The sequence below is a fragment of the Thiomonas delicata genome (assembly GCF_900088825.1).
GTDB lineage: Bacteria > Pseudomonadota > Gammaproteobacteria > Burkholderiales > Burkholderiaceae_C > Thiomonas_A > Thiomonas_A delicata.
Genome location: NZ_LT592171.1, coordinates 452191 through 678254, shown reverse-complemented (window position 1 = coordinate 678254; position 226064 = coordinate 452191). Strand labels below are relative to the sequence as shown.

At 66.1% G+C, this 226064-nt stretch carries 203 protein-coding genes, 3 tRNA genes, 1 other RNA gene, 3 pseudogenes, 3 riboswitches and 2 other annotated features (2 of these 215 only partly in view); of the genes and pseudogenes, 105 read left to right on the top strand and 105 right to left on the bottom strand.

All coding sequences use genetic code 11. The annotated features are described in order from the left end of the window. The 5 genes in view from THIARS_RS12700 to THIARS_RS12680 are tightly spaced (at most 54 nt apart) and all read left to right on the top strand, a layout consistent with a single transcriptional unit that may run on beyond the window. Positions 1-696 carry the 3' end of a class I adenylate-forming enzyme family protein gene (locus tag THIARS_RS12700; RefSeq protein ID WP_245845911.1) on the top strand. 843 nt of this gene lie to the left of the window's left edge, so the window shows 696 of its 1539 coding nt (coding positions 844-1539); its start codon lies beyond the left edge, outside the window; its stop codon occupies positions 694-696. 54 nt (positions 697-750) lie between these two features. Beyond that, complete coding sequence (locus THIARS_RS12695) at positions 751-1008, top strand: acyl carrier protein (RefSeq protein ID WP_094161251.1); 258 nt, start codon at positions 751-753, stop codon at positions 1006-1008. A 26-nt stretch (positions 1009-1034) separates the two neighbouring features. Continuing rightward, complete coding sequence (gene nadE, locus THIARS_RS12690; protein ID WP_094161250.1) at positions 1035-2033, top strand: NAD(+) synthase; 999 nt, start codon at positions 1035-1037, stop codon at positions 2031-2033. Then, positions 2030-3007, top strand: coding sequence for a HemK family protein methyltransferase (locus THIARS_RS12685; RefSeq protein WP_094161249.1), 978 nt, complete (start codon positions 2030-2032; stop codon positions 3005-3007). The genes nadE and THIARS_RS12685 overlap by 4 nt, the downstream gene beginning before the upstream one ends. Further along, complete coding sequence (locus THIARS_RS12680) at positions 2988-4085, top strand: GNAT family N-acetyltransferase (protein ID WP_141202411.1); 1098 nt, start codon at positions 2988-2990, stop codon at positions 4083-4085. Before THIARS_RS12685 ends, THIARS_RS12680 begins: the two co-directional genes overlap by 20 nt. A gap of 29 nt (positions 4086-4114) precedes the next feature. Here THIARS_RS12680 and fdx read toward each other — a convergent pair whose 3' ends face one another. From fdx to iscR, 7 genes are all read right to left on the bottom strand, one after another. Beyond that, positions 4115-4447: an ISC system 2Fe-2S type ferredoxin gene (gene fdx, locus THIARS_RS12675; RefSeq protein ID WP_094161247.1), complete on the bottom strand. Its 333-nt coding sequence runs from the start codon at positions 4445-4447 to the stop codon at positions 4115-4117. Positions 4448-4450: 3 nt separating this feature from the next. Continuing rightward, positions 4451-6355 (bottom strand): Fe-S protein assembly chaperone HscA, encoded by a 1905-nt coding sequence (hscA, locus tag THIARS_RS12670; RefSeq protein ID WP_094161246.1) that lies wholly within the window; start codon positions 6353-6355, stop codon positions 4451-4453. Between the two features lie 40 nt (positions 6356-6395). After that, positions 6396-7016 carry a Fe-S protein assembly co-chaperone HscB gene (gene hscB, locus THIARS_RS12665; RefSeq protein ID WP_094161245.1) on the bottom strand — a complete coding sequence of 207 codons (621 nt, stop codon included), beginning with the start codon at positions 7014-7016 and terminating at the stop codon, positions 6396-6398. Between the two features lie 39 nt (positions 7017-7055). After that, positions 7056-7379 carry an iron-sulfur cluster assembly protein IscA gene (gene iscA, locus THIARS_RS12660; RefSeq protein WP_094161244.1) on the bottom strand — a complete coding sequence of 108 codons (324 nt, stop codon included), beginning with the start codon at positions 7377-7379 and terminating at the stop codon, positions 7056-7058. A 17-nt stretch (positions 7380-7396) separates the two neighbouring features. Next, a complete protein-coding gene (gene iscU / locus THIARS_RS12655; protein ID WP_094162129.1) occupies positions 7397-7816 on the bottom strand; it encodes a Fe-S cluster assembly scaffold IscU in 420 nt (139 codons plus the stop codon). A gap of 26 nt (positions 7817-7842) precedes the next feature. After that, a complete protein-coding gene (locus THIARS_RS12650; RefSeq protein WP_094161243.1) occupies positions 7843-9063 on the bottom strand; it encodes an IscS subfamily cysteine desulfurase in 1221 nt (406 codons plus the stop codon). A gap of 71 nt (positions 9064-9134) precedes the next feature. Next, positions 9135-9671: a Fe-S cluster assembly transcriptional regulator IscR gene (gene iscR, locus THIARS_RS12645; RefSeq protein ID WP_094162128.1), complete on the bottom strand. Its 537-nt coding sequence runs from the start codon at positions 9669-9671 to the stop codon at positions 9135-9137. A gap of 337 nt (positions 9672-10008) precedes the next feature. On the opposite strand from iscR, the gene THIARS_RS12640 reads away from it, so the two are divergent. The 4 genes from THIARS_RS12640 (at position 10009) to THIARS_RS12625 (ending at position 14706) form a co-directional block, all read left to right on the top strand. Further along, the gene (locus THIARS_RS12640; RefSeq protein ID WP_094161242.1) at positions 10009-10893 is read left to right on the top strand and encodes a LysR family transcriptional regulator; all 885 of its coding nucleotides are present in this window, start codon (positions 10009-10011) and stop codon (positions 10891-10893) included. 103 nt (positions 10894-10996) lie between these two features. Next, positions 10997-12055, top strand: coding sequence for a selenide, water dikinase SelD (selD, locus tag THIARS_RS12635; RefSeq protein WP_094162127.1), 1059 nt, complete (start codon positions 10997-10999; stop codon positions 12053-12055). A 224-nt stretch (positions 12056-12279) separates the two neighbouring features. Beyond that, the gene (locus tag THIARS_RS12630) at positions 12280-12891 is read left to right on the top strand and encodes a TRAP transporter small permease subunit (RefSeq protein WP_094161241.1); all 612 of its coding nucleotides are present in this window, start codon (positions 12280-12282) and stop codon (positions 12889-12891) included. A 9-nt stretch (positions 12892-12900) separates the two neighbouring features. Then, a complete protein-coding gene (locus THIARS_RS12625) occupies positions 12901-14706 on the top strand; it encodes a TRAP transporter large permease (RefSeq protein ID WP_094161240.1) in 1806 nt (601 codons plus the stop codon). A 172-nt stretch (positions 14707-14878) separates the two neighbouring features. Here the strand turns inward: THIARS_RS12625 and gcvP are convergent, their stop codons facing one another. The 4 genes from gcvP to THIARS_RS12605 form a co-directional block, all read right to left on the bottom strand. Then, positions 14879-17806 (bottom strand): aminomethyl-transferring glycine dehydrogenase, encoded by a 2928-nt coding sequence (gene gcvP / locus THIARS_RS12620; RefSeq protein ID WP_425444248.1) that lies wholly within the window; start codon positions 17804-17806, stop codon positions 14879-14881. Positions 17807-17873: 67 nt separating this feature from the next. After that, complete coding sequence (gene gcvH, locus THIARS_RS12615) at positions 17874-18248, bottom strand: glycine cleavage system protein GcvH (protein WP_094162125.1); 375 nt, start codon at positions 18246-18248, stop codon at positions 17874-17876. Between the two features lie 51 nt (positions 18249-18299). After that, positions 18300-19478: a glycine cleavage system aminomethyltransferase GcvT gene (gcvT, locus tag THIARS_RS12610; protein WP_186436677.1), complete on the bottom strand. Its 1179-nt coding sequence runs from the start codon at positions 19476-19478 to the stop codon at positions 18300-18302. Positions 19479-19511: 33 nt separating this feature from the next. Next, a riboswitch (glycine riboswitch) is annotated at positions 19512-19625 on the bottom strand. A 5-nt stretch (positions 19626-19630) separates the two neighbouring features. Beyond that, positions 19631-19740: riboswitch (glycine riboswitch) on the bottom strand. Positions 19741-19761: 21 nt separating this feature from the next. Continuing rightward, positions 19762-20073, bottom strand: coding sequence for a TIGR04438 family Trp-rich protein (locus THIARS_RS12605; protein ID WP_245845910.1), 312 nt, complete (start codon positions 20071-20073; stop codon positions 19762-19764). Positions 20074-20167: 94 nt separating this feature from the next. Here THIARS_RS12605 and THIARS_RS12600 point away from each other — a divergent pair, with 94 nt between their 5' ends. Further along, a complete protein-coding gene (locus tag THIARS_RS12600) occupies positions 20168-20482 on the top strand; it encodes a c-type cytochrome (protein ID WP_094161238.1) in 315 nt (104 codons plus the stop codon). A gap of 116 nt (positions 20483-20598) precedes the next feature. On the opposite strand, the gene THIARS_RS12595 is transcribed toward THIARS_RS12600, so the two are convergent. Continuing rightward, positions 20599-21804 (bottom strand): branched-chain amino acid ABC transporter substrate-binding protein, encoded by a 1206-nt coding sequence (locus THIARS_RS12595; RefSeq protein WP_245845909.1) that lies wholly within the window; start codon positions 21802-21804, stop codon positions 20599-20601. 135 nt (positions 21805-21939) lie between these two features. Continuing rightward, positions 21940-22016: transfer RNA gene (locus THIARS_RS12590), tRNA-Arg, on the bottom strand. Positions 22017-22145: 129 nt separating this feature from the next. Here THIARS_RS12590 and THIARS_RS12585 point away from each other — a divergent pair. The 12 genes from THIARS_RS12585 to THIARS_RS12530 all read left to right on the top strand — a co-directional run bounded on the left by THIARS_RS12585 (position 22146) and on the right by THIARS_RS12530 (position 36029). Then, entirely contained in the window at positions 22146-23633 is a 1488-nt protein-coding gene (locus THIARS_RS12585) for a lipid II flippase MurJ (protein ID WP_094161237.1), read from the top strand. A gap of 29 nt (positions 23634-23662) precedes the next feature. After that, a complete protein-coding gene (locus THIARS_RS12580) occupies positions 23663-24508 on the top strand; it encodes an aldolase/citrate lyase family protein (RefSeq protein ID WP_094161236.1) in 846 nt (281 codons plus the stop codon). Positions 24509-24591: 83 nt separating this feature from the next. Continuing rightward, positions 24592-25146: a sugar transferase gene (locus THIARS_RS12575; protein ID WP_245845908.1), complete on the top strand. Its 555-nt coding sequence runs from the start codon at positions 24592-24594 to the stop codon at positions 25144-25146. A 44-nt stretch (positions 25147-25190) separates the two neighbouring features. Next, a complete protein-coding gene (gene asnB / locus THIARS_RS12570; RefSeq protein WP_094161235.1) occupies positions 25191-27008 on the top strand; it encodes an asparagine synthase (glutamine-hydrolyzing) in 1818 nt (605 codons plus the stop codon). After that, positions 27005-28318, top strand: a complete 1314-nt coding sequence (locus tag THIARS_RS12565; protein ID WP_094161234.1) for a UDP-N-acetylglucosamine 2-epimerase — start codon at positions 27005-27007, stop codon at positions 28316-28318. The genes asnB and THIARS_RS12565 overlap by 4 nt, the downstream gene beginning before the upstream one ends. Continuing rightward, the gene (locus THIARS_RS12560; RefSeq protein ID WP_094162121.1) at positions 28315-29013 is read left to right on the top strand and encodes an acylneuraminate cytidylyltransferase family protein; all 699 of its coding nucleotides are present in this window, start codon (positions 28315-28317) and stop codon (positions 29011-29013) included. The genes THIARS_RS12565 and THIARS_RS12560 overlap by 4 nt, the downstream gene beginning before the upstream one ends. Before the next feature lie 7 nt (positions 29014-29020). Then, positions 29021-30070, top strand: a complete 1050-nt coding sequence (locus tag THIARS_RS12555; protein WP_094162120.1) for an N-acetylneuraminate synthase family protein — start codon at positions 29021-29023, stop codon at positions 30068-30070. Further along, complete coding sequence (gene neuC / locus THIARS_RS12550; RefSeq protein WP_094161233.1) at positions 30067-31218, top strand: UDP-N-acetylglucosamine 2-epimerase; 1152 nt, start codon at positions 30067-30069, stop codon at positions 31216-31218. The genes THIARS_RS12555 and neuC overlap by 4 nt, the downstream gene beginning before the upstream one ends. A 5-nt stretch (positions 31219-31223) precedes the next feature. After that, positions 31224-31871, top strand: a complete 648-nt coding sequence (locus THIARS_RS12545) for an acetyltransferase (RefSeq protein ID WP_094161232.1) — start codon at positions 31224-31226, stop codon at positions 31869-31871. Then, positions 31868-33367 carry a DegT/DnrJ/EryC1/StrS family aminotransferase gene (locus tag THIARS_RS12540; RefSeq protein WP_094161231.1) on the top strand — a complete coding sequence of 500 codons (1500 nt, stop codon included), beginning with the start codon at positions 31868-31870 and terminating at the stop codon, positions 33365-33367. The genes THIARS_RS12545 and THIARS_RS12540 overlap by 4 nt, the downstream gene beginning before the upstream one ends. Then, positions 33364-35340 carry a UDP-N-acetylglucosamine 4,6-dehydratase family protein gene (locus THIARS_RS12535; RefSeq protein WP_094161230.1) on the top strand — a complete coding sequence of 659 codons (1977 nt, stop codon included), beginning with the start codon at positions 33364-33366 and terminating at the stop codon, positions 35338-35340. Before THIARS_RS12540 ends, THIARS_RS12535 begins: the two co-directional genes overlap by 4 nt. After that, positions 35337-36029: an ABC transporter ATP-binding protein gene (locus THIARS_RS12530; RefSeq protein WP_094161229.1), complete on the top strand. Its 693-nt coding sequence runs from the start codon at positions 35337-35339 to the stop codon at positions 36027-36029. Before THIARS_RS12535 ends, THIARS_RS12530 begins: the two co-directional genes overlap by 4 nt. Positions 36030-36063: 34 nt before the next feature. Here the strand turns inward: THIARS_RS12530 and THIARS_RS12525 are convergent, their stop codons facing one another. From THIARS_RS12525 to THIARS_RS12515, 3 genes are all read right to left on the bottom strand, one after another. Beyond that, a complete protein-coding gene (locus tag THIARS_RS12525; RefSeq protein WP_186436676.1) occupies positions 36064-39156 on the bottom strand; it encodes a sensor domain-containing protein in 3093 nt (1030 codons plus the stop codon). A 138-nt stretch (positions 39157-39294) separates the two neighbouring features. After that, a complete protein-coding gene (gene recJ, locus THIARS_RS12520; protein ID WP_094161227.1) occupies positions 39295-41022 on the bottom strand; it encodes a single-stranded-DNA-specific exonuclease RecJ in 1728 nt (575 codons plus the stop codon). A gap of 6 nt (positions 41023-41028) precedes the next feature. Beyond that, positions 41029-42195: a hypothetical protein gene (locus THIARS_RS12515; protein WP_094161226.1), complete on the bottom strand. Its 1167-nt coding sequence runs from the start codon at positions 42193-42195 to the stop codon at positions 41029-41031. Positions 42196-42288: 93 nt separating this feature from the next. On the opposite strand from THIARS_RS12515, the gene THIARS_RS12510 reads away from it, so the two are divergent. The 3 genes from THIARS_RS12510 to THIARS_RS12500 all read left to right on the top strand — a co-directional run bounded on the left by THIARS_RS12510 (position 42289) and on the right by THIARS_RS12500 (position 44902). Then, a complete protein-coding gene (locus THIARS_RS12510; RefSeq protein WP_094161225.1) occupies positions 42289-43029 on the top strand; it encodes an SDR family NAD(P)-dependent oxidoreductase in 741 nt (246 codons plus the stop codon). Between the two features lie 38 nt (positions 43030-43067). After that, on the top strand, positions 43068-43628 hold the full coding sequence (locus tag THIARS_RS12505; RefSeq protein ID WP_222423075.1) for a mechanosensitive ion channel domain-containing protein: 561 nt from the start codon (positions 43068-43070) through the stop codon (positions 43626-43628). Between the two features lie 71 nt (positions 43629-43699). Beyond that, on the top strand, positions 43700-44902 hold the full coding sequence (locus THIARS_RS12500) for an IS4 family transposase (RefSeq protein ID WP_094159105.1): 1203 nt from the start codon (positions 43700-43702) through the stop codon (positions 44900-44902). A 370-nt stretch (positions 44903-45272) separates the two neighbouring features. Here the strand turns inward: THIARS_RS12500 and THIARS_RS12495 are convergent, their stop codons facing one another. Both THIARS_RS12495 and THIARS_RS12490 read right to left on the bottom strand, forming a co-directional pair. Continuing rightward, on the bottom strand, positions 45273-46628 hold the full coding sequence (locus THIARS_RS12495) for an IS1182 family transposase (RefSeq protein WP_094159249.1): 1356 nt from the start codon (positions 46626-46628) through the stop codon (positions 45273-45275). 91 nt (positions 46629-46719) lie between these two features. Beyond that, positions 46720-47709 (bottom strand): potassium channel beta subunit family protein, encoded by a 990-nt coding sequence (locus THIARS_RS12490; protein ID WP_094162118.1) that lies wholly within the window; start codon positions 47707-47709, stop codon positions 46720-46722. Between the two features lie 128 nt (positions 47710-47837). Between THIARS_RS12490 and THIARS_RS12485 the strand changes: the two genes are divergently transcribed. Beyond that, positions 47838-49112: a lipoprotein-releasing ABC transporter permease subunit gene (locus THIARS_RS12485; protein WP_094162117.1), complete on the top strand. Its 1275-nt coding sequence runs from the start codon at positions 47838-47840 to the stop codon at positions 49110-49112. Here THIARS_RS12485 and THIARS_RS12480 read toward each other — a convergent pair. Next, positions 49103-52282 (bottom strand): EAL domain-containing protein, encoded by a 3180-nt coding sequence (locus THIARS_RS12480; RefSeq protein WP_094161224.1) that lies wholly within the window; start codon positions 52280-52282, stop codon positions 49103-49105. The two genes, THIARS_RS12485 and THIARS_RS12480, sit on opposite strands and share 10 nt — an antisense overlap. 275 nt (positions 52283-52557) lie before the next feature. On the opposite strand from THIARS_RS12480, the gene THIARS_RS12475 reads away from it, so the two are divergent. From THIARS_RS12475 to THIARS_RS18960, 12 genes and pseudogenes are all read left to right on the top strand, one after another. Continuing rightward, positions 52558-53139 carry a DUF4337 domain-containing protein gene (locus tag THIARS_RS12475; RefSeq protein WP_094161223.1) on the top strand — a complete coding sequence of 194 codons (582 nt, stop codon included), beginning with the start codon at positions 52558-52560 and terminating at the stop codon, positions 53137-53139. Between the two features lie 229 nt (positions 53140-53368). Then, positions 53369-53947 (top strand): phosphatase PAP2 family protein, encoded by a 579-nt coding sequence (locus THIARS_RS12470; protein WP_094161222.1) that lies wholly within the window; start codon positions 53369-53371, stop codon positions 53945-53947. A 151-nt stretch (positions 53948-54098) separates the two neighbouring features. Beyond that, positions 54099-54506, top strand: coding sequence for a mercury resistance transcriptional regulator MerR (gene merR, locus THIARS_RS12465; RefSeq protein WP_094161221.1), 408 nt, complete (start codon positions 54099-54101; stop codon positions 54504-54506). A gap of 236 nt (positions 54507-54742) precedes the next feature. Beyond that, complete coding sequence (gene minC / locus THIARS_RS12460) at positions 54743-55531, top strand: septum site-determining protein MinC (RefSeq protein WP_094161220.1); 789 nt, start codon at positions 54743-54745, stop codon at positions 55529-55531. Positions 55532-55571: 40 nt separating this feature from the next. After that, entirely contained in the window at positions 55572-56384 is an 813-nt protein-coding gene (gene minD / locus THIARS_RS12455; RefSeq protein WP_094161219.1) for a septum site-determining protein MinD, read from the top strand. Between the two features lie 14 nt (positions 56385-56398). After that, the gene (gene minE, locus THIARS_RS12450) at positions 56399-56650 is read left to right on the top strand and encodes a cell division topological specificity factor MinE (RefSeq protein ID WP_094162116.1); all 252 of its coding nucleotides are present in this window, start codon (positions 56399-56401) and stop codon (positions 56648-56650) included. Positions 56651-56695: 45 nt separating this feature from the next. Further along, entirely contained in the window at positions 56696-57760 is a 1065-nt protein-coding gene (locus tag THIARS_RS12445) for a glycosyltransferase family 4 protein (RefSeq protein WP_245845907.1), read from the top strand. 130 nt (positions 57761-57890) lie between these two features. After that, positions 57891-58094: a type II toxin-antitoxin system VapB family antitoxin gene (locus THIARS_RS12440; RefSeq protein ID WP_094161218.1), complete on the top strand. Its 204-nt coding sequence runs from the start codon at positions 57891-57893 to the stop codon at positions 58092-58094. Continuing rightward, positions 58091-58471, top strand: coding sequence for a type II toxin-antitoxin system VapC family toxin (locus THIARS_RS12435; protein ID WP_094161217.1), 381 nt, complete (start codon positions 58091-58093; stop codon positions 58469-58471). The genes THIARS_RS12440 and THIARS_RS12435 overlap by 4 nt, the downstream gene beginning before the upstream one ends. A gap of 156 nt (positions 58472-58627) precedes the next feature. After that, positions 58628-59419, top strand: a complete 792-nt coding sequence (locus tag THIARS_RS12430) for an ABC transporter permease (RefSeq protein ID WP_094161216.1) — start codon at positions 58628-58630, stop codon at positions 59417-59419. Between the two features lie 360 nt (positions 59420-59779). Beyond that, complete coding sequence (locus tag THIARS_RS12425) at positions 59780-60613, top strand: ABC transporter ATP-binding protein (RefSeq protein ID WP_094162114.1); 834 nt, start codon at positions 59780-59782, stop codon at positions 60611-60613. 18 nt (positions 60614-60631) lie between these two features. Next, positions 60632-61160 (top strand): annotated as a pseudogene (locus THIARS_RS18960) (DDE-type integrase/transposase/recombinase); the annotation flags it as partial. 147 nt (positions 61161-61307) lie between these two features. Here the strand turns inward: THIARS_RS18960 and THIARS_RS12420 are convergent. From THIARS_RS12420 to THIARS_RS18300, 4 genes are all read right to left on the bottom strand, one after another. Beyond that, positions 61308-62222, bottom strand: a complete 915-nt coding sequence (locus THIARS_RS12420) for a glycosyltransferase family 2 protein (protein WP_094161215.1) — start codon at positions 62220-62222, stop codon at positions 61308-61310. A 493-nt stretch (positions 62223-62715) separates the two neighbouring features. Next, complete coding sequence (locus THIARS_RS12415; protein ID WP_094161214.1) at positions 62716-63888, bottom strand: glycosyltransferase family protein; 1173 nt, start codon at positions 63886-63888, stop codon at positions 62716-62718. Continuing rightward, the gene (locus THIARS_RS18805) at positions 63888-66197 is read right to left on the bottom strand and encodes a rhamnosyltransferase WsaF family glycosyltransferase (RefSeq protein ID WP_222423074.1); all 2310 of its coding nucleotides are present in this window, start codon (positions 66195-66197) and stop codon (positions 63888-63890) included. The genes THIARS_RS12415 and THIARS_RS18805 overlap by 1 nt, the downstream gene beginning before the upstream one ends. A gap of 77 nt (positions 66198-66274) precedes the next feature. After that, positions 66275-67051, bottom strand: coding sequence for a glycosyltransferase (locus tag THIARS_RS18300; protein WP_141202409.1), 777 nt, complete (start codon positions 67049-67051; stop codon positions 66275-66277). Positions 67052-67565: 514 nt separating this feature from the next. On the opposite strand from THIARS_RS18300, the gene THIARS_RS12400 reads away from it, so the two are divergent. Together THIARS_RS12400 and THIARS_RS12395 are read left to right on the top strand one after the other, a co-directional pair. Beyond that, a complete protein-coding gene (locus THIARS_RS12400) occupies positions 67566-67817 on the top strand; it encodes an AbrB/MazE/SpoVT family DNA-binding domain-containing protein (protein WP_094161213.1) in 252 nt (83 codons plus the stop codon). Then, complete coding sequence (locus THIARS_RS12395) at positions 67817-68155, top strand: type II toxin-antitoxin system ChpB family toxin (protein ID WP_094161212.1); 339 nt, start codon at positions 67817-67819, stop codon at positions 68153-68155. The genes THIARS_RS12400 and THIARS_RS12395 overlap by 1 nt, the downstream gene beginning before the upstream one ends. 276 nt (positions 68156-68431) lie before the next feature. On the opposite strand, the gene THIARS_RS12390 is transcribed toward THIARS_RS12395, so the two are convergent. Both THIARS_RS12390 and THIARS_RS18955 read right to left on the bottom strand, forming a co-directional pair. Beyond that, positions 68432-68872 (bottom strand): PRC-barrel domain-containing protein, encoded by a 441-nt coding sequence (locus THIARS_RS12390; RefSeq protein WP_094161211.1) that lies wholly within the window; start codon positions 68870-68872, stop codon positions 68432-68434. Further along, the gene (locus tag THIARS_RS18955; RefSeq protein WP_245845991.1) at positions 68796-69122 is read right to left on the bottom strand and encodes a PHB depolymerase family esterase; all 327 of its coding nucleotides are present in this window, start codon (positions 69120-69122) and stop codon (positions 68796-68798) included. The genes THIARS_RS12390 and THIARS_RS18955 overlap by 77 nt, the downstream gene beginning before the upstream one ends. On the opposite strand from THIARS_RS18955, the gene THIARS_RS18950 reads away from it, so the two are divergent. From THIARS_RS18950 to THIARS_RS12355, 8 genes are all read left to right on the top strand, one after another. Next, complete coding sequence (locus THIARS_RS18950; protein WP_245846005.1) at positions 69048-69290, top strand: hypothetical protein; 243 nt, start codon at positions 69048-69050, stop codon at positions 69288-69290. The genes THIARS_RS18955 and THIARS_RS18950 overlap by 75 nt on opposite strands. Positions 69291-69794: 504 nt before the next feature. Further along, positions 69795-70856: a type III polyketide synthase gene (locus tag THIARS_RS12380; RefSeq protein ID WP_094161209.1), complete on the top strand. Its 1062-nt coding sequence runs from the start codon at positions 69795-69797 to the stop codon at positions 70854-70856. 66 nt (positions 70857-70922) lie between these two features. Then, on the top strand, positions 70923-71669 hold the full coding sequence (locus THIARS_RS12375) for a class I SAM-dependent methyltransferase (protein WP_094161208.1): 747 nt from the start codon (positions 70923-70925) through the stop codon (positions 71667-71669). After that, entirely contained in the window at positions 71669-73057 is a 1389-nt protein-coding gene (locus THIARS_RS12370) for an NAD(P)/FAD-dependent oxidoreductase (protein WP_094161207.1), read from the top strand. The genes THIARS_RS12375 and THIARS_RS12370 overlap by 1 nt, the downstream gene beginning before the upstream one ends. Next, positions 73054-73344 carry an acyl carrier protein gene (locus THIARS_RS12365; protein WP_186436675.1) on the top strand — a complete coding sequence of 97 codons (291 nt, stop codon included), beginning with the start codon at positions 73054-73056 and terminating at the stop codon, positions 73342-73344. The genes THIARS_RS12370 and THIARS_RS12365 overlap by 4 nt, the downstream gene beginning before the upstream one ends. A gap of 79 nt (positions 73345-73423) precedes the next feature. Next, positions 73424-74677: a beta-ketoacyl-[acyl-carrier-protein] synthase family protein gene (locus tag THIARS_RS12360; RefSeq protein WP_094161205.1), complete on the top strand. Its 1254-nt coding sequence runs from the start codon at positions 73424-73426 to the stop codon at positions 74675-74677. Between the two features lie 215 nt (positions 74678-74892). Further along, entirely contained in the window at positions 74893-75165 is a 273-nt protein-coding gene (locus THIARS_RS18295; RefSeq protein ID WP_222423073.1) for a hypothetical protein, read from the top strand. Next, positions 75156-76217, top strand: a complete 1062-nt coding sequence (locus tag THIARS_RS12355) for an integrase (protein WP_094161204.1) — start codon at positions 75156-75158, stop codon at positions 76215-76217. Before THIARS_RS18295 ends, THIARS_RS12355 begins: the two co-directional genes overlap by 10 nt. A gap of 245 nt (positions 76218-76462) precedes the next feature. On the opposite strand, the gene THIARS_RS12350 is transcribed toward THIARS_RS12355, so the two are convergent. Genes THIARS_RS12350 through THIARS_RS12340 form a run of 3 tightly spaced genes read right to left on the bottom strand, consistent with a single transcriptional unit; the run spans position 76463 to position 78356 of the window. Continuing rightward, complete coding sequence (locus THIARS_RS12350) at positions 76463-76972, bottom strand: hypothetical protein (protein WP_141202407.1); 510 nt, start codon at positions 76970-76972, stop codon at positions 76463-76465. Beyond that, positions 76969-77379 carry a hypothetical protein gene (locus tag THIARS_RS12345; protein WP_141202406.1) on the bottom strand — a complete coding sequence of 137 codons (411 nt, stop codon included), beginning with the start codon at positions 77377-77379 and terminating at the stop codon, positions 76969-76971. The genes THIARS_RS12350 and THIARS_RS12345 overlap by 4 nt, the downstream gene beginning before the upstream one ends. A 17-nt stretch (positions 77380-77396) precedes the next feature. Then, positions 77397-78356: a hypothetical protein gene (locus tag THIARS_RS12340; protein ID WP_141202405.1), complete on the bottom strand. Its 960-nt coding sequence runs from the start codon at positions 78354-78356 to the stop codon at positions 77397-77399. Between the two features lie 137 nt (positions 78357-78493). Between THIARS_RS12340 and THIARS_RS12335 the strand changes: the two genes are divergently transcribed. Together THIARS_RS12335 and THIARS_RS12330 are read left to right on the top strand one after the other, a co-directional pair. Continuing rightward, complete coding sequence (locus tag THIARS_RS12335; protein WP_094161200.1) at positions 78494-78739, top strand: hypothetical protein; 246 nt, start codon at positions 78494-78496, stop codon at positions 78737-78739. Next, positions 78736-79140, top strand: a complete 405-nt coding sequence (locus tag THIARS_RS12330; protein ID WP_094161199.1) for a type II toxin-antitoxin system HicB family antitoxin — start codon at positions 78736-78738, stop codon at positions 79138-79140. The genes THIARS_RS12335 and THIARS_RS12330 overlap by 4 nt, the downstream gene beginning before the upstream one ends. A gap of 83 nt (positions 79141-79223) precedes the next feature. Here THIARS_RS12330 and THIARS_RS12325 read toward each other — a convergent pair whose 3' ends face one another. From THIARS_RS12325 to THIARS_RS19120, 6 genes are all read right to left on the bottom strand, one after another. After that, a complete protein-coding gene (locus THIARS_RS12325) occupies positions 79224-80150 on the bottom strand; it encodes a hypothetical protein (RefSeq protein WP_094161198.1) in 927 nt (308 codons plus the stop codon). Between the two features lie 189 nt (positions 80151-80339). Then, positions 80340-80921 (bottom strand): hypothetical protein, encoded by a 582-nt coding sequence (locus THIARS_RS12320; protein ID WP_141202404.1) that lies wholly within the window; start codon positions 80919-80921, stop codon positions 80340-80342. Between the two features lie 66 nt (positions 80922-80987). Then, on the bottom strand, positions 80988-83657 hold the full coding sequence (locus tag THIARS_RS12315) for a DEAD/DEAH box helicase (RefSeq protein WP_094161196.1): 2670 nt from the start codon (positions 83655-83657) through the stop codon (positions 80988-80990). A 7-nt stretch (positions 83658-83664) separates the two neighbouring features. Next, positions 83665-84360: a CTP synthase C-terminal region-related (seleno)protein gene (locus THIARS_RS12310; protein ID WP_094161195.1), complete on the bottom strand. Its 696-nt coding sequence runs from the start codon at positions 84358-84360 to the stop codon at positions 83665-83667. A 22-nt stretch (positions 84361-84382) separates the two neighbouring features. Further along, positions 84383-85903, bottom strand: a complete 1521-nt coding sequence (locus THIARS_RS12305) for a site-specific DNA-methyltransferase (RefSeq protein WP_094161194.1) — start codon at positions 85901-85903, stop codon at positions 84383-84385. A gap of 508 nt (positions 85904-86411) precedes the next feature. Continuing rightward, positions 86412-86546: a hypothetical protein gene (locus tag THIARS_RS19120; protein ID WP_281254208.1), complete on the bottom strand. Its 135-nt coding sequence runs from the start codon at positions 86544-86546 to the stop codon at positions 86412-86414. Between the two features lie 229 nt (positions 86547-86775). Here THIARS_RS19120 and THIARS_RS12300 point away from each other — a divergent pair, with 229 nt between their 5' ends. Next, complete coding sequence (locus THIARS_RS12300; RefSeq protein ID WP_094161193.1) at positions 86776-87051, top strand: hypothetical protein; 276 nt, start codon at positions 86776-86778, stop codon at positions 87049-87051. After that, on the top strand, positions 87048-87278 hold the full coding sequence (locus THIARS_RS18290) for a hypothetical protein (protein ID WP_141202403.1): 231 nt from the start codon (positions 87048-87050) through the stop codon (positions 87276-87278). Before THIARS_RS12300 ends, THIARS_RS18290 begins: the two co-directional genes overlap by 4 nt. On the opposite strand, the gene THIARS_RS12295 is transcribed toward THIARS_RS18290, so the two are convergent. From THIARS_RS12295 to THIARS_RS12230, 12 genes are all read right to left on the bottom strand, one after another. After that, positions 87257-88482, bottom strand: a protein-coding gene (locus tag THIARS_RS12295) for an IS3 family transposase (RefSeq protein WP_094159366.1) whose coding sequence is annotated in 2 segments (ribosomal slippage) — positions 87257-88203 and positions 88203-88482 — 1227 coding nt in all. Because the reading frame shifts where the segments join, the coding sequence is not laid out codon by codon here. The genes THIARS_RS18290 and THIARS_RS12295 overlap by 22 nt on opposite strands. After that, positions 88088-88204, bottom strand: a sequence feature (AL1L pseudoknot). (Overlaps the previous gene by 117 nt.) A 387-nt stretch (positions 88483-88869) precedes the next feature. Continuing rightward, the gene (gene traN / locus THIARS_RS12290; RefSeq protein ID WP_245845990.1) at positions 88870-91386 is read right to left on the bottom strand and encodes a conjugal transfer protein TraN; all 2517 of its coding nucleotides are present in this window, start codon (positions 91384-91386) and stop codon (positions 88870-88872) included. 374 nt (positions 91387-91760) lie between these two features. Next, positions 91761-95036: a conjugal transfer protein TraG N-terminal domain-containing protein gene (locus tag THIARS_RS12285; RefSeq protein ID WP_094161191.1), complete on the bottom strand. Its 3276-nt coding sequence runs from the start codon at positions 95034-95036 to the stop codon at positions 91761-91763. Positions 95037-95049: 13 nt separating this feature from the next. Next, positions 95050-96600 (bottom strand): conjugal transfer protein TraH, encoded by a 1551-nt coding sequence (locus THIARS_RS12280; protein WP_094161190.1) that lies wholly within the window; start codon positions 96598-96600, stop codon positions 95050-95052. Positions 96601-96602: 2 nt separating this feature from the next. Continuing rightward, positions 96603-97046, bottom strand: a complete 444-nt coding sequence (locus THIARS_RS12275) for a hypothetical protein (protein ID WP_094161189.1) — start codon at positions 97044-97046, stop codon at positions 96603-96605. A gap of 981 nt (positions 97047-98027) precedes the next feature. Next, positions 98028-99023 carry a MarR family transcriptional regulator gene (locus tag THIARS_RS18285; protein WP_141202402.1) on the bottom strand — a complete coding sequence of 332 codons (996 nt, stop codon included), beginning with the start codon at positions 99021-99023 and terminating at the stop codon, positions 98028-98030. Continuing rightward, a complete protein-coding gene (locus THIARS_RS12265) occupies positions 99020-100054 on the bottom strand; it encodes an ABC transporter ATPase (RefSeq protein ID WP_141202401.1) in 1035 nt (344 codons plus the stop codon). Before THIARS_RS12265 ends, THIARS_RS18285 begins: the two co-directional genes overlap by 4 nt. Next, on the bottom strand, positions 100047-101021 hold the full coding sequence (locus THIARS_RS12260; RefSeq protein WP_094161186.1) for an AAA family ATPase: 975 nt from the start codon (positions 101019-101021) through the stop codon (positions 100047-100049). The genes THIARS_RS12265 and THIARS_RS12260 overlap by 8 nt, the downstream gene beginning before the upstream one ends. 1087 nt (positions 101022-102108) lie before the next feature. Further along, positions 102109-102199, bottom strand: a tRNA-Ser gene (locus tag THIARS_RS12245). Between the two features lie 90 nt (positions 102200-102289). Beyond that, complete coding sequence (serS, locus tag THIARS_RS12240) at positions 102290-103585, bottom strand: serine--tRNA ligase (RefSeq protein ID WP_094161183.1); 1296 nt, start codon at positions 103583-103585, stop codon at positions 102290-102292. Between the two features lie 36 nt (positions 103586-103621). Beyond that, complete coding sequence (gene ispH, locus THIARS_RS12235) at positions 103622-104611, bottom strand: 4-hydroxy-3-methylbut-2-enyl diphosphate reductase (protein ID WP_094161182.1); 990 nt, start codon at positions 104609-104611, stop codon at positions 103622-103624. After that, positions 104608-105048 (bottom strand): FKBP-type peptidyl-prolyl cis-trans isomerase, encoded by a 441-nt coding sequence (locus THIARS_RS12230; RefSeq protein WP_245845906.1) that lies wholly within the window; start codon positions 105046-105048, stop codon positions 104608-104610. The genes ispH and THIARS_RS12230 overlap by 4 nt, the downstream gene beginning before the upstream one ends. A 54-nt stretch (positions 105049-105102) precedes the next feature. On the opposite strand from THIARS_RS12230, the gene radC reads away from it, so the two are divergent. Then, entirely contained in the window at positions 105103-105783 is a 681-nt protein-coding gene (radC, locus tag THIARS_RS12225) for a RadC family protein (RefSeq protein WP_094161180.1), read from the top strand. A gap of 17 nt (positions 105784-105800) precedes the next feature. Beyond that, positions 105801-106430 (top strand): Smr/MutS family protein, encoded by a 630-nt coding sequence (locus THIARS_RS12220; protein ID WP_094161179.1) that lies wholly within the window; start codon positions 105801-105803, stop codon positions 106428-106430. An 18-nt stretch (positions 106431-106448) separates the two neighbouring features. Here the strand turns inward: THIARS_RS12220 and THIARS_RS12215 are convergent, their stop codons facing one another. From THIARS_RS12215 to THIARS_RS12185, 7 genes are all read right to left on the bottom strand, one after another. Then, positions 106449-106853, bottom strand: coding sequence for a group II truncated hemoglobin (locus THIARS_RS12215; protein ID WP_094161178.1), 405 nt, complete (start codon positions 106851-106853; stop codon positions 106449-106451). 109 nt (positions 106854-106962) lie between these two features. Further along, on the bottom strand, positions 106963-109467 hold the full coding sequence (locus tag THIARS_RS12210) for an ABC transporter permease (RefSeq protein ID WP_094161177.1): 2505 nt from the start codon (positions 109465-109467) through the stop codon (positions 106963-106965). A gap of 9 nt (positions 109468-109476) precedes the next feature. Further along, entirely contained in the window at positions 109477-110454 is a 978-nt protein-coding gene (gene egtD, locus THIARS_RS12205; RefSeq protein ID WP_094161176.1) for an L-histidine N(alpha)-methyltransferase, read from the bottom strand. Next, positions 110451-111740 (bottom strand): ergothioneine biosynthesis protein EgtB, encoded by a 1290-nt coding sequence (egtB, locus tag THIARS_RS12200; RefSeq protein WP_245845905.1) that lies wholly within the window; start codon positions 111738-111740, stop codon positions 110451-110453. The genes egtD and egtB overlap by 4 nt, the downstream gene beginning before the upstream one ends. A 108-nt stretch (positions 111741-111848) precedes the next feature. Continuing rightward, positions 111849-113462 carry a peptide chain release factor 3 gene (locus THIARS_RS12195; protein WP_094161175.1) on the bottom strand — a complete coding sequence of 538 codons (1614 nt, stop codon included), beginning with the start codon at positions 113460-113462 and terminating at the stop codon, positions 111849-111851. 55 nt (positions 113463-113517) lie between these two features. Next, positions 113518-115059 carry a CYTH and CHAD domain-containing protein gene (locus tag THIARS_RS12190; RefSeq protein ID WP_094161174.1) on the bottom strand — a complete coding sequence of 514 codons (1542 nt, stop codon included), beginning with the start codon at positions 115057-115059 and terminating at the stop codon, positions 113518-113520. Positions 115060-115164: 105 nt separating this feature from the next. Continuing rightward, a complete protein-coding gene (locus THIARS_RS12185; protein WP_094161173.1) occupies positions 115165-116838 on the bottom strand; it encodes an electron transfer flavoprotein-ubiquinone oxidoreductase in 1674 nt (557 codons plus the stop codon). A 295-nt stretch (positions 116839-117133) separates the two neighbouring features. Between THIARS_RS12185 and THIARS_RS12180 the strand changes: the two genes are divergently transcribed. Further along, positions 117134-118984, top strand: coding sequence for a bifunctional diguanylate cyclase/phosphodiesterase (locus THIARS_RS12180; RefSeq protein WP_094161172.1), 1851 nt, complete (start codon positions 117134-117136; stop codon positions 118982-118984). A gap of 43 nt (positions 118985-119027) precedes the next feature. Here THIARS_RS12180 and THIARS_RS12175 read toward each other — a convergent pair whose 3' ends face one another. Further along, positions 119028-120674, bottom strand: a complete 1647-nt coding sequence (locus THIARS_RS12175; protein WP_094161171.1) for a DUF5666 domain-containing protein — start codon at positions 120672-120674, stop codon at positions 119028-119030. 4 nt (positions 120675-120678) lie between these two features. Then, on the bottom strand, positions 120679-121584 hold the full coding sequence (locus THIARS_RS12170) for a DUF6502 family protein (RefSeq protein ID WP_222423071.1): 906 nt from the start codon (positions 121582-121584) through the stop codon (positions 120679-120681). Positions 121585-121739: 155 nt separating this feature from the next. Here THIARS_RS12170 and THIARS_RS12165 point away from each other — a divergent pair, with 155 nt between their 5' ends. The 3 genes from THIARS_RS12165 (at position 121740) to THIARS_RS12155 (ending at position 124704) form a co-directional block, all read left to right on the top strand. Then, positions 121740-123458, top strand: coding sequence for a hypothetical protein (locus tag THIARS_RS12165; RefSeq protein WP_094161170.1), 1719 nt, complete (start codon positions 121740-121742; stop codon positions 123456-123458). A 3-nt stretch (positions 123459-123461) separates the two neighbouring features. Then, positions 123462-124334: an EAL domain-containing protein gene (locus THIARS_RS12160; protein WP_245845904.1), complete on the top strand. Its 873-nt coding sequence runs from the start codon at positions 123462-123464 to the stop codon at positions 124332-124334. A 64-nt stretch (positions 124335-124398) separates the two neighbouring features. Beyond that, positions 124399-124704 (top strand): hypothetical protein, encoded by a 306-nt coding sequence (locus THIARS_RS12155; RefSeq protein WP_186436673.1) that lies wholly within the window; start codon positions 124399-124401, stop codon positions 124702-124704. A 35-nt stretch (positions 124705-124739) separates the two neighbouring features. Here THIARS_RS12155 and THIARS_RS12150 read toward each other — a convergent pair whose 3' ends face one another. The 4 genes from THIARS_RS12150 to dnaX form a co-directional block, all read right to left on the bottom strand. Further along, complete coding sequence (locus tag THIARS_RS12150; protein ID WP_094161168.1) at positions 124740-125825, bottom strand: NHL repeat-containing protein; 1086 nt, start codon at positions 125823-125825, stop codon at positions 124740-124742. Positions 125826-125893: 68 nt separating this feature from the next. Next, on the bottom strand, positions 125894-126490 hold the full coding sequence (recR, locus tag THIARS_RS12145; RefSeq protein ID WP_094162111.1) for a recombination mediator RecR: 597 nt from the start codon (positions 126488-126490) through the stop codon (positions 125894-125896). A gap of 25 nt (positions 126491-126515) precedes the next feature. Then, entirely contained in the window at positions 126516-126845 is a 330-nt protein-coding gene (locus THIARS_RS12140) for a YbaB/EbfC family nucleoid-associated protein (RefSeq protein WP_094161167.1), read from the bottom strand. A 42-nt stretch (positions 126846-126887) separates the two neighbouring features. After that, positions 126888-128618, bottom strand: a complete 1731-nt coding sequence (gene dnaX, locus THIARS_RS12135; protein ID WP_094161166.1) for a DNA polymerase III subunit gamma/tau — start codon at positions 128616-128618, stop codon at positions 126888-126890. A gap of 56 nt (positions 128619-128674) precedes the next feature. Between dnaX and ffs the strand changes: the two genes are divergently transcribed. Together ffs and THIARS_RS12120 are read left to right on the top strand one after the other, a co-directional pair. Continuing rightward, positions 128675-128773: signal recognition particle sRNA small type (gene ffs / locus THIARS_RS12130), an RNA gene on the top strand. Between the two features lie 74 nt (positions 128774-128847). Next, positions 128848-129624, top strand: a complete 777-nt coding sequence (locus THIARS_RS12120; RefSeq protein ID WP_186436672.1) for an SRPBCC family protein — start codon at positions 128848-128850, stop codon at positions 129622-129624. Here THIARS_RS12120 and THIARS_RS12115 read toward each other — a convergent pair. Further along, positions 129614-133006 (bottom strand): UvrD-helicase domain-containing protein, encoded by a 3393-nt coding sequence (locus THIARS_RS12115; protein ID WP_094161163.1) that lies wholly within the window; start codon positions 133004-133006, stop codon positions 129614-129616. The genes THIARS_RS12120 and THIARS_RS12115 overlap by 11 nt on opposite strands. Further along, positions 133003-135789, bottom strand: a complete 2787-nt coding sequence (locus THIARS_RS12110) for a PD-(D/E)XK nuclease family protein (RefSeq protein ID WP_141202399.1) — start codon at positions 135787-135789, stop codon at positions 133003-133005. The genes THIARS_RS12115 and THIARS_RS12110 overlap by 4 nt, the downstream gene beginning before the upstream one ends. 147 nt (positions 135790-135936) lie before the next feature. Here THIARS_RS12110 and trxA point away from each other — a divergent pair, with 147 nt between their 5' ends. The 5 genes from trxA to THIARS_RS12085 all read left to right on the top strand — a co-directional run bounded on the left by trxA (position 135937) and on the right by THIARS_RS12085 (position 141477). Beyond that, entirely contained in the window at positions 135937-136263 is a 327-nt protein-coding gene (trxA, locus tag THIARS_RS12105; RefSeq protein WP_094161161.1) for a thioredoxin TrxA, read from the top strand. Between the two features lie 258 nt (positions 136264-136521). Then, positions 136522-137784 carry a transcription termination factor Rho gene (gene rho, locus THIARS_RS12100; RefSeq protein ID WP_094161160.1) on the top strand — a complete coding sequence of 421 codons (1263 nt, stop codon included), beginning with the start codon at positions 136522-136524 and terminating at the stop codon, positions 137782-137784. 194 nt (positions 137785-137978) lie between these two features. Beyond that, complete coding sequence (locus THIARS_RS12095; protein ID WP_094161159.1) at positions 137979-138251, top strand: type B 50S ribosomal protein L31; 273 nt, start codon at positions 137979-137981, stop codon at positions 138249-138251. A gap of 116 nt (positions 138252-138367) precedes the next feature. Next, positions 138368-140131 carry a hypothetical protein gene (locus THIARS_RS12090; protein WP_141202398.1) on the top strand — a complete coding sequence of 588 codons (1764 nt, stop codon included), beginning with the start codon at positions 138368-138370 and terminating at the stop codon, positions 140129-140131. Next, positions 140128-141477, top strand: coding sequence for an MATE family efflux transporter (locus THIARS_RS12085; protein WP_094161157.1), 1350 nt, complete (start codon positions 140128-140130; stop codon positions 141475-141477). The genes THIARS_RS12090 and THIARS_RS12085 overlap by 4 nt, the downstream gene beginning before the upstream one ends. Positions 141478-141480: 3 nt before the next feature. On the opposite strand, the gene THIARS_RS12080 is transcribed toward THIARS_RS12085, so the two are convergent. The 6 genes from THIARS_RS12080 to dapC are packed head-to-tail and all read right to left on the bottom strand — an operon-like array spanning position 141481 to position 148724. Beyond that, a complete protein-coding gene (locus tag THIARS_RS12080) occupies positions 141481-143424 on the bottom strand; it encodes an ATP-binding cassette domain-containing protein (protein ID WP_094161156.1) in 1944 nt (647 codons plus the stop codon). Next, a complete protein-coding gene (prmB, locus tag THIARS_RS12075; protein ID WP_094161155.1) occupies positions 143421-144344 on the bottom strand; it encodes a 50S ribosomal protein L3 N(5)-glutamine methyltransferase in 924 nt (307 codons plus the stop codon). Before prmB ends, THIARS_RS12080 begins: the two co-directional genes overlap by 4 nt. Further along, entirely contained in the window at positions 144341-145495 is a 1155-nt protein-coding gene (gene dapE, locus THIARS_RS12070; RefSeq protein WP_094161154.1) for a succinyl-diaminopimelate desuccinylase, read from the bottom strand. Before dapE ends, prmB begins: the two co-directional genes overlap by 4 nt. A gap of 13 nt (positions 145496-145508) precedes the next feature. After that, complete coding sequence (locus tag THIARS_RS12065; protein ID WP_094161153.1) at positions 145509-146663, bottom strand: PilT/PilU family type 4a pilus ATPase; 1155 nt, start codon at positions 146661-146663, stop codon at positions 145509-145511. Positions 146664-146703: 40 nt separating this feature from the next. Further along, positions 146704-147525, bottom strand: coding sequence for a 2,3,4,5-tetrahydropyridine-2,6-dicarboxylate N-succinyltransferase (dapD, locus tag THIARS_RS12060; RefSeq protein ID WP_094161152.1), 822 nt, complete (start codon positions 147523-147525; stop codon positions 146704-146706). Between the two features lie 11 nt (positions 147526-147536). Then, on the bottom strand, positions 147537-148724 hold the full coding sequence (dapC, locus tag THIARS_RS12055; protein WP_094161151.1) for a succinyldiaminopimelate transaminase: 1188 nt from the start codon (positions 148722-148724) through the stop codon (positions 147537-147539). A gap of 171 nt (positions 148725-148895) precedes the next feature. Between dapC and THIARS_RS12050 the strand changes: the two genes are divergently transcribed. Genes THIARS_RS12050 through THIARS_RS12040 form a run of 3 tightly spaced genes read left to right on the top strand, consistent with a single transcriptional unit; the run spans position 148896 to position 150212 of the window. Beyond that, positions 148896-149495 carry an RNA polymerase sigma factor gene (locus THIARS_RS12050; RefSeq protein WP_094161150.1) on the top strand — a complete coding sequence of 200 codons (600 nt, stop codon included), beginning with the start codon at positions 148896-148898 and terminating at the stop codon, positions 149493-149495. An 11-nt stretch (positions 149496-149506) separates the two neighbouring features. Then, a complete protein-coding gene (locus tag THIARS_RS12045; RefSeq protein WP_094161149.1) occupies positions 149507-149935 on the top strand; it encodes a hypothetical protein in 429 nt (142 codons plus the stop codon). Between the two features lie 19 nt (positions 149936-149954). After that, positions 149955-150212, top strand: a complete 258-nt coding sequence (locus tag THIARS_RS12040; RefSeq protein WP_141202397.1) for a DUF3106 domain-containing protein — start codon at positions 149955-149957, stop codon at positions 150210-150212. 180 nt (positions 150213-150392) lie between these two features. On the opposite strand, the gene THIARS_RS12035 is transcribed toward THIARS_RS12040, so the two are convergent. Next, positions 150393-152651: an arginine/lysine/ornithine decarboxylase gene (locus tag THIARS_RS12035; RefSeq protein WP_094161147.1), complete on the bottom strand. Its 2259-nt coding sequence runs from the start codon at positions 152649-152651 to the stop codon at positions 150393-150395. Between the two features lie 97 nt (positions 152652-152748). On the opposite strand from THIARS_RS12035, the gene THIARS_RS12030 reads away from it, so the two are divergent. The 3 genes from THIARS_RS12030 (at position 152749) to THIARS_RS12020 (ending at position 155085) form a co-directional block, all read left to right on the top strand. Then, positions 152749-153225 carry an NfeD family protein gene (locus tag THIARS_RS12030; protein ID WP_342747756.1) on the top strand — a complete coding sequence of 159 codons (477 nt, stop codon included), beginning with the start codon at positions 152749-152751 and terminating at the stop codon, positions 153223-153225. A 68-nt stretch (positions 153226-153293) separates the two neighbouring features. Then, entirely contained in the window at positions 153294-154199 is a 906-nt protein-coding gene (locus tag THIARS_RS12025; RefSeq protein ID WP_094161146.1) for an SPFH domain-containing protein, read from the top strand. A 22-nt stretch (positions 154200-154221) separates the two neighbouring features. Continuing rightward, positions 154222-155085, top strand: a complete 864-nt coding sequence (locus THIARS_RS12020) for a ferritin-like domain-containing protein (protein ID WP_094161145.1) — start codon at positions 154222-154224, stop codon at positions 155083-155085. A gap of 28 nt (positions 155086-155113) precedes the next feature. On the opposite strand, the gene THIARS_RS12015 is transcribed toward THIARS_RS12020, so the two are convergent. The 5 genes from THIARS_RS12015 to THIARS_RS11995 form a co-directional block, all read right to left on the bottom strand. Beyond that, a complete protein-coding gene (locus THIARS_RS12015) occupies positions 155114-156214 on the bottom strand; it encodes an MBL fold metallo-hydrolase (RefSeq protein ID WP_094161144.1) in 1101 nt (366 codons plus the stop codon). Between the two features lie 52 nt (positions 156215-156266). Next, complete coding sequence (locus THIARS_RS12010; RefSeq protein ID WP_094161143.1) at positions 156267-156530, bottom strand: DUF4404 family protein; 264 nt, start codon at positions 156528-156530, stop codon at positions 156267-156269. Between the two features lie 52 nt (positions 156531-156582). Beyond that, a complete protein-coding gene (arsB, locus tag THIARS_RS12005; protein WP_094161142.1) occupies positions 156583-157665 on the bottom strand; it encodes an ACR3 family arsenite efflux transporter in 1083 nt (360 codons plus the stop codon). A gap of 1 nt (position 157666) precedes the next feature. Then, a complete protein-coding gene (locus THIARS_RS12000) occupies positions 157667-158224 on the bottom strand; it encodes an arsenate reductase ArsC (RefSeq protein WP_094161141.1) in 558 nt (185 codons plus the stop codon). Between the two features lie 63 nt (positions 158225-158287). After that, positions 158288-158650, bottom strand: a complete 363-nt coding sequence (locus tag THIARS_RS11995; protein WP_094161140.1) for an ArsR/SmtB family transcription factor — start codon at positions 158648-158650, stop codon at positions 158288-158290. A 169-nt stretch (positions 158651-158819) separates the two neighbouring features. Here THIARS_RS11995 and THIARS_RS11990 point away from each other — a divergent pair, with 169 nt between their 5' ends. Then, positions 158820-159464 carry a LysE family translocator gene (locus tag THIARS_RS11990; RefSeq protein ID WP_094161139.1) on the top strand — a complete coding sequence of 215 codons (645 nt, stop codon included), beginning with the start codon at positions 158820-158822 and terminating at the stop codon, positions 159462-159464. A gap of 221 nt (positions 159465-159685) precedes the next feature. Here the strand turns inward: THIARS_RS11990 and THIARS_RS11985 are convergent. Next, positions 159686-159762 (bottom strand) — tRNA-Pro (locus tag THIARS_RS11985). A gap of 195 nt (positions 159763-159957) precedes the next feature. Here THIARS_RS11985 and THIARS_RS11980 point away from each other — a divergent pair. Further along, positions 159958-160971 (top strand): 2-oxoadipate dioxygenase/decarboxylase family protein, encoded by a 1014-nt coding sequence (locus THIARS_RS11980; protein ID WP_245845903.1) that lies wholly within the window; start codon positions 159958-159960, stop codon positions 160969-160971. Next, positions 160968-161507: a disulfide bond formation protein B gene (locus THIARS_RS11975; RefSeq protein WP_094161138.1), complete on the top strand. Its 540-nt coding sequence runs from the start codon at positions 160968-160970 to the stop codon at positions 161505-161507. Before THIARS_RS11980 ends, THIARS_RS11975 begins: the two co-directional genes overlap by 4 nt. On the opposite strand, the gene rfbD is transcribed toward THIARS_RS11975, so the two are convergent. Both rfbD and rfbB read right to left on the bottom strand, forming a co-directional pair. Continuing rightward, positions 161495-162433, bottom strand: coding sequence for a dTDP-4-dehydrorhamnose reductase (gene rfbD, locus THIARS_RS11970; protein WP_094161137.1), 939 nt, complete (start codon positions 162431-162433; stop codon positions 161495-161497). The two genes, THIARS_RS11975 and rfbD, sit on opposite strands and share 13 nt — an antisense overlap. Further along, positions 162430-163521 (bottom strand): dTDP-glucose 4,6-dehydratase, encoded by a 1092-nt coding sequence (gene rfbB / locus THIARS_RS11965; RefSeq protein WP_094161136.1) that lies wholly within the window; start codon positions 163519-163521, stop codon positions 162430-162432. The genes rfbD and rfbB overlap by 4 nt, the downstream gene beginning before the upstream one ends. 155 nt (positions 163522-163676) lie before the next feature. Here rfbB and THIARS_RS11960 point away from each other — a divergent pair, with 155 nt between their 5' ends. The 4 genes from THIARS_RS11960 (at position 163677) to THIARS_RS11945 (ending at position 168911) form a co-directional block, all read left to right on the top strand. Continuing rightward, complete coding sequence (locus tag THIARS_RS11960; protein WP_094161135.1) at positions 163677-164930, top strand: DUF4010 domain-containing protein; 1254 nt, start codon at positions 163677-163679, stop codon at positions 164928-164930. Positions 164931-165083: 153 nt separating this feature from the next. Next, complete coding sequence (locus THIARS_RS11955; protein ID WP_094161134.1) at positions 165084-166592, top strand: glucose-6-phosphate isomerase; 1509 nt, start codon at positions 165084-165086, stop codon at positions 166590-166592. After that, positions 166589-168109, top strand: a complete 1521-nt coding sequence (gene lysS / locus THIARS_RS11950) for a lysine--tRNA ligase (protein ID WP_094161133.1) — start codon at positions 166589-166591, stop codon at positions 168107-168109. The genes THIARS_RS11955 and lysS overlap by 4 nt, the downstream gene beginning before the upstream one ends. A gap of 28 nt (positions 168110-168137) precedes the next feature. Then, the gene (locus THIARS_RS11945; protein WP_094161132.1) at positions 168138-168911 is read left to right on the top strand and encodes a spermine/spermidine synthase domain-containing protein; all 774 of its coding nucleotides are present in this window, start codon (positions 168138-168140) and stop codon (positions 168909-168911) included. Between the two features lie 17 nt (positions 168912-168928). On the opposite strand, the gene THIARS_RS11940 is transcribed toward THIARS_RS11945, so the two are convergent. Beyond that, positions 168929-169168, bottom strand: coding sequence for an HP1242/YdcH family protein (locus THIARS_RS11940; protein WP_094161131.1), 240 nt, complete (start codon positions 169166-169168; stop codon positions 168929-168931). A gap of 202 nt (positions 169169-169370) precedes the next feature. On the opposite strand from THIARS_RS11940, the gene THIARS_RS11935 reads away from it, so the two are divergent. Beyond that, entirely contained in the window at positions 169371-169859 is a 489-nt protein-coding gene (locus tag THIARS_RS11935; protein WP_094161130.1) for a SixA phosphatase family protein, read from the top strand. Positions 169860-170160: 301 nt separating this feature from the next. Then, the gene (locus THIARS_RS11930; RefSeq protein ID WP_245845989.1) at positions 170161-170925 is read left to right on the top strand and encodes a GNAT family N-acetyltransferase; all 765 of its coding nucleotides are present in this window, start codon (positions 170161-170163) and stop codon (positions 170923-170925) included. A gap of 42 nt (positions 170926-170967) precedes the next feature. Here THIARS_RS11930 and ppx read toward each other — a convergent pair whose 3' ends face one another. After that, positions 170968-172494, bottom strand: a complete 1527-nt coding sequence (ppx, locus tag THIARS_RS11925) for an exopolyphosphatase (RefSeq protein ID WP_094161129.1) — start codon at positions 172492-172494, stop codon at positions 170968-170970. Positions 172495-172642: 148 nt separating this feature from the next. Between ppx and ppk1 the strand changes: the two genes are divergently transcribed. Next, the gene (gene ppk1, locus THIARS_RS11920) at positions 172643-174718 is read left to right on the top strand and encodes a polyphosphate kinase 1 (protein WP_094161128.1); all 2076 of its coding nucleotides are present in this window, start codon (positions 172643-172645) and stop codon (positions 174716-174718) included. Here the strand turns inward: ppk1 and phoR are convergent. From phoR to THIARS_RS11865, 11 genes are all read right to left on the bottom strand, one after another. Further along, on the bottom strand, positions 174688-176052 hold the full coding sequence (gene phoR / locus THIARS_RS11915; protein ID WP_245845902.1) for a phosphate regulon sensor histidine kinase PhoR: 1365 nt from the start codon (positions 176050-176052) through the stop codon (positions 174688-174690). The two genes, ppk1 and phoR, sit on opposite strands and share 31 nt — an antisense overlap. Before the next feature lie 129 nt (positions 176053-176181). Continuing rightward, on the bottom strand, positions 176182-176916 hold the full coding sequence (phoB, locus tag THIARS_RS11910) for a phosphate regulon transcriptional regulator PhoB (RefSeq protein WP_186436671.1): 735 nt from the start codon (positions 176914-176916) through the stop codon (positions 176182-176184). A gap of 10 nt (positions 176917-176926) precedes the next feature. After that, the gene (gene phoU, locus THIARS_RS11905) at positions 176927-177631 is read right to left on the bottom strand and encodes a phosphate signaling complex protein PhoU (RefSeq protein ID WP_094161126.1); all 705 of its coding nucleotides are present in this window, start codon (positions 177629-177631) and stop codon (positions 176927-176929) included. 13 nt (positions 177632-177644) lie between these two features. Continuing rightward, positions 177645-178460 (bottom strand): phosphate ABC transporter ATP-binding protein PstB, encoded by an 816-nt coding sequence (gene pstB, locus THIARS_RS11900; RefSeq protein WP_094161125.1) that lies wholly within the window; start codon positions 178458-178460, stop codon positions 177645-177647. A 31-nt stretch (positions 178461-178491) separates the two neighbouring features. Next, positions 178492-179340, bottom strand: coding sequence for a phosphate ABC transporter permease PstA (pstA, locus tag THIARS_RS11895; protein ID WP_094161124.1), 849 nt, complete (start codon positions 179338-179340; stop codon positions 178492-178494). Next, a complete protein-coding gene (pstC, locus tag THIARS_RS11890; RefSeq protein WP_094161123.1) occupies positions 179337-180344 on the bottom strand; it encodes a phosphate ABC transporter permease subunit PstC in 1008 nt (335 codons plus the stop codon). Before pstC ends, pstA begins: the two co-directional genes overlap by 4 nt. Positions 180345-180369: 25 nt before the next feature. Further along, positions 180370-181410, bottom strand: a complete 1041-nt coding sequence (pstS, locus tag THIARS_RS11885) for a phosphate ABC transporter substrate-binding protein PstS (protein WP_094161122.1) — start codon at positions 181408-181410, stop codon at positions 180370-180372. A gap of 118 nt (positions 181411-181528) precedes the next feature. Beyond that, positions 181529-182845, bottom strand: a complete 1317-nt coding sequence (gene glmM / locus THIARS_RS11880) for a phosphoglucosamine mutase (protein ID WP_094161121.1) — start codon at positions 182843-182845, stop codon at positions 181529-181531. Between the two features lie 78 nt (positions 182846-182923). Then, positions 182924-183751 carry a dihydropteroate synthase gene (folP, locus tag THIARS_RS11875; protein ID WP_425444261.1) on the bottom strand — a complete coding sequence of 276 codons (828 nt, stop codon included), beginning with the start codon at positions 183749-183751 and terminating at the stop codon, positions 182924-182926. Between the two features lie 70 nt (positions 183752-183821). Further along, complete coding sequence (gene ftsH, locus THIARS_RS11870; RefSeq protein ID WP_094161119.1) at positions 183822-185720, bottom strand: ATP-dependent zinc metalloprotease FtsH; 1899 nt, start codon at positions 185718-185720, stop codon at positions 183822-183824. A 168-nt stretch (positions 185721-185888) separates the two neighbouring features. Beyond that, entirely contained in the window at positions 185889-186542 is a 654-nt protein-coding gene (locus THIARS_RS11865) for an RlmE family RNA methyltransferase (RefSeq protein WP_094162107.1), read from the bottom strand. Between the two features lie 79 nt (positions 186543-186621). Between THIARS_RS11865 and THIARS_RS11860 the strand changes: the two genes are divergently transcribed. Beyond that, positions 186622-187101 (top strand): YhbY family RNA-binding protein, encoded by a 480-nt coding sequence (locus tag THIARS_RS11860; RefSeq protein ID WP_094161118.1) that lies wholly within the window; start codon positions 186622-186624, stop codon positions 187099-187101. A 17-nt stretch (positions 187102-187118) separates the two neighbouring features. Here THIARS_RS11860 and THIARS_RS11855 read toward each other — a convergent pair whose 3' ends face one another. The 5 genes from THIARS_RS11855 to carA all read right to left on the bottom strand — a co-directional run bounded on the left by THIARS_RS11855 (position 187119) and on the right by carA (position 193277). Next, positions 187119-187553, bottom strand: a complete 435-nt coding sequence (locus tag THIARS_RS11855; protein WP_094161117.1) for a DUF4149 domain-containing protein — start codon at positions 187551-187553, stop codon at positions 187119-187121. A 57-nt stretch (positions 187554-187610) separates the two neighbouring features. Beyond that, complete coding sequence (greA, locus tag THIARS_RS11850) at positions 187611-188072, bottom strand: transcription elongation factor GreA (protein WP_425444247.1); 462 nt, start codon at positions 188070-188072, stop codon at positions 187611-187613. An 86-nt stretch (positions 188073-188158) separates the two neighbouring features. Next, on the bottom strand, positions 188159-191401 hold the full coding sequence (gene carB, locus THIARS_RS11845) for a carbamoyl-phosphate synthase large subunit (protein ID WP_094161115.1): 3243 nt from the start codon (positions 191399-191401) through the stop codon (positions 188159-188161). A 40-nt stretch (positions 191402-191441) separates the two neighbouring features. Beyond that, entirely contained in the window at positions 191442-192095 is a 654-nt protein-coding gene (gene leuE, locus THIARS_RS11840) for a leucine efflux protein LeuE (RefSeq protein WP_094161114.1), read from the bottom strand. A gap of 18 nt (positions 192096-192113) precedes the next feature. Beyond that, positions 192114-193277 (bottom strand): glutamine-hydrolyzing carbamoyl-phosphate synthase small subunit, encoded by a 1164-nt coding sequence (carA, locus tag THIARS_RS11835; protein WP_094161113.1) that lies wholly within the window; start codon positions 193275-193277, stop codon positions 192114-192116. A 173-nt stretch (positions 193278-193450) separates the two neighbouring features. Here carA and THIARS_RS11830 point away from each other — a divergent pair, with 173 nt between their 5' ends. The 5 genes from THIARS_RS11830 to xth all read left to right on the top strand — a co-directional run bounded on the left by THIARS_RS11830 (position 193451) and on the right by xth (position 197738). Beyond that, positions 193451-194251: an energy transducer TonB gene (locus tag THIARS_RS11830; protein WP_186436670.1), complete on the top strand. Its 801-nt coding sequence runs from the start codon at positions 193451-193453 to the stop codon at positions 194249-194251. Positions 194252-194411: 160 nt separating this feature from the next. Next, entirely contained in the window at positions 194412-195119 is a 708-nt protein-coding gene (locus tag THIARS_RS11825; RefSeq protein WP_094161111.1) for a Bax inhibitor-1/YccA family protein, read from the top strand. Positions 195120-195256: 137 nt separating this feature from the next. Further along, entirely contained in the window at positions 195257-195691 is a 435-nt protein-coding gene (locus tag THIARS_RS11820) for a VOC family protein (RefSeq protein WP_094161110.1), read from the top strand. Between the two features lie 215 nt (positions 195692-195906). Beyond that, positions 195907-196788 (top strand): alpha/beta hydrolase, encoded by an 882-nt coding sequence (locus THIARS_RS11815; protein ID WP_245845988.1) that lies wholly within the window; start codon positions 195907-195909, stop codon positions 196786-196788. Between the two features lie 173 nt (positions 196789-196961). Then, the gene (gene xth, locus THIARS_RS11810; protein WP_094161109.1) at positions 196962-197738 is read left to right on the top strand and encodes an exodeoxyribonuclease III; all 777 of its coding nucleotides are present in this window, start codon (positions 196962-196964) and stop codon (positions 197736-197738) included. Between the two features lie 39 nt (positions 197739-197777). Here xth and ntrC read toward each other — a convergent pair whose 3' ends face one another. The 6 genes from ntrC to THIARS_RS11780 form a co-directional block, all read right to left on the bottom strand. Next, positions 197778-199358 carry a nitrogen regulation protein NR(I) gene (ntrC, locus tag THIARS_RS11805; protein WP_094161108.1) on the bottom strand — a complete coding sequence of 527 codons (1581 nt, stop codon included), beginning with the start codon at positions 199356-199358 and terminating at the stop codon, positions 197778-197780. Positions 199359-199413: 55 nt separating this feature from the next. Next, positions 199414-200544, bottom strand: a complete 1131-nt coding sequence (gene glnL, locus THIARS_RS11800) for a nitrogen regulation protein NR(II) (RefSeq protein ID WP_425444246.1) — start codon at positions 200542-200544, stop codon at positions 199414-199416. Between the two features lie 16 nt (positions 200545-200560). Continuing rightward, complete coding sequence (locus tag THIARS_RS11795; RefSeq protein WP_141202396.1) at positions 200561-201079, bottom strand: hypothetical protein; 519 nt, start codon at positions 201077-201079, stop codon at positions 200561-200563. A gap of 189 nt (positions 201080-201268) precedes the next feature. Further along, positions 201269-202684 carry a type I glutamate--ammonia ligase gene (glnA, locus tag THIARS_RS11790; RefSeq protein ID WP_094161105.1) on the bottom strand — a complete coding sequence of 472 codons (1416 nt, stop codon included), beginning with the start codon at positions 202682-202684 and terminating at the stop codon, positions 201269-201271. Positions 202685-202931: 247 nt separating this feature from the next. Beyond that, positions 202932-203717 carry a competence/damage-inducible protein A gene (locus THIARS_RS11785; protein ID WP_094162105.1) on the bottom strand — a complete coding sequence of 262 codons (786 nt, stop codon included), beginning with the start codon at positions 203715-203717 and terminating at the stop codon, positions 202932-202934. Positions 203718-203751: 34 nt separating this feature from the next. After that, entirely contained in the window at positions 203752-204567 is an 816-nt protein-coding gene (locus tag THIARS_RS11780; RefSeq protein WP_094161104.1) for an EI24 domain-containing protein, read from the bottom strand. A 162-nt stretch (positions 204568-204729) separates the two neighbouring features. Here THIARS_RS11780 and aptA point away from each other — a divergent pair, with 162 nt between their 5' ends. From aptA to THIARS_RS11745, 7 genes are all read left to right on the top strand, one after another. Beyond that, positions 204730-206094: an omega-aminotransferase AptA gene (gene aptA / locus THIARS_RS11775; RefSeq protein ID WP_094161103.1), complete on the top strand. Its 1365-nt coding sequence runs from the start codon at positions 204730-204732 to the stop codon at positions 206092-206094. Positions 206095-206212: 118 nt separating this feature from the next. Next, a complete protein-coding gene (locus THIARS_RS11770; RefSeq protein ID WP_094161102.1) occupies positions 206213-206722 on the top strand; it encodes a DUF1269 domain-containing protein in 510 nt (169 codons plus the stop codon). A gap of 130 nt (positions 206723-206852) precedes the next feature. Further along, the gene (locus tag THIARS_RS11765; protein WP_186436669.1) at positions 206853-207554 is read left to right on the top strand and encodes a UPF0149 family protein; all 702 of its coding nucleotides are present in this window, start codon (positions 206853-206855) and stop codon (positions 207552-207554) included. An 11-nt stretch (positions 207555-207565) separates the two neighbouring features. Continuing rightward, positions 207566-208399 carry an ABC transporter ATP-binding protein gene (locus THIARS_RS11760; protein WP_094161100.1) on the top strand — a complete coding sequence of 278 codons (834 nt, stop codon included), beginning with the start codon at positions 207566-207568 and terminating at the stop codon, positions 208397-208399. A 31-nt stretch (positions 208400-208430) separates the two neighbouring features. After that, a complete protein-coding gene (locus tag THIARS_RS11755; protein ID WP_094161099.1) occupies positions 208431-209183 on the top strand; it encodes an ABC transporter substrate-binding protein in 753 nt (250 codons plus the stop codon). A 64-nt stretch (positions 209184-209247) separates the two neighbouring features. Then, complete coding sequence (locus THIARS_RS11750) at positions 209248-209940, top strand: ABC transporter permease (protein ID WP_094161098.1); 693 nt, start codon at positions 209248-209250, stop codon at positions 209938-209940. Continuing rightward, on the top strand, positions 209937-210629 hold the full coding sequence (locus tag THIARS_RS11745; RefSeq protein ID WP_094161097.1) for an ABC transporter permease: 693 nt from the start codon (positions 209937-209939) through the stop codon (positions 210627-210629). Before THIARS_RS11750 ends, THIARS_RS11745 begins: the two co-directional genes overlap by 4 nt. Positions 210630-210642: 13 nt before the next feature. On the opposite strand, the gene THIARS_RS11740 is transcribed toward THIARS_RS11745, so the two are convergent. Both THIARS_RS11740 and THIARS_RS11735 read right to left on the bottom strand, forming a co-directional pair. After that, a complete protein-coding gene (locus THIARS_RS11740) occupies positions 210643-211155 on the bottom strand; it encodes a GNAT family N-acetyltransferase (protein WP_094161096.1) in 513 nt (170 codons plus the stop codon). A gap of 225 nt (positions 211156-211380) precedes the next feature. Further along, on the bottom strand, positions 211381-212082 hold the full coding sequence (locus tag THIARS_RS11735) for an SDR family NAD(P)-dependent oxidoreductase (RefSeq protein ID WP_094162104.1): 702 nt from the start codon (positions 212080-212082) through the stop codon (positions 211381-211383). 191 nt (positions 212083-212273) lie between these two features. Here THIARS_RS11735 and THIARS_RS11730 point away from each other — a divergent pair, with 191 nt between their 5' ends. The 5 genes from THIARS_RS11730 (at position 212274) to THIARS_RS11705 (ending at position 217542) form a co-directional block, all read left to right on the top strand. Further along, positions 212274-213038, top strand: coding sequence for an SDR family oxidoreductase (locus tag THIARS_RS11730; RefSeq protein ID WP_094161095.1), 765 nt, complete (start codon positions 212274-212276; stop codon positions 213036-213038). A 30-nt stretch (positions 213039-213068) separates the two neighbouring features. Then, complete coding sequence (locus THIARS_RS11725) at positions 213069-213377, top strand: antibiotic biosynthesis monooxygenase family protein (protein WP_094161094.1); 309 nt, start codon at positions 213069-213071, stop codon at positions 213375-213377. Between the two features lie 465 nt (positions 213378-213842). Continuing rightward, complete coding sequence (gene oxlT / locus THIARS_RS11715) at positions 213843-215123, top strand: oxalate/formate MFS antiporter (RefSeq protein ID WP_094161092.1); 1281 nt, start codon at positions 213843-213845, stop codon at positions 215121-215123. A 34-nt stretch (positions 215124-215157) separates the two neighbouring features. After that, positions 215158-215865 carry a YoaK family protein gene (locus THIARS_RS11710; protein ID WP_094161091.1) on the top strand — a complete coding sequence of 236 codons (708 nt, stop codon included), beginning with the start codon at positions 215158-215160 and terminating at the stop codon, positions 215863-215865. A gap of 87 nt (positions 215866-215952) precedes the next feature. Next, the gene (locus THIARS_RS11705; protein WP_094161090.1) at positions 215953-217542 is read left to right on the top strand and encodes a gamma-glutamyltransferase family protein; all 1590 of its coding nucleotides are present in this window, start codon (positions 215953-215955) and stop codon (positions 217540-217542) included. Between the two features lie 46 nt (positions 217543-217588). Here the strand turns inward: THIARS_RS11705 and THIARS_RS11700 are convergent. The 3 genes and pseudogenes from THIARS_RS11700 to istA all read right to left on the bottom strand — a co-directional run. Further along, positions 217589-218512, bottom strand: a pseudogene (locus THIARS_RS11700) (acetamidase/formamidase family protein); the annotation flags it as partial. Positions 218513-218544: 32 nt separating this feature from the next. Next, positions 218545-219770 (bottom strand): IS3 family transposase gene (locus THIARS_RS11695; protein WP_094159366.1). Its coding sequence is split into 2 segments (ribosomal slippage): positions 218545-219491 and positions 219491-219770, totalling 1227 coding nucleotides; the frame shifts between segments, so codons are not numbered across the junction. Continuing rightward, positions 219376-219492 (bottom strand) — a sequence feature (AL1L pseudoknot). Its footprint overlaps the gene before it by 117 nt. Before the next feature lie 51 nt (positions 219771-219821). Further along, positions 219822-220958 (bottom strand): annotated as a pseudogene (gene istA, locus THIARS_RS11690) (IS21 family transposase); the annotation flags it as partial. A 275-nt stretch (positions 220959-221233) separates the two neighbouring features. Between istA and THIARS_RS11685 the strand changes: the two are divergent. The 6 genes from THIARS_RS11685 to THIARS_RS11660 form a co-directional block, all read left to right on the top strand. Continuing rightward, complete coding sequence (locus tag THIARS_RS11685) at positions 221234-221626, top strand: RidA family protein (protein ID WP_245845901.1); 393 nt, start codon at positions 221234-221236, stop codon at positions 221624-221626. A 243-nt stretch (positions 221627-221869) separates the two neighbouring features. Next, positions 221870-221970: riboswitch (guanidine-I (ykkC/yxkD leader) on the top strand. A gap of 60 nt (positions 221971-222030) precedes the next feature. Continuing rightward, complete coding sequence (locus tag THIARS_RS11680) at positions 222031-223038, top strand: ABC transporter substrate-binding protein (protein ID WP_094161088.1); 1008 nt, start codon at positions 222031-222033, stop codon at positions 223036-223038. A gap of 82 nt (positions 223039-223120) precedes the next feature. Then, a complete protein-coding gene (locus tag THIARS_RS11675; protein WP_094161087.1) occupies positions 223121-224131 on the top strand; it encodes a fatty acid desaturase family protein in 1011 nt (336 codons plus the stop codon). 5 nt (positions 224132-224136) lie between these two features. Next, positions 224137-224892, top strand: coding sequence for an SDR family NAD(P)-dependent oxidoreductase (locus THIARS_RS11670; RefSeq protein ID WP_094161086.1), 756 nt, complete (start codon positions 224137-224139; stop codon positions 224890-224892). A 37-nt stretch (positions 224893-224929) separates the two neighbouring features. Next, positions 224930-225697, top strand: coding sequence for a creatininase (locus THIARS_RS11665; RefSeq protein ID WP_094161085.1), 768 nt, complete (start codon positions 224930-224932; stop codon positions 225695-225697). 1 nt (position 225698) lies between these two features. Next, on the top strand, positions 225699-226064 hold the 5' portion of the coding sequence (locus THIARS_RS11660; RefSeq protein ID WP_094161084.1) for a cysteine hydrolase family protein. 306 nt of this gene lie beyond the right edge of the window; only the first 366 of its 672 coding nucleotides appear in the window; the start codon lies at positions 225699-225701; its stop codon lies beyond the right edge, outside the window.

Sequence of the window (226064 nt, the reverse complement as noted above, 5' to 3'; positions counted from 1 at the left end):
CGCCTGATCACCAATACGGCCGCCGCCCTGCCCGAGGCGCATATCCGCCGTATCCGCAGCCTGTTCCCGCAGGCGCAGCTGTTCTCGATGTACGGCCTCACCGAATGCAAGCGCGTGACCTACCTTCCGCCCGATCAGCTCGACATCCGTCCCACCAGCGTGGGGCGCGGCATGCCCAACGAAGAGGTGTGGCTGGTGGACGAGGCCGGCCAGCGCCTGCCCAACGGCGGCAGCGGCGAACTGGTCATCCGCGGCAGCCATGTGATGCGCGGCTACTGGAACAAACCGCGCGAAACCGCCGAGCGCCTGCGCCCCGGCCCCATCGCCGGCGAAATGGTGCTGTATTCGGGCGACATCTTCCGCACCGACGCCGAAGGCTATCTTTACTTCGTGGCGCGCAAGGACGACATCATCAAGAGCCGCGGCGAAAAGGTCAGCCCGCGCGAGGTCGAGAACATCCTGCACGAGCTGCCCGGCGTGATCGAGGTGGCCGTGGTCGGCGTGGACGATGCCCTGCTCGGGCAGGCGGTCAAGGCCTTCATCGTCCTGGCGCCTGGCCGCGCCTACACCGAACGCGACGTCATCAAGCATTGCCATGCGCGCATGGAGAGCTTCATGGCGCCGAAACTCGTGGAGTTCGTGGGCGAGCTGCCCAGAACGGATACCGGCAAGATCAAAAAGACCGGGCTGCGCTGAGGCCGCCGCCTCGGAAAGCAGGCCTGCACAAGTCTCAAACGGGGGAATAGGTCCATGTCAACCATCAAGAATCAGATCCGGCGCTACATCGACGACAACTTCATCATGGGCTCGGGCGGCGCGCCGTTCACGGACGCCGACTCGCTGCTCGATCTGCACATCGTCGATTCCACAGGCATCCTCGAACTCATCCTGTTCCTGGAGGAAACCTTCGGCATTCAGGTGCTCGACGCCGAAATGGTTCCCGAAAACCTCGACAGCCTCAACGCCATCGAGGCCTACGTGGCGACCAAGCAAAAGGTGGCAGCCTGATCCCCCCGGCACACCCGGACCCAGGCATGGCCTGCGCGCCGCTGTCGTTCGCGGTGTTCGAGACGGACTGCGCGGCCGAGGTCGAGCGCATCGGCCGGCATCTGCGCGCCAGCTTGGCCGGCATGCACAAGCGCGGCGTGGTGGTCGGCCTGTCGGGCGGGGTGGACAGCTCGGTCTGCGCCGCGCTTGCCGTGCGCGCCCTGGGACCGGGCAAGGTGCTGGGCCTGCTCATGCCCGAGCAGGATTCGAGCGCCGCGAGCGCCGACCTCGGCGCGCAGGTGGCGGCGCAACTCGGCATCCGCTGCGAGACTGAGAACATTGCGCCTGCGCTCGCCGCCATCGGCTGCTACCGCTGGCGCGACGACGCCATCCGGGTGCTGTTTCCGGCCTATGGCGACGGCTGGAAGAACAAGATCGTCATCGCCGAGGGCGCGGCGGGCAAGGTGCATTTCTTCGAACTCGTCGTGCAAAGCCCGGATGGGGACACCCGGCGTGCCCGGCTTGCGCTGCGCGAATATCTGCAAATCGTCGCGGCCACGAATTACAAGCAGCGCATCCGCAAGACCGTGGAATACTTTCACGCCGATCGCCTCAACTATGCCGTGCTCGGAACCCCCAACCGCCTCGAATATGACCAGGGCTTTTTCGTCAAAAACGGTGACGGCTCCGCGGACATCAAACCCATCGCCCACCTCTACAAAACCCAGGTGTACGCGCTGGCCCGTCATCTCGGTCTGCCCGATGCCGTCTGCACGGCTCCGCCCACCACCGACACCTACAGCCTGCCGCAGGGGCAGGACGAGTTCTATTTCGCCCTGCCCTATGCGCAGATGGACTTGGCGCTGTGGGCCCACAACCACCGGAGGCCGGCGGCCGAACTGGCGCAAGCGCTTGGCCTGAGCGAGGAACAGGCCGGCAGCATCTATGCCGACATCGAGGCCAAGCGGCGCGGCACGCGCTATCTGCACATGCGTCCGCAGCTCGTGGAAGACGCACTGGACACAGCAAGCCTGGAGCGCGCGTGAACCGACCCGAACCCTTGGCGCAGCAGGCCGAAGCCGGCCCCCCGAACCTGTCGCCGGCAGCCGCGGCAGCCTTCGCCAGCCGGCTGCGCCTGCTCGCGCAAGCCTTGCAAACCCTGCCCGACAAGCCGGAGGAAACGCCGGACTCCGCGCTGCGGACTCTGTGGCATCTGGCCGCCGGCAACCCTCTCTCGGTCGCCGCGGCGCAAAGCCTGGAACTGCCCGAGCCCTCGCCCGAGCAACTCGCCCGTCTCGATGCGCTCATCGCGCGCCGGCTGCAAGGCATTCCCCTGGCCTACCTCACCGGGCGTCAGCGCTTCATGGGCCTGGACCTGCTGGCAGGCCCCGAGGCGCTGATTCCACGCCGCGAGACCGAGATGCTCGGGAACGCCGCGCTGGCGAAGCTGCGCACGCTGGCCGATGCCTGCGGCACCGTGCATGCCATCGACGTCTGCTGCGGTTGCGGCAATCTCGCGCTGGCGCTGGCGCATGCCGAACCGCGCGCCCGTCTCCACGCCTCCGACCTGGCGGCCGACGCCGTCGAGCTGGCGCGCAGGAACACCGAGAGGCTTGGCCTGGGCGACCGCGTCGAGCTGTACACGGGCGACCTGCTTGCCCTTTTCGGCATTGCGAAGTTCCTCGGACGCATCGACATGATCGTGTCCGCCCCGCCCTATATCTCTGCGGGCAAACTCGACAGCATGCCTGCGGAAATCATCGGCCACGAACCCTCGCTGGCCTTCGACGGCGGGCCGTTCGGGGTCGGCATCCTGATGCGCCTGATGCGCGAATCGCCGGCCGTGCTGCGCGCGGGAGGCTGGCTCGGCATCGAGGTCGGCCTGGGCCAGGGCCCCGCCATGCTGCAATTGCTGAACAAAAGCGCAAGCTTCGACACCGTCGACGCCGTGCGCGACGCACAAGGCCAGATCCGCGTGCTGCTTGCCAGGAAATCCGGGAATGGCTCGATCCGTGCCTGAGCCAAGGACCGCGCAGGAAGCTTATCGCGTCGAGCCGGCCGACCTCGACACCGACGCGCACGACATCATTGCCCTGTGGTCCTCGAACCTGGGACACGCCGAGCGCAGGCAAGGCAAGTTCGCGTGGTTCTATCGCGGCAATCCGGCAGGCCGGCCGACGGTCTTGCTCCTGCGTCATGCGCAGAGCGATGCCCCGGTGGGAACCGTGGGCATCGGGTTTCGCGCCATGCGCTGCGGCGCCGCGTCCCTCTCCGCCGGCCTGATGGGCGACTTCGCGGTCAACGCCCAGCACCGCACACTCTTCCCGGCCTTGACCTTGCAGCGTGCCGTGCTTGCGCGAGGCCTCGCAAGCCACCCCGTGCTGTATGGCTTCCCCAACGCCAAGTCGCTGCCGGTGGTCCAGCGCGCCGGGTTTGCGGTCATGGGCCATCTGGGACGATACGTCTGCGTGCTGCGCACGTCGGACCACCTTCCGTCCGCGCTACCCCGGGCGCTGCGCAGGCTTGTCGGCGGCGCGCTGGACACCATCCTCCATGCGGTGCGCCTGATCGGGCCCTCGCTGCTCGATCGGGAAAAACACGATACGCGGTGGCTGAGCCAGCCCGACGACCGATTCGACGCGCTGTGGGCCGAGCAAGTTGCCGATCGCACCGTCATCGGCACACGCGACCGCGCCTTTCTGCACTGGCGCTTCGTGCAAAAGCCCTCCCGCCACTACCGGCTGTTTGCGCTCACGGCCCGCGTCTCTCCAGAACGTCCCGATGCGCTGCGCGGCTATGCCGTGTGCGAACCCGTGGGCGAAACCCTGTATGTGCGGGATTTTCTTGCGGCCCCGCCCTGGCAGCGCAATCTTTCACGCCTGTTCCACGCCTTGATGCGCGAGGCGGCACGGCAGGGCTATGCACGCATCTCGATGGAATGCCTAGGACCCGACGCGGTCATGGGCGCCTTGAGCAAGGCCGGCCTGCGCCTGCGCGACGCCTGCAGCCAGCCGGTGATTCTGGCAACGACTCAGGAAGGCGCCGCTTGCCTGGCAGGCAAGGACTGGTACCTCACCAGCGCGGACGCCGACGAATAGCCGGCGCCGCCGAGATCTCCCGAAGCCGCTTACTCCTTGGCGTGGTTGATGGAATAACGCGGGATCTCGATGGTCACGTCCTGGTCGCTCAGGATGGCCTGGCAGGACAGGCGCGACGTGGGTTCCAGGCCCCAAGCGCGGTCGAGCAGGTCTTCCTCGCTTTCGTCGGGATCGCCCAGCGATCCGTAGCCCTTGCGCACGATGACATGGCAGGTGGTGCAGGCGCAGGACAATTCGCAGGCATGCTCGATGGGGATGTCGTGCTCGAGCAGGGCCTCGCAGATGGACGTGCCGCGCTCGGCCTCGACGGTGGCGCCTTGCGGGCAGTACTCATGGTGCGGCAGGATGGTGATCACGGGCATGACTCAGGACTCGGTGGGGATGATGGGATCTGCCGCCGGAGCCTCCGCCATCAGGCTGCTGACGCTGCGCCCGGCCAGCGCGCGTTGAATGCTGCGATTCATGCGCTGCGCGGCGAAGGCCTCGGTCACACGCGCCAGGTGCTCGGCGGCCGCGCGAATCGCCAGGTGGTCGGTATCGTTCATTTTCTGCGCCAAATCAGCCATCGCGGCGTGAATGGCATCGATGTCCGGTTTCGTCAGCAGATCGGAATCCGCCTGCATCGCGTGACGGGTCGCGTCGAGCAGGCGCTCGGCGTCCACGCGCTCTTCATGCAGGACGCGTTGTTGCGCATCAACATCCGCCGCGGCGAAGCCGGACTGCAGCATTTCGGCGATCTGCGCATCTGACAAGCCATAGCTCGGCTTCACTTCCACTTGGGCCGCCACGCCCGTGCTTTGCTCGCGGGCGCTCACTTCCAGCAAGCCATCGGCGTCCACCTGGAACGTGACCAGCACGCGGGCCGCCCCGGCCGTCATGGGGGGTATGCCGCGCAGCTCGAAACGCGCCAGGGAGCGGCAATCGGCCACCAGTTCGCGCTCGCCCTGCACGACATGGATGGACATGGCGGTCTGCCCGTCCTTGAAGGTGGTGAACTCCTGCGCCCGCGCCGTCGGGATGGTCGTGTTGCGCGGGATGATGCGCTCCACCAGGCCGCCCATGGTCTCCAAGCCGAGGGAAAGCGGAATCACGTCGAGCAGCAGCGGGTCGTCATCGTCGTGGTTGCCGGCAAGCGCGTGCGCCTGGCGCGCGGCGCCGATGGCGACCACTTCGTCCGGATCGAGGTTCACCAGGGGCGGGCGGCCAAAAAATTCCCGCACCGCCTCGCGCACCACGGGCATGCGCGTGGAGCCGCCCACCAGCACGATGCCGGAAACGGCGTCGCACGAAATCTGCGCATCGCGCAGCACCTGCCGCAGCAAGATGATGGTGCGCCGGGTCAGTTCGGCGGTGCACTGGGCGAATTCGTCCCGGGTCAGCGTCTGGTCGATGCGTTGGCCGCCCGGCAAATCGGCCAGCACCCGCACTTCGGGCTGGACGCTGAGTCGCTCCTTGGCCGCACGGGCCACGCGCTGCAGCGCACTGCGCGCCCTGGCATCGAGTCCGGCCAGGCCGCCACGCCCCGCCAGTTCGGCGGCCACCAAGGCGTCGTAGTCGTCGCCGCCGAGGGCGGTGTCACCGCCCGTGGCCATGACCTCGAACACGCCCTTGGTCAGGCGCAGGACCGACACGTCGAACGTACCGCCACCCAGGTCGTACACCGCGTACACGCCCTCGGCGGCCTGGTCCAGGCCGTAGGCCATCGCCGCCGCGGTCGGCTCGTTGATCAGTCGCAGCACGTTGAGGCCAGCCAGCCGCGCGGCATCCTTCGTCGCCTGGCGCTGCGCGTCGTCGAAATACGCCGGAACGGTGATCACCGCGCCGGCCAGATCGGTCCCGAGCGTGGCCTCGGCGCGCGCTCTCAGGGCGCGCAGGATGTCTGCCGAAACCTCCACCGGGGTCTTGGCGCCCTGCAAGGTCTGGATGGCGAGCAGGCCGGGCCGGTCATCGAAGACATAGGGCAGATGCAAGCCCGCATCGAGATCGGCAAGTTCGCGTCCCATCAGCCGCTTGGCCGAAGCGATGGTGTTGCACGGGTCGTCGTCACGCAAGGCCAGCGCGTCCCAGCCGACCACGGGCGGGCCATCAGGCCCGTATCGCACCACGGAGGGAAGCAACACGCGGCCCGCGGCATCGGGCAGGCATTCGGCCACGCCGCTGCGCACGACGGCGACGAGGGAATGGGTGGTCCCGAGATCGATACCCACGGCCACGCGGCGTTGATGCGGATCGGGGGACTGGCCCGGTTCGGAGATTTGGAGCAAAGCCATGCAGCGAAAAGCGCGTTGCGACGCGCGGTTGACGGCAGCCTCAGGCTGCCGGAGCGTTGAGGTTGGAGCCTGAGCGTGGAAGCGGGGACGCGAGGTCCTGCCTGAACTTGTCGATGAACATCAGCACGCGCACCAGGGCCGCGGCGTCCCGCGTGGATTGCGACGGCAGTTCCGAAGCCTCTGGACCTGCGCGCGGAGCCTGGTCCAGCAGCGTGGCCAATCGCAGCAAGGTCTGATCGCGCGCGCGCTCGACCTCGTCCGCCATGGCCTGCAATGCGCCGGCGTCCCCAGCCTCGCGCACGTCGTCAAGCCGCTCACGCCACTGCAGTTGCTGCATCAGGAATTCAGTCGGCATGGCGGTATTGCGTTCCGCGTCGATGGGTACGCCGCGCAATTCGCACAGGTACGCGGCACGCTGCTGCGCATCCTTGAGTGTGCGATACGCGGTGTTGACCTGGGTCGACCACTGCATCGCCAAACGCTTGTCGGCGGGGCTGGCATTGACGAAGCGGTCCGGATGCACGGCAGCCTGCAGTTGCCGCCAGGTCCGGGTCAGCGCGTCCGTATCGAGCGTGAACCGCGCGGGCAGTCCGAACAGGGTGAAATGGTCTTGACTGAAATCGACGCGGCCTTGCGCTTCGAGCGGTGCGTGGAAGGGCATGGGCGAAGATCGGCGCTAGGGGCAGTCCGCTGACCCGCATCAAACCCGGAACGATTCGCCGCAGCCGCAGCGATCGCGTTCGTTGGGATTGTTGAACTTGAATCCCTGCTGCAGGCCTTCGCGCACGAAATCGAGTTCGGTGCCGTCGAGATAGCTCAGGCTCTTCGGATCGATCAGCACCTTGACGCCGTGGCTTTCGAACACTTGGTCCTCGGGCGCGGCGGCATCGGCGTATTCCAGCTTATACGCCAGACCGGAACAACCCGTGGTCTTGACGCCCAGGCGCACGCCGACGCCCTTGCCGCGCTGGGCCAGGTAGTTCTGCACATGCTTCGCGGCGTTTTCGGTCAGGGTGATGGGCATGATGAACTCTCCCGCGCTCAGGCCGCTTTGACGCGCTCGTGGCCTACTTCAGCGGCCCCAGCAATGCGCGACTGGTAATCCTTGACCGCGGCCTTGATCGCGTCCTCGGCCAGGATCGAGCAATGGATCTTCACGGGAGGCAGCGCCAACTCCTCGGCGATCTGGGTATTACGGATCTGCAGCGCATCGTCCAGGGATTTGCCCTTGACCCACTCGGTGACGAGGGATGACGATGCGATGGCCGAACCGCAGCCGTACGTCTTGAAGCGCGCATCCTCGATGATGCCCTGCGCGTTGACCTTGATCTGCAACTTCATCACGTCGCCGCAGGCGGGGGCGCCGACCATGCCGGTGCCCACGGTCGGATCGTCCTTGGGAAAGGCGCCGACATTGCGGGGATTTTCGTAATGCTCGATGACTTTTTCGCTGTAGGCCATGGTGATCTCCGGTTGGGGCTGACGAGTCAGTGCGCCGCCCATTGAATGGTGCTGAGGTCGATGCCTTCCTGGTGCATCTCCCAGAGCGGGGAGAGTTCGCGCAGCTTGGCGACCTTCTCCTTCAGCAGCTTGACGGCATAGTCGATGTCGTCCTCGGTGCTGAAGCGCCCGATGGTCATGCGCAGCGAGGAATGCGCCAACTCGTCGCTGCGGCCGAGCGCGCGCAGCACATAGGACGGCTCGAGGCTGGCCGAGGTGCAGGCCGAGCCGCTGGACACCGCAATGCCCTTGATGGCCATGATCAGCGACTCGCCCTCGACGAAGTTGAAGCTGGCGTTGACGTTGTGCGGCACGCGGCGCTCGAGGTCGCCGTTGATGTAGACCTCCTCGATGTCCTGCAACCCTCGCAACAATTTGCTCTGCAGCATGCGGATGCGTTCGATTTCGGTGCCCATCTCCAGCTTGGCGATGCGGTAAGCCTCTCCCATGCCCACGATCTGGTGCACCGGCAAAGTGCCCGAACGCATGCCGCGCTCGTGTCCGCCGCCATGCATCTGGGCCTCGATGCGCACCCGCGGCTTGCGCCGCACGAACAGGGCGCCGATGCCCTTGGGTCCGTAGGTCTTGTGAGACGCCAGGCTCATCAGATCGACCGGCCAGTTCTTCAGGTCGATGGTGACCTTGCCGGTGGCTTGCGCGGCATCCACGTGAAAAATGATGCCGCGCTCGCGGCAAAGGGCGCCGATGCTCTGCACGTCCTGGATCACGCCGATCTCGTTGTTCACCAGCAGCACCGACACCAGGATGGTGTCCGGCCGCAAGGCGGCCTTGAGGGCGTCGAGGTCCAGCAGGCCATCGGGCTGCACGTCCAGGTAGGTGACCTCGAAACCCTGGCGCTCGAGCTCGCGGCAGGTGTCGAGCACGGCTTTGTGCTCGGTCTTGAGCGTGACGATGTGCTTGCCGCGCCCCTGGTAGAAATGGGCTGCGCCCTTGAGCGCGAGATTGATGGATTCGGTCGCACCCGAGGTCCACACCAACTCCTTGGCGTCGGCGCCCACCAGATCGGCGACTTGCGCGCGCGCTCTCTCGACCGCATCCTCCGCTTCCCAGCCCCAGGCATGGCTGCGCGACGCCGGGTTGCCGAAATGCTCGCGCAGCCAGGGAATCATCGCATCCACGACGCGCGGATCAACCGGCGTCGTGGCGCCATAGTCCATGTAAATGGGGAAATGCGGGGTCGTCGACATGGTTCAGTCTCGATACGGGCGTGGCTATTCAAAAACGTGAAACAAACAACAAACGATGATGGCGCGCCCGATCAACCCATGTTCTGCGCCAGATTGAACACCGAATTCGGCGCTTTGACCTTCACCGGTTTGCTGACAGGCATGGGGGCCACGGGTTTGCGCACCACCGCCACTTCCTCGATGGACACGCCCTGCGCAAGATTTTGGTCCACCATGGTCTTCAGGTTCACCGAATCGAGGAACTCGACCATGCGGGTGTTGAGCGCGGCCCATAGATCATGGGTCATGCAGCGGCCTTCGCCGTCCTCGCCGTGGCAGTTCTCCTTGCCGCCGCACTGGGTGGCATCCAGCGGCTCGTCCACCGCGATGATGACATCCGCGATGCTGATTTCCTCGGGCTTGCGCGCCAGGCTGTAGCCGCCGCCCGGACCTCGCACCGACTCCACCAACTCGTGGCGCCGCAGCTTGCCGAACAGCTGCTCGAGATACGAGAGCGAAATATGCTGGCGCTGGCTGATGCTGGCCAGGGTGACGGGCCCCAGATGCTGGCGCATGGCCACGTCGATCATGGCCGTTACGGCAAATCGTCCTTTCGTCGTCAGTCTCATGGTGTTCTCCAAGTGGAAAGCGGATGACCGTCGCAATCGCCAAGTCAACTGAAACGCACCCGCTCAATACCCGACGAATTCAGTAGGAATTATAACACAACCCCGAGTAAATTCGTCGACCAATAGGGCCATTCCGCATGGCAAGCCTCGAACCGCCTGCCTATCCTGCGTGAAGCCGTGGCGCCTCGTGAACTGAGAGTCCGCGGAAAACCCCGAGTTCCACTCAAGATTCCGGCGTTTCAACAAACACCGGGAATCGGCGCCCCGGCGCGGCGGCCGGCGCCCTAGAATTCAGCGAATTCGCCACAAAAAACAGAGTCATCAAGATAAAAAATCGATGAGACTAACCTTGCGGCAACTCGATGTGATGGTGGCCATCGCACAAAGCGGCAGCACGACCGAAGCCGGCAGGAACCTAGCCCTGTCCCAGTCGGCGGTGAGTGCGGCATTGGCCGAACTGGAGTCGCAGCTCGGCACGCGGGTCTTCGACCGCGTCGGCAAGCGCGTCGTGCTGAATGACTGCGGACGATTGCTGCTGCCGCGCGCATTGGCTTTGCTGGATCAGGTCCGCGAAATTGAAACCTTGTTCGCCGACGGTGCCGCCGCCCTGCGCGTCAGCGCAAGTACGACCATCGGCAACTACCTCATGCCGGCGGTGCTGGGCGCCTACCAGCGGCAATGGCCGTTGGCGCAAATCCAGCTGGAAGTGCGTAACACCCAGGATGTCATCCAGAACGTGGCCAACTACGAGGCGGACATCGGTTTCATCGAAGGCGCCTGCCATCATGATGAACTGGAAATCCACCCCTGGCTGATCGATTTGCTCGTGGTCGTCGCGGCCCCCGACCATGCCCTGGCGCAGCGACCGCCCTCGCGCGGCGAATTGGCGGCTGCGCGCTGGATCCTGCGCGAACCGGGTTCCGGCACACGCGAAACCGTGGAGGCCCTGTTGCTGCCCCATCTCCAGCGCTTCGGTTCCACCATGCATTTAGGCAATTCCGAGGCCATCAAACATGCCGTGGCGGAGCAACTCGGCGTGAGTTGCCTGCCCCTGCGCGTCGTGCAGGACTTTCTCGACAGCGGACGGTTGGTGCGCGTGGATGCGGCGTTGCCGCCGTTGAACCGCACGTTGTACCGCATCCATGCGAAGCGCAAGGTATTCTCGCCTCCGCTGCAGCGCTTTATCGACCATTGCGGCAGTTGGCCCCAGGCCGCGGCTTGATGTTGCGCAGCGGACCGTTGAGGCAGGATGCCTTGCGACGGCGCATTCCCCATCGCTCCGCGTCTGCGATTCACGACCCCGAACCCGAACCATGTCCACCTGCATGAACCCAACTCCGGCTACTGGCCCCGCCCCCCGCCTGACGTCGCTCTCGCATGGTGGGGGCTGTGGCTGCAAGATCGCACCCGGCGTGCTCAGCTCCATCCTGCAGCAGAGCCCTCTGTGGCCGATGCCGAGCGAACTGCTGGTCGGTATCGAAACCTCCGATGACGCCGCCGTGTACCGTCTCAACGACGAGCAGGCACTGATCGCCACGACCGATTTTTTCATGCCCATCGTCGACGATCCCCACGACTTCGGCGCCATCGCCGCCACCAACGCGATTTCGGACGTCTACGCCATGGGCGGGCGCCCCATCATGGCACTGGCCCTGGTGGGCATGCCGATCAACACGCTGCCGCTGGAAACCATCGGCGCCATCCTGCGCGGCGGGCAGGATGCCTGCGCACGCGCGGGCATCCCGGTCGCCGGCGGACACTCGATCGATTCGATCGAACCCATCTACGGCCTGGCCGTGATGGGCATCGTCCATCCCCAAAACATCCGACGCAATCGCGAAGCGCGTCCCGGCGATGTCCTGGTGTTGGGCAAACCCCTGGGTGTCGGCGTGCTGTCGGCAGCGCTCAAAAAAGAAAAATTGGATGCGCCCGGCTACCGCCGCATGATCGAAAACGCCACGCAGCTCAATACCCCCGGGCCCTTGCTTGCCGCACTGCCGGGTGTGCATGCCATGACCGATGTCACCGGCTTCGGCCTGTTCGGCCACGCCCTTGAAATGTGCCGCGGCGCCGGTCTGTCGGCGCGGATTCAGGCCGCCAGCGTCCCGCTGCTCGACGATGTGCGCGAACTGGCCGCGCAAGGCCTGATCACAGGCGCCTCGGCTCGCAACTGGGCCAGCTATGGGCAGGATGTCGATCTGCGCAAACCCGACCCGATCACGCAAGCCCTGTTCACCGATCCCCAGACGTCCGGTGGTCTGCTGGTGAGTTGCGCACCGGGCAGCGTGGAGGCCGTGCTGGAGATTTTCCGCGACGAGGGCTTTGCCCACGCCCGCGTCATCGGGCAGATGCAAGAAGGCCCTGCGCGCGTGACGCTCGACTGAGCTTGCGGCGGCGCTCCGGCAGCCTTGTCGGAACGTGACGGCAAGGCTTCACACAAGCCCTTGACCGGGCTTCGCACAAATGTGTTTTGCCTCGGACACACGGGTTCGCGGGGGTTATCCCGCGCATCCCCTGTTTGTTACATCCATATACTTCGGGATACAAAACTCAATGCGAAGCGGGCTGCCATGACCGGCTCGCGCGTTTTTCGTCACAAGGAGACTCCGTGAATCCGCTGCTCAGTTTTTCCCGCCTCGTTGACTGGATCAACGACAAGGTCGGAAAGCTCACATTTGCCCTCGTCTTCGCCTCGGTGTTCATCAGTGCCGGGAATGCCGTCGTGCGCAAGGTTTTCGACTACAGCTCCAACGCCTGGCTGGAAATCCAGTGGTATTTGTTCGCTGGCGTCTTTCTCCTTGGCGCCGGCTACACCTTCCTGCATAACGAGCATGTGCGCATCGACGTCATTTCCAGCCGCATGTCCAAGCGTGCGCAGATCTGGATCGACATCCTCGGCATCCTGTTCTTCCTGTTGCCGTTCTGCTTCATGGCCGTATGGCTCTCGCTGCCGGTCGTGACCAATGCCATCGCCTCGGGAGAAATGTCGTCCAACGCCGGCGGCCTGTTGCGCTGGCCCGTCTATGTGCTGCTTCCCATCGGCTTTTCCTTGCTGGCTTTGCAAGGTCTGTCCGAGATGATCAAGCGCATCGCCTTCCTGATGGGCATCGCCTCGGATCCCACGCTGCGCAAGGGCGAGAAAACCGCCGAAGAAGAACTGGCCGAATTCATGCGCGAAAAAACCGCACGCGAACTGGCCGAAGCCGGCAAACAGGCCTGAGGGAGCGACATGGAATTCTTGACCGCCAATATCGCGCCGATCATGTTCGGCGCCCTCGTCCTGTTCCTGCTCGTCGGCTTTCCGGTGGCGTTCAGCCTGGCCGCCTGCGGCTTGCTGTTCGGTTTCATCGGCGTCGAACTCCAGCTCATGCCACAGGCGCTGCTGGAGGCCATTCCGCTGCGCATCATCGGCATCATGCAAAACGATACGCTGCTGGCCATCCCGTTTTTCACGCTCATGGGCTTGATTCTCGAGCGCAGCGGCATGGCCGAGGACCTGCTCGACACCATCGGCCAGCTGTTCGGCCCCATCCGCGGAGGGCTGGCCTACGCCGTCATTCTGGTCGGCGCGATGCTGGCCGCCACCACTGGTGTCGTCGCGGCTTCGGTCATCTCGATGGGGCTGATCTCGCTGCCCATCATGCTGCGCTACGGCTACGACCGGCGCGCGGCCAGCGGCGTGATCGCCGCCTCCGGGACACTGGCGCAGATCATTCCGCCATCGCTGGTGCTCATCGTGATGGCCGACCAGCTCGGGCGCAGCGTCGGCGACATGTACAAGGGCGCGTTCATACCGGGCTTCGTCCTCACCGGTCTTTACGTTCTCTACATCTTTGCCGTGACCATGCTCAAGCCGCAGTGGGCGCCCGCCCTGCCCGCCGAGGCGCGCACCATCCGCGAGGCCGACGGCTCTTCCGGGTTGCGCTCGCTCGGCCTGCTGTTCGCTGCCAGCGTGGCACTCGGATTCGGCTGGGCGCACGGGTATGACGCCTTCCTGACATGGCGCGACAAGCAGCCCATGAGCGCGCCTCTGGACGAAACCATCGTCGTCTCGCTCTCGGTCGCGGTGCTGTTCGCGCTGGCCATCGCGCTGGTCAACAAGCTGCTGCGCCTCGGCCTGCTGTCGCGCATGGCCGAGCGGGTCACCTTCGTCCTGATTCCGCCGCTGCTGCTCATCTTCCTGGTGCTGGGAACCATCTTCCTCGGCATCGCCACGCCGACCGAAGGCGGCGCGATGGGTGCGATGGGCGCGCTGATCATGGCCCTGGCACGTCGGCGGCTGGACTTCAAATTGTTTACCCAGGCCCTGAACACCACGGCGAAGCTGTCGACCTTCGTGATGTTCATCCTGATCGGCTCCACGGTGTTCAACCTCGTCTTCCAGGGGCTGGACGGCAGGGTTTGGGTCGAGCACCTGCTGACCAATCTTCCCGGCGGTCAGCTCGGTTTCCTGATCGTGGTGAACATCCTGATCTTCGTGCTGGCTTTCTTCCTCGACTTCTTCGAGCTGTCGTTCATCATCATTCCGCTGATCGGCCCGGTCGCGGAAAAATTGGGCATCGACCTGATCTGGTTCGGCGTGCTGCTGGCGGTGAACATGCAGACCTCGTTCATGCACCCGCCCTTCGGTTTCGCGCTGTTCTACCTGCGCAGCGTGGCCCCCAAGGACGATTACATCGACAGGGACACCAAGAAGCCGATCGCCAAGGTCACCACCGGACAAATCTACTGGGGCGCCGTGCCCTTCGTGCTGATCCAGATCGTGATGGTTGCCTTGGTCATCGCGTTCCCGGGGTTGGTGACCGGAACGCTGGACCATCGCAAAGCCGTGGACCTGGACAAGGTGCAGATCGTCGTGCCGGAAGACGACCAGAGCTACAAACCCGATGCCCCGCCGGATTTCGGCGCACCCACTGCGGGAGGACAGGCCGCGTCGGCCCCGCCGAGCGCCGCATCGTCGGCCCAGGAGGACGCCAACGACATCATGCGGGCGCTGCAGGCTGCGCCGCATGCGGCATCGGCAGCCAAGCCCTGAAACTCGAGCCGCACGCGGCGTTCTGAACCGGTGCGGCCGACATGCCGACACTTGGCATGCCTGTGTTCGGCGTTCCCCGCAGGGCTCAAGAGCGACACCGGCTTGCCTTGGCTCAAGGCCGGGACAACTGGCGCCGCGACGCGAGATAAACCGCGTCGCGGCCCTGACGCGCTCAGGCGACCTCGGGCTCCTGCGCATATGCGGCCACCGGAATGCAGGCGCATTGCAGGTTGCGGTCGCCCCAGACGTTGTCGATGCGGCCGACCGGAACCCAGTACTTGTGCGCGCGTAGCGCGGGAACCGGAAAGGCCGCCTGCTCGCGGCTGTAGGCATGAGGCCAGTCGGCGCCCAGCAGCGCGGCGGCCGTGAACGGTGCCGCCTTGAGCGGGTTGTCCTCGCGCGGCCAGCTTCCCTGCTCCACCTGCCCGATCTCGGCGCGAATGGCGATCATGGCCTCGACGAAACGGTCCAACTCGGCCAGGGATTCGCTCTCGGTCGGCTCGATCATCAGCGTGCCGGGAACCGGAAAACTCATGGTCGGCGCGTGGAAGCCGTAGTCCATCAGGCGCTTGGCGACATCTTCGTTGCTGATGCCGCTCGCGTCCTTCAGGCCGCGCAGATCCAGAATGCACTCGTGCGCCACGAAACCGCCTTCGCCGGTGTACAGCACCGGGTAGTACGGCGCCAACCGTTTCGCCAGGTAGTTGGCGCCCAGGATCGACACGGCGCTGGCCGCCGTGAGGCCGTCCGCGCCCATCATGCGGATATACATCCAGGTGATCGGCAGCACCGAGGCGTTGCCCAGCGCGGCGGCGCTGACCGCGCCGACCGGACCGCCGGCCCGGCCGCTGGCGGCGTGGCCCGGGAGGAAGGGGGCGAGATGTGCGCGCACGGCCACCGGCCCGACGCCCGGGCCGCCGCCGCCGTGTGGGATGCAGAACGTCTTGTGCAGGTTCAGGTGCGAAACGTCGGCGCCGAACTCCGGCGGACTGGCCAGGCCGACCATGGCGTTCATATTGGCGCCATCCACATAGACCTGGCCGCCGTGCGCATGCACGACGTCGCAGATCTCGCGCACGCGCGGCTCGAACACGCCATGGGTCGATGGATAGGTGATCATGCACGCGGCCAGCCGGTCGGCGTGCTGGGCCGCCTTGGCACGCAAGTCGTCCAGGTCCACGCTGCCCTGCGCATCGCAAGCCACCACGACCACCTGCATGCCGGCCATCTGCGCCGAGGCCGGGTTGGTGCCGTGCGCTGAAGACGGGATCAGGCACACGTCGCGACGCGCGTCGCCGCGGCTCGCATGCCACGCGTGGATCGCCAGCAGGCCGGCGTATTCGCCCTGCGAGCCGGCGTTGGGTTGCAGACTGACCGCGTCATAGCCGGTGGCCTGCGCCAGCCATTGCTCCAGATCGGCGGCCAGGTGCGCATAACCCTGGGTCTGGTCGGCCGGGGCGTAGGGGTGGATGGCGGCGAATTCGGGCCAGGTGATCGGAACCATCTCGCTCGTGGCGTTGAGCTTCATGGTGCACGAACCCAGCGGGATCATGGCGCGGTCGAGCGCGATGTCCCGGTCCGCCAGGCGGCGCAGGTAGCGCAGCATTTCGGTTTCGCTTTGATAGCGATGGAACACCGGATGGGTGAGGAACCCGCTGGTGCGCACTAGTTCGGCCGCGTAGCGCGGCAACACGCCCTTGGCGTACGCGTCGAACACGCTGCCACTCGGCTTGAGCGCGCCGCGCGCATCGGCAAAGACGCCGAGCAAGGCCAGCAGATCGTTGCGGTCGACGGTTTCATCCAGGGTGACGCCCACGCGGGCGTCGTCCACGCGGCGCAAATTGATGCCGGCATCCACCGCCGCCGCGTGCAGGCGCGCCGTGTGCGCGCCGCTCAGCACGGTGAGGGTGTCGAAGAACCGCGCATGCTGCAGTTCCCAGCCTTGCGCCTGCAAGGCATCGGCCAGAATGGCGGTGTAGGCGTGCACGCGCCGAGCAATGCGGCGCAGGCCCTGCGGTCCGTGGTACACCGCGTACATGCTGGCGAGCACGGCGGGCAGAACCTGTGCGGTGCAGATATTGCTGGTGGCCTTTTCGCGCCGGATATGCTGCTCGCGGGTCTGCAGTGCCAGGCGATAGGCCGGCTGGCCGTGGGTGTCCACGCTGACGCCGACCAGACGCCCCGGCATCTGGCGCTTGAGCGCGTCGCGCACCGCCATATAGGCCGCGTGCGGCCCGCCGAAGCCCAGAGGCAGGCCGAAGCGCTGGGTATTGCCCACCGCGATGTCGGCCCCCAGTTCGCCGGGCGGCACCAGCAGGGTCAGCGCCAGGATGTCCGCTGCCATGATGACCAGCCCGCCGCGTGCCTTGACCTCGGCAATCAGCGCCCGATGGTCATGCACGCCGCCGTCCACGCCGGGATATTGCAGCAGCACGGCGAAATAGTCCGCCTGCGCGGCCTGCGCGGCCTGCACCGCCGGCCCCACCACCACCTGCACGCCGATCGGCGCGGCGCGGGTACGGATGACTTCGAGGGTTTGCGGCAGCACGTCGTCGGCCACGAACATGCTGCGGCTCGCGCTCTTGCCGGCGCGCAGGGCGAGGGTCATGGCCTCGGCCGCCGCCGTGGCCTCGTCCAGCATGGACGCGTTGGCCACGTCGAGCGCGGTGAGGTCCGTCACCATGGTCTGGAAGTTGATCAGCGCCTCCAGCCGGCCCTGGCTAATTTCGGGTTGATAGGGCGTGTAGGCGGTGTACCAGGCGGGGTTCTCCAGCACATTGCGCTGGATCACGCCGGGCATGTGGGCATTGGCATAGCCCTGGCCGATGAAACTGCGCATCACGCGGTTTTGCGCGGCGATGCGACGCAGCTCGGCCAAGGCCTGCGCCTCGCTCGAGGCAGCCGGCAGACTGAAGCTGCTGCGGCGGCGGATGTCCGCGGGGATGACATCGCGCAGCAGGGCGTCCAGATCGGGCTGGCCCAGCGCGTGCAGCATATGCGCTTGCTCGGCTGCGCTCGGGCCGATGTGGCGGCGCTGGAAGGCGCGCGTGTCTTCCAGTTCGGTCAAGGTGGGTTCGGTTTGCATCAACATGGCGGACATCGTTGTGGAAAGCGGCCTGTGCGAGCGGTCTGCATCCGCAGCTGGCGCGGGCATCGGGCCTGCGGACTCAGGCGCCTTGCAGCAGGCGGTCGTAGGCGGCCTGATCCAGCAAGGCGTCGATCTGCGCGGGGTCGCTGGGGCGCATCTTGAAAAACCAGCCGGCTCCCTGCGGATCGGTGTTGGCCAGCGAAGGATCGGCCACCAGCGCGTCGTTGCTGCCGATGATTTCGCCGGAGACGGGCACATACACATCCGCCGCGGCCTTCACGGACTCGACCACGCCGGCCGCGTCCTTCGCCGCGAAGGTCTTGCCGACGGCGGGCAGCTCGACGAACACCACGTCGCCCAGGGCATCCTGCGCATGCGCGGTAATCCCCACGGTGACGGTGCCGTCGGCTTCGAGGCGAACCCATTCATGGTCGGGCGTGAATTTGAGGGTCATGGTGGACTCCAGTGCGGTCAAAGGGAAGATGAAAAGGGGGAGGACGGCGGTTCAGTCGCGCACGTAGCGCTGCGGCACGAAGGGCATGAGGCTGACCCGCATGGGAACCTGCTTGCCACGCACCATCGCGAACACCCGCGTGCCAAGCACGGATGCGACGGTTTCGACATAAGCCATGGCGATCGGCACGTTCGCCGTCGGCGTGAGGCTGCCGCTGGTGACGCGGCCGATGACACGGCCTGCGGCATCCACCAGTTCGGCGCCTTCGCGCACCGGCACGCGGTCCTCGGCGACGAGGCCGACGCGCTTGCGCGCCACGCGCGCCGGATCGTCAAGCTGGGCAAGGATTTTTTCCGCCCCCGGAAAACCGCCAGCGCGCGCCCCGGCGCTGCGGCGCACCTTCTGCATGGCCCACTGCAGACTGGCTTCCACGGGCGTGGTGTGCGTGTCCATATCGTGCCCATAGAGGCAAAGCCCGGCCTCCAGACGCAGGCTGTCGCGCGCGCCAAGACCGGCCGGCAACACGCCGGGCAGTTCGAGCAGGGCTCGCGCCAGGGGCTCGGCATCCCACGGGTGCACGGAAATCTCCACCCCGTCTTCCCCGGTATAGCCGCTGCGGCTGACGAAGATGGGATGCCGACCGATGGCTGGGGGAAGCGCGAACCACGCGGCGTCCATGAAGCGCAGCTTGTCCACGTCCGGCAGCAGCGTCTGCAGGGCCGCCACGGCCGCCGGCCCCTGCAAGGCCAGCAGCGCCTGGTCGGGCATCGCCTCGATGCTGCAGCGCGTGCCGATGCGTTCACGCATCCAGGCCAGATCCTGCGTTTTGCACGCCGCGTTGACGATCAGGAAATACTCGCTTCCATGCCCATCCGCACGCGGGCGGTGGGCCAGCATCAGGTCATCCAGGATGCCGCCGACATCGTCGGTGAAATAACCGTACCTTTGGCGGCCCAAAGCCAGCCCCGCCACGTCGATCGGGATCAGGCTTTCGAGGGCAGCCGCCGCATCGGGACCGGTGATGCAAATCTGGCCCATGTGCGAGACGTCGAACAAACTGGCCGCGGCACGCGTGTGGCGGTGTTCGGCCATGATGCCGCTCGGGTATTGCACAGGCATGGCATATCCCGCGAACGGGACCATCTTCGCACCCAGCAACTGGTGCACCATGAACAGCGGGGTTTGAAGCAGGACAGACTCGGCAGGAACGGACACGCGGAACTCCTCCATATGGGCGGAAATTCACCAGGGCAGTCCCGGTGACGACGCCCCGCTGTCCTTGGTACCTGAGAGATTGACCGGGCGTCATCGGCGCCGCGGCTTGCCCCTTCGGTGGGCACGACGCCAATGCGCGTGCCGCTCTCCAGTGAGGTTGACCCGTAAGGGTTTCGTCAGTCCTTTTGCCTGAGCGGTACACCCTTGCATCGACCGGGTTTACGCCTTCGGCGGCTGAAAGGCTCGGCGCCCTTCGACTCTCTCCTGACGCGGCGCAGTTTATCGCATTCCACGCGGCTCATTTGCGCGTGCGCATGCCCAGGAACTTGCGCGAACGTTCATTGCGTTCCCGCTTGCGCGCATCCATCTCGCGCATCGCCCGCTTTTTCGAGATGGCGAACATCGGATCGACGATTTCCCACCACAGGAAGGCGATGGCCAGAGGCACGCCGATCCACCACCACGACAAGGTGGCGAACGGGCCGATCCCGGCCAGCTTCAAACCCAGTAGCACGATTGCAACAATCAGGACCCACATTACCACTCTCCCTCTATTCAAATCAAAATTCAACCGTTTATTACACGTATCGGCAATCTCGTCGGTTAGCATTCTGCTGCTGTTGCGCCTTGCATGCCGAGCGTGTCAACCGTGCGCATGCGGTCGCGTTATAGCGTATAGCTTCGCTCAACCTTGGAGATCTGGAATGAAGAAGATTGTGATTGCTGTCGGTCTGGCTGTTGCCGCCGTGTCTCAAGCCTACGCCGCGGACATGATGGCCCTGGCCAAGTCCAAGAATTGCCTGGCTTGCCACGCGATCGACAAGAAGCTGGTTGGCCCCTCCTATCAGGACGTGGCTGCCAAGTACGCTGGCAAGCCCGGTGCCGAGGCCACCCTGGTGAATGCCGTTCTGCACGGCGTCTCCGGTGTGTGGGGTCCGGTTCCCATGCCGGCCAACCCCCAAGTCACCCCCGCGGAAGCCAAGGAACTGGTGACCTGGATTCTGAGCATGAAGAAGTAATTTTCCAGAAGCCGCAAAAAAACGGGAGTGCCATGGCACTCCCGTTTTTTTTCCGTCTTGTCGTTGCGCGCTCGCGAAAAACGCGATCACGTCGACCTCCGGGATATGCCACGGCGTCAATGACTGATTGCCGTCTTGCGTCCCTGCGGAAAACTCGAAATCGTGATGGATGGGTCGACGAGTTCACCGTCGCGGTTGAAGCGGATGTCCGTCTTGGTCACACCGTCGTAGCCGAGATTCCTGATGAAAGGCGCATAGACCCTGGGATCGGTGGAGTCGGCCTTCATCATGGCATGTGCCAGCACCATGGTGGCGTCGTAGGCATAAGGCGAATACAGCTGGAAAACATGTTTGCCGAATTCCGCGACGAAGCGTTGCTTCCATGCCTCGCCGCCCGGCATTCTCGACACCGGCACGCCTCCGTCGGCACAGATCACGTCCGAGTCTGCCGTCGCCCCGGCCAACTTGCTGAACGCCGGCGTGCAAATCCCGTCGCCGCCCAGGAAATGCGCCTTGATCCCCATGCTGCGCATCTGCCGCAGCAACGGGGCCGCCTGCGTCGCCATGCCGCCGAAAAAGACGACGTCCGGATGCGCAGCCTTGATCCTGCCCAGCATGTCGGCGGTATCGCCGCTTGCGCCCAGTGTTTCGTGCTCCAGGATCTGCATGCCGCCTTGTCGAGCCACGCGCTCAAACGCATGCGCGACGCTGCGCCCATAGAGGCCGCCATCATCGATGACGATGGCGGTCTTCGCCTTCAATCCTTTCTCGGCATACAGCGCAACGCCCGCGCCTATCGCGTAATCATTGGCGATGATGCGATAGAAGGTGTTGAAACCCTGCTGCGCAATCGCCGGATCGCTCGACGAGGGCGTGATCTCGGGGATGCCGGCCTTGAAGTAGATCGGCGCCGCGGCCGCGGTGCTGGCCGAATCCAGATGCCCCACCACGCCGTTGACATGCGCGTCGACGAACTTCCGAGCGACACGCACCGCCCGACTGGGGTCGGCGCGATCATCCTGGGCATCGATGCGCCAGATCACCTTCTTGCCGCCGATCACGATGTCCTGCTTGTTCAGGTCGTCGATGGCCAAGCGAACGCCATCGGTGTTGTCCTCCCCGTACGCGGCGAGCGGGCCCGACAAGGGCGCGGCGCTGCCGATCACCACCGTCACGCTGTCCGCCCCCTCGCTTTCGGCCTGGCTCGCCGGCTGGTTGGGTAGAGCCTCCGCCGCGCGCGCGGGCGCCGTCCATGCAAGGCTGCTGGCGACGAGGAAGACAAGGCCGGAGGCGCGAAGTCTGGAGATCATGGAAGGCGTCATGGCTGGTTATTGTGTCGCATGTACGGCATGCATCGGAAACCATATCGAGCGAACCCGGCGTCGGGTGTTTGCGCCAAGCGCATCTGGCGCAAACGAAAAAGGCCCAGATCCGAAAAAGAGATCTGAGCCTTGGATTGGTGCGCCCGGCAGGATTCGAACCCACGACCCCTTGGTTCGTAGCCAAGTACTCTATCCAACTGAGCTACGGGCGCAAGCAAAGCGCAAATTATATACAACTCATCCGGCCTATGCCAGCCCATGCCAACGCGCGGCGCGTTCGGACCCGCCGACGCGGTTTTACCTGGCCTCCCGCCGCGCTGCGCGAGCGACAATGACGGCCCATGTCCATGGCGCGCGCGTTCTCCCTCAGCCTCCTGCTCCTGGCCGCAAGCCGCCTGCTCGGGGTGGTGCGCGACGCCGTCGTCGCCACACAGTTCGGGCTCAGCGGCCACGCCGACGCCGCGCTCGTGGCCCTGTCCTATCCGGACTTCACGGTCTCGCTGCTGTGGGGCGCCGCGGTCCCCGCGGTGATGGTTCCCCGCATGGCGGGTCAGCCTCCCGGGGTCATCGCGGCAGAGGCGGCGCGCTGGTCCCGTTTCGCGCTGGCGGCCTTTGCCGGTGCCGGCCTGCTGAGCTGGCTGTTGCGCGCGCCGCTGGTGCATTGGCTGGCGCCGGGGCTGGCCGGGGCCGACGCGCGGCTCGCAGCGCAGACCCTCGGCCTCGCTGCCCTGCTGGCGTTGCCGGCCGGCGCGGTCGCCATGGTGGGCGCAGCCGCGCTGCAGGCCCAGGGCCGGCTGCAATGGCAATACGCCGGCCATGTCGTGTTCAACCTGGTGCTGATCGCGGGCCTGCTGCTTGCGGCACGGCTGCACCAGTTCGGCTGGATCGCGGCGGGCATCGCAGCAGCAGCCTTGGCCAGGCTGGCCCTGATGCGATGGATCACCACACAGCACCATGCGCCCGCCGCGCCAACCCGGCGCTGGCCCGATGCGGACGGTTTGCGCGCCGCAGCCCTGGCGCTGGCCGCATCCGGCCTGACCGTGCTCTACACGCTAGCGGCCCGCGCCTTCGCGTCCGATGCCGGGCCGGGCCAGCTCGGGGTGTTTCATTACGCCCAACGCATCGGCGAGCTGCCGCTGCACACGGTGTTCGCCGTGGCCGCGGCGCTCGCGCTGGCGCGGCTGTCGGCCGCCGAGGCCGCTGGGGACAAGGACGGTGCGCGCGAGCGCGGGCGGCAGTGGATGCAGTCCATGCTGCTCGTCGCCGCCCTGCTCGGCGCCTGCGGCATGCTGGCCGCGCCGCTGGGCGTGCGCCTGGTGTTCGGCTGGGGACGCATGGGCACGGCCGACCAGGCCGAGGTGGTGCGGTCGATGCGCTGGATTCTGGCGCTGCTGCCGCTGCAGGCCGCGCAACTGGTTCTCGCCGCGCGCCTGAACAGCCACCGACGCATCGCTGACCAGGTGCTGGGTTACGGCTGCGGCCTACTGGCACTGCTGGCCGCGGGCTCGCTCCTGCACGACGCCTGGTGGCGTGCGCTGGCGGCCTACGGTGCGGCCTACCTGGCGGCGGTGGCCGTGCTTTGGCAGCGGCTGGGCTGGCGCACCGGCGACTTCGAGGCGCGCAACTTGGGCATCCTGCTGCTTGTCCTGGCGACGCTCGCAGGCCAGGCCCTCATGCTCGGCGGCAGCCGCCCCGACCTGGCGGGCATGGTCGCGCAGGCCTGCATCGCGGCGCTGGTGTTCGTCGCCGGAGCCGGCGCGCTGCTGCGCTGGGACGGGCTGGGCTCCCTGCTCGGCCAGGCGCTGCGGCGCCGTTACACTCGCCGCTGATCGAACTTGCCGGACACCACCGACCCCGCATGGATTGGATCCAGATCACCAACCAGCCCGAAGTCGCCGCCTACGCCCATGCCAGCGGTGTCGCCCGCATCATGGTCGACCTCGAGCAAATGGGCAAGCAGGCGCGGCAAGGGGGGCTTGGCACCTTCATCTCCGACCACCGTCCGCAGGACGTCGCCATCGTCAGCCGCGCCGTGCCGCAGGCCGAGCTGATCGTGCGCGTCAATCCGCTGCACGACGCGAGCCGGAACGAAATCGAGCAGGCCATCGCCGCAGGCGCCGACAGCCTGATGCTGCCGATGTTCGAGCGGCCCGAGGAGCTGCGCGCGTTCACCGCGCTCGTCGCCGGCCGCGCGCGCAGCATCGCCCTGCTGGAAACGCGCGCCGCGCTCGAATCCCTGTCCGCCTGGAGCGGGCTGCCGGGGCTGGATGAAATCTACGTCGGCCTCAACGACCTGCACCGCCAGCTGGGGCAGCGTTTCATGTTCGAGCCCCTGGCCGACGGCACGGTGGACCATGTGGCGCAGGCCGCGCACGCGGCCGGCAAGCGCTTCGGCTTCGGCGGCATCGCCCGGCTGGACGAAGGCCTGCTGCCCGGGCGCGTCGTGCTCGGCGAACATCTGCGCCTGGGGTCGACCAGCGTGATCCTCTCCCGCACGTTCAACCGCGAGATGTACGAGCTTCCCGGTTCGGCGTGGCAGGAGGTGTACCGCAGCGAAATCGCGCGGCTGCGGCATTGCGCGCAGGTCTTGGCGGCGCGCACGCCCAGCGAAGTGGAAAGCGACCGCCTGCTGGCGCGGGACCTGGTCGCCAAGGCCGTTGCCGCTCTGGCGCAGTCCCGCGCCGCCCAAGCCAGCACGGCCTGAACGCGTCAGGCGTTTGGCCGAATGACCTCGGCCAAACACCTCTCCCGGTTCTCGACTGCCTTGCGCGCTCTCAAGCCTCCATCATGAAACGCCTGTTCGATCTCGCCGTCGCCGTCGCCGCCCTGGCGCTGCTGGCGCTGCCCATGGCCCTGGTGGCGCTGGCGGTGTGGGCCGACAGCGGTCGCCCGGTGCTGTTCGGGCAGATCCGCGTCGGTCTTGGCGGGCGCCCGTTTCGCGTGCTCAAGTTCCGCAGCATGGTGGCGAACGCCGAGCGCCTGGGGCCGCAGCGCACGGCACAGGCCGACCCCCGCATCACCCGGGTCGGCCGCGTTCTGCGCCGCACCAGCCTGGACGAGCTGCCGCAACTCATCAACGTGGTGCGCGGCGACATGAGCCTGGTCGGGCCGCGCCCCGACCTGCCCGCGCAGCAGGCCGACTACACCCCCGCCGACTGGGCGTTGCGCTGCAGCGTGCGCCCCGGCATCACCGGCCTGGCGCAGGCCCTGTACCGCTCGCGCGCCACGCCGGCGCAGCGGCTCGAAGCCGATCTCGACTACGTGCGCCATCACGGCCTGCTGCTCGATCTGCACATCCTCGCGCTCACCGTCGGCCAGTTGTTCAGGCGCAGTGGCAACTGAAACGATCCGGTGGCCCGACAATAGCGGTTTTGCCTATTCCTTCCATGTGCGGCATCTACGGTTACTTCGATCGCGCGGGCACCAGCCTGGAGGCGCCCATCCTGGCGCGCATGGACAGCAGCCTCGTGCACCGCGGCCCTGACGACAGCGGGCGCTTCGAGCGGCCCGGCGCCGCGGTCGGCAACCGCCGCCTGTCCATCATCGACGTGGCCGGTGGCCACCAGCCCTTCGTCTCCGCCGACGGACGCATCGCCCTGGTGCAGAACGGCGAGATCTTCAACCACGTCGAGCTGCGCGCGGAACTGGAACGCCAGGGCGTGCATTTCGCCAGCCCGCACAGCGACACCGAAGTGCTGCTGCGCCTGTACGAGCGCGAGGGGCTGGACTTCGTGCACCGGCTCAACGGCATGTTCGCCATCGCCATCGACGACACACGCGAGGCCGACGCCACACAGCCCGCGAGGGGCGCGCTGCACCTGGTGCGCGACCGCATCGGCGTCAAGCCGCTCTACGTCTGGGACGACGGCACGCGCGTGGTGTTCGGCTCGGAAATCAAGGCCATCCTCGAGGCCCTGCCCGGCCGTCCGACCCTGGACCTGCAGGCGCTGCAGCACTACCTGGCCTACAACTTCGTGCCGCCGCCGTTCACGCTGTTCGCCGGCATTCGCCACGTCATGCCGGGCACGGTGCTGAGCATCACGCCCGGCGGCGCCGAGAGCCGGCGCTGGTGGCAGCTCGGCGACCAGCACGAGGCGCTGCAGGGTTTCGAGGAATGGAAGGAACAGTTCCTCGCCATGCTCGACGACGCCGTGCGCCTGCGCCTGCGCGCGGACGTGCCCTTCGGCGCCTTTCTCTCCGGCGGGGTGGACTCCAGCACCGTGGTCGCGCTGATGGCCCGGCATGTGCGCGAGCCCGTACGCACCTTCTGCATCGGTTTCGACGACGCGCGCTTCGACGAATCGCCCTTCGCGCGCGACGCGGCGCGGCGCTTCGGCACCGCGCACCGCGAGGCAATCGTCCAGCCCGACCTGCTCGACGCCTGGCCGCAAGCTCTGTGGCACTGCGACCAGCCGCACGGCGACGCCTCCTTCCTGCCCACCCTGCGCGTGAGCCAGCTCGCGGCGCGCGAAGTGAAGGTGGTGCTGACGGGCGACGGCGGCGACGAGCTTTTCGCCGGCTACGACAAATACGCCAGCTTCCTGGCCGACCCCGCGCTGCGCGACCTGCCCGACGCCGACTTCGCGCGGCATTACGTGGAACACACCGGCCTGTTCGGCGCCGCGCAGCGCGACGCGCTGTTCCAGCCCTGGCTGCGCCAGGCCCTGGCCGGCTGCGACAGCGTGCAGGACGTGGCCGCGCCCTGGCTGCGCGAGGCCGAGCACTTCGACCGCATCAACCAGATGCTCTACCTGGACATGATGCTGCTCCTGCCCGGCAACAATCTGGTCAAGCCCGACCGCATGGGCATGGCCGCCTCCGTCGAGGCGCGCACGCCGTTCCTCGACTGGCGCATGATGGAGTTCGCCTTCCGCGCCCCCGGGCACACCAAGCTGAAGGACGGCGACAAGAAACACTGGTTCAAGCGCGCGGTGGAACCGCTCATCGGCACCGAACTGGCCTACCGCAAAAAGCAGATGTTCACGGTACCCATCGGCGAATGGTTCCGGGGGACGCGCAAGGCCTGGCTGCACGCGCTGCTGTTCGCCCCCGACGCGCTGGCGGCGCGCCTGTTCGAGCGCGGCCATCTGCAAGCCCTGTTCGACGCCCATGTCAGCGGCCAGGCCAACCACACGCGCGAGTTGCGCGCGCTGGCCGCGCTGGAACTCTGGGCCCGGCGCTTCCAGCCGGAGCTGCCCGCATGACCGCGGCAGCCCCGCGCATCCTCGCCGTGGCCTACGGCGGCGGGCATATCGCCATGGTGCTGCCCGTGCTGCGCGCCCTGCGCGCGCGCCTGCCGGACGCGCCTATCGACCTCATGGCGCTGACCACCGCCCGCCGCGCCGCCGTGCAGGCCGGCGAGCGCCCGCTGGGCTATGCCGACTTCCTGCCCCTGGTCGACGCCGAGGCGGCGCTGGCGCACGGTCGCCGGCTGGCTGCGGGCAACACCCACCCCGACGTGCCCGAGGCCGAAACCCTGGCCTACCTCGGTATCAACTGGTTGGACTGGGAAGCCCGCCACGGCGCCACGCAAGCCGACCGGTTGTGGGCCGAAAGCGGGCGCCGCGCGTTCTACCCCCTCGACTTCTTCCGCCGCGTCGTCGCCCAGCTGCGGCCCGCGTTGGTGCTGGCCACCAACGCGCCGCGCAGCGAGCAGGCCGCGGTGGATGCCGCCGCCGAGCAAGGCATCCCGACCCTGGCCATACTCGATCTGTTCGGCCTGCCGGGCGACGCCTTCGCCGCCCGCACCCGCCACCCCGACCGCGTCTGCGTGCTGGCCGAGGCCGTGCGCGACAACCTGGTCCGCGCGGGCTGGCCTGCGGACCGCATCGCCATCACCGGCAACCCGGCGTTCGACGCCCTGCACGACCCCGCCGTGCGCGAACAGGCCGCGGCCTTCCGCGCCCGGCTCGGCTGGCAGGACAAGAAGGTGGTGCTGCTGGCCGCCCACCCCGAGCCGCGCAGCCATCCGGCCACGTCCTGGCCGCCCGGCAACGCGCTGCCCGAAGCCATGGAACGCACGCTGCGCGACTGGGTGCGCACCCGCTCCGACGCGGCGCTGGTCGTGCGCCACCATCCCAACCACTGGCATCTTTTTCCCCGCCTGCCCGACACGCCGCAGGTGCATTTCAGCGAACCCGGGGTCGAGGCCATCGACCCGCTCATCCTCGCCGCCGACTGCGTGGTGGTGCAGACCACCACAGTCGGACTGCAGGCCGCCACGGTGGGCATTCCGGTGCTGGCGCTGCAGAGTTCGCCCGGCGCGCTCTCCGCCTTCAGCTTCGCCGATCTCGGCGTCGCCCAGGGCGTGCGCGACGTGCCCGACCTGCCTGCGGCCGTCAACGCCGCGCTCGACCACCCCCCGCCCCCCACGCCTTGGGCGCGCCACGCCCGGGCGGCCGACGCCGTGGCCGACGAGGCCGTGGCACTGCTGCAGCGCCGCCACGGCGCCCTCGCCGCGCCGCCCATCAACCGCGCCGACGAACCCCGCTGCGACACGACATGCCGGCCATGACCACCATCGCCACCATCTGCGCCCGCGGCGGCAGCAAAGGGCTGCCGGGCAAGAACATCCTGCCGCTGGCCGGCAAGCCGCTGATCGCCCACAGCATTGCCTTCGCCCTGGCGCATCCGGCCATCGACGCGGTGTACGTATCCACCGACGACGCCGACATCGCCCGCATCGCCGCACAGGCCGGCGCCATCGTGCCCTATCTGCGGCCCGCCGAACTGGCGCGCGACGACACCCCCAAGCTGCCGGTGATCGAGCATCTTGTCGCCCACCTCGAAGCCCGCGGCGACACGGTGCTGCGCATCGTCGACCTGCAACCCACCTCGCCCTTGCGCGCCCGCGAGGACCTGGACGCCTGCCTGGCGCTGTCGGCCCATGCCGACCTCGCCCTCACCGCCTACGACTGCGGCTTCAACCCCTATTTCAACCTGGTCGAACAGCAGCCCGACGGCACGGTGCGCATCAGCAAGGGCGACGGGCTGACCACCGCGCGCCAGGCCGCGCCGCGCGCCTTCGGACTCAACGGTTCCATTTACGTGTGGCGGCGCGCGGCGCTGCGCCACGCCGCCGCGCACGGCCTGTGGAGCGTGGCGGTGCGCGCCCATATCATGCCGGCTTCGCGCTCGGTGGACATCGACACCGCCGACGATTTCGCGCTGGCCGAATGGCTGTATGCGCGCCAGCATCCCTCCGCCTGAATCGCCCATGTCACCTGACCGCGTGTTCGTCATCGCCGAGGCCGGCGTCAACCACAACGGCCGGCTGGATCTGGCGCTCGCCCTGGTGGACGCCGCCGCCGCCGCCGGCGCCGACGCGGTGAAGTTCCAGACCTTCCGCGCCGAGGACCTGGCCCTACCGGGCACCGCCACCGCCGCCTACCAGCAGGGCAACACGGGCGAGACCGACCAGCTCGCCATGCTGCGCAAGCTGGAGCTGTCCGCCGCGCAGCACGAGGCCATCGCGGCGCGCTGCGCCGAACGCGGCATCGAGTTCATGTCCACGCCGTTCTCCGAGAGCGCGGTGGACTTGCTGGTCAGCCTCAAGGTCAGGCGCCTGAAGATTTCCTCGGGAGAGATCACCAACCGCCCGCTGCTGGAAAAGGCCGCGTCCGCCCGGCTCCCCTTGCTGCTCTCGACCGGCATGGCCACGCTCGACGAAGCGCGGCAGGCCGTGGCCTGGGTGCAGGCCGCCTGGCGCCATCCCGGCCCGCCGCGGCCGGCCGCCGGCGTCGACGGCCCGCTGGTGCTGCTGCACTGCACCTCGGCCTACCCCGCGCCCGACGCCGCGCTGAACCTGCGCGCATTGCGCACCCTGGCCGACGCCACCGGCCTGCCCGTGGGCTACTCCGACCACAGTCTGGGCAACGTCGCCGCGCTGGCCGCCGCCAGCCTTGGCGCCTGCGTGCTGGAAAAGCACATCACCCTCGACCGCAAGCTGCCCGGCCCCGACCACCAGGCGTCGAGCGAACCGGCCGAGTTCGCCGCCCTGGTGCACGAACTGCGGCGCGTCGAGGCCATGCTCGGCGACGGCGTGAAAGCGCCGCGGCCGGACGAATTCGAGGTGCGCGCCGTCGCCCGCCGCAGCGTGGTCCTGGCCCAGACGCTACCCGCCGGCACCGTGCTCGCGCGCGAGCACCTGCTGCTGCGCCGTCCCGCCAGCGGCATTGCCGCCGCCGAGCTCGACGCCGTGCCTGGCCGCCGCTTGCGCGCCGACGCCGACGCCGGCACCGTGCTTCAGTGGGCCATGCTGGAATGAAGCCGCGGCGCCTGGTCTACCTCAGCGGCACACGCGCCGATTTCGGGCTGATGCGGCACACGCTGCAGGCGCTGGCGGCGCACCCGGCGCTCGATGTGTCGGTCGCCGTGACCGGCATGCACCTGGACGCCGCCTACGGTCACACGGTGGACGACATCGTCGCCAGCGGCCTGCGCATCGCCGGCCGCATACCGACCGACGTGCAGGCGCGCGACCGTGCCGGCATGGCACGCGCCGTGGCGCAAACCATGCTGGGGCTGACCGAGCTGCTCGCCGCCGATCCGCCCGACGCCCTGCTGCTGCTCGGCGACCGCGGCGAAATGCTGGCCGGCGCCGCCGCGGCGCTGCACCTGGGCATTCCCGCCGTTCACATGCACGGCGGCGAACGTTCGGGCACGGTGGACGAGCCGATGCGCCACGCCATATCCAAGCTGGCCACCTATCACTTCGCCGCGACTGCGGAATCGCGCGAGCGGCTCATCGCCATGGGCGAGGAGCCCGCGCGCGTGTTCGAGGTCGGCGCGCCGGGCCTCGATGACCTGCCGGCCGCGGGCGCCCAGCCACGCGACGCCGCCTTGCGCGCGCTCGGCCTCGACCCGCAGACAGCGCGTCCCTACGTGCTGGTGGTGTTCCACCCCGTGGTGCAGGAGGCCGAGGACGCCGCCGCGCAAACCGAGGCGCTGACGCAGGGCCTGCGCCAAGCGGGTGCCGGCGCCGATTTCGACGTGATCTGGCTGGCGCCCAATGCCGACGCGGGCTCGGACGCCATCGCCGATGCGCTGCAGGCCCAGCGCTGGCCGGGGCTCAGGCGCATCACACATCTGCCGCGTCCGCAGTATCTGGCCGCGCTGCGCCACGCCGCGGCCCTGCTGGGCAACTCGTCCTCCGGCATCATCGAGGCCGCCGGTTTCGGCACCCCGGTGGTCAACGTGGGATCGCGCCAGCACCTGCGCCAGCGCAATCCGGGCACCGCGGACGTTTCCCCGCGTGCCGAGGACATCGCCGGCGCTTTGCGCGCGGCGCTGCAGGCGGGGCGCGGAGCCGCGCACAATGTCTATGGCGACGGGAATGCCGCCGCGCGCATCGTCCAACTGCTGGCCACGCTACCGCTGTCCCCGGCCCTGCTGGCCAAGACCAACCGCTATTGAACCGCATGTCTTCCACTGAACTGCCCTTGCTCATCGTGTTCGGCGCCGGCGGCCATGGCCGCGTCGTGGCCGACGCTGCGCTGGCCAGCGGCGCCTGGCGCGGCGTGGTCGCGTCCGACCGCAACCCGGCCGCCTGGGGCGGCGAGCTGCTGCCAGGCGTGGCCATCGTCCCGCCCGCAGCCTTGGCGGATCTGCCCCGGCCCCTGGCGCTGCACGTGGCCATCGGCAACAACCCGGTGCGCAGGCAAGAAGCACACGCCCTGCGCGAGGTCGCCCCCTTGGCCAGCGTGATCCACCCGCGCGCCTGCGTGGCCGCCAGCAGCCGCATCGCCGCGGGCTGCCTGCTCACCGCGCAATGCGTGGTGGGACCGATGGCGGTGCTGGGCGAAGGCGTGATCGTCAACCACGGCGCGGTGATCGACCACGACTGCGTCATCGGCGCCTGGGCCCACATCGCCCCCGGCGCCAAGCTCGGCGGCGCCGTGGCCGTGGACGAAAGCGCCCTGGTCGGCGCCGGCAGCACGGTGCTGCGCAACCTGCGCGTCGGCGCCCACGCCACGCTGGGCGCCGGCGCCGTGGCCCTGGCCGACGTGCCGGCCGGCCAGGCCTGGGCCGGGGTGCCGGCCCGCCCGCTCGAGCGAGCCTGCGCATGAATACCGCATCCCTGCAATCCCTGTGCATCGCCCCCGGGGCCTCGCTGCGCGAGGCGCTGGCCCGGCTCGACGCCACGGCGCAAGGCGTGCTGCTGGTCGCGGACCCGGCCGGCCTGCTGCTGCGCACGCTGACCGACGGCGACCTGCGCCGGGCAACGCTGGCCGGCGTCGACGCCCAGGCCGCATTGGCCAGCCTGCCCGCGCAGCCTCCGATCTGCGCCGACTTGCGCGCCTCCATGCGCGACGTCCTGGACCTGATGGACCGCCACCGCATCGACCACGTGCCGGTGGTCGACGCCGCCGGGCGCGCGGTGGACCTCGTCACGCGGCGCGAGCTTTCGCAGCGCATCTACCTGTCCTCGCCGCACCTGGGCGACGACGAAGCCGGCCTGGTGCAGGAAGCGTTCTCCAGCAACTGGATCGCGCCGCTGGGCCCGCATGTCGACGCCTTCGAGCGCGAATTCGCGCTCGCCGTGGGCCTGCCGCATGCCGCCGCCACCAGCTCCGGCACCGCCGCGCTGCACCTGGGCCTGCGCCTGCTCGGCGTCGGAACGGGCGACGTGGTGCTGTGCTCCAGCCTCACTTTCGTCGCCAGCGCCAACCCCATCCGCCAGCTCGGCGCCACGCCGGTGTTCGTCGATTCCGAACCGGCCGGATGGAATATGTCGCCGCAGGCGCTGCGGCGGGCATTGGCCGCGCTGCGCGCCGACGGCATCCGCCCCAAGGCCGCCGTCATCGTCAATCTCTACGGCCAGAGCGCCGAGATGGACGCCCTGCTGCCGCTGCTGGAAGATGCCGGCGTGCCGGTGCTGGAAGACGCTGCGGAATCGCTCGGCGCCACCTATCGCGGCCGCCCGAGCGGCAGCTTCGGCCGGCTCGCGGTGTTCTCGTTCAACGGCAACAAGATCATCACCACATCGGGCGGCGGCATGCTCGCCGGGCGCGACGGCGACCTCATCGCCCATGCGCGCAAGCTCTCCACGCAGGCGCGCGAGCCGGCGCGACACTACGAGCATGTCGAGGACGGCTACAACTATCGCCTGAGCAATGTGCTGGCCGGCATCGGCCGCGGTCAGCTGCGCGTGCTGGAGCAGCGCGTGCAAAGCCGCCGCGCGGTGCATGCGCGCTACCGCGCGGCGCTGGCCGGCATGGACGGCGTGCGCTGGATGGAGGAGCCGCAAGGCCACCGCTCCACGCGCTGGCTGTCGGCCTTCACCCTGGACCTTCCCGAAGCCTCGGCGCGGCGCGACGCCCTGCTGGATTTCCTCGAGCGCCACAACGTCGAGGCGCGCCCGGTGTGGAAGCCCATGCACCTGCAACCGCTGTATGCCGGCTGCCGCTATTTCACCCACGCCCCTGAGCGCGACGTCAGTGCCGCGCTGTTCGCCGGCGGCATCTGCCTGCCCTCGGGCTCGAACATGACGGCCGCGCAACTGGATCGGGTGTGCGAGCTCCTGGCGCGCGGGCTGGAACTCGCGGCGCACGCGACGACATGAAGCTCGGGCGCCGCACCACCAGCCGCATCGGCTGGCAACCTCCCTTGAGCGACGCCGCCGTCGTCGCGCTGGCCTGGCTGGCTTCCTTCGTCTTCCGCTTCAGCCTGTTCAGCAACAACGCGCCCGCCAATATCGTCCACATCGTCGTCTTCAGCCTGCCGCTGGCGGTGGCCGTGTGGAGCGCCTGCCTGCTGGGTTTCGGCGCCTACCGCACGCCCTGGCGCTACACCAGCCTGCCCGACGTGCGGCGCCTGGCCACGGCGGCCGGCGTGGCCGCGCTGGCGCTGGCGGCGGCGCTGCTGATCGCCCGGCTGCCGAATTTCCCGCGCTCCATCGTGTTCATCCATCCGCTGCTGGCGAGCGTCGCGCTGCTGGCGCTGCGCCTGGCCGCGCGCATGCGCGCCGAGCGCACCAGCCTCGGCGCGCTGCGCGAAAGCGCCCAACCCCTGCTCGTGCTCGGCAGCCTGGACGATGCGGCGCCGGTGCTGCAGACCCTGCGCGGCAGCCATCAGTGGCGGGCCGTGGCCATCTACAGCCCGGTGCCGGCCGAGGCCGGGCGCAGCCTGCAGGGCATGGATGTGCTGGGTCCTCCGCTCAAGCTGGGCGCCGCGGCCCAGCAACTGGGGGCGCGCCATGCCCTGGTGGCGGGAGCCGCAGGCTCGGCCGCGCGCCGCCTGCTGCTGGAGCAGGCCAGCGATGCGCGCCTGGCCCTGCTGACCCTGCCGCGCGCCGACGACTGGCTGCACGCCGGACCCGCCGGCGCGAACGCGGCGCCGCGCAACCTGGAGCTCGACGACCTGCTCGGACGCGAGGCGGTGCAGCTCGACGTGCGCGGTCTGTCCGAGCTGCTGGCCGGGCGCTGCGCCCTGGTCACCGGCGCGGGCGGCTCGATCGGCTCGGAGCTCTGCCGCCAGCTCGCCCGCTTCGGCGTGGGCAGGCTGGTCTGCCTGGACGTGTCCGAGTTCGCGATCTACCAACTCGAGCAGGAACTCAAGGCGCGCCACCCCGAGCTGCCCATCGTCTACCTGACCGCCAATGTGCGCGAGGCCGAGCGCCTGCGCCAGCTGTTCGGCGCGCACCAGCCGGCCGTGGTGTTCCACGCCGCCGCCTACAAGCACGTGCCGCTGATGGAGGAGGACAACGCCATCGAGGCGGTGCGTACCAATGTGCTCGGCACGGTCAACGCGGCGCGCGCGGCGGCGGCCTGCGGCGCGCGCCGTTTCGTGCTCATCTCCACCGACAAGGCGGTGAACCCCACCAACGTGATGGGCGCGAGCAAGCGCCTGGCCGAACGCGCGCTGCAGGCCGTCGCACGCGAACACCCGGACACTCGCATGGTGGCGGTGCGCTTTGGCAACGTGCTGGGGTCGAGCGGCAGCGTGGTGCCGCGCTTCGCCCAGCAGATCGCCGCCGGGGGGCCGATCACGGTGACGCATCCGGACATCGTGCGCTATTTCATGACCATCCCCGAAGCGGCCCAGCTCGTGCTGCAGGCCGGGCTGATGGGCGAAAGCGGCGAGATCTACGTGCTCGACATGGGCGAACCGGTGAAGATCGTCGAGCTTGCGCGCCTGATGATCCGCCTCTCGGGCAAGACCGAGGACGAGATTCCCGTGGTGTTCAGCGGCCTGCGCCCGGGCGAGAAGCTGTACGAGGAACTCCTGGCCGACGACGAAACCACCCTGCCGACGCCGCATCCCAAGCTGCGCGTGGCCCGGCACGCCGACGCCGACACCCAGGCGCTGGACCTGGCCGCGCTGGGCCGCGCCATCACCCCCGCCGATTCGGCCCCCGGCCCTGCCCTGCCGCGACCCGAGCCCGGCGGCGATGCGGTCAAGGCGCTGCTGGCGACGCTGGTGCCCGAATACCGGCCGCAAATCCGGCCCGCCCATCCTGCGGCCGCCGCTTCCTCCTTCACCCCATCTCCCGCCCCGGCCGCCAACCAGCCGGACCGGGCCCGAACCCATCCATGAATCCACCCATCCTCACCGCACGCGACGTGCACAAGCGCTTCAATGGCGGCCCGCAATCCGTCGAGGTTCTCGCCGGCGCCAGCCTGCAGGTGGAGGCGGCCCAGTCCTTGGCCATCACCGGCGCCTCGGGCTCGGGCAAGAGCACCCTGCTGCACGTCCTTGGCGGGCTGGATCGTGCCGATGCCGGCAGCATCAGCGTCTGCGGGCGCGACTGGACCGCGATGTCCGCGGCCGAACAAGGCGCCTGGCGCAACCGCTGCGTGGGTTTCGTCTACCAGTTCCACCATCTGCTGCCCGAGTTCACCGCGCTGGACAACGTCATGATGCCCCTGCGTATCCGCCGCGAACCGGCCGCCGCGGCCCAGACCCAGGCCGCCGAGATGCTGGGCCGCGTCGGCCTTGCCGCACGCATCCACCACAAGCCGGGCGAACTCTCCGGGGGCGAGCGCCAGCGCGTCGCCGTGGCACGCGCCCTGGTCACGCGCCCCGCCCTGGTGCTGGCCGACGAACCCACCGGCAACCTTGACGCCGACGCCGCCCAGGTGGTGTTCGATCTGTTGCTGCAGTCCGCGCGCGACCACGGCACGGCCCTGGTGCTGGTGACGCACGACCACGATCTGGCGGCGCGTTGCGGCACCGTGCTGCACCTGAGCAAGGGCCGGCTGCGCCCGCCCGGGGACTTCGCCTGACGCCTGCCGCGGCACGCCTGCCACCCCTGCGGATTCAATCGCCCGACGTGCGCAGATAGTCGCCCGCGGCGCGCAGGAAGTGATCGAGCGCGGATTGGATCATGCCGCCGTCGGCATCGGCGCCGGCGGCCAGCCACTCCCTGAACATGGCATGCAGATCGGCATGCGCCAGCACCAGCGGATGCTGCTCGCCAAGGCCGGCTTCCTGCAGCCATTGCCCGATGACGCAATCCTGGGGATCCATGCTCGTCGACAGGGTGGACAGCAGTTCGGGGCGGCTGCTCGCGATAAGCAGATCCATGTCCAGGCCGACCAGTCGATCCGCGATGCGCGTGAGCAGGCCGCGCGAGGACGATTGCACCCGTTGCGGCCAAGCGGCCAGCCAGTCGCCCAAGGCGTCGGCGGGCATCGGCATGGCGATGCCGAAACCCTGCGCCTGCGGCACGCGCAGGGCACGCAAGGCCTCGACGATGTCCTCGGTTTCGGCACCCTCGGCGACGAAGTCCACCCCCAGGCTGCGCGCCAGCTGCGCGAGGCTTTGCACGAAGCGCAGGTCCTGCGGACGCTCGGCCAGCCCGCGGATGAAGCTCTGATCGAGCTTGATGATGTCGATCGGCAGCTCTTTCATGCGCAGCAACGACGAGTAGGCGCTGCCGATGTCGTCCAGCGCGATGCGGCAGCCGAAGGCGCGCAACTCGGCCAGGCTGTCCTGCGCCGAGGCGAAGGACAGAAAATCGCTGTGCTCCAGGACCTCCAGCACGATGCGCCTGGCGGGAAAGCCATGCACCACGACGGTGTCCTTCACCACGGCGAGCGCTTCGCCCGAAGCGAGATTCACCGGGTCCACGTTCACCGCGACGTTCAGCTCGACGCCAAGCGTGCGCTGCCACCGCAGGGCATCGGTCACGGCCTGGTTGAGCACCGCGGACGTGAGGGAGATGAGGCCGTCGCGGCCGAGCTGGTGAATGAAGTCCAGCGGCGGAATCAACTGCCCCGCGCCATTGTCCAGCCGCGCCAGCGCCTCGACCTCGACGACGCGCCCGCTGGCCAGTTCGACCACCGGCTGGTAGTGCACGCGCAAGCCCCCGGCGGCAAAGCGCTCGCGCACCAGGCGCAGGTGGTTGAAGTGGTCGCGGTCGATCGCCGGCTGGTACACGCGCCAGAACGGCGCGTCGAAGCTGCGCGGCTGCTGCTTGATGGCGTACAGCGCCTGATCGGCGTGGCGCAGCAGTTCGTCGGGTTCGCTGGAGTCGTCGGGGTAGATGGTGATGCCGAGGCTGGCCTGGATGTGGACGATGCGCTCACCGCCCGGCAGGGACACCGGCGCAGCCACGGCCTTGCGAACCCGATCGAGCATGGGCGCGAGGTCTTCGCGCGCGGCCATGCCCTGCAGCACCAGCACGATTTCGTCGCCGCCGAGCCGCGCCACCGTGTCGGACGAACGCACCGCCTCCACCATCCGCGCCGCCACCGTGCGCAGCAGCGCATCGCCGGCGGCATGGCCGTAGTTGTCGTTGATCTGCTTGAAATCGTCGAAATCCAGAATGCCCACGGCGATGAAACCACCCCGCGCGTCCACCTGGGACAAGGCCTCCTCCAGGTGCAGACGCAGGCCGCGCCGGTTGAGCAGCCCGGTGAGGGGGTCATGTTCGGCCAGCCAGGAGATATGCCGGTGTTCCTGTTGCAGGCGACGGCGCAGGTCGAAGGCGTCCAGGCCGTGGCCGACCAGGCGTGCGACGCGTTCGAGCAGTTCCAGCACGGCCGGCGTGAAGACGCCGACCTGGCCCGACACCACGCCCAGCACCGCCCAGCGGTAACCGCCGCGGAACACGGGCGCGATGGCGACCGAGCGCACGCCGGCCTGGCGCATCGGCTCGCGATATTTCTCGTAGCCGGGCTCGTTCAGATAGTCGTTGCTGAACTGCAAGCTCTTGCTGTTCCACACCCGGGCCGCAAGGCTCCGCTCGGCATCCTCGCCCGTCACGTTGGGCCGGTACCAGTCTTCGCCGATGCCCATGCTGCCGGCCTGGGCCAACAGATCCATCTCTCCCCGCGGTCCGGCCCGCCCGACGAGGGCGGCGCCGAACAGGCCGCTGGCCGTCAGGCGGACGCAAGCCTCCTGCAGCATGTCGGTCAGATCGGTGGCCTGCAGCACCAGTTCCTCTTCGGCCAGCAGGGCGCGATACAGGCCCTGCGTGCTCTCATGCTCGGCCTCGAGGGCATGACGTTCGGTGACGTCGGTGATCAGGCCGACGAAGTGGCTCACGGCGCCCGTTTCGTCGCGCACCGGCGCCAGGCTCAGCGCGTTCCAGAACGGGCTGCCGTCGGCGCGAACGTTGCGCAATTCCACGCTGCAGCTGCGCCCCTCGCGCAGCGCGGCGCGCACCTCCTCCATCGACGCCTGAGGCGGTTCGCCGCCCTGCAGGAAGCGGCAGTTGCGGCCCATGGCCTGGGCCTCGGTGTAGCCGGTGATGCGCGTGAACGCCGGATTGACGTACACCAGGGGGAAGTCGCGCGCGCGCGCGTCGGCCACCGTCACGCCGACGTCGGTGGCTTCGATCGCCGCCTTGAGCATCTGCAGCGACTGTCCCTGCTGGCGCAGCTGGTGCAGCAGGCGTACGCGCCCGAGCTTCAGGCTCAGCACGGCGTGCAGATGCCAGACCAGGCGCTGATTGTGGATCTGCGCGAAAAACCGGGGCTCGCGGCTGTAGAGCGCCAGCAAATCGCGCCGCCCGTCCGGTCCCTGCAGGGGTAGGGTCACCGAACCGAGCCAGCCGGCCTTGGCCCCCTGCGCCTGCCAGGTCTGGGTTCGCGGATCGTGCACCCAGTCCTCGACGATTTGCGGCAAACCCGTGTGCCAGGCCTGTGCGGCGGGGCCGAGGGATTCCAGCGGGCCGTCCATCGCAATGTGGATGCTGCCGAGATAAGCCTCCATCCCCTGCCCCGCCACGGCGTCGAACACCAGTTCGCCATCCTTTTCGCGATGACCCAGCCAGACGCCGTCGAGTCCGGCGCGCCGCAGCAGGAAGTCCATCAGTTCGGGATAGAGGATGGCTTCCTCGTCGGCGCTAAGCAGCAGTAAATCCAGCTCCGTGGCAATGTTGGCGTGCAGGAGTGCTTCGCGCACCGTTTCCTTCTGCGCTCCATCCGCCAAGTTGCCTTCAGATTCATGTTTCTGCATGGCGGTACAGCATAGCCGTAAACATCGGCACGAGGGGTATTTTTGTCATGGCGATGATGGCGCCATGACAAAGTCGCCAGGCGCTCAATCCGCCTCTTCCACCGCTTCCAGCACCATGCGCACCTGGGTGCGTCCCTGCCAGGTGTTGGTGTCGAGCCGCCAGGCGACGCGGGCTTGCGCGGGCAGGAAGTCGCTGCGGTTCCAGGCGACCAGTTCGCGCGTCGCGCCCGCGCCTGCCGGCACGTCCAGCAGACGGACGCGGGCTTTCATGTGGCGCTCGCCCAACTGCCCCTGGTGCAGCACCTCGACGCGGCTGGCGAACACCGGGGCCGCGAAACCCTGGCCCCAGACCTGGGCCTGCAAGAGCTGCGCGACCTCGGCGTCGAACCATTGCGGCGCCAGTTCGCCGTCCACCTCCAGCTTGCGCGCCAGCAGCGCGGGCGACAGCCCGTCCCGCGCCACGGCCTCGAACGCCGCGGCGAAGCGGTCGAAACCGTCGGCCGGGATGGTGCAGCCGCAAGCCGCGGCATGGCCGCCGAAGCGCAGCAACAGGCCGGGCTCGCGCTTGGACACCAGGTCCAGCGCGTCGCGCAGGTGGAAACCGGGGATGGAACGCCCCGAACCGCGCAAACAGCCGTCCGAGCCCGGGGCGAACACGAAGCTGGGCCGGTGATGCAGCTCCTTCAGGCGTCCGGCGACGATGCCGACCACGCCCTCGTGCCAGCCCGGCGAGAACAGGCTGATCGACGCCGCCTCGCCACTGCCCTGAAGCTGGATCTGCGCCAACGCCGCCTGGGCCTGCTCGCGCATCTCGCCTTCGATGCCGCGGCGTTCGCGGTTGATGGCGTCCAAGGTCTGCGCCAGTTGCATCGCGCGCGCGGCGTCGTCGGTGATCAGGCATTCGATGCCCACCGTCATGTCGGCCAGACGCCCGGCCGCATTGATGCGCGGTCCCAGGGCGAAGCCGAGGTCGAAGCTGCTGGCCTGGCCCGGCTCGCGCCCGGCGGCGGCGAACAGCGCGCGCACGCCCGGCTGCATGCGGCCTTCGCGCATGCGCTTGAGTCCCTGCGCCACGAGCAGGCGGTTGTTGGCGTCGAGCTTGACCACGTCGGCCACCGTGCCCAGCGCCACCAGATCGAGCAGATTGTCCAGGCGCGGCTGGGTCGCGGCCGAGAACGCCCCGCGTGCGCGCAGTTCGGCGCGCAGCGCCAGCAGCACGTAGAACATCACCCCCACGCCAGGCAGGTTCTTGCTCGGGAAAGTGCAGCCCGGCTGGTTGGGATTGACGATGACCTCGGCATCCGGCAGGCGCTCGCCGGGCAGGTGGTGGTCGGTGACCAGCACGCGCATGCCGAGCTCGTGCGCCCGCGCCACGCCATCCACGCTGGCGATGCCGTTGTCCACCGTGACGATCCAGTCCGGGCGCCCACCCGGCTGCGTCGCCACCAGGTCGGCCACGGCGGGCGACAGGCCGTAGCCGGTGGTGAAGCGGTTGGGCACGACGTAGCCGACGCGCGCGCCCATCAGCGCCAGGCCGCGTAGCCCGACGGCGCAGGCGGTGGCGCCGTCGCAGTCGTAGTCGGCCACGATGCACAGCCGCTCGCCGCGGGCGATGGCATCGGCCAGCGCCCGTGCCGCCTGCTCGGCCCCCTTCAGGGCGGCCGGCGGCAGCATGGCCGCGAGCTCGGGCTCCACCTCGGCGGGGTCGCGCACGCCGCGCGCGGCGAGCAGCTGCGCCAGCAAGGGATGAATGCCGGCGCCTTGCAGCTGGTGCACGACGCGCGGCGGGGCGTCACGGGAGATGAAGCGCACGCCGGGCTACACCATCGCAAGTAGGACCTGGGCATCGGCGCGGCGCCAGAACTGCCAGCGTCGCGTCTTGCGCAGCTCGAAGGCGATCCAGTGCCTGTCGCCCGCCAGCACCACCTGGGCCGCGTCGTGCGACTGCAGCGCCGCGTCGATGGCGCTGGCCGCCTCGGCATCCAGCGCCGTGATCGCCGCGCCCAGGGTCCGGGGATCGGCCGGATGCAGCGCCGCGGGTTGCAGCACGCGCAGCGGATGCGGGTGCTGGCTGGGCAACAGGTGCGGCAAACCGGCCGCGACGGCGGGCAGCCAGGCGGTGGCGCCCGCGACCGCCGGATGCGCCTCGCGCAAACGCCGGGCCACGCCCAAGTTTTCTGGGCCCCCACGGGGGGCCGGGCGATGTGCCGCCCCCGGCGCGCCCAGCACGAAGGGATTGCGCAGATCTTCAGGCAGCACGCCGCAGCCATGCAGCCACAGCGCGTTGACCACAGCCCGGCCGGCCTGCGCGCGCGCCTCGTTCACCGGGTGGTACTGCCACAGCATCTGCATCTCGGTGAGCAGCTGGCGCCAGGCCCTGGCCGGCGTGCCGGCCGGCATCCAGGACGCCACGTTGCGGCCGACGGCGCGCGAGGGATCGGCCGTCACCACCTCGGCCAGGCTGGCATGCGCCACCAGCCAGCGCGCCGGATCGCGCGCATCCAGCAGCCAGCCGGCGTCGCGCAGCAGGGGCTGAACCGTCTCCAACAAGGCTCTCGCTTCGCCCGGCGTGATCTGCAAGTCGGCCGGATCGGCCAGGCTCAGGCTCTCGCGCCCCAGTTCCAGGTGCACCGGCAAGGCCAAGCCCCAGGCCAGGCCGCGCAAGTCCTGCCCGGCGCCCAGCGCGGCCAGCGCGCCCCAGGGCGCCCGTTGCGGGGCGGGCGCTGCCTGCGCGGGATCGGGTTTCGCGCCGGCCATGGCCGGGCCCGGAGCCGCAGCGTGCGCGGCTTGCAGCCCGAGCGACGCACACATCCAGCGCTCGGCAGGGCTCAGCCAGGCGGCTTCCGCATCCTCGCGCGCCGGCTCCCGGTGGGTCATCTCGGCAAGGCGCAGCAGGCGGCTCAGGCGCGGCATGGGGCTTGACGCCAAGGCCTGCCGCAGACCGCCGCCCCCGGCCGGGCCCGTGTCGATGAGGATGGTGTGCATAGTCGGATTATCCGTCGGGACGTTGCCGCGCGGCCTGCAAGCCGCTGGCGCGGCACTTAGGATGGCGGGCATGCAAACCCACGCCAGTACACCATGACCACCCACAAAGTCGCCGTCGTCACGGGGGCATCGTCCGGCATCGGCGAGGCCACGGCCCGCGCCCTCGCCGCGGCGGGCTACACCGTTTATCTGGGCGCGCGCCGGCTGGACCGCCTGCGCGCCATCGCCGCCGACATCGGCGGCCACGCGCTGGCGCTGGACGTCGCCGATGCGGCGTCGGTGCAGTCCTTCGCCACCGCGCTCCCTGCCCATGTGCACGTGCTGGTGAACAACGCCGGCGGCGCCCTGGGCCTGGCCCCGGTCGCGGAGTTCGACGAGGCGCAGTGGCTGGCCATGTTTCAAAGCAATGTGCTGGGCCTGGCCCGCATGACCCGCGCCCTGCACGGGCGGCTGCTCGCCTCAGGCGACGGCCATGTGGTGAACATCGGCTCCATCGCCGGCTTCGAAACCTATTCCGGCGGCGCGGGCTACACCGCAGCCAAGCACGCGGTGCGGGCCATCAGCGAAACCCTGCGCCTCGAATGGCTGGGCCAGCCCATGCGCGTGACCGAGATCGATCCCGGCCTGGTGGAAACCGAGTTCTCGCTGGTGCGCTTCGCGGGCGACGCCGAGCGCGCGAGCAAGGTCTACGCGGCTACCCGCCCGCTGACGGCCGGCGACATCGCCGACGCCGTGGTCTGGGCCACGACCCGGCCCGCGCACGTGAACGTCGACCAGATCGTCATTCGCCCGACCGACCAGGCCCGCGCCGACAAGGTGTTCCGGCGCGGCTGAGGCCGCGAGGCGGCTGCGCTCCCCAGAGGCCCGTTCCGATGCCCGATTTGCAAGCCACGTTCACCGACCTGATCCACCCGGACACCCTCGTCGGGCACGCCCTGCCCAGCCTGATCCTGCTGGTCGCGGGCATGCTGCTGATCGTCGTCGCGCGGCATTACATCCGCCGCCTTTGGAATGTCACCGACGGGCACCTGCCGCTGAATCCCGCTTCGCGCAAGACCATCGAACGCCTGCTCGTGAGCCTACTGTGGCTGTTCCTGGCCCTGGTTCTGCTGCGCTTCTGGGGCATCGACGTGTCGTCGATCTGGTCCACCATCGTCAGCCTGCTGGCCGTGGTCGGCGTCGGCCTGCTGGCGACCTGGACCATGGTCAGCAACATCACCGCCCGGCTGTTCGTGCTGATCTGGCGTCCCTATCACCTCGGCCAGCAGATCGAAATCCTGCCCGAGAACCTCAAGGGCCGGGTCATCGACACCGACCTGATGTTCACCTGCATCGAACAGGACGACGGCCAGGAAGTCATTATCCCGAACAACCTGTTTTTCCAGCGCATCATCCGCCGCGCGCCGATGCGCGGCCGCGCCGGCAAGCCCTAGGCCCAATACTGTTCAGATAGCAGGCAATCAGTCATAATTCATCCTCATCGAGGTGTCGATGAGGATGAGGCATGGCCAGGACACGCAAGGCGTTACCGGCCCAGGTTGACGTGGCACACCTGATCAGCGCGGGGGTTTTGGCCAGCGTTTGTCCGCGGGCGCTGATCGAGGAGGTGCTAAGCGAGACAGGCCGAGCAAGCCAGCGCGAGCGTCTTCTTCCAGCGCCGGCGGTGGTGTACTACGTGATGGCGTTGGCGCTGTGGCGGGAGGCGCCGCTGGAGGAGGTTCTGCGCGTCGTTTGCGAGGGCCTGCAATGGCTCGGCGATAGCCGGGCTGGTGCAGTCCAGGCCAGCAAGTCGGCGATTTCGCAGGCGCGCACGCGGCTCGGTGCCGAGGTCATGCATCAACTGGCTGATCGGGTGTTGCGGCCGCTTGCAGCGCCCGGGGCACCTGGAGCTTGGTATCGCGGGCTGCGCGTGATGGCTTTGGATGGCAGCGGCATGGACGTGGCGGACGAGGCGGCCAACGCCTCTTACTTCGGCTACCCGAGTGCCACACGCGGACAGAGCGCCTTTCCACAGGCCCGGCTGCTGGGCTTGGTCGAGTGCGGCACCCACGCCGTTGTGGCCGCCGACATCGGCCCCTACAGCCAGAGCGAACGCGTCATGGCGAGCCGACTGCTGCCCCAGAAGTTGACAGCAAACATGCTCGTGCTTGCCGACCGCGGCTTCTACGGATTCAAGCTCTGGCAGATCGCGTGCGCCACCGGTGCCAAACTGGCATGGCGAGTGCCGTCTACGAGCAAACTGCCGATTGAAAAAGCGCTGCCGGACGGCTCCTATCTCAGTACGGTGTTCGACAGCGACGATCGCAGGAGCGAGCGCGTCGGGCAAACGATTCGGATCGTCGAGTACCTGTTGACCAACTCCGCCACGCCAACACAGGACAGCTACCGATTGGTCACCAACATCCTGGATCCCGAGGATGCTCCGGCGCTCGAGCTGGCGGCGCTCTACCACGAACGCTGGGAAGTCGAGAGCGTCTTCGCCGAATTCAAGACGCACCTGCGAGCCAACAGCACCGTCCTGCGAAGCAAGACACCGGAACTGGTGAGGCAGGAACTTTGGGGACTGCTTCTGGCGCACTTCGCGATTCGCCAAATCATGGCGCAAGCCGCCTGGCCACGCGGACTCGATCCGGATCGCTTGAGCTTCACCCACGCAGTGCGAGTGATCAAGCGAAAAATGCCGCAGGCCGCGGCCATTCCCCCCTGAGCGACTGCCTTGCTGGCGCGACGCCTTGTTCGAGGAAATCGCCCGCGGTCGCTGCGTGAGCAGCCGAGGTCGGACCAACCCGCGCGGCGTCAAACGCAAAATGAGCAACTACAACCTCCGACATCGCGGAGAGGTACTCCATCAACACCATCAGCCAACACCAATCCTACGTATCTGAACAGTATTGGCCCTAGGAGACCGTCGGACTTAAGCCCGAGGGGCGGGTGGCGGCGGCGAGCGGCGCGGTTTTTGCGTGACCCGGCACGCCGCCAGCGTCTTCATCACTTGCACAGGCTCCTGGGCGGCCCGTTGGGGCGCGTAGCAGGTCGTGCGGTGGGGCGTGATCTGGGCGCACTTCCCCCTTTGCTCGTCACCTGGCGCGCAGCACATGCATGCGCTTGATGTTCCAGGCCATGGTCACGAGGTTCCACTCGCCTTGCGCCTTGTGCAGTCCGCGCATGCTCATCTGACGCCAGCCCATGACGTGCTTGATGATGCCGAACACGGGCTCGACGGTCTGCTTGCGCAGTTTGTACAGCGCCCGGCCTGCCTGTGTGGACAGGCGGTGGGCCATGTTGGCGACCGGCTCCGCAGTTCGCGGCGCGTCGGGGTCGGGCCCAAACCGTTCGGCCAGTGGCACGTGATGCGACTCGCGCTTCATCGCCAGCAGCGGCTCGATTCCCGCCTGCACGCAGGCGACCACGTTCGCCTGGCTGCAAAAGCCGTTGTCGGCGACCAGGGTCTGCACGGTGCCCAGCGCCTCGGGCAACGCCGCTATCTGCTCCAGCGTGGGCACCACTTCGCGCTTGTCATTGCAGGACTGCGTGACGTGCGCGGTGACCACCATCATCGTCTCGATGTCCACGCCGGCTTGGGCGTTGTAGCTCTGCTCGAAGCCGCCGCCGGACACCGGCATGATGCGCGACTCCTCGTCCGTCAGGTTGACCTGGTCGCCGTCCTGGGGACCGGCCTGGGGCGGCTCGGGATCCCGCCCGCGCGGCTTCTTGCCAGCCTCGCGCTGGGCGCGGCGCTTGGCCTCTTTGGCCTCAAACTCCTGCTGCTCCGCCTTGAATCGTTCGGCGGCGCGTTGCGCAATCTTGGCCTTGGCCTGCGCGATGGCGCGCAGACGGTCCTCGCGGCGGGCAATCTCGGCGGGCACATCCATGCCATCGGGCGCGCTGGATCCATCATCCTTCTCCGCCCGCGCCAACAGGTCCTGGACTTCCTGGCGCAACTGCGCCTCGATCTTGTTGGCATGACCCCACGACAGCGCCTTGTGCTTGCTCGCGTTGGCTCCAATCTTGGTGCCGTCCAGCGCAATGTGACCGAGCTTGAGTAACTTCATCTCGCGCGCCAGCACCAGCACCTGCACGAACAGCGCCTCGATCTCCTTCAGAAAGCGCCGACGGAACGTCGCCAGCGTGTCGTGATCGGGATGCGTATTGGCCGCCACAAAGCGGAACGCCACCGAGTCGTAGGTCGCGCGTTCGATCTTGCGGCTCGAATGCACCCCGTTGGCATACCCGTAGATCAGCAGCCCCAGCAGCACCGCAGGGTGATGCGCGGCAGAGCCACGGCCCGCGTACTGCTTGACCAGATCGTCCAGATCAAGCCGATCAATCACTTCGACCACAAAGCGCGCAAGGTGATCACTGGGCAACCACTCGTCCACCGAAGGCGGCAGAAGGTAGGCCGTGTCTCGATCAACACAAACAAAGCGGCTCATCGCGAGGAACTCCTCAATGCACTGTCGCCATTGTCTCGGATTGATCCATCAGGCGTAAGCCTGGAAAGTCCGACAGCCTCCTAGGCCCGCGTCATTCGGCCAGCCCGGCGGTGATGGCCTCGATGCGTTGCACGACCTCGGTCGAAAGCTTGGGCAGCACCGCCAGCGCGCCGAGGTTCTCCTGCAATTGCGCCAGCCTGGACGCGCCCAGGATCACCGTGCTCACGCGCGGATTGCGCGCCACCCAGGCCAGGGCCAGCTGCGCCACGCTGCAGCCGAGGTCCTGGGCCACGGCGTCGAGTTCGCCCACCGCGGCGTTCTTGCGCGCGTCCAGCAGCCCCTCGCGCAGGAAGGACAGGCTCTGGATCGCGCCGCGGCTGCCGGCGGGCACCCCTGCGCGGTACTTGCCGGTGAGCAGGCCCGAGGCCAGCGGACTCCAGGTGGTCAGCCCGAGGCCGATGTCGGCATACAGCCGCGCGTACTCCTGTTCCACGCGCTTGCGGTGGAACAGGTGGTATTGCGGCTGCTCCATCACCGGCTTGTGCAGGTGGTGGCGCTCGGCCACCTCCCAGGCGGCGCGAATCTCGTCGGCGCTCCATTCGCTGGTGCCCCAATAGAGCGCCTTGCCCTGCTCGATGACGTGGTGCATGGCCCAGACGGTTTCTTCCACCGGCGTGTGCGGATCGGCGCGGTGGCAGAAGATCAGGTCGATGAAGTCGAGCTTCAGCCGCTTGAGGCTGCCGTCCACTGCCTGCAGCAGATACTTGCGGTTGAGGGTGTCGCGGCCGTTGATGCGCGGCGCGTCGGGCGTGCCGCGGTCCAGGCCCCAGAAGAACTTGCTGGACACGATGTAGTCCAGCCGGTTCCACCCCAGCTGACCCATGACCTGGCCCATCAGGGTCTCGCTCTCGCCGTTGGCGTACACCTCGGCGTTGTCGAAGAAGTTGACCCCGGCGTCGCGCGCCGCGGCCATCATCTCGCGCACGCCGGAAGCATCCACCTGGTTGTGGAACGTCACCCACGAGCCGAGCGACAACAGGCTGACTTGCAGGCCGCTGCGGCCGAGGCGGCGGTAGGGCATGGGCATGGTGGCGTCGTTCATCGGGAGTGTCCTCCGGGTTGTGGCAGGACCCTCAGCATAGGGCGCCGGCCCAAGGCCTTGTGCCGGCATGGATGCTGGAAATCGCCCAGCCCGTAAACTTCGCCCCCATGTCCACCTCCACGCCCTCAGGCCTGCCGTTCGAGCTGCTCATCGGCTGGCGCTACACGCGCGCCGGCCGGCGCACGCGGCGCAACGGCTTCATCTCCTTCATCTCCTTCATCTCGGTCGCCGGCATCGCGCTCGGGGTGGCCGCGCTGATCGTGGTCATCTCGGTGATGAACGGCTTCCAGAAGGACGTGCGCGACCGCATGCTCAACGTCATTCCGCACATCCAGGTGTTCAGCGTGGACGGTGGCCCGCTGACCGACTGGCGCGGCGTGGCGCGGGTGGTGCAGCGCAATCCGGCCGTCACCGGCGTGGCGCCCTTCGTCAGCGGCCAGGCGCTGCTGGCGCAGGGCAACCAGTTGTTCGGCGTGCTGGCCTGGGGCATCGAGCCGCAGGAGGAAGACAAGGTCTCGGCCATCGCCACGCACATGGTGGCGGGCTCGCTCGCGGCGCTGAAGCCGGGCAGTTTCAGCGTGGTGCTGGGCAACGAACTGGCGCAGCGCCTGGGCGTGGGCATCGGCGACCAGATCACCATGGTGGTGCCCAGCGGCAGCCTCACCCCGGCCGGCATGATCCCGCGCCTGCGCACCCTGCGCGTGGTGGGCGTGTTCAACGTCGGCCATTACGAATACGACAGCACGCTGGCGCTGCTGAACATGGACGACGCCGCCAAGCTCTTCCTCTCGGGCGGCCCCACCGGCCTGCGCGTGCAGACCCGTTCGATCGACGACGCCCCGGCCGTGGCGCAGGCACTGCAGACCACGCTCCCGGCCAATCTGGTGGCGCAACCCTGGACCGAGCAGAACCGCACCTGGTTCGAGGCCGTGGTGATCGAGAAGCGCATGATGTTCATCATCCTGGCGATGATCGTCGCGGTGGCGGCGTTCAATCTGGTGTCCACGCTGGTGATGACCGTCACCGACAAGCAGTCGGACATCGCCATCCTGCGCACCCAGGGCGCCAGCCCGCGTTCCATCATGGGCATCTTCATCGTCCAGGGGGCCATCACCGGCGTGATCGGCGTGCTCTCGGGCGTGCTGCTGGGCTGCCTCATCGCCTTCAACATCGACCCCATCGTCAGCTTCCTGGAATGGGTGTTCCACACCCAGTTCCTGCCGCGCAGCGTCTACCTCATCCACAAGATGCCGAGCGACCCCAGGGCCTCGGACATCCTCACCATCACGGTGGTGGCGCTGGTGCTGTCGCTGCTGGCCACGCTCTATCCGAGCTGGCGCGCCTCGCGCGTGCAGCCCGCCGTGGCCCTGCGCTACGAATAGGCCCGCACGCCGCGCGGCGGCAGGCGAAAGCCTGTCACGAAAGCCGGAATGTCGTCCGCCGGCAGGGCCTGCGAAATGGCATAGCCCTGCAGGGCATCCGCCGAGGTGCGCAGCAGCAGGTCGAGATGGGCGCGCGTCTCGACACCCTCGATCACGGTGCGTATGCCCAGGGCCTGGCCCAGCGCCAGGATGGCGTCGAGGAACAGGCGGTCGCGTGGGTGGCTGGGCAGGTCGCGCACGAAAGCCTGGTCGATTTTCAGCAGGTCCACCGGCAGGGTCTTCAGGCGCAGCAGCGAGGCATAGGCCGAGCCGACGTCGTCCATGCCCACGCGCACACCCTCGTGGCGCAGGATGCCCAACTGCTCGAGCACCACGTGCTCGCCGAACACTTCCTCGGTCTCCAGAATCTCCAGGCTGAGCATGCCGGGCTCGAGCTCCGGGTGGCCGCCCACCTCGGCCAGCACCCGGCTGGCGAAATCGGCGGCCAGCAGTTCCTGCGGCACCACGTTCACCGAGACTCCGAGGTGCAGGCCTTGACGCACCCAGATGGCCAGGTCGGCCAGGGCCTGCTGGCGCACGCGCGCGCCCAGCAGGCTGAGCTCCATGGGACCGAGCTCGCGCATGAAGGCTTCGGGCTGCAGCAAGGCGCCGTCGCGGCGCAGCCGGGCCAGCGCCTCCACACTGCGGATGCGACCGCTGGCGCGATCGAGCACGGGCTGGTAGTGCAGCACCAGGTCGCCGCCCTCGATCATGCGGCGCAGTTCGACGCGGCGATCGGACGTCGCGAAGGACGCCTGCGCCATGGCCGGGTCGTACAGGCGGAAGGCCCCACGCAGCGGGCCGCGCCGGCTCTTGTGGGCGTACAGCGCCATGTCGGCGTGGCGCAGCAGGGTGTCGGGGGATTCGCGGTCGTAGGGATAAATGGTGATGCCGCAACTGGTGTCGACCTGCAGCCGCAGGGGCGGGTTGCCCACCTGCATGGGCTCGCGCAGGGACTCGAGCAGGCTTGTGCACAGGGGTTCGAGCACGGCCACCTCCGCGCAACCCTCGATGATGAGCACGAATTCGTCGCCGCCCATGCGCAGGGCCAGGGCGTCGGCCGGCAGCTTGGTCCTCAGGCGCTCGGCCACCGCGCGCAGCACCTGGTCGCCGATCAGGTGGCCATACACGTCGTTGATGGACTTGAATCCGTCGAGGTCCAGGTAGGCCAGCGCCAACAGCGTGCCCGCCGCATCGGCGCGCGCGATGGCCTGCTGCAACTGGCCCTCGAGCATATTGCGGTTGGGCAGCCCGGTGAGGGTGTCGTGCAGGGCCAGCCACTGTTCGCGCTGGCGCACCTGCTGCAGCGCCCGGTGGGCGGCGATCTCGTCCAGCGCGTGGCCGAGCAGGCGGGCGATGCGGGCGATGAGCTCGCGCACGTCGTCCTGGAACAAACCGTATGCGGGCGAGGTGACGACCAGGATGGCCTCGGGCCGCCCGGCCCGGCGCAGCGGAACGGCGGCGATGCTGTGCCAGCGGTGGGTGACGACGAAGTCGCGCCGCGGCGCGTTCAGCGGATCGGACGGGAAATCGTTGTGGTACAGCAGCTCGCCGGCCAGCCAGGCGCGCACGGAAAGCGCCGGCAGCGGGTCGTCCAGGCGCATGACGACCTGGTGCAGATGCTGCGCCCCGGCGCCGGCGCTGGCCTGCAACTGGAACACCCCGGCGGCGTCCGGGCGGCCGATCCACGCCGCATTGAACAGGCTGGACTGGGCCAGCGCGCCGCACGCGGCGCGAAACAGTTCCGCTTCATCGCCCAGACGCGCCTGCTGCTGCACGATCTCGCCCAACTGCGCCAGCGCCGCGTAAAGGCTGCGCAGGCGCTCGTTGCGGCGCGCGCGTTCGCGCCGCTCGGTCACGTCGTGGAACACCAGCACCGCGCCGCGCACCTCGCCCGAGAACCCGGTGATGGGCGCGGCCGAATCCTCGATCGCCAGCACGCGCCCATCGCGGCTGTGCAATTCTGTGTGGTTGGCCAGCTGCGCCACCTTGCCGCTGCGCAGGGTCTGCGCCACCGGGCAGGGCGCCAGCGAGTCCTCGCCTTCCACCGCGATGCGGAACACCTGCGCCACCGGCTGGCCCTGTGCCTGCGCGGCGCGCCATCCCGTCAGGCGCTCGGCCTCGGCGTTCATGCGCGTGATCCGCCCCTGCGCGTCGGTGGCGATCACGGCATCGCCGATGGACGACAGCGTCACGTCCAGCTCATCGCGCTGGCGGCGCAGGCCGTCCAAGGCCTGCGCCCGGCTGCGCTCGGTACGGCCGAGCTGACGCAAGGTGCTGTCGAACAGCCAGGAGGCCGCCGCGATCAGCCCCATGAACAGCAAGAGCGTGCTGGCGAGTTGCGCGGCCCAGTGCTCCACCAGCAGACGCATAGGCAGATTGGCGCCGATGGTGAAGGGGTAGTCGGGCACGCGCACGAAAGCGCCCACCAACTGCCGATCCACTGCGGTGGACGGACCCGAGAACACGCCGGCGAGCGCCCGGGGGTTGGCGCGCAAAGTCTCGACCATGATCCCGCCTTGCGGCTGGCCATAGGGCGGATGGGACGTCTGCGGCAGGCGCAATTGCAAAAGCCCGTCCTCGCGCAGGATGGCGAAGGCCATGCCGTCGGCCGGCTGTTGCGTCAGCCCGATCACCCGCGGGAAAGCCGGCGCCTGGGCCAGAACCAGGTGCTCCTGCGCGCCGGGCAGGCTCCCCAGCGGCAGGAAATCGAGGTTCAGCCAGTGCCCCGGCGCGCGCCGGTCGGGGACCGGCGGACCGACGCAAAAGCCCGGCGCGCGCAGACAGCGGGCATAGGCGGCGCGCGTGGCCGCGGTCAGCGCGGCGTCGCCGACGGGCAGTGGCGGCAGGGCTCCGCTGCGCGCGACATAACGCCCCGCGCCGTCGACCAGCGCGACGCCTTCGATGTCGGGACTGTCGCGCAGATACATGTCGAGCTGCTGCTGCGTCGTCTGCGGATCCGCCAGCAAGTTCCGGCTGAGGCGCAGCATGGAAAACTGACGCGAACGCAGCCTGGCACGCCACTCGACGGCGTATTCGGCGGCAAAGGCGCGCAGCTGCTGCTGGCTCTGGGCGCGCAGGTCGTCCCAGGCACGCCAGGCGATCCACGCCGTGAACAAGGTGGCGAGCATCACGATACCGACCCACAACCGTATCAAACGGCGGCGTAGTGGCGAACCCTGCTGGGCCGCCGGATCGGGTGCTGCGGTCGGGTCGATGGCGAGTCTCGGCTGGAAGGTTTGTGGTGAGCAGTGGCAACGATTAGACCGTGCCCCATGCCCCTTGGAAATCCCCGGACATGCGGGGTGGCCTCCACCGCGCCATGCCGTCACGCAACGCCCGTAAACTTGCGCCCTGCCCGCCTCCGCAGGCGCCCTTGTCCCGCATCCAACCCCGAGATCCAACCATGAGTGAATCCGGCGTCCACGCCCATGCTCCGCACGAAGAAGCCCTGCACCACGCCACCGAGGGACACAACCGCGGCCTGAACCAGTGGGTGGCGATTTTCACCGCGCTGCTGGCGGCGCTGGGTGCGGTGGTGAGCTACCAGGGCAGCCATCTGATGAACGAAGTCCTGCTGCACAAGAACGAAGCCGTGCTGAAGAAGGCGCATGCCACCGACGAGTGGAATTACTACCAGGCGGTAAGCACCAAGCAGCATTTGATGGAACTCGCGCGCGACCTCGCCCCGGCCGACAGGCAACCCGCCATCGCCGGCAAGATCGCCAAGTACGAGCACCAGAAGACCGAGATCAAGGCCCGCGCCGATGCGCTCGAAGCCGCCTCGACGAAAGCGGACGAAGAGTCCGACCGCCTCAACCGCCCGCACACCGGCATGGCGCGCAGCCTCATCTTTTTGCAGATCGCCATCTCGCTGGCCTCCATCACCGCCCTCACCGGCCGGAAATGGCTGTTCGGCGCCGCGGTCCTGAGCGCCCTGGTCGGCGTCGGCCTGTGGGCCGCGGCGCTGGGCCTGGCGGCGGCATGAGCCCGTCGCACGGCCGTCCGAAGACGGGCGAAGCCCCGCATGGCGGGGTCGCGCGCAGCGCGGGGGCGCCCACCATGAGCGCGCCGCACGGCCGCTCCGAAGGCGCGCGAAGCCCTCGCGGAGGGCAGCGCGCAGCGCCGGGAGCCCACATGAGCCCGTCGCACGGACGTCCGAAGACGGGCGACACCCCGCACGGCGGGGTCGCGCACAGCGCGGGGGTGCTCAAGACATGAACGGACCCTGGTGGTACACATGGGGCGGCCTGAACGAGCGCCTGTTCCTCGCCGTCAACCACGCCGGCCACGGCTGGTTGTGGGATCACCTCGCGCTGTGGGGCACGGCGGCCGGCGACCACAAGCTCTACCCCTTCTATGCCGCCGCGGCGCTGGCGCTGGCGCTCAAGCGCCCCAATGTCCTGGCCACCCAGGCCGTGCTGGTGCTGCTGTGCGGCTACCTGATCGACTGGGCCATCGTCTCGGGCATCAAGCCCTGGCTGGATTTTCCCCGCCCGCCCCGGGTGCTCGGGGTCGCCGCGGTGCACATTCTGGGGCCTGCCGAATACGCCCACAGCTTTCCCTCGGGCCATGCCGCCTTCGCCTTTGTGCTGATGGCCAGCCTGCTGCCGGGCGCGCACTGGATGCTCAAGGCCCTGCTGGTGGTGTTCGCGCTCTGGGTGGGCTGGTCACGCATGGCCGTGGGCGCCCATTTCCCGGCCGACGTGCTGGGCGGCGCGCTCATCGGCTTGTTCAGCGCCTGGCTCGCCGCGCAAGGCTTGCGGCTCCTGGGGTACGCCCGCGCCAAACGTTGAACGCGCGCATTCGCAAGGACAAGGCTCGCGCCCGTCGCCCAGACCGGAAACCGCAAGAAGCTGAGTCGCCGCCGCCCGTCCGCCGTCGATGTTGCAAGCGAGCCGCGAATGGTGGTAGTTTCCGTCCGTACTTGAGTACGGACGGAAACCCATGACACCCACCACCACGCATTTCACGATCGGGCAACTCGCCGGCGCCGCCGGGGTGAACGTGGAAACGGTGCGCTTCTACCAGCGCCGCGGCCTGCTGGCCACGCCCGACAGGGCCTACGGCGCCATCCGCCGCTACACCACGGCCGACCTCGGGCGCCTGCATTTCGTGAAAAGCGCGCAACGCCTGGGTTTCACGCTGGAACAGGTGGCCGAGCTTCTGCAGCTGCAGGACGGCACGCATTGCGACGAAGCCCGCCAGATGGCCGAGCGCAAGCTCGCCGACGTGCGCCAGCGCCTGGACGACCTGCGCCGCATCGAGCAGGCGCTGGCGGTCCTGGTGCAGCGCTGCGCCTGCCACGAAGGCGACATCGCCTGCCCGCTGATCGAGGCGCTGCAGGAAGGCTGACGCACCGCGGGGCGCCGCTGCCCGCGCGCTCCGCGCCCCGGCCTGGGCCACGGGCCGGACGCGGCAAGGGTGCAAGTACCATGCAGGCTTTGCAGAGAAACCTCTCGAGCAAACGCCGGGCCGGGCCCGCCCTTGCTCACCCCCGGGGGTGCTCAGAACCTCGCCGCGCCGATGTCCGTCATGCCGCATTCCGCCCAGACCTTCGCCTTGTTGCCGACCCGCCCGTGCCGCCAGCCATGAGTCCCCGCAAATCCGCCTTGTTCGACTTGCGCGCGGGCGCCGTGGACGCCCTGCACCTGTCCGTCAAGACCGCGGACCTGGATGCGCTGCGCCAGGCCCTGCAGCAACGCTTCGACGCCGCCCCGGACTTCTTCTCCGGCGACCCCGTGGTGCTGGACCTGCGCCCCCTGGACGACGCGGCGCAGTTCGACGTCGCCGCGCTGGCCACCTGGCTGCCGGCGCTGCGCCTGCGCCCCATCGGCGTGGTGGCGAGCGACGCCCAGGCCGGCTGGGCGGCCGGCGCCCTGCCCCGCCTGGACAGCCACGCCGCGCCGCGCAAGCCCGCCGCCGAAGTGCGGCAGGACCCCGCGCCGCGCGACGCCCCCCATCCCGCGCCCGCCGAGGCCGAGGCCCTCAGGCAGGCCGCGTCCGACGCCGCGCGCCAGGCCCCGGCGGCTTCCCCCCAGGCCCCGGCCACGCTGCTGATCGACAAGCCGCTGCGCTCCGGCCAGCGCGTCTACGCGCCGGGCGACCTCATCGTGCTCGACCTGGTCAGCCACGGCGCCGAGCTGATCGCCGGCGGCAACATCCATGTCTACGCGCCGCTGCGCGGACGCGCCCTGGCCGGCGCGCACGGCGAGGCCGGCGCGCGCATTTTCTGCACCTGCTTCGAACCCGAGCTGGTGGCCATCGCCGGGGTGTACCGCACCGCCGACCAGCCGCTGCCCGAGTCCGTGAAGGGCAAGCCGGCCCATGTGCTGCTCGACGGCGACGCCCTGCGCATCGAAGCCCTGAAACTCAAGTAGATCAACGGTCCTTCCACTCCTTTTCGCGAACGCAACAACCATGGCAAGAATCATCGTCGTCACTTCCGGCAAAGGCGGGGTCGGCAAGACCACCACCAGCGCCTCCTTCGCCGCCGGCCTGGCCCTGCGCGGCCATAAAACCGCCGTCATCGACTTCGACGTCGGCCTGCGCAACCTCGACCTGATCATGGGCTGCGAACGCCGCGTGGTCTACGACTTCATCAACGTCATCCAGGGCGAGGCCAACCTCAACCAGGCGCTGATCAAGGACAAGATCTGCGACAACCTGTTCGTGCTGCCGGCCTCGCAAACCCGCGACAAGGACGCGCTGACCAAGGAGGGCGTGGAGAAGGTGCTCAAGGACCTCGACGCCATGGGCTTCACCTACATCGTCTGCGACAGCCCGGCCGGCATCGAGAGCGGCGCCCTGCTGGCGATGCACTTCGCCGACGAGGCCCTGCTCGTGACCAACCCCGAGGTCTCCTCGGTGCGCGATTCCGACCGCATCCTCGGCATCCTCGGCTCCAAGACCAAGCGCGCCATCGAGGGCGGCGAACCCATCCGCGAGCACCTGCTCATCACCCGCTACAACGCCAAGCGCGTGGCCGAGGGCGAAATGCTCTCCATCGAGGACATCCAGGACATCCTGCGCCTCAAGCTCATCGGCGTGGTGCCCGAGAGCGAGGCCGTGCTGCAGGCGTCCAACCAGGGCACGCCGGCCATCCACCTGGAGAACAGCGACGTCGCCAGCGCCTACCAGGACGTGATCGCGCGCTTCCTCGGCGAAGACAGGCCCATGCGCTTCACCGAGTACCAGAAGCCGGGCCTCATCAAGCGCCTGTTCGGCCGTTGATGGGAGACAGCGCCATGTCCATCCTGTCCTTCCTGCTCGGCGAGAAAAAGAAAACCGCCACCATCGCCAAGGAGCGGCTGCAGATCATCCTCGCCCACGAACGCGCCGCCGGCGCCCCGGCCGACTACCTGCCGGCGCTGCAGCGCGATCTGGTGGCGGTCATCTCCAAATACGTCAAGATCAACCAGAACGACATCCAGGTCCGGCTGGAGCGCCAGGATTCGCTCGAAGTGCTGGAGGTCAAGATCGAGATCCAGCAGGACTGAACGCGCCCCGCGCCCGCCGTCCCGCCCAACTTCCCGCCGCGCGCCATGATCCGTCAAGCCATCGCCCTCGCCGCCTTCCTGTGCTGGCTGGCCTGCCTGGCGCTCATCGTGCTGGCCAGGCGCCATCGTTTCGGGCTGGACGAAACGCGCGGCGAATCCCAGAAAAAGCATCGCCACCCCACACCCCGCACCGGCGGCATGGCGGTGGTGCTGGGCTGGGTGGCGGGGGTGATGCTGATCGGCGCCGCCGGGTATTCGCCCGAGCCTTTCAACGTCCGTATCGGCCTGGCGGCGCTGCCGCTGCTGGCCGTGGGGGTGTGGGAAGACCTGCGGCGGCATCTCGCGCCGCTGCTGCGCGCGGCAGCCACGCTGCTGTCGGCGGCGCTGGCCGTCTGGCTGTGCGGCGTGAGCGTGACGCGGCTGGACCTGCCCGGCGTGGACGCGGCCCTGCAGCACTGGCCCTGGCTGGGCTGGGTGGCCGCCACCATCGCCATCGGCGCGATGCCGCACGCGGTGAACATGATCGACGGTTTCCACGGCCTGGCCGGCACCGTCGGGGCGATGATCCTCGCCGCCATCGCCTACGTCGCGTTCAAGGTCAACGACGCGCAGATCATGGCCCTGGCCGGCGTCGGGTTCGGCGCGCTGCTGGGCTTCCTGTTCTGGAACTGGCCGCGGGGCCAGATCTTCCTCGGCGACACGGGCGCCTATCTGCTGGGTTTCGCCGTGGCCGTGCTCGCCGCGCTGCTGGTGCAGCGCCACCCACAGGTCTCGCCGTGGTTCGCCCTGCTGGTACTGATGTACCCGACCTGGGAACTGCTGTTTTCGCTGTGGCGCAGGCGCATGCTGCGCGGCAGGCCGGGCATGCGCGCCGACAGCCTGCACCTGCACCATCTCGTGTACCGGCGCATCACGCACGCCCTGCAACTCGACGACCCCGGCCATCACCGCACCACCCTGAACGCCTACACCGCGCCCTACCTGTGGAGCCTGGCCGCCTTCAGCATCGTCCCGGCCGTGCTGTGGTGGAACAGCACGGCAATCCTGGCGAGTTGGTGCCTGCTGTTCGCGCTGGCCTACGTCGTGGCCTACCGCCGGCTGCTGCGCTGAAGCGCACGCCCGCCCTTTCCGCCATGCACGACACCACGCCTCCAACTCCGGTGTTGAAAGCCTGAGCCTGATTCGCAAAAACATCAAATTTGAATCACAATAGCATCAAAATTGATGACGCGAGGCATTCATGAGAACGACCGTAACGATTGATGACGCCCTGTACGAGAAGGCACTGGAAGTTGCCGATCCGGCAATGGACAAGGCCGATCTATTCCGCGAAGCCATCAAGACCTTTGTGCGCGTTCAAGCCGCGAAACGACTTGCCGCCCTTGGCGCAACCATGCCGGAAATGCGGGCGATTCCCCGCCGCCGTGAGAATGCTTCACGATGAAAGGCGTTCTCGTCGATACCTCGGTGTGGATCGATCACTTCCGCCAACACAACGATGCGCTGGTTGACCTGCTTGAACTCGACCTTGTGATGGCGCATCCGCTGATCGTTGGCGAAATCGCGTGCGGAACGCCACCCGACCGGATGCAAACGCTGTCCGATCTCATCGTTTTGCAACAGACCCAGCAGACCAGCGTTCGGGAGGCCATGGACTTTATTGAAAGCCAACGCCTGTTCGGTTTAGGCTGTGGTTTGGTCGACCTGCTGCTGCTTGCTTCCACCCTCATGACGCCGGGAGCCGAGTTGTGGACCTTGGATAAGCGGCTCGGCGCATTGGCAGAACGTTTTGGTGTGATGCACCGGCCCACCTTGCATTGATGCCACCGTGTGGGTCTCCGCAGCCCAATCCGGATAGCCTGGACATCTCCATCGGCGCCGGTTCAATCGGCGCACCTCCTGCGATCCAGCGCGTTGCGGCGCTCGACTGTTTCCCCGCCCAGATCCCTTCCCTGACACAACCGTCCCCACACAACGATGCAAGCCCTGCGCACCGCCTCGATCGACCTAATGGCCAGTTTGAAGTCCTGGCGCTTGTGGAGCCTGCTGGGCTGGCTCGAAATCCGCCAGCGCTATGCCCGCTCCAAGCTCGGGCCGTTCTGGCTCACCATCAGCATGGGTGTGCTGGTAGGCACGATGGGCGTTGTGTATGGCTCTCTGTTTGGCCAAAAACTAACCGACTACCTGCCAATGCTCGCCATCGGCATCGTGATGTGGGGGTTGTTTTCGAGCATTGTCAACGAGGGCAGTACCGCCTATATCAACAGTGCCAGCTATATCCGGCAGGTCCATACCCCACGCTTGATCTATATCCTGCAGGTCGCTTGGCGCAACGCGGTGATCTTCGCCCACAACTTCATCATCGTGTTTGCCGTGTTGCTGATTTTTGGCGTCAAAAGCTGGGCCACCCTGCCGCTGTTCATTCCCGGGCTCGCGCTGTATCTGCTCAACGCGGTCTGGATGGGCGCCGTGGCCGGGTTGATTTCGGCCCGCTTCCGCGATCTGCCGCAAATCATCTCGGCCCTGCTGCAGGTGGCGTTCTACGTCACGCCCATCCTGTTCCACGGCGGCATGCTGGCCGGCAAGCACCGGTGGATCGTGGAGTACAACCCGCTGGCCTACCTCATCGACATCGTGCGCCAGCCGCTGGTCGGGGAAGTGCCCCCCGCCCACACCTGGGAAATCGCCATCGGCATGGCGCTGCTGGGCTGGCTGCTGGCGCTGGTGATGACCGGGCGCTATCACAAGCGGATTCCGTACTGGGTTTGAACCCGATCGATCGCGGTGACGGCCTACAATCGCGCGCTCGATCACCTGCGGCTCCCCATCATGGACACCGTCACCATTCCCCGGACCTTGCGCGGCATCGACACCCGCATTGCCTGCGAACCCTGCAGCGCATGAAGCATGCAGCAAGGCACCCAGGTGAATCTGGACGCCGACATGGCGCTGGCCGCCGCCGATCTGAGCCTGCGTTTCAAACTGCCCATGGCAGGCAGCATTCGTCTATGCCGCCGCACGGCTGGGCGGCGCCGCGTTGCGAACGCGGGACACGCTTTTCGAAAGCCTCGAAGGCGTGCGTTACGTTCCCAAAACCTGATGGCGGCGCGCCGTAACCGGACACTTCCCATGCTCACCAGCATCACCCTGCAGAACGTCCACCTGGACCTGCCGATCTTCGACGTTTCCGCCCTATCGCTCAAGAAGCGCGTCATGCGCATGGGAAGGCGCAACCGCATCGCCGAGGACAACACCGGCGTGGTGGTGGTGCGCGCCATCGACGACTTGAGCCTGCATCTTGAAAGCGGCGACCGCCTCGGCCTCATCGGCCACAACGGCGCGGGCAAGAGCACCCTGCTGCGCGTCATGGCCGGCATCTACCCGCCCACCGCGGGCACGGTGGCCGTGCAAGGCAAGGCCGTGCCGCTGCTGGACATCAGCCTGGGCATGGACGACCAGTCCACCGGCCGCCAGAACATCCGCCTGCGCGGTTTACTGCTCGGCATGAACGACGCCGAGATCAAGCGCAAAACCGAGGAAATCGCCGCCTTCACCGAACTCGGCGACTACCTCGACCTGCCCATGCGCACCTACTCCAGCGGCATGCGCGTACGCCTGGCCTTTGCCATCTCCACCGCCGTGGAGGCCGACATTCTGCTGCTCGACGAAGTGCTGGGCGTGGGCGACGCCAGCTTCCAGGACAAGGCCAACAAGCGCCTGCAGGACCTGCACGCCAGGGCCGAGATCGTGGTGCTGGCCATCCACTCCAGCGAGGCCATCCGCAAGACCTGCAACAAGGTGCTGTGGATGGAGCGCGGCAAGGTGCGCATGTTCGGCAAAGTCGACGAAGTGGTGAGCGCCTACGACAAGCACATGAACCCGCGCCCGCCGCAACCCTTGCGCAAGCGCGCGGCCAACCAGGCATTCGTGCGGCGCAAAACCGAATTGCGGGAAAACCGCTGACCCTCGATTGCCCCCTACGGCCGCGCCCGAGCGCCGGCCAAAAACCGGCCGCCGAGCACGCACATCGCCTCGGTGCCGGGGCAGGTTTAGTGCTGGGATATGACCTACCTGCCTGCCGAGGTCGCCGGGTGCTGGTACTACCGGTACCTGATCCTCGACCTGTACAGCCGCAAGGTCGTCGGCTGAGTGGTACACGAGCGCGACGACGCCGATTACACCGCCCATCTGGTGCGCCGCACGGCTTTGGCCGAGGGTATCGCTGCCGGCGCGCGTCACCAGCGCCGATCCTGCATGGTGATAACGGTGCCACGCTCAAGGCCACCGCCATGCTGGCCATGCTGAACCGGTTAGGCGTCAGGCCGTCATACTCGCGCCCGCGGGTCAGCGACGCCCATCGTCATAGCGGCCTGCGTTACGTCAGCCCCGGGCAACGCCATGCCGGCACGAAACCGCCATCTTGGCTGCACGACACCGGTTGTACACCGCCGCACGCGAGCGCAACCCGGCGCGCTGGTCACGATACACCCGCAACTGGACGCCCATTGGCTAGCAGTTTCGCTGCATACTTTTGAATCCAATGGAAAAAACAAAAAGCAACCAGGGTTTAGGTACAAAGCGCAACCGCTTCGCGACGAGATAAATTGCGACATCTCATCTTGCTTCAGATTCTACGAAACTGTGGCGAATGAGATAATTATTGTTCGCCACTGTCTTTTCCCATATTTCCTCGAAGCCCATCGCACAAGCCGCGCAGGATCATCCTGATAACAGTCAGTCGCTGTGGATGAAACAGGGCCATGAACCCGAAAATTTGCATCAAGCGCGTAGCGTCTACGCGCTTCCATTCAGCTGAAGCTTGAGGTTGTTGCCTCAACCAAATGCTGTTGCGGAAGATGTAGTAATAGCGAAACGGCTTGTGGATTGGCACCTCGCGCCAACGTCCCAGCCAGATGCGCCGCCGCCATTCGCCAAGATCATGCTCCATTACTGCGGTGCAATCACCAAAGACGCGGTAACCCTTTGTCTGCGCGCGTAGCACCCACTCTGTGTCCACGTGGTCAATGAACAATCCCTCATCGAACGGCCCGACAGTATTCACTACATCGAGAGGAATGAGTGAGCCGGAGGTGATCAGAAAGTCCACCTCAACGGGCTGCTCGGGCGCATGGCAATCGATTCGCCCCACACGCCAACCTGCAAAGATCACATGATGCGAGAGGCTTCCACTCTCTCGGTCGATAAATCGCGGGCCAATGGCCGCTACTTTTTCACCGCGTGCGCACAAATGTCGCAGACCGCGGGAAAGGTCCGATACCATGCTGGCAGAAGGAATACTGTCCTGATCCATCAACAGAACTGTGTCACAGCCAGCAGCGCGCGCCTCGCGCATGCCATGGTTCAAGGCTGCACCAATGCCAAGATTCCGCCCCAACGAGAGTAGTGCTGCGTTCGGTCGCATCATCATGAGCGCGGTCAGCTCCTTGGTGTTTGCTGAGCCATTGTCAACGGCCACAATTCGGTCGACTTGGCGACACAATGAAGACAGTACGATATTCAAACGCTCAAGGTCTGGGTTGAAAGTTACGATAATCGCAAAAATATTGGCCATATACCGAGAATTTGAACGGTCGACCTATGCAAAATGCCATCCAAAAAACACATCAATTATGCCCCATTATCGAGAAAAGAAGAATTCGATCCTCGGTTGCCGCGATCCTGGCATGGACAGCTAGGGGGAGACATTCGATGCCATGGAAAAACGGGAGAGAGGTTTCGAATTTTGTGGGGCTGACTATTTACAAACTCGGGCGCCCGCGATCTCAGAAGATCTGATCATAACTCGCTCCTCAAGGGCTAGTTATTCGCAGTATGTTCCCACCGCAGCACCTTACCGGTCGGGTGTTCACTTGGCTATTGATTCCGCCCACAATATATCACAAATATGATAAACCAGAGGGCATTTTATTAATTCCAAATCCCAAACAATTAATTATTTTATTCTAGACAAGCATTAATGCATTCAATTTCAGAACATCTCACGCGCAGCAGCCAATTGTTTTGCAATGGCCTATCCTGATCATGTGTCGTGCTTTCCTAATAAGTTAGCGTCTCTCCAGATCAAGCGCCTTTATTATTTTTTCACGCTGATTATAAAAAGCGTACTTTAATTGTGCATCGTCATGCGCAGTTGTAGCCATATCTTGGTAGGCCCCAATATTTTCGATTGCCCGTTGGATAACAGAAGCCCATTGATGCGCTTGCGCAATATAGCCATTCTCACCATCTCGAATTGCTGCGGCATAGGTGTGTGCGGGCGAAGCAATGCTTAAGGTACCGACGATTGCAGCTTCAAAATATTTGAGTTCGGATTTACAGTTGGTGAAAACATTCGACTGTAATGGCATTAGATTAAATTCGACCCTACCAATCGACTGCTGCAAATTTATATAATCCTGGAATGGCTGATATTTAACTCTGGGGCCAAAACGATTCAGAAAAACCCCAGACTCGATATATCCAGCAATCATAAGATCAACTCGCGGATCATTGTCCATAACTTCCTCCAATGCCGTCGTGATGATTGCATAATCCAAATTATGGGAGGGCGAGCCACTGAAATATCCAATACAAATTCTACCATCCCGCGCGAACTTAGTTGATTTTTTTGATCTAAAAATAGATTCGGACAAGGCCAGTTGTTCCTTGTTAATAAAGTTGGGCACCACGCTAACAGGCATACCCGAGTACTCTGCGATTCTGGTTGCAAGATAGTCGTTAGTTGTGATTGCACTATCACACAGGCGCAACGCCTCGCCCATGCGGCTGGTATAAGCGAACCAATAATCCCATAGCGCAGAATTATCCACATCTTGGTCTAGCGTATCCATGATGAGATGAGCATAACTAGGGTTGAAAACAAAGTCGTCTATATCAAATAAAACCCGTTTGCCCTGGATTTTAAATTTTGCCACCAACTGGTTTATCCGATGGCAGTAACGTGATCTGCAGATCACGAGCAAGTTGGCCTGGTCTGCGATTTCATCGATTCGGTGCAAATCATCTAGAAAGAAGTAGCTCGCTGATACAGCGCGATCGGTTTCATCATTTAGTACTTGTACCATGTTGTAGGCGCGATAACGAAAGGTACTATTATTCGCGGTCTCGTAAAAATAGGCGACACGGAGCTTGCCACGTGCAAGTTCTTTCAGTCGTTGATGCAGTGGCAAGACCCATGGATCAGTAAACGGCACTGCTGGCATATCCAGCAAAAACATTATACTACCCCCGATAATTCTTTTATGATATCGGCGAATGAACTATGCCAATCGGTGAAAATTTTATTGTTGCGATAATTTTGCTCTCGCAGATGAGAATCCATTGCAATGATCACTGCCTTCCTTAATCCTTCGACCAATGAGTCCTTATCCATTTCCACACAAATCATATTTGGCGAATACATGCTCAAATCACGCTTATTGGCAAAGCGATTGGTAACTACTATTGCTCCACTTGCTGCCAGATCCAAAGGGGGATAACTGGGGTGCGGCGTGTACATCAGACTCAAGCCGATGTCGACAGTGCCAACAAACTCTGCATATGCTGACCAAGGGAGATTTTCCATTTTTGTCGGCACGTATCCATTACAAAAAGACACGTTTGGTATATCCTTGCCGACCAGAATAATTTCCCATTGATCAAGATCCAGAACCTGCTGCGTGATCGCCTGCTCAATAACCTCAATACCCAGATAAAAAAGGTTTCGCAGATTATTCGGCCTCGCATAAAAAAAGAATTTTCGTTTTTCCCCCTGGGCTTTTTTTCGGGGATAAAAAACCTTAGCTGGAAATGCCGGCTCAAACCACTTACCCTGTACTTCGATGTTATCTAGACCGCTTTTCACTAAGTGGTCGAACAATAATTTTGTATTGATCAAAAATCGGATACTACGGTTGCTCAATATAGATTCGCACTGAAATCGATCATCGCCAAATGGATAAAACATACGCTCATCTTCTTGCAATAAATAAATGATAGATTTATGCGAAACACTGCGCAAAGTTGCGGCAGTAGTCCACCAAGAGGTAGTGATGAACAAATCGTCTTTAGCAACATCGATCTCATACTTTTGATCATAAAGGGCAGCGAATTTGAACTGGATTTCTTGCTCCAGTTTAATGCCATAGAGTGCCAGAATGCCGTCGATATTCGCTGGCTGTGCAGGTTCAGTGCGCGTGACGATTCGTAATTTTGCATCCAACTTGTTGGCAAGAAGCGCCGCAAATATCAGAGCGGTCCCAACCCCGCCGAATAAACTGCTACTGCCGACGCTATCGGTTACTACATTTACGCGGCGAATCTGCTGCGTCGGTGGGAGCGAATATATCCTCAGCGGCGTGAGGGCTGCAAAATGTGAATTTATTAGATTATGCACACTAATACCTTCCGAATTTTCATGACTTGCAAAGTCATTTGAAGGGCGGTGTTGTACTTGGACTATCCGCTGTTTAACCCCAGCCAGCCCTTCGCTGCGCAATACTTTAATAGCCTTAATTGCTGTACTTGCCGCTCCCCTGCGTTGGATCAAGCCGAGACTTATCCGCCAAACATGTCCAATTTTTTTAAGCTGATGGCCAATGTAACGCAGAGGTTTAGTGATCTGCCAGCTTAGCATCTCCTCGCTTACAGCGGCCAGCGCAGTGACCTGCCCTTCGCGCCCGGCAACGGCTTGACTGAGATTCACAATCTGCGCGTCGCGTTCGACCACAACTTGGTTAAGATTCGCTATCTCTCCTTCGAGCTCGGCTACGGCTTGCTTGAGGCTGGCGATCTGTCCGTCGCGCTCGGCCACTGACTGAGAGAGTGCAGAAATGTGGCTATTGCGACACATGTCTTGTGCTATCGATGCCCCAAGCTTGGAGAACAATCGTGAGATAGCTTGCTTAGCATCTCCTTCAGTTTCTAATAGATTTTTTAATTGCACTGGAATTTTATCACCAACTGCCAATACTCCCAGGCCATGCCCATGAAGAAATTCATAATTGGGGTAATTTTCCTTAAGTTCACTCCACAAACGCCAAACACCAAAATCACGTTCTCTGACATTGGTATCGTGAAATAGGACTACTCCAGCCCGGCTAATTTTCGGCAGCCAATTTTCGAAATCATGCTTAACAGCGTCATAGGTGTGCAGCCCATCAATGTGTAAAAGATCAATGCTTCCGTCCTGAAAATGGTGTGTAGCATCATCAAAGGTCGATTGGATGAGACTTGAAAAACTGCGATACTCGGCATCATGATGTTGCCGTAAGGTATGCAGCACCTCTGGGCCATATATTCTGGAGTGCTCATCGCCCTGCCATGTATCCACGGCGTAACAGGCTGTCGGCAATTTTAGATCTTCTACAGCTTGACAGAATGCGCAGTATGAGTCACCATAATGCGACCCAAGCTCAACAAAAATCTTTGGGCGTAGTAATGAAATGATCGCGAAAGCGAAGGGGATATGTTCTACCCAAGCACTGTGCCCCGAAATATATTTCGGTTTCTCGAAGCAACTTGGATGATCAATTGGATTAAATATCATTTTGAAAATATTCGTTCAAATGAACAATTTCTGCGCGAAAGTGGCGCCGAAGAAAGCAGCTGAGCCAGCGATGGAGATCACGGGATTTTTCGTTTCCTTGTTTCGATTAAATTGGGTAAAATATCATATTTTCCATGGAATCCCCAAGTCATCCAAAGCCTCAATATGCTAGATAAGTGCCAAAGAAGATGCAGTGGCCTACGCTGACTCTTGCGTTGTGTGAGATGAATTACTTGGGCATCAATAATTCTGTCGATATTCATCCCAGCCTTTAGAATTCGGAGACTTAAATCAACATCCTCGCAATACAGCCGATAACGCTCATCAAAACCATTGACTGCATCAAAGATTTCCCGACGAATAAAAAGAAAAGCACCAACAAGCCAAGTTGGTTTGTCAGGCGACTTACACCCAGGGAGCCTGCGGCGGATGACTTCAAATGGCGTCACCATGCCTCTGTTCGGTTCTGCTTCTCTTGTGTCGGGCTGAATCAAGAGCGGAGCCAGCATGCCAAGTTTGGGATCAGCCTCGCCTGCAGCAAGCAATGCTGGGAAAGGATCACCAAATGTGAACTCCAGATCAGGATTTAATACGGCATACCAAGGAGTCTGGCAATGCTGGAACGCCTGATTGTGGTTGGCGGCAAACCCCAGAGGTTTGGGGTTGTGAATCTGGATGAGAGCAAAGCTCGCATTTGGCGGTTTCGGCAGATCTTCATAAGCCAAATTGTGAGTGATCACCACGGTCTTGATGTCCGCATTTTTCAAACCTGCAAGCTGCTCTAGAACGCGCGATACCATATCTTGTTGCCCGTGGGAAACGACCGATACGGTGATGCGGGACTCTCTTTGCATGGATCAAGACGGCACGCTGGCTCAGATATGCGACCGCAACGGCCCTTGCACTTGCCGAAGGCCGGGTTTGCTGGGGGCTTGCGCTAGGCGATTGATTTCAGATCTCTGGTTGTAACCTAATATTGAAAGTATAACCACTCCAAATTTCGCCGGCCGGAAAATATCACTCCTCGGTGGGTGCCGTGAAGCTGCTTAACTGGTGTCAACAGGGCAAGGTCTCAGCGCCCCTCCTGTACGCCATAGGTTGATCTGAGGACGACGCGTGATGAAACCTTTTGTACCAAACTGGCTAATTGAACGGATTCTGACCCAGGCTGGTTCGTGATCCTGACCAGCATACCGCCCTGCCTTGTCTATAAATTTCTTCGCTGCAGCGAGTTCGTTACGCGGAAGATCACAGGTTATTCCCACGCTGGAAGCGATGTTCCGTGGTGCGGCCGCAGGTCAAACATTGTTTGACCTGCGAGGCAAGACGCTTTAGAGTGCGTACAACAATGTTGAACCGGAGCCGTGAATGGAAGTTGTGCTGAAGAAGATGGGCAATAGCACCGCGCTGGTGATGCCGCCGCCCGTCCTGAAAGATCTGAGCATCGGCGTGGGGCAGCACCTTTCGCTGCACACCACGGCCGATGGCAAGATTGTCCTGACGCCCAAGCGCAAGTTCAACCTGACCGACATGATCGCGCAGTGCGACCTGAAGGCGCCGCCGCCGGCCGACTTGGCGCTGTGGGATGTGGCGAAACCCGTGGGCGGCGAGGTTCTCTGATGGCTGTTTTCGACCGAGGCGACATCGTGACCGTGCCGCTGGACCCGGCCATCTGCCATGCGCAGCGCGGCACGCGACGGGCGCTGGTCCTGACGACGAAGGAGTTCAACAAACTCGGCGACGTGCTGATCGCGCCCATCACCCAGGGTGGCGACTTCGCCCGCTACGCCGGCTTTGCCGTGTCGCTGACCGGAACCGGCTGCAAGACCCAAGGCGTCGCCCTAGTGAACAAGAGCCGCATGCTCGACCTGGCCGCCCGCAAGGCCCGCAAGGTTGAACGCGCGCCGCAGGAAGTCATCGACGACGCCCTTGGACGCCTGATGGCCCTGCTGAATTGATCCGGAGGAAGACCATACGGAAGCAGAGTTTTTTGCGATCGGCACTGGCCGGAGGTCTGCATCCATCGCGCTTGAACGCCGACGAGCGCTCAATCACGCGCATGCGAATCCTTCCGTAAGCACCCCCACCAGGTTGTCCAGAATCAGCAAGATTGTCTTGCCCGTGTCTTTGACCAGGGACGCGAAAAATTCAATCAGTCTCTCGTGGGTGAAGGCGAAGCTTCGCCCTCACCCTGAGTGGCGTTCGGGATACCCCGTGGCGCCTAGCGGGCGCCCTTACAGGACACGAGCCGTGTCGGACTTGGTGCCGTAGTAATTGTGAATGCCAGTAGTCCAGGTTGGATCCATCATATTGGGCCAGTTGTCCTGGGCGAAACCCGGGGCGTTTTTGAGGCGTTCCTTGTCGACATTCAACACGAAATATTTGTGGTCAGCGTCAAGTTTCAACGCACTCCAGGGCACGGCGAACAACTTCTCGCCCATGCCAAGAAAGCCGCCGAACGATAGCACCGCATATTCAATGCGGCCACTGCGCATGTCCAGCATGATTTCCTTGATCTCGCCCAAGTTCTCCGCCTGCTCGTTGTGCACATCGGTGCCGATCAGTGTGTCGGCGCCCATCAGGCCGTTGTGACCGCCTTCATGCAGGGCACCCACGCCCCCGCCATTCGGCCGGTCTTTGTACATGCCATAGGTATCGCGCTCTTTGTAGTTCATGTTCATCTCGCTTCAAGAAGTATGTTGAGAATTGACCCAAGCGCTCGCATGGGCAGTGCCAGGAAACGCTGGTCAAGAACGTAAGCCCCTCGAAACGTGGCGTCTGTTCGGTAGTGAACGCTGCATGTATCGCTCCTTGATGCAATAGCTTGCTCGGGTAGAGCACGAAAAATCCTTGCTCACCAGCCCTGGCGTTCATCCCCGTGCCGGCGGCGAAGTCCTCAGGGCTCTGGTTGCCGCCATGCAGCATGAGCACGAACGGCAGCGCCGCGGCTTCATGCATGGCTGGGATATAGAGCTTGTCGCAGCGCGTCGTGCCGGCATGCTCGCACACGCCGTCGACGAAGGCGCTGCGGTGGCCCGGCGTCCAAATGACGACGACGGCACCACGTGGCAAGCCTGCGCCCCAGGGCTGTGAAGCCGACCCTGCGAAGGCGCATGCATGGTTTGCCACTGCATCCGTGCTTGCCGTCATGGATGCATGAGTGTCCTCGGGCTCGAATCTGGCCCCGGTTCAAGGACCGGCGACCGTCCTGGTCCACGCATCTGGCGTTCAATCCGTCTTTCGAGCGCCAGTTACATGCTGACAGGCGGGAATGCTTGCAGCGTTACTTGGCTTGAGCCCTGGTCGTCTGCGCGCAAGGCAACCAAAGGCTCGCATGCCTGGCCGCAGATGGACCAACCCGATGTTGCAGCTTGCTCGAAGCCCACGTGTCGTTCACCTGTTCCTGCCCTTGATCCGCGCCTGACCTGCGTTCGCTCGCGCACAGACCACATGCAAGCTGCGTCCGTACATTGCGTCCGGACAAGTCCACACGCTGTGGTGCCCGCGTGGCGGGACGCTTGGCTTGAGTTCTCCCGCCAACGCCTTCCGCTCACTCTTTTACTGCCGCAGTTTTCGGCCCCAATGCACCCAGCACCCATGTACTTTCGTGGAATCGGTACCGCTACGCCACCCGCGCGCTACACCAAGGCCGAGTGCCTCGACGCGTTCCAGCAATCCGACTGGTTCGCGCGGCTGGACGCGCGCTCGCACTACCTTGCTCGCACCGTCCTGCAGCGCGACAACGGCATGGAGGCGCGCCAGCTTGCGGTCGATACGCTGGGCGACGTCTTCACCATCGACCCGAACACCCTAGCCCAACGCTTTCTCGCCAACGCTCCGGTGCTGGCGACGCTGGCGGCGCAGCGCGCACTGGCCAAGGCCGGCCTGGAGCCGAGCGACATCGGCGCGGTCGTCGTCAGCACCTGCACCGGCCACCTCTGTCCGGGGCTGTCGGGCTACGTCGTGGAGCGCATGGGGCTGCGCGCCGATGTGCAGGCCTTCGACCTCGTGGGCCAGGGCTGTGCCGCGGCGCTGCCCAATATGCAACTTGGCCGCGCCTTGCTCGCATCGGGAGCAGCCGAGCATGTGCTCTCGGTTTGCGTCGAAATCTGCAGTGCGGCGATGTTTCTCGACAACGATCCCGGAGTCCTGATCAGTGCCTGCTTGTTCGGCGACGGTGCCGGCGCGGTGGTGCTGTCGAACACGCCGAATGCCGCCGGGCCGCGCATCGCCTGGACAGACAGCATGTCGCTGATCGACCCGACCGAGCGCAAGGCACTGATGTTCGAGAGCCGCGACGGCATGCTGCGCAACATCCTGACGCGCGCCGTGCCGTCCCTGGCCGCCGAGCATGCGCGCCGCGTGCTCGACACCGTGCTGGCGCGCGCCGGGCTGGGCATGGGTGACATCGGCACCTGGATCATGCATGCCGGTGGGCGCGACGTGCTGCTCGCCCTGGAACGCGAATTCGGCTTGGCGGCCGAGAACCTGCGCTACAGCGCGTCGATGCTGCGCCAGTACGGCAATTTGTCCAGCGCCTTCGTCTACTTCGTGCTGGAAGCGGCGCTGGCGGACGCGGCGCCGCCGGGTTGGTGGTGGCTTTCATCCTTTGGCGCCGGCTTCAGTTGCCACGGCGCGCTGCTGGAGGTGACGGCATGAAGCCCTCGGCTCATGCCGTGCTCATGCCCAGCCTCGACATGAGACTCAACGATTGCTGGCCTAACCATGACGCCTCTGCCGCGCACCGTTCGTGCTGAGGCCCTCGACGGCTTGGTCGAGGACGACCCCGTCGCCATGCGCTCGCGCCGCGATCTGCAGCGGGTGCACCGCTTCATGGGAACACGTTCCATCGTGCTGCGCGCCTTGCGCGGCTGGTCCATGCCGCGCGGCGCGGCCACGCCCTTGCGCGTGCTCGAACTCGGCGCCGGCGATGGCAGCCTGATGCTGGGCGTGGCCCGCGCCCTGGCACCGACCTGGCCACGCGTCGAACTCACGCTGCTGGACCGCCAGGCGCTGATCACCCCCGCAATCATCAAGCAATATGCCCAGGCCGGTTGGAACGCGACGAGCCGGACCGTTGATGTCCTGGACTGGGTCGCCGGGCCGACGGCGTCCTTACCGATCAGCGGCCGCCCCGAACACTGGGACGTCATCATCGCCAACCTGTTCCTGCACCATTTCGAGGAGCGGCAACTTGCCACGCTGTTGCGTGCCATCGCGGCGCGCAGCGACCACTTCTTCGCCTGCGAACCGCGCCGCGCCAGGTTTGCGCTCGCGGGCAGCCATCTCATCGGGACCATCGGCGCCAATGCCGTCACGCGCCAGGACGCGGTCCTGAGCGTGCACGCCGGCTTCCGAGACGGCGAACTCACGTCGCTGTGGCCGACAGGGAACGGGAGTTGGAACTTGCAAGAACATTCCGCCGGCCTGTTCAGCCACCGCCTGCTCGCCGAGCGCTCCAGGACGAGCTGATGCAAGCGCCTCTCGACGCCATCATCATCGGTGCCGGGCCAGCAGGCTCGGCCGCCGCCATCCTGCTGGCGCGCGCCGGGTGGTCGGTCGCGCTGGTCGAGAGACAGCGTTTTCCGCGCCGCAAGGTTTGCGGCGAATGCCTCGCCGCGAGCAATCTGCCCCTACTCGACCATCTCGGCATCGGGTCCGCCTTCCATGCCGCGGCCGGCCCCGATCTGCGCCAGATCGCGCTGCTGCGTGAGCAACAACAGGTGCTGGCGAAACTGCCGGGCGCGGCGCAGAAAGGCCAGCGCTGGGGCCGTGCGCTCGGGCGTGAAACCCTCGACACGCTGCTGCTCGAACAGGCCCGCGCGGCTGGCGCGCAGGTGCTGCAACCCTGGTCGGTGCAGGCGGTACGCGGCGGCAGGGGCGACTGGGCCCTGGAGATGCGCGAGGTGGAAACCAACACCCTGCTGACGCTGCGTGCGCCGGTGGCGATTGCCGCGCAGGGCTCCTGGGAGGTGCTGCCTTGGGAACGCTCCCGAGACCGTCCCTGCGAGGTTGATGATCCCCAGTCGGACAGCCGCGCGTTTGCTCAGGGCCGGCCACAGCGCCAGCGCTGCGACGCCGATCTGTTCGCCTTCAAGGCCAACTTCCATCACGCCGCACAGGCCGAGAGCCTGCTCTCGGTGCTCGCGCTCGACGGCGGCTACGGCGGTATGGTGCTGGCCGACGGCGGCATCACCACTGTGGCCTGCTGCGTGCGCCGCGACCGGCTCGCCGCCTGCCGACGCGACGAACCGGGGCTGCGTGCGGGAGACGCTGTCGAAGCCTGGCTGATGCGCACCTGCGCTGGCGTGCGCGAGGTGCTGGGCCCGGCGCAGCCCGATGGGCCGTGGCTGGCCGCCGGGCCGCTCGCCCCCGGTATCCGACTCGGCGCTGGTGACGCCATGTTCCGCATCGGCAATGCCGCCGGCGAGGCTCACCCGATCGTGGGCGAAGGGATCAGCATGGCCCTGCAATCGGCGTGGCTGCTGTGCACCCATCTGCTGGGGCCGCAAACCGACGATACCGCGAACGCCTGCACTGCGTTTTCCACGACGACCACGGCCATGCCACACACCAGCATCCGCAGCGAGGCCTGGCAACGTGCCATGGCCCTGCGCTATGCCACGGCCTGGCGGCGCCAGTTCGCGCCGCGGCTGTGGCTGGCTGCGGCCTTTGCCCACGCGGCCATGCGGCCGACGGCGTCGGCACCACTCATCACCCTTGCGCGGGCATGGCCCGGCCTGCTGACGCAAGGCGCCAGTTGGAGCGGCAAAACCCGGGGCATCGCCAAACCGACGGCGCTGGCACCCTCTTCCAGCCGAGACAAAGCCACGTTCAACCCACGCGAGAAACTGCCATGACAACGACCTTCAAGCGCCTGTGCGTCATTCTGGTGAAGGATTACAAACTCGACCCGCAATTGCTCACCCCGGATGCCACGCTGGAAAGTCTGGGCCTGGATTCGCTCGGCGCCACCGAACTTTTTTTCAGCGCGGAGGATGTGTTTAGTGTCACCTTCCCGCCCGAGCCGGTGCCGCTGCTCTCGCTCGGCGATGTGGTGCGCTACATCGACACGCTGCTTGCAGAACAACGGGGTGGCCAGCCCCAGGCGACGCCCGCCGAACCTGAGGCGCAGCCAGTGAGATGACCGCCACCCTCACCCGCCCACGAACGCACGCCCGTCACGCGGAGCGTGGATGCTGGCAGTTACTGAACGGGTTGTGCACATGAGACGGGTTGCAGTCACTGGCATTGGCGTGCTTTGCCCGCTGGGCAAGGGTGTGGCCGAGATTGACCGCAACGCCCATGCTGGGCGCTCCGGCGTTCACCGCCTTGAAGCGCCGTTTGCCCATCGGTTGATCGCACCGCTTGCCGCCACGGTACCGGGGTTCGACGGCGCGCAGCATTTCGATCCGCCCAAGCTGCGCATGCTCGACCGCGTCAGCCAATTCGCCCTGGTGGCCGCGCGCCAGGCTGTCGATGCCGCAGGCGGCGGACTCGACGTCTGCGACCGCAACCGGGCCGGTGTTTTCGTCGGCACGGGCATGGGCGGTTGCCTGAGCAACGACGCGGGCTACCAGACGCTTTACGGCGAGGCGTCCGATCGCATCAAACCCTACACCGTGCTGCTGGGCATGCCCAATGCGCCCGCAGGATGGATCGGCCTGGAGTACGGCTTGCTCGGCCCCAACCTGACTTACTCGACCGCTTGCGCTTCGTCGGCCGTGGCGATCGGCGAGGCCTGGTTGCGCATCTCCTGTGGCAGCTTGGATTTGGCCCTGGCCGGTGGCGCGGAAGCCCCGCTGGCCTTCGGCTCCCTGAAGGCCTGGGAGGCGCTGCGCACACTGGCCAGCATCGACCCGGTCGAACCCTCGGCATCGTGCAAGCCGTTCTCGCAAAACCGCAGTGGCATGGTCCTCGGCGAGGGCGCGGCCATGCTGGTCCTGGAGCCCTGGGAACAGGCCATCGCCCGGGGGGCTGCGATTCACGGCGAAATTCTAGGCTACGGGCTCAGCACCGATGCCGGCCACCTCACCCGTCCGAGCGTCGCGGGCCAGGCGGCAGCGATGCGTGGCGCGCTGCAATCCGCCGCGCTCGACCCGCAGGACATCGACATGATCAACGCGCACGGCACAGGCACACAGGCCAACGACGCGGTGGAGACGGCTGCGATCAAAGCGGTGTTCGGCGCCCGTGCCCCGCACATTCCCATCAGCGCGACCAAAGCCATGCATGGTCACCTGCTTGGTGCCGCGGGCGCACTGGAATGCGTCTTGTCGCTGCTGGCCCTGCGGCACGGCACCGCCTTGCCGACCATGCACATGCAGGATCCGGACCCGGCGTGCGACCTGGACTATGTGCCGAACGCCGCACGCGAGGACGTTGCGGCCCGCACCATGCTGTCGAACTCGTTCGCCTTCGGCGGCACCAACGCCGTGCTCGCGCTGCGCGCGGCATCGCCCACAGCACGCAAGGCCTAACAAGGCGGACCACTGTTGGCGCCAATGCCAATTTGAGCCATGCGTCGAGTTTGCGGTGAGCCGGTTGGAGCGCGCCGAAATTCAAGCCTGACGGCGCGCGCAGTTCGTCTGCCGTGGCTCACTCCCCCATCGGCATGTGGCTCAAATCGGCATCGGCGCCAACAGTGCTTGGGCACAAAGACCCCCGCTCTACGCAACGCTACGCGCACCTCGAGGTGGACACCCTCGGAGCAGCCATCGAGACCATAGGAAAAGCAGAAAAACGCACACGCACACCGCGCTCGCCGGAAATAACAAAGCCCGCAGAAGCGGGCTTTGTTATTGATTCACTGGCGGAAAGGGTGGGATTCGAACCCACGGTACGGAAGAACCGTACACCGGATTTCGAGTCCGCTTTCAATGCCTTTTACAACAATAGGTTATCGAATTCCAAGGGGTTTTTGGTGCAATTTTGGTGCAGCGCTGGCAGAATTGCAGCATGGCCATGATCGAGAAGCGGGGCGAGCTGCAATGGCGTGCTCTTGTGAGGAAAAGGGGGTTCCCTACCCAAAGTCGCACCTTTACAACAAGGCGCGATGCCGAGGCCTGGGCAAGACAAACCGAAGCCGAGCTGGACCGGGGCCTCTTCATTCAGCGCCGCGATGCGGAACGGACCAGCTTCGACCAGGTTGCGAAGCGATTCATCAAAGAGTACGCCCCGCATCACTACCGGAGCCACGGCTGGGATGAGCTTCTGTCCAACGTGCGAGCGCGGCTTGGCAAGTACGCGCTGGCGGCGATCACACCACAGCTCGTGGCCGAGTACCGCGACAAGCGCCTCACCGACCCCGACCCCCGATTCAAAGACGCTGCATCCGCTCCGCGTGTCTCAGGCGCCCGCATCAGAAAAGAAATTGACCAGCTGAGCAAGGTGCTCGATGTCGCATCCAAGGAGTTCGGCATCGCCCTACCCTCCGGCAATCCCTGCAAGCTCGTCCGCCGACCGGCGCCAGGCGGCGGACGTGAGCGGCGCCTTGTGGGAGACGAAGAGCTGCGCCTGACCGATGCCTGCACAGCGAGCAAAAACCCATGGCTTCTCGCAGCGGTGCAGCTGTCGCTCGAAACCTCGATGCGTCAAGGCGAGTTGCTGTCGCTCCGTTGGGAAAACGTCAACACCAAACGGGGGGTAGCCTTCCTGCCAATGACCAAAAATGGCGAGGCTCGCGCCGTACCCCTCTCCCCGACAGCGATTGCGGTACTCGACACGCTACCCAGGAACATTGACGGCCGAGTCATACCTCTGAAAAAGGAGGCCCTGCAAGGAGCCTTTCGCCGAGCGTGCGCACGAGCCAAGATTATCGGATTAACCTACCACGATCTGCGGCACGAGGCGATTTCCAGGCTAGCTGAGCGCGGCGACTTCAACGTCATGGAACTGGCGGCCGTGTCCGGCCACAAGACCTTGCAGATGCTCAAGCGCTACACGCACCTGCAGGCGGAGAAGCTTGCACAGAAGATGGCCACACCCAATACGTCCAAGGGAGCCGCCGACTCGGCATGAGCGGCCAGGCCGCTGGTCTAACGCTTCTTCGCTGCCGGCTTGGCGACACCTTGCCGAACAGCAACCGATTTATCCGCCATCACCTGGCCACCAGCAGACTGGCCTTTGCGCAAGGCCTAGCTTGCATTGGTGAATGCCCGCTCGGGAGCAATTATGCCGAGTTCGCGAGAGGACTACCGGTGAGTCGTGAGACTGAGGCGGCGCACTCGGCAAACCACGGCGCACCGTGCGTTGGCCGAGAATCATTAAATGTCTTGGTCAACGCCCGTCATCCACCTGTCAACGGGGTTATAAATGTCAAAGCCCGCACGCAGGGAGTCATCATCATTGTCAAGGCTTCTCGGCTCAACGCGAGTCCCACTAGCGCCCCAGAATCCCTTTGATGTGACGGTCACAACAAGCATGAAGCCAAACACGCCGACCGGGGCCAGCACCAAACCAGCCGATCCGCCGCGATCCGCCGCGTAAATGGCGACAGCCATCATTGCACACCCAAAAACGGCCAGGTAAACCCGAAAGATGGCCTTGGCGATCCTCGCCGCCCTACCCTTCTTTTTCGTGCGATTGCCCTTGGCATCGACGCTACGTACATTGATCATTGCCTGAGTGATAGGCGTTATCGAAACCACCGTTTTTGGCGATGTTGCTATCTGCATTCCTTGCGTGCAATCGGGCTGGCACTTTGTTTTTCTGGGCGCCTTTCCTGCAGTCGCCATCAGCGCCGCTTCCAGCGCCTTTTGATCTGCTTTACTCATCGTTCACCTCCCGTCGATGCATCCTCATCCTTGGGAAACCAAGGCGCATGCTGGACCGTTCCGAACCACTGGAACTGCCCGATGGTTTGCTTCGCAACCGCAAGGATCGCTCGCGTCACTTCATCTTCCTCGCTCAGCCATTCGCTGATCTCGATATTGCACATGCTGGTTTTGCAGTCATAGAACACAGCCTTCACGTTTTCATGCAGGCCCGTCTTGTGCAACCCTGCCGCAAACTGCATCATCTCGCACATGTCGGACTGATCCCCATGTCGGCTGGCCAAGGTGATCCCGAAAGCCATTCGGTTGTAGCTTTTGCGCGCGACCTGGGCCACGTAAACATCCCGCTTGATGCGGGCCTGGCTGGATACGCCTGAGTTGATAGCTTGGATCGTCGCTTGCTGCATCACCGACTTCCCCATCGTCACTCGGCAATCGAAATGCTGTCCAGCACCTTGCCATCCTTGACGATCACCCACTCGGGGCCGTTGTCATCGGAGTAGGTGTTGAACACGGCGTACCAGTTCTTCAGGAACGGCAGCTTGCGCTGCAGATCGCTGATGTCGCTAACGCTCAGCATCTTGTTGCCGGGCAGGCCGCCAACACGCACATAGAAGTTGTGCATGCTGCTCTTCAAGCCGACCACGATGTTGCCCTGGTCGCCGGTCTTGTCCTCGTCGGCCGCCATGTTCAGCGCGTGAACCCACGTGATCCGATAGAAACCCGGCGACGTGTTGAACGTCGCACCGGCCATGTTGAAATCGAACGGACGCTCGGTCTGCGGCTTGCGGGCCATGTACACCTTGCCCTTGAACGCCAGGGGTGCGTAGAACGTGCCTTCGTGCATGGCGGCCAGAATCTGCATCTGCTGTTGCAGGATCGGGGCCATGGCACTCAGCGGCTCATGCGCTTCCTGTTCGGTGTACGGGCGAAAGAAATCCGCCTGGGCAACATTCATGTAGTCGATGGGCGTCGAGGAAAACAGCCGCTGCAACAGATCCGCCCCGATCATCACGCCGCCCAGACCAGGCGCCCCGGCACCGGACGCGAGGCCAGCGGAAGAGATGTTAAGCATAGAGTTGGCGTTGGCCGTGGGGGGATCAACCGCCGGGCCGACATGCTGCTGATCTGAGATCGACTGCTTGTACTCCTGCGACAGAGCCAGCGCCATTCCAGGCCAGTAAGACAACCACGACGCCTGGATTGGCTTGAGGCGTTCGCCAGCCTTCAGCGCTGGGCCGCAGCTCGATCCACAAGACAAGAATGTCTTCGCATCCAACTGGGACGTAGGCGGGAGTTGGCGGAACATGCTGCTAGAGGCGCAGCCACCGAGAAAAACAACGGCGGTCAAGGCCGCCGGCAAAAGCAACTTTTTCAGGGTCATGTCTTGTTGTTGGTTTTTATTGGTACTCCAAGAAGTCTATTGTTGACATTCCGCTAGGGTTGTTTCGGTGCGTAACGCACCAACGTGGCCTCAGTCCCCCTTGACAAGTAGTGTCGTATGCGACACCATACATACGCATGAGCACGCACGAAAAAACGCTGGCCAAGATGCGCAATAACCCCAGGGATTGGCGCATCGACGACCTCAAGGCGGTCGCTGGAAAGTTCGGCATTGCGTGGCGCAACGATGGTGGCAGCCACTACGTGTTCTCGTTTCCCGGTCTGGATGAGGATGTCTGTGTGCCAGCGCACCGGCCCATCAAGCCGATCTATGTGCGCCAGTTCGTGGCGCTGGTCGAGCGTGCGAAGGAGTCACAGTCATGAGCATGAACGAATTGAAAATTCCCCGCGTCGAGCCGACCTATCCTTTCGAGGCCTACACGCATATCGTGGAGCCGCTGTCCGAAGAAGACGGTGGGGGTTACGTCATCACCTTCCCCGACCTGCCCGGCTGCATGTCGGACGGCGAAACGATTGATGAGGCGATTGCCAATGGGCGCGACGCATTCTCGGCGTGGGTGTCGGCCCGCGTGCATCAAGGCAAGCCCATCCCGAAGCCGACCAAGCATGGCGAGGCCGCCGAGCCGGTCAGGCTGATGCAGCGTCTGCCGAGAAGCCTGCATGCCAATCTGGTGGCCAGGGCCAAGGCCGAGGGAACTTCGCTGAATACCTTGGTGACCATGTTGCTGGCTGAGGGCCTTGGCAGGCGCGAGCACCATGCTTGATCCAAGGGACATCAATTCTGCCGTGACACAGAGAAGCGAACCCTGATACGCAACGTGCCGCCGACACCGGATGGGGCCATCAGTCAGGAAATAACCGCATCCGAGGAACCGTCGCCAGCTTTGGCGAGGACCCCGACCAGATAGTTGATCAGCGAAACCGCCTTGAGGCTATTCATTTGGGTGCCATAGTCGAACGACTCCCCATGCAAGACCAAATGTCGATTCAGTTCTCGCCAGTCTGTCAGGCCCTGGTCTTGAATCCTGCGCTTTCGGTCTCCTTCGCTCGCGTTGATCGGCAGAACGTTCGCCAATGGGCTAAGCATCGCCGTTGAGAGCGCATCGCGGGCGCTAGCAGTGACATGGAGCGATGCTTTCGGCTTCCCAGTTGCGCGATCCTTCATGAAGAGGTGATAGCCCGTCAGGTCTAGGCATGCACCGTCCGACTGAGCAAGCAGCACAGGGACTGACAGCTCAAATTCCCCGCGACGATGCGCCGCAAATGCCGCGCGAAAAATCTTTTCTCGATTGGGGAGAGCCGCGATGAGATGGCCCTCAATGTCATTCAGGCGATCTTCATAGTGCTGAGTCAAGATCGAATCGACCTGGGGAACCTGGCCATCTAGCAACAGTTCCTCCAGGCTCCACAGGTCAGATAGCCCTAGCTCACCATCGAGATACCAGCCATTTTCGCCCAGCGTCAATAGCGCCGATTGAAGCCCCGGGGGCATCTCGCGGAACGCGACAACCATTTCGGCAAAAACCGGAGCCAATCGATCCGAAATAGCCTTATACCATTGCCCGACCTGCTGGAACAGATCAGGCAATTTGATCAGCGCCGGACGGCATTGCTCCACGATGCTGGCGTAGCGCTCTTGGAAATCTTCTATCGCGGATTTGAAAACCTCCTTGGCTGCGGCATGCTGCTGGCGCTCATACTCATCAATTGGGAGACCTTGTTTGATTCTCGCCTCGATCTCCAGCAACTGCCCCAAAATCAGTGGCTTCGGCATGTCCGGGCCTGCGCAATGAACTCGCCAAGTTCGGCGCATACCGTGTCATCTACCTTCTGCAAGCGGACTTGCCCTTGCATGATGACGTCCACCTTGGTTCTCTTCTTCATTTGGGATGGCATAGAGGGATACCCGTCAAGGCGTTACTTTTCACTTATGTGTAAACGATTGATAGATATGTGCTCGCTCTCAACGCCTAGGCAGTTTGAGCTTGCCGGCCTTTTCAAGATCCCCTGTCCTTCGCGCCTCGTTTGCGAGCGCGGCGAGCATACGCAACGCCGAGATCGGACTGCCGGCTAACTCGATCAGCCCCTCGATGCGTTTGTCGTCAAAAGCAAGCGCGCTGCCAATCTCGAAGCACAAGGCACGCGCCTCGTCTATTGTCGCTCCACCAATCTTGGCCAGCGACACCTTTTTCGGTATGCGTTCAATTTCGCGATCCCGGAAGAACTTCTTGATCTTGTTCAGTAGATCAAGAGTTCTTTCCGCGAAAATCACCCAGGCTAGTCCAGCCTCGCCAGCCATTTTCAGGGCCTCGGCGGCCCCTTGCACCTCGATCCAGCCCGGAGAGTTGTACTGGATAGAAATCACTATCAGACGAGAGTCATGAGGGACTGCGGCATAGAGGCGCTCGTTGAATCGAGGACCGATGTACTCGCCCGACCAAAAATATGTGCTGATCTGAGCCCTGATGTCCTGCGGGACGTGCTCTGGCGAGATTGCGATCCAGTAGTAGTAAGCGTATGTGAGCTTCAGGCTTGTGCTCAGCATGGCGAGATCCTCCAGATCCCACTCACCGTCCATCTCGAACCGCAGACTCGACATTTTGCGCCCCCTTCACCCGATCTTCGCCCTCAACTGCCCCGCCACATCCCGCCCCTGTTCATCGCGCTTCACCGCGAACAGGAACAGACAGCGACCACCGCTGCTGCGCTCCCACTGCTCACCCGCTTGCCGCTTCTCGCGCGAGTCATCGTTGGTCTCGTAGGGTTCGCCCTTGTATTCGACGACCAGGATGCGTCCGTCGGTCAGCTCGGCCACGAAGTCCGGGTAGAAGTAGTCCGTGGCGGTCGGGAACCAGAACGAACACTTGGGCTGACGCTCGATGTTGCGCACCCAGAACTTCACCTGTGGATGCGCGTCGATCAGCCTGGCGCATTGGAACTCCTCGGAATCCCGTCCGCTGGGGGTCTTCTCCCGCAGATCATGGATCACCGGGTAGAAGTGCTTCTCGAATTGGTAGCTGCCCCGGTAGACGTTCCTGGCCGGATATTGGCCGGGCTGGAACCGGAAGCTGTGCGGAGCTGCCTGTTCCGCCGGCGGCACGGTCATCTCCGGCAGCCGCAGCTGAAACCCCTGCGCCACCGCGTTCTGCCGCAGCCGCTCGATCTCGCGCTCAATGGCCTGCGCAAGCTGAAACCGCGCCCGCACCAGGGCCGTGAGAGTCATGCTCCGGTCATGGAGCAGGTGGCCCACCATGCGCACCAGATAAGCCTGCATCTGTGGCTGTGACACATCGGGCTGGCGTAGCGCCCGGTCCAGCCAAGCCATCAGGTCCTGCTCGGACACATGGCTGGGCGCATCGTCAAGGTGCAACTGGGCGGTGTCGATCTTCCGGTATTCGACGCGGGCGGCGTTCACGTCGATCTGGAAAGTGTTCACCGTCTCGATGATGTTGAACCCGGCCAGTTGCGCAGGTTGACTGGCCAGGTTCCAGGCGCCCAGCCCGGTCAGTGTCTCCCGCTCCACGGTTTCCAGGTGACCGTCCAGGTTCAGGCAGAGCTGTGGGATGGGGATGAAGGTCTCGCCCAATTGCGCCGGGGCGCGCATGGCTTGGCGCATGGCGCGGAAGTCGTCGAACTGATCGCGCACCTTCTCACGGTCTTTGGCGGGAACGGTGTTCTCCACGAAAGCCTGCGTCTGCGCCAAGGTGTCGGCGCTGACATCGCCCCGCAGGATGACCGTCGCCCCCTGTGTGGTCGGGCGGATCTCCACGGCTTGCCGTACCTGTTCCGGCCAGTGCTGGGTGTCCGGGGCTTGGGAGACCTGGAGGGTGAAGTCGGGAATCGCCTGGGGAACCCGGCCTTGTCCCCCTTGCAAATCCAGCGACGTTTGCGGCAGCAAGGCTGCTGCAGCCTCGAAGCGCTCAAAGCCCATGTTCTGCACCATGCGGTCTTTGAGCGTGGACGCCGCCTGGGCGAAGTTCTCGGCAATGATGTGGGCATAGGCCTTGTTCAGGGCCTTCTGCTGCCTGGAACGGGCATAGGGCATGCGCAGCACGCGCCCGAGCAACTGTTCCACGTCCTTGGCCGAGTTCACCGATTGCAGCGAGGCCAGCACATAGGCAAAGGAGCAATCCCAGCCTTCCTTGAGCGCTTCCACGGTGATGACGTACCGAATCTGACAGGCACGGTCGAACAGGTCGATGCCGTCGAGTTCTTTTTGCGCCCCGGTGGCCACGGCGATCTGGTTCTCGGGGACGTGATGCTCTTCGATCAGGTATTGGCGCACTACATCGACCGTGGCCTCGCTGCCCTTGGGAGCAGCCTGGATCAGGACGATGGGGCGGATGTAGTCGGGCTCAGTCTGTGCCGTGGTCTCCAACTGATCTCGGGTTCGGATGGCGTCGGCCACACAGTCGCGCCAGCCTTGCGGATGTTCGGCCAGCACGATGGGAAGCTTGATCATCTGCTCGGCCTTGAGCTCCTGGGCGCTGACGTGGTGCAGCACGTTGTTGCCGGCAACTGGCGTGGCGGTGAGTTCGATGATGCAGCTCGGGTTCACCCGCCCGAGCGTCTGGAAGAAGCGCTCGGTGCGGTTGTTGTGCGCTTCGTCCACGATCACCACCGGGCACTGCAGGTGCAGCCAGTTCGCCACGGAATACTTCACCCGCCCGATGTCCTTCTCGGTCAGGTAGGGCTGGCTTACCAGATCGGCAGGGGTGACTTTCTCCAGACCCTGCGTGAGGCGGGGCGGCAGGTTGTCGAAGTGCGGGGCCAGTTCCTCGAAGAAGGCATACACATTGCGCTGCGCGGTGTTGCTGACGTTGAAGGACTGGATGGTGGCCACCACCACGATGGCCGCCTTGCCTACGTCCTGCGGGCTGATGGTCTGCAGGCTGTCGAGGTCGCACACCTGCACGCGGTCGCCGAAATAGTGGGCGAGCGCCTGGCGGTAGGGGTGGCGCACATTGGCCAGGGCATCAAGGGTCTGGGTGCGGATGGTGTCGGAGGGGGTGAGCCACAGGGCCACGGGCGCATCGGTATCGAGCAGCGTGCGCGATGTCGCGGCGATGCAATGGGCGGCCAGCAGGGTCTTGCCGCCGCCGGTCGGGATGCGCAGACACACGGCGGGGGTGTCGCCGAAAATCGGCTGGTAGGGAACGACACGCTCCTGCCCCGCCAGGGTGGCGGCGAATGCCGAAGCCACGGGCTGGCTACGGCAGCGCTGCAAAAACGCGGTGAGCGCATCAAGCGTCTGCTGCTGGTAGGTCTTGAGTTCAAGCATGGCAAGCTCAACCTGCGCAGGATTTCAGGAACGCCGAAGCAAGGGGGACTGACTCCCCCCTAAGCGCGGCACGCTCAGGCTGGAAAAGGGTTGCGACAAAAAACGGATGCCCGTCAAGTTCAATGGCTCGCACCTCTCCTGATGGATCATCGGCTGCCGCGCGCATCGGTCCGCCAAGAAGTGCCGAGCGAAACTCGGTGTTGAGGCCATAGCGGCATCGATACCCTTCGGTTGTCTCGCTCGCGCGGTATATCGCGGCAAGACGTGATCCAGGAAAGAGTCGCACCTTCTCGGTCGCTTCAACCAGCGCGCATTCAAGCAACGAGATCACGCTTCGCTTTGCCTCCGGTGCGGTCTCTGCATGATCGGCATCCGCCCATCCAAGCACGTTGCGCGCATATTCAATGACTGCATGTTGAAAGCCGCCACAAGTTCCAAGAAATGGGACCGCTGCCTCGCGGGCGTGCCGTATGGCCAGCAGTGCTCCGGCCATATTTCGATACGGACTCGCCGGCACGCACCACAACCCATCAAAACCTGAAACACGCGAGCCATCGACAATCTCATCGGTGGGAACCCATTCGTACACCGTGACAATGCTCAGCTCGTTCCCCGCCTGGTCCAGCGCTAGAGGAATGGCTTGATGCGCCGGGACCGAATCGTCGCGATCCCCGATCAATCCGATAGAAAGACGTTTGTGCATAACGGTGTCGCTTTCGTAGTGGTCAGCGCATCTTGATGTCGTAGGGGATCTGCTTGAAGGTGATGCCCTCTGCCGCGAGCCGCGCCGGGCCAAGGCGGCTGCTTTCGCCGTAGATCACCTTCGGGCCAGAGTGCGCGGCCAGAGTGTGCAAGTGCTGCAGAACGGGCTGGATGAGCACATTGCCACCATCGGGCCTGCGGTCGCCCAGAATGCCGTTGTAGAGCAGGTAATACGCCGTGCCGTTGTGGATGCCCAGAAGCGGCGAATCGAAGATCTGCGTGCCCGGCTCGCCCACTTCGAGATGCCAGACATAGGCGGCGAGCGTGGCAAAGCGCACGGCAGCGTTGATGTGGCCGTGGGCGTCGAAGGCGGTCTCGCCCAGGGTGTAGAAGCGGAAACCGCCGCCGCCTTTCCAGCCCACGGCTTCGCTGATGCCGCCCTGCTCGCCGTCGATGACCTTTTGCAGGCGAGGGATGCAATGGGTGCGGGCATGGTCGCCCATCTCGATACCGATCCAGCGACGGCCCATCTTGTGGGCCACGGCGGCTGTGGTGCCGGAGCCGAGAAAGGAGTCGAGAACGAGGTCGTCGTTAGACGAGGCAACTCGAATAATGTTACTTATCAACAGTTCTGGCTTCGGCGTCCCAAATGGGGTTTGCCCTGGAAATAGCGCCATCACTTCGCGTTTCGCATCTTGAGAATGTCCGGCTTCTCCATGCGGCCAAATGCTCCTTGGCACAAGTCCGTCTTGGACTTCACGCAAGAACAGCTTGATGGCAGGGATGTTGTCACCTTTCTCACCAAAAGCGATCCGGTTATCCGCAACCATCGCCCAAAAGTCAACTTCCAACATTCGCCAGTGACTTCCTTTCGGCGGCGCAACAGATCGTCCAGAAGGCGTGGTGATCGTATACATCAGACCGTCGTGACGCTCCTCAGCAGCGAAGATCGGCCCTAAGCGCCAGGGCCCCCGAGGGTCGTTGTCTGGATTGGAATATTTGCTTGCGCTCGTCTCGGACCTAGGTAAGAGGTTCCGTACATGTTTCCAGTCCTCCCCTTTTGGTGAGTAGCAGAGGATGTAGTTATGGGCTGGGGAGATCGCGGCGGCATTGCTACGGCCATAGAAATTCTCCCAGATGATCGTCGCAATAAACGACTTTCGTCCGAACACCTCGTCCATGAGGACTTTCAGGTAATGCCCTTCTCGCTCGTCAATAGCGACCCAGATCGAGCCGTCCTCGGCCAGCAGCTCCCGCAACAGCACCAGGCGCGGATACATCATCGACAGCCACTGGCTGTGCTCCAGCTTGTCGTCGTAGTGCTCGAACGCGCTCTGGGTGTTGTACGGCGGGTCGATGAAGATGCATTTCACCTGGCCCGCATAGAACGGAATCAGCGCCTTGAGCGCCAGCAGGTTGTCGCCTTGGATCAGCAGGTTGTCGGCGGCATCGCCATAGGTCTGTTCTTGGTGGAGCAGGTGATAAGGCACGTCGCGCGACGTTTCCTTGGCCTGGTTCTTGTTGACCCAATCGAGGAATGGCATTTTTTCTTGGTGTGTGTTCTGGGCGAGGTCATCGTAAGGGATGCGACACGCTACGAATGGATTGTGCAATCCAACACTGTTTTTTGGCGTCCGACCTCAGAAATTGGATTGCACAATCCAACCACAGCCCAAGCGAGGGGGGCAGTGCCCCATGCACAAAAAACCCGGCGCAAGGCCGGGTCTCTGTAGAGCACGAGTGCTTACTGCGCATGCTTGCCACGCCGTTCACAGTTCGCACGATCCCTCGGCTTCAGATGCGAAACCGCATACCAGACCATCCCTATGGACCCTACGGCCATCAAGCCAAGCGCCAATCCTGTCAGAAGGCTCATAGCTGTTCTCCTCCTTTGTCAATCGTGGTGCGCCCGCAGCGGTCGGTGTGTTGTGTTTCGGCTCCTCCGCCTGTCGTACAGGATGTAACCCCAGGCGACTGCCAGTAGGACGGTCCAAATCCCAAACAGGGCGACCCCATAGACATCGGTCAACCTTTCCACGCTGTCCATACCGATCAACTCCCGTGTTTTTGGCGGCGGTGCTGCACAAGCATCCAGATGCCCAACCCCGTACCCAGCGCAATGAAGATCGACCCAATCGCCATGTAGATGTCTGCGGCTTTCATTGCCGCCTGCATTGCAGCATCCATCGCCATCTCCTTGTTACTTCAGTACCTTGATAAGTCTCATAATCACGGTACTCAAAAAAATTGCGCAACTGCGCAACTTCGGCTGTCGCGCCCATTGATGGACTGTAGCCCATAGCTGGCGCGGCTTCCAGCCCCGTGTGGCATCGTGCGCTGGCCGCAACGTCAAGGTTGACCAGGGCGCAAAAAGATATCAGAATGATATACAGGAGATATCTTTCAAGCAGCCATCATGGACAAGACAGACAAGGGGAAACCCCTCCTCCTGCGCTTCGCGGCCGAGGCCTCGGCGACGCAAGTCACCAGGGAAATGCTGAGCGAGATCGCCGCGAAGTTAGGGGTCAGCGAAACCAAAGCTACGCACATCGCCATCAACTGGCTCCATATGACGCTGTTCGAGGGCGATCTGAAGGACATCGACGCATCACAGACACTCTCGCCGTCAGAGGCCAAGAAGGCGCTACGGGGCCTGGAACCCCTGTTCGCAACGATCAAGGATAGAAAATGAAGATCAAGATTTCTATTTTTCACTGGCTCGGCATCGCTGCAGGGGCGGCCATGGTCGCATTGAGCGTTTATGCCTGCATTGAAGGTGGCAGCTCTGGTCTACTGACGATCCCCGTCGCCATCTTTGGAGGCCTGGGTGGCTGGATGGCCTGGCTGGACATGAGCGCTGAACCGCCCCGGGTTTCGTGGAGGCTAGTTGGTTTAAGTCATGCCGGAATGGCGTGTTGACTGGCTTGTTGGCGCCAGTAGTTTGCCTCAGCTTCTGCCGGAGGGATACCCCCAATCGGTTTGAGCAGTCGGGTGTGGTTGAACCAGTGCACCCATTGCAGGGTGGCCAGTTCGACGGCTTCCCTGGTTTTCCAGGGTCCGCGGCGGTGAATCAATTCGGCCTTATACAGCCCGTTGATGGTCTCGGCCAGGGCGTTGTCATAGGAGTCTCCTTTGCTGCCCACGGAGGGCTGGATGCCTGCCTGCGCCAAGCGTTCGGTGTACTTGACGCTGACGTATTGCACGCCTCTGTCCGAATGGTGGACCAAGGCATGGGCAGCGGGCCGACGCGCGTACAAAGCCTGCTCCAGCGCGTCCATCACGAAATCGGTCTGCATGGATGTGCTCACGCGCCAGCCCACGATGCGTCGGGCAAACACGTCGATGACGAACGCCACGTACAGCCAGCCCTGCCAGGTGCTCACATAGGTGAAGTCCGACACCCAGAGCTGGTTGGGTCGCTCGGCTTTGAACACCCGGTTGACGTGGTCCTGCGGACACGGCGTGCAAGTGTCGGGGACCGTGGTTCGCACCTTCTTGCTCCGCCGCGCACCCTGCAGCCCCAGGCGTTTCATCAGCCGCTCGACCGTGCAGCGCGCCACCCGGTTGCCCTCGCGGTTCATCTGCAACCAAACCTTGTCAGCTCCATACACCTGCCAGTTGGCGTGCCACACACGCTGGATGTCGGCAGCCAGCGCATCGTCGCGCTGAGCACGGGCGCTGCGCAACTCGGGGTTGCGATGACGCGCGGCATGGCGCCAGTAACACGACGGGGCCATCTGCAGCACTTTGCAGATGGGCTCGACCCCGTGCATGGGGCGGTGCTGGTCGATGAATCGCTTCAACTCTTCAAACGGCGGTCGAGCTCCGCCTGGGCGAAAAAAGCACTCGCCGCTTTGAGGATGTCATTGGCCCGGCGCAATTCCTTGTTCTCGCGCTCGAGTTGTTTGAGGCGTTCACGCTCGCTGCTCGTCAGGCCGTCGCGCTGGCCTGTATCGACTTCCTCGCGCTTGACCCACTCCAGCAGCGTCTGTGGCACGCAGCCAATCTTGGGGGCCATGGATTCGACTGCGGCCCACAGCGAGGGGTACTCGCCTCGGTGCTCCTGCACCATGCGTACCGCGCGCTCGCGCACTTCGGGGGAAAACTTGTTCGTCTTGTTCATGGCTCCATCTTCTCAAAGGTTGGAGCCTCCTCAAAACCCGGGGCGGTTCACGCCTCAGAGGAGGCTGTTGCTAAGCGGGCCAAGAGAAGACCACCGAGCCTCTGGGATCAGGAACAGGGAAGGCAGGCTAGATACGGCCAAAGGTGGAGCGGCGGTTCGTCCAGGGGTTGGTCTGGTCGGCGGTGGTAGTTTTCCCGGAAAAGTGAACGGGGGTGAACCTCAAAATTTGAGCGATTACACGTTGTGCCGTAAGAGCCGTTCCCCGCGTGAGCGGGGGTGAACTCCGAAATCTGAGTGATTACACGCGCCAATTTCCAATTGATTCCTTGAAGAACCCGCGTGGGAACTTCCTTCAACCCGGCCGAGGCCGGGTTTTTCTTGGGCGCCTCACGGCTGCTGGAACGTACCCAGGGGCGCTGGGAAGCCATTCCTGCCGACGAGCCCGCTGGGGTGAGAAATCACGTTCGTCGGGTAGACGACTGACGCCTGGGTGTTCGTCGTCGCCATCAGCCCTCCCTGTTGCAACAAGGCCATCCACTCGCTGAGATTCACCCGGCTCCAGTCCACCTGCGCGAGCTGCGCAGGCGTGAATCCGCTGCACTGGGGCGACTGGCTCGATCCGTAGCCTCCCGCGACGTTCGGCTGCGAGTCCCGAATCTGCTCCGCGATAATGCGGTCGAGCGGCGATGCGTAGCAGCAGTAGGAATAGGTTGTTTCCAGGCAAACCCCGAGGAAGCTGTTCGAGCAGTAATTGCCGACAGCGTGACACTCCTTCAGGTTCTGCTGGTTCTGCAGTTGGTACTCCTCGTTCGTGCATTGCGTGAGCAGATGCCCGATCAGGACGACGATCTGATAGATCGCGTAGGCCAACATGATGTCGCCGAGAAGCCCTCCGCTCAGCGCGCTGTCGGCAGTGACTCCCTTTTGCCCGAGGACATTCCCGAAAAAATGGCCCGCGAGTTTGGCGGCGGCGGGCGAAGCGGCGCCGAATAACGAACTTTCAATCCCGGCAGCGGCCGGCCCGTAGATCGCTTCGATGACCGAATCCGCGACTTGCTCCATGGCACCGAGGATCATGCTCTGGACGGCGGTAAACGGGTTCGGTACGGAGCCAATCATGTTCCCAAGTGTCGATGCTGAGCTTGGGCCGTTGATCCCTACGGAATTGAGGATCGTCGTGGCTGGACTCCTGAATGGGCTGGCGACGATGTTCCACGCTGCCGTGGCATCCGACGACAAGGCGCTATACGCCCCCTCCGTCCAAGTGCCCTGCACCATGGTCAGGATGTGCGCCTCCACCATCGGGTTCGTCGCCACCGAGTAGGAGTCGTAGGCCGCTTTCAGCGCATCGGCCAGCACCGGCGTCGGCATTGGCAGGTTGCAGCAGTTGTTCGTCAGCCACCCACTACCGATGAAGGTCCGGCAGGTGTTCGACGTGCCCTGGAAGATGATCGGTTGGCAGTTGCCCATGGCCACCGAGGTGCCGGGCGCGCAGCTCATGTTCTGCTGCATCTGCTGGAGCGCAGCCAGCGCGGTCGCGGCCTGGTTGAACGACAAGTCCTGCGTCTGCAGGATGTCGTGGCACTCCGTGCCCATGCAGCGCACGGCCGCGCTGCAGTTCGTGCTCGTGGCCTGGGCGCTCGGCGTGGCTCCGGTCACCGTCTGCGACGGTGCTTGCGTCGTCGTCGAGGTGCTGCCCACCGGCTGTGTCTCGTACTTCCACGATCCGTTGGTGTCGAGCAGCACGCTGCCGTTGTTCATCAGGCTAAGGATGCCGGCGGCCGGGCCGCTGCCGTTGGTCACCGTCATGGCGATCATGTTCACGCCGGGCTTGAGGGTGACCTGCGATTCCTCCACGCCGCCTGTGCTCGGATAGGCACTGGCCCCTGTCGATCCGCCATCGTTGTAGACAGCGACCGTGGCGCCATCGACCTGCACCGTCGCGCTGTCATCGGCGGCCAGGTACAACGAAACCGCCGTCGCCGTCGAATACGGGCTCTCGTAGCTGTAGTACAGCGTGTTCGACTCCCCGGTGGGCGCCCCTCCGTTCGCCACGCATCCAGCCGCGTCCCCGAAGATCCACTGCGCGCCGGGATCGGGGAACCAAGTGATCCAGTTCGAGCTGAGGTAGGCGCTCAACGGCTCCACGCAGCCAGGCGCCGGGTTCGGATCGGGCGTCGAGGTGATCGTCGTGGCTCCAGGCAGCGTGCTGGTCGTGTTCGCGTTCGCGTAGGCCGTCGAGCTGCTGTTGCAGTTGCCGTAGACCTGGGCGAACACCTGCGGATTGCCGGTGACGAAGGGCATCAGCGCATTGATGAGTTGCTGATTCGCCGGGTTGTTCTCGAACGCCAGCGTCGGGTTGTTCGACGAATAGCTGTCGATGGTGGTCTGGCCGCCGTTCGTGTTCTCCCAGTAGGCGTAGCCATAACCGCAGGAGGACGCCACCTGCTTCGTCGTCTGGTCGTTCGCGTTCAGGTTGGTCAGCGCCGTGGCCAAGTTGCTGATCGTGGTGGTCTGCGGCCCGATGTTGGCGGCCGTGGCGATGGGCGAGAGCGCCGTGCAGGCCTGCGCCGTCTGCTGGGCAAGCGCCACCCAGGTGCTGGTCATCGCGGACACCTGGTCGGCCGTCACCAGATTGCACGAAGGGGTCACCTGGCATTCCATCGCCAGGTTCTTCTGCGACTGGATCACCAGTTGCTCGGCCTGCCGATAGGCGCTTACCGCCTTCTGCGCGGCCTGTGAGGCGCCCACATAAGCGGGTCCAAGCAGGCCCGTCGAACCGAGGAAGGCCTGCATCGTCGCGTCGCACACCGACTTCATCGACGCCAGCGCCGCCGGCACGTTGCTGGTGAACGCGGGGAACGCAGAATTCCAGTTTGGTTGCTGACACAAGGGGTCGGTCATCACTGCGCGTTGTGCGGCGGCGGCATCGTTGACCCCTTGGCCATCGGCGGTGCCAACTCCGCCTGGCGTATAGAGCGATTGCAACTGCGCCTGCTGGCCAGGTGGCGCGGCCAGGAAGCTGTTCACATTCGACGACCCTTGACCGTTCGACGCTGCAGCCTGCGCTCCGCCCAGGAACATCGCTCCGGCGGATTGGCCAGAATTCGCAGCGTCGTCAAATGCATCCGCAACCGCCTGCTGCTGGTCAAGCAGGTAGAGCATCGGCCCGATGGAGATCACCAGAAGCCGCTCGGCGGTTGCAGATGTCAGGATGGGCGAAACCGCCATCCATGCACTCATAAGGCCAGCCGCGAGTCGCTTTTTTCTGGAGGCAATCATTTGTCACCTCCCTTTGCCGAGCCATCTTTGGGGAGGAAATCGTCAAGGGGACGCACCCCATCTGCCTTATAGGCAGTGTCTAGTTGGTGCTGAATCAAATTAGGATCACTGCTGTTGGCCATCCGCTCAGCCCCATCGACAGCCTGCGACGCCAGTACCGCGACTCCGACAACTTCGGAAATGCCGGTCACCGCACCGACGATCCCCCCAGCTACTTCGGCAGAGGCCGGTGCAGCGTCAGCAGCTACGGAAGACAAACCTTCTGCAGGCTTTGCATCGGGGTCTGATTTGGCCCGATCTTTTTCCTCTTTTTCCCTCTCTGCGGCCTTCTGGGCTTGGTGCTGATTCCAGACTGCTTTGCCTGTGATTGCCGCCCCGACCCCATCCGCCGCAAGCCCTGTGATCAGCGTGCCAGTCGGGTGCTCATGCATAAATCCAGCAGCTTCGACAAGCTTATTGCCCGTCACTTCACCAGCCTTCTTGGGGTCAATGCCACCTGGCGGCGTGCTCACCACGCCTTGATCAGCCTCCTTGTACAAGCCCGCCGGTGTCGCGCTTGATGCAATGCCCGTCTGGTTGACTGGCTGATATGCCTTTTGCCGATCCGCCTCTTCCTTCTTCAGAGCCTTGAATCCCTTGTCGGACACTTTAGATTGATCAGGCGCATGGGCATGGAACTGCCCAGCAGCCAAGGTGAGGCTGTTCTGCGTCGAGGCGATCTGCCCACCGGCAACCGCAGCCCCCGCCGGCATCTCCGCCCCAGCAAGGTCGGCGATCTGCTCGAAGCCTTCCGCGTCCTTCGCCTGCGGGAGTGCCATGACCAGCCCGTAGGCCGCCGCCGTCTCGCTCGACATGCCGGCCGCCTTCCCTGCGGTGACTGCCTTGTCGTAGGCATCTCCAACACCTGTGCGGGCCGCCATCGAGTTGGCCGCACTGATCGCCGCTGGGGCGCTACCGTAGCGTGCGAGCAGAGTGCCAGCCAAAGTCGAAGCCGAGAGGTTAAGACCGGATTGCAGCATGCCGGTTTTGCTGAACTGATGCTGCAGTTGATCGGCTTTCTGATATTGCTGCTGAGCTTGCTGCGTCTCCTGCTCGGTCTGCTGGGCCTGCCTGGTCAACCCGCCTGATTTGCTGGCCTGATCGCCGATCTGGTACTTCTGGGCTACCTGTTGAGCGAGGTTGGCCGTGTGGCTGCTAGAAAGGTCTCGGGCGGTTTTCTGTGTTTGAGAATTCTTCAGGGCGTCTTCGACCTTGCCCTTCATTTCCGCCGACATGTCGCCACCACCATTCAACTTGGCCAGCGCCGACTCAGCCTTGTTGATGGTGGCCCCCAGGCTCAATCCCGAATCCAGGCCGGCGCCCACCTGCGCCAGGAAACTTGTAGCCTGGCTATCGGATAGTCCCGTTTCCTTCGCAAACCCTTGCACGCTTTTATACGTGTCCGCCCACTGCTGCCCGCCAGTTGCTGATAGGTCTTTGGCCGCCGCCGTGTTGTGTTGGGCCTGGTCCATGACGCTCCAAACCGAACTGCCGACACGCCCCGCGCTCTGCATCGCCGACATGCTGCTCTGGTCAGCCTGGCTCTTCATGGCGGAAATCGAGGATTGCGCCGCACTGGCGATACCCACCGATGCGCTCTGCGCGAGGGGGTTGGTTTGGAAGTATTCGCCGGCAGCATTGGACCCGATCCCGAGCGCGTTCCCGGCCTTGTCCAAAGTCGGGCTTGCGATGTCCAGATTTTTGGACGATGAACCGCCGTCCATCTTCTCGCCGAGTTTGGAGAGCGCGAAGTAACTTCCGCTGAAGAGCGCCATGGTCAGCAGCGGGGTCATCGACAACATCATGTTCGCGTTGCTGAGGAAAATCGCCGTCTTCTCGAATATCGTCGAGAGATTGCTGCCGTAGACCAGCTGCGCGGACGTGCCGCTGCCCATGCCGTTCGTCAGCGACAGGCCAAACCGGCCAAAGGCGTGTTGAGCGCTCAGCTGGATCAGGTCATTGATGAGCGCGGCCAGCGGCAGCCAGCTCTGCGTCCAGGCGCCGAACATCAGGTACTTGGCGAACAGGCTGAACCCTTGCACGCCCATCATCACCATCATGCCGGCGGCGAAAGGCGCAAGCACGAAGAACAGGAACTGCATGATCGACATCAGCGGCAGCATGTTCTGCTCAAAGGTATTCGCACTCGCCGCGTTGATCGCCTGCTGGTAGTCCAGGTTCGCGGTCTGCACACCGCAGTAGGACGGGAGCGACGCGGATACATCCCCGTAAGGACTTGTGCCGTACTGGAAGCCCGCTGAGATCAGGCAACCGCCGATCATGTTGGACAGGAAGTTCTGCCCGTTGTTGGCCAACTGGGTGATGATGGTGCCGGTGCCTTGCGAGGCGTCCACCAGCACGCTGTTCGCCAGGGTCTCGACGCCGGAGCAGTTCTGCGTGGTTTGCTGCGGGCCGGTCGTGAGTTTGCCCACGTTCTGGCTGCAGGTGGTGAGCTGCGCGGTCGGCTGATCCGAAAAATAGTTCGCCAGGGCCGTCGAAAGCGTGCTGGCCGCACTGGCGCAAGTCACCGTGGTTCCCTGGGTCGCGCCCACGCTGTTGTCCCAAAAGATGATGACCTGTTTGTTCGGCGGCGGGTTGCTGAACAATCCCGCATGCCCATCGTTGGGCGACCCCAGCATGACGGTCGTATTGTTCAGCGACTGCATGCTGCTACCGCTGCCCAGGGCGCAGTACTCCGCGTAGTACATGATCGACTTGGCCAGCGAAGGGTTGGCCGAGGCGAACGTGCTGTAGAAGTTGCGCATGGCAAACAGCGTCTGCAGCGGCGAAACGAAGCCTTGGCTGATGTCGGTCGGCGGGACAGCTTGCGTCACGCTCTGGAAGGCCTGGGAGATCTGCAGGCCGGCGTCGTAGGACAGATCGGAGACGATGGCGGCCGGATAAGCGATGCCGACCGGAATGCTGTCCACGACGGCCTGCTGGCCGCTCAACACGTCATCGAGCACCACGGATGTCGTGGGCACGAACATGATGCCGTACATCAACGCGAGCAGGAAGACGTGGTGCAGCTCAAGCCGTTGCGTGAAGATGCCCTTCGTGAAGATGATGAGGGCGCTGATGAGCAAGCCAACCAGCACGAGGCCGCCACCACCGAACAGGCTCCCGCCGGACGCCCAGGCGGTGTTGTTGGCGGGGTTGAAAAGCATCTGCACACCGACCAGGCCTTGCTGGAAGGCCTGCAGATTTCCGAAAACATGAAGAGTGACGGACATAGCAGGCTCCGATTTATTTAGCACCCGAGCCGGGGGCACGCTGGCTCATGGACTTCTGGACGTTGTTGACGAAGGTGGTGATCTCATTCATCGTGAAAGTCACCCCTGCCGCCCTGTCGGCGTAGTACCGAACCCAGTTCTGGAGGTTCTGCATGTTGCTGTCGAATCCACGCGGTTTGCGGGCGTGCGGGTTGCCTGCGAACGATGCGGCGACCGACTGGTAAACAGCCTGCCCGTATCCAACAGCCACTTCGGCCACCACATAGGGCTCGACCTGCGATGCAATCTGATCGACGGCGCCAGGGAACTGCTGGACCTGGATCATCAAGGGCATGAATCCGATCCCGCTCATGTTGATGAGCTGCTGTTCCGCAGCGGTTAGCGGCTGGCCAGCGATGATCTGGTTCACGATCCCAGGATCACCGCCACTCTCGCCCCACATCAGGTTGCGAACCCATCCCTTGATGCCTTGGTAATTCAGGCTGGAAAGCGTCTGCGTGCTGGTCTGCAGGCAGCTCAGCGCGGACGTGTCGGAGGGGTTCGACGGGAAAGCGGGGTAGCTGACGGAGGATGAAGACGCCCAGGCCTGGCACACATTCACCTGGGCGTTTGGAGTGCCGTCCACCATGTCCTTCAGGGATAGGGTGGCTGGGACGTTGATGGCCTGCCTGGCGTCTGTAGTGCCCAGAGCCGAAGCATCAGCCTGGTCGGCGGGTGACATGCCGGGTCGGATGATCTCCGAGCCGACCAAGCTCATCAGGATCTCCTTGGTTACGTTGTCTTGGGAGATCAACTGGTCACTCTGGGAGTTTTCCAGAGCCTTCCAGGTCATATTGCCCTGGGGCTTGAGCGCCGAGGCCGGCAGCGTCTGCTGTTGCCCGTTGTCGCCGGTCACCGTTGCAGTCTTGCTCGCCAGTGCGGTCTCGTTCGTGCCAGGAGCGGACTGCGTGTTGTTGAAAGCCGAGAAGATGTCCGACGCCACGCCAGTCGCAGAAGACATGACTTGCCCAACTGATTTGTCGATGGAAGTAAGACTGTCGCCAACGGACCTGGTGGCCAGCCCATGCGCGAGCTGGCAGGTGTTCTTGAGGGAGCTGTTCATCTTCTGCATCGCGCTCTGGATCGAGGAGAGCAGCGCCCCGCAGGAGTGGCACATCGAGTTGATGGCGAGCTGAAAGGCGTACCCCAACGCCTGCTGACCGATCTGCCGCAGCAGGTTCTCGAAGGCCTGCGCGTTGACGAACGAGAAGCTGCCCATGAACAGATCGATGCCGCCGCAGCCTGCACCGATGTTGGGGGGAGAAAACGACACGAGGTTCACGTCCTGGATCGGCGTGCGCACAGCGACGTAGCCGCCTGAAATTACGCCCGAGTTTTGTGTCTGGTAGACGCCGGGACTGCCGGCGGCGGTGTACATCCCAGAGAGCACTGAGTTGAGGTCGGCCTGCGCAGGCGAGAGGGCTGCGGCAGAGATCAGTAGGCCAGCCGCAAGCATCGCGGCAATGGGTTTCATCTCATAGAGATGCAGGGCAGGTCCATAATGTCGTGGCGGTTTTAATTGCATTTTCAGTCCCTTTCACGCAACACAAACGGAATGACCTGAGCGCCCCGATAATCTTTATAAAAAGCATCCTCTGCATCCTCTGCGTCGGGGTGATATGTCAGATGCACGCACCGAGTGCTCGTCTGACATTCCATCAGCAACGCCCATAACAGCGCGTAATGACCCGATTTGAAATAAACTAGATGGCGGCCATGCAATGAGGAAATGGAGGCAAGCATTTGGTCAATTGCCTGCTCAACGCCTCCCGACCTAGTTAACCAGCAAATATGCGCTTCGCAACTCTCGATTACGCGCCGCTGCTCGTTCCGTGTAATCGCCCTCGTAACAATCTTCCCAGTGCCTGGGTTAATTTGCTCGTTTAAATCTTTCTTGATGGAGCGTTTGAGCGTATCAAAAACCCAGCGCTCGACATGGATCAGGAAATGATTTTCAAATGTGTATCCCATTATTGGCCTCCAGTGTGCTTCGAGAACTTGCCGTACATGGACCGCATGCCGCGTGATGCAAGTCGAAAAACGACCATCAACCCAATGGCCCATGGACCCAAGGTGATCGCGAGTAAAATAATGAACTTAATAAGCAGAACGACTTCGTTTTGAAATGACATTTGCATCTCCAGGTGATAAAAAACAAACGACAAACAGGTGGCGGTTTTGGTTTTTAGGCCGCAGCCAGCGAAGCGACAGCGGAGCGCGGACTGCGGTATGAGGCCGTCCAGGCCGAGTACCCGAGTGCCGTAAGCGAGCGCCGAGCAAGGCCCAAAGGGCCGCGCCGAGGTCGAGCGCACGGACACGAGGGCGGGGGAGCCGCGCAGACACGATCCAGCAGGGCGGCAGCCCGTCGCTGGATCGAGGGCGCCCCAGCGCCCGGTGGCTGCGTGGGGGGCGAAGCCCCGCCGGCCCCGAAGCGGAGCGCCCGGGAACCCGCGTCGCGCCCCGGCCGCAGGCTGGGGCCGTCGCCGAGCGCAGCGAGGGAGACGAGGGTCGGGCGTCCAGCCCGAGGCTTGCGGCAGCAAGCCCAAGTCCAGCAGGCCGCAGGCCTGATGGACGCAGCCCGCGAGGCGGGTTCCCGGGCGCTCCGCGCCCGGGGGCCGGCCAACTACGTAGGGGGTTGGCGCCCTAGCGCCAAGGGAGACAAGCGAGGGGTGAAACCCCTCGCGCAGCCCTGGCGTCCAGCCAGGGTGGCGCTTGCGCCATCGAGCGACCCCCGGAAAAAGAAACGCCGAACCGAAACGCCAGGCAGATGCGCCGAGTGCCAGGCGCAGCGACTGTGCGCACTGCCCCGGCGCTGTCGCGCCTGGAACCACAGCGAGCAGCAGGGGAACGGGCCTTGCCCCGTTCTTGCGCCTGTCGGCGCCGCGCTTTGTGCTTATTGCTTTTGCATAAGCGGTAAGCACAAAGCGGTAAGCACAAAGCATCTTCACACTCTCAAAGTTTGACGTGATGAAGGACATAGGTCTCGGCGTCACGTTGCGCATCGACCACCGAGTGGAAGCGCGACTCGGACATGTGGAGGGGATCTTCTTGCAGGATGAGTCGCCAGATGTATTCGGTCTTTGCATCCGGGCGGTAGCTGGCCGGACGCTCCACAACCAGCTCATAATCCCCGCGCTTCGCAACAAAGTAATCATCACGAACCTGCTCCCATCGAAACGAAAAATCATCCACTTCTCCATCATCTTGCGATGCAGAAGTTAGATTTGCTGGAAATTCATCCCAACCCGCAATCACAAATTTTTTCTTGTGGCGATCCAGAAATTCAATTTGTTTGCCTTTCCATACCAAATAGGTGATCCCGAAAAGCATTTTCTTGAACCCTGCGCACATGTCAGGACTGACGAGATAAGCGACATATTCATAATGTCCATCCCGCACATTGGCGAGATGGCGCGCAATTAGCGACCGATAATCTTTTTTATCTTTTATGGTGCGCTCGATTTCGATTCCGCACTTCTTGCGGAATTGATCAATAGAAATGGCGTCCGGCACAGCATGCCAGCCCTGCCCATAAAGTAATCGTCCAGGCACCCATTTATTCCATCCGAACGCTTCAGCGGCCAGCCTTGCTCGTTGAGTCTGAATATGGTGAGCCATGGTCAATGCGCCAACCTTTCTAAAATCGAATGGGCGCAACGCTGACTCTGGTAATCCAGCCCTTACCATTCCTGCATGAGTGATTCCAACCAAGAGCGTGCCTGTGATTGATTTTCCAGAGGCAATGCGGACGTGCTCCACCTGCAAAAACCCTTGGCGAACCAGTTGAGAAACTGTTCTCCCTGCGGTGCGCTCGCTCAAATTCAGTAATTCAGCGATAACAGGCAGCGTGGACCACTGCTCGCCGCTGGCCAAAAAGTTAAGCACTTGAAGTTGCTTGCGCTCGGAAATTTCGATGCGTTCCGCGTAGGACAGTCTGGGGAAGGTCATGTCTTCCCCTCCCCGCCGACAGGCGGAACGGCAGCCGGCCCCTTGCCGACCGGGTTCGCCGCAGCACCGGCGACAGCCGGGTAGTGGGCCGCAGGCCCGTTCGCCTGGACGGCGGCGGCCGGAGCCGCCTGTTCAGGCTCTGGGGAGCCTGAAAGACCTAAGTGACCCGGGCCTCTGCGGAACGCACCGGACCGGTGCGGAACGCTGTTGGGCCGTTGCGGAACGGCATCGGGCCGTTGCGGAACGCGGCGCAGTCGTTCGCCGTCGAAAAAAATACCGCAGTCCAAAAGCCGATCTGTGTCCTGCTTGATGAGGTGCCGCGCCTTGCGAAGCGCACCGGACCCGATGTCCTGACCGCAGACAGCTTTGATCGCGGTCTCTATGAAAAGCACCAGCACCCCGTCCTGATCGCTGTGCGACAGCATCAGTCTGGCGATGGCTTGGCTGATGCCATGCCTGAGTTTGGAGATAGGCCCCGGGTCGTGCCACAGCGTCACATCATGGGCAAGCAAGAACATCATGGGCGAACCCAATCTGATTTCCCACAGCGTGCGCTTGCCTGACCGGCGCCGATTCTCGTCCTCGACGATCTCATCCCCTCGTTTCTTTGGACCCATGGGCAGTGGGTCGCGGACCAGGGTTGGCGAGTCCCTCCGCTCGTCGATCAGATGGCCCTCTTTGACCTCGCCGAGGCGCGGCGCTTCGATGCACACGACCGCCTGCATGATCTCGACAAGCCATTCTTTGAGGCGTCTGGAGCTATGGTTGCCGTCGCTAATTGCCCGCCGCAGGGATGCCGGATCGATGATCAACCAAGCCGCGCCATCACCCTTGAGTTCCCAGGACTGGGCGTGGAACATGATGGCTTCGAGCACGTCCATGTGTCGCTGGCCCAGGCGACCTTTGACCTGGCAGCGCCCCCAACTGGTTTCAAGCCATTCCCCTGCGCGCCCGCCCGGGCGTTGGCTCGGCTCGGCGAGCCGAACACGGGCCGGAGTAACCGTTATCGTCGGAGCGACTCGATCAGCCATGGCGATTCTCCTTGCCGCTGGCGCGCAGCGCCGCGATCAGATCGGCTGCGTTAGTACCTTGCTTCGCCTCTGCATAACTGTTGCGCGGCGCGGCTTGCTCCTTGGGCGCTGCCGTTGTCAATCGACCGACACGCAGCACGCCGTGTTCCTGTTTGCGCAGGTATCGCGTTGCCGATTCCTCGCCATGACTGGCCTTACCATTCACGAGAGTTCGCCACAAGCGCCGGTCGTCTCCCTCGTCCAGCACGTCGGCTTCTTTATCGTTAAGCGCACGCAGCACCCACACGGCCCGACATGCTGCGGGCAGGTCGGTCGCACCACGGCCCGAGTGGTGGTCGTCTCGACGGTCGAGAATGGCCGACTGGCTTGCGTGGTGCACTGCCAGGATGACCTGCTGGTTTCCCATCGCAACTGAAACAAGCCATCGCGCGAAAAAGTCCATCCCTGCGCCGTCGCTCTCTTCAAGCCCGTGGAATGCCCGGAGTGGGTCGATCACCACCAGTCGGTACGGCTTGATGTGTTCAGCCCATTCCTTCCCTATCGGCGTTACTGCGTACTGCCCCGGTTTTCCTTCGCGCTCCACCAGCGGAATGCGCTCGCCTTCGGTTGGCATCAGGGTTACGCTGTCGTCCTCATCTTCAATGTGCAAGCCATCGAACATGCGGGCGTGCCGCCCAAGCCATTGCAGGCGTCGGCCGTGGTCGGTTAGGCGGTCTTCAACTGCAAAGTAGATGACCTTCGCGGCCGTGCGAGGCACATTCCACATACCGCCAAAAAGGTCAGCGCGGCCACAGGCTGCGGCCATGGCAGCGCATGCAGCCACATAGCTTTTGCCTAGGCCGTCCGCCCCCGAAATCAGGCCCACGTCTCCGGGTTGGAGCGGCCCAAGAATGTATTCAGGCGCCGGCCATTCGGTTTGGATGGCCCGACCTATAGCTAGGGGTTGGAAGCGGTCGAAGAAACTCATGCTGCGCCCCTATCGAGCGCCCGCCGCCGTTCCTCTGCCAACTGTTCGGCCCGCGTCGGCCGACCGACGCGGCGCGGGGCCGAAGTCGAGGGCGCCCCAGCCTGCTCCTGCTGCGGCAGTTGCACATCGCATAGCAGAGCAGCTACATCTTGGAGCCTGACGAAATAGTCTTCCTTGCCTCCCCCGTGCACGGGGAGGGGAAACTTCCCCTCGCGCAAAAGTTTGTAACCTGTGACCTTGGTCTTCCCCAAGACCAGCCGGGTCGCCTCTTCGATGCTGAGCCGAATTGAGTGCCGTTCCAGCAAGCCGGAAAGCACCTGCGCGTATCGATCCATTTCCTGAACCTTCAAATGGTTCAGGCGCTGCGGGCGGAATGGAGGCCTGCGGCTAGCTTTGCACTGCCTGACTCAGGTCAGATGCGCCTGCCGAATGCGGAAAGAATGATGCCCCGTGCTCGGCCAGCCGATCAGGCCGGCGACGGATTGGGGCGAGCCAAGCGGGGAGTCAGGACTGCGGCAACGCCAGCCGCCTTGCACTGAACTGGATCAGGTGGCCACGAGGCCCCCACGCGGCGGAGCCACGCCATCGCTCTGACAGGCACGGCACCGGCGCTGAGGGCTTTGTGCGCACCCGAAATCCAACGACGCAACGCGATGAGCCGCAGTCTCCTGAGCGCGAGGGACTGCGGCAAATTCGCAAGCCAGACCCACTGATTGGGCAGGGATCTGGGCAAATCACAGCCCCCGAACAGTCCCCAGAAGGCAGCTTCGAACTCAGGCGTGCCCGGCTCAAGGGCCAGCACTGCTGCCACTGCCCCCTCATCAAGGGGGCGCAACAAGTCAGTGCCGAGGTCGAGTTCCCAGTCCATGCATCCAGCTTAACCTAGCTCAACCAAGTTGCGCAAGCGAGAATTCAAAAAAATCTCTTATATAACAACAACTTGTATGATTACATGCATCGGTATTTCTGGTCCAATTCTTGGTGCAAATTTGGTGCACTGAACTGTGAAACCAGACTGAACGACAGTGAACGCTAGTGAACTCCAGAAAACAAAAAAGCCATGATGAATCAGGACCTTACTGTGTTTTGGCGGAAAGGGTGGGATTCGAACCCACGGTACGGAAGAACCGTACACCGGATTTCGAGTCCGGCGCATTCGACCACTCTGCCACCTTTCCAAGGGTGTGCTTGCGTTCGGCAAGCGGTTTGCTCACGAGCGCCGTGAACTGTCTGGCGCGGAGCAAAACGTGCAAGTTTAGCAGGCCGGCTCAGGCTGCTGGCGGAAGGATCGCGGTCTGGCCGCCAACGTAGGCTTGCAGCGCCCTGGGAATGTCGATGCCGCCGTCCGCGCGCTGGTAGTTTTCGATCACGGCCACCAAGGTGCGGCCGACCGCCAGGCCGGAGCCGTTGAGGGTGTGCACCCATTCGGTCTTGCCCTGGGCGTTGCGGGTGCGGGCCTGCATGCGGCGGGCCTGGAAGGCGTCCATGTTCGAACAGCTGGAAATTTCGCGGTAGGCGTTCTGGCCCGGCAGCCAGACTTCGAGGTCGTAGGTCTGCGCCGAGCCGAAACCCATGTCGCCCGTGCATAGCAACATGGTGCGGTAAGGCAGTTCGAGCGCCTGCAGCACGGTCTCGGCATGGGCGGTGAGTTGCTCCAGGGCCTGGGCCGACTGCTCGGGCGCGGTGATCCACACCAGCTCGACCTTGTCGAACTGGTGCTGGCGGATCATGCCGCGCACGTCGCGCCCGTAAGAGCCGGCCTCGGAGCGGAAACAGGGAGTGTGGGCGACATAGCGCAGCGGCAATTGCTCGGGCGGCACGATGGTGTCGCGCACGAAGCTGGTCAGCGGCACCTCGGCGGTCGGGATCAGGTAGGCGTTGCCGAGCTCGCCGCGCGGCACGGCGAAAAGGTCGGCCTCAAACTTGGGCAGCTGCCCGGTGCCGCGCAGGGTTTCGGCGCTGACGACATAAGGCACGTAAGCCTCGATATAGCCATGCTGCTGGGTGTGCAGGTCCAGCATGAACTGGGCCAGGGCGCGGTGCAGCCGGGCGAGCGGGCCGCGCAGCACGGTGAAACGGGCGCCCGAGAGCTTGGCGCCTGTCTCGAAATCCAGGCCCAGCGCGGCGCCGACGTCGACATGGTCGCGCACGGCGAAGTCGAAAGCGCGGGGCTGGCCCCAGCGGCGCACTTCGACGTTGCCGGTTTCATCGGCACCCACCGGCACCTGCGGGTAGGGCAGATTGGGCACGCCCATGAGCAGATCGTGCAACTCGTCCTGGATGGCCTCGAGCCGCGCGGCGGAGTTGTCGAGTTCGACCTTGATGGCCGCGACCTGCTCCATCACGTCGGCGGCGTCCTCGCCCTTGGCCTTGCGCTGGCCGATGTGCTTGGAATGCTGGTTGCGCTGCGCCTGCAGCTCCTCGGTGCGGGTCTGCAGGGTCTTGCGCTCGGCCTCCAGGGCGCTGAAGCGGCCGATGTCGAGAAAGGGCTGGGGGTTCTTGCGGGTGGACAAGCGCGTGATGACGCCTTCGAGATCCTTGCGCAGCAGATTGATGTCAAGCATGAGCGGTTTTGTCGTGGGGATTGCGGTGGATGGTTCTCAGCCGCGCGCGGCGGGCGGGGTCTGGTCGGCCCTGGCGCCCAGGCCCTTGGGGAGCGGGAATTGCACCTGCTCGATGACGCCTTCCAATTCGCGCACGTTCCTGGCGCCGAGTTCGCGCAGCCTGGCGATGACCTGCTGCACCAGGCTTTCCGGCGCGGACGCCCCGGCAGTCACGCCCACGCGCTGCGCGCCCTGCAGCCACTCGGCGCGCAGGTCGGCGGCCGTGTCCACCATATGGGCGGGCCGTCCGAGCCGGGCGGCCACCTCGCGCAAACGGTTGGAGTTGGAGCTGCTGGGGCTGCCGACGACGATGACCACGTCCACCTGCGGGGCCATGAACTTCACGGCGTCCTGCCGGTTCTGCGTGGCGTAGCAGATGTCCTGCTTCTTGGGCTCGCGCAGATGGGGGTAGCGGGCGCGCAGCGCGGCGACGATGGCCGCCGCGTCGTCCACCGACAGCGTGGTCTGGGTCACGTAGGCGACCTCGTCCGTGGCCGGAAACGGCAGCAGCGACACGTCTTCGGGCGCCTGCACCAGGTGCACGCCCTCGGCCTGCCCCATCGTCCCTTCCACCTCGGGATGGCCGGCGTGGCCGATCATCACCAAGTGCAGGTTCTCGCGGTGCATCCTGGCCACTTCCACATGCACCTTCGTGACGAGCGGGCAGGTGGCGTCGAACACCTTCAGCCCGCGCGCTTCGGCCTCTTGCCGCACAGCTTGCGACACCCCGTGCGCGGAGAACACCAGGATGGCGCCGGCGGGAACATCCTCCAGGGCGTCGACGAACACGGCCCCCTTGGCGCGCAGGCTTTGCACCACGGTGGTGTTGTGCACGATCTCGTGGCGCACGTAGATGGGCGCGCCGAACAACTGCAGCGCGCGCTCGACGATGTCGATGGCGCGGTCGACCCCGGCGCAGAAACCGCGCGGGCTGGCCAGCAGCACGTCGAGGCCGGACGCCGAAGCGTCGGGAGTTTTGGCGTTCATAGCACGCTCAGAATTTGCACTTCGAACACGACGGCCTTGCCCGCCAGGGGATGGTTGAAGTCCAGCTCGACCCATGCGTCGGCGGCCTGGCTGACCATGGCGGCCGCGGGTGCGCCGCCGCGGGCGGACAAGGCCGCGAGCTGCACGGTGTCTCCCGGTTGAAGCGACACGTCGTGCGGCACGAGGGCTTCCAGCGCGGCGCGCGCCACGCGCTGCACCCGGGCCGGGTCCGTCGCGCCGAATGCCGCGCCGGGCGGCAGCTCGAAACGCGCCGAGGCGCCCTCCTCCAGGCCCAGCAGGCAGGCCTCCAGTTCGGGCGCGAGCTGGCCGGCCCCCAGCGTGAGGGTGGCCGGCCGATGGCCGTGGGTGTTGACCCAGTCGCGCCCGTCCTGCGCGGCCAGGCGGTAATGCAGGGTCAGCAAGGAATCGGGGCGCACGCAAGCCACAGTCTCTAAACTCCGGGGGCAAACAGTCATTGTAGGTTTGAGCCCATGGCCACACGCATCGCCGATCTGCCGCCGGACGCCCGACCGCGCGAGAAACTGCTTGCGCGCGGGCCGCAGGCCCTGGCCGACGCCGAGCTGATCGCCCTGCTGCTGCGCACCGGCGTGCGCGGCGCCAGCGCGCTGGACCTGGGAGCCGCCCTCATCGACCGCTTCGGCGGGCTGCACGGCCTGCTGCACGCCGAGGCCGGCGCGCTGCGCGCCATCAAGGGCCTGGGGGCGGCGAAGTACGCGGAACTGGCCGCCGTGCTGGAACTGGCCCGGCGCGCCCTGACCGAGCAGATGCGCGAACGCGCCATGCTCGACAGCCCGCAGGCGGTGGGCGACTACCTCCGGCTGTGGCTGGGCGGACGGGAGATCGAGGTCTTCGCCGCGCTGTTCCTCGACACGCGGCACCAACTCATCAGCGCGGTGGAACTGTCGCACGGCACGCTGGCGCAGACCAGCGTCTACCCGCGCGAGGTGGTCAAGCAGGCGCTGGCGCTGAACGCCTCGGCCATCGTCGTCGCGCACAACCATCCGTCGGGCGTGACCGAGCCGTCAGCGGCCGACCGCGTGCTCACCGAGCGCCTGAAATCGGCACTCGGCCTGGTGGACGTGCGCATGCTCGACCACTTCGTCGTCACGCGCGAACGGGTGTTCTCCTTCGCCCAGGCCGGGCTGCTGTGACACGGCGCGGGTGAACCATGGCCACGCCGCGCCGCCCTCGCAGCCTGCCGGCTTCCGCACGCGGCAGGCAGGCGTCCGCACCGGCCGCGCAACCGAGCGCCGAGGAAGTCGCCTTGTTCCGCGAGGCGGTGGCGGGCGCCCGGCCCATCGCGCCCAGCGGCCGCGTCGCCCTGGCGGCGCCGGCTCCCTTGCCCATTCCCCTGCAGCACTTGCGCGACGAGCAGGCGGCGCTGGCCGAGTCGCTGTCGGACGACGTGGACGTGGACAGCCTGCTGGAAACCGACGCGCTGCTGTCGTTCCGCCGCCCCGGCATCGGGCCGGACGTGGTCCGCCGGCTGCGCCGCGGGCACTGGGTGATCCAGGCCGAACTGGACTTGCACGGCATGCGGCGCGACGAGGCGCGCGAAAGCCTGGCCACCTTCGTGCGCGAGGCGCAGCAAAGCGGCCTGCGCTGCGTGCGCATCATCCACGGCAAGGGCCTGAGTTCGCCGGGACGCGAACCGGTGCTCAAACACAAGGCCCGTGCCTGGCTGGTGCAGAAAAACGAGGTGCTGGCGTTCTGCCAGGCCAAGCCCTCGGACGGCGGCGCGGGCGCCCTCGTGGTGCTGCTGCGCGCCCCGCCTGGCGCGGGCGGCGGCCGCCGCTGAGCGAGGCCGCGGCGGCGCCTACGCCTCGGGCTGGTTGCGCATCCAGTCGGCGGTGCCGGCGAACGCGGCGCGCAGGCGCATCTGCAAGTCCTCCGGCAAGTCGAGTTCGCGCATGGCCTGCTGCATGCAGGCCAGCCACTGGTCGCGCTCCTTGACGCCGATGCTGTAGGGGAAGTGGCGCATGCGCAGGCGCGGGTGGCCGAAGCGCTGTTCGTACAGCCCCGGCCCGCCCAGCCACCCGCTCAGAAACCAGTACAGCTTGTCGCGGCTGCCATCCAGAGGCGTTGGATGCATGGCGCGCAGATCGGCGTACTCGGGCTCGAGGTCCATCAGGTCGTAGAAGCGGTCGACCAGGGCGCGCACGCCGGCGTCGCCTCCAAGGGTTTCGTAGGGCGCGGTCGGCAGGGTGGGTTGGGCGCTCATCGTGGAATGGGCTGAAGTTTCGGCATCCCCGTATTGTCGCCGCCCTGGGCGCGGACCTGGGCCCGGCGCCGAGATGCCGGCGTTCGCGGCGGACATTCAGGGCGGACATTCAGGCCAAGGCCCGCAAGGTGCGCAGAGGCGGCGCGCGCACCACCTGGCGCAGGGTCATCCATCCCACGGCAAGGGCCAGCACGGCGCCCGCCACGGTGCCCACGACGAACCAGGCGGGCGAAGGCGTCCAGGCGAAATCGAAAACCCGGCGGGCCAGGACCCAGGCCACGGCCGCCGCCGCCCCGGTGCCCAGCAAGCCGGCAAACGCCCCGCTGAGCGCGAGTTCGACCGCCATCACCCTGCGCAGCAGGCTGCTGGAGGCGCCCAGCACGCGCCACATCGCCGTTTCGTGCTCGCGCTCCTGGCAGCTGATGAGGAGGCTGGCCACCAGCACCGACAAGCCGGCGCCCAGGGCGAAAACAAACAGGAACTGCACCGCCGTGCTCACCTGGTCCAGCATGTGGCGTACCTGGGCGAGGAAGTAGCCGAGGTCGACGATGGTGATGTCGGGAAAGGCGTGCGCGAGGCGGTCGTCGAGGCGGCCCGCGGCCGGCGGCTCGAAGAACGCGGTGATGAAGGTGGCGGGCTGCTGCGCCAGCATCGCGCGCGGCATGAGCACGAAAAAGTTCACATGCATCGAGCCCCAGTCGATCTTACGCAGGCTGGCGATGGGCGCCGTCACCGTGCTGCCGGCAATGTCGAAGCTGAGCGTGTCGCCCAGCTTCAGCCCCAGGGTTCCGGCGATGCCCGCATCGACCGACAAGCCCCGCGCATCGGGACCGGCCGTGGCCGCCCATGACCCGGCGACGATGCGGTTGTGCGCGGGCAGCGCCGCGCTGCTGGACAGGTTGAACTCGCGGTCGACGAGGGCGCGCGCGCGCTCGTCCTTGTAATCGCGTCCGAACACGGGTTTGCCGTTGACCGCGACGAGCCGCCCCCGCACCATGGGATACCAGTCGTAGCGCGCGATGCCGGCCATCTGGAGCGCCGCCTGGAAGGCTTGCGCCTGCTGCGGCTGGATGTTGATGACAAATCGATTCGGCGCGTCCGGCGGCAGGGTTTGCTGCCAGCCGGTCAGCAAGCCGGTGCGCAGCATGGCCACCAGCATCAGCGCCAGCATGGACAGGCCCAGCGCGCTGATCTGCGCCACCGCCTGCGCGCTGCGCCCGCCGAGCTGCCGTGCGGCCAGCGCCAGCACGCCGCGGCGCTCGCCGCCGGCGCGGCGCAACACCCGCACCAGCGCATAAGCCAGGACCGCGAACCCCAGCGCCGAGGCGACGAATCCGCCAAGGGCGATGAGCGCCAGGCGCCGGTCCTGCGCCAGCAGCATCAGCACGCCGACGAACAGCACCACGCCTGCCGCGCCCAGGAGCCAAGGGCCGATCCTGAGCCGCTGCGCCTCGCGCCGCAGCACGCGCAAGGGCGGCACGCGCGCCAGCTGCAGCACGGGCGGCAGCGCGAAAGCCAGCAGCAGCGCCAACGCCGCCAGCAGCGCGACGAGCGCGGGCTGCCAGCCGGGCGGCGGCAACGCGCGCACGTTCACCACCCCGGCCAGCCAATGCACCAGGGCCGCCTGCCCCAGTAGCCCCAGTCCGCTGCCGATGGCCCCGGCCACGAGCCCGAGCAGCAGGAGTTCGCCCGCGACGAGGCGCAGCACCGCGCCCTGCGACATGCCCAAGGCCTTCAGCAGCGCGGTGGCGTCGAGCCGACGGCGGGAAAAGTCGCGTGCGGCAATCGCCACCGCCACGGCGGCGATCAGCGCCGTGAGCATGGACACGAGTTGCAGGAAGCCCGAACCGCGCTGCAGGTTCTGGCCGAGTTCGGGTCCGCCGTCGGCCACGGTCAGCACCCGCACGCCGCGCAGGCTCTGGGCGCGGATGCGCGCGCGGGTCCAGTCGGCAAAGCGGGCGGCGGCGGCGGGTTCGCCGGCCGCGGCCAGGCGGTAGGTGACGCGGCTGGCGGGCTGGATCAGCCCGGTGGACGGCAGATCGGCCGCGTTCATCATGACCCGCGGCGCGAAGTTGATGAACCCGGCGCCGCGATCCGGTTCGCGCGCGATCACGCCGGCGATGCGAAAGCTGCGCGTCCCCAGCATGATGGGGCCCTGCGGCGGCGCGTCGAGCTGCGCCGCCACGCTCGGGTCGACCCAGACCGTGCCGGGCCGAGGCGGGCCGCGCATCGCGGCTTCGCCGCCGCCCGCAGGAGGCCGCAGCATCAGGCGCCCGAGCAGCGGGTAGCCCGGCTCCACGGCCTTCACCGCCACCAGATGCGTGCGCCCCTGCGCCCCGGGTCCAACCGCCATGCTGGCGAACACCGCGGTCTGCGTGGTTTGCAGGCCATCGTCATGCGCCTGCCGCAAAAAAACGGAGGGCAGCGGGTGGTCGCTCTGCACCACGGCCTGTCCGCCGATGAGCTGGGCGGCATCGCGCTTGAGACCGGCATCGAGCCGCTGCGCGAGGAATCCCACGGTGGACAGCGCCGCGGTGGCCAGCACCAGCGCCAGCCACATCAACCGCAATTCGGCGGCGCGCAGGTCGCGCCCGACCAGGCTCCAGGTGCGCATGGGCCTGGCTCAGCCGGCGCGCAGGAACTGCACGCCGAAACGCGCGGCGTCGTCGCTCCAGCGCGCCGCCTCCTGCCACCCGGCCTGCCGCGCCATGGCGGCGAAGCCGTCGGGCGTGTACTTGTAGGAATTTTCGGTATGGATGGTTTCGCCGTCGGCAAAACGCAGCGCCTGGCCGTCCACGCGCACGGTCTGCGCCTTGCGGCTTTGCAGGTGCATCTCGACGCGCCCGCGCGCCTCGTCGTAACGGGCCACGTGGGCGAAGGACGCCGGATCGAAGTCAGCGCCGAATTCGCGGTTCACGCGCAGCAGAAGATTGAGGTTGAAAGCGGCCGTCACGCCCTGGGCGTCGTCGTAGGCCGCTTGCAGCACGGCGGGGTCCTTGCGCAGGTCCACGCCGATGAGCAAACCCGCCTCCGGGCCGCCCAGCAGGCGCCACCGCGCCAGCAGGGCCTGAGCCTGTTGCGGATCGAAATTGCCGATGGTCGACCCCGGGAAAAAGAACACCACGCGCCGCGCGCCAGCCAGCCCCTCGGGCAGGGCGAAGGCGCGCGTGAAATCGGCCTGCAGGGGGCGGATCGCCAGCTTCGGGCAGCGGCCGGCGACGGCCTGCACCGAGGCTTGCAGCGCGGTGGCCGAAATCTCGATCGGCACATAGGCGCGCGGCGCATGCATGCGCGACAGCAGCAGGCAGGTCTTGAGGCCCGCGCCGCAGCCCGGCTCGACGAGCACGGCGCCGTCACCGATGCAGCCGGCCATCTCGTCGGCATGCGCGCGCAGGATGGCCAGCTCGGTGCGCGTCGGGTAGTACTCGGGCAGTTCGCAGATCCGCTCGAACAGCGCCGAGCCGCGGGCATCGTAGAGATAGGCGCTGGGCAGATGCTTGGGGCTGGCGAACAGCCCGTCGAGCACGGCCTGGCGCAAGGCCGGCGGCGCGGCGTCGGCGGCAGCGGGTCGCTGCCGGCTCACAGGGCTTTGCTGTTTCATGGCATGTCCTTCGCCAGGCGCAGGCCCATGAACTGCCAGCGCTGATGGGGGTAGAAGAAATTGCGATAGCTCGCACGGACGTGACCGGGCGGCGTGACGCAGGAACCGCCGCGCAACACCATCTGGCCCGACATGAACTTGCCGTTGTACTCGCCCAAGGCGCCCGGCTGCGCGCGGTAACCGGGGTACGGCAGGTAGGCGCTGCCGGTCCATTCCCACACGTCGCCGAAGCATTGCGAGGCATCCGCGGCGGCGGCGACCGGCCGGAACCAGCCCGCCTCCAGCATGTTGCCGGCGCGCGGTTGCGCGGCGGCGAAGGCCTCCCATTCGGCCTCGGTCGGCAGGCGCGCGCCGGCCCAGCGGGCGAAGGCGTCGGCCTCGTAGTGGCTGACGTGGCACACGGGCGCGGCGGGGTCGAGCTCGAGTTCGCCGCCCAGGGTGAAGGCGCTGGCGCCGTCCTCGCTCCAGTACAGCGGCGCGCGCCAGCCCTCGCGCTGCGCCGTGGCCCAGCCGTCGGACAGCCACAGCAAGGGATTGCGGTAGCCGCCGTCGCGCACGAACGCGGCGTACTCGGCATTGCTCACCAGCCGGTTCGCGACGGCGTGCGGCGCCAGCCACACCGTGTGGCGCGGTGCCTCGTTGTCGAAATGAAAACCCTCGCCGCAATGCCCGATGGCATGCGCCCCTTCGGGCCCCGCGACGAAGCGCAAAGCCGGCGCCGCCCGCTTCTGCGGCGTCGGCAGCTGCCGCCACGCCGGCTTGAGCGGGTTGTGCGACAGCAGATGCAGCATGTCGGTGAGCAGCAACTCCTGGTGCTGCTGCTCGTGGTGCAGGCCGAGTTCGAGCACGCGCGCGAGATCGCGGCCGGGCTCTCCGCGCCCCAGCAGGTGCCGCAGATGGGTGTCGACATGGGCGCGGTAGCGCAGCACCTCGGCCACCGTGGGCCGGGTGACCAGGCCGCGCTGCGGTCGCGCATAACGCGGGCCCGCGCTGACGTAGTACGAGTTGAACAGCGCGGCGAAACCGGCGTTGAATTCGCGGTAGTCGGCAACGAAGGGCTTGAGCGCGAACTGCTCGAAAAACCAGGTGGTATGGGCCAGATGCCATTTCGCCGGACTGGCGTCGGGCATGCTCTGCGGCGTCATGTCCTCGGGCGCGAGGCCCGCGCAAAGGTCCGGCGTCAGCGCGCGCGTGGCGAACAGGCGCGCGGCCAGATCCTGCACTGGCTGAAGCCGGGCCCCGGCAGCGCTGGGGGACGGGACGGCATGCGTCATGGCGTCGAGCATGAACCCAGCCTAAACGCCGAACATGACCCTGTCAAAGCACGCCGCCATTCAACCCCAGGCCGCGCCGGGCGATGCGCGGAACCGGGGCGCGGCGGCAAGCGCCGGCGCTCAAGCCGCCATATCGGTCTGGAACACGCGCCCGGCGTGCTCGCGCAGGGCGTGGAAGGAGACGTCGGGCCAGCGCTCCTGCAGCACCCGCAGCTCGGCGGCGTGCGTGAGCAGGATGGTGGGCGCGTCGACCACGTCGTAGGCGATGCGGTGGGCGTTTTCCTCGATGAAACGCTTGAGCTGGCGTTCGTCGTCGCTGTGAATCCAGCGCGCCACCCGGTACGGGGTGGGCGCCAGGCGCGCGGCCACGTTGTACTCGCCGCTCAGGCGGTGCAGCACGACGTCGAACTGCAGGGTGCCGACCGCGCCGAGCAACAGGCTGCCGCTGAAATGCGGGCGGAACACCTGGATCGCGCCCTCCTCGCCCAGCTGCATGAGCCCGGTGCGCAACTGCTTGCTGCGCAGCGGGTCGGCGATCTCCACCGCCTGGAACAGTTCCGGCGCGAAGAACGGCAGGCCGGTGAACTGCAGGGCCTCGCCTTCGGTGAGCGTGTCGCCCAGGCGCAGCGTGCCGTGGTTGGGAATGCCGATGATGTCGCCGGCCCAGGCCTCCTCCAGCAACTCGCGGCGCTGGGACATGAAGGCCACCACGGTGTTGGGGCGGATCTCCTTGCCGGTGCGGCCGACCTTGAGGCGCATGCCGCGCTCGAAGCGCCCCGAACACACGCGCACGAAGGCGATGCGGTCGCGGTGGGCGGGGTCCATATTGGCCTGGATCTTGAACACCATGCCGGTGAACTTGGGTTCGGACGGCTGCACCACGCGCTGCACGGCCGGACGCGGGCCGGGCGGGGGAGCCTGGTCCACCAGCGCGTCGAGCACCTCGCGCACGCCGAAGTTGTTGATCGCCGAGCCGAAGAACAGCGGCGACTGCCGGCCGGCGAGAAAGGCCGCGCGGTCGAATTCCGCCGTGGCCTCGGACAGCAGGCCGATCTCCTCCCGCGCCTGCGCCAGCTCGGCGCCGAAGCGCGCCGCGAGCGCGGGATTGTCCAGCCCGTCGATGGTTTCGTCGCCGCCGTCAAGCCTGTCCTCGCCGGGGCGGAACACGCGCATGCGCCGCTCGCGCAGGTCGAGCACGCCGTGGAAATTCTTGCCCATGCCCACCGGCCAGGTGAAGGGAATGGCGTCCATGCCCAGGTGACGCTCGATCTCGTCCATCAGGTCCAGCGGGGTGCGCACCTCGCGGTCCATCTTGTTGACGAAGGTGATGATGGGCGTGTTGCGCGCGCGACAGACCTCCAGCAGGCGCAGGGTCTGGGCCTCGACGCCGTTGGCGGCGTCGATCACCATCAGCGCCGCATCCACCGCGGTGAGCACGCGGTAGGTGTCCTCGGAGAAGTCCTGGTGGCCGGGGGTGTCGAGCAGGTTGATGACGCAGTCGCGCCACTCCATCTGCATCACCGAGGACGCGACCGAGATGCCGCGCTGCTTCTCGATCTCCATCCAGTCAGAGGTGGCATGCCGGCTGGCCTTGCGCGCCTTGACGGAACCGGCGATCTGGATTGCGCCGGAGAACAGCAGCAGCTTTTCGGTCAGGGTGGTTTTGCCCGCGTCCGGGTGCGAGATGATGGCAAACGTGCGGCGGCGGGCGATGGGTGTTGGTGTTTCGGACATCCCGGAATTGTAGGGACAGCCACCCTCCGCGCGTCTTGCGCCACCCCGCGCCCCCTCAGGCGCGCAGCTCCTGCAGGGCCCGGCCGAGGGCTTCCCGGCCCAGCGCGCGCAGTGCCGCGGCCACGTCCGCCGGCGGATGGAACAGCGCGTTCGCCGGGTCGAGCAGGCGCTGGACGTCGTGCCAGGCTCCGAGGTGGGTTTGCAGGGCCTCGACCGTCTTGCGCAGGGGCAGCACGCGCGGCGCTTCGTCCTGCGGCAGCGCCTGGCCCAGCCGCTCGAGCGACAGGCGCAGGCGCTTGGAGCGGATGCGCAGGTCGTGCAGCGCACCGGCGGAGGCCGGGTCCAGAGGGGCGCCCTGCGCCGCCGCGTCCATCATCTCGCGGCCATGCGCCAATGCCTTGTTCCAACGTTTGTGGTCGTGCCGCACGGCAAGGCTGGCCAGCCGGCGCAGCTTCACCGGCCCCGCCCGACCGGCACGGCCGCCCCACGCCTGGGCCCAGCGCGCCAGCGCCAGCAACAGGCGCCCGAAGCGCGGACTGTGCAGGTGCGCGAGCAAGGCGGCGCGGTGGCGCATGCGTTCATGCCGCAGGGCCTCCAGCCATGCCGGGGACTCGGCCGCGCCCTCGCCCCCGAGCGGTGCCGGACGATGGTGAAGCATGTCGAGCGCGACGTCGGCGTCGCGCACCAGGCCGGCCAGTTGCATGGTCCAGTGCAGCTCGGCGTCGAACCATGCCACGGTGCGCGCGGACGCATGCGGGCGCAGCCAGCGCAGCACGGTGCGCAAGCGCCGCAGCACGACGCGGAACTGGTGCACGTCGCGCGCTTCGTCGGCGCTGCCGATGCGCTCGGCCCACACCGCGAGCTGAGCGCAGGCGGTGGACAGCCACAGTTGCGCGGCGCGTCCCAGCGGGGTCTCGCCATCGAGCCTCGGCGGCTCCGGCGGGGCTTGCGGACGATCCCCGCCGGCCAGTGCCGCGGCGCGCTCGGCCTTGTTGACCGGGCTGACGAGGAGCGGCAAATCCTGCGCCAGCGCCCAGGCCAGTTCCCAGCAGGCGTCGAAATCGCCCTCGATCAGCTCGATTTCCAGCTCCAGGAGCGGAGCCTGCACCGCCCGGCCGTCGCGGATGGCCGTGCAGGCGCCATGGTCGAGCGCAAGCTCCGCGCGCGCGCCGGCCCAATCCAGGGTCCAGGCCGTGCGCGCGAAGGCGGTACCGAATGCGGGCCGGAGGCTGGACTGCAGCGCCCCCGCGTCCAAGCCGAGGGTGCGCAGCGGGGTTTGGTCCAGCGCGCGCACCAGGTCGGCCGGGTGGATGCCTTGCGGCGCGCCGTCCTCCGCCGGCCACTCCCACTCGCCGCGCGCATGGCCGAGCGCGTCGGTGCCGGTGGATTTGACGGTGAGCACGCGCCCCTGCGGCGTCTGCCGTACCCGCAAGGCCAGCCCGGCCGCGGCGAGACGGGCATCGGGCGTGTCGAAGTACACCGTGCTGAGCTGTTGCACGCGTGGCGCACCGCCCAGCAGGAGCAGGATCGGATGGTCCGCCAGCTGCTGCGCGGCACGCGCGTCCATGCTGAACTTCAGTTCCCGCTCGACTGCCATGATCCATCGCCCCCGAAACGCTCGCAGCTTAACCGCGGCCAGGCGCGTGCGGGCGGCGTTTCCCAGGCTGTTTGCGGTAGGTCAAGCCCCTGCGGGATCGGTGCCTCACATGCCCGCGTAGTTCGGTCCGCCGCCGCCTTCGGGCGCGACCCAGACGATGTTCTGGGTCGGGTCCTTGATGTCGCAGGTCTTGCAGTGCACGCAGTTCTGCGCGTTGATCTGCAGCTTGTCGTGGCCGTCCGGGCCCTTGACGAATTCGTAGACCCCGGCCGGGCAATAGCGCTGCTCGGGCCCGCCATAGCGCGCCAGATTCACGTGCACCGGCACTGACACGTCCTTGAGCGTGAGATGGGCCGGCTGGTTCTCCTCGTGGTTGGTGTTGCTGAGGAACACCGAGGACAGGCGGTCGAAGGTCAGCTTGCCGTCGGGCTTGGGATAGCTGATGGGCTGCGCCTGCGCCGCCGGCAGCAGCGCGGCGTAGTCCGGCGCCTTGCGGTGGATGGTCCAGGGCATGCGGCCCTTGAGCAGCCATTGCTCGATGCCGGTCATCAGCGTGCCCATCATGCGGCCCTTCTTGAACCACTGTTTGAAATTGCGCGCCCGGCGCAGTTCGTCGAACAGCCACGACTGCTCGAAGGCACGCGGATAGGCCTCGAGTTCGTCGCCGCTGCGGCCGGCGGCCAGCGCATCGGCCACGGCGTCGGCCGCCAGCATGCCGGACTTGATCGCCGCGTGGCTGCCCTTGATGCGCGAGGCGTTGAGAAAACCCGCCTCGCAACCCACCAGGCAACCTCCGGGAAACACCAGCTTGGGCAGCGACAGCAGACCTCCCGCAGTGAGCGCGCGCGCGCCGTAACCCAGACGCCGGCCGCCCTCGAAAATGGGCCGGATGGCGGGGTGGGTCTTGAAGCGCTGGAATTCCTCGAACGGGCTGAGCCAGGGATTGCGGTAGTCCAGCCCCACCACCAGGCCCACCGCGACCTGGTTGTTCGGCAGGTGGTAGAGAAAGGAGCCGCCGTAGGTCAGGCTGTCCAGCGGCCAGCCGGCGGTGTGCACCACCCTGCCCGGCCTGGCCTGCGCGGGAGCGACCTCCCACAGTTCCTTGATGCCGATGGCGTAGGTCTGCGGATCGCGCCCCGCGTCGAGTTGAAAGCGGGCGATGAGTTCGCGCCCGAGCTGGCCGCGCGAGCCTTCGGCGAACACCGTGTACTTGGCGCGCAGTTCCATGCCGAGCTGGAAGTGGTCGGTCGGTGTTCCGTCCTTGCCCAGACCCTGGTTGCCGGTGGCCACGCCCCGCACGCCCCCGGCCTCGCCGTACAGCACCTCGGCGGCGGGGAAGCCGGCGAACAGCTCCACGCCCAAGGCCTCGGCCTGTTGCGCCAGCCAGCGCGTCACCTGGCCCAGGCTGATGACGTAATTGCCGTGATTCTTGAAGCAGTCCGGCTGCAAGGCCTGCGGCACCGACCTGGAGCCGGTTTCGCTCAGGAACAGGAACTGGTCCTCGGTCACGGCCTGCTCGAGCGGCGCGCCCCGAGCCTTCCAGTCGGGCAGCAGTTCGGTCAGCGCGCCCGGATCCATGATGGCGCCCGAAAGAATGTGCGCGCCCGGCTCCGAGCCCTTTTCCAGCACGCACACCGAAATCTCCCGCCCGTCCGCCGCGGCGCGTTGCTTGAGGCGGATGGCCGCGGCCAGGCCGGCCGGGCCGGCGCCGACGACGACCACGTCGTAATCCATGGCCTCGCGCGGGCCGTATTGCTCCAGCAACTGCTGTGCGGTCATGCTCGTCTCCTGTTCGATGGGCGCGCGCGGCAGTCGAGGCGCGCGGCAAATGCCGGCGATTGTAGACCGCCACGGCCAACAAATAGAACGATCGTTCTATTTCCTCGCGACCCTGCCCGCCCCCGCGCGCATGCCGACGGCAGGACGAAGCGAACCCAGACGTCGAACGTCCAATACCGCCGCGTTGCGCAGCCAGGACTTTGCGGCCGGCAATGCCGTGACCGTCATGCTGCGGACATAGTGCTGACATAAAAACGATCCAAACTCCAAACGCATCCTGGCTCCAGGAACAGACATGACCACACTTTCCTTGCACGCCGATGGCCACCACTGCGGCGCGTTTCAGTCCATCGTGCGCGAACGCAGACTGCGCTCCGTCTTCCAACCCCTGATCGACCTGCGCAGCCGCACCTTCCATGGCTACGAAGCCCTGATCCGCGGCCCTGCGGACACGGCCCTCGAGCGGCCCGACCAGTTGTTCGACGCCGCGCGCGCGTGCGACCAGCTCGCAGCGTTCGACCAGCTGTGCGCGCGCACCAGCATCGAGGGCTTCGTCGCGCAGCGCCTCGGCGGGCAACTCTTCATCAACGTGACCGAGGCCCTGTTCGACAGCGGCTGGTTCTCGCAGGACAGCACCCTGCGCTGGCTGCACGAACTCGGCACGCAGCCCTCGCAGCTGGTCCTGGAGCTGCTGGAGTCGGACCTGCTGGGCGAGGACAGCCGCGCCCTGGCCGAAGCGCAGAAACTGCGCGAACTGGGCTACGGCCTGGCCCTGGACGACCTGGGCCAGGGGTTCGGCCGCTTCGCGGTCTGGAAGCGGCTGCGTCCGCGCTACCTCAAGATCGACCGCAGCTTCACCGCCAGCCTGGCCGACGATCCCTTCAAGGCGGCCTTCGTGCAGTCCATGCTGTTGCTGGCCGACGCCAGCCAGTCGGTGGTGGTGGCCGAAGGCGTGGAATCCGAGCGCGACCTGCTGACCCTGCGCGAGATCGGCGTGCAGATGGCGCAGGGCTATTTCATCGCCCGGCCGCATGCGCATCCGCCGGCCGAGCCGGCCCGCGTCACGCGGCAGGCGCTGGACAAAGCCCAGCCCGCCCTGCACGCGCTGGCCAGCCGGGGCAGCATCGAACAATCGGTGCTGGGACTGGCGCGCCGCATCAACCCGGTGCATCCGAACACCAAGCTCGAATCCGTCCTGCGCCTGCTGGAAACCGACGCCGACCTGATGTCGGTCCCGGTGGTCGACGCCGACGGCCAGGCTCTGGGCATCATCAACCGCTACGTGATGGCCGACCGGCTGTTTCGGCCCCATGTCCGCGACCTGTTCGGCAACAAGCCCTGTTCGCTGGTGATGAGCCGCGACGTGCTGCGCCTGGAGGCCAAGAGCAGCCTGCAGCAGGCCAGCGACCTGATCGCCGATTCGAGCTACCGCCACGCCACCGAAGGCGTGCTGGTCACGGAACAGGGCCAGTATCGCGGCCTGCTGCTGGTCGGCGACCTGCTGCGCCTGGTCACCGAGTTCCAGGTCCAGGCCGCCCGGTACGCCAACCCGCTGACCCTGCTGCCGGGCAACGTGCCGCTGAACGACTGCATCGACCGCTGGCTGCGGGAGGGCAACCGCTTCGCCGCGGCCTATCTGGACATCGACAATTTCAAGGCCTTCAACGACCGCTTCGGCTACCGCATGGGGGATGAGGTCATCCTGCTGCTGGCCGATCTGCTCAAGTCGAGGCTGACGCTGGGGGAGAGTTTCGTCGGCCACATCGGCGGCGACGACTTCATGGCCCTGCTGCTGTCGGCCCACTGGGAGCACGCCCTGGGACAGATCCTGCAGGACTTCGAGGACGGCGTGCGGGGCTTCTTCGACGACCGGACCCTGGTCGACGGCGGCTACTGGTCCGAGAACCGGCGCGGCGACGCCGTGTTCTACCCCATCCCCAGCCTGTCCATTGGCGCCTTGTGCGTCACGCCCGGCATGTTCGATTCCCACCGCGACTTATCCAACGTCCTGGCGGAGCTGAAAAAAGCCGCGAAAAAACTTCCCGGCAACCAGTTGTTCGTCGATCGCCGCCAGCAGCCGCCGCAACTCGCCGAGCCCAACGCGGCGGACTCCAGCCCAGCGGCCCTGGCGTACCAGGCCGGCTGAGGCCGGCGCGGCATCCGCGCCGTGCACGCGGTGCCGTGTGGCGTCAGTGGTCGATGCCGATGTGCTGCGCCACGTTCTCCCCGCCCGACGTCGTGAACGAGACCTCGGCCTTCACGCCGTTGCCGAAGCCTGTCGGCACTGATACGTTGGATGGGATCGTGATCGTCAGGCCGTTGATCTGGAAGCTGCTCGCACCAGCAGCGTAGTTGTAAACCACGCCGCTGGTCTCGGTCGTCCCGCTGCCGGACGATTGGTCGGTGATCCTGAACGACACGCTGTAGGCGAGCAGGCCGCCGGCGGTGTTGGTCGCCTCGATCTCCACATTCGCGCCATTGGTCAACTGCGAGGCCGTCCCGTTGCTGTACACCACATTGGGCGCCAGGGTGACGCTGGACGAGGCAGGTATCCCCCCCTCGCGCTGCCAGGTGAGGGTGAAGGTGCCGTGCGCCGTATCCAGGTTGCTGACCGTGCCCTGGTAATCGACCGTGCCGCCGTCGGGCGGCGCGCTCAGCACGGTCACCGCGCTGGCCGTCACCACATTGCCGGTGCCGCTGCCGATGCTGCCGACGATATCGACGAACACGCCATTGCCCAGCGTGGCGCCACTGGGCGAGGGATTTACCTGCGAGGCGTCCACCGGAACGCCGCGCACCAGGAAATTGCTCGGGCTCACATACGCCGTGATGGTGCCGCGCAGTTCGACCTGGGCGGGCTGCACGCTGTAGGGCCGGATGCTGCTGGCCTTCACCACGCCCGTCGTCGGATCCACCTGCCCCTGGACGACGACGTATTCGCCGTCGGCCAGCGCCAGCAGCGCGCTCGCCAGGCCGGGTGCGCTGGCGTCGATCGGCACGCCCGAGACCTGGAAGTGGTTGCCCGCGAGCATGGACACCAGGCCGCCGATCTGCGCCGAGCCGGACAGGCCCTGCAAGGTGCGGATGCGTATGGCCCCCGCCACGATGGCGCCATTGGCGTTCGCCGGAACATTGCTCCAGACGTTGACCAGCTGCCCGTTGGCCAGGGATGCGCCGGACGGCACCAGGGCGGTCGAAGCACTGAACTGCACGCTCGTGTTGCCGATCTGGAAGGTATCCGCAGTGCTATCCAGGTTCGACACCACGCCGGTGATGCGGGTCACGGGATTGCTGCTCGGCAGCTGTTCGATCAGCGTGGCCTGGATGTAGGCGCCGCCGCCGGCGTCGATGCCATAGGCGCCGTGCACCTCGACCTGCATGCCGGAGCTCAAGTCGCCATAGCCGGCCAGGCCGCTGTAGTAGGTGACCGGGCCGGCAGCCGGGTTGTTATTGACGCGCACCCCCACGCCGTTGACCGTGAAGCCGTTGGCGCTTGCGGCCGGCCTGTTGTTGAGGCCGGCAACGGCGCCGATGAGATCGGGCTCGATGATCACCGTGGAGGGATTGCCTTGCGCATCCAACTGCACGCGCAACTGGTCGCCGAGCTGCACCGCGGTCGAAGGCGCCAGGGCGGCATCTTCCTGGTCGTTGCCGTTGAAATACTGCGGCGTGGCGCTGCTGTAGGCGGTGCCATCGACCACCACGCTGCCGAAACCGGTTACCGTGCCGCTTGAAATACCGGTGCCGCCGGTGCCGACCCCGCCGGAAGCAAACGTGCCGCCTCCGCCGCAGGAAGCCAACGCCAGGCTCAACAGGGCGCAAATCGCCCATCGCATGGGTTTATTCGGTATCACTGCGTTCTCCCTGTTCCGTGATGTCCTGCGAGGGGCCATCCGGCATGGTGTCCTGCGACCAGAAGTAGGCGCCGAACCGCATGCGGCAGGTCGCGTCTTCACGATGCTGGTCGGCATCGTAACGGCGCGTGGCTTCAGCAATCATCTCGCTGCGCGCCTGGGACCAGAGTTTGCGCGCCAACGCGCCGAGCTGGGCCGCCGACTCCGGCGTGATGCCCTCGGCGAACACGCTTTGCTCCAGGCGCGGAGCCTTGCCCAGCAGGTTGGACACGGCCGCGCAGGCATGGTCCGAGATGTTGCCGCCAAACAACTCCATGATTTCGCGCGAACCCGGCGGCGGCACGAAGCCGTCCCGGTTCGGCAGCACCATGTCCCGGCCCTTGACGGTGCGCACCTCCACCAGCCCCAGGCGGATGAGTTCGGTCAGCACCGTGTAGGGATGCACGTCTTGCGTGACGCCGCGCGCCAGGGTCTCGAACGACGGCGCAGGGCCCAGGCGCGGCAGGGGTTTCGGGCGCTTGCTGCGGTCGCGATACAGCGGATCCTGCACCCAGCGGGCGAACACCCGGGAGCTGACCGACATCTCCTGGGCGATGCGCCCGGACAGGCCGTTCTCGCGCCATTCCCGCACGTCCTTGCGGTGCACCCCGCTCAGCAGGCTGATCGCCGAGTCGGTGTCTTTCTGCCCTGTGCGCAACAGCTCGAGACGCGCCTGCTCGATGAACAGCGGCTTGAGCTCGGCCGCCAGGCGCGTGTAGTCCATGCCGCTGGCCAGCAGCAGGCGCAGCAGCGGCGCCAGGATGCCGCCGAGCGCGCGCAGCACATCCTCGGCCGGCGGCAGCGGTTGCGCGGCGGGCTGGGTGGCCGGTAATTGACGAGGCGGGCGTCCCATGTTTTGTTGTTCAGTCTCGGCAAGACCCGAGCGTTGGTGTGAAGTTTATCGCAGAAATTTTCATTGCATGTAAAAATTTCCCAGCTATTATCGTCAGCAGTCCTGTTCTTGCGGGACCCCTCGCTCGAGCCTTGACAACCCTTCAGGAGTTCACGATGAAAACCTCGACATCCCATCCCATACGCCCCTGGACGCTGATGCCACTGGCCGCGGCCCTGGCTCTGAGCCTGAGCGCCTGCGGCGGTGGAGGCGGCGGCGGTGTGCCGGGCTCCAGTGCCTCGCTCAGCGGCGCGGTGATCGACGCGCCCATCGCCAACGCCACGGTCACCATCACCACCGGCGCGCCCCTGGGGCAAGCGGGCGCGACCACCGTGGGCACCATCACCGCCGACGCCCAGGGCAACTACTCCGTGTCGGTGGCGCTGCCCAACACGTTGGTGCCGGTGTTCGCCAACGCCACGTCGCCCGACGGCAAGGTCGTCCTCACCGCCTACCTCGGCTCGAGCAGTGCGATGCTCGCGGCCGGCACGCTGAGCAAGACCAATCTGCCCAATCTGGTCATCAGCCAGGTCACCACGGCGGCGTTGGCGATGTACATCGCCAACGGCGGCAGCTATGCCAACCTCACGCCTGCGGTCTACGCGGCGCTGCTGTCGCAAGACCACGACGACATCCTGGCGGTGTCGGCGGCGATCAAGGCGGTGGCGGACGGGTACTGCGCCATGCCCGCCGACCACCACGATACAGACGGCATGGCCAGGGCCATCGCGCAAGCCAGCGTGGCCGCTGGCACGAGCAATTCCACGAGCGCGCTGGCCTCGGCATCGCAAACGCTGGGACCCAGCTGTGACGACGACCTGAAGAACCTGATGCAGTACATCGCCTCCGACGACACCTGGACGCCCGAGCTCGACCTGGGCGACCTGATCGAGCAGGGCGTCGTCGCCGTCGCGCCCGGCACCTACAGTCTGCAGGGCGTCATCGCGCAATCGGGCATGAGCGCCCCGACCCAGCCGCCCGCCACGCCAGCGTCGTCCGCGTCCGCCCCGGCGATCCCGCAATCCACGCTGGTACCGCCCTCCATCCTCGCCGCCAACGTGACGGTCGACGCCAGCGGGAACGTCAGCGGCAGTTCTACCGACGGCAGCAGCATCACCGGCACCATCGTGGGCAATCTGATGACCCTGACGGTCAAGGGCGCTTCCAGCGCCTACACCCTGGCCGGCAAGGTCGGGGTGCTGCCCACGGGGTTCGTCAGCAGCAGCACGCCGAGCGCGCCGACCAGTTCCGCGTCCGGCACGTCCAGCTCCTCGGCCTCCGCGACGACCGGCTATGCCCTGCGCATGGGCGGCAGGACCCAGGCCGGCGGCGTCCTGACCCGCTTCGATGCGGTGCTCGTGCCGCAGAACAGCCTGCCGGCGTGGACGAATATCCCCACGACGCGTACGCATGAAGACGGCCTGACCTGCAACAGCGGATTCGGCGTGCGCCTGATGGGCACCGGCGCCACGGTGGGCGGTCTCGTGCTGGGCGCCTGCGCACAGCCGCAACTGAGCGGCGTATCGCTCAGCGCGGCCTCCAGCGGCTCGAACAGCGAAGCCAGCGACGACGATTTCAATCAGAGAACGAGCGTCAGCTTCAACCCCTTCGCCCTGAGCAATACCAACTACGCCTCCACGCCCTACATCCTGAGCGCGCCGGGTGTGACCATCACCAAGACCGGCTCGACCACCACCACCTACAGCGGCCAGATGTACTACGTGATGGGCGCCAAGGACATGATCTTCTCCACCTCGACGAACAACGGTCTGTTCGTGATGAACGAGAACCCCTTGGACAAGATGCTGGAAACGCAGTCCAACCAGGACCATTGAGCCATGGGCGCGCCAGCGATGGGATTGGGATTGCCGCGCTGTGAGGCCGAGTACGTCCCTCCGTCCGGCTGGCTCCACGAGCGATCCGGCGGCCGCTTGATGGATGTCTTCCCGCGCGCCCATGTGCGCTGGGCGCTGCAGGAGCGCCGGCTGCGGGTGGCCTACCAGCCCATCCTGCGCGCCGACGATCTGCAGATCATCGGGCACGAGGCGCTCGCGCGCATGCTCACGCAGCAGGGTTCCGTGCTGGACGCCGAGGCCTTCATCGACGTCGCTTCCGAGATCGGCCTGGAACCTCGTATCGACGCGGACATCACATCCCAGGTGATGTCCGCGGCGACGCGCCCCGGGCCGTTCGCCGCATCGCACGGCAAACTGTTCCTGAACTGTTCCAGCGCCTTCTTGCTCCAGCCCAGCTGCGTCGAGCAACTGCTCGACCACCACCGGCGCTGGCTGGAAGCCTGGCCTGGCGTGCCGAAGGACAGCACGCCCTGGGTGCTGGAGATCACGGAACGGCATCTCGACACCGATCCTGGCCGCCTGCAATCCAACCTGGCCCCATTGCTGGACCTGGGCTTCGAGCTGGCCCTGGACGACTTCGGCAGCAACCACAGCGCCTTTCCCTACCTGCTGGAACTGCCGATCCGCTACCTCAAGTTCGACAAAACCCTGGTGCAGGCCGCCGCCGACAATCAGCGCGGCGCGCAGATCCTGCGCCGCCTGCACGACATGGCGGAGGATCTCGGAATCATCGGCATCGCCGAAGGCATCGAGCGCAAGGAACAACTGGACAAGGTGCGCGCCATCGGCATCGTCTGGTGTCAGGGCTACCTTTGGGGACAGGCGCGCGGCCTGTTGGACATGCCCGCGGGTTGAGCGCGCAGCTCGACCCGACGACCCGCGCGATACGCTCGCTCACACAACCCCCTGGAGTTTGAACATGCTGCGTCGAAGTCTCTTGGCCATGGCCCTGGCCGTCTCGATGGTTCCCGCGGCCCATGCCGATCACGACCCGTTCTGGTCGCTCGCCATCGGCGTACCGGGCCTGGTCGCCAATCTCGGCAACGTCTATCCGGTGGCGCCGCAACCCGTGTATGTCGCGCCGCCGCCAGTGCAATACGTGCCGGCCCCGCCGGTGTACATCGCCCAACCCTATGCCCCGGTGCGCCGCTACGAAGACCGGGGCAGGCCATGGCGCGGCGAGCGCGATGGAGGCGACCGCCGCGACGGCGGGGAAGACCGCTGAGCGGGAAACCCGCCTGCCGATCGGCCTGCCCTGGCTCAGGCCGCGAGCTGGATGCGCAACACCGCTTCGCCGCTGCTCACCAGCACGCTGCCGTGCGGCCCCGGCGCCACGCCGTAAGGCGTGATGAGCGCGCCCGGCAAGGGGCCGAGTTCCACCTTGTCGAGCTGGCCCTGGCCGGCCAGGGTCGTGACCACGCCGTCGGGCGTGATGCGGCGCACCTTGTGGTTGCCGCCATCGGCCAGGATGATGTTGCCCCCGGCGTCCAGGCAGATCTGCTGCGGCTTGCGGAACAGCGCGGCGCGGCCCTGGCCGTCGGCATCGCCGCGCCGCCCGGGATTGCCGGCCAGGGTGCTGACCTGGCCGTCCGGCGTGATCTTGCGCACGTCCTGGTTGAAGTATTCGCTGACGAAAATCGTTCCCTTGGCATCCACCGCGATGCCCACCGGGGTGTTGAACAGCGCCTGGCCGATGGGTCCGTCGCGGTGGTCGTTCACGCCGGCCTGGCCGGCGAACGTGTGCACGCGCCCCGCCGGGGTGATGCGGCGCAGGGTGTTGTTGTAGGCATCGGCCACCAGCACGTCGCCGCTGCGCGGATCCACGGCGATGCCCACGGGGTGGTTGAACTGGGCCGCGCTGCCCTGCCCGTCGGCATAGCCCTGCCGCCCCACCACGCCGGCCAGGGTGCTCACCATGCCGTCGCGCCCGAGCTTGCGGATGGTGTTGGCATAGGAGTCGGCGATGTAGATGGTGCCGTCCGGTGCCACCGCCACCGCGTCCGGTCCGACGAACCTGGCCTGCATCGCCGGGCCGTCCTTGCTCACCCTGTCCTCGGCGCCGCCGGCCAGGGTGCTGACCACGCCTTCGGGGGTGATGCGGCGGATCAGCGCATTGGCCGCATCGGCCACGACGATGTTGCCGTGCGGGTCGGTGGCAAGCCCCCTCGGGTCGAAGAAACTGGCCCGGTCACCCTGACCGTCGGTATGGCCGTGCATGCGCAACTGGCCGGCGAACAGGCCGAGCGTGCCCGTGGCAGCGGCCGCCAAAGCGAATTTGGCGAAGGGAACCGAGCCGAGCAGAAGACCGGTCGCGATGTGCAATGTCTGGCGGCGGGAGATTGACATGATGGCAGGCACGGAATGAAAGGCACCGATGCTAGCGGCTGCCCAGCGTGGGCGCAGATGTCCGGCTTTCAGGCGCCTCTGCGGTCCACCAGGGCGCGCGCGATGGTGCCCAGATCGACGTACTCGAGCTCGGCGCCCGAGGGCACGCCGCGCGCCAGGCGCGTGATGCGCAGATCGAGCGGCCGCAGGGTCTCGGCGATGACGTGGGCGGTGGCCTCGCCTTCGTTGGTGAAATTGGTGGCCAGGATGATTTCCTCGACGTCCCCGCCCTGGACGCGGCGCACGAGCTGATCGATGCCGATGTCCTTCGGCCCCAGGCCGTCGAGCGGGCTCAGGCGCCCCATCAGCACGAAATACAGCCCGCGATAGGTCAGCGTCTGCTCCACCGCGGATTGATCGGCCGGGCTTTCCACCACGCACAGCAGCCGCCTGTCGCGGCGCGGGTCGGCGCAGGTGGCGCACAGCGCGTCCTCGGTATAGGTGTTGCACAGGCTGCAGCGGCGGATGCCGGCCAGCGCCTGGCGCAGCGCCTCGGCCAGGCGCGCGGCGCCGTCGCGGTCGTGCTGCAGCAGGTGAAACGCCATGCGCGCCGCCGACTTCGGTCCGACGCCGGGAAGGCTGCGCAGGGCATCGACCAGGGCGTCGAGGGCGGCGACGCGGGTCAGTGGCGAACCGCTCACGCGACGGACGTCAGAACGGCAGCTTCATGCCGGGCGGCAGCGGCATGCCCGCGGTGACGGCGGCGAGTTTTTCCTGCGACGTGGCTTCGGCCTTGCGCACGGCATCGTTGAACGCGGCGGTCACCAGGTCTTCCAGCATGTCGCGGTCGTCGCCCACCAGGCTGGGGTCGATGCTCACACGGCGCACGTTGTACTTGCAGGTCATCAGCACCTTCACGAGGCCGGCACCGGACTGGCCCTCGACCTCGATGTGGCCGAGTTCCTCCTGCACGCGCTTCATGTTGTCCTGCATCTGCTGGGCCTGCTTCATCAGGCCGGAGAGTTGTCCTTTGTTGAACATGGGTTCTGTCCTTGTAGGGTGGGGGGCAAAAAAGCGTAGGGATCAGGCTTGCAGCGGCCGCACCGAGCCGGGCACGATTTGGGCCCCCAGGCCATCGACCAGCTGCCGCACCAGCGGGTCGTCGGCAATGGTCGCCTCGGCCTGCTTCTGGCGCTGGGCGCGGGCGGCGGCGGCGCGCTGATGGGCGCTGTCGGTCACGACGCCGACCTCGACCTGCAGAGCGATGGCGCGGCCCACGGCTTCGGACAGCGCGGCCTGCAATTTGTCCAGGGCGCCGGCGCGCGTGAACTGCTCGCTGGGCACGCGCAGACGCCAGACGTCGCCGTCGGCGCCGAGCCACTCGCTTTGCAGCGCGAGGCTGCGCGCCAGGGCCACCAGCTCCAGGCTCTGGGCCAGGGCCGGCCAATCGGGGCCGGGCCCCGGAAACGGCGCCTTGCCGGGGGCCGCCGAGACGGGATGCTCCCGTGTCACGCCAGGCTCGGTGCCGGCGGAAGACGGGGTTCGGTACTCGGCTTGCTGCTCGGCCACGATCGCCGCATCGGCTTCGGGCGAAGGCGGGGACGCCACGGATGGCGCGGCGGGCGCTGCTGCGACGGCCGCGGTCATGGTGTCCCGACTGGCCGGATGCGTTGCTCCCGCCAACGGGGGAAGCGGCTGCGCATCGCCCCGCGTTCCCACCGGCACGAAGGCCAGCAGGCGCAGCAGCACCATGCAAAAACCGGCATGCTCGTCGGGCGCCAGGGCCAGCTCGCCACGGCCATGCAGCGCCATGCTGTAGGCGAGCTGGACGGTTTCGGGGGAGAGCGACGCCGCCAACTCGCGCAAAGCCTCGGCATCGGGGTCCGCCGCGTCCAAGGCTTGCGGCACGACCTGCACGACCGCGATGCGCTGCAGCACGGCCGCCAGTTCCTCCAGCGCGGTGGGAAACGACAGGCCGCGCGCGTCCATGTCATCGGCCAGCTGCAGCATGGCCGCGCCGTCGCCGGCGGCCAGGGCGCGCAGCAGATCGAACAGATAGCTGGAATCCACCGCGCCGAGCATCTGCCGCACGGCGTCCGCGCTGACGTTGCCGGCGCTGTAGGCGATGGCCTGGTCGGCCAACGACAGCGCGTCGCGCATCGAGCCATGCGCGGCGCGGCCCAGGCTTTGCAGTGCGGTCGCTTCGAACGCCACGCCCTCGGCCTGCAGCACATGCTGCAGATGGCCGGCGATGGCCGCGGGCGGCATGGACTTGAGGCTGAACTGCAGGCAGCGGCTCAGCACGGTGACCGGCACCTTCTGCGGATCGGTCGTGGCCAGCACGAACTTCACCGACTCGGGCGGCTCCTCCAGGGTCTTCAGCATCGCGTTGAAGGCGTGGTTGGAGAGCATGTGCACCTCGTCGATCATGTAGACCTTGAAGCGCCCGGAGGTTGGCTTGTACACCGCCTGCTCCAGCAGCCGGGTCATGTCGTCCACGCCACGGTTGGACGCGGCGTCGAGCTCGATGTAGTCGACGAAACGCCCGGCGTCGATCTCGGTGCAGGACTGGCAGACGCCACACGGTTCGGCGGTCATCTCGCCCCGGCCGTCAGGCCCGGTGCAGTTGAGCGACTTGGCCAGGATGCGCGAAATCGTGGTCTTGCCCACGCCGCGCGTGCCGGTGAACAGATAGGCATGGTGAAGGCGGCGCTGCTGCAGCGCATGGGTGAGCGCGCGCACCACATGGTCCTGGCCAACCAGGGTGGAAAATGTTTTTGGGCGCCATTTCCGCGCCAGGACGGTACTGGACATGCCGCCGATTGTAGGGCGCGAGCCCCCTCGCCCCGGCCCCGCCTACAATGCGCGCTGACGGGCCGCCCCGCATTGCGGCGCGGTGAACCTGGTCAGGCCGGGAACGGAGCAGCCACAGCCGTTTACCGCAAGTGCCGGGGGTACGGCTCGTCACCCGATTCCGTCTTGCAGGCCGCGCGCATTGTCCCCGTCGCAGCCGACAGCGAAGCTGCCGCGCACAATGCGGCGCATGCCAGTTCATGCATCGCGCTTCGTTCCCGCGCCGGCCCATACATGGGCTCTGGTCGCCTGCCTGCTGTGCGCCACGGCAGGGCACGCAGCGGCAGAACCGCCTGCTCCGGCCTCGCCGCCTGCGTCCAACCCCAGCCAGCCAGGCTTGCGTCCGGCGCCGCCGGTGCCGGCGAGCAGCGGCCTCTCCTCCCAGGAACGCGCCGCCGCGGACTGCCGCGCCGCTTTGACCAGCCATCCATTGCGCATGACGCTGGCCCCCGGCGAAAGCTCGGGAGCCTATGCGCTGCATCTGGAATTTTTCGCCCCCGTGCCGGTACGCGTGGCCTGGCAGGCCATGACCGACTATGACGCCATGGCCAGCTACATGCCGGACATGCAGCGCAGCGTGGTGCAAGCCGTCGATGGCGATACCCTGCGCGTGCTGCAGCAAGGCAGCAGTGGCGTCGGGCCCTTGCGCGTCAGCGTGCGCACCCTGCTGGACGTCACGCTGCATGGCCATGTGGCGAGCTGGGTGACCGTCAGCGGCGATCTGGACACCAGCGGACAGGCGCGGGCCGAGGCGCGGGATGGCGGCAGCGTGGTGCGCTACACCGCGCTTCTGCGCCCGCGGATGTGGCTGCCGCCGCTGCTGGGGCCCTGGTTTCTGCGCCGGCAGATCCAGCGCCAGATGACGGCGCTGCGCGAGCACATGTGCGTGCTGCTGGGACAGGCGGCGCAAACCGCGCGGGCCGCCCCTGCGTCCCCGACCCGTGACGTGCCAGCGCCTACGCGCTGACGGCCTTCGCGGGGTCCGCCGCGCGCCATTCGCCGACGGAACCGTCGCCCCCGATCAGCGCCACGCGCACCGGCTTGCCCGGGCGCAGCGCAGCCGCGGCCTGGGCATAGCGCTGGAGGATCGGCGCATAGCGCGCCGGATCGAGATTGCGCGCCGCCAGCTTGTAGTCCAGCACCCAGACCGCCTCGTCGAGTTCCACGAGCCGGTCGATGCGGCCCCAGCCGGGCTCGCCACCGTCCGCCGCCGGCCACGCGACATCGACTTCGTTGCGCGCCCAGCGTACTTGCGCGGCGTCGAAATACACCCGCGCCTGGGGCGAGCGGACGATGCGCAGCGCGGCCTGGATCGCGGCCAGGGCTTCGCCTGGGTCAAGGTCGAGCTGCAGCGCGAGGCTGCCTGCATCGCACGCCGCGAGCACCGACTCGGCATGCGGCGCGGCAGCGGCGGCTTCGAGCAGGCTGTGCATCGCGCTGCCGATGCGCGCGGCCCGCGCCTGCGCCTCGTCGAGGTCGATCGCCTGCCCCTGCGCCGGCTCGGGGCGCGCCAACCAGGGAACGCCGATGCGTTCGGGCCCGTCCGGCTCGCCTTCGTCCCCGGCCGAAGGCGCCGCAAGCCCCGGCCGGCGCTGCCCGGCATCCACCGGCATGACGACGTCCAACGCCTCTGCATGCACCGCCAGCCGCCGGCTCCACTGCGCCTCTCCCCGCACCGGCACCCTGGTGATCCACAGCTGCTGGCGGGCGCGAGTCATCGCCACGTAGAGCAAGTTCCAGTCCTCGCGCTCGGCGGCAAGCTGCTCGGCCTGCACCAAGGCGCGCTGCGCCGGGTGGACGCGCCTGGACGACAGCTGCAGCGAGAAATGCAGCGGATGCGGCGCCTCGGCCGGCCAGTGCAGCAGCACGCTCGGCCCGTTGGCGAGGGGGCGCGAATCGGCGTCGGCCAGGATCACGATCGGCGCCTCCAGGCCCTTGGCGCCATGGATGGTGGACAGGCGCACGACCTCTCCGGCGTGGAGTTCGGGCAGCGCAGCGCGGGCCAGCCCGCGCTTGAGCCTGCGCACGAAGGCATAGGGCGTGAGGAAACGCCCGCCGTCCAGATCCAGCGCCAGGTGCAGGAAGGCATCGAGATGGGCCAGACTTTGCGCCGCCATCGCCCGCGGGACGGCGCGCGCGTAGCGCGACTTGAGTTCCCCTTCGGCCAGGATGCGGTCGATCAGGTCGTGCGGCGGCAGGCTGCCGAGCAAGTCCGACCAGCGCGCGGCCAGGGCGAGGAAGCGCCGCAAGGCAGGCGTGGCGTCGCCGCGCGCGGCCATGTGATGCGCGGCATGCCACCAGCCTTGCCCGGTTTCGCGGGCAAGGCGCGCGATGGCCAGCAGGTCCGCGTCGCCGAGCCCGGCGATGGGCGACTTGAGCACCTGGGCGAAATCCAAGTCGCTGCCCGGCGACACCAGCGCGTTCAGCAGCGCCAGCAGGTCCTGCGCTTCCAGGGTGTCCAGCAAGCTGGCCTCGCTGTCCCCGGCCGCGGCGGGAATTCCAGCGGCCAGCAAGGCGCGCAGATACAGATCCATGCGGTCCTTGCGCTTGCGCAGCAAAAGCAGCACATCGCCTGGCCGCGCCGGGCGCAGGCCGCCCGCGCCGTCTTCCAGGCTCGGGCACGCGAGCAGATCCCGCACCAGGCCTGCCACGCGCATGGCGTCGCGTTCGACCTTGCCGATCTCGGCGTCGACGTCCGCCTCGCGCAGGGTGTCGCGCACGCGCATGCCGGGGTTTTGCGAAGCCGCAGGCACAGCGGCCTCGCCGTCAGGCGCCTGTGCGGACGCATCCTCGGCGTCGAGGGCGGGCAGCAGGGCGACACGGCCCTGCTCGCGGCTGGCGGTGGTGTGCGCCACGAAATCCATCGCCGGCGCCGCGGCGAACACCGCGTTGACCCAGTCGCGCACGGCGAGCGAGAGCCTGCGGGTGTGCTGGGCCGACAGCAGCACGGCGCCGAAACCCTCGTGCAGGAAATTCGTGGCGGCCTCGAACACCTGCGGGTCGGCGCGCCGGAAGCGATAGATCGATTGCTTGTCGTCCCCGACGATGAACACCGAGGGGCGCTGCGCGTCGCCGGCATAGGCCGACAGCCAGGCCTGCAGCGCCTGCCACTGCACCGGGTTGGTGTCCTGGAACTCGTCGATCAGCACCTGGGCGTAGCGCCGGTCCAGCCGCATCTGCACCCAGGCCGAGACGTCGGCGTCGGCCAGCAGCCTGCGCGCATGCAGCTCCAGATCGCTGAAGTCCAGCAGGCCTTGTTCGGCCTTGAGCCGCTCGTAGCCGGCGAGCAATTCGGCGCCGAGGCGCAGCGCCCAGGCGTGAATGCGCTCGATGTCGTGCGCGTCGTGCAGCGCCAGGAATTCGGCGGCGAGCCGATCCCAACGCAGCGCGGGATCGCCGTCCAGGCCGAGCCTGGCGATTTCGATTTTGACGTCCCTGGTCGCCATGCTGCGGGCCGAACGCGGCGCGCCTTGCGCGGTGAGCAGCACGGCGCGCAAGGCCGCGGCGACCCCGTGCGCATCGTCGGAATCAAGCGCCGCCTGCAGCGGGCCGAGCGCAGCGCGCCCGTAACTGCCGCCGCAACTGGCCCAGGCTTGCGCCCACAAGCGCAATTCCGGCGCCATGCGATCGCGCCAGTGCAGCCAAGTTTCGGGTTCGGCCGCGTGCAAACCCTGCGCCAGCGTGCCGGCCTGGGCGGCCAACACGAATTCGCCGCGTCTTTGCACCACCAGCTCGATGAGCTGGGCCGCGGTCGCGCGCCCCATGCGCGCCACCAGGGCCCGGTAGTCGGCGCGCAACGCCTGATCGTCCTGCAGCCTTGCGTAAAGCTGGCGCCAGGCCTGCTGCAGCAAAGGCTGCTCGTTTTCGAGCAGTTCGAAATTCTGCGGCAGACCGAAACGCAGCGGGGCCGCGCGCAACAGTTGCGAGAACCAGCCGTGAAAGGTGGAGACGGTGGGCTGGGCGCTTGCCGCGAGCACATCGGCATACAGATTGCGCGCGCGCCGCAGCACGTCGGCCCCGGCATGCGGCAGGCCGCGCCGCGCGATTTCGTCGCGCAGCGCGGCGTCGTCCAGACGGCTCCAATCCTGCAGCAGCTCCAGCAGCCGCTGCTGCATCTCGGCCGCGGCCTTGCGCGTGAACGTGATCGCCAGCATGTCCTGCGGCGCATACCCGGCCAGCAGACAGCGGGCCATGCGGGCGACGAGAAGCCAGGTCTTGCCGGCCCCGGCGCAGGCGCGCACCACCACGCAAGCCGCCGGATCGCAGGCCAGGCCGACATAGGCCTCGGGCGAGACGGGCGCGGGCAACGCCTGCCCTGGGCGCCGGGCGGTATAGGCCGGAGTGTTCATGGCGTCGCCGAAAGTTCCTGCGCGGACGCTGCCGCATCGGCCGCAGGCCGGTGATCGCGGCGGCAAAGGCCGCGCGCCTCGCAGTGGTCGCACACCGGGGGTTCGCCCAGCGCGGGCATGGCGTGCCCGGCACGCAGGGCGCGCCAGTCGCGGCGCATCTGCTCGGCCAGCAGCATCGATTGTTCTCGCAAGGCCTCCGGGGCCCACATCAGCGCCGTGGCGGGGTCGGTGTGCTCGGGGTCGCGCCGTTCGGACACCACCAGATAGCCGGCGCCGATGGGCGCCGCGCCTGCGTCGCGCGGCTCCTGCGGCGCGTCGGCGCCGAGCAGCAGCGCGTAGCACAGCAGCTGCGTGTCTTCGCCCGGACGTTGCATGCGCGCCTTCAGCGCCTGGGGATTGCCGGTCTTGTAATCCAGCGCGAAGCGTTCGCGGCCGCGGCGGTCGATTCGGTCGATGCGGCCTTCCAGCCGCAGGGCTGCGCCCGCGTCGTCCTGCTCGACGACGCGGGCCATTGCCTGCTCCTCGCCGCTGGTTTGCCAGCCCAGGGCGCGCCAGCCTTGCAGCCAGTCCAGGTAGTTGTCGCGCACGGCGGGCCAGACGGCGGCAAAGGGCTCGGCCAGCGCGCCGGCCGCCTCCCAGTCCTCGGCCGCGATGCGATCGAGCAGGTCGCCATGGTCCCGCGGGTCCCGCCCCGGCTCCTCGCGATGAAAGCGCTCCAGGATGCGGTGCAGGGTGTTGCCGAAATCGCGCTTGGAATAGTCGGGCAGCAGGTCCTCGTCCTCGCCCAGCCGCAGAACCCGGCGCGCGAAAAAACGGTACGGACATGCGCGCAGATCGGCATAGGCGCTCGGCGACCAGCGTGCCGGGATGTCGTCCGGCGCGCTGGGTGTCGCGCGTGGAGCCAGACTCTCGCCGCCATGCGCCCGCGCGCTGCCGGACGCCTGGCCCGGCCCGAGCAGGGGCCGCCAGTCCTCGGCATCGGGCGCCTGCGCCGCAGGCTCCCCCAGGGCCCAGCGCCACAGCTGCAACAAGGGACTGGGCCCCGGATGGTCCGGCCGCGGCGGCGCTTCGAACACGGCCAGGCTTCGGCTGCCCAGCACCAGCAGCACGGCGGCCCGCAGGGCCTGCCGGCGCCGCGCGCTGCGCACCGGCAGGCCCAGTTGGGCGCAGGCCTGATCGCCCAGACGGCCCGGGGCATCGGCAACGGCGGGAAAGTTCTCGGCATCGGCGCCGGCCAGCACGCACAGATCCCATGGACGCAGCAGCGCGTCGCGCAGGGCGAGCACATGGACAGGCATGCCGCGATCGTCACCGACGGCCTCGTCGACCGGCTCCGGGCGGAACACGGCCGCCTCGATGGCCTGCCGCAGCCAGTCCGCATAGGTCTTCATGTCGATGCGCAGCGTCCGCGCCAAGGGCTGCACATCGCCTTGCGAGGCCAGCAGCGCCAGCAGTTGGCGGCCCGCCGCGTCGCCTTGCCAGGCGCGGCGCATCCCAAGCAGATCCAGCGTCTCGCGCAGCGCCTGGCTCCAGCTCGACACGCTCTGCCGCCCCGTGACGTGCCTGACGGCGTGCAACGCGCGCTGCACATGGTCGAGCGCCAGGACGTGACGGCGCGACACCGGCTCCGGCTGCTGTCTGGCCCACGCGCGCCAGGCAGGCACGTCGAGCAGCCGGGCGGCGCGCACCTCCGCCTCGAGGGCGGCGAGATCCGCAGCGCCCAGGCCGGCGGCAGCGCCCACCCCCGCCTGCTTGAGCAGATCGAGCACCGCGTCGCTGCCCGCGCCTTCGGGCCAGGTGTCGAGCACGGCCTGCAGGCCGGCGGCGGCGCGCGTCGTGGATAAGCGCCAGCCGGCTTCGTCGCGCACCGGCAGGCCCAGGCGGTTGAACAAGGCATTGACGCGGCGCGTCAGCCGGCGGTCCAGCGCGATGATGGCGATGCGCGCCCCAGGTTGGTTCGCGCGCCGGGCCAGGACCCGCGCGACGATGGCCTGCGCCTGCGCTTCGAGCGTGCCCCCTGCGCCCCATTGCACGCGCGCCGCGAACAGGCGCGCCGCGCGCGCGGAAAAACGCTGCGGCGTGGCGTCCGCCCAGTCCCCGGCGGCGCGCCCCTCGCCCCGGCGGTGCAACGCCTGGGGCATGTCATCCACCGTGCCGGCGCACGCGCTGGCGCGGGCCAGCGCCAGACCGAAAGCGCAACCGAATCCGGCCTGCAGCAGCAACACCGGCAGGCCGTGGCGCTGCGCGGCGCGCAGCAAGCAGCGCTGGCGGGCATCCGGCGGTTCGGCGAGCACCAGCGCCAGGGCGCCGCGCTGCGCGGCGCACCAGCTCTGGATCGCATCGGCTTCGTCCGGCCAGGCCGCGGACCCGCCCTGCTGGGCCAGGCGCAGCATCCAGGCGCCGTCCTCCGTGTCGCGCCCGGCCTCGCCGGACACCGGGGCCTGCCTGCCTTCGGCTTCTTGCGCCAGATGCTCGCGCAGGCGAAGGACATCCCGCGCCAGCGCGAGCCGGCCGGCGAATTGCGTCGGCGCCCGATAAGCCTGCGGCAAGTACGCGTCGCCCTGCAGGCGCAAGGCCAGTTCGAGCGCGTCCAGCTCGACGTGACGCGGCCATCGCGCCTTTTGTATCGCCTCGAGGGCGAGCAATTGCGGCAACGTGAGCAAACGCGGCAACACCCCGGCGGCAGGCGCCTGCCGCTGCCAGGCCTGGCGAAACAGGGTCTGATGGATGGCCTGGGGGAGCAGGACCGAAAGATCGGCCCCGGAAATGCTGATTTCCCGCAACCAGGCGGCGACTCCTTGCGCTGCGCCCTGCCAAAAATGTGAATTCGGGGTTAAATAGCGTAAATTGACTCGGGCGACCCCTTCAATTGACCTCTCCAATGGCTGCGCATGGCTGCCTGTGCCGGCGCCTTCTAATCTGGAATTCATATGAGCGATCTCATCAAGCAAACCACCGACGCGTCCTTCGACCAGGACGTCCTCAAATCCTCGACCCCCGTGCTGATCGACTACTGGGCTGAATGGTGCGGTCCTTGCCGCATGGTGGCCCCCATCCTCGACGAAATCGCCGGCGAATACCAGGGCCGCCTGAACATCATGAAAGTCAACGTCGACGAGAACCGTACCATCCCGGCGAAATACGGTATCCGCGGCATTCCGACCCTGATGCTGTTCAAGAACGGCGAAGTCGCCGCCACCAAGGTGGGCGCGCTGTCGAAATCACAGCTGACATCCTTCCTGGACGCCAATATATAATCTCGCCTCAACACGCATGGCAGGCATATCTGCCATGCGCTGGGAACGCCGCCTACATCGGCGCTCCTCCGGCGCGACAAGCGCCCGATGCATTGCCCGCCGGGCTGCGTCACTCCCAAACCTTATTTCCCCTCTAGCGTTTGCATCGAGCGCCTGATCCAGGCCGATTGCCGGGTTCCGATGCACGGAACCCGACTCCGGCGCCTGGATCCCCGCACAAACCGACGCAGTTCTCCTCTCTCACACGCCTCGCCCGCCATGCACCTGTCTGAACTCAAAGCGATGCACGTCTCCCAGTTGCTCGAAATGGCAACCGGCCTGGAGATCGAGAACGCCAGCCGACTGCGCAAGCAGGAGCTGATGTTCGCCATCCTCAAACGTCGCGCTCGCACCGGCGAACAAATCTTCGGCGACGGCGTGATGGAGGTTCTGCCGGACGGCTTCGGTTTCCTGCGCGCCCCGGAGTCGAACTATCTCGGTTCCCCCGACGACATCTACATCTCGCCGAGCCAGATCCGCCGCTTCAACCTGCACACCGGCGACTCCATCGAGGGCGAGGTGCGGGTGCCCAAGGACGGCGAGCGCTATTTCGCCTTGGTCAAGGTCGACCGCGTCAACGGCGTGACCCCGGAGGAGAACAAGAACAAGATCATGTTCGAGAACTTGACGCCGCTGTTCCCGACGGAACACCTCAAGCTCGAACGCGACATCAAGGCCGAGGAGAACATCATCGGCCGCGTCATCGACATCATCGCCCCCATCGGCAAGGGCCAGCGCGGCCTGCTGGTGGCGCCGCCCAAGAGCGGCAAGACCGTGATGCTGCAATCCATCGCCCACGCCATCACGGCCAACCATCCCGAAGCCGTGCTCATCGTGCTGCTGATCGACGAGCGCCCCGAAGAGGTGACCGAAATGCAGCGTTCGGTCAAGGGCGAGGTCATCAGCTCCACCTTCGACGAACCGGCGTTGCGCCACGTCCAGGTGGCCGAGATGGTGATCGAGAAGGCCAAGCGCCTGGTGGAACTGAAAAAGGACGTGGTCATCCTGCTCGACTCCATCACCCGCCTGGCGCGCGCCTACAACACCGTCGTGCCCGCCTCGGGCAAGGTGCTCACCGGCGGCGTCGACGCCAACGCCCTGCAGCGTCCCAAGCGCTTTTTCGGCGCCGCGCGCAACATCGAGGAAGGCGGCTCGCTGACCATCATCGGCACCGCCCTGACCGACACCGGCAGCCGCATGGACGAAGTGATCTACGAGGAGTTCAAGGGCACCGGCAATATGGAAATCCACCTCGAGCGCCGCCTGGCCGAGAAGCGGGTCTATCCCGCCATCCTGCTCAACCGCTCCGGAACACGCCGGGAAGAACTGCTGCTGAAGTCGGACATCCTGCAAAAAGCCTGGATCCTGCGCAAGCTGCTCTATCCCATGGACGAGATCGAAGCGATGGAATTCCTGCTGGAAAAGATGAAGCAGACCAAGAACAACGCCGAGTTCTTCGACATGATGCGTCGCGGCGGATAAGCGCGCTGCGCACCGTGGCGAGGCCGCCGCTGCGTTCTCCGCACGTCGGCTCCAGCCCGTGCCAGTGCGGATGCCGCGAAAGTCGGTCCGTGTTTCCCGGCGGGCCGATTTCGTGAAATAATGTTTTTCTTTTGGTTAAGTACAGTGGGCTATGCGGGCTCGCGCTGCGGCTGACCGCTCATTTGGAATCGATCATGAAACCTGGAATCCACCCCGAATACCGCGACGTGTGCTTCGTTGATTTGTCCAACGGCAGCAAATTCGTCATCCCGTCGACGGCGCAGACGCGCGAGACCATCAAGATGGAAGATGGCCGCGAGTTGCCCCTGATGAAGCTCGACACCTCCTCCGAGTCCCACCCCTTCTACACCGGCACGCAAAAGAGCGTGGACGCCCTGGGCGGCCGCGTGGACAAGTTCCGTCAGAAATTCGCGCGTGCAGCCGCTGCGGCAGGCGCGAAAAAATAAGACGCATCCGGTGTCGCCGCGCCTCGCGGCGCGTCGTGGACGGTCGAAACGGGCAGCTCTGCTGCCCGTTTTCATTGCAGGCACGCTAAAAAGAGACAACCCCGCCAGCCCGGAAGATGACCACACCCCACACCACCCCAGGCCGGGCGCGGTTGCCCGCTCGCCCCGTGGTCTCCGCGGCGGCCGTTGCCAGGTTGCCGCGCTGGCCGCTCTGGCTGCTCTGCGCTGCTTACGCCTTGCCGGGGTTTTTCGGCCGGGATCCATGGAAAGGCGACGGCCTGCCGTTCGGCGTCATGTGGCAGATCGCCGCCGGACACTCCACATGGTTGCAGCCGAGCATCTACGGCCACCCCGTGGGCGGCGGCTGGCTGCCCTACTGGCTGGGCGCGGCCAGCATCGATCTGTTCGGCCCCTGGCTCGGCGCGATCACGTCCAGCCGCCTGCCCTTCATCGCGCTGCTGGCGCTGGCCTTGATGCAAACCTGGTACGCCGCCTACCATTTCGCGCTGCGCGATGCGGCCCAGCCCGTGCAGCCCGCCTTCGCGACGCCGATCTCCGTCAAGGGCTACGCCCGCGCCATTGCCGACGGCGCCCTGCTCACCCTGCTGGCCTGCCTGGGCCTGCTGGGGCGGGGCCATGAGACCCTGCCGGAGTTGGCGCAACTGGCAGGCTACAGCGCCCTGCTGCTCGGGCTGTCCCTGGTGCCCACGAAACCCAGGGCATCGGCCCTTGCGCTAGGGTCGGGCTTGCTGATTCTGGCGTCGAGCGGAGCCCCCTGGCTGGCGCTGTTCGCCGCGCTGCTCATCGCCGCGCTGATCTCCAGTCAGCGTGAAGCCGCACCTCGTTTCGCACCGGCGCTGGCTGTCGCCGGCGGCCTGGCGTTCGCCATGGCCATTCTCGCCGTCGTGCATGGCAGCGCGGTCGCCCAATGGCCGGATTTCGCATCGATCCAGCATTTTTTCGGCACCTTCGCCTGGTTCGTCTGGCCGGCGTGGCCGCTGGCCGCATTGGCCGTATGGCGCTGGCGCGAATCGGTCGGGGAATGGCATGTGCTGGCCCCGCTAGGACTGCTGCTGTTGGCCTGCCTGGCCGCCCTGCTTGCCGCCAGGAACGTCTCGACGCTGGTTCTGGCTTTGCCTGCGGCCGCGGCGTTGGCTGCCTTGGCGTTGCCCGTCATGCGCCGGGGCAGCCTTGCAGCGCTCGACTGGTTCTCGCTGCTGTTCTTCAGTTTGCTGGCGCTGGTCATCTGGGTGCTGTGGCTGGCCATGCTGACCGGCTTCCCGGCCAAGCCGGCGGCCAACATCGCTCGCCTGGCCCCGGGTTTCGTCGCCCATTTTTCCTTGCTTCCCACGCTCGTTGCCCTGCTCGCCACGCTGAGTTGGGCGGCTGTCGTGGCCTGGCGCGCCGGGCGGCATCGCCATCCGTTGTGGAAAGGCATGGTGCTATCGGCCGGCGGCGTGACCCTGGTGTGGGTGCTGGTGGGCACGCTGTGGATGCCCGTGCTCGACTATGCCAGCACATACCGTCCGCTAGGGCGTCAATTGGCAGCCGCGCTGCGCAAGCACGCCGGCCGCGAAGCCGAAGCGGCGGGGACCTGCGTCACCCCCGTGGGCTTGAGCCTGACCCAGCAAGCGCTGCTCGGCTACTGGAGCCATGCCAAGTTCGGGCCGAAGACACATGGCCAGCGGTGCGGATTCGTCCTCGTGCTGCCGCCTCGCGCCGACACGCGCTCTACGCCGGCCGATGCGCAACCGCAGTCCCGCGCCGAGGCCAGCGCGCGACGTCAAGCCGAGCGCGGGACGCGCCTGTGGAGCGGCCACCGCCCGGGGGAGCCGCAGGAGCGTTTCAGCCTGTACCGCAGCGCGACGACCGCGCCATGACCTCGGCGGCTTCGCTGCTGCGGCTGGCGGGATCGGTGCTGATCGGTCAGTTGGCCCTGATCGGCTTCGGCGTCGCCGACACCATGATGCTCGGGCGGGATTCCGCGGCCAGCCTGTCGGTGCTGGCCGTGGCGCAAGCCGTATTCATCCCGCTGTCGCTGGCGCTGTCGGGTGTGATGCAGGCGCTCATTCCGCGCGTCGGCCAGCATTTCGGCGCGGGCCGCGCGCTCGACGTCGGGCACACCTTTCGGCAAGGCCTTTGGTTGGCACTGGGCCTCACGGTGGTGGGTCTGCCACCGCTGCTTTGGCCGCAATCCTTGCTCACCATCGCGGGCCTGAGCCGCGACCACGACGTGCTGCGCTACCTGGGTTGGCTGGCGGCGGCGCTACCCGCCAACCTCCTGTTTCGGGCCTACTCGGCGACCAACCAGGGACTGTCGCGGCCCTGGGCCGCAGCGCGCCTGCAATTGCTCGCCCTGGCGGTGAAGATCGGGCTCAATGCCGCGTTGATCAACGGCTTGCAGTTCGGCGATCTGCGTATCGCGGCTCAGGGTGCCGTGGGCTGCGCCGCCGCGACGGCCGTGGTGAGCTGGATACTGCTGGGACTGGGTTGGCTGGATCTCGGGGCCAGTCGATCGCTGCGTCCCTATGCCATGCTGCGCGGCTGGGAACGTCCGCATCCCCCCACCCTGCTCGCGCTGTTGCGCCTGGGAGCGCCCATCGGCCTGTCGCTGCTCATCGAGGTCTCGGCCTTCACCCTGATGGCGCTGTTCATCGCCAGGCTCGGCGATACGGTGCTCGCCGGGCACCAGATCACCGCCAACTTCGGTACCGTGCTGTACATGCTTCCGCTGTCCATCTCGATCGCCGCCGGCGCGGTGGTCGCGCAACATCTGGGGGCTGGACATGCCGTCGCGGCACGGCGTGCGGGCGCCCTGGCGATCGGTCTGTCGGCAACGCTGTCCGCTGCGTTGGGTCTCGCCGTGTGGCTGCTGCGCGCGCCCATCGTGGCGCTTTATACCCACGATGCGGCGGTGGCCGCCGTGGCGCAGCACCTGTTCCTGTTCATCGCCTTCGCGCAGCTGTTCGACGCCGTGCAGGTCACCAGCGCCTTCGTCCTGCGCGCCTATCACATCGCCGTGATTCCAACCTTGCTCTACGGGGTGATGCTGTGGGGCGTGGGCCTTGCCGGCGGCTACGCGCTGGCTTTCGACACCACGGGCCTGACGCCGCGGTGGCTGCAGGGCGCTGCCGGCTTCTGGTTCGGCAACAGCACGGGGCTGTCGCTGGCGGCGCTCGGGCTGTTGTTGTTGTTCGCGAAGGCGTCGAGGTTGCCTGCGTCGTGACGCTCAGCCCGCCTGCAACGCCTCGATTTGGCTGGCGAGTTCGAGCCAGCGCGCCTCGACCATCCCCTCCTCGTCCCCGATGCCCTTGATGCGCCGACCGCATTCGGCGATACGCGCGGCGTCGCGCGCGACGATGAGTTCCTGCTCCAGCGCGGCGCGCTCGGCCTGCAGGGCGGCGAGGCGCTGCTCGGCCTGCGTCATCTCACGCTGCAGCGGGCGCAGCTGCTGGGCGAGCTGCTGGCGCGACTGCGCCGCGTTGCGGCGCAGGTCCTTGCGGCTGCCCTGGCCGATCGCGGTCGGCGTAGACATGGCGGGCGCCGCATCGGATGACGCCTGCGGTTCGCGCTCGCGCATGCGGGCCCGCGCGCGCTCCAGCACCCAGCGCTGGTAGTCGTCGAGGTCGCCTTCGAAATCCCGCACCTGGCCATCGGCCACCAGCCAGTAGTCGTCGCAGGCGGCGCGCAGCAAGGCGCGGTCGTGCGACACCAGCAGCATGGCACCGCCGAACTCCTGCAGCGCCAGGGTCAGCGCCTCGCGCGTGGCGAGGTCGAGGTGGTTGGTCGGCTCGTCGAGCAGCAGCACATTGGGCCGCTGCCAGACCAGCAAGGCCAGCAACAGGCGCGCCTTTTCGCCGCCCGACATCGACCCCACGGCCTGCTCGGCCATCTCGCCGCTGAACTGGAAGCGCCCGAGCCAGTTGCGCCAGTCCTGCGTGGTGGTCTGCGGCTGGATCTGCGCGGCCAGGCGGGCGAGGTGACGCATGGGCGATTCGTCCGGGCGCAGCACGTCCATCTCCTGTTGCGCGTAATAGCCCACGACCACATCCACGCCAGGCTGCGCCTTGCCGGCCAGCGCGGGCAGCAAGCCCGCCAGGGTCTTGACCAGGGTGGACTTGCCCTGCCCGTTCGCGCCCAGCACGCCGATGCGCGCGCCGGCCAGAATGTCGCGCTCCACGCCGCGCAGAATGGGCTGCCCGGGCGCATAGCCGCAGTCCACGCCGCGCAGGCGCAGCAATTGCTGGGGCTGGCGCGCCGGCTTCAGAAACGCGAAGCGCAGCGGGTTGGACAGCATCACCGGCGCCAGCCGCTCCATGCGTTCGAGTGCCTTGAGGCGGCTTTGCGCCTGCTTGGCCTTGGTCGCCTTGGCGCGGAAACGCTCGACGAAGCTGGTGAGATGGGCGATGTCCTGCTGCTGGCGCGCGTAGGCATGGGCTTGCTGCTGCAAGGCCTCCGCGCGTCGCTCCTCGAACGCCGTGTAGCCGCCGGCATAGCGTTGCAACACGCCGTGCTCGAGCTGCACCGTGACACGGGTCGCGGCGTCGAGAAATTCGCGGTCGTGCGAAATCACCAGCAGCGTGCCGGCGTAGCGCGTCAGCCAGTTCTCCAGCCACACCAGGGCGTCGAGGTCGAGGTGGTTGGTCGGCTCGTCCAGCAAAAGGCAGTCGCTGGGCTGGAACAAGGCCTGGGCCAGGGCCAGGCGCATGCGCCAGCCACCGGAAAAGTCGCGCACGGGGCGGCGCAGCTCGGCCAGGGTGAAACCCAGCCCGAGCAGCAGCGCCTCGGCGCGTGCGGTGGCGGTGTAGGCATCGGCCAGCTCGAGCGCCTCAGCGGCCTCGGCTTGCGCCATGCCGTCGCGACGCTGTTCGGCGTCGCGCATGGCGGCCTGCGCGGCCTGCAAGGCGGTGTCGGCCAGGCACACGAAATCCGTCGCGGGCAGATCCGAGTCCGGCGCGTTCTGCGCCACCGAGGCCACGCGCCACTGGGGCGGAAACTCCACGCTGCCGCTGTCTTCGTGCAGCTGCCCGAGCAGCAGCGCGAACAGCGAGGATTTGCCGGCGCCGTTGGCGCCGACCAGGCCGATTTTCTCGCCCGGGCGAATGGTGAGGTCCGCGTTGTCCAGCACCACCTTGCTGGCCCGACGCAGGGTCACGGACTGCAGACGGATCATGCCGCGCTCCGCAAGTCTGCGGCCTCGACCAGGAATACGGCGTCATCCCCGGCGCTGGTCGACAGCCAGGCCACCGGCAGACCGGGAAATGCGGCTTCGAAATGCTCGCGCTCGTTGCCGATCTCAACGACCAGGACTCCACGCGGCGCGAGATGAACGCCCGCGGTGCGGAGCAGGCGGCGCACGAGATCCATGCCGTCCTCGCCGCCGGCCAGTGCCAATTCGGGCTCATGCCGGTATTCCTGCGGCAGCGCCTGCATGGACTGCGCGTTGACATAGGGCGGATTGCACAGCATCAGGTCGTAGCCCTGGTCCGGCGTGGCCGGCAGCGGCAGGGCGTCGAGCAGGTCGGATTGCAGCAGACGAACACGGTCGGCGACGCCGTGCAGCGCCACGTTCGCCCCCGCCACGCCGAGCGCGTCGGCCGCAAGGTCGGCGCCCAGGACCCCGGCATCGGGCCAGCGCATCGCCGCCAGGATGGCAAGACATCCGCTGCCGGTGCAGATATCGGCAATCCGCGCCGGCGAGCGATGCAGCCAGGGATCGAGCCCCGTCGCCAGCAATTCGGCGATGAAGGAACGCGGCACGATGACGCGCTCATCGACGATGAAGCGCACACCCTGCAGCCATGCCTCGCCGAGCAGATAGGCCGCCGGCTTACGCGACGCGATGCGCTGGTCGATGAGGGCGTTGAAACGCGCCACGGCATCCGGCGGCACGGCTCGCTCCTGCAGGGCGTCGAACGCGGCGAAACTGTCCATCAGCGGCCAGCCGAGGGCGTGGATCAACATCCATGCCGCCTCGTCCTGCGCATTGGAGGCGCCATGCCCGAAGGACAGGCCAGCCTCGCGCAACCGGCCTGCGGCGCGCCGCCAGACCTGGTCGAAACGGAGCGGCTCCTGCGGCTTGCCGCGCCTCACGCCACCAGGGCCTCGAGGGTGCGCCGGTAGATCGCGGCCAGGGGATCGAGATCGCGCAGATCCACGTGTTCGTCGATCTTGTGGATGCTGGCGTTGCGCGGGCCGAACTCGACCACCTGCGGGCAGATCCTGGCGATGAAACGGCCGTCCGACGTGCCGCCGCTGGTGGAGAGTTCGGCCATCCGCCCGGTCTCGGCGCGGATGGCCGACTGCAGCGCCCGGGACAGCGCGCCCGGTTGCGTCAGGAAAGGCTCCCCGCCCAGGGTCCAGTCCAGCGTGTAGTTCAAGGCATGCCGGTCGAGCACGGCATGCACGCGTGCCTTGAGCGATTCGAGCGTGGACTCGGTGGAAAAGCGGAAGTTGAAATCCAAGGTCAGATCGCCGGGAATGACGTTGGTCGCGCCGGTGCCGGCGTGGATATTGGAGATCTGCCAGGTGGTCGGGGGGAAATGGGCGTTGCCGGCGTCCCAGGTCACTGCGGCGAGTTCGGCCAGGGCCGGCGCTGCCAGGTGGATGGGGTTCTTCGCCAGCTGCGGATAGGCGATATGCCCCTGCACGCCATGCACGACCAGGCGCCCGGAGAGCGAGCCGCGGCGGCCGTTCTTGATCACGTCGCCCAGGGCCTCGGTGGAGGTGGGTTCGCCGACGATGCACCAGTCCAGGCGCTGTCCGCGCTGCTGCAGCGCCTCGCAGACGCGCACCGTGCCATCGTGCGCCGGTCCTTCCTCGTCGCTCGTGAGCAGGAAGGCGATGGCGCCCTGCGGCTGCGGATTCGCGCCGAGGAACTGTTCCACCGCCACGACCATGGCCGCGAGCGAGGTCTTCATGTCCGCCGCGCCGCGGCCGTACAGCTTGCCGTCGCGTTCGGTGGGCACGAACGGATCGCTGTGCCACTGCTCGAGCGGCCCCGTCGGCACCACGTCGGTATGGCCCGCGAAGACCAGCACGGGGGCCTGCGCACCGGCTGCCCCCGGGCGCAATGCCCAGAGATTGCGCACGCGGAATTCTGCGGGGCCGGCCTCGATGAAGGTGCAATCGAAACCCAGCGGGCGCAGCCGCCCGGCCAGGATGTCCTGGCAGCCGGCGTCCACCGGGGTCACGGAACGGCAGGCGATCAGCGCCTCGGCCAGGGCGCGGGTGGAAGATGTCATGGATGGGGCGGACTCAGCCGTTGCCGAGGTCGAGGGAGATTTCGCGGAACGACGGTTCGTCGGAATCGAGCGCGGCGCTGGCTGGCGCCTGGCTGGAGGGACGCGTCGAAAAATCGTTTTGCAGCCGCCACATCAGATTGGTGGGCGAATCCGCATAGGCCAGGGCTTCCTCGCGCGACACCTGCCCTTCGACGACCATGCGCGCCAGGCACTGCTCGAAGGTCTGCGAGCCCTCGGCCATGGTCTTTTCCATGGTGTCCTTGATGGTCGAGAAATCGCCCTTGACGATGAGTTCGCGGATCAGCGGCGTGTTGAGCATGACTTCCACCGCCGGGATCAGGCCTCCGGCAGTGGCGCGCAGCAGACGCTGCGACACGACCGCGCGCAGCCCGGCGGACAAGTCGGAGAGCAGCGCGGGCCGCATGTCCAGCGGAAAGAAACCCAGGATGCGGTTGAGCGCCTGATAGCTGTTGTTGGCGTGCAGCGTGGCCAGGCACAGGTGCCCGGAGAGCGCGTAGTTCAGCGCCGCCGTCATGGTCTCGGTGTCGCGGATTTCGCCGATCATGATGCAGTCCGGGGCCTGGCGCAGCGCGTTCTTCAGGCCCAGGGACAGGGTTTTGGCGTCGATGCCGACCTCGCGCTGGTTGACGATGGACTTCTTGTTCCTGAACAGGTATTCGATGGGCTCTTCGAGCGTCAGGATGTGCCCCGTCATGCGTGCGTTGCGGTGGTCGAGCATCGCGGCCAGGCTGGTGCTCTTGCCCGAGCCGGTGGAGCCCACCATCAGGATCAGGCCGTGCTTCTCCATCACCAGATCGGCCATCACGCCGGGCAGGTTGAGGCTTTCCAGCGCCGGGATGTCGCTCGGGATGTAGCGGATCACCATGGCCACGCTGCCGCGCTGGATGAAGGCGCTGAGGCGGAAGCTGCCAATGCCCGAGCGCGACAACCCCAGGTTCAGCTCGCCCTCGTCGTGCAGCCGCTGCACATGCTTGGGCTCGACGATCTCCGACAGCAGCTTGGGCGGGTCTTCGGGCGTCAGCACCTGGCGGTTGATGGCCACGGCCTGGCCGTTGATGCGGATGAGAATGGGCGCATGCGGACTGATGTAGATGTCCGAGGCCTTTTTCTCGGCCATGAGCTTGAACAGGCGTTCCATCGTGGACATGCGTTTCTCCCGGTGTTTGAACGAAGCCGCGCCGCCAGTCTCAATCGCGCAGCAATTCGTTGATGGCCGTCTTGGCGCGCGTCTGCGCGTCCACCCGCTTGACGATGACGGCGCAGTACAGGCTGTACTTGCCGTCGCTGCTCGGCAGATTGCCCGACACCACCACCGAGCCTTCGGGCACGCGGCCGTAGAGGATCTCGCCGGTGGCGCGGTCGTAGATCTTGGTGGACTTGCCGAGATAGACGCCCATCGAAATGACGCAGTTGTCTTCGACGATCACGCCTTCGACCACTTCCGAGCGGGCGCCGATGAAGCAGTTGTCGCCGATGATGGTCGGATTGGCCTGGATGGGCTCGAGCACGCCGCCGATGCCCACGCCGCCCGAGAGGTGCACGTTCCTGCCGATCTGCGCGCACGAACCCACCGTGGCCCAGGTGTCGACCATGGTGCCCTCGCCGACATAGGCGCCGATGTTCACGTAGGACGGCATCAGCACGACGTTGGGCGCCAGGTAGGCGCCATGGCGCGCCACCGCGGGCGGCACCACGCGCACGCCGGTGGCGCGCATCTCTTCCTCGCCGAGATGGCTGAACTTGGTGCGCACCTTGTCGAAAAAGTGCAGATCCCCCGCGCGCATCATCGTGTTGTCGGTCAGGCGGAAACTCAGCAGCACGGCTTTTTTCAGCCACTGGTGCGTGACCCATTGGCCGTCGATCTTTTCCGCCACGCGCAGCCGCCCGGCGTTGAGTTCGTCGAGCACATGCTCGACGGCCTGGCGCAATTCCGCGGGTGCCGAGGTCGGGCCGAGACTGCTGCGGTCTTCCCAGGCCTGGTCGATGAGGGTTTGGAGTGGTGTCGTCATAAGAGGAACGGTCAGAGGCTACGGGTATGGGCGGCGATGCGCTCGGCGGCATCGACGCATTCATCCACCCCGGCCACCAGGGCCAGGCGAATGCGGTTGCGCCCGGGATTGCGGCCGTCCTGCTCGCGCGCAAGCAAGCTGCCGGGCAAAACCGTGCAATTGTAGTTTTCGAGCAGGCCGCGGGCGAATTCGACATCGTCGCCCGGCGTGGCCGCCCACAGGTAGAAACCGGCATCGGGCCGCTGCACATCCAGAACCGGCTGCAGGATGGGGAGCACGCGGGCGAATTTCTCGCGGTACAAGCGCCTGTTCTCCACCACATGGGCCTCGTCCGCCCAAGCCGCGATGCTGGCGGCCTGCACCGCGGGGCCCATCGCGCTGCCGTGGTAGGTGCGGTATTGGAGAAAGGCCCTGAGCAGGTCGGCATCCCCGGCGACGAAACCCGAGCGCAAACCCGGCACGTTGGAGCGCTTGGACAGCGAGGTGAGCATCACCAGGCGGCGAAAATCGCGCCGGCCAAGCCGAAGCGCGGCCTCCAGGCCGCCCAGCGGCGCGCTGTCGCCGAACCAGATCTCGGAATAACACTCGTCGCTGGCGATCACGAAGCCATGCCGGTCCGACAGGGCGAACAATCGTTCCCATTCCGGCAACGGCATCACGGCGCCGGTCGGGTTGCCCGGCGAGCAGACGTAAAGCAGTTGCGTGTTCTGCCACACGGCTTCGGGCACGGCATCCCAGTCCACTGCGAAATTTCGCTGCGCATCGACGGGTGCGAAGTGGCAGGCCGCGCCCGCCAGCAGAGCCGCGCCCTCATAAATCTGATAGAAGGGATTGGGGCACACCACGGTCGCCGCGTGCCGCGTGGCATCCACCACGACCTGTGCCAACGCGAACAGGGCTTCGCGCGAACCGTTGACCGGCAGCACCTGGCTTGCGGGGTCGAGCGCCACGCCGTAGCGCCGGCCGGCCCAATCGGCACAGGCACGGCGCAACTCCAGCGTTCCGGCGGTCGCCGGGTAGTGTGACAGCCCATCCAGATGGCCGACCAGCGCCTCGCGCACCAGTGCCGGGGCCGGGTGGCGCGGCTCGCCGATGCCCAGGCTGATGGGCGACATGGACGGATTCGGCCGCACGCCGGCCATCAGGGCGCGCAACTTTTCAAAGGGATAGGCGTGGAGTCGGTCGAGCAGGGGATTCACGGCGGACGATCGGAGTGCAAGCGCATTCTAGGGATGCCGCCTGGCCCGATCGGCGCGGCCTGGCGCAAGCTGTTACAAAAAAATCGGCGGCGCCTGTCCTGAAAAACCGCTGTTCGCGCGTTGACGGAACAAAATCGGCCGCATCGCCCGTCCGGACCAGGACACTATGCTATGCAATATGCAGACACACTCTTGCTCGATGACGTGAGCACCGATCCAGTTGCGCTCGACCGCTTCTGCCTCGAAGTGCGCCCCCGCGCCATGCGCATGGCCCTGCTGGAAACCGGCGGCAACACGCACTTGGCGGCCGATTTCGTGCAGGACAGCCTGGTCAAGCTGGTCAGCAGCTATCGCCACAAGCCGGCGGATGAGTGGGCGCCTCTGTTCTACAGCATTCTGCGCAATCGCATCACCGACTGGCACCGGCGCAAGAAAATCGAAAAAGTCTTCGATTTCTTCTTCGCCAGCGACGAGGATGACGAAGGCACGTCGGCGGCCTGGGAAAGTTTGGCCGACCCCGCGCCCGGACCCGACCATCAGGTCGGCAACATGCAGCTCGCCGGGCGCATCGCCGACGCCATCACGCAACTCAGCGCGCGTCAGCGCGAAGCTTTCTTGCTGCGCGAGATGGAGGGGCTGTCGATCGCCGACACCGCTGTGGCCATGCACGTAAGCGAAGGCAGCGTCAAGACACACCATTTACGCGCCCTGACCCGGCTGCGCGAGTTGCTGCAGAGCGATAATCCATTCACCGGGGGTATTTCATCGTGAAAGGTGACGCCATGAACACCAACACAACCATCACGGCGGCCGAGATCGACCGTTGGCGGGCGGGCATGCTCGACGCCGAGCATGCACACCGCGTCCAGGATGCCGTGCAATCCAATCCTGCACTCGCGGAGCAGGCGCGGTTCGGCGCGCGCGTCGCTGCCGGTCTGGCGCCGTTGCCGCAACTCGCCGCGCGCCGCATGGCGCGCAAGCCTGCGCGCAAGCTGCGCTGGCCGCGCGTGATGGCCGCGGGCTTGGTCACGGCGTCGCTGGCGACCTTCACGCTGGTTGCGCTGCCCCTGCTGACCAGCCATACCCAGGCGCCCATGCAGCCCATGCTGAACGCGCAAACGGCCGATGCGGTGCAGAACATGGATTTCTACGAATGGCTGGCCAGCCATCCCCAGGCCCTGCAGGACGTGCGCCATGCCAATCCGGCCTGAAGTTCGTCCCCCTTTGTCCTTGCTCGCTCGCACATGGCGCGGCGCCGCATGGGCGGTCTGCGTGTCGGCAGGACTGGCGGCCGCGGCCGCGCCAGCCCTGGCCGAGCGGCCGCGTAACGATGAACGCGGCCCGCAGTGGAACCAACGCATGGAGCAGTGGGAGCGCATGCCCCCCGAGCGCCGCGAACGCATCCTGCGCGAGCAGCAGCGCTATCAACAGCTCTCGCCCCAGGAGCAGCGGCGCCTGAGGGACCAATACCGCCAACAACAGCGCTGAGCCCCGACCAGCAAGCGTGCCTGCGCACGCTTGCGCGCGCGGCGAAGGGTCTTGGCGCCTATGTGCGCCATGCCAACGAGCCCCGACAAGCGTGCCTGCGCACGCTTGCGTGCGGGCGAAGGATCTTGGGCCCTGCGCGCGCCACATCAATCGATCCTCCGCAGGCCGGCGGCCCGCCCCTCATGCACCCCGCACGCAGTCGATGCAATAGCGCTTGCCTTGCGGTCCGTCCTCCTCGACCAGGCCGTGGATGTCGGTGGCGAAACCGGGGAACTGGCGGTTGAAGTCGCGCGCGAACTGGAGGTATTGCACGATCTTGCGGTTGAATCGCTCGCCGGGAATCAACAGCGGAATGCCGGGCGGGTACGGCGTGAGCAGGGCCGTGGTGACCCGCCCCTCCAAGTCGTCGATGTTCACGCGCTCGATGTCGCGATGCGCCATCTTGGCGTAGGCCTCGGTCGGCGTCATGGCGGGCTGCAGGTCCGACAAGTACATCTCGGTGGTCAGGCGCGCCACGTCGCTGGCTTCGTAGGCGCCATGGATGCGCTGGCACAGGTCGCGCAGCCCCACCCTCTCGTACATCGGGAATTTGGCCACGAACTCCGGCAGGATGCGCCATAGCGGCTGGTTGCGGTCGTAGTCGTCCTTGAACTGCTGCAGCGCGGTCACCAGGGTATTCCAGCGGCCCTTGGTGATGCCGATGGTGAACATGATGAAAAAGCTGTAGAGCCCGGTCTTCTCGACGATCACCCCGTGCTCCGCCAGGTATTTGGTGACGATGGCCGCGGGAATGCCGGTGTCACTGAAGCGGCCGTGCAGATCCAGCCCGGGTGTGATCACCGTGGCCTTGATCGGATCGAGCAGGTTGAAGCCCGGCGCCATTTTCCCGAAGCCATGCCAGTCCGCCTCGGGGCCGAGCAGCCAGTCTTCGCGCGCCCCGATGTCCTCCGGCGCCAGTTCGTCGGGGCCCCACACCTTGAACCACCAGTCGTGGCCGAACTCCTCGGCCACCTTGCGCATCGCGCGCCTGAAGTTCAGCGCCTCCAGAATGCTTTCCTCCACCAGCGCGGTGCCGCCCGGCGGCTCCATCATCGCCGCAGCCACGTCGCACGAGGCGATGATGGCGTACTGCGGCGAGGTCGAGCTGTGCATCAGATAGGCCTCGTTGAAGCGCGGGCGGTCCAGGCTGCGCGTCTCGGAGTCCTGCACCAGGATCTGCGAGGCCTGGCTCAGACCGGCGAGCAGCTTGTGGGTGGACTGGGTGGAGAACACCATGGACTCCCGCGTGCGCGGCCGCCCATAGCCGATGGCGTGCATGCCGGTGTAGAACGGGTGAAAGGTAGCGTGGGGCAGCCAGGCCTCGTCGAAATGCAGGGTGTCGATGTAGCCATCGAGCATCTGCTTGATGACGTCGACGTTGTAGAGCACGCCGTCGTAGGTGGACTGGGTGATGGTGAGCACCCGCGGCCTGACCTTCCCTGCCAGATGCGCCGTGAGCGGGTTGGCCGCGATCTTGCGCTCGATGTTCTCCGGCAGGAATTCCTCTTTCGGGATCGGACCGATGATGCCGTAGTGGTTGCGCGTGGGCGTGAGGAACACCGGCAGCGCGCCGGTCATGATGATGGCGTGCAGCACGCTCTTGTGGCAGTTGCGGTCCACCACCACCACGTCGCCGGGCGCCACGGTGGAGTGCCACACCATCTTGTTCGAGGTGGACGTGCCGTTGGTGACGAAGAACAGATGGTCGGCATGGAAGATGCGCGCCGCATTGCGCTCGGACGCCGCCACCGGGCCGGTGTGGTCCAGCAGTTGCCCGAGTTCGTCCACCGCATTGCACACGTCGGCGCGCAGCAGGTTCTCGCCGAAGAACTGATGGAACATCTGTCCCACCGGGCTTTTCAGGAAGGCCACGCCGCCGGAGTGGCCCGGGCAGTGCCAGGAGTAGGAGCCGTCCGCGGCATAGCCGACGAGAGCGCGGAAAAACGGCGGCGCCAGCGAGTCGAGATAAGCCCGCGCCTCGCGGATGATGTGGCGCGCGACGAATTCCGGCGTGTCCTCGAACATGTGGATGAACCCGTGCAGCTCGCGCAGGATGTCGTTCGGGATATGGCGCGAGGTGCGCGTCTCGCCGTAGAGGTAGATGGGAATCTCGGCGTTGCGGAACCGGATTTCCTCGATGAACTTGCGCAGCGACTGCAGCACCGGCGCCTCGGCATCGCTTTCGGCGGCGGCGAATTCCTCGTCGTCGATCGACAGGATGAAGGCGCTGGCGCGCGACTGCTGCTGGGCGAAGCTGGAGAGATCGCCGAAGCTGGTGACGCCCAGCACCTCGATGCCCTCCTGCTCGATGGCCTGGGCCAGCGCGCGGATGCCCAGGCCCGAGTTGTTTTCGGAGCGGAAATCCTCGTCGATGATGACGATGGGAAAACGAAAGCGCATGATGGGCTCCGGTGGCGTTCCGGCCTCTGGCGTGATAGAAGGGCGAAGTGTAGAAAAATCCGGTGAACGCAGCGAGAAACGGTTGGAGACGACGATCATGATGAGCACCCCGATTCAATGGTGGATCGCCGCTGCCGTGCTGGTGGCGCTTGAACTCACCAGCGGCAGCTTCTACCTGCTGATGCTCGCCGTGGGTGCCGCGGCCGGCGCGCTGGCGGCCCACCTGGGGCTGGACACTCCTGTTCAATGGGTCGTCGCGGCAGTGTTCGGCGCCGGTCCGGTGTATGTCTTGTACACCCTGCGCAAGAAGCGCGTCAGGCCCGCCCCGGGCGCCAACCGCGACATCAACCTGGACATCGGCTCCACCGTGCAGGTCGCCACATGGGACGCCAACGGCGAGGCGCGCGTGCACTACCGCGGCGCCGATTGGGCCGCCCGCTTCGGCGGCAAGGGCCAGGCGCAGCCGGGCCAGCACCGCATCAAGGCCATGGACGGAAACACCCTGGTCCTCGAACCCGTGCCGAGCGCGCATGGCAACGCCGCCCAGGCACAATCCAACACGCCTGCCGCTTGACCCCCGGTACGCGCCCGCCGCGTGTCGCGGCGGGCGCCCCTCTCGATTTGCGCATTCGGAGAACATCCATGGAACTCGCCCTCATCCTGGCCATCATCGCCATCATCATCGCGTCGCGCGGCGTGAAGGTGGTCCCGCAGCAGCATGCCTGGGTGGTGGAGCGCCTGGGCAAGTACGACCGCACCCTGGCGCCAGGCCTGAGCTTCATCGTGCCTTTCGTCGATCGCGTGGCCTACAAGCACATGCAGAAGGAGGTGCCGCTGGACATCGCCAGCCAGGTCTGCATCACGCGCGACAACACCCAGCTCACGGTCGACGGCATTCTGTACTTCCAGGTCACCGATCCGATGCGCGCCAGCTATGGCTCATCGAACTACCTGCTGGCCATTTCGCAACTGGCGCAAACCACGCTGCGCTCGGTCATCGGCAAGCTCGAACTCGACAAGACCTTCGAGGAGCGCGACTACATCAACCACAGCGTGGTGTCGGCGCTCGACGAAGCGGCCATGACCTGGGGCGTCAAGGTGCTGCGCTACGAGATCAAGGACCTCACCCCGCCAGCCGAGATCCTGCACGCCATGCAGCGGCAGATCACGGCCGAGCGCGAGAAGCGCGCCGTCATCGCCACCTCGGAAGGCGCGCGCCAGCAGCAGATCAACATCGCCGAGGGCGAACGCCAGGCCTTCATCGCCCGCTCCGAGGGCGAGCGTCAGGCCGCCATCAACACCGCGCAGGGCGAGGCCGCCGCCATCGAGGCCGTGGCCAATGCCACCGCGCATGCGCTCGAGGTGGTGGCCGCCGCCATCGGCAAGCCGGGCGGCACGGAAGCGGTGCAACTCAAGGTCGCCCAGCAGGCCCTCGACGCCTACGCCAACCTCGCCAAGGCCAGCACCACCCTGGTCGTGCCGGGCGACATGAGCCAGGCTGCCGGGCTCATCGCATCGGCCATGGCCGTGTTGAAAAAATCGCAGTGATTCAGCGGACCGACACCGCCTGATGAGCCCACCGCGCGCCGCGAGTACGCCTGCCTCCACGGCGGGCCTCCCGGTTTGCGCCTGCGCCCGCCGCCAGGCCCTGGCTGCGCTGGCGCTGGCCGACCCGGCCGTCAAGGTGCAGCGCACGCTGGCGCTGCACCGCGCCTTGCGTGCGGGCGACCTGCTCATCGACCCCGCAGCCGGCCTGCAGGCGGACGCAGCCGGCGCCCTCCTGCCGGGCCGCCCTGGCCGCCCCGAACTGCTGCCCCCCAACCGCATGGCCTGGCGCGACCCGCGCAGCCGCGAAGGCCGGGCCGCGCTGCTGCACGCCATCGCCCACATCGAGTTCAACGCCATCAACCTCGCGCTCGACGCCGTCTGGCGCTTCCCCGGCCTGCCCGCCGACTACTACCGCGACTGGCTGCGCGTGGCGGCCGAGGAGGCCGAGCACTTCACCCTGCTGCGCGAACACCTGCAAAGCCTGGGCGCGGACTATGGCGACTTCCCCGCCCACAACGGCCTGTGGGACATGGCCGAGAAAACCGCCGGCGACTGCCTCGCCCGCATGGCCCTCGTCCCCCGCACCCTGGAGGCGCGCGGCCTGGACGCCAACCCCGGCATCCGTGCCAAGCTTGCTGCGGCGGGCGACGCGCACGGCGCCGAGATCCTGGACCGCATCCTGGCCGATGAAATCGGCCATGTCGCCATTGGCAACCGCTGGTACCACTGGGCCTGCGCCCAGGTTAGCCGCGACCCGCGCACCGCCTATGACGCCATCGCCCGCGAATACGCCGCGCCGCGACTCAAGCCGCCGTTCAACCGCGAAGCGCGGCTGCAGGCGGGGTTTACGGCGGAAGAAATGGCGTGGCTGGAAGGCAAGACATAAGGTGTGAGGCCATGCCGCCTAGCCTGTCTCACAACCCCGCCGCGCTCGCGGCGACCTGCTCGAAATCCACCGTTTCTCCTGACGACCGCTCGACGACCCGGAAGCGTGCCCTGCCCTGGGCGTCGAACTCGCGGCGCAGGGCGCCGACGTGCCACAGGCGGTGGGCATGCGCGATGGCCTCGCCAAGGGCGAAACCGAGTTGGTGCGCATCGAGTTCGCGCCGGAACAGCACGGGGATGAGGTCGGCCGCCGTGCAGGCCTGCCCCTGGCAGGCCTGCAGCACGCGGGCGAGTCGCTCGGCGTGATGGATGCGCAAGCGCCGCACCCGGGCGTGCGCGCCGGTGAACGGCAAACCATGCGAGGGCAGCACGCGCATGCCCGCTGGCAGCGCGGTGAAGCGCGCGAGGGCGCGCAGGTAACGGCCCAACGCGTCGGCCTCCGGTTCGATGGGAAAGACCGAGACATTGGTGGAAATGCGCGGCAACAGCAAATCTCCCGCGATGAGCAGGCCGCGCGCCTCGCACCACAGCGAGGCATGCTCGGGCGAGTGGCCGCCGCCTTCGATGATCTGCCAGTTGTCGCGCCCGACGCGCAGCAGCTGGCCGTGCACCAGCCGCTGGTAGGCGTGCGGCACCGAGGGCACCATGCGGGCATAGAAATTGCCGCGGCCGGCCAGCTCCTGCAAGTGGGCGGGATCGGCGCCGTGCAGGCGGTAGTGCGCGAGCATGGACGCGGTATCGGTGGGCGGCAGTCCGGCGGACAGCAGCCGGGCGCTGAGGTATTCGCCCTGGGTCATGCACAGGGGTGCGTCCCAGCGGTGGCACAGCCAGTCGGCCAGGCCGATGTGGTCCGGGTGCATGTGGGTGCAGACGACACGGGTGATGGGCCGTCCCCGCAGTCCCTCGGCGAAGATCCGTTCCCAGGCTTCGCGCGTGGCGTCGGTGTGCAGCCCGCAGTCCACCACGGTCCAGCCCCGGCCGTCTTCCAGCAGCCAGAGGTTGATGTGGTCCAGCGCCAGCGGCATGGGCATGCGCAGCCAGTACACGCCGGCCGCCACTTCATGCAGCTGTCCGGGCGCGGGGGGATTCTCGCCGGCGAAGTATGCCGGCTCGTGCGCAGCCTCGATCATGGGAGAACACTTGCAGGCCGCGCCGGCGTGGCGCGGCCGCAGCGTGAAGCGCTCAGGCGCCGATGCCCTCGAGCAGGGTGCCGAGTTCGCGCAGGACCAGGGCGACGGTGGGATGCCGCTCGGCGAAGCGCAGCGACAGTTCGCGCGCCCGCTCGACGAGGCCGGTCTCGGCCTGCGGCGGTTGGCCGTCGATCAGACGATGAATATCGGCGTCCAGTGCCGCCAAGTCGGACTTGAGCTGGTCGTCCAGCGGCGCGCCCGACTCCAGCGCGGCGCGCAGCCGGTCCAGGCTTTGTTTGACGGATTGGTGATCCACGGGCTGTCCTCTCGATGTCTGTGCACACCGCTATGGTAGACCGCCCCGGGTATCAGGCCGATCGCCTGGACCCGGCCTCGTACCATGCCTGCGAAGCACTGACCACGCGCACCACGACGAGCATGATCGGCACCTCGATCAGCACGCCGACCACCGTGGCCAAAGCCGCGCCCGACTGCAGACCGAACAGGCTGATCGCCGCCGCCACCGCCAGCTCGAAGAAGTTGGACGCGCCGATGAGCGCCGAAGGACAGGCCACCGCGTGCGACTCGCCGAGCGCGCGGTTGGCCAGGTAGGCCAGGCCGGCATTGAACACCACCTGCACCAGGATCGGCACGGCCAGCAACACGATGACCAGCGGCTGGGCCAGGATCTGCGGGCCCTGGAACGCGAACAGCAGCACCAGGGTGGCCAGCAGCGCGACCATCGACGCTCGGCCGAGCGCGTGCATGGCGGCCTCGAACGTGCCCGCGCCGCGCGCCAGCAGCACGCGGCGCAAGACCTGGCCGATGGCCACCGGAACGAGCAGGTAGATCACCACGGAAATGACCAGGGTGGACCAGGGCACGGTAATGGCCGACAAGCCCAGCAGCAGACCGACGATGGGGGCGAAGGCGAACACCATGATGGTGTCGTTCAGCGCCACCTGCGACAGCGTGAACAGCGCGTCGCCGCCGGTGAGCCGGCTCCACACGAACACCATGGCCGTGCAAGGCGCGGCGGCGAGCAGGATGAGCCCGGCGACATAGCTGTCGAGCTGGCCGGCCGGCAGCCACGGCGCGAACAGCACGCGAATGAACAGCCAGGCGAAAAAGGCCATGGAGAACGGCTTGACCAGCCAGTTCACCACCAGCGTCACGCCGATGCCGCGCACATGTTGGCGCAACCGATGCAGGGCCGAGAAGTCGACCTTGGCCAGCATGGGGATGATCATCACCCAGATGAGCAGCGCCACCGGCAGATTCACCTGCGCCAGCTCCAGCGCCGCCAGCTTGGCGAAGGTGCCGGGCGCAAGCCGCCCCAGCCCGATACCCGCCAGGATGGACAGCGCCACCCACAGCGTGAGATAGCGCTCGAACACCGACATCGGCGCACCCGCGGCGCGCGCGGCCGTGACTTCACACTGAGCGCTCATCTCATGCTCCCGCGGCGTGACTTGCGGGCTGGGCGCCGGCCAGCCCTTGGAGCGTGGCGTCGGCGCGTTGCGGAATGGCGGCGAGTTCCTGACGGGTGCGCGCGGCGTCGAGCTTGTCCAGCGGCAGCGCGAGAAACAGCTCGATGCGGCGCCGCAGCGCGGTGTAGGCATCGCGGAAGGCGCGGCGCTTCTGCACGTCGCTGCCGTCGACCGCCGCTGGGTCGGGCACGCCCCAGTGCGCGGTGGTCGGATGGCCGAGCCACACCGGACAGGCCTCGCCGGCGGCGGCATCGCAGACCGTGAAAATGAAATGCATCTCGGGCGCCCCCGGCGCGGCGAATTCGTCCCAGCTCTTGCTGCGCAAACCTGCGGTCGGCCAGCCGTTGCCGTCAATCAGCTCGAGGGCGTAGGGGTTGACGCGACCGGCGGGATGGCTGCCGGCCGAGTAGGCGGCAAATCGACCGCCCGACAAGGCATTGAGCGTGGCCTCGGCCAGCACGCTGCGGGCCGAGTTGCCGGTGCACAGAAACAAGACGTTGCGGGAGTGGGGTTTGTTCATCGTGGTTCTCATCAGGTTTGATTCGGGTTCGGAACCTGGCCTTGCGCCGCGCCAGCCTCAGGTTCAGCCTTGGCCGCGCGTGGCTGTCGATGTCTGCGGCGGCGCGTCACGCTGCGCCGCCCCGGGCGCACAGGCCTGGGGATTGCTGCCGCAGCAGTTCTCGCCCAGGTAGTCGCGCAGGGCGTGCATGCGGTCGAATCGCGCCACATAGCGCACGAACCGGCCTTCGGGCAGCACCTGCACCAGGTTGGCATGCGCCAGGGTGCGCAGGTGGAAGGAGGTCTTGTTCATCGCCAAGCCGGCGCTGGAGGCCAGCGCCCCCACGGTCATGCCCTGCTCGCCGGCCTGCACCAGCAAGCGGAACAAGGCCAGCCTGGCCTCCTGGGCCAATGCGGCAAGTGCTGTGACGGCGTCGTCGCTATTCATTACGATAGTCCAAGTAATGTTGGAATGATAAGCGCATGCGTTGACTTCTGCATGCCCCTTGCCGCTGAGGTCGCAACAGGCCTGCGTGATGGCACACGAACGCCAGATCTCGACACGGCGAACCCAGATCCCGCGTGGCATACTGAACCATCTCAACGCAAGATCCACCATGAACCCCCATACCTGGCTGCTCTACGTCGTCACCGTCGGCGTGATTTCCGCCATTCCCGGCCCCAATATGCTGCTCGTGATGAGCCACGGCGCGCGCCATGGCTGGCGCCGCTCCACCGCGACCATGGCCGGCTGCCTGTCAGCGCTGCTGGTGATGATCTCGATCTCGGCCGCAGGCCTGGGCGTGTTCCTGCAAGCCTGGCCGCGCCTGTTCGACACATTGCGTCTGATCGGCGCCGCCTACCTCATCTATCTTGGCATCAAGACCTGGCGGGCGGCTTCGCACGCCACAACCCTGGCCGAACCGGCTCCCGAGGCGGATGGCGATGCCCATCGCCTACACACGCCGGCGGCGCTGTTCCGCAACGGTTTTCTGGTGGCCAGCAGCAACCCCAAGGCCATCCTGTTCGCCGCGGCACTCCTGCCGCAATTCATGAGCCCCACAGCCCACTGGCTGCTGCAATTCGTCGTTCTCGTCGGCACCTTCGCGACCATCGAGGTCAGCTGGTATTTCATCTACGCCGGCTTCGGCGCGCGCCTGGGCACGATGCTGCGCGGGGCGAAAGTGGCGCGCGTGTTCCATCGCCTGACCGGCGGCATTTTCGTGGGGTTCGGCGCCGCGATGGCGGCCTTCCACAACTGAGTGCGCGATGCCGCATGGCGACCCGGTTCACCACCTGTGGCCTGCAGCTGGCGCCATCTTGGTCGGGCAGGCTTCATGCGGCGCTTCGACCCGAGACATGCATACCCAGCCGACCGAGCCGCGGCGTCTTGCGCGGGAGCACCGGCTTCATGGCTGCGCAGGGCAGAAACAAGGACACCGCCAGGTGGCGGTGTCTTGGCTGTCGTGACTTGATGAACTCTTGGTCGGGGCGAGAGGATTCGAACCTCCGACCCTCTGCTCCCAAAGCAGATGCGCTACCAGGCTGCGCTACGCCCCGAACCTGGTTATTTTACCGGGAGTGCCTGGGTCAGCCTGGAAGCCAGGCTGCGTCACGTCTTGCAACGAGCCCGCAGCCCGTTGCCATCTAAGATGAAACGCAGCTGCTGACGGCAGTCCCGAAGATGCGTCCCGCTTTATCCTCGGGTTTCCACGACCGAACAGCCGGGGATCGGCACCAACACGCAGCCCATTCATGCTACCGCCCAGCTTCCATGCCCTGACCCGATCCGCGCTCACGCAAGACGACATGGCGCTGCTCGAGGTCGTCGCGCCGCCTTCCGTCTTGCATGGCCTGTGCCCGGAATCCGCCGAGGCCGTCGTTTCACGCGCGCAACTCGCCGCAGCCCTGACCCTGGTGCTTTTCGCCCGCCTGGTACGCGAGGTGCCTGAAGCGCAGCGTTACGTGAAGGCGGCTCGCGCGCGCGGAGAAACCATCACTTTCGACCATGGGGCCGTGCGCACCGTCCTGGCACGCTCATGTGGCGCGCTCCCCTGCGGAGAAGCCTCCATCACCCGCATCCTGCGTCCCTTGGGCTACGCCATGAGCGGTCTTTACCCGCTCGAACGCCTGGGCATGACGGGACGCTCCTATCTGCATGCCGACGCGCCGCAGGATATCCCGCAGTTCTTCCTGAGCGAGTTGCATCCGGAGCGGTTCTCGGTTCGTTTCCAACACGCGGTGCGCGAGGTGCTCGCCACCTCGCGCGATCCGCTCGACGAGAATGCGAAACAAGCATTGGACTGTCTCGAGCGCGACCACGCCGTGCCATGGACGACGGCATGCAACTTGCTGCCCGGCCTCGCGGCCTGTTTCGCCCGCCAGCACGATCTGCCCAGCGAGGATGTCTATGAAACATTGCGCGCGGAGTCGGCCGAGATGGCCTGGATCTGCACCGAGGGGCAAACCTTCAACCACGCCACCGACCGTGTGGCCGACGTGGAAGCGCTTGCAGCGCGGCTCAGGGCCGAGGGCTACAGCGTCAAGGACCGCGTCGAAGTCTCGCAGTCGGGCCGCGTGCGCCAGACCGCGCTGCGTGCCGCACTGGTCCGGCGCGCGCTCGGCGGCGCCGCGCCGCGCGAGGTGCCGGGTTCGTTCTTCGAATTCATCAGCCGGTCCGCGCGGCCTGGGACCTCCTTGCCTGCCGGCATGGACATGGGCTTCGACACCAGCAACGCCACTGGCATTTTCAAGATGACCGCACGATGAAACCATCCCGAGCAAATCCGACCCAGCTCCCGGTAACGCTTCCCCTGCTGGCCGCGCTGATCTGCGTCCTCATCCTGGCCGGCGCGCTCTGGCAGCAGCACCTGGGTTTTGCACCCTGCCCGCTCTGCATCCTGCAGCGCATCGCCTACCTGGCCGTGCTGTTCCTCGCGCTGGCTGCCGCCATCCTGTCGCGCCGCCGTGCCGTCGCCGCGGCCAGAGGTGCCGCCGTACTCGCCGTGCTGGCCTGCATGGCCGGCTTCGGCGTCGCGGCAAAGCACGTCTGGCTGGTCTGGCACCCCGGCCAGACTTGCGGGCTCGACCCCCTGGCCGTGACCATCAACCACTGGGCCATCAGCCAGTGGCTGCCCTGGATGTTCCGCGCCGACGGCTTCTGCGCCGATACGCCCTATCTGCTAGGCCAGTCTCTCCCGCTATGGTCGGCGCTGGGCTTCTTGCTGCTCGCCGCCTTGCTCGTGATCGCCATTCTGGGAACGCCTCGTGCGCGCGATCGCAACATGGCCATTCAGTCCGATTGAAGCACTTCGGCCAGCATGCGCTCGACCTGAATCGGCCATGCCGGCAAGGTGATGCCGAGCGCGGCCTGGATTCGAGCGCAGTCGAGCCTGGAACTGGCCGGACGCGGCGCCGGCAAGGGATAGTCGACGGTCGCAATGGGCTGCACGGCTTCGGTGGCGCAACGCAGGGCTGCGCCCAGCGCGCGCGCCCGTTCCAGAACGAAACAGGCGTAGCCATGCCAGGACGTGCTCTCCGTGGCGGTCAGGTGGAACAGGCCTGATGCGCCCGCCGCCGCGGCGGCGAAGTCCGCGTCTTGACGCAGGCGGTGCAGCGCCAGCGCCGTGACGTCGGCGATGAGTTCGGCGCTGGTCGGTGCGCCCACCTGGTCGGACACCACGCGCAGGCTGTCGCGCTCGCGCGCCAGGCGCAGCATGGTCTTGGCGAAGTTGCCGCCACGCGCGGCGAACACCCAGGAGGTGCGGAACGTGAAGTGCCGGCAGCCGCTGCGCGCGATGGCCTGCTCGCCTTCCAGCTTGGTGCGGCCGTAGACGCTCTGCGGGGCCGGCGTGTCGCGCTCGGTGTAGGGCTGGTCCTTGCGCCCGTCGAACACGTAATCGGTGGAATAGTGGACGAGGAAAGCGCCCTGCGCGGCGGCGTAGTCGGCCAGCACCGCAGGCGCCTCGGCGTTCACGCGCATGGCGGCTTCCGGCTCGCTTTCGGCCTTGTCCACGGCGGTGTAGGCGGCGGCGTTGACCACGATGTCGGGCCGCTCGCGGTCGAGCAGGGCGCGCAGCGCGGCGAGATCGTTCAGATCGGCCCGGGCGCGGCCGCAGGCCTGCAGCATGCCCAGCGGCAGGAGGGCGCGGCGCAGTTCCCAGCCCAACTGGCCGTCGGCACCGAGCAGGAGGATGCGCGGCGGCGCCGGGAGTGGCCGTGCGTCGCTCATGTCGCGGCTCCAGGCGCCTGGAGCCTGCCGCCCGCGCCATATTGCTTGCCGACCCATTCCCGGTACGCGCCGCTGGTGACGTGCCGCACCCAGTCGGCGTGGTCCAGATACCACCGCACGGTCTTGCGCAGGCCCGTGGCGAAGGTTTCCTGCGGCGCCCAGCCCAGTTCGCGTCCGATTTTCCTGGCGTCGATGGCGTAGCGGCGGTCGTGGCCGGGGCGATCGGGCACGAAGGCGATCTGCGCCGCATAGCTGCTCCCGTCGGCCTTGGGCACGAGTTCGTCGAGCAGGCCGCACAGGGTGTGCACCACGTCGAGGTTGCGCACCTCGTTGCAGCCGCCGACGTTGTAGGTCTCGCCCAGACGACCGTGCTGCAGCACCCTGGCGATGGCGCGGCAGTGGTCTTCCACATAGAGCCAGTCGCGCACGTTCTGCCCGTCGCCGTACACCGGCAAGGGCTTGGCCGCCAACGCGTTGTGGATCATCAGCGGAATGAGCTTCTCCGGGAACTGGAAGGGCCCGTAGTTGTTGGAACAGTTGGTGGTGAGCACCGGCAGGCCGTAGGTGTGGTGCCAGGCGCGCACGAGGTGGTCGGACGCGGCCTTGCTGGCGGCGTAGGGGCTGTTGGGCGCGTAGGGCGTGGTCTCGGAAAAGGCGGGGTCGGTTGGTCCGAGGCTGCCATAAACCTCGTCGGTGGAGACGTGCAGGAAACGGAACGCGGCCTGGTCGGCGGCGGGCAGGCCGCTCCAGTAGCCGCGCACGGCCTCGAGCAGTTCGAAGGTGCCCTGCACATTGGTGCGGATGAAATCGCCCGGACCGTGGATGGAGCGGTCGACATGGCTCTCGGCGGCGAAGTGCAGCACGGCGCGCGGGCGGTGCGCGGCGAGCAGCGCGGCCACGGCGCTGCGGTCGCCGATGTCGGCGTGCGCGAAGCCGTAGCGCGCGTCGGCCTGCACATCGGCCAGGCTCTCCAAGTTGCCGGCGTAGGTCAGGGCGTCCAGCACCAGCAGCGGCTCGTCGCTGCTGCGCAACCAGTGGTGCACGAAATTGGCGCCGATGAAGCCGGCTCCTCCGGTGATGATGAGCATGGGAACCTCGCAGATGGAAAGATGGCGCAGTGCGGCCGTCGCCGCGGCCCAGGGCTGGCCGGCCGATCGGGGGATTCTATGAAGGCGCGCGCCTGGCTCCTTCCGCGCGGTTGCGCCTGGCTTGAAAGCATGACCGCCTGGAGCACAATCGACGCATGGACAGCAGCGCATGGCAACTCTCGGGCTGGGCCGCGGCCATCGGCGCCGGGCTGCTCATCGGCATCGAGCGCGAACGCAGCCAGAACGCGGCGGAGCAAAGCCCGGCGGGCATGCGCAGTTTCCTGCTCGCGGCGCTGGCCGGCGCCACGGGCGGCACGCTGGGGCCCGTGGCCCTGGGCATCACGCTGATCGCCGTGGCGCTGCACAGCTACGCCGGCTACGTGCAGACGCGCGCCCAGGACCCGGGCCTGACCACCGAGCTGGCGCTGCTGCTGACCCTGCTGCTGGGCGCGCTGGCGATGCAAGCTCCAGCGCTTGCCGCCGGGCTCGCGGTGCTGGTGTCCCTGATCCTGTGGGCCAAACCCCAGTTGCACGGCTTCGTCCGCAGCGTGCTGACCGAACCGGAAATCACGCATGGCCTGCTGCTGGCCGCGGCGGTGCTCGTGGTGCTGCCGCTGCTGCCGGATCGCCCGCTGCCCTGGCTGGCCGGGCTGAATCCGCATGCGCTTTGGCTGCTCGCGGTGTTGCTGATGCTGGTGCAGACCCTGGGGCATCTGGCCATGCGCAGGTTCGGCAGGTCGCGCGGGCTGGCCCTGGCAGGTCTGGCGGGAGGCTTCGTCTCCAGCACGGCCACCATCGCCGGCATGGCGCAGCGCGCCCGCGAACAGCCCGAGTTGCGCGCAGCCTGCCTTGGCGCCGCCCAGCTTTCCAACCTGGCCACGGTCATCGAACTGGCCGTGATCGTCGGCATCCTCGACGCCGGGCTGCTGGCCCTGTTCTGGCCGGCGCTGCTGGCCTATGGGACAGGAGCCGCCATCGCGGCGCTTTGGGCGCTGGGGTGGAAGATCCCCGAGGCCGGCGTCGGCGAGCAGGACGCATGGCTGTCGCAGCGCCCGTTCAATCCGCGCAGCGCCCTGCTGTTCGCCCTGCTGCTGTCCTTGCTTCTGCTGCTGGCCGGGCAAGCCATCGCTGTGCTCGGGGCGCAGGGCATGGTGCTTGCCGTGGGCCTGGCCGGCTTCGCCGACGCGCATGCGGCGTCGGCCTCGGCGGCCCAGCTCGCCACGAGCGGCCTGCTGTCGGGCCATCAGGCCCTCGTCGCCATGGCGGCCGCGGTCAGTTGCAACGCCGTGAGCAAAGTTTTCGCCGCATTCCTCGGCGACGGCGGCGCTTTCGGCTGGACCGTGGCGATTTCGCAGGCTGGCCTGCTCGCCCTGCTCTGGCTGGGTGTGCTCGTGCAGCTGCCGCTCTAAGAGATTTCCCCGACGCTGGGTCGATAGAATCGAACGGCTTGATCCAGAACGCGCGGCTGGGCAAGGCGCCTGCGCCATCCTGCCGCAAACCATCGACCCAGCCCATCGCCACGCGTGGGGTAAGCACAGGCGTTCTCGAACGCCCCTGACAATATGCCATTGCCCGCCACCATCGACACCTCAGGTCTGCGCCTGGAATTCACCCGCCACGGGGCTCAAGCTCTGGCCACGGCGGCCACCACCCTGACGGCGCTCCCGTATAGCCCGACCGATCTCGTCAGCAACACCGTCCTCAACGGCAGCGAGGGTCGGCCTGCATGGCATCTGCTCTCGCGCCTGGGCTCCAAAGGCGGCGATGCCGCAGCACAGGCCGCGGCCGACTTCCTGCATGCCGAGCATGCGCGCATGGCCGATTGGGCCGAGCGCCTGATCGCCGACGCCGGGAACGAACCGCTCGACATCATCCACCTCGGCGCCGGCGGTTCCGAAACCCCGATGCGGGCACTGTTCACCGCCTTCATGGTGCTGCAGTCTCCGCGCTGCCGCATCCACTGGGTGGCGAATCTCGACGGCGCCACGCTGGACGCCGCGCTGGCCGCCGCCAACCCGGCCCGCACCTGGGTGCTGATCAACAGCAAATCCTTCCGTACGCAGGAAGTCATGCGCAATGCCGCCGAGGTCGTACGCTGGCTCGCGGGCCACCTGGGCGCGCAGGCCGCGCGCAGCCGCCTGGTGGCACTGACGTCGAACGCCGACCTGGCACAGGAACGCTTCGGCATGCCGGCCGAGCAGGTGTTTCGCGCCCTCCCCGAAATCGGCGGGCGCTTCTCGGTCTGGAGCGCGCATGGGCTCGTTTTGCTGCTGGCTTTCGGGCGGGAAACCGTGGAACAGCTGCATGCCGGCGCCCGCGCGATGGACCAGCATTTCCTGACCACGCCGCTGAACCAAAGCGCGCCGGGCCTGCTCGCGGGGCTGTCGCATGCGTATCGCGTGCGCTTCGGCCTGCCCCTGCTGTCCATCGGGCTGTACGGCGACGCGTTCTCGCACATGCCGCTGTACTTGCAGCAACTGCTGATGGAGTCGCTGGGCAAGTCCACCAGCGCCGACGGGCTGCTGCCGGTGCATGTCAGCGGCCCGGCGGTCATCAGCGGCGTGGGCACGCCGGCGCAGCACACCTACTTCCAACTCCTGCACCAGGCGGCGGTGCCGGTGTTCCATGAAATCGTCGCCGTGGTGCGACCCTGGCATGCGCGCCTGCCGGAGCATCTGGCCCTGCTGGCCAACGCCCTGGGCCAGGCCGACGCGCTGTGGAATGGCAAGGACGCATCGAGCTGGCAAACCGAGCTGATGGCCCAGGGCATGGCGCCCGAAGCGGCCGCGCGCGCCGCGCGGCACCGCGCCTGCCCGGGAGGCAGACCATCCACCTTCATCTGGATGGACCAACTCTCACCCTACCACCTCGGCGCTTTGCTAGCGCTCTATGAACACCGCACGGTGGTGGAGGGCTGGCTGTACGGCATCAACCCCTTCGACCAATGGGGCGTCGAACTCGGCAAGACCCTGGCGGCGCGCATCGAACATGCCCTGCTGGCGCGGGACGCCCAAGGATTGAGCGCGGAAACCGGGGCCTCGCTGCACTATCTACGAGAACAATACGCATGACTTCCAATCAGAACGACAGTGCGGCCGACGCGAGTCAGGCCGGACACGGCACCCTCCTGGCCGAACGGCGGCAGAAGCTCGCGGCGCTGCGTACCCAGGGCCCCGCCTACCCGAACGACTTCAAGCCGGACGCGCAAGCGGCCGACCTGCATGCCGAGTACGGCGCGATGGACGCCGAAACCCTGCTAGCCCAGGCCGTGCGGGTCAAGATCGCCGGGCGCCTGATGCTCAAGCGCGTGATGGGCAAGGCCAGCTTCGGCACCCTGCAGGACGGCAGCGGCCGCATGCAGATCTACGTCACCAACGACCACGCCGGGGAGGCCGGCCACGCGGCGTTCAAGCATTTCGACCTGGGCGACATCCTCGGCTGCGAGGGGCTGCTGTTCAAGACCCGCACCGGCGAACTCACCGTGCAGGCCGGCAGCGTGCGCCTGCTGGCGAAGAACCTGCAACCCCTGCCGGACAAGTTCCACGGCCTGGAGGACGTCGAAACCCGCTACCGCCAACGTTATGTCGATCTCGTGGTGACACCCGAGTCGCGCCAGCGCTTCGTGCGACGCGGCCAGATCGTCTCGGCGCTGCGCCACGCAATGGAAGAAGCCGGTTTCGTCGAGGTGGAAACGCCCATGCTGCATCCGATTCCGGGCGGGGCCAACGCCAAACCCTTCGCCACCCATCACAACGCGCTGGACCAGCAGATGTTCCTGCGCATCGCCCCCGAGCTCTACCTCAAACGTCTGCTGGTCGGCGGCTTCGAGCGCGTGTTCGAGATCAACCGCAACTTCCGCAACGAAGGCATCTCGGTGCGCCACAACCCCGAGTTCACCATGATGGAGTTCTATGCGGCCTACTGGAACCACCGCGACGTGATGGACTTCACCGAAACCCTGATCCGCCAGGCCGCCATTCGCGCCTGCGGCACGGCCCATGTGTCTTACCAGGGGCGCACGGTGGATCTGGAATCCCCTTTCGCCCGCCTGAGCGTGCGCGGCGCCCTGGTGGCCCATGCCGGTCTGAATCCCGCCGAAGCCTGCGACCCGGCCGTCTTGCGCGCACGCCTGCGCTCCGCCGGCGAGCCCGCGCCCGCGCACTGGACCCTGGCCGAACTGCAGTTCGGCCTGTTCGAAGCTGTCGTCGAGGAGCAGCTCTGGAACCCCACCTACATCACCGACTATCCGGTCGAAGTCTCGCCGCTGGCGCGCGCCAGCGATGCCGACCCCAGCATCACCGAACGCTTCGAGTTGTTCGCCACCGGGCGCGAGATCGCCAACGGCTTTTCCGAACTCAACGACCCCGAAGACCAGGCCGCGCGCTTCGCCGCCCAGGCGGCGAACAAGGACGCAGGCGACGAGGAGGCCATGTACTTTGACGCCGACTACATCCGCGCGCTGGAAGTGGGCATGCCGCCCGCCGGGGGCTGCGGCATCGGCATCGACCGCCTGGTCATGCTGCTGACCGACGCGCCGAGCATTCGCGACGTGATCCTGTTCCCCGCGCTGCGCCGCGTGGCGGAATGACGTCGGCGAATCCACCGATCACACCGCCATGAAGCGCTCGCGCCAACCCTCCGGCAAACCCTTCATCTGCCAGGATCGCGGCGAGGTTTCCCTGCACTTCGGCATGGCCACCGTGCAAAGCCGCATGCGCGTGAGCGCGCCAAACAAGCTGGTGCTGGACTACACGCGCAGCATGATGGCCTTCCTCCTGCTCAAGCCCGAACCGCAACACATCGTGATGCTGGGTCTCGGCGGAGGCTCGCTGGCGAAATACTGCCACGAGCACCTGCCGGACGCGCGCTTCACCGCGCTCGAAATCAGCCCCGAGGTCATCGCCATGCGCGAGCTGTTCGCCATTCCCGCCGATGACGCGCGCCTGCAGGTTCTGTGCGTCGACGGCGCGGCCTGGTTGCGCGACAACCCATCCTGCTGCGACGTGCTCTTGCTCGACGGCTTCGACGCCGGAGGTCTGCCCCCGCAGCTCTGCAGCCAGGGCTTCTACGACGATTGCGCGGCGGCCCTGGCACCCGGGGGCGTGCTGGCATCCAACATCTGGGCCCGCGACAGCTTGCGCGACACCATCGTGGAACGCCTGCGCCGCAGTTTCGGCGACGCCGTGCTCACCATCCTGGCCGAAGATGGCGAGAACACCATCGCCCTGGCCTGCAAGGAGGCGAACCTGCCCTCGGCATCGCTGCTGCGCGAACGGGCGCGGCGCCTGAGCGCGCAGCATCCGGTCGACCTGGAGTCCAGTGCAAGCAAATTGGCGCTGGCCCTGGCGGATGGAGCCATCCCCGACCGGCTCCAGATGCTCGAGTCCTGATTCCCGCCGCGCCGTCCTCAATGCGCCCGCAGCAAAGCGACGATCTCGTCCTTGATGCCCAGGCGATCATGGCGCAAGGCCTTGAGCCGGGTCTCGCTCGCAGGTTCCTTGCCCCGCTCGATGCGCACGATCTCAGCGCTAACCACATCGAAACGCTCGCAAAGCGCGTTGAAATGCCCGTTACTCTCCCGCAAGGCGACGATTGCCTGCGCTTCCTCGGGAAATTCCCGCAGCAAATCGTGATGATCCATCCACATGGTCAGGCTCCACAATGCTGAAATGCTGATGACTGCACCATAGCAGCGCGGAAGGCGCGGTACGTGTATCGATCAGGCCTTGGCGTCGCGCCGAGGACGACCCTCTGCATCACACTGTCATCACGGTCCGCTAAATTCCAGCCTCCGCCCGCGGAATAGAATTGAGCGTGGCGGCCACTCCTCAACCGGGACCCATGCCGTCATGAGTACACCACTGCATGTGATTTTCTGGCGCCACGCCGAGGCCGAAGATGTCGAAGCCAATGCAGGTACCGCGGCAGACCTGCGACGCGCCCTGACTCGCCAGGGACGACGCGACGCCAGCCGTATCGCCGCCTGGATCAAGGCGCATGTGCCAAAACCCTGGGTGGTCTGCGCCAGTCCGGCACTGCGCGCGCAGCAAACCGCCATGGCCCTGGTGGACTACCCGATGGAAGACGCGCGCCTGGGCCCCGAGCGCGGCGTGGACGACCTCATGGCCGTGATCGCCGACCACCAGGACAGCCACAGCGCCCTGGTGCTGTGCGGCCATCAACCCACCATGGGCAGCGCCGCCCTGCGCTGGCTGGCAGGATGCGACGGCCCGTTCAGCCTGCGCAAAGGCGGCCTGATCTGGGTGGCGGAGCGCCAGCGCGAAGGCAGCACCACCCGCATCCTGCGCGCCTGCGTCAGCGCCGAACTGCTGGATTAATGGCAGGTCGCCCAGAACCCGAAGGAACTGCACCTGGAGGGCGTGGCGTTCCCAGAACGCCAGCATCGGTCGCGGCAAAATTCTGAAACCGTTCCGGCCCAAAGGCGGCGCCGAGCCTTCGGCGCCTGCGCATGACATCCGGCTGAAACGTGTCATCACAATGACATGTGAATTTCATCGAACTGTCACGTCTCTTCCGTATCGTACGGGGAAGAATAGGAGCAAGCCGATGCAGGAACACGATGAACCCGGCCTGATGGCCCTGGCTCTTCACGAGCCGAATCTCACCCGCCTGGGTGCCATGCGCAGGGCCAATACGGAAGCCGCCGCAGCGGCGGACAGCAACGGCCTGAGCATCGCCTGGGCCCGCCACCCCCATCAGGTCCTCGAAGCGCAGCGGTTGCGCTGGAAAGTCTTTGCCGAGGAGCTCGGCGCCCGCATCAACACGCCGACGCCCGGCTATGACATCGACCTTTTCGACCCTTATTGCGACCACCTCCTGGTGCGCAACGCCGAAGGGCTGCTGGTCGGCACCTATCGCGTGCTGCCGCCGCATCAGGCCAAGCGCGTGGGCGGCCTGTACTCCGAAACCGAGTTCGACCTCACGCGCCTGGTACATCTGCGCCCGCGGCTGCTGGAACTCGGCCGTTCGTGCGTCCATCGCGACTATCGCAGCGGGGCCGTCATCATGGCGCTGTGGGCAGGCCTTGCCGACTACATGCAACGCAACAAGCTCGACGCCATGATCGGCTGCGCCAGCGTGTCTATGCGCGATGGCGGGCATTACGCCGCCAGCCTCTGGGCCAAGTTGCGCAAGACGCACCTCGCGCCGGTCGAAGACCACATGCAGCCCCGGCTTCCCTTGCCGGTGGAAAGTCTCAGGCAGGATCTTCCGGCCGAGGCCCCACCCCTGCTCAAGGGCTATCTACGCGTTGGCGCACGCATTTGCGGCGCGCCGGCATGGGATCCGGACTTCAACACCGCGGATTTCCCGCTGCTGATGCGCCTGGCCGATGTGAACTCCCGCTACGCGCGGCACTTCCTCAACATCTCCGCGACCGCCTAGGGCCTGTTCACGCCATTTCTGCGCCCGCGCCCGACCGACAGATCAGGCAACGGGCGCGGCCTGCAGGGTAAGTTGCACACCCGAGCGCTGCCATTCCGCGACTTCCTGCTCCAGGCTGAATTGCGTCAGCGGGGAACCTCGAAGCCATGTCGGATCAGCCAGCATGGTGACGCCTTGCAAGCCGGCTTTGCCGTTACCCGGCAGCAGGCGCAGACCATCGACGTTGACATCCCTGCGGTTGCGCGCCAGCAGCACGGCCAGACGCAAGGCCAGGACGGCCCGCAGATCGAGATTCAGTTCGTCCAGGCTGCCCAGCTTCTTGAGCTTGCCGCCATGACAAAGCACCATATCGGCCATGGACGCCTGCTCGCTGCGCGAAAAACCCGGCATGTCGGCATTGGCCACGATATAGGCCGAGTGCTTGTGATAGGCGCTATGGGAAATGGACAGCCCCACTTCATGCAATTGCGCCGCCCAGCGCAAGGTTTGTTGCTCGGCCGTGCCGGCCTGGGGATGCAACTGCAGGAACAGGGTCAGGGCCAGGGATTCGACGCGCGCCGCCTGCCTGGCGTCCACGCCGTAGCGCTGCATGAATTGCTGCACCGTGAGTTCGCGCATGTCGTGTTGCTGCTCGCGGCCGAGCAGGTCATAAAGGACGCCCAGACGCAGGCCGGCGTCGGTGGCTTCCATCTCCCGGATGCCGAGCTCCTCGAAAATCGCCAGCATGATGGCCAGCCCTCCCGCCGCAACCGGCACGCGGTCGGGCTTGAGTCCGGCCAGCTTGAGCGCCCCCAGATCGCCCGCCCGCGCATAGAGTTTGCGCAATTCGCGCAAGCCGATGCGCGTGATGCCCAGCGACTGCCCAGGGGGATTGAGCTGGTTGCCCGTCAGGATGTCGGCCAGCGCGCGCGCCGTGCCGCTCGATCCGACGGCGTTGGTCCAGCCGGCCTTGCGGAACTCGCGCGCGATGATCTGCACCTCGCGCCGCGCCGCGAGTTCGGCCGATTTCATGCGCTGCTCATCGACCAGGCCGCCCGGGAAGAAATCCCGGCTCATCGACACGCAGCCGATATAGAGGGATTCCATCATTCGCGGCTCATGCCCCTGGCCGATGATGAACTCGGTGGAGCCGCCGCCGATGTCCACCACGAGCCGGTTGCCCGCCGCCGGGGCCACGGAATGCGCGGCGCCGATGTAGACCAGACGCGCCTCCTCGCGCCCGGCAATGACCTCGATCGGAAACCCGAGCGCCTGCTGCGCGCGCTCCAGGAAGGCATGGGCATTTTTCGCCACGCGCACCGCATTGGTCGCGACGGCGCGCACGCGCTCGGGCTGGAACTGCCGCAGGCGCTCGCCGAAACGCGCCAGCGTGGCCAGCGCGCGCTGCTGCGACTCCTCGGTCAGGTTTTTGTTGGCATCCAGCCCCGCGCCAAGGCGCACGGGCTCGCGCAAGGAATCCAGAGGATAGATTTGCGCGCCATGAGGGTGCTCGGCCGCCTTGCCCACCAGCATGCGAAAGCTGTTGGAGCCCAGATCGACCGCGGCCAGATGTTGGATGCTCAGGGACATGAAAGGAATTGGAACGCGCAAAGATGACAGTGGCTTGAATCTGTCACAAGGTTTTCACACAAAGATGACATCCTAAACTTCGGCTGCACCGCTCCGGTGCCCGGCCCGCGTAGCATGGGCCCTGCCCAGCCAAGTCCACCCTCCAGACATGCCCGACCCCTTACCCCCTCGCCTGCTCAACCGCGAACTCGGCATTCTCGCCTTCAACCGGCGCGTCCTGGCACAAGCACAGGATCCGGCCATCCCTCCCCTGGAACGCCTGCGCTACCTGTGCATCGTCTCGTCGAACATGGACGAGTTTTTCGAAACGCGGGTGGCCCAGCTGCAGGACCTGCTCGAGCACGACATCAACAGCACAACCCCCGACGGGCTGCTCGTCGCGGATGCGCTCCAGCTCATCGCCGAGGACGCGCATGCGCTGGTGAGAGAGAAGTACCGTGTGCTGCAGGACGGCATCTACCCCTTGTTGCAATCGGTCGGAATCCGCTTCGCCACCAGCGGCCAATGGACCACGGCGCAGCAACGTTGGGCACGCGCGTACTTCGAGCGCGAAGTGCTGCCCGTGCTCACGCCGATCGGGCTCGACCCCGCCCACCCTTTTCCCAAGGTCCTCAACAAGAGCCTGAATTTCGCCGTCCTGCTCGACGGCACCGACGCCTTTGGGCGCAACGTGGACCTGGGCATCATCCAGGCGCCGCGCGCCCTGCCGCGGGTGCTGGCCATGCCTCAGGAACTGGGCGAGCACCGTTACACCTTCGTGCTGCTGTCGTCGCTGATGCAGGCTTTCGCCGGCGATCTGTTCCCGGGGCTGAAGGTTCTGGGCGTGCACCAGTTCCGCGTCACGCGCAACAGCGAACTGTTCGTCGACGACGATGAAATCACCAACCTGCGCACCGCCCTGCAAGGCGAGCTGCGCGCACGCCACTACGGCGACGCCGTACGCCTGGAAGTCGCCGCCGGCTGTCCGCAAGCCCTGGTGAACCGGCTGCTGCGCGAGAACGGGCTCAAGCCGGAGGACTGCTACCAGGTCGACGGCCCGGTCAATCTAGTGCGCCTGCAGGCCATCGTCGACATGGTGGCCGAGCCGACGCTGAAATACGCACCCCACACGCCGGCCCCCCTGCCCCATTGGCCCGGCGCCACGCCCGAGCTGTTCGAACGCATCCGTGCGGCCGACGTGCTCCTGCACCACCCCTACGACGCGTTCGCCCCGGTGGTGGATCTGGTGCGCACGGCCGCGCGCGACCCCGAGGTGCTGGCGATCAAACAGACCATCTACCGTGCGGGCACCGACTCGGCGCTGATGGAGGCGCTGATCGAAGCCGCGCGCAACGGCAAGGAAGTGACGGTGGTGCTGGAACTCATGGCGCGTCTTGACGAGGAAACCAACATCAACTGGGCCGCGCGCCTGGAAGCCGAAGGCGCGCACGTGGTGTACGGCGTGGTGGGCTTCAAGTGCCACGCCAAGATGCTGATGGTGGTGCGGCGCGAAAAGCTCGGCCGACGCGCGCCGCAGCTGCGGCGCTATGTGCACGTGAGCACGGGCAACTACCACATCCGCACGGCCAGCCACTACACGGACTTCGGGCTGATGACGGCCGATGAGGCCATCTGCACCGACGTCAACCAGGTGTTTCTGGAAATCACCGGGTCGTCCCAGTTCGCGCCCTTGCGCCGCCTGTGGCAATCGCCGTTCTCGCTGCTGGAGAATCTGCTCAAGGCCATACGCAACGAGGCGCGCCATGCCAGCGCCGGCAAGCGCGCGCGCATCTGGGCGCGGGTCAACGCCCTGCTCGAACCCTCGGTGATCGAGGAACTGTACAAGGCATCCAAGGCCGGCGTGGAAATCCGCCTTCTGGTGCGCGGCCCCTGCATGCTGCGCCCCGGGGTGCCCGGTTTGTCGGAAAACATCCGTGTGCGCTCCGTCATCGGCCGCTTCCTCGAGCACTCGCGGGTGTTCTACTTTTTCAACGATGGCAAACAGGACGTGTGGATTTCATCCGCGGACTGGATGGAACGCAATTTGTTCCGCCGCGTGGAGATCGCCACCCCGGTGCTGGACCCGCAGGCCAAGGCCAAGGTCATCGCCGAAGGGCTGAAGGTGCACTGGCGCTGCCCGGGCAATGCCTGGGACATGGATGCGCAAGGCCAGTGGAAGCGCCCACGCGGCGGCCGCACGCGCTGCGGCAGCCATCAGGCGCTGATCGACTCCCGATCGCCCTGAGGAGCGTCCGGCGCCGCCGGCGCCTTGGGCAGAACCAGGCGCTGCACCGGAAAGCGCACGCTGAAGGTGCTGCCAAGCCCGGGCTGGCTGCTGATGCGCAGTTCAGCCTGATGGCGCAGCAGAACATGCTTGACGATGGCCAAGCCGAGCCCGGTGCCGCCGGACTCGCGCGAGCGACCACGATCGACGCGGTAGAAGCGCTCGGTCAGGCGGGGGATATGCTCGGCGGCGATGCCGATGCCCGAATCGCTCACGCTGAACTCGGCCACGGGATCGCCGTAGTCCTGCTCGGTCACGCGCCAGGCGATGCGCACGTCTCCACCTGCCGGGGTGTAGCGCACGGCATTGCTCACGAGATTGGTGAAGGCGCTGACGAGCTCGGTCCGCGCGCCGCGAAGGTCGCCACCGTCCGCGCTTGCCTCGATGTGGTGACGCCCCCCCGACAGCGCGCGCGCGTCCGCCACCAGCCGATCGACCATCTGCCGCATGTTCAGCCTTTCCTCGGCGGGCTGGTGCGGGTCGCCCTCGAGATGGGCGAGGGTCAGCAAGTCCTCGACCAGATGCCGCATGCGGTCGGACTGTTCCTGCATCAGCCCGAGAATGCGCTCGCGTTCTTCGGCGGAAAAATCCAGTCCGCGCAAGGATTCGACAAACCCGGCGATGACCGTCAGCGGGGTCTTGATCTCGTGCGAGACATTGGCGACGAAGTCGCGCCGCATGGCCTCGGTACGCTCCACCTGGGTCACATCGCGCGACAGCAGGAGCTTCTTCCCATCGCCATAGGAAATCACCTGCACGCTCAGCAACAAGGAGCCGCGCGCGCCATTGCGACGCATCAGCAGCGGCTCGTCGAAGCGCTTGGCGCCCATATAGCCGAAGAACTCGGGGTTGCGAATCAGGTGTACGGCATGCTGCCGCAGATCGCGTTGCGGATCGAGGCCGAAATGCGCGGCGGCGGTGTCGTTGCACCAGTCGATCTGATCGCTCGCATCCATCAAGATCACGCCATTGGGCGAGGCCTGCAGTGCCTCGATGAAGCGCCTGAGCTTGTCTTCCTCGCGCGCCAGGCGCGTCTCCCAAAGCCGGAATTGGCGCGCGGTACGGTAGAACACCTCGGCCCAGACTCCACGCATGACGGGCACGTTGTCCAACTGCGGCCATTTCAGCCAGGCGAGCAGCCGAAGCTGGGCGGCGGTGTCTTGACCGATCACGCTCAAGGCCACGACGCTCGCCGCCAGAACGCCGGGCAGCGGCCCGGCCAGCCAGCCGACCAGCCCGGCAGCCGCGAGCATCAGGGTGACGACACCGATCAAGCGAAAAAAGACGGCACGCATCTGAAGTGGTGGGAAGGTGGCCGCGATCTGCCGCGAATGGGAGGAAGCAAGAACGCGCGGCAAGTCGGTCTGGGCAACCGCCTCAGAACTGGCGCCTGCGCGCGTGCACGGTCACGGGGTCCGCACGCATCAGGTGCCGCTCGCCGCGCTGAGCGCCGACGTGTTCTGGCGCAGGGTGAAGCGGTAACCGGCGCCGCGCACCGTTTCCACGAACTCGGAGCATTGCACGGGGGCCAGCGCCTCGCGCAGACGCTTGATATGGACATCGACCGTGCGCTCCTCGATGAAGACATGGTCGCCCCAGACCTTATCGAGAAGAGCCCCTCTGCTGTGCACCCGTTCGGGGTGGGTCATCATGTAATGCAGCAGCTTGAATTCGGTCGGGCCCAGACGGACCTCCAACTCGCTGCCGCCTTCGGCGTAAGTGACGCGGCGCGTGGAGGGGTCGACAGCCAGGCCGCCGATGCGGACCGGCTCGTCGGTGAGCTGCGGCGAGCGCCGGCGCAGCACGGCGCGAATGCGCGCCAGCAGTTCCTTGGGCGAGAACGGCTTGGTGATGTAGTCGTCGGCGCCGGCGTCGAGTCCGGCAATGGTGTCGGATTCTTCGCTGCGCGCCGTCAGCAGGATGAGCGGAATGCTGCGCGTGCGCGCGCCCTGCCGCAACTCGCGGGCCAGGGCCAGCCCGGACATGCCGGGCAACATCCAGTCGATCAGCATCACGTCGGGAAGCACATCGCGGATCAGGCGCAGCGCATCCTCGGCGCTGCCGGCGAGGATGGGACAATGCCCGGCATGGCGCAGGTTGACGGCCAGCAGTTCGGCAATCGCCGGCTCGTCTTCGACAATCAGGATATTGCTAGCCATGGTCATGTGCTCAGAGCGTGCTGGCCACCTCGTTGAAAGCGGCCTTGTTGTGTCGTACATCGGTGCCGCGCACCACGTAGATGACAAATTCGGCGATGTTCTTCGCGTGGTCGCCGATACGCTCGATGGCCTTCGCGATGAACACCAGATCCAGGCTGGACGAGATGTTGCGGGGGTCTTCCATCACATAGGTGATGAGCTTGCGCATGAAGGAGTCGAACTCGTCGTCGATTGCGCTATCGGCCGACACGATCTCCACGGCGGCCTTCTCGTCCAGGCGTGCGAATGCATCGAGCGCCTTGCGGATCTGCGCAATGGCGAGATCGGATTCGCGCGTGATCTCGTTGAACGAGATACCGAGGTTGGAACCGGCCTCGATCAGATCCCGCGCCATGCGCGCGATGCGGTCCGCTTCGTCGCCCACGCGCTCCAGGTTGGTGATGGTCTTGGAAATCGCCATCATCAGGCGCAGGTCGCGCGCCGTGGGCTGACGCTTGGCGATGATCTGCGTGACATCGGCGTCGATGTCGACTTCCATCTGGTTCACGCGCTTCTCGTTGAGCATCACGCCGCGCGCGGCTTCGATGTCGAAGTGGCGCAGAGCATAGACGGCCTGCCCGATTTGCGATTCGACCAGTCCGCCCATTTCAAGCACCTGGGTGGACAGTGCGCTGATCTCGGCGTCGAACTGCGTGGAAATATGCTTGTCGCCCATGGTTCTTCTCCGTTCAGCCGAAACGGCCGGTGATGTAATCCTCGGTTTCCTGGCGCTTGGGCTTGAGGAAGATCTGGTTGGTGTCGCCAAACTCCACCATCTCGCCCAGGTACATATAGGCGGTGTAATCCGACACGCGCGCCGCCTGTTGCATGTTGTGCGTGACGATGACCACGGTGTAGTCGCGCTTCAGCTCGGTCACCAGTTCCTCGACCTTGGCCGTGGAGATCGGGTCGAGGGCCGATGTCGGTTCGTCGAGCAGCAGAATCTCCGGCTTGATGGCGATGGCGCGCGCGATGCACAGGCGCTGCTGCTGCCCGCCCGACAAGCTGGCGCCGGACTGCGGCAGCTTGTCCTTGACCTCGTCCCACAAGCCGGCGCGCATCAGGCTGCCCTCGACGCGTTCGTCCATCTCGGCGCGATTGAGCTTTTCGTACAGGCGCACACCGAACGCGATGTTCTCGTAAATCGACATCGGGAACGGGGTTGGTTTCTGGAACACCATACCGATCTTGGCACGAATCAGCGAGACGTTCTTCCTGGTTGTCAGGATGTTCTCGCCATCCATCAGGATCTCACCTTCCGCGCGCTGGTCGGGGTAGAGCTCGTACATGCGATTGAACATACGCAGCAACGTGGATTTGCCACAACCTGAAGGGCCGATAAAGGCCGTAACCTGATGCTGTGGGATATCTAAATTAACGTTCTTGATCGCCTGGAACTTGCCGTAATAGAAGTTCAGGTTACGCGTCTTGATCTTGACGGAAGCTTCGGGGCGGGTCGCGTCGGATGCGACCTCCGGAATAGCGAAAGCGACTGGATTTTGCATTGGGACGATAGTGCGTGCGAATGACGGGCGGTTAGGTCTTAGGCCCGCCACGGCTGAGCAGCCAGCGCGAACCGAGGCTCAGTAGGAGAATGAAGACCACGGCGACCAGCGCCCCGGCCCACGCCATTTGCTGCCAATTGGCATAAGGACTCATGGCGAACTGGAAGATCACCATCGGCAGATTGGAAATGGGATGCCACAGGCTGGTGGAAAAATATTGATTGTTCAGGGCGGTGAAGAGCAGCGGTGCTGTTTCGCCGCTGATGCGCGCCACACCGAGAATCAGACCCGTCAGGATCCCGGTCGAGGCCGCCTTCCAGGTAATCCTGGTCACCAACTTCCAGTAGGGCGTGCCCAGCGCGATGGCGGCTTCACGCAAAGAGCCTGGAACCAGGCGCAGCATTTCATCCGTCGTTCGCACCACCACCGGAATCAGGATGAGGGCAAGCGCCACACCACCGGAGAGCGCGGAGAAGTGGTCAAGCGGATCGACCAGAATAGCGTAGGCGAACAAGCCGATCACGATGGACGGCGCGCTCAGCAAAATGTCGTTGAGAAACCGCACCACTGCCCCCAGCCTGTGCTTAACGGCGAACTCACCGAGCCAGGTCCCGGCGAGCACGCCAATGGGCGTTCCAATCGCAATGGCAACCCCCAGCAGAATCAAACTACCGACAAAGGCATTGCGCAAACCTCCGCCTACCCCTCCCGGAGGGGGCGTATCTTGCGTGAACAGTTGCAAATTGATCGCAGGAAGGCCGTAGCGCAGAGTAGTCCAGAGAATCCACAGCACCCAAAACACCCCGAACACGGTCATGAACACAGCGACCGTCATATTGAACCAATTGATGATCTGCCGTCTAGCGTAAAGCGAGATCATGTTTTCCTGCCCTCCACGCTGGTTTCCAATCGCAGGAGCAAAAGCTTGGCCAGCGCCAGGACGATGAAGGTGATCACGAACAGGATCAAGCCCAGCGCAAGCAGGGACGATTTATAGAGGTCGGTCGTCGCCTCGGTGAATTCATTGGCGATGACCGATGCGATCGAGCTTCCGGGCATCAGCAGGCTGGCGCTGAGGTTGTTGGCGTTGCCGATGATGAAGGTCACGGCCATCGTCTCGCCCAGGGCGCGACCCAGCCCGAGGAAAATGCCACCGGTCACCGCCGTGCGCGTGAAGGGAAGAATCACGTAGCGTGCGACCTCCCAGGTGGTCGAACCCAGCGCATACGCCGACTCTTTCAGCGACGGCGGAGTGATCATGAACACGTCGCGCATGATGGACGCGATGAAGGGGATGATCATGATGGCCAGCACGATGCCCGCCGTGAGCATGCCGATCCCCATCGGCGGGCCTTGAAACAGCACGCCAAGCCCCGGAATGGCGCCGAGATGGTCGTTGATCCAGGGTTCGATCTGGCCGAAACGTGGCGCGAACACCAGCAATCCCCACATGCCGTAGATGATGCTGGGTATCGCCGCGAGCAACTCGATGACGGCTGAAATCGGCCCGCGCAACCAGCGCGGCGACAGCTCGGAAATGAACAGGGCGATGCCGAAGCTCACCGGCACGGCGATCACCATGGCGATCAGCGAACTCACCAGCGTGCCGATGATGAAGACCAGCGCCCCATATTCATTGGTGACGGGGTCCCAGGTCGAGGTGATGAGGAATTTCCAGCCGAAGGTATGCAGGGCCTGCCAACCTTCGATGACCAGCGAGATCATGATGGCCACCAGCGTGGCCGCCACGACGAAGGCGACAAAACCCGTCAATTTTCGGAACAAAAAATCCGCCGAGAAGACCGTGGTCTTCCCGACGGATTCTTGTCCCGAAGCTGCGCGCAGTTCAACCGGATCGGTTGTCACAACTTCGGAACCACTCATGTCATGTCGACCTTCTTCGATTCAATCAAATGCCGAGGTTCTTCTTCCAGTAGGCCTTGATCGCATCCACAGTGCTGGTCGGCAGCGGACCGAAGGCGATGGATTCGGCCATGGACTGGCCATGCTCGAAACCCCAGTTGAAGAACTTGGTGACCTGCTCGTTGGTTTCCTTCGGAGCGGACTTGCTCAGGATCTGCCATGTGCAGCCGGAAATCGGCCAGGTGCCGGGACCGGGCTGGTCGGTCAGGATCACATAGAAGTCCTGCGCCTTGGTGAAGTCCACGTGGGCCGCGGCGTCCTGGAAGCCTTTCAGGCTCGGGCTGACGACCTTGCCGTCGCGGTTGATCATGCGGGCGTAGGTCAGCTTGTTTTCCAGGATGTAGGCGTACTCGACGTAGCCGATGGAGCCGGGAATGCGCTGCACATAGGCGGCGACACCCTCATTGCCCTTGCCGCCCACGCCGACGGGCCAGTTCAGGGAGGTGTTGGCGCCGATTTTTTCCTTCCACTCCGGGCTGACCTTGGACAGGTAGTCGGCAAAGGTGAAGGTGGTGCCCGAACCGTCCGAACGATGCACGACGGTGATGTCCATGTCGGGAAGCTTGACGCCGGGGTTCAGCTTGGCGATTTCAGGCGCGTTCCACTTCTTGATCTTGCCGAGATAAATGTCGGCGACCAGCGGGCCGCTCAGGATCAGCTCGCCCGGCTTGATGCCTGGCAGATTCATCACCATGTCTTCGCCGGCGATGGCGGTGGGGAACTGGATCAGACCGGCCTTCTGCAGGTCTTCCGGCTTCAAGGGCATGTCGCTGGCACCGAAGGCCACGGTACCGGCCTTGATCTGGGCGATGCCGCCGCCAGAGCCGATGCCCTGATAGTTGATCTTGTTGCCCGTCGCCTTTTCATAGGCGGCGGACCATTTGACGACCAGGGGGTAAACCCAGGTGCTCCCCGCGCCGGTCAGGCTTACGGCGGCGAAGGCGGATGCCATCACGCCAACGCCGACGGCGCCAGCTACTGCAACCGCCACGGCGGCCTTGGTAAACGATCGACGATTCAGACTCATGTGTCACTCTCCTAGGATGGAATAGGCTGTGGTTCTCGGCCACAACGGGCATCCTAGGCATGCATTGTGACAATCATATGACATCTGCTACATCGAATCGTCACGCTGGCACAGGAACTCAACGCAGCGCGTCGGCAAGCATTTGCGCCGACTGGTTGCCAATCAGTGGGTCCGCGTGCTCGACCATGATGCGCAGCACCGGCTCCGTCCCCGAAGGGCGAATGAGGACGCGCCCGCTGCCATTGATGCTGCCCTCCACCTGGGCGCGCGCCCGAGCGAATCCGGCATGGGTTTTCCAGTCGAGGCCGTCGGGTAGGCGGACGTTGAGCAGGGTCTGCGGGTAGAGGCGCACCGAGTGGAGTTGTTCGCCCAGCGTCCTGCCGGTGCGCACGACCAGTTCGAGCATTTGCAGGGCGGCGACGATGCCGTCGCCGGTGGTATGCCGGTCCAGCAGGAGGATGTGCCCGGAGCCCTCGCCGCCCAGCTGCCAGCCGCGCGCAAGCAACTCCTCGAGCACGTAGCGGTCGCCCACGGCGGCGCGCACGAAATCCATGCCCTGAGCCTGCAGGGCTTGTTCCACGGCGAGGTTGGTCATCAGCGTGCCGACCACGCCGGCGGGTCTGCGGTCCATCGCCAGGAGATAGAGCAGTTCGTCGCCGTTGAACAACCGTCCCTGGCCGTCGACGAGCTGCAGGCGATCGGCATCGCCATCGAGCGCGACGCCGTAATCGGCATGATTGGCGCGCACGGCCCGGATCAGCGCGTCCGGCGCGGTGGCGCCGACATCCTTGTTGATGTTGAAACCGTCGGGCTGCACGCCGATGGACACCACCTCGGCGCCGAGTTCGTGGAAGACCGATGGGGCGATGTGGTAGGCGGCGCCGTGCGCGCAATCGACCACCAGGCGCAGCCCCTTGAGCGTGAGATGACTGGGAAAGGTGCTCTTGCAGAACTCGATATAGCGACCCGCCGCGTCGTCCAGACGGCGCGCCTTGCCGAGCTGCTCGGACGGCACGCAGCCCTCGGCGTGCGGCAATTCGGCCTCGACCTCGGCCTCCCATGCGTCGGGAAGCTTGCTCCCGGCCGCGGAGAAAAACTTGATGCCGTTGTCGGCATACGGATTGTGCGATGCGCTGATGACGACACCCAGGTCCAGCCGCAAGGCTCTTGTGAGGTAGGCCACGCCAGGGGTGGGCAAGGGGCCGACCAAAACCACGTCGCACCCCGCGGCCGAAAACCCGCATTCCAGCGCGGCTTCCAGCATATAGCCGGACACGCGCGTGTCCTTGCCGATGAGCACGGCGGGCCGATCCACGCCCTGCTTGCGCAGCACGCGCCCGGCCGCGTGCCCCAGGCGCAAGCCGAACTCCGGGACGATGGGGCTCTGGCCCACGCGCCCGCGTACGCCATCGGTTCCGAAATACTGTCTGCTCATCGTTTCTCCATGGGTTTCTCGCAGCGCGACTGTAGGCGCTGACGCGCCAAGCTGCCAAGCCGCAAACAAGGGGCCGGATCAGCCCCGGACTGCAGTCCACACTTTTAGGGCGTCGACCGTCGCGGCGACGTCATGCACGCGAACGATCCGCGCCCCGGCCGCCACACAGGCGAGCGCCGCGGCCAGGCTGCCAGCGAGGCGCTCCTGCACCGGGCGCCCCGACGAGCCCCCGATCATGGACTTGCGCGACACGCCCACCAGGACCGGATAGCCATGCGCCACGATCTCGTCCAGATGGCGCGCCAATTCCAAATTGTGGCCCAGTGTCTTGCCGAAGCCGAAACCAGGGTCGATGCAGATGCGCGAGGCTGGCACGCCCAGGGCCAGCATGGCATCGGCACGCGCGCGCAGGAAATCGCCGACTTCGCGCACCACGTCGGCGTAGTGCGGCTGCTGCTGCATGGTCTGCGGCTCGCCTTGCATGTGCATCAGACAGATCCCGGCGCTGGATGAAGCGACCGCGTCTTCCGCGCCGGGCATGCGCAAGGCATCAATATCGTTGATGATGTCCACGCCCAGATCGAGCGCCAGGCGCATGGTGCGCGGCTTGTAGGTGTCGACCGAGATAGGCACGCCCCAGCGAACCACCTCTTGCAGCACGGGGCCGATACGCGCCCATTCCGCGTCTTGCGGCAGCGGCAAGGAACCCGGTCGCGTCGATTCGCCACCGACATCCAGGATGTCGGCCCCCGCCTCGACCAAGGTCTGGGCGTGGCGAATTGCGGCGCCGGGGTCGGCGTGCGCCCCGCCGTCGGAAAACGAGTCGGGCGTCACGTTGACGATGCCCATCACCAAAGGGCGGCCCAGATCGAGCTGGAAACGCCCGGCCGACCAAGTCGGGGACAAGGTGTTCATGTCAAGACCTCACAAGAAAACGGCCCGGTGGTCAACCGGGCCGTGGTCTGGGCGCAGCCCTTCAGGCGGCGGACGCGGAAGGCGCGTCGGCGGGCAGCCCGCTCGGACGTCCAGGCGCTGGCGGCTGGCCCGTGGTGGTTGCGCCAGGTGGCTTCGGCGGGCGCGGCGGGCGGCCGGACATGATGTCCTCGATCTGGTCGGCATCGATGGTTTCCCATTCGAGCAGGGCTTTGGCCATCGCGTGTATCTTGTCCTGGTTGTCCTCGATGAGCTTGCGCGCCAGGCTGTACTGCTCGTCGATGATGCGGCGGATCTCGCCATCGACCTTCTGCATGGTCTGCTCCGACACATGCGTGGTCTTGGTGATCGACCGGCCCAGGAACACCTCGCCCTCGTTCTCCGCATAGACCATCGGGCCGAGCGTTTCCGACATGCCGTAGCGCGTGACCATGTCGCGCGCCAGTTGCGTGGCGCGCTCGAAGTCGTTCGAGGCGCCGGTGGTCATCTGATGCATGAACACCTCCTCGGCAATGCGTCCGCCGAACAGCACGGAAATCATGCTGAGAATGCGGTCGCGGTCCATGCTGTAGCGGTCGTTTTCCGGCAGCTGCATGGTCAATCCCAGAGCGCGGCCGCGCGGGATGATGGTGACCTTGTGCACCGGATCGGTCTTGGGCAGCAGCTTGGCCACCAGCGCATGGCCGGACTCGTGGTAAGCGGTGTTGCGGCGCTCCTCCTCGGGCATGACCATGGACCGGCGCTCCGCGCCCATCATGATCTTGTCCTTCGCGCGCTCGAAGTCCTCCATCTCGACCAGGCGCCCGTTGCGGCGCGCGGCGAACAGCGAAGCCTCGTTCACGAGATTGGCCAGATCGGCGCCGGAAAAGCCGGGCGTGCCGCGCGCGAGGATGTCCGCCCGCACGTCGGGGCCGACCGGGGCCTTGCGCATATGCACCACCAGGATCTGCTCGCGGCCGCGGATATCGGGCAACTGGACGTACACCTGGCGGTCGAAACGGCCCGGGCGCAACAGGGCGGGGTCGAGAATGTCGGGACGGTTGGTGGCGGCGATCACGATCACGCCCAGATTGGTATCGAAGCCGTCCATCTCGACCAGCATCTGGTTGAGGGTTTGCTCCCGTTCGTCGTTGCCGCCGCCAAGCCCCGCCCCACGGTGCCGGCCGACGGCATCGATCTCATCGATGAAGATGATGCAGGGCGCATGCTTCTTGGCGGTCTCGAACATATCGCGCACCCGGGATGCGCCGACACCGACGAACATCTCGACGAAGTCCGAGCCTGAAATCGAGAAGAAGGGAACCTTGGCCTCGCCGGCCACGCTCTTGGCGAGCAAGGTCTTGCCCGTACCGGGAGGGCCCACCAGCAGCACGCCGCGCGGAATGCGGCCGCCGAGCTTCTGGAATTTCTGCGGGTCCTTGAGGAAGTCGACGAGTTCCTTGACCTCTTCCTTGGCTTCGTCGCAACCGGCGACATCGGCAAACGTCACCGTATTGCTCGACTCATCGAGCAGCCGCGCCTTCGATTTGCCGAAGCTGAAAGCCCCGCCGCGTCCGCCGCCCTGCATCTGGCGCATGAAGTAGACCCAGACGCCGATCAGCAGCAGCATGGGGAACCAGGAAATGAGAATTTGCATCAGGAAGGACTGCTCCTCCCGCGGCGCCCCAACCACCTGGACGCCATCCTTCAGCAGGTCGCCGACCATCCACAAGTCGCCGGGGGAACTCAGCGTGTAGCGGCGCCCCTCGGTCGTCGTCACGTCCAGCGTGCCGCTCTGGTGCACGATCACCTTCTTCACGCGGCCCTGCTTGGCTTCCTGCATGAACTGGGTGTAGCTCACCGTATCGGTGGGTGCCGTGCGGTCGAACTGCTTGAACACGGTGAAGAGCACGAGCCCGATCACCAGCCAGATTGCAACTTTGGAAAACCATTGATTGTTCAAGACAGACTCCTGGAGCCCCGACGTGGAGCAGACGACCGATGATTCAGCTACATCAATCTGCGTCCGATTCTAGGCGAATCAAGCCCTGCGCCCTCGATTCCCCGCAGTAGTCATACGCACGCCAAGGGAATGATTAGCTCTTAACTATGAAAAAATAATGGCGATAGTCTAGATTGTCGACTCGGCTGTCGACTTGGGCTGCAGGCCGAGGATGAAAACCTCCGCCGAACGGTCGCGCGAAGCCTTGGGCTTGATGGTCTTGACGGTTTTGAACTGCAGCTTGAAACGGTTGACGATCTGGCTGAAATACCCGGTGTGAAAGCTCTTGATCAGCAAAGCGCCGTCGGCCTTGAGCCAATTTTGCGCGAAATCCAGCGACAGGTCGGCCAGATGTTCGATGCGCGCCGCATCCGCGGACGCAATGCCCGAGAGGTTGGGCGCCATGTCCGACAGCACGACATCCACCCTTGCGCCGTGCAGCGCGGCCTCCAGCTGCGCCAGGGTGGCGGCCTCCCGGAAATCTCCCTGGATGAACTGCACGCCGTCCACCGGCTCCATCGGCAATAGATCCAGTGCGATCACCTTGCCTCGTATGGAACCATCCTCGCCAGCCAGTTTGCGCCCGAGATATTGAGACCATGCGCCGGGCGCGCTACCCAGATCGACGATCATCTGCCCCGGACGGATGAGCTTGTTCGCCTCGTCGATTTCCTTCAACTTGTAGACGGCACGCGAACGAAAGTTTTCCTTTTGCGCCAATTTGACAAAGGGGTCGTGCAGGTGCTCGTTGAGCCAGGCTTTCTTGAAACGGTTCTTTTTCATGGTGTTGCGCAATGCGCGGATTCAGTGGATCGTTTGCAAGCAAGGGGCGCAACGGGCGCGAAAGACGGATAATTCAACAATGACCTCCTTGCTCCTCTCCCCCGCCGACCGCAGCGCCAAACGCGCGCAGGCCCATTCCCTCAAACCGACGGTGCTGATCGGAGACCAGGGCCTGACCGATGCGGTCATGGCCGAAATCGACCGTGCGCTCACGGCCCATGGCCTGATCAAGGTCCGCGTCGCGTCGGACGACCGCGAGGCTCGCGCCGCCATGATGGACGGCATCTGCGAAAACCTGGGCGCCGCCCCGGTGCAGAACATCGGCAAGATTCTGGTCGTGTTCCGTCCCATTCCCGCCGAGTCCGCCGATGCTCCTGCCAGCAAGGTCCGAGGCGCCGCGCCCAAGCAAGTCAAGGTTGTCGTGCCATCCTCCAGTCCCACGCACCGCGCCCGCATCAAGCGCGTGACGGTCCTTGGCAACGAGCGCCTCACCGCCACGGGCAAGGTCAAGCGGGCCAAGCCGCGCCAGTCAAGCATCAAGAAAATACGCTTGGGTTGACCGAACCTGCGCAAGGCTTAGCGCCCCTGCCGCGCAGCTGCGGCGGCCAGGGTCCAGACATAGGCGAAAACGCAAATGGCCTGCAGCAGATAGACCAAACTGGCTACGGCATGCCACATTCCCGCGCTGGCCGCATGGGCCGCCGCGGCGGATAACAACTGCGGCACCACGACGAACTCGCCCAGCACGGTGAAGAACAAGCCGCCAAGGACCAGAAAAAACGGCGTGGATACCGCCAGCGGCCGGGCATGCGCCCGCTCCAGCACCATCAGCAAACCACCGAGCGCCACGGCAGCCAGAGCCATGACATAGAACATGCGGCTGGCCACCGCAGCGGCCAACATCTTGTCGGGTATGACGGCGAATGCTGTGGGTGCGCCGATAAGCCCCACCGCGGCAAGCCCGCCCAACCACAAGGCGGCAAGAATCCAGCGCGCGCGCAGACTACTCATGCCAACCTCCCGCGCCGTGCGGGGTGTCGCCCATCTTCGGGCGGCCGGACGATGGGCTCATGCGTACCGTACCTTCACGATTTCGTAGCTGCGCACGCCGCCTGGCGCCATGACTTGGGCGGTGTCGCCCTCCTCCTTGCCGATCAAGGCGCGCGCGATGGGGGAACTGACGGAAATCATGCTGTTCTTGAGGTCGGCCTCGTCGTCGCCCACGATTTGATAGATGACGAGATCGCCGGTTTCTTCGTCGGACAGTTCCACGGTGGCGCCGAACACGACGCGGCCGTCGGCATGCAGTTCCGCCGGGTCGATGATTTGCGCCGAAGACAGCTTGGCCTCGATCTCGGCGATGCGGCCTTCGATGAAACCCTGGCGATCCTTTGCCGCCTCATACTCGGCGTTTTCCGACAGGTCGCCCTGGGCACGGGCTTCCGCGATGGCCTGAATGACGGCATGGCGATCGACCGATTTGAGGCGCTGCAGTTCGGCTTTGAGCTTTTCCGCGCCGCGGCGGGTCATGGGTGTAGGCATAAATGGTGCATCCAAGGAAATCAAAAAAAACGCCGCAGCAGCGCACTGCCACGGCGATTGTCCGGCTTTGGGTTTCAGTGTGCCAAACCGAGCGACCGATGTAAAGCCTGCAGCGGATAGACCTCGAGCCGATGCAGGCATTTCATGCCCTCCACGGCAGCTTCGGCGCCGGCGATGGTCGTGAATGTGGCGACCCGGCTGGCCAGCGCCGTGATGCGAATGGCGCGCGAGTCGGCAATGGCGTTGCGCCGTTCTTCCACGGTATTGACCACCAGCACGATTTCGCCATTCTTCATCATGTCGACCACGTTGGGCCGACCCTCGGTGACCTTGTTGACGACCTCGACCGACAACCCGGCCTCGGTCAGCGCTGCGGCCGTGCCGCGCGTGGCGGTCAGTTGAAAGCCCATGCCGACCAAGTCTCGCGCCACCTCGACCATGCGTGCCTTGTCGCTGTTCTTCACGGACAGGAACACCTTGGCGACGACCCCGTCGGTAACCTCGGGAAGGCGCGTCCCGGCACCGATCTGGGACTTGACGAAAGCCTCGCCGAAGCTGCGCCCCACGCCCATGACCTCGCCGGTGGATTTCATCTCGGGACCGAGAATGGGATCGACGCCGGGAAACTTGACGAACGGGAACACGGCCTCCTTGACACAGAAGTACTCGGGCACCACTTCCGCCGGAATGCGCTGCTGCGCCAAGCGGGTGCCCACCATGCAGCGCGCCGCGATCTTGGCCAGTTGCAGGCCGGTGGCCTTGGACACGAAGGGCACGGTGCGCGAAGCGCGCGGGTTCACCTCCAGGACGAAGATGCGGTCTTCGTCGCCATCCTGCTGAATCGCGAACTGCACGTTCATCAGTCCGACGACGTGCAGGCCGCGCGCCATCGCGACCGTCTGGCGCTTGAGTTCGGCGATGGTCGCCGCGCGCAGGGAATACGGCGGCAGCGAGCAAGCCGAGTCACCCGAGTGCACGCCCGCCTGCTCGATGTGTTCCATCACGCCGGCGACGAACACGTCGTGCCCGTCGCAGATGGCATCGACATCGCACTCGATGGCGTCGTTCAGGAAGCGGTCCAGCAGCACCGGGGAATCGTTGGAGACCTTCACCGCCTCGCGCATATAGCGCTCCAGGTCGCGCTGCTCGTGCACGATCTCCATTGCGCGCCCGCCCAGCACATAGCTGGGGCGCACGACCAGCGGATAGCCGATGTCCTCGGCCTTCTCGATCGCCTCGGCCTCGGACCGCGCGGTGCGGTTGGGCGGTTGCAGCAGGCCGAGATCGTTGATCAGTTTCTGGAAGCGCTCGCGGTCCTCCGCGGCGTCGATCATGTCCGGGCTGGTGCCGATGATGGGCACGCCGGCCGCTTCGAGCGCCAGCGCGAGCTTGAGCGGAGTCTGGCCGCCATACTGGACGATCACGCCCTCGGGCTTTTCCTTGTCGACGATTTCGAGCACGTCCTCCAGGGTCAGCGGCTCGAAGTACAGGCGGTCCGAGGTGTCGTAGTCGGTGGACACCGTCTCCGGGTTGCAATTGACCATGATGGTCTCGAACCCGTCCTCTCGCAAGGCCAGCGCCGCATGCACGCAGCAATAGTCGAACTCGATGCCCTGGCCGATGCGGTTCGGTCCGCCGCCCAGCACCATGATCTTCCTGCGCGTGGTCGGCTCGGCCTCGCACTCCTCCTCGTAGGTGGAATAGAGATAGGCCGTTTGGGTGGCGAATTCCGCGGCGCAGGTGTCCACCCGCTTGTACACCGGACGCACGCCGAGTTCGTGCCGGCGCCTGCGCACCGCGCTTTCCGTGCTCTTGAGCAGATGCGCCATGCGCCGGTCCGAAAAACCCTTGCGCTTGAGCCAGCGCATGGTTTCGGCGTCGATCTGCTCGAGTTGCGTGCGCTCGAGCTGCAGCTCGACGTCGACGATGTCCTTGATCTGTGCCAGGAACCAGGGATCGATGCGGGTGAGTTGGTGGACGTCCTCGAGGCTGAAGCCCTGCGCCAGGGCGTCGCCCAGATACCAGATGCGCTCGGGTCCGGGTTCGCCGAGTTCACGCTCGAGGGTTTCGCGGTCGGTGGTCTTCTGGTTGAGGCCGTCCACGCCGACCTCCAGCCCGCGCAGCGCCTTCTGGAAGCTTTCCTGGAAAGTGCGTCCGATGGCCATGACCTCGCCGACCGACTTCATCTGCGTCGTCAAGCGCGAATCGGCCTGCGGGAATTTCTCGAAGGCGAAGCGCGGCACCTTGGTGACGACGTAGTCGATGGTGGGCTCGAACGACGCCGGCGTTGCACCCCCGGTGATCTCGTTGCGCAGTTCGTCGAGGGTGTAGCCCACGGCCAGCTTGGCGGCGACCTTGGCGATGGGGAAACCCGTGGCCTTGGACGCCAGCGCCGACGAACGCGACACGCGCGGGTTCATCTCGATCACGATCATGCGGCCGTCCTTCGGGTTGATCGCGAACTGCACGTTCGAGCCGCCTGTGTCGACGCCGATTTCGCGCAGCACCGCGATGCTGGCGTCGCGCATGATCTGGTATTCCTTGTCCGTCAGGGTCTGCGCCGGCGCCACGGTGATCGAGTCCCCGGTGTGCACCCCCATCGGATCGAGGTTCTCGATCGAGCAGACGATGATGCAGTTGTCCGCCTGGTCGCGCACGACCTCCATCTCGAATTCCTTCCAGCCGATCAGGGATTCCTCGATCAGCAGTTCGCTGGTCGGTGAAGCCTCCAGGCCGCGCTTGCAGATGGTCTCGAATTCTTCCGGGTTGTAGGCGATGCCGCCGCCCGTGCCGCCCAGCGTGAAGCTCGGGCGGATGATGGTGGGAAAGCCGATGGTCTTCTGCACGCCCCAGGCCTCGTCCATGCTGTGGGCGATGCCCGAGCGCGCCGAGCCCAGGCCGATGCGGGTCATGGCCTGCTTGAACTTCTGGCGATCCTCGGCCATGTCGATCGCCGCGGGCTTGGCGCCGATGAGCTCGCAGCCGTACTTCTCCAGCACGCCGTGATGATGCAGGTCGAGCGCGCAATTGAGGGCCGTCTGCCCTCCCATGGTGGGCAGGATGGCGTCGGGCCGCTCCGCGGCGATGATGGTCTCCAGCACCTGCCAGGTGATGGGCTCGATGTAGGTGACATCAGCCGTCTCCGGGTCGGTCATGATGGTCGCCGGGTTGCTGTTGACCAGGATGACCTTGTAACCCTCTTCGCGCAGGGCCTTGCAGGCCTGGGCGCCGGAATAATCGAACTCGCAGGCCTGGCCGATGATGATGGGGCCGGCGCCGATGATGAGAATGCTCTGGATGTCTGTGCGCTTGGGCATGGAGTGATGCTGGTGGAATGCTGTGGAATGTGTCGCTGCGTCACTTGATCGACGCGGTGGCCAGTTTCACGCTGAAGGCCATGAACGCAGCGCCCACCACGCCGGTGAGGGACGCGGCGATACGGCGCCGGCGGCGGAAGGCCTCGGCCAGGCGGGAGCCGGCGAAGATCAGCGCGGACAGGTACAGCGCGCTGAAAACCTGCACGATGCCGCCCAGGATCAGGAAGGACAGCGCCGGATGCGGATATGCCGGGTCGACGAACTGGATGAAGAACGAGATGAAAAAGAAAATCGCCTTGGGGTTGAGCAGGCTGATGAGCAAGGCCTTGGCCAGCGGATGCGAGGCGTCGACCCGCGCGGGCGGCGCCGCTGGCGCCTCGGCTCGGCGCCAGCGGCGCAAGGCCGCGCGCAGCATGCTGAAACCGATCCACGCCAGATAGATCGCGCCGACGAGCTTGACCGCCGTGAACAACCAGGCCACCGCCTCCAGCAGGCTGGCCAGGCCGGCCGCGGCCAGGATCATCAGCACCGTGTCCCCCATGAAAATGCCGCATGCGCCGAGATAGCCCGCTTTCACGCCGCGTTGCGCCGCCACGCTCAGCACATAGAGCGAATTCGGCCCCGGCAGGAGGACGATGAACACCACCCCGAGCACGTACAGCCCGATGTTGGTGATGCCGAAAAGATCCTGCATGGCGGCCGCGTTCCGGATTCAAGCTACGGCGCGCTGGCCTTGCATCAGGCCGACGAAACGGTCGAACAAATCGAGAATGTCGTGCGGCCCCGGGCTGGCCTCGGGATGCCCCTGAAAGCAGAACGCGGGCCTGTCGCGGAATTCGAAACCCTGCAGTGTGCCGTCGAACAAGGACACATGCGTGGTCCGCACATGCGGCGGCAGCGTGGCCGGATCCACCGCGAAGCCGTGGTTCTGGCTGGTGATGCTGACACGCCCGGTGTCGAGGTTTTGCACCGGATGGTTGGCGCCATGATGGCCGAACTTCATCTTGAACGTGCGCGCCCCGGCGGCCAGGGCCATGATCTGGTGCCCCAGGCAGATGCCGAATGTCGGCACGCCGCGCTCGATCAGGGTGCGCGTGGCGGCAATGGCGTAATCGCAAGGTTCCGGATCTCCGGGGCCGTTGGACAGGAACACGCCGTCGGGTTTCATCGCCAGCACGGCCTCGGCCGAAGTCTGTGCCGGCACCACGGTGATGCGGCAGCCGCGCGCGGCCAGCAGGCGCAGAATGTTGAACTTCACGCCGAAGTCGTAGGCCACCACATGGAAATTTTGCTTGGCCTGCTCGCCATAGCCCCGGCCAAGGGCCCATGCCGTTTGCGTCCAGGCATACGGCTGGCGCGTGCTCACGACCTTGGCGAGATCCATGCCCGCCAGACCCGGGAATGCGCGTGCCCGTGCGAGCACATCGCCCACCAGCGCGGGAGTCACGGCCTCGCCGAGCGCCAGCGCCTTGATGCAACCGCTCTGCGCCCCCTTGCTCCGCAACAGGCGCGTCAGCTTGCGCGTGTCGACGCCCGCAATGGCGACCGTGCCCGAACGGCGCAGATGGTCGCCCAAGGCTTCGGTCCTGCGAAAATTGGAATCCTGCGCGGGCAGGTCCCTGATGATGAGGCCGGCGGCATGAATTCTCGCGGCCTCCACATCCTCCTCATTGATACCGACATTGCCGATATGCGGATAAGTCAGGGTGACGATTTGCCGACAATAGCTAGGATCGGTGAGGATTTCCTGATACCCGGTGATGGCAGTGTTGAAAACCACCTCACCCGAGGACTCGCCAGCCGCGCCGACGGACACCCCGTGAAAGACCGAACCGTCGGCAAGGGCCAAAATCGCTTTGGGTTGCAACGGCAGCATTGATTGTTCTCCGGGCTTGCGCATTGGCGCTGTGTTCGAGGTGCGCAAAACCATGTTCTCCAAGTCCCACGCAAATCCTTAAAATTATAGCCTCCGCACCTCCCTCGGAGCCGCCCGGCCCCATGCACGCGGCTCCTGCAAGCGCTCCTCCCGCCTTGGTCCGCGCCGCATCCATGCCCACCGCCCGTGACTTCTGGAGCGTGGCGCCTACGGTGCTGGCCCTGCATGTACTGGTGCTGTGGGGCTTGCAGATTTTTCTGGCGCCGCACACCGCGCCGGCCCCGCGCCACCTCGTGGACGTGCGATTGCTGCCGCGGCACCAAGACCAGGCTGACGACGGCACGCACTTCGCCATCGCCCCGAGCGGAACGCCCCACCGGCAACCGCATCGCCGCAGCGAGGCCGCCCAGGGGAAGCGCCACGCCGATGCGCCGCAGGACACTCCCCGCATCCCGCCTCCCCGCCCTGTCGGACTTGCGGGGCAGCCACCGGAGCCGCAGCCGACGGATCCGGGGCCATCCACGCAAAACTCCTCTGCAACTCCTTTGGACGTGGCCTCTGCGGCCATCCCCCCCAATTCGTCCGACCAAGCCCGGCAGACTCCGCCCGAAGCGTCGTTCCGAGCCGCCAGCGCGGCGCAACCGCGACGTCCCACCCATCCGTCGACCGCCACGGCCGCCATGACGCCGCCCAGTCTTGGCGCAAGTTATCTGCACAATCCCAAGCCCGTGTATCCCGCGCTCGCGCGCCGCCTGGGGGAGGAGGGCACGGTCGTGCTGCAAGTCAGGGTATCGGCAAACGGCCTCGTCGACAGCGTGTCCATACGTCGCACCTCGGGCTATCCGGAGTTGGACCGGGCCGCCTTGTCCGCGGTGCGGCAATGGACGTTCACGCCCGCCAGCCGCGCTGGCCGACCCGTGGCCGGCTGGGTCCTGGTGCCCATTCTGTTCTCGCTCGATGAATCCGCGGGTTGAACCTGCCCGGCAAGGGATTCAGGCCGATTTCAGACAAAACGTCTACACTCGCCGTGGTTGTCGTGGAGAAGGGACCGGAACTTGATCGGACCCCATGACTCCAAAGCGACATATGATGGTTTTCGGCTTGTCAATCATCAGCCATTCTGGGAGAACATTCATGGACGACCGCTTCAATCCCCAACCTACGATATATGGGCAAAATGCGGGTGGATTTGTCGCCGAGCGCAACCGCGTGCTGCGCAACACCTACACGCTGCTGGCCATTTCGCTCGTTCCAACCATATTCGGCGCCTGGGCCGGGTTGAAACTCGGCCTTGCCGCGTGGATGATCACCAACCCCGGCATGGGCATGCTGCTGTTTCTCGGCGGCGCGTTCGGGCTGATGTTCGCCATCGAACGCAACAAGAATTCCAGTCTCGGCGTGGGCCTGCTGCTGGGCTTCACCTTCTTCATGGGCCTGATGCTGTCGCAAATGCTCAGCTTCATCCTGGGCCTGGCCAATGGCGTGCAGCTCATCACCCTGGCCTTCGGCGGCACGGCAGCCATTTTCGCCGTGATGGCTTCGCTTGCCACCGTGGTCAAGCGCGACCTGAGTTCGCTGTCCAAGTTCCTGTTCATCGGCGTCATCATGCTGATGATCGCGGGCATCGCCAACATCTGGCTGCAAATGCCGGCGCTGATGATCATGTTCTCGGTCGTGGCCATCGGCATTTTCTCGGTGTTCATGCTGATCGACGTCAAACGCGTGCTCGACGGCGGCGAGACGAACTACATTTCGGCCACCCTCGCCATCTACCTCGACCTCTACAACGTGTTCGTCAACCTGCTGGCCCTGCTCGGCATTTTCGGCGGCAGCCGCCGCTGACAGCCAGCCCCGGCACCTCCCAAAACCCGGCTCCGCCGGGTTTTTTTTCTTGGGCGGCGCCACACATCGGACCCGGGCACGACCTAGACTTCAGTCGTCCTTGCCATTCTCGAACTGTCGCCCGACGACGCATTGCCATGACCCAGACCACCCATGCCATGCCCCCGTTTCATCTGGCCTTCCCCGTCGACGATCTCGCGCAAGCCCGTCGTTTCTATGGCGGCCTGCTCGGCTGTCCGGAAGGCCGCAGCGCGCCGGAGTGGGTCGATTTCAACTTTTACGGCCACCAGATCGTGGCGCATTTGGCACCCGCCGAGTGCGGGCACCGGACAACCAGCACCGTGGATGACCACCAAGTCCCCGTACGCCATTTCGGCGCCGTGCTGACCATGGAGCAATGGCACGAACTGGCGGACAAACTGCGTGCCGCCGGCGTGAAATTCGTCATCGAACCCTACATTCGCTTCAAGGGCGAAGTCGGCGAACAGGCCACGATGTTCTTTCTCGATCCGTCGGGCAATGCGATCGAGATCAAGGCCTTCGCCGACATGGCATCGCTGTTCGCAAAGTAGACCGATCCACGGCCTCCCGACCGACAGCCTCCCATTTGGCACGAACTGGAACGCAGCCGAGCGCCGTGGCAGCAAGTGCATGTGCTAGCTGGGGCCGCCCCGCTCCCACGCCCAAACGCCTCCTTCGAGCCAGCAGGGCTCATGCACCAGCGCGACACGACCATCGGCACGCATGCCAGAACTATCGCGAGGCGCTTCTGCCTTGCTTGGCGGCAGTGCCGCGCCGCCAACCGTTTCCAAGCCACGACAAGCGCCGTATCTTCTTCGGAAAACTGAGTGACGCCGTGATGAATCTCTATCGCAACATGGACCGGGCGGCTCTCGACGCGGCCTACAACAATGGCGCCGCCGTCCCCGGCAGCGCTGGGATTGTCGCAAGCTGGCAGGATCGCAGCAAACGTCTGCGCAGCATGCGCCCTGCCAAGCTCGACCTGCGATACGGCGAAGCCGAACGCAACCGACTCGACTACTTCGACGCTGGGGCCGGGACGCCATTGCTGGTCTTCATACACGGCGGATACTGGCAGATGCGGGAGAAGGAAACCTTCTCGTTTCTGGCCGCAGGGCCGCTCGCCCATGGCATCAGCGTCGCCTTGGTCGGCTACACGCTCGCGCCCGAAAAACGGCTCGGCGGAATGGTTGCGGAAATCAACGCGGCATTGGATTTTCTCGCGCCCAACAGCAACGCCCTTTATGTTTCAGGGTGGTCGGCGGGCGGCCACCTGGCCGCCATGGCCATGACCCATGCCGCCGTGAAAGGCGGCTTGGCAATCAGCGGGATCTACGACCTCGAACCAATCCGTTTGTGCTATGTCAACGACAAGCTTGGGCTTGATGACGAGGAAGTCCGGCGCCATAGCCCCCTGACCCTCGTCGCCCCCGGCAAACCCTTGCGTCTCGCTTATGGCGGAAATGAACTGCCCGAACTGCAGCGCCAGTCCGAAGCCTATTTCCAGGCGCTGCAATCGCAGCAGCGAGACCTCTGCGCCTTGCACAGGCTCGCCGGACACGACCACTTTTCCATCCTCGAGGAACTGGCTTCGCCGGATGGAGCGCTCATGCATGCCACGCGCCGACTCATGGGCACCGATCGATGATCGCCAGGGTTCATGGGCGTTCGGGCGGGACTTTGTGCGCCACCCGGCCCCATGCCGATGGTGCGGATCGGGGACGCGAGCGTGCCTGCGCCACGATCACCAATCCCTGACAATTCGGAGCCGTACCGCAGACATGCAGCTGCATGTCTTCAAATGCCCTCTCCTTCTCCGACATGAAACTCGCCACCTGGAACATCAATTCTCTTGCGGTGCGCCTGCCTCAGGTGCTGGACTGGCTGCAGGTCCACGAGCCCGATGTCCTGGTGCTGCAGGAAACCAAACTCACCGACGACAAGTTTCCGCATGCCGAATTGCAGCGGGCTGGCTGGCAGGCGCAGTGCTTCGGCCAGCGCACCTACAACGGTGTGGCGCTGCTGTCGCGGCAACCGGCCGACGAACCGGTGCACAACATTCCCGGGTTCGATGATGCGCAAGCAAGGGTGATCTCGGCCAGCGTGAAGGGGCTGCGCGTGGTGGGCGCCTATTTCCCGAACGGCCAGGAGCCCGGCAGCGACAAGTTCGCCTACAAGATGGCCTGGCTCGATGCATTGGAGTCCTGGCTGCGCGCGCAGCTTGCCCGCTATCCGAACCTGGTGCTGATGGGCGATTTCAACATCGCGCCGGAAGACCGCGACGTCTACGACCCGGAGGCCTGGCGCGGCAAGATCCATTGCACCGACGAGGAGCGGGCGCACTTCCGCAACCTGATCGGCCTGGGCCTGGTGGACGGTTTTCGCCTGTTCGAGCAGGCGCCGAAGAGCTGGAGCTGGTGGGATTACCGCAACCTGGCCTTCCGCAGAAACCAGGGGCTGCGCATCGACCATATCCTGGTGAGCGAGTCTCTGAAAAGCAAGGTGCTCTCGTGCAGCATCGACAAAACCCCGCGCAAGAACGAGCGTCCGAGCGACCATGCTCCGGTGCTCGCCGAGCTGGCCTGGCCGGCGCATTGACCAGCCCCGCCACACCCAGGCCTCGCCGCGAGGTCCAGCTCAGTCGTCGAGCCCCAGATCCTGGATCTTGCGGGTGATGGTGTTGCGCCCGATGCCGAGCTTGACCGCGGCCTCGATGCGGCGGCCGTGGGTGACATCGAGGGCGGCACCGATGACGGCGCGCTCGAAGCGTTGTGTGAGCAAATCCATGACCTCGGCCTGCCCGCCCTGCAGCAGTTCGCGGGCCAGGCGCGCCACCGCCGCCTCCCAGTCATCCTCGATCGCCGGCGTGGGCGCGCCGGAAGGACTGGCCGGAAGCGATGCGGCAGGAGACGACGGCTGCAGGCCAGCGGCGAACTGGGACAGCGCGGCCTCGTCCGGCACCTCCCGCACCACGCCCCCGGTGCCTGTCCCGATCGTGAGCGGGGGTATGTCGACCATCGCGGGAACCTGAATGGCCTGGGGCTGGGCGGTCGGCAAGGCGCGAGCGGGCTGGCGCAGTTCGGGCGGCAGATCCTTGGCATCCACCGTCAGGCCCGGCGCCATGACGGTGAGCCAATGGCAGATGTTCTCCAGCTCGCGCACATTGCCGGGAAAGGCATGGTTCTGCAGGACGAGGAGCGCCTCGTCCGACACGCGCTTGGTTTCCACCCCGAGTTCACGCGCGCTCTTTTGCAGAAAATGGCGCACCAGCAACGCAATGTCCTCGCGCCTTTCGCGCAGCGGCGGCAGGCGCAGGCGGATGACGTTGAGGCGATGGAACAAGTCCTCGCGGAACTGCCCCTGCTGCACCCGCTGCTCCAGGTTCTGGTGGGTGGCGGCGATGACGCGGACATGCGCCTTGATCGGGTTGTGGCCTCCCACGCGATAGAAGTTTCCATCGGACAGCACGCGCAGCAGCCGGGTTTGCAGCTCGTACGGCATATCGCCGATTTCGTCGAGAAACAGCGTGCCGCCCTCGGCCTGCTCGAAGCGCCCGCGCCTGGACGTCTGCGCGCCGGTGAAGGCGCCGCGCTCATGGCCGAACAGTTCGCTCTCCAGCAGGTCTCGCGGAATGGCTGCGGTGTTGATGGCGACGAAAGGACCGTTCGCGCGCGGGCTGTGGCGGTGCAGTGCCTGCGCCACCAGTTCCTTGCCGGTGCCTGACTCGCCGGTGATGAGCACCGTGACCTGCGAGGGCGACAGCCGGCCAATGGCACGGAACACGTCCTGCATCGCCGGCGCCTGCCCCAGCAGTTCGGGTGCGTCGATGCGGGCTTCCTCGCCGCCCTGTTCGCGCAGGCTCTCGTCGACCGCGCGCTGGATCAGGTCGACCGCCTTCTCCAGGTCGAAGGGTTTGCTCAGGTACTCGAAAGCGCCGCTCTGAAAAGCCGACACGGCGCTGTCCAGGTCGGAGTACGCCGTCATGATGATGACCGGCAGGCCCGGCTGGGTGCGCTTGAGCTCCTGCAGCAGTTCGATGCCGCTGCCGCCCGGCATGCGGATGTCGGAAACCAGGACCTGCGGCGCATCGTCGCTCAGCGCGATCTGCACGTCCCGGATGTTGGAGAAACTGCGGACCGGAAGACCGGCCTTCTCCAGGGCTTTTTCCAGCACGAAGCGGATGGATTGATCGTCGTCGACGATCCAGATGGGTTTCATGATGCGAGTCCCGCTGCAAAGGGCAATCGCGTGCCGGGTTCAAGGCCTGGCACCCTCAAGACAGCGGCATGAGGATGCGAAAATCGGTCAGACCGGGCTGGCTGTCGCATTCGATGGTTCCCTGATGTTGTTGGATGAAGGTCTGGGCCAGGGTCAACCCCAGGCCGCTACCACCGTCCCGCCCCGACACCAGCGGAAAGAACATACGGTCCTTGATGTCCGCCGGCACCCCAGGGCCGTTGTCCGTGATATGCAAGAGCAGTGCCAGGCGATGGCGCTGCTTGGTCAGCGTGACCTGCCGCGCGATGCGGGTCTTGAACACGATGCGCGCATCCCCCGCGCGCATGCGCTCGGCCAAGGCCTGCGCGGCATTGTGGGAGATGTTCAGAATCGCCTGGATGAGTTGCTCGCGGTCGCCGCGGAATTCCGGAATGCTGGCGTCGTAGTCGCGCACCACCGTGAGGCCCTGGGGAAACTCGGCCAGGATCACGGAGCGCACGCGCTCGAGCACCTCGTGGATATTCACGTCGCCGACCACGTGCGGACGCCTGTGCGGCGCCAACAGCCGATCGACCAGGGTCTGCAGACGGTCGGCCTCGTGAATGATGACCCGGGTGTATTCCTGCAACTCGCGGGTGTCGACCTCCATCTGCAGCAATTGCGCCGCCCCCCGAATACCGCCCAGAGGATTCTTGATCTCGTGCGCAAGATTGCGGATCAGGTCTTTGTTGGCCTGAGCATGGTTCAGCCACTGCTCCTCGCGCTCCTGCCGGGTCTGCTGCCCAAGTTCGACCAACTCCACCAGAAGCACGTCGGCGCCCTCGGTGCGGGCGACAATAAGCTGGGCCTGAATCGGGTCCGTCGCGGTGCGCGCCAGCACCGCGCAGTCGAAGCGCTTGCTGCTGAACTCGTTGGCATGCACTTGCCGCAGGGCCTCGTGCCACAAGGACTCCCGGGTAAGCCAGTGGGCCAGATCCTGCCCCAGGAGATGCCTGCGCGAGAGTCCCAAGCCGGCCTCCATCGCCGGATTGGCGTAAAGCACGCGCCCTTGCGGGTCGACCAGGGCCGCCATGGTGGCCAACCAGTCCAGCGCGGCCTGGGCTGGAAAATCAACGTCCGTCGATGCGCCCGGAACCGCAATGGGGTCGGCGGCGTCGGAAATCCCAGCCCTGCCTTGACGAGGCAATGGAGGATCGCCCCGGTTACGGCCCATAACGTTGCAACTCACGCTGCAGGGCCTGGATATTGGCCTCTGTCAACGTGATCTGGTTTTTCATCTGGGCCACGCGGTCAAGATAAGTCTGGTAGTTCTTCTCGTTCCCCAAGCGCTGGGGCTGGCCGTTGTTGTAGGCCTTGAGCAATCCCTCCAGCTTGAGTTGCTGGCTTTGCAGTTCGGCCTGGAGGATGCGACGCGCCTCTGCGTCGCGCTCCTTTTGCGTGGCGGCGCTGACGCGATCGGCGCCCGAGGCGCCATGCGTCGCGGTGGCTGGCTTTTTCGCGCTCGGCGCGGCGGGCGACAACACACTGACGTTGGCGTTGTCCACCGGTTTGCAATTCTTCGACTTCACCACACTGAGCATGTTCGTGTAGGAGTTGTCCGGACAACGATACACACGGTTCGGGTCAATCTCCTGCGCATGGGCGAACAAAGGCACGAGGGCCCAACCCCAGCAGGCGAGCATCTGGATCAGGCGACGGCGCAAAGCAGGGATACGGGGCATCGAAAACCTGTCGGAAGAAGGTGGATCGGCAGGGCTGAGTGTAAGACCATCGCAGCACCATGCACCGAAGCCGGAACTCGTGCAGCGAGCCGGATGCACCGGAAAACAACAAGGGGACGGCGAACCGTCCCCCCTGCGGCTTGCGCGGCCGGCGGCGTTCGCTATTACACGCGCGCCGGCCAGCCAGGATTACAGCGAGTAGTACATGTCGAATTCCACCGGATGGGTGGTCATGCGGAAACGCGTGACTTCTTCCATCTTGAGGCTGATGTAGGCGTCGATGAAGTCCTCGCTGAACACGCCGCCCTTGGTGAGGAAGGCGCGATCCTTGTCCAGGTACTCGAGCGCCTGGTCGAGGCTCGAGCACACGGTCGGGATCTTGGCGTCTTCTTCCGGCGGCAGGTCGTACAGGTTCTTGCTCGCGGCCTCGCCCGGGTGGATCTTGTTTTCCACGCCGTCCAGGCCCGCCATCAGCATGGCCGCGAAAGCCAGATAGGGGTTCGCGGTGGGGTCCGGGAAGCGCACCTCGATGCGGCGCGCCTTGTCGCTGGGCACGTAGGGCACGCGGATCGAAGCCGAACGGTTGCGAGCCGAGTAAGCCAGCTTCACGGGAGCCTCGAAGCCGGGAACCAGGCGCTTGTACGAATTGGTGCCGGGGTTGGTGATGGCGTTCAGGGCGCGGGCATGCTTGATGATGCCGCCGATGTAGTACAGCGCGAACTCGGACAGCCCGGCGTAACCGTTGCCGGCGAACAGGTTCTTGCCGTCCTTCCAGACGGACTGGTGCACGTGCATGCCGGAACCGTTGTCGCCGACCACGGGCTTGGGCATGAAGGTGGCGGTCTTGCCGTAGCTGTGAGCGACGTTCTGCACCACGTACTTCAGGATCTGGGTCCAGTCGGCGCGCTGCACCAGGGTGGAGAACTTGGTGCCGATCTCGCACTGGCCGGCGCCCGCCACCTCGTGGTGATGCACCTCGACGGGCACGCCCATTTGTTCGAGCAGCAGGCACATTTCGGAGCGGATGTCCTGCAGGCTGTCGACGGGCGGAACCGGGAAATAGCCGCCCTTGACCGCCGGGCGGTGGCCCATATTGCCGCCCTCGATCTTTTCGCCCGTCATCCAGGAGGCTTCGTCCGAGTCGATCTTGACGAAGCAGCCGGCCATGTCGACATTCCAGCGCACCTGGTCGAAGATGAAGAATTCGGGCTCGGGACCGAAGAAGGCGATGTCGCCAATGCCCGAAGCCTTGAGATAGGCCTCGGCTTTCTTGGCGATAGAGCGCGGATCACGGTCATACGGCTTGCCGTCGCCCGGCTCGAGCACGTCGCAGCTCAGCAGCAGCGTGGTCTCTTCCATGAAGGGGTCGATATTGGCCGTGTTGGGATCGGGCATGAGCAGCATGTCCGAGGCCTCGATGCCCTTCCAACCGGCGATGGATGAGCCATCGAATGCGTGCCCCTGCGTGAACTTCTCGTCATTGAAGGCCGAGATGGGCACGGTCACGTGCTGCTCCTTGCCGCGGGTATCGGTGAAGCGGAAATCGACGAACTTGACGTCGTGTTCCTTCACCATGCTCATCACATCAGCAACGTGTTTGGTCATGCAAATTCTCCAGTCTGGGGAGTGGGTTGGGAAACGGGACGGACGCTCGGGCAGCGCTCGGCTGTCTGGGCCCGATTGGGGTGTATTTCGGGGTATTGGATCCTGAATGACATCGAAAATCTAGCAGAAACCATGCCACGCATCGATGCATGAACGGCTTCGGGGCGCACCACAAAGAATGCCTGCTTCGCGCCCGAACGATGGGCATCGGCACCACCGCCATCTTGATGCACCGACATGGTGCAAATCACATTTTTCGCACCGTTTCCGTGCCAACCATGGCCTCCAGTTCCACGAGGCCCGCTTTTAGTGCGTCGAATGCGGGTTCCACCGCGGATGGCTCGCCCTTGACGCCGAGTTCGATATGCCGCCCCCATTGCGGATGGTCGACGCTTGGCAGGCTGAACACCTTGACGCCGGGATGCTCGCGTTCGATGCGCTCCATCAAGGGCGTGAGGTCCGACTCCATCGCTCCCTTGACGATGGCGGCCCGCTCGAGATACCGGCCGTGCCTGTGCAGACTCCTGAGAGGCCCGTCCAGGACCCACTCCAGCATGGGCCAGGCCATGACCGGGAATCCGGGCACGAAATAGTGCTCGCGGATGGAAAACCCCGGGATCTGGTTGTAGGGATTGGGAATGATGCTGCTGCCCTGGGGGAACATGCCCATTTGCAGACGCTGCTGGTTGGCCGGCTCTTGCGGGGAACCGAGCCCCGCGCTGGCGATGCGCTGCTGGATCAGCCGCTTGGCCTCGGGGTGCAATTCCAGGGGCACGCCGAGGGCGGCGGCGGCGCTCTGGCGCGTGTGGTCGTCCGGCGTGGCACCGATGCCGCCGCAGCTCAAGGCAACGTCACCGCGGCCGAAGCTGGTCTGCAGCGCCTGCCGCAGCAAGACCGGATCGTCGCCAAGATATTGCACCCAGCCGAGCTGCATGCCGCGCGCGGCGAGCAGCTCCTGGACGCGGGCAAAGTGCTTGTCCTGTCGCTTGCCCGAGAGGATTTCGTCGCCGATGATGTAGAGGCCGATGGTCATGGTGGTGCAATCGTGGTGGTCGGGGCGAGCCCATTCAACCTGCCTGGCCTTGCTGCGTGCCGGCACGGCGCCGCAGATCGACGAGTCCGGCAAGCAGGTAATGCGCGAACCAGAGCGACGTGAACGCGAAGGCCAGGACGTACAGCCACAGGGACAACAGCGCCAGCACCGGCAGCAGCGCCAGCGCCAGCCAGCCGGCCGTGAGCAGAAGGGTTGGCAGGGTGCTCAGATAGCCGCTCGCCACCCCCATGCCGAGCAGCGTCCAGCGATGTTCGCGCAGCAGTTGCCGGCGTTCCCCGGGACAGGCGTAAGGCCCCAGGGCGTCGAAACCGAACATCATGGCGGTCATCCAGCCCCAGATGATGGGTGGAATCAGCAGCCCCGCCAAGGGGATGAGCCACAGCGGCAGGCTCAGCACCAGCATGGCCAGGCCGGCGACCGTGATCCAGGCCGACCACATCAGGGACTGCGCCTGGTATCCGTTGTCGCGCGGCTGCAGTTGCGCGAACCTGCGCCGCGCGACGCCGCGGCTCGCGGCGGGCATCACGATCACGGCCACCAGCAAGAGCGTGAGCAGGATCAGCGCTGGAACGCCCAGCGCAATCAAGATGGCCGCAGCCAGGCCATGTGCGGCCTGCGTCCAGCCAAGGCCCTGCAGGAGATCCAGCAGCCAGGCGCGGCCCTGCACCCAGACCTGCAGCGCGGCGATCCAGCGGTCCCAGAACAGGACCTGCACCAGCCACGCCGACACCCCGGCCACGGCCAGCGGCAACAGAGCCAGCGCCAGCATGCGCGGGCGCAGCGCGTCGAGCAGGGCAAGCCAGGCGGAATGCAGAACCAATCTGCGCATCGCGAACCATCGAAGACATGGGGGTGTGAGAACAGACCAACGATGCTAATCGCGCCACGCTGCCGGCGCATGGCACCATGCGCCGGCAGCGTGGCACTTGGATTCGCGCCGCGATGCGAAGCACAATGCCGGATATCGCCCCGAATACGATGGAGATGCTCGATGGATCAAACCGAACTGACGCGCGCCGGCCGGCATGGCGCCGTCGACCTGCCGAATCTTGACGCCCTGTGGATGCCATTCACGGCCAACCGGGACTTCAAGGCCGCGCCACGCATGCTGGTCAGCGCCCAGGGCATGCATTACCGCAGCCACGACGGACGCGAGATTCTCGACGGCGTGGCCGGCCTGTGGTGCGTCAACGCCGGCCACGGGCGCGAGGAGATCGTCGAGGCCATCGCCCGGCAGGCGCGCGAGATGGACTACGCCCCGCCGTTCCAGATGGGCCATCCCGTCCAGTTCGAGGCGGCGGACCTGCTGGCCAAGATCGCGCCGGGCGATCTGACCAAGATCTTTTTCACCAACTCCGGCTCGGAGTCGGTCGACACGGCGCTCAAGATCGCCCTCGCCTATCACCGCGCCCGCGGCGAAGGCACGCGCACCATGTTCATCGGACGCGAACGCGGCTACCACGGCGTGGGTTTCGGCGGGATCTCGGTGGGCGGCATGGTGGCCAACCGCAAGGTGTTCCGCGGCGGCATGTTGCCGAACGTCGACCACCTGCCGCACACGTATTCCGCCGAACACCAGGCCTTCTCGCGCGGCCAACCCGAATGGGGCGCGCACCTGGCCGACGACCTGGAACGTCTGGTGCAGCTGCACGACGCGAGCAATATCGCCGCCGTCATCGTCGAGCCCATGGCCGGCTCCACCGGGGTTCTGGTGCCGCCCAAGGGCTACCTCGACAAGCTGCGCGCCATCTGCAGCAAATACGGCATCCTGCTGATCTTCGACGAAGTGATCTCAGGCTACGGCCGCCTGGGTACGCCGTTCGCGGCCCAGCGTTTCAAGGTCACGCCCGACATCATGACCACGGCCAAGGCGGTGAACAATGCCGCCGTGCCGCTCGGCGCCGTGTTCGTGCGGGAGGGCATCTACGACGCCGTGGTCAACGGTGCGCCCAGCGGAGCGGTGGAATTCTTCCACGGCTACACCTACTCGGGCCATCCGCTTGCCATGGCGGCGGCCGTGGCCGCGCAAAACATCTACGCCCGCGACGGCCTGCTCACGCGCGTCGCGCGCGAAGGGCTGGACGCCTACTGGGAGGAGGCCATGCACGGCCTGCGCGATGCGCCCCATGTCAAGGACATCCGCAACCTGGGCCTGGTGGCGGGCATCGAACTGCACTCCAGGCCCGAAGCCGCGGGCAAGCGTGCCTTCGAAACCTTCCTCAAGTGCTACGAGCTCGGGGTGCTGGTGCGCTACACCGGAGACACCATCGCGCTGTCGCCGCCGCTCATCATCAAGCGCGGGCAGATCGACCAGATCGCGGACACCCTGCGCCGGGCGTTGTCCAGCGTGCAGTAATGCGGCCCGCAGCCGCGCTGAAGCGAGGCTGAAACACCCCGGGCAACAGGGTTTCTGGGGTGTTTTTTCGCCGGCTGGCGCCTAGAGTATTGGTGCGAGCGCGACCAAGGAGCCTGCCATGCGACGCCTGTATTTTCTGGTCCCCGATGTTCCCACGGCGCACACCATCGTCGATGAATTGCTGGTGGCGCGCATTCCCGAGAAACATATCCACGTCATCGCCCGCGAGGACACCGAGCTGGGCAACCTGCCCGCAGCCGGCCTGGCGCAGAAAACCGATCTCATCCCCGCCATCGAGCGCGGGTTGGGGTACGGCGGCGCAACCGGCACCCTGGCCGGGCTCGTTGCCATTGCCGTCCCAGGCGTCGCGGTGGTTTCCGCAGGCGCGCTGGTGGTGGCGCTGGCCGTGGCCGGCACCGTCCTGGGCGCCTGGATCAGCAGCATGATCGGCGTAAGCGTGGAGAGCCCGCGCGTGAGGCAATACGAGCAAGCCATCCAGGCCGGCCAGTTGCTGATGATGATCGATGTGCCGGTCGCGCGCGTGGACGAGATCAACTCCCGCATCGCCAAGCACCACCCCGAGGCCAGGCCCGAGGGAGTCGAGCCGAACATCCCGGCTTTTCCCTGATTTTTCCCTGAGTCATCCACGCTTTTTTTGAGGCGGCGCGCTCCGGTCGCCAGGGCCGCCGCATGCGCCCGACCGTGACGCTTGGGTGGGAACGGCCCATTACACTAGGGCCTGTTCACGCATCATGGCCATGATCAACATATCCGCTTCTGAAACGCCCCTCACGGACGCCGAACTCGACCAGATCGAGCAATGGCTCGACAGCGACGCGATGCCCGAAACCGCCATGGACATCTCCATGCTGGACGGTTTTTTCACCGCGCTGATCTCGGGGCCGAATCTGGTGCACCCGACACGCGCCCTGCCCTGGATCTGGGACAGCGAGGAGGGCCAGGCCCAGCCCGGTTTCGAGACGCCGCAGCAATTCGAGCAAGTCGTGGGACTGCTCATGCGCTACTGGAACATGCTGGCCAACACCTTGAACCAGACCCCGGACGCTTACGCCCCGCTCATCTATCTGAGCGGCGAGGGCGACGCGCAGGAAAGCATCATCGAGGAATGGTGCACGGGCTATATGCTGGGCATCGCGCTCGACCCACATGGCTGGGCGCCGATGCTCGACGAGCCCTCGGATGAAATCAGCCTCATCATGCTCTACGGCACCGAAAGCGGCTGGGAGGAACTCGACCGCTTGCAGCTCGGCCCCGACTACCAGCGTGACGCGGCCGATGCGCTGGCCGATTGCGCCACCGCCATCCACGCCTACTGGCGCAAGGCCACCGCACCCCCCATCCGCAACACCGGCAAGATCGGGCGCAACGACCCCTGCTCCTGCGGCTCGGGCAAAAAATTCAAGCTCTGCCACGGCGCGCCCGCCGCCAACGAAGCCTGAACCGTGGAAGCATGGACGCGGCCGCTTCCTTTTCCACATTGACCTCCGACGCTCCCGGCGACAACGAACCCACCCAGGGCGCCGATGCCGTGCTGCGCCTGGCGGACATTCACAAACGCTACGGCGCGCTCGAAGTGCTCAAGGGCGTCAGCCTGCGCGCCCGCGCCGGCGAGTCCATCTCCATCATCGGCTCCAGCGGCTCGGGCAAGAGCACGCTCCTGCGCTGCGTCAATCTGCTGGAGCGCCCCAACGCCGGGCAGATCATCCTCGGCGGCGAGACGCTCAAGCTCGCGATGCAGCGCGATGGAGCGCTGGGCGCCACCGACCCCCGCCAGCTCGACCGCTTCCGTGCCCGCCTGGGATTCGTGTTCCAGAACTTCAATCTCTGGCCGCACATGACCATCCTGCAGAACCTCATCGAGGCGCCCGTGCATGTAAAAAAAATGCCGCGCGCCGAGGCGGTGGAACTGGCCGAGGACCTGCTGCAGAAGGTGGGCCTGTACGACAAGCGTGGCGCCTACCCGGTGAGCCTGTCCGGCGGGCAGCAACAGCGCGCGGCCATCGCCCGCACCCTGGCCATGCAGCCCGAAGTCATCCTGTTCGACGAGCCCACCTCGGCGCTCGACCCCGAGCTGGTCGGCGAGGTGCTGGGCGTGATCCGCAAGCTGGCCGAGGAAGGCCGCACCATGCTCATCGTCACGCATGAAATGCGCTTCGCCCGCGACGTCTCCTCGCAGGTCATCTTCCTGCACCAGGGACGCATCGAGGAACAGGGCAGTCCGTCACAAGTGTTTGACCAACCGCGCTCGGAACGATGCCGGCAGTTCCTCGCGAGTACAAGCTGAAAGCCGCAACACAACAAGGGAGTTCGTTCACATGAAACTGTTCAAGCTGTTCACCACCGCCACGCTGGCGCTGGCCTTCGTCGGGTCCGCCTTTGCACAGGAAACCCTGCGCCTGGGCACCGAGGGCGCCTATCCCCCGTTCAACTACATCAACAAGGACGGCTCGGTCGGCGGCTTCGACATCGACATCGGCAACGCGCTGTGCAAGCAGATGAAGGTCAAGTGCGTCTGGGTCACGCAGGACTGGGACGGCATCATCCCGGCACTCAACGCGCACAAGTTCGACGCCGTGCTCGCCAGCATGTCCATCACCCCCGAGCGCGAAAAAGCGGTGTCGTTCACCAACCCGTACTACTCCAACAAACTGCAGTTCGTCGGCCCCAAGGCCAAGCCTTTCGAGCCCACGGCCGCCGCGATGAAGGGCATGACGGTGGGTGCGCAGCGCGCCACCATTTCGGCGCAGTGGCTGGATCAGCACATGAAGGGCGACGTCACGACCAAGCTGTATGACACGCAGGAAAACGCCTATCTCGACCTGGCCTCCGGCCGTCTGGGCGCCATCCTGGCCGACAAGTACGTCACCTACAAGTGGCTGCAATCCAAAGACGGCCAGGCCTTCGCATTCATGGGCAAGCCGGTGTACAGCGACGACAAGATCGGCATCGCCGTGCGCAAGGACGACAACGCCCTGCGCGAGAAGCTGAATGCGGCGCTCAAGGTCATCGTGGCCAACGGCACCTACGCCAAGATCAACGCCAAGTACTTCCCCTTCAGCATTTATTGATCGGTGCTGAAGCCCGGAGCCGCGCCCTGCCCGGCCCGCTCCGGTTCAAGCCGCTGCCCCCACCATGAACCTGCATGGCTTCGGCGCCCTTTTGCTCGAAGGCACCTGGCTGACCGTTCGCCTCGCGCTGGCCGCCATGACCGTGGCGATCGTGCTCGGGCTGCTCGCGGCCCTGGCGGGTCGCTCGCGGGTGGCCGCCCTGCGGCTCCTGGCCCACGTCTATGCCACGCTGGTGCGGGGCATTCCCGAACTGCTCATGCTGCTGCTGGTGTACTTCGGCGCCAGCGTGGTGCTGATGAAGGTCGCCAGCCTGTTCGGCCATGACGGCTACATCGAACTCAGCCCCTTCGCCGCCGGCACGGCGGCGCTGGGCTTCATGTACGGCGCTTATGCCTCCGAGGTGGTGCGCGGCGCCATCGACGCCATTCCGCATGGGCAGATCGAGGCCGCGCAGGCGCTCGGCATGCACCGCCTGCTCAGCTTTCGCCGCATCGTTCTGCCGCAGACCTGGCGCTTCGCGCTGCCGCCGCTGGGCAATCTGTTTCTCGCACTGCTGAAAGACACCGCACTCATTTCGGTGGTCGGCGCCAACGATCTGATGCGCAACACCGCGATTGCCGTGAGCGACACCGTCCAGCCCTTCACCTTCTACGGCGCCGCCGCGCTGATCTACCTGCTGCTCACCGTGCTGGTGACGCTGGCCATCGCCTGGCTGGAACGCAGGGTCAATCGCGGCATGCGCCGCGCCGCGACATGAACGCCGCGCTGATCTGGTCCAACCTTCCCCAGCTTCTCGCAGGCGCCTGGGTCACGCTGCAACTCGTCGCGCTGTCGGGCCTGCTGGGCATCGCCATCGCCGTCCCCACCGCCATTGCGCGCGTCGCCGGCCCGGCCTGGCTGCGCTGGCTGCCCTACAGCTACATCTTTTTCTTTCGCGGCACGCCGCTGCTGGTGCAGATCTTTCTCGTGTACTACGGGCTGTCGCAGTTCGACGCCGTGCGCCAGAGCGTGCTCTGGCCCGTGCTCGGCCAGGCCTACTGGTGCGCCATCATCGCCTTCAGCCTCAACACCGGCGCCTACACCGCGGAAATCCTGCGCGGCGCCATCCAAGGCGTTCCGCACGGCGAGGTGGAGGCGGCAAGGTCCCTGGGCATGAGCGGGAGTCTGCTGTACCGGCGCGTCATCCTGCCACGCGCCTTCCGCCTGGCGCTTCCGGCCTATACCAACGAGCTGATTCTCATGCTCAAGGGCAGCGCGCTGGCGAGCACCATCACGCTGCTGGACATCACCGGGGCGGCGCGCACCATCATCGCGGTGACCTATACCCCGGTGGAAATTTTCCTCGCCGCGGGCGTGCTCTACCTCATCCTGTCCTTCGTCATCATCCAGGGCTTTCGCTGGCTGGAACGCAGGCTCAACGCGCACCTGCACGCGCGCTTGGCCTGAGACACGTCGTCCTCTAGAAAGGCAGTTGCGCCGCCACCAGATCGCCGAGAGGAAGGCGCTTTTCCCAGAACGTGGCGCGGCCTTGCGCCGGGTCCAGGGCATAGGGCTGGAAGCCGAATCGGCGATAGCTGGACACAGCCGGATGGTTGTGCTCCAGCACCTCCAGCGTGAGCTTGCCGCAGCCCCGCGCGATGGCCAGGCCCTGCAGATGCTCCAGCATGCGCCCGGCGATCGACTGACCCCTTACCGCGCCGTCGACATACACATCGTGCACGTTGAGCAGCGGGCGGGCCATGAAGGTGGAGAACCCTTCGAACGCATTGATCAAGCCCACCGGCCGCTGCGCGGCGAAGGCCAGCACGCCGACGTAGTCGGCGCGCTGGCGCAGGGCCGGGATCAGACGCGCTTGCGCGTCGGCCGACAAACCCTCGCCCGCCGTGGCCTCCAGCGCATAGGCCTTCACCATCTCCAGCACGCCCTGCGCATGCGCGGGAACGGACCAATCCACCGTACGAATCTCGATCATCTCAAACCTGTTCGCGCAAAAAAACCATTGTGCCAGTCGGCACTTGGTGCGTCCCGCAAACCAGCCGTCCACGTCAGGCATGCCGGCACGCCAACTTACGTGCTCTCAAGAAAACGCCGGACCGCTCCCAAGTTTTCTTGACCCCCACGGGTGGGGTGAGCCCGCAGCGCGCGAGCGCCTGCGCGTGGCTGGCGAACGCCATCCGGCGTGCCGACCCTGGGGTGCTCAGAACCGCTCCACCCACGGCCGCAATTCAAGTTCCCAGGTCCATGCGCTGCGGTCCTGCCGCAGCACCTGCAAATAGCTGCGGGCGATGGCGTCGGGGTCGAGCATGGAGTCGGGCGCTTCGGCGGGTTCCTGCCGCCCCGGATTGCGAATGACGCCGTCGATGACGAAATGCGCGACGTGGATCCCTTGCGGCGCCAGCTCGCGTGCCAGGCTCTGCGCCAGCCCGCGCAGGGCGAACTTGCCCATCGCGAACGCGGCCGAGTGCGCATAGCCCTTCACGCTGGCCGAGGCGCCGGTGAACAGGATGGCACCGCGCCCGCGCGGCAGCATGCGCCGCGCGGCCTGTTGCGCCACCAGGAAACCGCCGTACGCGTTCACGGCCAGGGCTTGCGCCACCGCCTGCGGGTCCACCTCGGTGATCGGACCGCGCACCCTGGCGCCGGGGTTGTAAATCACCACCTCGGGCGCGCCGCCGAAGGCCGCCTCGAGCTGGTTGAACAGCGCCTCCACCTGGGCCGGCTCGACGGCATCGCAGCCCACCGCCAACGCCCCCAGTTCCCGGGCCAAGGCCGCAACATTGTCGGGGCGACGCGCGGCCAGCGCGAGCTTGTAGCCGCCCTCCCCGGCGAGCATGCGCGCCAGCGAGGCGCTGAGCCCATCGCCGACGCCGACGATCAGTGCGTAAGGGGACGAAGACATGGGCAAGCTCGCGGCGTGAATGGCGGCATTTCGCGGAAATTTGGGCGGGGCATCGCGGCCGACTTTAGCCGATCCGCGCGGCGCGCGCAGGCGAGCGCGCAGTCCCACCACGCCCGGGTCGTGCGTTGCGCGCAGGCCTGCAAAGCCAGTGCCGGACGCGCAGAATCGTCCCTCCACCCAAGGAGTTCTGCATGCCTCTCAATCTCGCCCCCGCCCATCTGCAAGATCGTGTCGTCCTCATCACCGGCGCCTCGTCGGGATTCGGCGAAGCCACCGCCGAACTGTTCGCGCAGGCCGGAGCACGCCTGGCCCTCACCGCCCGCCGCGCCGACCGGCTCGAAGCGCTCGCGTCCAAGCTGCGCGGGCTTGGCGCGCAGGTGCTGGTGCTGCCGGCCGATCTGGCCGATCTGCAGGCGGCGCAGCAAGTCGTGCGCGACGCCGAGGCCCATTACGGCAGGCTCGATGTGCTGGTGAACAACGCCGGCGTCATGTACCTGGAACCCATCGACAGCGCAGACCTGAGCCGCTGGCAGCACATGACCCAGTTGAATCTGATGGCCCTCATCGCCACCACCCAGGCCGCCCTGCCCGGCATGCGTGCGCGCAAGGACGGCCACATCATCAACATCGCTTCCACGGCGGGCCGCCAGGCCAACCCCAACACCGGCGGCTACTCGGCCACCAAATGGGGCGTGGTGGGTTTCAGCGAATCGCTGCGCCGCGAAGCCTACAAGGACAATATCCGCGTCACCGTGATCGAGCCCGGCGTGGCGGCAACCGAGTTGCGCGACCATATCGCCCACGCCCCCACGCAAACGGCCCTCAACACCTGGGCCGACAGCATGCGTCAATTGCAAAGCGAGGACATCGCCCGCACCATCGTGTTCTGCGCCGGCCAGCCCGCGCATGTCAACATCAACGAAATCCTGCTGCGCCCCACCGATCAGGAACGTTGAAACACCCATCCACCGAGGACACACCAGACCATGATTCTTGAACTCGCCGACATCCGCATCCAGCCCGGCCGGCAGGCCGAATTCGAAGCCGCCATCGTCCGCGGCGTGGACACGGTCATCGCCCACGCCAAAGGTTTCATCGGCTATGAAATCCGCAAGGGCGTCGAGTCCGCCGAGCGCTATCTGCTGATGATCCACTGGGCCACGCTGGAAGATCACACCGTGGGCTTTCGGCAGTCCGAAGCCTTCGCCCAATGGCGCGCCATCGTCGGCCCCTACTTCGCGGAACCGCCGCGCGTGGAACATTTCGCGCTGGTTGCACGCAGCGCCAAGGCCTGAACCCCGTCCCGGCCACTGCACGAGTGGCCGGGCGGACTGATCCGGCCGGCGCCGGGCCGGTCCGAGCACGACCTGCTTCGACGCAACCTGCGCGACGGCATGATCGGGGTGCGCATCGCTGCGCTCGCCGCTGCCGCAGACGATCCTCTGAGCGCCCCAGGGTCGGCACACCACCCCACCCATGGGGATCAACGAAACTTGGGGCGCCCCGGCGTTTCCTTGAGCGCCCCAATCGAGGGAACCATGCTCAGCTTTGGTGCCGGCCACATCGGACTCGGCCACCTGGGCATGCCCGGGTCGCAAGCCCTCGGTGCCTTTTGGGCCGCCACGCGGCACAAGGGTCCGGGCATGGAATTTGCTCAAGACGATGGGCACGGAGTGGGTGGCTGATCACCAATGGCCGCTGGAACACACAAGCCCTCGAACCAGCGTCGCACGCCGCCTTGACGCAACCAAGGAGTTTCCATGTCCACACTGCTTGATCCGCCGCAAGGCCTCGCCATCCCCATGACCGACCTCAAGGGCCGCTGGGGCCAGCTCGCGCTGGGCCTGGTTTGCATGATGGCCATTTCCAGCCCGCAGTACGTCTGGGCCCTGTTCACCAAGCCGCTGCTCGGCCAGCTCGGCGCCAGCCTCGCACAGTTGCAGGTCACGTTCTCGATCCTGATCGTGCTGCAGACCTTCTTCTCGCCGTTCCAGGGTTATCTGGTGGACCGGTTCGGCCCCAGGATGCTGCTGTCCATCGGCGCCATCCTCACCGGGGCCAGCTGGGTGCTGTCCGCCTCGGCCCACAGCGTGACCCAGCTCTACCTGACCTACGGCCTGCTGGGCGGCATCGGCACCGGCGTCATCTATGTGGGAGTCGTCGGCCTCATGGTGCGCTGGTTCCCCCGCCAGCGCGGCTTCGCCGTCGGCATGGTCGCCGCCGGCTACGGCTTCGGCGCCATACTCACCACCTTCCCGATCTCCTCCAGCCTGGCAGCGGTCGGCTACGCGCAAACCATCACGATGTTCGGCTACATCATCGGCGCGGTGGGCCTGATCGCGGCCCAAGGCATCAAGCGGCCGCCGATCGAAGTCGCGGCGCAATCCGTGCGGGTCGAATCGCGCGCCGCGGGCATCAAGCCCGCCACCATGCTGAAACAACCGGTGTTCTGGCTCATGTTCGTCATGATGACCATGATGTCCACCTCGGGCCTCATGGTCATTTCGCAGATGGGTGCGTTCGCCAAGGATTTCGGCGTCGCCTCGGTGCTGGTCTGGGGCATGGCCGCGCTGCCGTTGGCACTGACCATCGACCGCTTCACCAACGGGCTGACGCGCCCCTTCTTCGGCTGGCTGTCCGACCGCATCGGGCGTGAGAACACCATGGCCATCGCGTTCGGCATGGAAGGCCTGGCCATGCTGGCCTGGCTGGGGCTGCGCAGCGACCCGCTGTGGTTCGTGCTGCTGTCCGGCATCGTCTTCTTCGGCTGGGGCGAGATATTTTCCTTGTTTCCCTCGACCCTGACCGACACCTTCGGCACGCGCTACGCCACGACCAACTATGGCTTCCTGTACATGTCCCAGGGTATCGGCTCCATCCTCGGCGGCCCCATCGCCGCGCTCATACACCAGTCGAGCGGCAGCTGGATTCCGGTGTTCGGGCTGATGATCGCCCTCGACTTGAGCGCCGCCCTGCTGGCCTTCTTCGTCCTCAAGGGGATGCGCGCCCGCTACATGGCGCGCACGGCCGGCGGCGTCTAAACTCGCCGCTCGAACCACAACCCACGAGCATCGGATGGCAGGCAACACGCAGAACCTGGAACATTTCGACCACCGAGACCTGACCCTGGGCTTGCTGACCTTCGCCTCGAGCGCGACGGACGTCATCGCCTTCCTGAAGCTGCAGGAAGTCTTCACCTCGGCCATGACCGGGAACACGGCCCTGCTCGGCCTGGCCATCGGCCGGGGGCATGTGTTCGCCGCCATCCATTCCCTCATCGCCCTCGGCGGCTATATCGGCGGCGTCGCGCTCGGCGCGCTCGTCCATGCGCGCGACAAACAAAGGGAGCTGATGCTGATCCTGCTCGCCGAGGCCGCGTTTCTGGGACTGTTTTTCGTGCTCTGGAGCCAGATCGGATTTCCCACCGAAGGCATCTGGCTCGCCATCCTGATCGCGTGCTCCGCCATCGGCATGGGTCTGCAAAGCGTGGCCGCACGCAAGATCAACCTCGACGGCATTCCCACCGTGGTCTTCACCAGCACCCTGACCAGCATCGTCATGACCCTGATGCACGCCAGCGTGCGCGGCGGCAACATCTCCATCTTCAACGCCAAGCGCCAGTCGCTGGCATTCGCCATCTACGCCAGCGGCGCCGCGCTCACCGCGGCCCTGCTCTGGCAGGGCTTCAATGCGGCGACTAGCATTCCGCTGCTGGCGATCTTCGGCGCCTTGGCGACCCAACACCGCGTCTCCAGGACCCAAGGCTCCAGCCTTGCGCGATAGCGGTAAGGCCGGGATTTTCTCGTTGGCGTTTTCGCAAGGCGCGCCGCAACCGAAGCTGACGCGCCGCAACCTCGAGCAACCATACGCATGCTGAACACTCCGAATGCCCTGGGCGGCATGGTCGTCGCCCCGCACCACCTCGCGGCCCAGGCCGGGCGCGACGTCCTTCTCGACGGCGGCAACGCCGTCGAGGCCATGGTCGCGGCGGCCGCCGCCATCGCCGTGGTCTACCCCCACATGACCTCCATCGGCGGCGACGGCTTCTGGCTCATCCACACCCCCGGCCATGCGCCTGTGGCCATCGACGCCAGCGGCTTCGCCGCCGCCCTGGCCACCCCGCAACGCTACGCCGGGCTCGACGCCATTCCGGCGCGCGGCCCACAGGCCGCGCTCACCGTCGCCGGCACCGTCGGCGGCTGGGCCAAGGCCCTTGACGTCGCCGGCGCCTGGGGTGGCCAGGCGCTGCCCCTGGAGCGGCTGCTGCGCGACGCCATCCGCCATGCCCGCGACGGCGTGGTCGTCACCACCAGCCAGGCCGAACTGACCCGGCAAAAGCTCGATGGCTTGAAGGATGCGCCTGGCTTCGCCGACGCTTTCCTCGTCCACGGCGCACCGCCAGCGCCCGGCCACATCCTGCGCCAACCGGCCCTGGCCGAAACCCTGCAAAGCCTGGCCGCGCATGGGCTCGATGGCTTCTACCGCGGCGAACTCGGACGGCGCATCGGCGCCGAACTCGAACGCATCGGCAGCCCCGTGCGCACCGCCGACCTCGCGGCCTACATGGCGCAGGAGGTCACGCCCTTGTCCGTGCGCCTGCGCGACGCCACCGTCTACAACCTGCCGCCATCGACGCAGGGGCTGGCATCGCTGATGATCCTCGGCCTCTACGAGCGCCTTGGCGTGGCCGAAGGCGAAGGTTTCGCGCACCTGCACGGCCTCATCGAGGCCACCAAGCGCGCCTTCCGCGTGCGCAACCAGGTGGTCACCGACCCGCGCCGCGTGCCCGGCGACCCGGCCCGCCACCTCGGCGACGCCGCGCTCGACGCGCTCGCCGCCGACATCGACATGCGCACCGCCCTGCCCTGGCCCGAGCCCGCCGCACCCGGCGACACCATCTGGATGGGCGCCATCGACCGCGCAGGCCGCGCCGTGAGTTTCATCCAGAGCATCTACTGGGAATTCGGCTCCGGCGTCGTGCTGCGCGACACCGGCATCACCTGGCAGAACCGCGGCATCAGCTTCTCGCTCGACCCGGCCGACCTCAACGCCCTCGAACCCGGGCGCAAACCCTTCCACACGCTGAACCCTGCCCTGGCCCTGTTCGACGACGGCCGCGTCATGCCCTACGGCACCATGGGCGGCGAAGGCCAGCCGCAAACGCAGGCCGCCGTGTTCACGCGCTATGCGCGCTACGGCCAACCCCTGCAGCAGGCCATCAGCGCGCCGCGCTGGCTGCTCGGCCGCACCTGGGGCGATGTCAGCACGAACCTGAAACTGGAGAACCGCTTCGACCCCGCGCTGGTGCAGGCCCTGCGGGACGCCGGCCACGACGTCGAGGTGCTCGACCAGGCCTTCAGCGACACCATGGGCCACGCCGGCGCCCTGGTGCGCCACCCCGACGGGCGCATCGAGGGCGCCGCAGATCCGCGCAGCGATGGCGCGGCCGTCGGGGTCTGAGCGAAGGACCGACGGATACCCGCCGGCAAGCCCGCAACACGCGGCCTCAAACCTGGGAAACCCCGGCCCCGAACAAAGCCTTGCGAACGATGGCGTGAACGCCGACGTTGCCGTCGACCACCTGGGTGATGCCGAAATCCACGGCGACCGACATCAGCGAGATGGCCTCGTCCTCGCTCAGGCCCTGCGAGGTCATCAGGAACCGCCGTGTCTTGCGGAACGCGTCGCGCATGGCCAGATCGATGGAGGACTTCTCGTAAATCGCGCTGCAGGCCTTGTCGCCGAACTCGGTGAAATAGTCCGGATGGCTGAAGCCGTGCAGAACCCATTCGTCCGCGGTTTCCACCAGCGGGTAGTCGATGTCGGCATAGGGCTCGTTATGCAAGGTTTCGGCCTTGTGCAGCACGATCTGGAACACCCCGGTGAGCGAGCATTCGATGGCCGTGCCGCAAAGCTCCGAGTCGCCCTGCGAGGCGTGCGGGTCGCCCACCGACAGCAAGGCACCTTCGACGCCGACCGGCAGATAGACGCTCGCCCCCTTGCCCACCCGCCAGTTGTCGATGTTGCCGCCGAAATAGGCCGGCGGGATCGAGTCGACCATGCCGACCTCGCGCGGCGCCACCGCGATCACGCCGAAATGCGGGCGCACCGGGATCTTCACGTTCTTCAGCACGTCGTGGTTCTCGACGATGCTGCCGCGGTCGACAGGAATGCCCGGATAGTCGATGGTGGGATGCACCACTCCGCTGGGATCGCGCTGCGGCGTCCAGCGGTAGTTGTAGACCGCGTGCGCGCAGGCTCCGTGGCCGTGGCTGCAGTCGATCTCGTAGATCGTGACGACCTCGCGCGGCTTGGGCTCGGTGAGCAGCTCGCTGTAATGAAAGCCCCACCAGGTGGCGGCGTTGCTGCCGAAAACGCGGCCCGCGAACTTCGCGTTCGCCGAAAGCCGGGGAAGCACGTCGATGAACCGCCCCGGGTTTCGTGGAGGCTAGTTGGTTTAAGTCATGCCGGAATGGCGTGTTGACTGGCTTGTTGGCGCCAGTAGTTTGCCTCAGCTTCTGCCGGAGGGATACCCCCAATCGGTTTGAGCAGTCGGGTGTGGTTGAACCAGTGCACCCATTGCAGGGTGGCCAGTTCGACGGCTTCCCTGGTTTTCCAGGGTCCGCGGCGGTGAATCAATTCGGCCTTATACAGCCCGTTGATGGTCTCGGCCAGGGCGTTGTCATAGGAGTCTCCTTTGCTGCCCACGGAGGGCTGGATGCCTGCCTGCGCCAAGCGTTCGGTGTACTTGACGCTGACGTATTGCACGCCTCTGTCCGAATGGTGGACCAAGGCATGGGCAGCGGGCCGACGCGCGTACAAAGCCTGCTCCAGCGCGTCCATCACGAAATCGGTCTGCATGGATGTGCTCACGCGCCAGCCCACGATGCGTCGGGCAAACACGTCGATGACGAACGCCACGTACAGCCAGCCCTGCCAGGTGCTCACATAGGTGAAGTCCGACACCCAGAGCTGGTTGGGTCGCTCGGCTTTGAACACCCGGTTGACGTGGTCCTGCGGACACGGCGTGCAAGTGTCGGGGACCGTGGTTCGCACCTTCTTGCTCCGCCGCGCACCCTGCAGCCCCAGGCGTTTCATCAGCCGCTCGACCGTGCAGCGCGCCACCCGGTTGCCCTCGCGGTTCATCTGCAACCAAACCTTGTCAGCTCCATACACCTGCCAGTTGGCGTGCCACACACGCTGGATGTCGGCAGCCAGCGCATCGTCGCGCTGAGCACGGGCGCTGCGCAACTCGGGGTTGCGATGACGCGCGGCATGGCGCCAGTAACACGACGGGGCCATCTGCAGCACTTTGCAGATGGGCTCGACCCCGTGCATGGGGCGGTGCTGGTCGATGAATCGCTTCAACTCTTCAAACGGCGGTCGAGCTCCGCCTGGGCGAAAAAAGCACTCGCCGCTTTGAGGATGTCATTGGCCCGGCGCAATTCCTTGTTCTCGCGCTCGAGTTGTTTGAGGCGTTCACGCTCGCTGCTCGTCAGGCCGTCGCGCTGGCCTGTATCGACTTCCTCGCGCTTGACCCACTCCAGCAGCGTCTGTGGCACGCAGCCAATCTTGGGGGCCATGGATTCGACTGCGGCCCACAGCGAGGGGTACTCGCCTCGGTGCTCCTGCACCATGCGTACCGCGCGCTCGCGCACTTCGGGGGAAAACTTGTTCGTCTTGTTCATGGCTCCATCTTCTCAAAGGTTGGAGCCTCCTCAAAACCCGGGGCGGTTCATCCAGTCGTAGAGCGTCTGATCCCGCTCGAAGCTGCGCGCCAGGCGCACCTGTCGCCCGTCAGGCCCGACCACCAGCAGACCATCGGCATAGGCCCGCAAGCTGACCACCGCGTGGATCCATTCGCACGGCACGCTATAGCGGTTGCGCTGGAAGTGGATCAGCGAAGTGGCAGAGACCCGAACCGGCTGCTCCACATAGCCATCAAACGCTCGGGGGTTGGGCATGAGGCGAACCCGTTCGTCCTGCCAGACATCGGCCACCGTGAGCTGCGTCCATTCAGGGTGGCTCATCTCGGCCCAGGCCTTCACACAGGCCTGCTGCAACCAGTCGTTGAACTCGCCAAGCGATCCCCAGCGCCGTTCACTGGCCTCGCGCCAGATGTCCTTGCGCCGATCCTGAACGTTCTTCTCGACGACCCCCTTCTCCCAGCCGGCGGCCCGGCTGCAGAACTCCGGCTCGAACAGATAGTGCCCGGTCATGGCCTCAAAGCGCGCGTTGACGCTGCGCTGCTTGCCCTGGCCGACCTTGTCCACCGCCGTCTTCATGTTGTCGTAGATGCCCCGCCGGGGCACGCCACCGAAGAGAGCGAACGCGCGCGCGTGCGCATCGAACAGCATCTCGTGCGCCTGGCTGTAGTACGCCACCAGGCAGAAGGCACGACTGGCCGCCAGCTTGGTGTGTGCCACCTCCAGGCGGCGACGCAGCCCACCGATGAAGAGGTACTCGCAGCTCCAGTCGAACTGGAACGCCTCGCCCAACTCGAAGCTCAGCGGTATAAACCCCGCGCCGCGTGCCGCGTTGCCTTGCTCTTGCTGCCAGCGCTGGGCAAATGTGTACACCGGCCCCCGGCTGCCGCTGTAGCCCTGCGCCCGCAGCGCTTCAAACATCGCCTTGATCCCGCGCCGATCGCGTTTGCTGCGATGGCTATCGGCTTTGAGCCACTGGCTCAACTGCTCCTTGTACGGATCCAGGATGCTGGGACCTGACACCCGTTGAGGGTATCTGGGCTCGGTCATCTGACCATCTTTGAGCCACTTGGTGGCTGTGTTGCGCGAGATGCCCAGCCTGCGGCTGGCCTCGCGCACCGACACGTCCTGCCTCAGCACGAGGCGGCGCAACTTGCTCAATGTGCTCACGTTGATCACTCCTGCTCCCCTGTGCTGAAAAACTCAGCACGATAGAGCGGCAACGTGGCTCAGATTTCAACGTGAACGCGTCCCCAAATGGCCCAGTTTTGGAAATGAATCAACACGCAGCCTGGCCGAACGCCTTGTGCGGCGCACCTCTGGAAGGCTCATCGCAGATCGCCCGAACCGCAACGGGCGACTCTTGTGCCGCTGCAACATGGCTCCTTATGATCCGGCGACACCGAGCCGTCCGGCCGGCATTGCCTTGAACCTGGACCTTCCCCATGCCACCTGTCTTTCACATGATCCCCGGCGCGCCCGACCCGGTCGCGCCTTTCAGCCATGCCGTCGAAACCGATGGCTGGGTCTTCCTCACGGGGCAGATGCCGTTCAGCGGCACCACGCTGGATTCGGCCTACCCCGAGGGCATCGAGGCGCAGACGCACCAGGTCATGAAGAATCTCGCCACGGTGCTCGAAGGCTGCGGGCTGACGCTGGCGCATGTGGTGTCGGTGCGCGTGTTCCTGCTGTATTTCGACGCCGACTACGACGCGATGAACCGCGTGTACGCCAGCTACTTTCCCGCCGGGAGGCGGCCGGCGCGGACCTGCGTCGGCGTGTCGGGGCTGGCCAAGGGCGCGCGGATCGAGATCGACATGGTGGCGCGGCGGGACTGATCTGGGCGCGACAAATCACACGCGGCCCGGCATGGCGCGGTGCGGTGCCCTATGTCCCAAACTGGTGCCTTTTGCACCAAGACTTTTGCACCAAGACACGACCGTGCTGCCGCCCCAGCGCCCCTCGCGCCAGCGTGGGGCCGAGCCAAGACCCCAGGGCCTGTGGCGCCGCCCCAGGCACGCTCCTTGCATAGTTGGAGCTGCACGGAATTGGTGGTTGATCGCCAATTGTTGTTTTGCGTTTGACAGGGCAGCTAGGGTTCCGGCTTCTTCGCGAAGCGTCTGGTCCGAGAGCCGCCCGGCCTCCCCTGGAGGCTCCACGGAGGGATAAAAGCCCGGGAGAAAAGCGTCGTCACCGCTTTCTTCCGTGCCCGTTCTCAACCCTCACATCCGGAGCCTCAACCATGCCGTTCGCCCGCAGAGTCGCCTTGCGCACCCTCGCAAGCCTTGCCGCCTTCGCCTCCCTCACCGTGTCGGGCGTGCAAGTCGCCCAGGCCGAGTCCACCATGAACATCGGCACCGTGGTCTGGATCGGCTACGGTCCGTTCTACGTCGCCGCGGCGAAGGGTTTCTTCAAGAAATACGGCCTCGACGCCAAGCTGCAGAACTTCAACGATCCGGCGCTGATCCCCTCGGCCATCGCCAGCAAGGCCGTCGACGGCGGCATGCTCACCTATGACCAGGTCATCGGCTCCGACGCCAAGGGCTTGCATCTCCAGGTGGTGATGCCGATCGACTACTCCAACGGCGCCGACGCCATCGTCGCCAAGACGGACATCACCAAGATCAGCCAGTTCAAGGGCCAGAAGATCGGCTACAACCCGCTGTCGCCTTCGGACTTCCTGCTGTCCTACGCGCTGTTGAAGAACGGCATGGGCGAAAAGGACATCCAGTCCATCAGCATGACCCCCGAGCAGGTGCCCGCGGCCATGGCCTCGGGCGGCATCCCGATCGGCGTGACCTATGAACCCAGCCTGTCGCAGATCGTCGCCATGGGCGGCGGCAAGAAATTCCACGTCGTGTTCTCGTCCAAGGACGCCCCGGGCCTGATCACCGACGTGCTGGTGTTCAACAAGGCCTACATCGCCGCGCATCCGAAAGAGGTCAAGGCCACCATCCAGGCCTATCTGGAAGGTTTGGCCTACATGAAGTCCGACCCGGACGATGCCGATGCCATCATCGGCAAAGCCATGGGCATCTCGGCCAAGGACGTGAAGGACCAGATGTCGGGCGTGTTCAACATTCCGCTGGCCGGCATGGTGAAGACCTTCACCAAGTCCACCGCGACCACCTCGCTCTACGGCAGCGGCCCGGTGATCGGCAAGGTGCTGATGGGCAAGAAGCAGATCAGCAGCGTTCCCCCCATCGCCGAAACCTTCGATGCCAAGTTCGTGATGGAGCTCGCCAAATAACGAGAAAGCGTTGCCTCGGTGGCGCGTGAGGCGGCTCGGCCGCTGCTGCGCGCCACGCCGGGAGCCAAGCTCGGAGACCACCATGGCCAGCACCCTGTTCCGCTACGACGACGGCGCCGTTCCCAACATCCTTGCCCTGGGCCACATGGCCGCGGGCTATCTCGCGGGCGTGGGCCTGCTGGTCGCGCAGGCGTGGTGGCTCAACGCCCTGGGCGTGCTGCTGCTCGCGCATGCGTTGACCTATTCCGCCTATTTCCTGCACGAATTCGCGCATGGCGCGATCTTCAAATCCAACGCCGCCAACCAGCGCGGCGGCACGGTGATGAGCTGGATCAACGGCAGCTGCTACGCACCCTTCGCCGACCTGCGGCGCAAGCACATGCGCCACCACATCGACCGCGCCGACGTCATCACCTTCGATTACAAGCGCTTCCTGCGCGAGGCCCCAGCGTGGGTGCGCGCGCTGGTGCTGGCGCTGGAGTGGGCCTACATCCCGGCGGTCGAATTCATCATGCGCGCCTACGTGATGCTGCTGCCCTTCATCGCCCCGGAACGCGCGGCGGGGCGCAGGCGCATCCTGGCCGTGCTGGCCGTGCGCCTGGCGTTCTTCGCCGCGCTGGCTTGGGTTTCGCCCAAGGCGGTGCTGCTGTATTTCGTCGCCTACCTGTTGTTCGTCACCGTGCTGCGTTTCGCCGACGCCTACCAGCACACCTACGACGCCTTCGCCGTGCTCACCGGCGGCAGCATTCCCAACGACAAGGTGCGCGATCACGACTACGAGCAGCACAACACCTATTCCAATCTGGTTTCGCTGGGGCACCCCTGGCTCAACCTGCTGCTGCTGAACTTCAGCTACCACAACGCCCACCACGAAAAACCGACGGTGCCCTGGTACCGCCTTCCCACGCTGCACCGCGAGTTGTATGCGGACGACGGCACCCAGGTTCTGCCCATGGCCGGCCTGCTGCGCGGCTTTCACCGCCACCGCGTGCAGCGCGTGCTCAGCGACGACTACGGCGTGGTCACGACCGGCGCGGACAAGGCCCAGGATTTCTACGGCGCGGTGGGCGTGTCCTTCCTCACGGCGGTCTGAAGCGCATGCGCGACGACGATTTCTCGGGCAGAACCGCGCTGGTGACCGGCGCCACCACCGGCATCGGCCGCGCCATCGCCGTGGCCATGGCCGAGGCGGGCGCGACGGTCATCGTCAACCATCTCGGTCGCGCCGAATTGGCGGATGAAACCGTGGCGCTGATCGCCGCTGCGGGTGGATCGGCCTGGGCGGTGGAGGCCGACGTGTCGCAGGGCGCCGCGGTGCGCGGCATGATGGACGCCTGCCTGCAACGCCACGGCGTTGTCGACATCCTGGTCAACAACGCCGGCATCCTGCTTGAAAAACCCTTTCTGGACATGCGCGAGTCGGAATGGGATCACGTCCTGGCCACCGACCTCAAGTCCGTGTTCCTGTGCTGCCAGGCTGCCCTGCCCGCCATGCTGCGCCGCGGCGGCGGCTGCATCATCAACGTGGCGTCGGAACTCGGCTACCTCGGCCGCGCCGGGTTCACCGCCTACACGGCGGCCAAGGCCGGGGTCATCACCCTCACACGCTCGCTGGCGCGCGAGTTCGCGCCGACGGTGCGCATCAACGCCATCGCGCCTGGGCCGGTGGACACCCCCATGCTGGCGCTGGACCAGATGAGCGCGGCCTGGGCGGCGAAGGAAGCCGACGTGCCGATGGGCCGCGTGGGGCGACCCGAGGAAATCGCCGCCACCGCCGTGTTCCTCGCCTCCCCGCACGCCAGCTATTACTGCGGCCAGACCCTCAGCCCCAACGGCGGGGCGCTGATGGCCTGAACGCGACGGCGCAACACGACCAAGAAAGGACGATGGCATGAACCCCGTGATGATGGACCGCATGAGCTGGATCGCCTACCGCGACCGCATCGCCGAAGACAGCCCGGTGGTGTTCCTGCCCTGCGGCGCGCTCGAACAACACGGCCCGCACCTGCCGCTAGGCACCGACGCGCTGCTCGCCACCGCGGTGTCGGCCGGCGTCGCCGCGCGCATCGACGGCATCGTCGCGCCCGCGCTGAGCTATGGCTACAAGTCGCAGCCCAAATGCGGCGGCGGCCAGCACTTCCCCGGCACCACCAGCCTGGATGCGTCCAGCCTGATCCAGATCACCCGCGACGTCATCCGCGAACTGGCCCGCCACGGCGTGCGCAAGCTGGTGGTGGTGGTCGGGCACTACGAGAACCAGTGGTTCGTCACCGAAGGCATCGACCTGGCGCTGCGCGAACTCGGCCCAGCCTGCCCGCTGCGGGTCATGCGCCTGGAATACTGGGACTTCCTCACCGAGCAGACCCTGGCGCGCGTGTTCCCAGACGGCTTCCCCGGATTCGCGCTGGAGCACGCCGCCGTCATCGAAACCTCGCTGATGCTGCACCACCACCCCGAACTGGTGCGCATGGACCTGCTGCCGGACGACGGACCCGCGCATTTCCCGCCCTACGACACCTATCCGCCGCGCCCGCAATGGGTGCCGCCGTCGGGCGTACTGTCGTCCGCGCGCGGCGCCGACGCGGCCAAGGGCGCGACCATGTCGCAGGAACTGACCGAACGCCTGGTCGCCGCCATCCGCGGCGAGTTCGCCGACTGAGATGTCCGATCTCGCGCCCATGCCGCTTGGCCGCGACACCGCGCTGCTGGTCATCGACATGCAGCGCGACTTTCTCGACCCGCGCGGCTACGCCGCCCACGCCGGGCTGAACACTGCCCTGCTGCGCGCGGCCATCCCTGGCGCGCAGCGCCTGCTGCACGCCGCGCGGCGCCGGGGTCTGCTCGTCATCCATACCCGCGAAGGCCACTGCGCCGACCTTTCCGACTGCCCGTCCACCAAGCAACAACGCGCCGCCCGCGCCGGCGCCCCCATCGGCACGCCCGGCCCGCTGGGCCGGCTGCTGGTGCGCGGCGAACATGGCCACGGCATCGTCGATGAACTCGCCCCCCGGGCCGACGAACCCGTG

What these genes read in the sequence shown, in the direction of transcription:
- THIARS_RS12695 (WP_094161251.1), top strand. Translation starts at nt 751, where the DNA reads ATGTCAACCATCAAGAATCAGATCCGGCGCTACATCGACGACAACTTC.
- nadE (WP_094161250.1), top strand. Translation starts at nt 1,035, where the DNA reads ATGGCCTGCGCGCCGCTGTCGTTCGCGGTGTTCGAGACGGACTGCGCG.
- THIARS_RS12680 (WP_141202411.1), top strand. Translation starts at nt 2,988, where the DNA reads ATGGCTCGATCCGTGCCTGAGCCAAGGACCGCGCAGGAAGCTTATCGC.
- fdx (WP_094161247.1), bottom strand. Translation starts at nt 4,447, where the DNA reads ATGCCCGTGATCACCATCCTGCCGCACCATGAGTACTGCCCGCAAGGC.
- hscA (WP_094161246.1), bottom strand. Translation starts at nt 6,355, where the DNA reads ATGGCTTTGCTCCAAATCTCCGAACCGGGCCAGTCCCCCGATCCGCAT.
- hscB (WP_094161245.1), bottom strand. Translation starts at nt 7,016, where the DNA reads ATGCCCTTCCACGCACCGCTCGAAGCGCAAGGCCGCGTCGATTTCAGT.
- iscA (WP_094161244.1), bottom strand. Translation starts at nt 7,379, where the DNA reads ATGCCCATCACCCTGACCGAAAACGCCGCGAAGCATGTGCAGAACTAC.
- iscU (WP_094162129.1), bottom strand. Translation starts at nt 7,816, where the DNA reads ATGGCCTACAGCGAAAAAGTCATCGAGCATTACGAAAATCCCCGCAAT.
- THIARS_RS12650 (WP_094161243.1), bottom strand. Translation starts at nt 9,063, where the DNA reads ATGTCGACGACCCCGCATTTCCCCATTTACATGGACTATGGCGCCACG.
- iscR (WP_094162128.1), bottom strand. Translation starts at nt 9,671, where the DNA reads ATGAGACTGACGACGAAAGGACGATTTGCCGTAACGGCCATGATCGAC.
- THIARS_RS12640 (WP_094161242.1), top strand. Translation starts at nt 10,009, where the DNA reads ATGAGACTAACCTTGCGGCAACTCGATGTGATGGTGGCCATCGCACAA.
- selD (WP_094162127.1), top strand. Translation starts at nt 10,997, where the DNA reads ATGAACCCAACTCCGGCTACTGGCCCCGCCCCCCGCCTGACGTCGCTC.
- THIARS_RS12625 (WP_094161240.1), top strand. Translation starts at nt 12,901, where the DNA reads ATGGAATTCTTGACCGCCAATATCGCGCCGATCATGTTCGGCGCCCTC.
- gcvP (WP_425444248.1), bottom strand. Translation starts at nt 17,806, where the DNA reads ATGTCCGCCATGTTGATGCAAACCGAACCCACCTTGACCGAACTGGAA.
- gcvH (WP_094162125.1), bottom strand. Translation starts at nt 18,248, where the DNA reads ATGACCCTCAAATTCACGCCCGACCATGAATGGGTTCGCCTCGAAGCC.
- gcvT (WP_186436677.1), bottom strand. Translation starts at nt 19,478, where the DNA reads ATGGAGGAGTTCCGCGTGTCCGTTCCTGCCGAGTCTGTCCTGCTTCAA.
- THIARS_RS12605 (WP_245845910.1), bottom strand. Translation starts at nt 20,073, where the DNA reads ATGCTAACCGACGAGATTGCCGATACGTGTAATAAACGGTTGAATTTT.
- THIARS_RS12600 (WP_094161238.1), top strand. Translation starts at nt 20,168, where the DNA reads ATGAAGAAGATTGTGATTGCTGTCGGTCTGGCTGTTGCCGCCGTGTCT.
- THIARS_RS12595 (WP_245845909.1), bottom strand. Translation starts at nt 21,804, where the DNA reads ATGACGCCTTCCATGATCTCCAGACTTCGCGCCTCCGGCCTTGTCTTC.
- THIARS_RS12585 (WP_094161237.1), top strand. Translation starts at nt 22,146, where the DNA reads ATGTCCATGGCGCGCGCGTTCTCCCTCAGCCTCCTGCTCCTGGCCGCA.
- THIARS_RS12580 (WP_094161236.1), top strand. Translation starts at nt 23,663, where the DNA reads ATGGATTGGATCCAGATCACCAACCAGCCCGAAGTCGCCGCCTACGCC.
- THIARS_RS12575 (WP_245845908.1), top strand. Translation starts at nt 24,592, where the DNA reads ATGAAACGCCTGTTCGATCTCGCCGTCGCCGTCGCCGCCCTGGCGCTG.
- asnB (WP_094161235.1), top strand. Translation starts at nt 25,191, where the DNA reads ATGTGCGGCATCTACGGTTACTTCGATCGCGCGGGCACCAGCCTGGAG.
- THIARS_RS12565 (WP_094161234.1), top strand. Translation starts at nt 27,005, where the DNA reads ATGACCGCGGCAGCCCCGCGCATCCTCGCCGTGGCCTACGGCGGCGGG.
- THIARS_RS12560 (WP_094162121.1), top strand. Translation starts at nt 28,315, where the DNA reads ATGACCACCATCGCCACCATCTGCGCCCGCGGCGGCAGCAAAGGGCTG.
- THIARS_RS12555 (WP_094162120.1), top strand. Translation starts at nt 29,021, where the DNA reads ATGTCACCTGACCGCGTGTTCGTCATCGCCGAGGCCGGCGTCAACCAC.
- neuC (WP_094161233.1), top strand. Translation starts at nt 30,067, where the DNA reads ATGAAGCCGCGGCGCCTGGTCTACCTCAGCGGCACACGCGCCGATTTC.
- THIARS_RS12545 (WP_094161232.1), top strand. Translation starts at nt 31,224, where the DNA reads ATGTCTTCCACTGAACTGCCCTTGCTCATCGTGTTCGGCGCCGGCGGC.
- THIARS_RS12540 (WP_094161231.1), top strand. Translation starts at nt 31,868, where the DNA reads ATGAATACCGCATCCCTGCAATCCCTGTGCATCGCCCCCGGGGCCTCG.
- THIARS_RS12535 (WP_094161230.1), top strand. Translation starts at nt 33,364, where the DNA reads ATGAAGCTCGGGCGCCGCACCACCAGCCGCATCGGCTGGCAACCTCCC.
- THIARS_RS12530 (WP_094161229.1), top strand. Translation starts at nt 35,337, where the DNA reads ATGAATCCACCCATCCTCACCGCACGCGACGTGCACAAGCGCTTCAAT.
- THIARS_RS12515 (WP_094161226.1), bottom strand. Translation starts at nt 42,195, where the DNA reads ATGCACACCATCCTCATCGACACGGGCCCGGCCGGGGGCGGCGGTCTG.
- THIARS_RS12510 (WP_094161225.1), top strand. Translation starts at nt 42,289, where the DNA reads ATGACCACCCACAAAGTCGCCGTCGTCACGGGGGCATCGTCCGGCATC.
- THIARS_RS12505 (WP_222423075.1), top strand. Translation starts at nt 43,068, where the DNA reads ATGCCCGATTTGCAAGCCACGTTCACCGACCTGATCCACCCGGACACC.
- THIARS_RS12500 (WP_094159105.1), top strand. Translation starts at nt 43,700, where the DNA reads ATGGCCAGGACACGCAAGGCGTTACCGGCCCAGGTTGACGTGGCACAC.
- THIARS_RS12495 (WP_094159249.1), bottom strand. Translation starts at nt 46,628, where the DNA reads ATGAGCCGCTTTGTTTGTGTTGATCGAGACACGGCCTACCTTCTGCCG.
- THIARS_RS12490 (WP_094162118.1), bottom strand. Translation starts at nt 47,709, where the DNA reads ATGCCCTACCGCCGCCTCGGCCGCAGCGGCCTGCAAGTCAGCCTGTTG.
- THIARS_RS12485 (WP_094162117.1), top strand. Translation starts at nt 47,838, where the DNA reads ATGTCCACCTCCACGCCCTCAGGCCTGCCGTTCGAGCTGCTCATCGGC.
- THIARS_RS12480 (WP_094161224.1), bottom strand. Translation starts at nt 52,282, where the DNA reads ATGCTCGCCACCTTGTTCACGGCGTGGATCGCCTGGCGTGCCTGGGAC.
- THIARS_RS12475 (WP_094161223.1), top strand. Translation starts at nt 52,558, where the DNA reads ATGAGTGAATCCGGCGTCCACGCCCATGCTCCGCACGAAGAAGCCCTG.
- THIARS_RS12470 (WP_094161222.1), top strand. Translation starts at nt 53,369, where the DNA reads ATGAACGGACCCTGGTGGTACACATGGGGCGGCCTGAACGAGCGCCTG.
- merR (WP_094161221.1), top strand. Translation starts at nt 54,099, where the DNA reads ATGACACCCACCACCACGCATTTCACGATCGGGCAACTCGCCGGCGCC.
- minC (WP_094161220.1), top strand. Translation starts at nt 54,743, where the DNA reads ATGAGTCCCCGCAAATCCGCCTTGTTCGACTTGCGCGCGGGCGCCGTG.
- minD (WP_094161219.1), top strand. Translation starts at nt 55,572, where the DNA reads ATGGCAAGAATCATCGTCGTCACTTCCGGCAAAGGCGGGGTCGGCAAG.
- minE (WP_094162116.1), top strand. Translation starts at nt 56,399, where the DNA reads ATGTCCATCCTGTCCTTCCTGCTCGGCGAGAAAAAGAAAACCGCCACC.
- THIARS_RS12445 (WP_245845907.1), top strand. Translation starts at nt 56,696, where the DNA reads ATGATCCGTCAAGCCATCGCCCTCGCCGCCTTCCTGTGCTGGCTGGCC.
- THIARS_RS12440 (WP_094161218.1), top strand. Translation starts at nt 57,891, where the DNA reads ATGAGAACGACCGTAACGATTGATGACGCCCTGTACGAGAAGGCACTG.
- THIARS_RS12435 (WP_094161217.1), top strand. Translation starts at nt 58,091, where the DNA reads ATGAAAGGCGTTCTCGTCGATACCTCGGTGTGGATCGATCACTTCCGC.
- THIARS_RS12430 (WP_094161216.1), top strand. Translation starts at nt 58,628, where the DNA reads ATGCAAGCCCTGCGCACCGCCTCGATCGACCTAATGGCCAGTTTGAAG.
- THIARS_RS12425 (WP_094162114.1), top strand. Translation starts at nt 59,780, where the DNA reads ATGCTCACCAGCATCACCCTGCAGAACGTCCACCTGGACCTGCCGATC.
- THIARS_RS12420 (WP_094161215.1), bottom strand. Translation starts at nt 62,222, where the DNA reads ATGGCCAATATTTTTGCGATTATCGTAACTTTCAACCCAGACCTTGAG.
- THIARS_RS12415 (WP_094161214.1), bottom strand. Translation starts at nt 63,888, where the DNA reads ATGTTTTTGCTGGATATGCCAGCAGTGCCGTTTACTGATCCATGGGTC.
- THIARS_RS18805 (WP_222423074.1), bottom strand. Translation starts at nt 66,197, where the DNA reads ATGATATTTAATCCAATTGATCATCCAAGTTGCTTCGAGAAACCGAAA.
- THIARS_RS18300 (WP_141202409.1), bottom strand. Translation starts at nt 67,051, where the DNA reads ATGCAAAGAGAGTCCCGCATCACCGTATCGGTCGTTTCCCACGGGCAA.
- THIARS_RS12400 (WP_094161213.1), top strand. Translation starts at nt 67,566, where the DNA reads ATGGAAGTTGTGCTGAAGAAGATGGGCAATAGCACCGCGCTGGTGATG.
- THIARS_RS12395 (WP_094161212.1), top strand. Translation starts at nt 67,817, where the DNA reads ATGGCTGTTTTCGACCGAGGCGACATCGTGACCGTGCCGCTGGACCCG.
- THIARS_RS12390 (WP_094161211.1), bottom strand. Translation starts at nt 68,872, where the DNA reads ATGAACTACAAAGAGCGCGATACCTATGGCATGTACAAAGACCGGCCG.
- THIARS_RS18955 (WP_245845991.1), bottom strand. Translation starts at nt 69,122, where the DNA reads ATGCTGCATGGCGGCAACCAGAGCCCTGAGGACTTCGCCGCCGGCACG.
- THIARS_RS12380 (WP_094161209.1), top strand. Translation starts at nt 69,795, where the DNA reads ATGTACTTTCGTGGAATCGGTACCGCTACGCCACCCGCGCGCTACACC.
- THIARS_RS12375 (WP_094161208.1), top strand. Translation starts at nt 70,923, where the DNA reads ATGACGCCTCTGCCGCGCACCGTTCGTGCTGAGGCCCTCGACGGCTTG.
- THIARS_RS12370 (WP_094161207.1), top strand. Translation starts at nt 71,669, where the DNA reads ATGCAAGCGCCTCTCGACGCCATCATCATCGGTGCCGGGCCAGCAGGC.
- THIARS_RS12365 (WP_186436675.1), top strand. Translation starts at nt 73,054, where the DNA reads ATGACAACGACCTTCAAGCGCCTGTGCGTCATTCTGGTGAAGGATTAC.
- THIARS_RS12360 (WP_094161205.1), top strand. Translation starts at nt 73,424, where the DNA reads ATGAGACGGGTTGCAGTCACTGGCATTGGCGTGCTTTGCCCGCTGGGC.
- THIARS_RS12355 (WP_094161204.1), top strand. Translation starts at nt 75,156, where the DNA reads ATGGCCATGATCGAGAAGCGGGGCGAGCTGCAATGGCGTGCTCTTGTG.
- THIARS_RS12350 (WP_141202407.1), bottom strand. Translation starts at nt 76,972, where the DNA reads ATGAGTAAAGCAGATCAAAAGGCGCTGGAAGCGGCGCTGATGGCGACT.
- THIARS_RS12345 (WP_141202406.1), bottom strand. Translation starts at nt 77,379, where the DNA reads ATGCAGCAAGCGACGATCCAAGCTATCAACTCAGGCGTATCCAGCCAG.
- THIARS_RS12340 (WP_141202405.1), bottom strand. Translation starts at nt 78,356, where the DNA reads ATGACCCTGAAAAAGTTGCTTTTGCCGGCGGCCTTGACCGCCGTTGTT.
- THIARS_RS12335 (WP_094161200.1), top strand. Translation starts at nt 78,494, where the DNA reads ATGAGCACGCACGAAAAAACGCTGGCCAAGATGCGCAATAACCCCAGG.
- THIARS_RS12330 (WP_094161199.1), top strand. Translation starts at nt 78,736, where the DNA reads ATGAGCATGAACGAATTGAAAATTCCCCGCGTCGAGCCGACCTATCCT.
- THIARS_RS12325 (WP_094161198.1), bottom strand. Translation starts at nt 80,150, where the DNA reads ATGCCGAAGCCACTGATTTTGGGGCAGTTGCTGGAGATCGAGGCGAGA.
- THIARS_RS12320 (WP_141202404.1), bottom strand. Translation starts at nt 80,921, where the DNA reads ATGCTGAGCACAAGCCTGAAGCTCACATACGCTTACTACTACTGGATC.
- THIARS_RS12315 (WP_094161196.1), bottom strand. Translation starts at nt 83,657, where the DNA reads ATGCTTGAACTCAAGACCTACCAGCAGCAGACGCTTGATGCGCTCACC.
- THIARS_RS12310 (WP_094161195.1), bottom strand. Translation starts at nt 84,360, where the DNA reads ATGCACAAACGTCTTTCTATCGGATTGATCGGGGATCGCGACGATTCG.
- THIARS_RS12305 (WP_094161194.1), bottom strand. Translation starts at nt 85,903, where the DNA reads ATGCCATTCCTCGATTGGGTCAACAAGAACCAGGCCAAGGAAACGTCG.
- THIARS_RS19120 (WP_281254208.1), bottom strand. Translation starts at nt 86,546, where the DNA reads ATGGATGCTGCAATGCAGGCGGCAATGAAAGCCGCAGACATCTACATG.
- THIARS_RS12300 (WP_094161193.1), top strand. Translation starts at nt 86,776, where the DNA reads ATGGACAAGACAGACAAGGGGAAACCCCTCCTCCTGCGCTTCGCGGCC.
- THIARS_RS18290 (WP_141202403.1), top strand. Translation starts at nt 87,048, where the DNA reads ATGAAGATCAAGATTTCTATTTTTCACTGGCTCGGCATCGCTGCAGGG.
- traN (WP_245845990.1), bottom strand. Translation starts at nt 91,386, where the DNA reads ATGACCGACCCCTTGTGTCAGCAACCAAACTGGAATTCTGCGTTCCCC.
- THIARS_RS12285 (WP_094161191.1), bottom strand. Translation starts at nt 95,036, where the DNA reads ATGTCCGTCACTCTTCATGTTTTCGGAAATCTGCAGGCCTTCCAGCAA.
- THIARS_RS12280 (WP_094161190.1), bottom strand. Translation starts at nt 96,600, where the DNA reads ATGCAATTAAAACCGCCACGACATTATGGACCTGCCCTGCATCTCTAT.
- THIARS_RS12275 (WP_094161189.1), bottom strand. Translation starts at nt 97,046, where the DNA reads ATGGGATACACATTTGAAAATCATTTCCTGATCCATGTCGAGCGCTGG.
- THIARS_RS18285 (WP_141202402.1), bottom strand. Translation starts at nt 99,023, where the DNA reads ATGACCTTCCCCAGACTGTCCTACGCGGAACGCATCGAAATTTCCGAG.
- THIARS_RS12265 (WP_141202401.1), bottom strand. Translation starts at nt 100,054, where the DNA reads ATGGCTGATCGAGTCGCTCCGACGATAACGGTTACTCCGGCCCGTGTT.
- THIARS_RS12260 (WP_094161186.1), bottom strand. Translation starts at nt 101,021, where the DNA reads ATGAGTTTCTTCGACCGCTTCCAACCCCTAGCTATAGGTCGGGCCATC.
- serS (WP_094161183.1), bottom strand. Translation starts at nt 103,585, where the DNA reads ATGCTTGACATCAATCTGCTGCGCAAGGATCTCGAAGGCGTCATCACG.
- ispH (WP_094161182.1), bottom strand. Translation starts at nt 104,611, where the DNA reads ATGAACGCCAAAACTCCCGACGCTTCGGCGTCCGGCCTCGACGTGCTG.
- radC (WP_094161180.1), top strand. Translation starts at nt 105,103, where the DNA reads ATGGCCACACGCATCGCCGATCTGCCGCCGGACGCCCGACCGCGCGAG.
- THIARS_RS12220 (WP_094161179.1), top strand. Translation starts at nt 105,801, where the DNA reads ATGGCCACGCCGCGCCGCCCTCGCAGCCTGCCGGCTTCCGCACGCGGC.
- THIARS_RS12215 (WP_094161178.1), bottom strand. Translation starts at nt 106,853, where the DNA reads ATGAGCGCCCAACCCACCCTGCCGACCGCGCCCTACGAAACCCTTGGA.
- THIARS_RS12210 (WP_094161177.1), bottom strand. Translation starts at nt 109,467, where the DNA reads ATGCGCACCTGGAGCCTGGTCGGGCGCGACCTGCGCGCCGCCGAATTG.
- egtD (WP_094161176.1), bottom strand. Translation starts at nt 110,454, where the DNA reads ATGAAACAGCAAAGCCCTGTGAGCCGGCAGCGACCCGCTGCCGCCGAC.
- egtB (WP_245845905.1), bottom strand. Translation starts at nt 111,740, where the DNA reads ATGCTCGACGCCATGACGCATGCCGTCCCGTCCCCCAGCGCTGCCGGG.
- THIARS_RS12195 (WP_094161175.1), bottom strand. Translation starts at nt 113,462, where the DNA reads ATGTCCGAAACACCAACACCCATCGCCCGCCGCCGCACGTTTGCCATC.
- THIARS_RS12190 (WP_094161174.1), bottom strand. Translation starts at nt 115,059, where the DNA reads ATGGCAGTCGAGCGGGAACTGAAGTTCAGCATGGACGCGCGTGCCGCG.
- THIARS_RS12185 (WP_094161173.1), bottom strand. Translation starts at nt 116,838, where the DNA reads ATGACCGCACAGCAGTTGCTGGAGCAATACGGCCCGCGCGAGGCCATG.
- THIARS_RS12180 (WP_094161172.1), top strand. Translation starts at nt 117,134, where the DNA reads ATGACCACACTTTCCTTGCACGCCGATGGCCACCACTGCGGCGCGTTT.
- THIARS_RS12175 (WP_094161171.1), bottom strand. Translation starts at nt 120,674, where the DNA reads ATGCGATGGGCGATTTGCGCCCTGTTGAGCCTGGCGTTGGCTTCCTGC.
- THIARS_RS12170 (WP_222423071.1), bottom strand. Translation starts at nt 121,584, where the DNA reads ATGGGACGCCCGCCTCGTCAATTACCGGCCACCCAGCCCGCCGCGCAA.
- THIARS_RS12165 (WP_094161170.1), top strand. Translation starts at nt 121,740, where the DNA reads ATGAAAACCTCGACATCCCATCCCATACGCCCCTGGACGCTGATGCCA.
- THIARS_RS12160 (WP_245845904.1), top strand. Translation starts at nt 123,462, where the DNA reads ATGGGCGCGCCAGCGATGGGATTGGGATTGCCGCGCTGTGAGGCCGAG.
- THIARS_RS12155 (WP_186436673.1), top strand. Translation starts at nt 124,399, where the DNA reads ATGCTGCGTCGAAGTCTCTTGGCCATGGCCCTGGCCGTCTCGATGGTT.
- THIARS_RS12150 (WP_094161168.1), bottom strand. Translation starts at nt 125,825, where the DNA reads ATGTCAATCTCCCGCCGCCAGACATTGCACATCGCGACCGGTCTTCTG.
- THIARS_RS12140 (WP_094161167.1), bottom strand. Translation starts at nt 126,845, where the DNA reads ATGTTCAACAAAGGACAACTCTCCGGCCTGATGAAGCAGGCCCAGCAG.
- dnaX (WP_094161166.1), bottom strand. Translation starts at nt 128,618, where the DNA reads ATGTCCAGTACCGTCCTGGCGCGGAAATGGCGCCCAAAAACATTTTCC.
- THIARS_RS12120 (WP_186436672.1), top strand. Translation starts at nt 128,848, where the DNA reads ATGCCAGTTCATGCATCGCGCTTCGTTCCCGCGCCGGCCCATACATGG.
- THIARS_RS12115 (WP_094161163.1), bottom strand. Translation starts at nt 133,006, where the DNA reads ATGAACACTCCGGCCTATACCGCCCGGCGCCCAGGGCAGGCGTTGCCC.
- trxA (WP_094161161.1), top strand. Translation starts at nt 135,937, where the DNA reads ATGAGCGATCTCATCAAGCAAACCACCGACGCGTCCTTCGACCAGGAC.
- rho (WP_094161160.1), top strand. Translation starts at nt 136,522, where the DNA reads ATGCACCTGTCTGAACTCAAAGCGATGCACGTCTCCCAGTTGCTCGAA.
- THIARS_RS12095 (WP_094161159.1), top strand. Translation starts at nt 137,979, where the DNA reads ATGAAACCTGGAATCCACCCCGAATACCGCGACGTGTGCTTCGTTGAT.
- THIARS_RS12090 (WP_141202398.1), top strand. Translation starts at nt 138,368, where the DNA reads ATGACCACACCCCACACCACCCCAGGCCGGGCGCGGTTGCCCGCTCGC.
- THIARS_RS12085 (WP_094161157.1), top strand. Translation starts at nt 140,128, where the DNA reads ATGACCTCGGCGGCTTCGCTGCTGCGGCTGGCGGGATCGGTGCTGATC.
- THIARS_RS12080 (WP_094161156.1), bottom strand. Translation starts at nt 143,424, where the DNA reads ATGATCCGTCTGCAGTCCGTGACCCTGCGTCGGGCCAGCAAGGTGGTG.
- dapE (WP_094161154.1), bottom strand. Translation starts at nt 145,495, where the DNA reads ATGACATCTTCCACCCGCGCCCTGGCCGAGGCGCTGATCGCCTGCCGT.
- THIARS_RS12065 (WP_094161153.1), bottom strand. Translation starts at nt 146,663, where the DNA reads ATGTCCACGATGGAACGCCTGTTCAAGCTCATGGCCGAGAAAAAGGCC.
- dapD (WP_094161152.1), bottom strand. Translation starts at nt 147,525, where the DNA reads ATGACGACACCACTCCAAACCCTCATCGACCAGGCCTGGGAAGACCGC.
- THIARS_RS12050 (WP_094161150.1), top strand. Translation starts at nt 148,896, where the DNA reads ATGCAATATGCAGACACACTCTTGCTCGATGACGTGAGCACCGATCCA.
- THIARS_RS12045 (WP_094161149.1), top strand. Translation starts at nt 149,507, where the DNA reads ATGAACACCAACACAACCATCACGGCGGCCGAGATCGACCGTTGGCGG.
- THIARS_RS12035 (WP_094161147.1), bottom strand. Translation starts at nt 152,651, where the DNA reads ATGCGCTTTCGTTTTCCCATCGTCATCATCGACGAGGATTTCCGCTCC.
- THIARS_RS12030 (WP_342747756.1), top strand. Translation starts at nt 152,749, where the DNA reads ATGATGAGCACCCCGATTCAATGGTGGATCGCCGCTGCCGTGCTGGTG.
- THIARS_RS12025 (WP_094161146.1), top strand. Translation starts at nt 153,294, where the DNA reads ATGGAACTCGCCCTCATCCTGGCCATCATCGCCATCATCATCGCGTCG.
- THIARS_RS12020 (WP_094161145.1), top strand. Translation starts at nt 154,222, where the DNA reads ATGAGCCCACCGCGCGCCGCGAGTACGCCTGCCTCCACGGCGGGCCTC.
- THIARS_RS12015 (WP_094161144.1), bottom strand. Translation starts at nt 156,214, where the DNA reads ATGATCGAGGCTGCGCACGAGCCGGCATACTTCGCCGGCGAGAATCCC.
- arsB (WP_094161142.1), bottom strand. Translation starts at nt 157,665, where the DNA reads ATGAGCGCTCAGTGTGAAGTCACGGCCGCGCGCGCCGCGGGTGCGCCG.
- THIARS_RS12000 (WP_094161141.1), bottom strand. Translation starts at nt 158,224, where the DNA reads ATGAACAAACCCCACTCCCGCAACGTCTTGTTTCTGTGCACCGGCAAC.
- THIARS_RS11995 (WP_094161140.1), bottom strand. Translation starts at nt 158,650, where the DNA reads ATGAATAGCGACGACGCCGTCACAGCACTTGCCGCATTGGCCCAGGAG.
- THIARS_RS11990 (WP_094161139.1), top strand. Translation starts at nt 158,820, where the DNA reads ATGAACCCCCATACCTGGCTGCTCTACGTCGTCACCGTCGGCGTGATT.
- THIARS_RS11980 (WP_245845903.1), top strand. Translation starts at nt 159,958, where the DNA reads ATGCTACCGCCCAGCTTCCATGCCCTGACCCGATCCGCGCTCACGCAA.
- THIARS_RS11975 (WP_094161138.1), top strand. Translation starts at nt 160,968, where the DNA reads ATGAAACCATCCCGAGCAAATCCGACCCAGCTCCCGGTAACGCTTCCC.
- rfbD (WP_094161137.1), bottom strand. Translation starts at nt 162,433, where the DNA reads ATGAGCGACGCACGGCCACTCCCGGCGCCGCCGCGCATCCTCCTGCTC.
- rfbB (WP_094161136.1), bottom strand. Translation starts at nt 163,521, where the DNA reads ATGCTCATCATCACCGGAGGAGCCGGCTTCATCGGCGCCAATTTCGTG.
- THIARS_RS11960 (WP_094161135.1), top strand. Translation starts at nt 163,677, where the DNA reads ATGGACAGCAGCGCATGGCAACTCTCGGGCTGGGCCGCGGCCATCGGC.
- THIARS_RS11955 (WP_094161134.1), top strand. Translation starts at nt 165,084, where the DNA reads ATGCCATTGCCCGCCACCATCGACACCTCAGGTCTGCGCCTGGAATTC.
- lysS (WP_094161133.1), top strand. Translation starts at nt 166,589, where the DNA reads ATGACTTCCAATCAGAACGACAGTGCGGCCGACGCGAGTCAGGCCGGA.
- THIARS_RS11945 (WP_094161132.1), top strand. Translation starts at nt 168,138, where the DNA reads ATGAAGCGCTCGCGCCAACCCTCCGGCAAACCCTTCATCTGCCAGGAT.
- THIARS_RS11940 (WP_094161131.1), bottom strand. Translation starts at nt 169,168, where the DNA reads ATGTGGATGGATCATCACGATTTGCTGCGGGAATTTCCCGAGGAAGCG.
- THIARS_RS11935 (WP_094161130.1), top strand. Translation starts at nt 169,371, where the DNA reads ATGAGTACACCACTGCATGTGATTTTCTGGCGCCACGCCGAGGCCGAA.
- THIARS_RS11930 (WP_245845989.1), top strand. Translation starts at nt 170,161, where the DNA reads ATGCGCAGGGCCAATACGGAAGCCGCCGCAGCGGCGGACAGCAACGGC.
- ppx (WP_094161129.1), bottom strand. Translation starts at nt 172,494, where the DNA reads ATGTCCCTGAGCATCCAACATCTGGCCGCGGTCGATCTGGGCTCCAAC.
- ppk1 (WP_094161128.1), top strand. Translation starts at nt 172,643, where the DNA reads ATGCCCGACCCCTTACCCCCTCGCCTGCTCAACCGCGAACTCGGCATT.
- phoR (WP_245845902.1), bottom strand. Translation starts at nt 176,052, where the DNA reads ATGCGTGCCGTCTTTTTTCGCTTGATCGGTGTCGTCACCCTGATGCTC.
- phoB (WP_186436671.1), bottom strand. Translation starts at nt 176,916, where the DNA reads ATGGCTAGCAATATCCTGATTGTCGAAGACGAGCCGGCGATTGCCGAA.
- phoU (WP_094161126.1), bottom strand. Translation starts at nt 177,631, where the DNA reads ATGGGCGACAAGCATATTTCCACGCAGTTCGACGCCGAGATCAGCGCA.
- pstB (WP_094161125.1), bottom strand. Translation starts at nt 178,460, where the DNA reads ATGCAAAATCCAGTCGCTTTCGCTATTCCGGAGGTCGCATCCGACGCG.
- pstA (WP_094161124.1), bottom strand. Translation starts at nt 179,340, where the DNA reads ATGATCTCGCTTTACGCTAGACGGCAGATCATCAATTGGTTCAATATG.
- pstC (WP_094161123.1), bottom strand. Translation starts at nt 180,344, where the DNA reads ATGAGTGGTTCCGAAGTTGTGACAACCGATCCGGTTGAACTGCGCGCA.
- pstS (WP_094161122.1), bottom strand. Translation starts at nt 181,410, where the DNA reads ATGAGTCTGAATCGTCGATCGTTTACCAAGGCCGCCGTGGCGGTTGCA.
- glmM (WP_094161121.1), bottom strand. Translation starts at nt 182,845, where the DNA reads ATGAGCAGACAGTATTTCGGAACCGATGGCGTACGCGGGCGCGTGGGC.
- THIARS_RS11865 (WP_094162107.1), bottom strand. Translation starts at nt 186,542, where the DNA reads ATGAAAAAGAACCGTTTCAAGAAAGCCTGGCTCAACGAGCACCTGCAC.
- THIARS_RS11860 (WP_094161118.1), top strand. Translation starts at nt 186,622, where the DNA reads ATGACCTCCTTGCTCCTCTCCCCCGCCGACCGCAGCGCCAAACGCGCG.
- THIARS_RS11855 (WP_094161117.1), bottom strand. Translation starts at nt 187,553, where the DNA reads ATGAGTAGTCTGCGCGCGCGCTGGATTCTTGCCGCCTTGTGGTTGGGC.
- greA (WP_425444247.1), bottom strand. Translation starts at nt 188,072, where the DNA reads ATGACCCGCCGCGGCGCGGAAAAGCTCAAAGCCGAACTGCAGCGCCTC.
- carB (WP_094161115.1), bottom strand. Translation starts at nt 191,401, where the DNA reads ATGCCCAAGCGCACAGACATCCAGAGCATTCTCATCATCGGCGCCGGC.
- leuE (WP_094161114.1), bottom strand. Translation starts at nt 192,095, where the DNA reads ATGCAGGATCTTTTCGGCATCACCAACATCGGGCTGTACGTGCTCGGG.
- carA (WP_094161113.1), bottom strand. Translation starts at nt 193,277, where the DNA reads ATGCTGCCGTTGCAACCCAAAGCGATTTTGGCCCTTGCCGACGGTTCG.
- THIARS_RS11830 (WP_186436670.1), top strand. Translation starts at nt 193,451, where the DNA reads ATGCCCACCGCCCGTGACTTCTGGAGCGTGGCGCCTACGGTGCTGGCC.
- THIARS_RS11825 (WP_094161111.1), top strand. Translation starts at nt 194,412, where the DNA reads ATGGACGACCGCTTCAATCCCCAACCTACGATATATGGGCAAAATGCG.
- THIARS_RS11820 (WP_094161110.1), top strand. Translation starts at nt 195,257, where the DNA reads ATGACCCAGACCACCCATGCCATGCCCCCGTTTCATCTGGCCTTCCCC.
- xth (WP_094161109.1), top strand. Translation starts at nt 196,962, where the DNA reads ATGAAACTCGCCACCTGGAACATCAATTCTCTTGCGGTGCGCCTGCCT.
- ntrC (WP_094161108.1), bottom strand. Translation starts at nt 199,358, where the DNA reads ATGAAACCCATCTGGATCGTCGACGACGATCAATCCATCCGCTTCGTG.
- THIARS_RS11795 (WP_141202396.1), bottom strand. Translation starts at nt 201,079, where the DNA reads ATGCCCCGTATCCCTGCTTTGCGCCGTCGCCTGATCCAGATGCTCGCC.
- glnA (WP_094161105.1), bottom strand. Translation starts at nt 202,684, where the DNA reads ATGACCAAACACGTTGCTGATGTGATGAGCATGGTGAAGGAACACGAC.
- THIARS_RS11785 (WP_094162105.1), bottom strand. Translation starts at nt 203,717, where the DNA reads ATGACCATCGGCCTCTACATCATCGGCGACGAAATCCTCTCGGGCAAG.
- THIARS_RS11780 (WP_094161104.1), bottom strand. Translation starts at nt 204,567, where the DNA reads ATGCGCAGATTGGTTCTGCATTCCGCCTGGCTTGCCCTGCTCGACGCG.
- aptA (WP_094161103.1), top strand. Translation starts at nt 204,730, where the DNA reads ATGGATCAAACCGAACTGACGCGCGCCGGCCGGCATGGCGCCGTCGAC.
- THIARS_RS11770 (WP_094161102.1), top strand. Translation starts at nt 206,213, where the DNA reads ATGCGACGCCTGTATTTTCTGGTCCCCGATGTTCCCACGGCGCACACC.
- THIARS_RS11765 (WP_186436669.1), top strand. Translation starts at nt 206,853, where the DNA reads ATGATCAACATATCCGCTTCTGAAACGCCCCTCACGGACGCCGAACTC.
- THIARS_RS11760 (WP_094161100.1), top strand. Translation starts at nt 207,566, where the DNA reads ATGGACGCGGCCGCTTCCTTTTCCACATTGACCTCCGACGCTCCCGGC.
- THIARS_RS11755 (WP_094161099.1), top strand. Translation starts at nt 208,431, where the DNA reads ATGAAACTGTTCAAGCTGTTCACCACCGCCACGCTGGCGCTGGCCTTC.
- THIARS_RS11750 (WP_094161098.1), top strand. Translation starts at nt 209,248, where the DNA reads ATGAACCTGCATGGCTTCGGCGCCCTTTTGCTCGAAGGCACCTGGCTG.
- THIARS_RS11745 (WP_094161097.1), top strand. Translation starts at nt 209,937, where the DNA reads ATGAACGCCGCGCTGATCTGGTCCAACCTTCCCCAGCTTCTCGCAGGC.
- THIARS_RS11740 (WP_094161096.1), bottom strand. Translation starts at nt 211,155, where the DNA reads ATGATCGAGATTCGTACGGTGGATTGGTCCGTTCCCGCGCATGCGCAG.
- THIARS_RS11735 (WP_094162104.1), bottom strand. Translation starts at nt 212,082, where the DNA reads ATGTCTTCGTCCCCTTACGCACTGATCGTCGGCGTCGGCGATGGGCTC.
- THIARS_RS11730 (WP_094161095.1), top strand. Translation starts at nt 212,274, where the DNA reads ATGCCTCTCAATCTCGCCCCCGCCCATCTGCAAGATCGTGTCGTCCTC.
- THIARS_RS11725 (WP_094161094.1), top strand. Translation starts at nt 213,069, where the DNA reads ATGATTCTTGAACTCGCCGACATCCGCATCCAGCCCGGCCGGCAGGCC.
- oxlT (WP_094161092.1), top strand. Translation starts at nt 213,843, where the DNA reads ATGTCCACACTGCTTGATCCGCCGCAAGGCCTCGCCATCCCCATGACC.
- THIARS_RS11710 (WP_094161091.1), top strand. Translation starts at nt 215,158, where the DNA reads ATGGCAGGCAACACGCAGAACCTGGAACATTTCGACCACCGAGACCTG.
- THIARS_RS11705 (WP_094161090.1), top strand. Translation starts at nt 215,953, where the DNA reads ATGCTGAACACTCCGAATGCCCTGGGCGGCATGGTCGTCGCCCCGCAC.
- THIARS_RS11685 (WP_245845901.1), top strand. Translation starts at nt 221,234, where the DNA reads ATGCCACCTGTCTTTCACATGATCCCCGGCGCGCCCGACCCGGTCGCG.
- THIARS_RS11680 (WP_094161088.1), top strand. Translation starts at nt 222,031, where the DNA reads ATGCCGTTCGCCCGCAGAGTCGCCTTGCGCACCCTCGCAAGCCTTGCC.
- THIARS_RS11675 (WP_094161087.1), top strand. Translation starts at nt 223,121, where the DNA reads ATGGCCAGCACCCTGTTCCGCTACGACGACGGCGCCGTTCCCAACATC.
- THIARS_RS11670 (WP_094161086.1), top strand. Translation starts at nt 224,137, where the DNA reads ATGCGCGACGACGATTTCTCGGGCAGAACCGCGCTGGTGACCGGCGCC.
- THIARS_RS11665 (WP_094161085.1), top strand. Translation starts at nt 224,930, where the DNA reads ATGAACCCCGTGATGATGGACCGCATGAGCTGGATCGCCTACCGCGAC.